This is a genomic window from Flavobacterium sp. Sd200 (genome assembly GCF_009826935.1).
In the GTDB taxonomy this organism is placed as follows: Bacteria; Bacteroidota; Bacteroidia; order Flavobacteriales; family Flavobacteriaceae; genus Flavobacterium.
On record NZ_WUMN01000007.1, the window covers coordinates 1 to 204,140 of the forward strand.

General features: G+C 40.1%; 185 protein-coding genes, 2 tRNA genes, 1 pseudogene and 2 riboswitches. Of the genes and pseudogenes, 110 read left to right on the forward strand and 78 right to left on the reverse strand.

The features are described from left to right. Both GR160_RS15915 and GR160_RS15920 read left to right on the forward strand, forming a co-directional pair. The coding region (locus tag GR160_RS15915) for a T9SS sorting signal type C domain-containing protein (protein ID WP_160750887.1) at nt 1–250 on the forward strand (250 nt) is incomplete at its 5' end. A 470-nt stretch (nt 251–720) separates the two neighbouring features. Continuing rightward, nucleotides 721–2,640 (forward strand): GEVED domain-containing protein, encoded by a 1,920-nt coding sequence (locus GR160_RS15920; RefSeq protein WP_160750888.1) that lies wholly within the window; start codon nt 721–723, stop codon nt 2,638–2,640. An 82-nt stretch (nt 2,641–2,722) separates the two neighbouring features. Here the strand turns inward: GR160_RS15920 and GR160_RS15925 are convergent, their stop codons facing one another. After that, nucleotides 2,723–3,466, reverse strand: a complete 744-nt coding sequence (locus GR160_RS15925; protein WP_160750889.1) for a 1-acyl-sn-glycerol-3-phosphate acyltransferase — start codon at nt 3,464–3,466, stop codon at nt 2,723–2,725. A gap of 76 nt (nt 3,467–3,542) precedes the next feature. Between GR160_RS15925 and trpS the strand changes: the two genes are divergently transcribed. Then, nucleotides 3,543–4,514 (forward strand): tryptophan--tRNA ligase, encoded by a 972-nt coding sequence (trpS, locus tag GR160_RS15930; protein WP_160750890.1) that lies wholly within the window; start codon nt 3,543–3,545, stop codon nt 4,512–4,514. A 63-nt stretch (nt 4,515–4,577) separates the two neighbouring features. On the opposite strand, the gene nadD is transcribed toward trpS, so the two are convergent. The 5 genes from nadD to GR160_RS15955 form a co-directional block, all read right to left on the reverse strand. Beyond that, nucleotides 4,578–5,159, reverse strand: coding sequence for a nicotinate (nicotinamide) nucleotide adenylyltransferase (gene nadD, locus GR160_RS15935; protein WP_160750891.1), 582 nt, complete (start codon nt 5,157–5,159; stop codon nt 4,578–4,580). A gap of 66 nt (nt 5,160–5,225) precedes the next feature. Continuing rightward, nucleotides 5,226–5,798 carry a guanylate kinase gene (gene gmk / locus GR160_RS15940; protein WP_160750892.1) on the reverse strand — a complete coding sequence of 191 codons (573 nt, stop codon included), beginning with the start codon at nt 5,796–5,798 and terminating at the stop codon, nt 5,226–5,228. Nucleotides 5,799–5,960: 162 nt separating this feature from the next. Beyond that, nucleotides 5,961–6,818 carry a YicC/YloC family endoribonuclease gene (locus GR160_RS15945; RefSeq protein WP_160750893.1) on the reverse strand — a complete coding sequence of 286 codons (858 nt, stop codon included), beginning with the start codon at nt 6,816–6,818 and terminating at the stop codon, nt 5,961–5,963. Between the two features lie 107 nt (nt 6,819–6,925). After that, nucleotides 6,926–7,273 carry an arsenate reductase family protein gene (locus GR160_RS15950; protein ID WP_160750894.1) on the reverse strand — a complete coding sequence of 116 codons (348 nt, stop codon included), beginning with the start codon at nt 7,271–7,273 and terminating at the stop codon, nt 6,926–6,928. Nucleotides 7,274–7,327: 54 nt separating this feature from the next. Beyond that, on the reverse strand, nt 7,328–7,735 hold the full coding sequence (locus tag GR160_RS15955) for a hypothetical protein (protein WP_160750895.1): 408 nt from the start codon (nt 7,733–7,735) through the stop codon (nt 7,328–7,330). A 174-nt stretch (nt 7,736–7,909) separates the two neighbouring features. On the opposite strand from GR160_RS15955, the gene GR160_RS15960 reads away from it, so the two are divergent. Together GR160_RS15960 and GR160_RS15965 are read left to right on the forward strand one after the other, a co-directional pair. Then, the gene (locus tag GR160_RS15960) at nt 7,910–8,101 is read left to right on the forward strand and encodes a hypothetical protein (RefSeq protein WP_160750896.1); all 192 of its coding nucleotides are present in this window, start codon (nt 7,910–7,912) and stop codon (nt 8,099–8,101) included. A 21-nt stretch (nt 8,102–8,122) separates the two neighbouring features. Continuing rightward, nucleotides 8,123–8,416: a copper resistance protein NlpE N-terminal domain-containing protein gene (locus GR160_RS15965; RefSeq protein WP_160751062.1), complete on the forward strand. Its 294-nt coding sequence runs from the start codon at nt 8,123–8,125 to the stop codon at nt 8,414–8,416. 19 nt (nt 8,417–8,435) lie between these two features. Here GR160_RS15965 and GR160_RS15970 read toward each other — a convergent pair whose 3' ends face one another. The 4 genes from GR160_RS15970 to GR160_RS15985 form a co-directional block, all read right to left on the reverse strand. Beyond that, entirely contained in the window at nt 8,436–8,846 is a 411-nt protein-coding gene (locus GR160_RS15970; RefSeq protein WP_160750897.1) for a c-type cytochrome, read from the reverse strand. A gap of 73 nt (nt 8,847–8,919) precedes the next feature. Next, complete coding sequence (gene hemB / locus GR160_RS15975) at nt 8,920–9,915, reverse strand: porphobilinogen synthase (protein WP_160750898.1); 996 nt, start codon at nt 9,913–9,915, stop codon at nt 8,920–8,922. Between the two features lie 107 nt (nt 9,916–10,022). After that, nucleotides 10,023–10,574 carry a transposase gene (locus GR160_RS15980; protein WP_160750899.1) on the reverse strand — a complete coding sequence of 184 codons (552 nt, stop codon included), beginning with the start codon at nt 10,572–10,574 and terminating at the stop codon, nt 10,023–10,025. Nucleotides 10,575–10,831: 257 nt separating this feature from the next. Continuing rightward, the gene (locus tag GR160_RS15985) at nt 10,832–11,704 is read right to left on the reverse strand and encodes an AraC family transcriptional regulator (RefSeq protein WP_160750900.1); all 873 of its coding nucleotides are present in this window, start codon (nt 11,702–11,704) and stop codon (nt 10,832–10,834) included. Nucleotides 11,705–11,943: 239 nt separating this feature from the next. Here GR160_RS15985 and hemA point away from each other — a divergent pair, with 239 nt between their 5' ends. The 17 genes from hemA to GR160_RS16070 all read left to right on the forward strand — a co-directional run bounded on the left by hemA (nt 11,944) and on the right by GR160_RS16070 (nt 28,041). Then, nucleotides 11,944–13,200 (forward strand): glutamyl-tRNA reductase, encoded by a 1,257-nt coding sequence (gene hemA / locus GR160_RS15990; RefSeq protein ID WP_160750901.1) that lies wholly within the window; start codon nt 11,944–11,946, stop codon nt 13,198–13,200. Continuing rightward, entirely contained in the window at nt 13,197–14,117 is a 921-nt protein-coding gene (gene hemC, locus GR160_RS15995) for a hydroxymethylbilane synthase (RefSeq protein ID WP_160750902.1), read from the forward strand. The genes hemA and hemC overlap by 4 nt, the downstream gene beginning before the upstream one ends. Then, the gene (locus tag GR160_RS16000; protein WP_160750903.1) at nt 14,117–14,809 is read left to right on the forward strand and encodes a uroporphyrinogen-III synthase; all 693 of its coding nucleotides are present in this window, start codon (nt 14,117–14,119) and stop codon (nt 14,807–14,809) included. Before hemC ends, GR160_RS16000 begins: the two co-directional genes overlap by 1 nt. Before the next feature lie 85 nt (nt 14,810–14,894). Next, entirely contained in the window at nt 14,895–15,920 is a 1,026-nt protein-coding gene (gene hemE, locus GR160_RS16005) for a uroporphyrinogen decarboxylase (protein WP_160750904.1), read from the forward strand. 114 nt (nt 15,921–16,034) lie between these two features. Beyond that, a complete protein-coding gene (locus GR160_RS16010; protein ID WP_160750905.1) occupies nt 16,035–16,265 on the forward strand; it encodes a hypothetical protein in 231 nt (76 codons plus the stop codon). After that, the gene (locus GR160_RS16015; protein WP_160750906.1) at nt 16,265–16,663 is read left to right on the forward strand and encodes a DUF1801 domain-containing protein; all 399 of its coding nucleotides are present in this window, start codon (nt 16,265–16,267) and stop codon (nt 16,661–16,663) included. Before GR160_RS16010 ends, GR160_RS16015 begins: the two co-directional genes overlap by 1 nt. A gap of 84 nt (nt 16,664–16,747) precedes the next feature. After that, nucleotides 16,748–17,296 (forward strand): GNAT family N-acetyltransferase, encoded by a 549-nt coding sequence (locus tag GR160_RS16020; protein WP_160750907.1) that lies wholly within the window; start codon nt 16,748–16,750, stop codon nt 17,294–17,296. Beyond that, entirely contained in the window at nt 17,286–18,188 is a 903-nt protein-coding gene (gene hemF, locus GR160_RS16025; RefSeq protein ID WP_160750908.1) for an oxygen-dependent coproporphyrinogen oxidase, read from the forward strand. Before GR160_RS16020 ends, hemF begins: the two co-directional genes overlap by 11 nt. Then, a complete protein-coding gene (locus GR160_RS16030; protein WP_160750909.1) occupies nt 18,179–19,126 on the forward strand; it encodes a DUF4421 family protein in 948 nt (315 codons plus the stop codon). The genes hemF and GR160_RS16030 overlap by 10 nt, the downstream gene beginning before the upstream one ends. Nucleotides 19,127–19,227: 101 nt before the next feature. Beyond that, a complete protein-coding gene (tnpA, locus tag GR160_RS16035) occupies nt 19,228–19,686 on the forward strand; it encodes an IS200/IS605 family transposase (protein WP_160750910.1) in 459 nt (152 codons plus the stop codon). Between the two features lie 398 nt (nt 19,687–20,084). Further along, entirely contained in the window at nt 20,085–21,122 is a 1,038-nt protein-coding gene (gene hemH / locus GR160_RS16040) for a ferrochelatase (protein WP_160750911.1), read from the forward strand. Then, entirely contained in the window at nt 21,123–22,463 is a 1,341-nt protein-coding gene (locus GR160_RS16045; protein WP_160750912.1) for an MATE family efflux transporter, read from the forward strand. After that, nucleotides 22,464–23,015, forward strand: coding sequence for a CopD family protein (locus GR160_RS16050; RefSeq protein ID WP_160750913.1), 552 nt, complete (start codon nt 22,464–22,466; stop codon nt 23,013–23,015). It begins immediately after the preceding gene. A gap of 180 nt (nt 23,016–23,195) precedes the next feature. Beyond that, entirely contained in the window at nt 23,196–24,101 is a 906-nt protein-coding gene (locus tag GR160_RS16055; protein WP_160750914.1) for a hypothetical protein, read from the forward strand. 2 nt (nt 24,102–24,103) lie between these two features. Further along, nucleotides 24,104–25,603 (forward strand): ATP-binding protein, encoded by a 1,500-nt coding sequence (locus tag GR160_RS16060; RefSeq protein ID WP_237421241.1) that lies wholly within the window; start codon nt 24,104–24,106, stop codon nt 25,601–25,603. An 11-nt stretch (nt 25,604–25,614) separates the two neighbouring features. Next, nucleotides 25,615–26,391 (forward strand): enoyl-CoA hydratase/isomerase family protein, encoded by a 777-nt coding sequence (locus tag GR160_RS16065; protein WP_160750915.1) that lies wholly within the window; start codon nt 25,615–25,617, stop codon nt 26,389–26,391. Nucleotides 26,392–26,496: 105 nt separating this feature from the next. Beyond that, nucleotides 26,497–28,041, forward strand: coding sequence for a hypothetical protein (locus tag GR160_RS16070; RefSeq protein ID WP_160750916.1), 1,545 nt, complete (start codon nt 26,497–26,499; stop codon nt 28,039–28,041). A 50-nt stretch (nt 28,042–28,091) separates the two neighbouring features. On the opposite strand, the gene GR160_RS16075 is transcribed toward GR160_RS16070, so the two are convergent. The 4 genes from GR160_RS16075 to rbfA all read right to left on the reverse strand — a co-directional run bounded on the left by GR160_RS16075 (nt 28,092) and on the right by rbfA (nt 31,950). Then, a complete protein-coding gene (locus tag GR160_RS16075; RefSeq protein WP_160750917.1) occupies nt 28,092–28,472 on the reverse strand; it encodes a carboxypeptidase-like regulatory domain-containing protein in 381 nt (126 codons plus the stop codon). Nucleotides 28,473–28,830: 358 nt separating this feature from the next. After that, on the reverse strand, nt 28,831–30,255 hold the full coding sequence (locus tag GR160_RS16080) for an MATE family efflux transporter (RefSeq protein ID WP_160750918.1): 1,425 nt from the start codon (nt 30,253–30,255) through the stop codon (nt 28,831–28,833). Nucleotides 30,256–30,339: 84 nt separating this feature from the next. Beyond that, entirely contained in the window at nt 30,340–31,548 is a 1,209-nt protein-coding gene (locus GR160_RS16085; RefSeq protein WP_160750919.1) for an FtsX-like permease family protein, read from the reverse strand. A 9-nt stretch (nt 31,549–31,557) separates the two neighbouring features. Further along, on the reverse strand, nt 31,558–31,950 hold the full coding sequence (gene rbfA / locus GR160_RS16090) for a 30S ribosome-binding factor RbfA (protein WP_160750920.1): 393 nt from the start codon (nt 31,948–31,950) through the stop codon (nt 31,558–31,560). Between the two features lie 128 nt (nt 31,951–32,078). On the opposite strand from rbfA, the gene GR160_RS16095 reads away from it, so the two are divergent. The 5 genes from GR160_RS16095 (at nt 32,079) to mce (ending at nt 36,702) form a co-directional block, all read left to right on the forward strand. Continuing rightward, nucleotides 32,079–32,474: a hypothetical protein gene (locus tag GR160_RS16095; protein ID WP_160750921.1), complete on the forward strand. Its 396-nt coding sequence runs from the start codon at nt 32,079–32,081 to the stop codon at nt 32,472–32,474. Between the two features lie 53 nt (nt 32,475–32,527). Continuing rightward, nucleotides 32,528–33,412 carry an SDR family oxidoreductase gene (locus tag GR160_RS16100; protein ID WP_202390804.1) on the forward strand — a complete coding sequence of 295 codons (885 nt, stop codon included), beginning with the start codon at nt 32,528–32,530 and terminating at the stop codon, nt 33,410–33,412. Between the two features lie 151 nt (nt 33,413–33,563). Next, nucleotides 33,564–33,763, forward strand: a riboswitch (cobalamin riboswitch). 152 nt (nt 33,764–33,915) lie between these two features. Next, nucleotides 33,916–35,199: a DUF5074 domain-containing protein gene (locus GR160_RS16105; RefSeq protein ID WP_160750922.1), complete on the forward strand. Its 1,284-nt coding sequence runs from the start codon at nt 33,916–33,918 to the stop codon at nt 35,197–35,199. A 4-nt stretch (nt 35,200–35,203) separates the two neighbouring features. Continuing rightward, nucleotides 35,204–36,184 (forward strand): T9SS type A sorting domain-containing protein, encoded by a 981-nt coding sequence (locus GR160_RS16110; protein WP_160750923.1) that lies wholly within the window; start codon nt 35,204–35,206, stop codon nt 36,182–36,184. Between the two features lie 113 nt (nt 36,185–36,297). Continuing rightward, a complete protein-coding gene (mce, locus tag GR160_RS16115; RefSeq protein WP_160750924.1) occupies nt 36,298–36,702 on the forward strand; it encodes a methylmalonyl-CoA epimerase in 405 nt (134 codons plus the stop codon). Nucleotides 36,703–36,802: 100 nt separating this feature from the next. On the opposite strand, the gene GR160_RS16120 is transcribed toward mce, so the two are convergent. The 8 genes from GR160_RS16120 to panC form a co-directional block, all read right to left on the reverse strand. Continuing rightward, complete coding sequence (locus tag GR160_RS16120) at nt 36,803–38,179, reverse strand: PQQ-dependent sugar dehydrogenase (RefSeq protein WP_160750925.1); 1,377 nt, start codon at nt 38,177–38,179, stop codon at nt 36,803–36,805. Between the two features lie 307 nt (nt 38,180–38,486). Continuing rightward, nucleotides 38,487–40,100, reverse strand: coding sequence for a DUF4139 domain-containing protein (locus tag GR160_RS16125; RefSeq protein WP_160750926.1), 1,614 nt, complete (start codon nt 40,098–40,100; stop codon nt 38,487–38,489). A gap of 70 nt (nt 40,101–40,170) precedes the next feature. Beyond that, nucleotides 40,171–42,165, reverse strand: coding sequence for a transglycosylase domain-containing protein (locus GR160_RS16130; protein ID WP_160750927.1), 1,995 nt, complete (start codon nt 42,163–42,165; stop codon nt 40,171–40,173). 8 nt (nt 42,166–42,173) lie between these two features. Continuing rightward, nucleotides 42,174–43,535: a DNA repair protein RadA gene (gene radA, locus GR160_RS16135; RefSeq protein ID WP_160750928.1), complete on the reverse strand. Its 1,362-nt coding sequence runs from the start codon at nt 43,533–43,535 to the stop codon at nt 42,174–42,176. Nucleotides 43,536–43,649: 114 nt separating this feature from the next. Next, on the reverse strand, nt 43,650–44,792 hold the full coding sequence (locus GR160_RS16140; protein WP_160750929.1) for an alpha/beta hydrolase: 1,143 nt from the start codon (nt 44,790–44,792) through the stop codon (nt 43,650–43,652). A gap of 46 nt (nt 44,793–44,838) precedes the next feature. Continuing rightward, nucleotides 44,839–45,801 carry a lysylphosphatidylglycerol synthase transmembrane domain-containing protein gene (locus GR160_RS16145; RefSeq protein ID WP_160750930.1) on the reverse strand — a complete coding sequence of 321 codons (963 nt, stop codon included), beginning with the start codon at nt 45,799–45,801 and terminating at the stop codon, nt 44,839–44,841. A 4-nt stretch (nt 45,802–45,805) separates the two neighbouring features. Continuing rightward, on the reverse strand, nt 45,806–46,156 hold the full coding sequence (gene panD, locus GR160_RS16150; RefSeq protein ID WP_160750931.1) for an aspartate 1-decarboxylase: 351 nt from the start codon (nt 46,154–46,156) through the stop codon (nt 45,806–45,808). Nucleotides 46,157–46,169: 13 nt separating this feature from the next. Then, nucleotides 46,170–47,015 carry a pantoate--beta-alanine ligase gene (gene panC / locus GR160_RS16155; RefSeq protein ID WP_160750932.1) on the reverse strand — a complete coding sequence of 282 codons (846 nt, stop codon included), beginning with the start codon at nt 47,013–47,015 and terminating at the stop codon, nt 46,170–46,172. A 105-nt stretch (nt 47,016–47,120) separates the two neighbouring features. On the opposite strand from panC, the gene GR160_RS16160 reads away from it, so the two are divergent. From GR160_RS16160 to GR160_RS16195, 8 genes are all read left to right on the forward strand, one after another. Beyond that, nucleotides 47,121–47,927, forward strand: coding sequence for a glycogen/starch synthase (locus GR160_RS16160; protein ID WP_160750933.1), 807 nt, complete (start codon nt 47,121–47,123; stop codon nt 47,925–47,927). Nucleotides 47,928–47,946: 19 nt separating this feature from the next. Beyond that, the gene (locus GR160_RS16165; RefSeq protein ID WP_160750934.1) at nt 47,947–49,617 is read left to right on the forward strand and encodes a DUF4270 domain-containing protein; all 1,671 of its coding nucleotides are present in this window, start codon (nt 47,947–47,949) and stop codon (nt 49,615–49,617) included. Between the two features lie 12 nt (nt 49,618–49,629). Then, the gene (gene glmS, locus GR160_RS16170) at nt 49,630–51,477 is read left to right on the forward strand and encodes a glutamine--fructose-6-phosphate transaminase (isomerizing) (RefSeq protein ID WP_160750935.1); all 1,848 of its coding nucleotides are present in this window, start codon (nt 49,630–49,632) and stop codon (nt 51,475–51,477) included. Between the two features lie 60 nt (nt 51,478–51,537). After that, nucleotides 51,538–51,870: a zinc-dependent peptidase gene (locus tag GR160_RS19600; protein WP_370519230.1), complete on the forward strand. Its 333-nt coding sequence runs from the start codon at nt 51,538–51,540 to the stop codon at nt 51,868–51,870. Between the two features lie 9 nt (nt 51,871–51,879). Further along, entirely contained in the window at nt 51,880–53,013 is a 1,134-nt protein-coding gene (locus tag GR160_RS16180) for a DUF6236 family protein (RefSeq protein WP_160750936.1), read from the forward strand. A 244-nt stretch (nt 53,014–53,257) separates the two neighbouring features. Next, nucleotides 53,258–54,769, forward strand: a complete 1,512-nt coding sequence (atpD, locus tag GR160_RS16185; protein WP_160750937.1) for a F0F1 ATP synthase subunit beta — start codon at nt 53,258–53,260, stop codon at nt 54,767–54,769. A 69-nt stretch (nt 54,770–54,838) separates the two neighbouring features. Then, nucleotides 54,839–55,123 (forward strand): F0F1 ATP synthase subunit epsilon, encoded by a 285-nt coding sequence (locus GR160_RS16190; protein ID WP_160750938.1) that lies wholly within the window; start codon nt 54,839–54,841, stop codon nt 55,121–55,123. A gap of 429 nt (nt 55,124–55,552) precedes the next feature. Beyond that, nucleotides 55,553–56,149, forward strand: coding sequence for a hypothetical protein (locus GR160_RS16195; protein WP_160750939.1), 597 nt, complete (start codon nt 55,553–55,555; stop codon nt 56,147–56,149). A gap of 8 nt (nt 56,150–56,157) precedes the next feature. Here GR160_RS16195 and GR160_RS16200 read toward each other — a convergent pair whose 3' ends face one another. Both GR160_RS16200 and GR160_RS16205 read right to left on the reverse strand, forming a co-directional pair. After that, complete coding sequence (locus GR160_RS16200) at nt 56,158–56,565, reverse strand: hypothetical protein (RefSeq protein WP_160750940.1); 408 nt, start codon at nt 56,563–56,565, stop codon at nt 56,158–56,160. Between the two features lie 344 nt (nt 56,566–56,909). Next, nucleotides 56,910–57,551, reverse strand: coding sequence for a hypothetical protein (locus GR160_RS16205; protein ID WP_160750941.1), 642 nt, complete (start codon nt 57,549–57,551; stop codon nt 56,910–56,912). 141 nt (nt 57,552–57,692) lie between these two features. Here GR160_RS16205 and GR160_RS16210 point away from each other — a divergent pair, with 141 nt between their 5' ends. After that, nucleotides 57,693–60,686 carry an AsmA family protein gene (locus GR160_RS16210; RefSeq protein WP_160750942.1) on the forward strand — a complete coding sequence of 998 codons (2,994 nt, stop codon included), beginning with the start codon at nt 57,693–57,695 and terminating at the stop codon, nt 60,684–60,686. 8 nt (nt 60,687–60,694) lie between these two features. On the opposite strand, the gene GR160_RS16215 is transcribed toward GR160_RS16210, so the two are convergent. From GR160_RS16215 to GR160_RS16250, 8 genes are all read right to left on the reverse strand, one after another. Beyond that, nucleotides 60,695–60,910, reverse strand: coding sequence for a helix-turn-helix transcriptional regulator (locus GR160_RS16215; RefSeq protein WP_160750943.1), 216 nt, complete (start codon nt 60,908–60,910; stop codon nt 60,695–60,697). A gap of 3 nt (nt 60,911–60,913) precedes the next feature. Then, nucleotides 60,914–61,420, reverse strand: coding sequence for a DUF2975 domain-containing protein (locus tag GR160_RS16220; protein WP_160750944.1), 507 nt, complete (start codon nt 61,418–61,420; stop codon nt 60,914–60,916). 132 nt (nt 61,421–61,552) lie between these two features. After that, nucleotides 61,553–62,719 carry an AI-2E family transporter gene (locus GR160_RS16225; protein ID WP_160750945.1) on the reverse strand — a complete coding sequence of 389 codons (1,167 nt, stop codon included), beginning with the start codon at nt 62,717–62,719 and terminating at the stop codon, nt 61,553–61,555. A gap of 468 nt (nt 62,720–63,187) precedes the next feature. Beyond that, entirely contained in the window at nt 63,188–67,393 is a 4,206-nt protein-coding gene (locus tag GR160_RS16230; protein ID WP_160750946.1) for a T9SS sorting signal type C domain-containing protein, read from the reverse strand. 719 nt (nt 67,394–68,112) lie between these two features. Then, nucleotides 68,113–69,951 (reverse strand): hypothetical protein, encoded by a 1,839-nt coding sequence (locus GR160_RS16235; protein WP_160750947.1) that lies wholly within the window; start codon nt 69,949–69,951, stop codon nt 68,113–68,115. A gap of 7 nt (nt 69,952–69,958) precedes the next feature. Continuing rightward, nucleotides 69,959–71,809 carry a transcriptional regulator gene (locus GR160_RS16240; protein WP_160750948.1) on the reverse strand — a complete coding sequence of 617 codons (1,851 nt, stop codon included), beginning with the start codon at nt 71,807–71,809 and terminating at the stop codon, nt 69,959–69,961. Between the two features lie 98 nt (nt 71,810–71,907). Then, entirely contained in the window at nt 71,908–72,381 is a 474-nt protein-coding gene (locus tag GR160_RS16245) for a regulatory protein RecX (protein WP_160750949.1), read from the reverse strand. Between the two features lie 154 nt (nt 72,382–72,535). After that, nucleotides 72,536–73,429 (reverse strand): cupin-like domain-containing protein, encoded by an 894-nt coding sequence (locus GR160_RS16250; RefSeq protein WP_202390805.1) that lies wholly within the window; start codon nt 73,427–73,429, stop codon nt 72,536–72,538. Nucleotides 73,430–73,731: 302 nt separating this feature from the next. On the opposite strand from GR160_RS16250, the gene GR160_RS19520 reads away from it, so the two are divergent. Continuing rightward, nucleotides 73,732–73,860 (forward strand): hypothetical protein, encoded by a 129-nt coding sequence (locus tag GR160_RS19520; RefSeq protein WP_255478546.1) that lies wholly within the window; start codon nt 73,732–73,734, stop codon nt 73,858–73,860. 75 nt (nt 73,861–73,935) lie between these two features. On the opposite strand, the gene GR160_RS16255 is transcribed toward GR160_RS19520, so the two are convergent. The 4 genes from GR160_RS16255 to GR160_RS16270 form a co-directional block, all read right to left on the reverse strand. Further along, a complete protein-coding gene (locus GR160_RS16255; RefSeq protein ID WP_160750950.1) occupies nt 73,936–75,801 on the reverse strand; it encodes an OmpA family protein in 1,866 nt (621 codons plus the stop codon). 3 nt (nt 75,802–75,804) lie between these two features. Continuing rightward, nucleotides 75,805–76,740, reverse strand: coding sequence for a type IX secretion system membrane protein PorP/SprF (locus tag GR160_RS16260; protein ID WP_160750951.1), 936 nt, complete (start codon nt 76,738–76,740; stop codon nt 75,805–75,807). A 120-nt stretch (nt 76,741–76,860) separates the two neighbouring features. Further along, a complete protein-coding gene (locus tag GR160_RS16265) occupies nt 76,861–78,519 on the reverse strand; it encodes a tetratricopeptide repeat protein (RefSeq protein ID WP_160750952.1) in 1,659 nt (552 codons plus the stop codon). A gap of 88 nt (nt 78,520–78,607) precedes the next feature. Beyond that, nucleotides 78,608–79,000, reverse strand: coding sequence for an AraC family transcriptional regulator (locus GR160_RS16270; RefSeq protein ID WP_160750953.1), 393 nt, complete (start codon nt 78,998–79,000; stop codon nt 78,608–78,610). 65 nt (nt 79,001–79,065) lie between these two features. Between GR160_RS16270 and GR160_RS16275 the strand changes: the two genes are divergently transcribed. Continuing rightward, nucleotides 79,066–79,692 (forward strand): 2'-5' RNA ligase family protein, encoded by a 627-nt coding sequence (locus GR160_RS16275; RefSeq protein WP_160750954.1) that lies wholly within the window; start codon nt 79,066–79,068, stop codon nt 79,690–79,692. A 97-nt stretch (nt 79,693–79,789) separates the two neighbouring features. On the opposite strand, the gene GR160_RS16280 is transcribed toward GR160_RS16275, so the two are convergent. Beyond that, on the reverse strand, nt 79,790–80,629 hold the full coding sequence (locus GR160_RS16280; protein ID WP_160750955.1) for an AraC family transcriptional regulator: 840 nt from the start codon (nt 80,627–80,629) through the stop codon (nt 79,790–79,792). Between the two features lie 99 nt (nt 80,630–80,728). Between GR160_RS16280 and GR160_RS16285 the strand changes: the two genes are divergently transcribed. After that, complete coding sequence (locus GR160_RS16285; RefSeq protein WP_160750956.1) at nt 80,729–81,916, forward strand: MFS transporter; 1,188 nt, start codon at nt 80,729–80,731, stop codon at nt 81,914–81,916. Nucleotides 81,917–82,302: 386 nt separating this feature from the next. Here GR160_RS16285 and GR160_RS16290 read toward each other — a convergent pair whose 3' ends face one another. Both GR160_RS16290 and GR160_RS16295 read right to left on the reverse strand, forming a co-directional pair. Continuing rightward, entirely contained in the window at nt 82,303–84,117 is a 1,815-nt protein-coding gene (locus GR160_RS16290; RefSeq protein WP_160750957.1) for a lysophospholipid acyltransferase family protein, read from the reverse strand. A 150-nt stretch (nt 84,118–84,267) separates the two neighbouring features. Beyond that, nucleotides 84,268–85,251 (reverse strand): aldo/keto reductase, encoded by a 984-nt coding sequence (locus GR160_RS16295; RefSeq protein ID WP_160750958.1) that lies wholly within the window; start codon nt 85,249–85,251, stop codon nt 84,268–84,270. 321 nt (nt 85,252–85,572) lie between these two features. Here GR160_RS16295 and GR160_RS16300 point away from each other — a divergent pair, with 321 nt between their 5' ends. The 4 genes from GR160_RS16300 to GR160_RS16315 all read left to right on the forward strand — a co-directional run bounded on the left by GR160_RS16300 (nt 85,573) and on the right by GR160_RS16315 (nt 89,223). After that, nucleotides 85,573–87,165: an ELWxxDGT repeat protein gene (locus GR160_RS16300; protein ID WP_160750959.1), complete on the forward strand. Its 1,593-nt coding sequence runs from the start codon at nt 85,573–85,575 to the stop codon at nt 87,163–87,165. Between the two features lie 117 nt (nt 87,166–87,282). Further along, complete coding sequence (locus GR160_RS16305) at nt 87,283–87,783, forward strand: flavodoxin family protein (RefSeq protein WP_160750960.1); 501 nt, start codon at nt 87,283–87,285, stop codon at nt 87,781–87,783. A gap of 239 nt (nt 87,784–88,022) precedes the next feature. Continuing rightward, nucleotides 88,023–89,072 (forward strand): glycosyltransferase family 9 protein, encoded by a 1,050-nt coding sequence (locus tag GR160_RS16310; RefSeq protein WP_160750961.1) that lies wholly within the window; start codon nt 88,023–88,025, stop codon nt 89,070–89,072. A gap of 79 nt (nt 89,073–89,151) precedes the next feature. Then, nucleotides 89,152–89,223: transfer RNA gene (locus GR160_RS16315), tRNA-Arg, on the forward strand. Between the two features lie 126 nt (nt 89,224–89,349). On the opposite strand, the gene GR160_RS16320 is transcribed toward GR160_RS16315, so the two are convergent. Beyond that, entirely contained in the window at nt 89,350–91,215 is a 1,866-nt protein-coding gene (locus GR160_RS16320) for a TonB-dependent siderophore receptor (protein ID WP_160750962.1), read from the reverse strand. A 19-nt stretch (nt 91,216–91,234) separates the two neighbouring features. Between GR160_RS16320 and GR160_RS16325 the strand changes: the two genes are divergently transcribed. After that, the gene (locus GR160_RS16325; RefSeq protein ID WP_237421242.1) at nt 91,235–92,764 is read left to right on the forward strand and encodes a PLP-dependent aminotransferase family protein; all 1,530 of its coding nucleotides are present in this window, start codon (nt 91,235–91,237) and stop codon (nt 92,762–92,764) included. Nucleotides 92,765–92,862: 98 nt separating this feature from the next. Continuing rightward, entirely contained in the window at nt 92,863–93,684 is an 822-nt protein-coding gene (locus GR160_RS16330; protein ID WP_160750963.1) for an alpha/beta hydrolase, read from the forward strand. 17 nt (nt 93,685–93,701) lie between these two features. Here GR160_RS16330 and GR160_RS16335 read toward each other — a convergent pair whose 3' ends face one another. Next, entirely contained in the window at nt 93,702–95,924 is a 2,223-nt protein-coding gene (locus GR160_RS16335; RefSeq protein ID WP_160750964.1) for a sensor histidine kinase, read from the reverse strand. A 500-nt stretch (nt 95,925–96,424) separates the two neighbouring features. After that, nucleotides 96,425–97,375: pseudogene (locus GR160_RS16340) on the reverse strand (2-hydroxyacid dehydrogenase); the annotation flags it as partial. Between the two features lie 166 nt (nt 97,376–97,541). Here GR160_RS16340 and GR160_RS16345 point away from each other — a divergent pair. Both GR160_RS16345 and hutF read left to right on the forward strand, forming a co-directional pair. After that, entirely contained in the window at nt 97,542–98,339 is a 798-nt protein-coding gene (locus tag GR160_RS16345; RefSeq protein ID WP_160750965.1) for an N-formylglutamate amidohydrolase, read from the forward strand. After that, a complete protein-coding gene (hutF, locus tag GR160_RS16350; RefSeq protein ID WP_160750966.1) occupies nt 98,339–99,721 on the forward strand; it encodes a formimidoylglutamate deiminase in 1,383 nt (460 codons plus the stop codon). The genes GR160_RS16345 and hutF overlap by 1 nt, the downstream gene beginning before the upstream one ends. A 34-nt stretch (nt 99,722–99,755) precedes the next feature. Here the strand turns inward: hutF and GR160_RS16355 are convergent, their stop codons facing one another. Next, nucleotides 99,756–100,058, reverse strand: coding sequence for a type II toxin-antitoxin system RelE/ParE family toxin (locus tag GR160_RS16355; RefSeq protein ID WP_160750967.1), 303 nt, complete (start codon nt 100,056–100,058; stop codon nt 99,756–99,758). After that, entirely contained in the window at nt 100,040–100,276 is a 237-nt protein-coding gene (locus GR160_RS16360; RefSeq protein WP_160750968.1) for a hypothetical protein, read from the reverse strand. The genes GR160_RS16355 and GR160_RS16360 overlap by 19 nt, the downstream gene beginning before the upstream one ends. Nucleotides 100,277–100,426: 150 nt before the next feature. On the opposite strand from GR160_RS16360, the gene GR160_RS16365 reads away from it, so the two are divergent. The 8 genes from GR160_RS16365 to GR160_RS16400 all read left to right on the forward strand — a co-directional run bounded on the left by GR160_RS16365 (nt 100,427) and on the right by GR160_RS16400 (nt 106,982). Further along, on the forward strand, nt 100,427–101,008 hold the full coding sequence (locus GR160_RS16365) for a tRNA-(ms[2]io[6]A)-hydroxylase (RefSeq protein ID WP_160750969.1): 582 nt from the start codon (nt 100,427–100,429) through the stop codon (nt 101,006–101,008). Nucleotides 101,009–101,532: 524 nt separating this feature from the next. Continuing rightward, nucleotides 101,533–102,036 carry a DUF6702 family protein gene (locus tag GR160_RS16370; protein WP_160750970.1) on the forward strand — a complete coding sequence of 168 codons (504 nt, stop codon included), beginning with the start codon at nt 101,533–101,535 and terminating at the stop codon, nt 102,034–102,036. 4 nt (nt 102,037–102,040) lie between these two features. Further along, the gene (locus GR160_RS16375; RefSeq protein ID WP_160750971.1) at nt 102,041–104,293 is read left to right on the forward strand and encodes a M1 family metallopeptidase; all 2,253 of its coding nucleotides are present in this window, start codon (nt 102,041–102,043) and stop codon (nt 104,291–104,293) included. 104 nt (nt 104,294–104,397) lie between these two features. Next, nucleotides 104,398–105,396 carry a T9SS type A sorting domain-containing protein gene (locus GR160_RS16380; RefSeq protein WP_160750972.1) on the forward strand — a complete coding sequence of 333 codons (999 nt, stop codon included), beginning with the start codon at nt 104,398–104,400 and terminating at the stop codon, nt 105,394–105,396. 100 nt (nt 105,397–105,496) lie between these two features. After that, the gene (locus GR160_RS16385) at nt 105,497–105,739 is read left to right on the forward strand and encodes a hypothetical protein (RefSeq protein ID WP_160750973.1); all 243 of its coding nucleotides are present in this window, start codon (nt 105,497–105,499) and stop codon (nt 105,737–105,739) included. Further along, nucleotides 105,714–106,013, forward strand: coding sequence for a type II toxin-antitoxin system RelE/ParE family toxin (locus GR160_RS16390; RefSeq protein ID WP_160750974.1), 300 nt, complete (start codon nt 105,714–105,716; stop codon nt 106,011–106,013). Before GR160_RS16385 ends, GR160_RS16390 begins: the two co-directional genes overlap by 26 nt. Before the next feature lie 104 nt (nt 106,014–106,117). After that, the gene (locus tag GR160_RS16395) at nt 106,118–106,411 is read left to right on the forward strand and encodes a twin-arginine translocase TatA/TatE family subunit (protein WP_160750975.1); all 294 of its coding nucleotides are present in this window, start codon (nt 106,118–106,120) and stop codon (nt 106,409–106,411) included. 1 nt (nt 106,412) lies between these two features. Then, entirely contained in the window at nt 106,413–106,982 is a 570-nt protein-coding gene (locus GR160_RS16400; protein ID WP_160750976.1) for a phosphatase PAP2 family protein, read from the forward strand. Between the two features lie 2 nt (nt 106,983–106,984). On the opposite strand, the gene GR160_RS16405 is transcribed toward GR160_RS16400, so the two are convergent. After that, nucleotides 106,985–107,626, reverse strand: a complete 642-nt coding sequence (locus tag GR160_RS16405) for an O-methyltransferase (protein ID WP_160750977.1) — start codon at nt 107,624–107,626, stop codon at nt 106,985–106,987. A gap of 122 nt (nt 107,627–107,748) precedes the next feature. On the opposite strand from GR160_RS16405, the gene GR160_RS16410 reads away from it, so the two are divergent. From GR160_RS16410 to GR160_RS16420, 3 genes are all read left to right on the forward strand, one after another. Further along, on the forward strand, nt 107,749–110,019 hold the full coding sequence (locus tag GR160_RS16410; protein ID WP_160750978.1) for a T9SS type A sorting domain-containing protein: 2,271 nt from the start codon (nt 107,749–107,751) through the stop codon (nt 110,017–110,019). 395 nt (nt 110,020–110,414) lie between these two features. Next, nucleotides 110,415–111,467: a 23S rRNA (adenine(2503)-C(2))-methyltransferase RlmN gene (rlmN, locus tag GR160_RS16415; protein ID WP_160750979.1), complete on the forward strand. Its 1,053-nt coding sequence runs from the start codon at nt 110,415–110,417 to the stop codon at nt 111,465–111,467. Between the two features lie 109 nt (nt 111,468–111,576). After that, entirely contained in the window at nt 111,577–112,554 is a 978-nt protein-coding gene (locus GR160_RS16420) for a polyprenyl synthetase family protein (RefSeq protein ID WP_160750980.1), read from the forward strand. A gap of 26 nt (nt 112,555–112,580) precedes the next feature. Here the strand turns inward: GR160_RS16420 and GR160_RS16425 are convergent, their stop codons facing one another. Beyond that, a complete protein-coding gene (locus tag GR160_RS16425; protein ID WP_160750981.1) occupies nt 112,581–113,558 on the reverse strand; it encodes a hypothetical protein in 978 nt (325 codons plus the stop codon). Between the two features lie 239 nt (nt 113,559–113,797). Between GR160_RS16425 and GR160_RS16430 the strand changes: the two genes are divergently transcribed. The 5 genes from GR160_RS16430 to dnaG all read left to right on the forward strand — a co-directional run bounded on the left by GR160_RS16430 (nt 113,798) and on the right by dnaG (nt 119,394). Continuing rightward, nucleotides 113,798–114,358, forward strand: a complete 561-nt coding sequence (locus tag GR160_RS16430; RefSeq protein ID WP_160750982.1) for an RNA polymerase sigma factor — start codon at nt 113,798–113,800, stop codon at nt 114,356–114,358. After that, the gene (locus GR160_RS16435) at nt 114,345–115,124 is read left to right on the forward strand and encodes a hypothetical protein (RefSeq protein ID WP_160750983.1); all 780 of its coding nucleotides are present in this window, start codon (nt 114,345–114,347) and stop codon (nt 115,122–115,124) included. The genes GR160_RS16430 and GR160_RS16435 overlap by 14 nt, the downstream gene beginning before the upstream one ends. Before the next feature lie 31 nt (nt 115,125–115,155). Next, nucleotides 115,156–116,193 (forward strand): hypothetical protein, encoded by a 1,038-nt coding sequence (locus GR160_RS16440; protein ID WP_160750984.1) that lies wholly within the window; start codon nt 115,156–115,158, stop codon nt 116,191–116,193. Nucleotides 116,194–116,361: 168 nt separating this feature from the next. Beyond that, nucleotides 116,362–117,291, forward strand: a complete 930-nt coding sequence (locus GR160_RS16445) for a cation diffusion facilitator family transporter (RefSeq protein ID WP_160750985.1) — start codon at nt 116,362–116,364, stop codon at nt 117,289–117,291. Nucleotides 117,292–117,378: 87 nt separating this feature from the next. After that, nucleotides 117,379–119,394 carry a DNA primase gene (gene dnaG / locus GR160_RS16450; protein WP_160750986.1) on the forward strand — a complete coding sequence of 672 codons (2,016 nt, stop codon included), beginning with the start codon at nt 117,379–117,381 and terminating at the stop codon, nt 119,392–119,394. Between the two features lie 86 nt (nt 119,395–119,480). Here dnaG and GR160_RS16455 read toward each other — a convergent pair whose 3' ends face one another. Continuing rightward, complete coding sequence (locus GR160_RS16455; protein WP_160750987.1) at nt 119,481–120,182, reverse strand: DUF4397 domain-containing protein; 702 nt, start codon at nt 120,180–120,182, stop codon at nt 119,481–119,483. Nucleotides 120,183–120,338: 156 nt separating this feature from the next. Between GR160_RS16455 and GR160_RS16460 the strand changes: the two genes are divergently transcribed. From GR160_RS16460 to GR160_RS16475, 4 genes are all read left to right on the forward strand, one after another. Then, nucleotides 120,339–121,025 carry an NUDIX domain-containing protein gene (locus GR160_RS16460; RefSeq protein WP_160750988.1) on the forward strand — a complete coding sequence of 229 codons (687 nt, stop codon included), beginning with the start codon at nt 120,339–120,341 and terminating at the stop codon, nt 121,023–121,025. A 76-nt stretch (nt 121,026–121,101) separates the two neighbouring features. Then, on the forward strand, nt 121,102–121,932 hold the full coding sequence (gene prs, locus GR160_RS16465; protein WP_160750989.1) for a ribose-phosphate diphosphokinase: 831 nt from the start codon (nt 121,102–121,104) through the stop codon (nt 121,930–121,932). Continuing rightward, a complete protein-coding gene (locus tag GR160_RS16470) occupies nt 121,929–122,474 on the forward strand; it encodes an NADAR family protein (RefSeq protein WP_160750990.1) in 546 nt (181 codons plus the stop codon). Before prs ends, GR160_RS16470 begins: the two co-directional genes overlap by 4 nt. A 64-nt stretch (nt 122,475–122,538) precedes the next feature. Next, nucleotides 122,539–123,987, forward strand: coding sequence for a nicotinate phosphoribosyltransferase (locus GR160_RS16475; RefSeq protein WP_160750991.1), 1,449 nt, complete (start codon nt 122,539–122,541; stop codon nt 123,985–123,987). A 106-nt stretch (nt 123,988–124,093) separates the two neighbouring features. Here GR160_RS16475 and GR160_RS16480 read toward each other — a convergent pair whose 3' ends face one another. Both GR160_RS16480 and GR160_RS16485 read right to left on the reverse strand, forming a co-directional pair. After that, nucleotides 124,094–124,570, reverse strand: coding sequence for a TspO/MBR family protein (locus tag GR160_RS16480; RefSeq protein ID WP_160750992.1), 477 nt, complete (start codon nt 124,568–124,570; stop codon nt 124,094–124,096). A 104-nt stretch (nt 124,571–124,674) separates the two neighbouring features. Beyond that, nucleotides 124,675–125,832: an ATP-binding protein gene (locus GR160_RS16485; protein WP_160750993.1), complete on the reverse strand. Its 1,158-nt coding sequence runs from the start codon at nt 125,830–125,832 to the stop codon at nt 124,675–124,677. Between the two features lie 306 nt (nt 125,833–126,138). Between GR160_RS16485 and GR160_RS16490 the strand changes: the two genes are divergently transcribed. The 3 genes from GR160_RS16490 (at nt 126,139) to GR160_RS16500 (ending at nt 128,477) form a co-directional block, all read left to right on the forward strand. Beyond that, nucleotides 126,139–126,549, forward strand: a complete 411-nt coding sequence (locus tag GR160_RS16490) for a BrxA/BrxB family bacilliredoxin (RefSeq protein ID WP_160750994.1) — start codon at nt 126,139–126,141, stop codon at nt 126,547–126,549. A gap of 185 nt (nt 126,550–126,734) precedes the next feature. Next, nucleotides 126,735–127,469, forward strand: coding sequence for a 1-acyl-sn-glycerol-3-phosphate acyltransferase (locus GR160_RS16495; RefSeq protein ID WP_160750995.1), 735 nt, complete (start codon nt 126,735–126,737; stop codon nt 127,467–127,469). 9 nt (nt 127,470–127,478) lie between these two features. Next, nucleotides 127,479–128,477, forward strand: a complete 999-nt coding sequence (locus tag GR160_RS16500; RefSeq protein ID WP_160750996.1) for an acyl-ACP desaturase — start codon at nt 127,479–127,481, stop codon at nt 128,475–128,477. A 57-nt stretch (nt 128,478–128,534) separates the two neighbouring features. Here GR160_RS16500 and GR160_RS16505 read toward each other — a convergent pair whose 3' ends face one another. Beyond that, a complete protein-coding gene (locus GR160_RS16505; RefSeq protein ID WP_160750997.1) occupies nt 128,535–129,860 on the reverse strand; it encodes a serine hydrolase in 1,326 nt (441 codons plus the stop codon). A gap of 177 nt (nt 129,861–130,037) precedes the next feature. Next, nucleotides 130,038–132,872: a DNA polymerase I gene (gene polA, locus GR160_RS16510; protein WP_160750998.1), complete on the reverse strand. Its 2,835-nt coding sequence runs from the start codon at nt 132,870–132,872 to the stop codon at nt 130,038–130,040. 169 nt (nt 132,873–133,041) lie between these two features. On the opposite strand from polA, the gene GR160_RS16515 reads away from it, so the two are divergent. From GR160_RS16515 to GR160_RS16525, 3 genes are all read left to right on the forward strand, one after another. Beyond that, nucleotides 133,042–134,124, forward strand: coding sequence for a diphosphomevalonate/mevalonate 3,5-bisphosphate decarboxylase family protein (locus GR160_RS16515; protein ID WP_160750999.1), 1,083 nt, complete (start codon nt 133,042–133,044; stop codon nt 134,122–134,124). An 81-nt stretch (nt 134,125–134,205) separates the two neighbouring features. Beyond that, complete coding sequence (locus GR160_RS16520) at nt 134,206–135,144, forward strand: mevalonate kinase (RefSeq protein ID WP_160751000.1); 939 nt, start codon at nt 134,206–134,208, stop codon at nt 135,142–135,144. A gap of 2 nt (nt 135,145–135,146) precedes the next feature. After that, a complete protein-coding gene (locus GR160_RS16525; RefSeq protein WP_160751001.1) occupies nt 135,147–135,737 on the forward strand; it encodes a hypothetical protein in 591 nt (196 codons plus the stop codon). A 40-nt stretch (nt 135,738–135,777) separates the two neighbouring features. On the opposite strand, the gene gldD is transcribed toward GR160_RS16525, so the two are convergent. From gldD to mutY, 4 genes are read right to left on the reverse strand one after another with little or no spacing between them, the layout of a single operon-like run. Then, the gene (gene gldD, locus GR160_RS16530; RefSeq protein ID WP_160751002.1) at nt 135,778–136,350 is read right to left on the reverse strand and encodes a gliding motility lipoprotein GldD; all 573 of its coding nucleotides are present in this window, start codon (nt 136,348–136,350) and stop codon (nt 135,778–135,780) included. Continuing rightward, nucleotides 136,347–137,630: a gliding motility-associated protein GldE gene (gldE, locus tag GR160_RS16535; protein ID WP_160751003.1), complete on the reverse strand. Its 1,284-nt coding sequence runs from the start codon at nt 137,628–137,630 to the stop codon at nt 136,347–136,349. Before gldE ends, gldD begins: the two co-directional genes overlap by 4 nt. 22 nt (nt 137,631–137,652) lie before the next feature. After that, complete coding sequence (locus tag GR160_RS16540) at nt 137,653–138,078, reverse strand: single-stranded DNA-binding protein (RefSeq protein WP_160751004.1); 426 nt, start codon at nt 138,076–138,078, stop codon at nt 137,653–137,655. Nucleotides 138,079–138,128: 50 nt separating this feature from the next. Further along, nucleotides 138,129–139,166, reverse strand: coding sequence for an A/G-specific adenine glycosylase (gene mutY / locus GR160_RS16545; protein ID WP_160751005.1), 1,038 nt, complete (start codon nt 139,164–139,166; stop codon nt 138,129–138,131). A 131-nt stretch (nt 139,167–139,297) separates the two neighbouring features. On the opposite strand from mutY, the gene GR160_RS16550 reads away from it, so the two are divergent. The 6 genes from GR160_RS16550 (at nt 139,298) to GR160_RS16575 (ending at nt 145,014) form a co-directional block, all read left to right on the forward strand. Next, nucleotides 139,298–139,588 (forward strand): HU family DNA-binding protein, encoded by a 291-nt coding sequence (locus GR160_RS16550; RefSeq protein WP_116789754.1) that lies wholly within the window; start codon nt 139,298–139,300, stop codon nt 139,586–139,588. A gap of 416 nt (nt 139,589–140,004) precedes the next feature. After that, complete coding sequence (locus tag GR160_RS16555) at nt 140,005–141,561, forward strand: ribonuclease E/G (protein WP_202390806.1); 1,557 nt, start codon at nt 140,005–140,007, stop codon at nt 141,559–141,561. A gap of 100 nt (nt 141,562–141,661) precedes the next feature. Continuing rightward, nucleotides 141,662–142,171 carry a hypothetical protein gene (locus tag GR160_RS16560; RefSeq protein WP_160751007.1) on the forward strand — a complete coding sequence of 170 codons (510 nt, stop codon included), beginning with the start codon at nt 141,662–141,664 and terminating at the stop codon, nt 142,169–142,171. A gap of 416 nt (nt 142,172–142,587) precedes the next feature. After that, the gene (locus GR160_RS16565) at nt 142,588–142,989 is read left to right on the forward strand and encodes a hypothetical protein (protein WP_160751008.1); all 402 of its coding nucleotides are present in this window, start codon (nt 142,588–142,590) and stop codon (nt 142,987–142,989) included. 244 nt (nt 142,990–143,233) lie between these two features. Beyond that, complete coding sequence (locus GR160_RS16570; protein WP_160751009.1) at nt 143,234–144,055, forward strand: SDR family NAD(P)-dependent oxidoreductase; 822 nt, start codon at nt 143,234–143,236, stop codon at nt 144,053–144,055. Nucleotides 144,056–144,117: 62 nt separating this feature from the next. Further along, entirely contained in the window at nt 144,118–145,014 is an 897-nt protein-coding gene (locus tag GR160_RS16575; protein ID WP_160751010.1) for an AraC family transcriptional regulator, read from the forward strand. Nucleotides 145,015–145,166: 152 nt separating this feature from the next. Here the strand turns inward: GR160_RS16575 and aat are convergent, their stop codons facing one another. Both aat and ahcY read right to left on the reverse strand, forming a co-directional pair. Next, nucleotides 145,167–145,805 carry a leucyl/phenylalanyl-tRNA--protein transferase gene (aat, locus tag GR160_RS16580; RefSeq protein WP_160751011.1) on the reverse strand — a complete coding sequence of 213 codons (639 nt, stop codon included), beginning with the start codon at nt 145,803–145,805 and terminating at the stop codon, nt 145,167–145,169. Nucleotides 145,806–145,991: 186 nt separating this feature from the next. Next, nucleotides 145,992–147,308, reverse strand: coding sequence for an adenosylhomocysteinase (ahcY, locus tag GR160_RS16585; protein WP_160751012.1), 1,317 nt, complete (start codon nt 147,306–147,308; stop codon nt 145,992–145,994). 81 nt (nt 147,309–147,389) lie between these two features. On the opposite strand from ahcY, the gene GR160_RS16590 reads away from it, so the two are divergent. The 5 genes from GR160_RS16590 to GR160_RS16610 all read left to right on the forward strand — a co-directional run bounded on the left by GR160_RS16590 (nt 147,390) and on the right by GR160_RS16610 (nt 153,568). Next, nucleotides 147,390–148,019 carry a 4'-phosphopantetheinyl transferase superfamily protein gene (locus GR160_RS16590; protein ID WP_160751013.1) on the forward strand — a complete coding sequence of 210 codons (630 nt, stop codon included), beginning with the start codon at nt 147,390–147,392 and terminating at the stop codon, nt 148,017–148,019. Nucleotides 148,020–148,042: 23 nt separating this feature from the next. Then, nucleotides 148,043–148,684 carry a nicotinamide riboside transporter PnuC gene (gene pnuC, locus GR160_RS16595; protein ID WP_160751014.1) on the forward strand — a complete coding sequence of 214 codons (642 nt, stop codon included), beginning with the start codon at nt 148,043–148,045 and terminating at the stop codon, nt 148,682–148,684. After that, complete coding sequence (locus tag GR160_RS16600) at nt 148,639–150,546, forward strand: DUF4301 family protein (RefSeq protein WP_160751015.1); 1,908 nt, start codon at nt 148,639–148,641, stop codon at nt 150,544–150,546. Before pnuC ends, GR160_RS16600 begins: the two co-directional genes overlap by 46 nt. An 8-nt stretch (nt 150,547–150,554) precedes the next feature. Then, the gene (gene arfB / locus GR160_RS16605) at nt 150,555–150,956 is read left to right on the forward strand and encodes an alternative ribosome rescue aminoacyl-tRNA hydrolase ArfB (RefSeq protein ID WP_160751016.1); all 402 of its coding nucleotides are present in this window, start codon (nt 150,555–150,557) and stop codon (nt 150,954–150,956) included. Nucleotides 150,957–151,202: 246 nt separating this feature from the next. Next, a riboswitch (TPP riboswitch) is annotated at nt 151,203–151,299 on the forward strand. Nucleotides 151,300–151,390: 91 nt separating this feature from the next. Next, complete coding sequence (locus GR160_RS16610) at nt 151,391–153,568, forward strand: TonB-dependent receptor (protein WP_160751017.1); 2,178 nt, start codon at nt 151,391–151,393, stop codon at nt 153,566–153,568. A gap of 62 nt (nt 153,569–153,630) precedes the next feature. Here GR160_RS16610 and GR160_RS16615 read toward each other — a convergent pair whose 3' ends face one another. The 3 genes from GR160_RS16615 to GR160_RS16625 form a co-directional block, all read right to left on the reverse strand. Beyond that, entirely contained in the window at nt 153,631–154,866 is a 1,236-nt protein-coding gene (locus GR160_RS16615) for an McrC family protein (RefSeq protein ID WP_160751018.1), read from the reverse strand. Next, the gene (locus tag GR160_RS16620; protein WP_160751019.1) at nt 154,856–156,964 is read right to left on the reverse strand and encodes an McrB family protein; all 2,109 of its coding nucleotides are present in this window, start codon (nt 156,962–156,964) and stop codon (nt 154,856–154,858) included. Before GR160_RS16620 ends, GR160_RS16615 begins: the two co-directional genes overlap by 11 nt. Before the next feature lie 87 nt (nt 156,965–157,051). Then, nucleotides 157,052–157,927: an AraC family transcriptional regulator gene (locus GR160_RS16625; protein WP_160751020.1), complete on the reverse strand. Its 876-nt coding sequence runs from the start codon at nt 157,925–157,927 to the stop codon at nt 157,052–157,054. Between the two features lie 184 nt (nt 157,928–158,111). Here GR160_RS16625 and GR160_RS16630 point away from each other — a divergent pair, with 184 nt between their 5' ends. Further along, nucleotides 158,112–158,702 carry a hypothetical protein gene (locus GR160_RS16630; protein WP_160751021.1) on the forward strand — a complete coding sequence of 197 codons (591 nt, stop codon included), beginning with the start codon at nt 158,112–158,114 and terminating at the stop codon, nt 158,700–158,702. A gap of 76 nt (nt 158,703–158,778) precedes the next feature. Here GR160_RS16630 and GR160_RS16635 read toward each other — a convergent pair whose 3' ends face one another. Then, nucleotides 158,779–159,525, reverse strand: coding sequence for a DeoR/GlpR family DNA-binding transcription regulator (locus GR160_RS16635; protein WP_160751022.1), 747 nt, complete (start codon nt 159,523–159,525; stop codon nt 158,779–158,781). A 109-nt stretch (nt 159,526–159,634) separates the two neighbouring features. Here GR160_RS16635 and GR160_RS16640 point away from each other — a divergent pair, with 109 nt between their 5' ends. From GR160_RS16640 to GR160_RS16655, 4 genes are all read left to right on the forward strand, one after another. Beyond that, the gene (locus GR160_RS16640; protein WP_160751023.1) at nt 159,635–160,237 is read left to right on the forward strand and encodes a 5'(3')-deoxyribonucleotidase; all 603 of its coding nucleotides are present in this window, start codon (nt 159,635–159,637) and stop codon (nt 160,235–160,237) included. A 111-nt stretch (nt 160,238–160,348) separates the two neighbouring features. Continuing rightward, entirely contained in the window at nt 160,349–161,086 is a 738-nt protein-coding gene (locus tag GR160_RS16645; protein ID WP_160751024.1) for a PH domain-containing protein, read from the forward strand. Nucleotides 161,087–161,139: 53 nt separating this feature from the next. Continuing rightward, nucleotides 161,140–161,571, forward strand: a complete 432-nt coding sequence (locus GR160_RS16650) for a 3-hydroxyacyl-ACP dehydratase FabZ family protein (RefSeq protein ID WP_160751025.1) — start codon at nt 161,140–161,142, stop codon at nt 161,569–161,571. Nucleotides 161,572–161,576: 5 nt separating this feature from the next. Then, on the forward strand, nt 161,577–162,329 hold the full coding sequence (locus GR160_RS16655; protein WP_160751026.1) for an enoyl-CoA hydratase/isomerase family protein: 753 nt from the start codon (nt 161,577–161,579) through the stop codon (nt 162,327–162,329). Between the two features lie 116 nt (nt 162,330–162,445). On the opposite strand, the gene GR160_RS16660 is transcribed toward GR160_RS16655, so the two are convergent. From GR160_RS16660 to GR160_RS16675, 4 genes are all read right to left on the reverse strand, one after another. Beyond that, nucleotides 162,446–163,546 carry a DUF4407 domain-containing protein gene (locus GR160_RS16660; RefSeq protein ID WP_160751027.1) on the reverse strand — a complete coding sequence of 367 codons (1,101 nt, stop codon included), beginning with the start codon at nt 163,544–163,546 and terminating at the stop codon, nt 162,446–162,448. A 318-nt stretch (nt 163,547–163,864) separates the two neighbouring features. Beyond that, a complete protein-coding gene (locus GR160_RS16665; protein ID WP_160751028.1) occupies nt 163,865–165,985 on the reverse strand; it encodes a M56 family metallopeptidase in 2,121 nt (706 codons plus the stop codon). After that, complete coding sequence (locus GR160_RS16670; protein ID WP_160751029.1) at nt 165,982–166,353, reverse strand: BlaI/MecI/CopY family transcriptional regulator; 372 nt, start codon at nt 166,351–166,353, stop codon at nt 165,982–165,984. The genes GR160_RS16665 and GR160_RS16670 overlap by 4 nt, the downstream gene beginning before the upstream one ends. A 186-nt stretch (nt 166,354–166,539) precedes the next feature. Next, nucleotides 166,540–167,928, reverse strand: coding sequence for a dipeptidase (locus tag GR160_RS16675; RefSeq protein ID WP_160751030.1), 1,389 nt, complete (start codon nt 167,926–167,928; stop codon nt 166,540–166,542). Nucleotides 167,929–168,072: 144 nt separating this feature from the next. On the opposite strand from GR160_RS16675, the gene GR160_RS16680 reads away from it, so the two are divergent. Further along, a tRNA-Leu gene (locus GR160_RS16680) sits at nt 168,073–168,154 on the forward strand. A gap of 599 nt (nt 168,155–168,753) precedes the next feature. On the opposite strand, the gene GR160_RS16685 is transcribed toward GR160_RS16680, so the two are convergent. The 7 genes from GR160_RS16685 to GR160_RS16715 all read right to left on the reverse strand — a co-directional run bounded on the left by GR160_RS16685 (nt 168,754) and on the right by GR160_RS16715 (nt 177,661). Then, nucleotides 168,754–169,857: a trypsin-like peptidase domain-containing protein gene (locus GR160_RS16685; RefSeq protein ID WP_160751031.1), complete on the reverse strand. Its 1,104-nt coding sequence runs from the start codon at nt 169,855–169,857 to the stop codon at nt 168,754–168,756. Further along, nucleotides 169,857–172,544: a hypothetical protein gene (locus GR160_RS16690; protein WP_160751032.1), complete on the reverse strand. Its 2,688-nt coding sequence runs from the start codon at nt 172,542–172,544 to the stop codon at nt 169,857–169,859. Before GR160_RS16690 ends, GR160_RS16685 begins: the two co-directional genes overlap by 1 nt. Nucleotides 172,545–172,548: 4 nt before the next feature. Then, on the reverse strand, nt 172,549–173,736 hold the full coding sequence (locus GR160_RS16695) for a hypothetical protein (protein ID WP_160751033.1): 1,188 nt from the start codon (nt 173,734–173,736) through the stop codon (nt 172,549–172,551). A gap of 12 nt (nt 173,737–173,748) precedes the next feature. Further along, the gene (locus GR160_RS16700; RefSeq protein WP_160751034.1) at nt 173,749–175,254 is read right to left on the reverse strand and encodes a phospholipase D-like domain-containing protein; all 1,506 of its coding nucleotides are present in this window, start codon (nt 175,252–175,254) and stop codon (nt 173,749–173,751) included. 11 nt (nt 175,255–175,265) lie between these two features. Next, the gene (locus GR160_RS16705; RefSeq protein ID WP_160751035.1) at nt 175,266–176,207 is read right to left on the reverse strand and encodes a serine protease; all 942 of its coding nucleotides are present in this window, start codon (nt 176,205–176,207) and stop codon (nt 175,266–175,268) included. Nucleotides 176,208–176,250: 43 nt separating this feature from the next. Next, complete coding sequence (locus tag GR160_RS16710; RefSeq protein ID WP_160751036.1) at nt 176,251–176,703, reverse strand: hypothetical protein; 453 nt, start codon at nt 176,701–176,703, stop codon at nt 176,251–176,253. Nucleotides 176,704–177,349: 646 nt separating this feature from the next. Continuing rightward, the gene (locus tag GR160_RS16715) at nt 177,350–177,661 is read right to left on the reverse strand and encodes a helix-turn-helix domain-containing protein (RefSeq protein ID WP_160751037.1); all 312 of its coding nucleotides are present in this window, start codon (nt 177,659–177,661) and stop codon (nt 177,350–177,352) included. Nucleotides 177,662–177,845: 184 nt separating this feature from the next. Between GR160_RS16715 and GR160_RS16720 the strand changes: the two genes are divergently transcribed. Next, nucleotides 177,846–178,763: a DsbA family protein gene (locus tag GR160_RS16720; RefSeq protein ID WP_160751038.1), complete on the forward strand. Its 918-nt coding sequence runs from the start codon at nt 177,846–177,848 to the stop codon at nt 178,761–178,763. Nucleotides 178,764–178,899: 136 nt separating this feature from the next. Here GR160_RS16720 and GR160_RS16725 read toward each other — a convergent pair whose 3' ends face one another. Together GR160_RS16725 and GR160_RS16730 are read right to left on the reverse strand one after the other, a co-directional pair. After that, nucleotides 178,900–180,399: a carboxypeptidase-like regulatory domain-containing protein gene (locus tag GR160_RS16725; protein WP_160751039.1), complete on the reverse strand. Its 1,500-nt coding sequence runs from the start codon at nt 180,397–180,399 to the stop codon at nt 178,900–178,902. Nucleotides 180,400–180,541: 142 nt separating this feature from the next. Continuing rightward, nucleotides 180,542–181,090 carry a dihydrofolate reductase family protein gene (locus GR160_RS16730; RefSeq protein WP_160751040.1) on the reverse strand — a complete coding sequence of 183 codons (549 nt, stop codon included), beginning with the start codon at nt 181,088–181,090 and terminating at the stop codon, nt 180,542–180,544. 376 nt (nt 181,091–181,466) lie between these two features. Here GR160_RS16730 and GR160_RS19335 point away from each other — a divergent pair, with 376 nt between their 5' ends. From GR160_RS19335 to GR160_RS16760, 6 genes are all read left to right on the forward strand, one after another. Continuing rightward, nucleotides 181,467–181,946 (forward strand): hypothetical protein, encoded by a 480-nt coding sequence (locus GR160_RS19335; protein ID WP_202390807.1) that lies wholly within the window; start codon nt 181,467–181,469, stop codon nt 181,944–181,946. 160 nt (nt 181,947–182,106) lie between these two features. Next, entirely contained in the window at nt 182,107–182,496 is a 390-nt protein-coding gene (locus tag GR160_RS16740) for a hypothetical protein (RefSeq protein WP_160751041.1), read from the forward strand. A 153-nt stretch (nt 182,497–182,649) separates the two neighbouring features. Next, the gene (locus GR160_RS16745) at nt 182,650–183,912 is read left to right on the forward strand and encodes a TolC family protein (protein WP_160751042.1); all 1,263 of its coding nucleotides are present in this window, start codon (nt 182,650–182,652) and stop codon (nt 183,910–183,912) included. Nucleotides 183,913–183,915: 3 nt separating this feature from the next. Further along, nucleotides 183,916–185,010, forward strand: a complete 1,095-nt coding sequence (locus tag GR160_RS16750; RefSeq protein WP_160751043.1) for an efflux RND transporter periplasmic adaptor subunit — start codon at nt 183,916–183,918, stop codon at nt 185,008–185,010. An 11-nt stretch (nt 185,011–185,021) separates the two neighbouring features. Beyond that, complete coding sequence (locus GR160_RS16755) at nt 185,022–188,123, forward strand: efflux RND transporter permease subunit (RefSeq protein ID WP_160751044.1); 3,102 nt, start codon at nt 185,022–185,024, stop codon at nt 188,121–188,123. 162 nt (nt 188,124–188,285) lie between these two features. Then, nucleotides 188,286–189,416 (forward strand): hypothetical protein, encoded by a 1,131-nt coding sequence (locus GR160_RS16760; RefSeq protein WP_160751045.1) that lies wholly within the window; start codon nt 188,286–188,288, stop codon nt 189,414–189,416. 70 nt (nt 189,417–189,486) lie between these two features. On the opposite strand, the gene GR160_RS16765 is transcribed toward GR160_RS16760, so the two are convergent. Beyond that, on the reverse strand, nt 189,487–189,645 hold the full coding sequence (locus GR160_RS16765) for a lmo0937 family membrane protein (RefSeq protein ID WP_160751046.1): 159 nt from the start codon (nt 189,643–189,645) through the stop codon (nt 189,487–189,489). A 183-nt stretch (nt 189,646–189,828) separates the two neighbouring features. Between GR160_RS16765 and GR160_RS16770 the strand changes: the two genes are divergently transcribed. The 9 genes from GR160_RS16770 (at nt 189,829) to GR160_RS16810 (ending at nt 198,842) form a co-directional block, all read left to right on the forward strand. Continuing rightward, the gene (locus GR160_RS16770) at nt 189,829–191,166 is read left to right on the forward strand and encodes an NAD(P)/FAD-dependent oxidoreductase (RefSeq protein ID WP_160751047.1); all 1,338 of its coding nucleotides are present in this window, start codon (nt 189,829–189,831) and stop codon (nt 191,164–191,166) included. A 485-nt stretch (nt 191,167–191,651) separates the two neighbouring features. Continuing rightward, nucleotides 191,652–192,482 (forward strand): MotA/TolQ/ExbB proton channel family protein, encoded by an 831-nt coding sequence (locus tag GR160_RS16775; RefSeq protein ID WP_160751048.1) that lies wholly within the window; start codon nt 191,652–191,654, stop codon nt 192,480–192,482. Nucleotides 192,483–192,578: 96 nt separating this feature from the next. Then, the gene (locus tag GR160_RS16780) at nt 192,579–193,238 is read left to right on the forward strand and encodes a biopolymer transporter ExbD (protein WP_160751049.1); all 660 of its coding nucleotides are present in this window, start codon (nt 192,579–192,581) and stop codon (nt 193,236–193,238) included. Nucleotides 193,239–193,260: 22 nt separating this feature from the next. Next, a complete protein-coding gene (locus tag GR160_RS16785) occupies nt 193,261–193,809 on the forward strand; it encodes a biopolymer transporter ExbD (protein WP_160751050.1) in 549 nt (182 codons plus the stop codon). A gap of 32 nt (nt 193,810–193,841) precedes the next feature. After that, a complete protein-coding gene (locus tag GR160_RS16790; RefSeq protein ID WP_160751051.1) occupies nt 193,842–194,672 on the forward strand; it encodes an energy transducer TonB in 831 nt (276 codons plus the stop codon). Between the two features lie 312 nt (nt 194,673–194,984). After that, on the forward strand, nt 194,985–195,920 hold the full coding sequence (locus GR160_RS16795; protein ID WP_160751052.1) for a PstS family phosphate ABC transporter substrate-binding protein: 936 nt from the start codon (nt 194,985–194,987) through the stop codon (nt 195,918–195,920). Nucleotides 195,921–195,964: 44 nt separating this feature from the next. Next, entirely contained in the window at nt 195,965–197,665 is a 1,701-nt protein-coding gene (locus GR160_RS16800) for a lipopolysaccharide assembly protein LapB (protein ID WP_160751053.1), read from the forward strand. Nucleotides 197,666–197,767: 102 nt separating this feature from the next. Continuing rightward, nucleotides 197,768–198,400: a 7-carboxy-7-deazaguanine synthase QueE gene (locus GR160_RS16805; RefSeq protein WP_160751054.1), complete on the forward strand. Its 633-nt coding sequence runs from the start codon at nt 197,768–197,770 to the stop codon at nt 198,398–198,400. Between the two features lie 19 nt (nt 198,401–198,419). After that, nucleotides 198,420–198,842, forward strand: a complete 423-nt coding sequence (locus tag GR160_RS16810) for a DUF2059 domain-containing protein (protein ID WP_160751055.1) — start codon at nt 198,420–198,422, stop codon at nt 198,840–198,842. Between the two features lie 68 nt (nt 198,843–198,910). Here the strand turns inward: GR160_RS16810 and GR160_RS16815 are convergent, their stop codons facing one another. Then, the gene (locus GR160_RS16815; protein WP_160751056.1) at nt 198,911–199,615 is read right to left on the reverse strand and encodes a bifunctional 2-polyprenyl-6-hydroxyphenol methylase/3-demethylubiquinol 3-O-methyltransferase UbiG; all 705 of its coding nucleotides are present in this window, start codon (nt 199,613–199,615) and stop codon (nt 198,911–198,913) included. A gap of 42 nt (nt 199,616–199,657) precedes the next feature. Here GR160_RS16815 and GR160_RS16820 point away from each other — a divergent pair, with 42 nt between their 5' ends. The 3 genes from GR160_RS16820 to GR160_RS16830 are packed head-to-tail and all read left to right on the forward strand — an operon-like array spanning nt 199,658 to nt 200,801. Further along, on the forward strand, nt 199,658–200,152 hold the full coding sequence (locus tag GR160_RS16820; RefSeq protein ID WP_160751057.1) for a YkgJ family cysteine cluster protein: 495 nt from the start codon (nt 199,658–199,660) through the stop codon (nt 200,150–200,152). A 36-nt stretch (nt 200,153–200,188) separates the two neighbouring features. Beyond that, nucleotides 200,189–200,551 carry a VOC family protein gene (locus tag GR160_RS16825; RefSeq protein ID WP_237421243.1) on the forward strand — a complete coding sequence of 121 codons (363 nt, stop codon included), beginning with the start codon at nt 200,189–200,191 and terminating at the stop codon, nt 200,549–200,551. Nucleotides 200,552–200,555: 4 nt separating this feature from the next. Continuing rightward, a complete protein-coding gene (locus tag GR160_RS16830) occupies nt 200,556–200,801 on the forward strand; it encodes a hypothetical protein (protein ID WP_160751058.1) in 246 nt (81 codons plus the stop codon). A gap of 96 nt (nt 200,802–200,897) precedes the next feature. Here GR160_RS16830 and GR160_RS16835 read toward each other — a convergent pair whose 3' ends face one another. Then, nucleotides 200,898–201,104: a hypothetical protein gene (locus tag GR160_RS16835; protein ID WP_160751059.1), complete on the reverse strand. Its 207-nt coding sequence runs from the start codon at nt 201,102–201,104 to the stop codon at nt 200,898–200,900. Between the two features lie 95 nt (nt 201,105–201,199). Continuing rightward, complete coding sequence (locus tag GR160_RS16840) at nt 201,200–202,438, reverse strand: exo-beta-N-acetylmuramidase NamZ domain-containing protein (RefSeq protein ID WP_160751060.1); 1,239 nt, start codon at nt 202,436–202,438, stop codon at nt 201,200–201,202. Between the two features lie 6 nt (nt 202,439–202,444). Between GR160_RS16840 and GR160_RS16845 the strand changes: the two genes are divergently transcribed. After that, complete coding sequence (locus GR160_RS16845; protein ID WP_160751061.1) at nt 202,445–203,680, forward strand: ABC transporter permease; 1,236 nt, start codon at nt 202,445–202,447, stop codon at nt 203,678–203,680. Nucleotides 203,681–204,140 lie beyond the last annotated feature (460 nt).

A 204,140-nucleotide genomic window follows, 5' to 3' on the forward strand; every position in this document is an offset into this window, starting at 1 on the left:
TGGCAACAACCCAGGCCTTGATGCACAAAGTGTGGTAGTGTTTAAACAGGGCACAGCCATAAATATCAAAACACCGGGAGCGGTAATGAGCAGTGTTGCCATCTATGACACCCGCGGCAGGCAGGTGTACCAAAGGAGTGGCATCAATGCCCCGGAAACCGTTATAAGCGGATTACAGGTAGAGCAGCAGGTGCTGATCCTTGAGATCGCTACCGAGAAGGGAAGCGTAAGCAAAAGGATCGTGTTCTAAGCAGATACAGACACTTGTTTTATAGATATAAGGTCCCCGGATGGTAAAACCATCCGGGGATCTTTTTTTGTGGGATGATGTGAAGAATGGCCTGCCGGAAAGCACCACCCACAACTCCTAGCCCCGGGAGCAGCGGCACCCTTTTTTGGAAAGGTAAAAGATACAGCGAATGACGGGGGCTAACATAATAAACAAACATTTAAATAGTTGCCAGGTATGAAACTTTACGGGGTTGTTAGTGAATAGATTAGAGATGTTAACTATAAATACTTAAAAAGATATAGAACAAAATAAAGACTCTATGTTGTTAATATTGAAGCAATTTCAAAAATGACTACTGAAAAAGGAAGTTAAATCAATATATGCTTTTAAAAAAGGTAAATGTCTTATTATTTAACAATTATGGTGCGATATGTTGATTAATTAACAAATTATGTTAAATTTAGCAACATTAAAATAAACTATGGAGGATGAAAAGAAATTACTTTACTATGTTGCACTCACACACAAAAACACAAAACGTTACTTTCTCTTGCGGCGAAAGTAAGGTAAAAGGGCAAAAACCGTATATTTTTATTACGGCATTATTTTTATTGTTCGCTGCCTTTCAGGGCATAGCACAAACCACTGTTACTATAGGTACAGGAAACCAGTCTAATAATGATGTTAGGGATTATGGACCCCCGTTTACGCGCTATTATAATTATTCGGCAGGTGAGATGCTGTATTTAAATACTGAGATCGGTCAAACAGGTATTATTAATAAGCTGGCTTTTCAGAAAAAAGCAGGAGATAATGTTAACCAGATTCGCAGTGTGGATATTTATCTTAAAACTACTGCTGCAACTACATTGGGCACAACCACTGCAACAGGCTATACGCTTGTATATAGTGGTTCGTTTACAAATGATGCCACTACAGGTTGGATGGAAGTTACGTTGAACACCCCGTTTATTTATTCTGACAATACCCAAAATTTATCGGTTTTGGTTGTAAAAGGATTTCAAAATTATATTACAAATGCAGGAGGGCGCCCAAGGTATAATGTATTTGATGCTACGGGAAGGGCTACACGATATTATGACGATTATGATGAATGGACTCCGGCATCTGAAATGGAAGCCACAGGAGACCTACCCAAAATACGTTTTGTAATGGGCGACTTACCCAGTTGCCTGCCTTTAACAGGACTTAATGCCTCTCCTACATCTTTAACGGCTGTAAATGTTAGCTGGACCGCAGGAACGGGATCTGTAGGTTATGAATATGCCGTAACCACAAACGCTACACCACCTGCAACAGGAACAGAGACTACTGCAACTACTGCAACGGGAATTGCCATGACTCCGGACACGACTAATTATTTGCACGTTCGTTCTAACTGTGGCGAAGCCGATGGTTACAGTACATGGACTACCTACAGTTTTTATGGAGGATATTGCCTTCCTACGAATACACTGGCTACTAATCGCTATATTACGGGAGTGAGTACAACAGGTGCCGAAGTGAATTTTTCTAATACAGGGACTGGTTTTAGCCAATATACTAACTATACCTCGACCTACAGCGTTACTACTTTTGCAGGAGGGTCTATAGGAATAACAGCTACGCATCCTAACGGCAGTTATGTATACAGAGTTTGGGTAGACTGGAACAACGATCTTGATTTTGACGATCCGGGTGAGACTGTAATTACATCTACATACACCACATCTCCGGTTGCTGTGGGTACTATTGTAGTGCCTTTAGGTACGCCCGATGGCACATATCGTATGAGGATACGCAATTCGTGGCAAAATTCTCCGCCTCCTGCCTGTGGCAATTATCAGTATGGCGAAGCCGAAGATTACAGCATAATAGTGTCTACACCTACATGCTTTACCCCTTATGCACTTGCCATTACACCGGAAGGGCCAACTACCACTACGCTAAGCTGGAGCCCTCCTGAAATTGGCACTTTCCCTCAAGGATATGAATATGTTCTTAGCACATCGCCAGATGTACCTACGGGTAGCGGTACTCCTACAGGACTATTTTATTTAACGGATGTTACCTACAATCCGGCAGTTTCTGTATATCTGTTTGTGCGCAGCCACTGTGGTGGAGATGATTACAGCGCATGGACCAGTACTGCGATTTTGAATACTAAAACACAGCAGTTGCCTAAAAATGCCATTACGGTTTATACGGAGGGCAATGCTATAAATATTAATAGCGATACTATAGATATGACCGCTGTAAATATATTTGATGCCCGAGGCAGGAAGCTGTACAGCAAAAGCATTAATGGTGCCAAAGTAACGATCTCTGATTTTGAGATGCAGCAACAACTGCTTATAATTCAGGTCGAAACTGCTAAGGGAACCGTAAGTAAGAAAGTAGTTTTTTAGTTTAAATATAATTAGAGTTAGCCAAGCCTCATATAGCTAATATATGAGGCTTTTTTTGATGCTATAAAGTGTCTGTAAATTGCTATTTCTGTTTGAAATCAACAAGCTGATTATAAATAACTGTGCGTACTTTTTCTTTAAGGGTTTTGCGGTTTTCGGGATTAAGGTACTCAGTTTCAATAAAGCGGTGCACTTTGGCGCGCATGCGCCCCGGGCTGCCACTAAAAAAGGTAAACGAAAAACGTTCTTTATTGTCGGCAAATGTCATTGGAACGATTGGTATCTTATGCTCTAAGGCAAGGCGAAATGCGCCGTCTTTAAACTCGTCGAGCAAAACAGTTTCGTCTTCGGGCACGCCGCCTTCAGGAAAAATGCAAATACTGAGTCCGCGGTTAAGCCTTTTTTGCGCCTGCCTGAAAACTTCGGCACGGCTTTTAGAGTTATTGCGGTCTACCAGTATGCAGCTGCGTTTATAAAAGAATCCAAAGATTGGGATTTTTGCCAGCTCTGCCTTGCCCACAAAAACAAAAGGGTTTTTAGAGATCACTAACATCAACATTATATCGGTCATGCTGGTATGGTTGGCCACAAGCATATAGCTTTTGCCCTTTTGCATGTTTTCTTCGCGCTCTATTTTGTAGTAAAAGCCCATGCCATAGAGTATGAACTTTGCCCAAAAACGCGCCATAATAAAAAAGACGGGATAAGTAGCATCAAAAGATACTGCTATTAGTAAAAATGGCGAAAGCACCAGTATGGGTATTGCCATAAGTATATAGAACCAAACGCGCCACAACGCCCACAAAAAAAAGTTTATCGCCTTCATAGTTCTTCAAATGTAATAATTCAATCTTTAACTTTACAGCAAAACCGCTACCTTTGCCTAAAATTATTAAGTAACAATGGCAAAAGTTTTAACAGGCATTCAAAGCACCGGCACTCCCCATTTGGGCAATTTATTAGGTGCTATTATTCCGGCCATAGAAATGGCTAACAAACCGGAAAATGAATCTTTTTTATTTATAGCCGACCTTCATTCTACTACCCAGATAAAGGATGGCAAAACCCTGCGCGAAAACACCTATAGCGTAGCAGCAACCTGGCTTGCCTGTGGCCTTGATATAAATAAAGTTACTTTTTACCGCCAGAGCGATGTGCCCCAAACAGCAGAGCTTTCATGGTATTTGAGCTGTTTTTTTCCGTTCCAGAGATTAACGCTGGCACATTCGTTTAAAGATAAGGCCGACAGGCTTGAAGATGTTAATGCCGGATTATTTACCTACCCGATGCTGATGGCTGCCGATATACTTTTGTATGATGCTGAATTTGTGCCTGTGGGTAAAGACCAGATGCAGCATATTGAGATTACACGTGATGTGGCTTCGCGTTTTAACCACCAAATGGGCGAAACATTTGTGTTGCCGGAAGGTATTACCAGCGAGGACACGAAAATTGTTCCGGGCACTGATGGAGAAAAGATGAGCAAATCGCGCAATAATTATATTAATATTTTTCAGGAAGATAAACCGCTGCGCAAGCAGGTAATGGCAATACAAACCGACAGTACCCCGTTGGAAGAGCCTAAAAACCCTGACACCTGCCACGTGTTTGCCCTATATAAATTATTGGCAACTGATGAACAGACGGAGCAAATGCGTGCCAACTACCTGGGAGGCAATTATGGCTACGGCCATGCCAAGCAGGCATTGTTTGAACTGATTTGCGATAAGTTTAAAACCGAAAGGGAAAAATACAGCTACTATATTAATAACCTTGCAGAGGTTGATGCCCTGTTAAAAGCCGGAGCCAATAAAGCTGCCGTAATTGCTAATGGAGTGTTGGCAAGGGTGAGGGAAAAGTTGGGCTACGAATAGATATTTAAGTTTTCAGTCGCGGTCTCAGTAAGCAGTAATTAAACTGTGAACAGCGACTGAAAACTATTTTTTATAGAACAGGTTGTGCTCTGTATATTGCCACACTTTTTCGGGCAATAAAGGTCGCACGTTTTTACCTTCTTTTATACTGTCGCGAATAAAGGTAGACGATATTTCTATGACCGGGGCATTTATAAGGTGTATGCTGGCATTGGCAGACACTTCTTCATTTATAACTTCTGTATTGATGCGGGGATACACATAAATATCGTGGTTTTGAAGTATTACCTCATAGTTTTTCCACTTGTGCAATGAGTTCAGGTTGTCTTCGCCCATTATAAGCGAGAATTTGTGGGTGGGGAATTTTTCCTGCAAATGTGCCAGCGTATTTATGGTATAATTTGGCTGCGGCAAACGAAACTCGACATCGCTTGGTTTCAGTTTAGGATAATCTTCGGTAGCAAGAAATACCATTTGCAGGCGCTGATGGTCGTCCAACAGTGTACTCTTTTTTTTTAGTGGATTGTGTGGTGTTACCACAAGCCATACTTGGTCGAGCCCACTGTATTCAGCCATATGATTGGCTATGATCAGGTGCCCTGTATGTATAGGGTTAAATGTACCGAAGTAGAGGCCTATTTTCATTATTGTTCATTCTAATTTGAATTAGAGAATCTCCACAGATAAAAAAAGACGTAGCATGCTACGTCTCTACCCGTTTACAAAATCGTTTACCAGTTTGTATGCTTCCTGTTTAGCAACATCAAGGTCGTAGTTTTTTATAATGGTATCAAACTGAGGTGCGGTTGCAAGCTCTACCGATGCCTTTGCAATGCGCATGTTTATTTTGTCTTCGCTTTCGGTACTGCGTTTTTTAAGACGTATCTTAAGTTCGTCTATGCTTGGCGGTTTTACAAAAACGGCCAGGGTTTCATCAGGAAATTTTCGTTTAATACGTAGTCCGCCTGCTACATCAATATCAAAAATTACGTTTTTGCCCATAGCCCAAATGCGTTCTACTTCGCTTTTTAGTGTGCCGTAGAAGTTATCACGATATACCTCTTCCCATTCTACAAAGTCTTCTGCTTTGATGTGTTTTTTAAATTCTTCAAGCGATATAAAGTGGTAATGTTCGCCATGAATTTCGCCTTCGCGTGCCTCGCGTGTTGCTGCAGATACTGAGAATGCCAGATTAAGTTCCGGATGTTCCAGCAAATAACGTACTATAGTGGTTTTGCCCGACCCCGATGGTGCCGAGAATACTAATAATTTTCCTTTCTTCATTTAGTTTGTGTTAAGCCTCACCCCCGGCCCCTCTCCAGAGGAGAGGGGAGCAGCTTCACTCATGCCGGGGAGTTATTATGTTGTTTATGGTTTGTAGTTGTTAGTTATTGGTTGATAGTTCAGTAAGCTGCAAAAACTAACAACCGACAACCAATAACCTCTTTAAAGCACGTTGAGTACCTGCTCTTTTATTTTTTCGAGTTCGTCTTTCATTTGCACCACCAGTTTTTGCATTCCGGCGTGGTTTGCCTTGCTGCCCATGGTGTTTATTTCGCGACCCATTTCCTGGGTTATGAAGCCCAGTTTACGTCCGTTAGCTTCGTTGCCGGCCACAGTTTCTATAAAATAGTTAAGATGGCTTTGCAGGCGCACCTGCTCTTCTGTAATATCCATTTTTTCAAGATAGAAAATAAGCTCCTGTTCAAAACGGTTTTCGTCTACATTAACCTTAAGCTCTTCTATACTTGCAAGCAAACGTGTTTTTACGGTTTGAATGCGTTCGCCGTCTAAGGCCACAACGTCATTCATAAGAGTAAGTATATTGGTTATCCTTACAAGGAATTCTTTTTCGAGAGATACTCCTTCAGATACCCTGAAGTTGTGAATGTTTTGCAATGCTTCGTCTATAACACCCTGTATCTGTGCCCAGTCGGCTTCGTCTATTTCCTCGCGTTCGGTTTTAAGGGCGTCGGGCATACGCACTGCCATTTTTAGCAGCTCAGTCTCATCGCCGTCTACCACTTCACGCATTTGGTTAATATATGCCTTTACAATAGGAACGTTAACTTTAGAAGACGTTTCTTCTCCGGTAGCTTCTACGAACAGGGAAAAATCTACTTTGCCGCGTTCCAGCTTTTGGGCTATTTTATTGCGTAGGCCAAGCTCCATTTCGCGAAATACAGAGGGCATTCTTACATTAAGGTCGAGCCCTTTACTATTAAGAGATTTTATTTCTACGGTAACTTTTTTTGTGGGCAGTTGCAGGGATGATTTCCCAAAACCCGTCATAGACTGTATCATTCAGTATGTTATATGTAAACAAAGATAGTAAAATTACTATCGTTTTCACTTCACGCATATCAAGGATTAACGAATAGCCGCATCCTCAAATCTTCAAATTAACCTGTTTAAAAGTTGTCAATAGCGGCCTGTACTGTTTTGGGATTGTTACCCACAAAAACCTTATCTCCCATAACAATAACGGGGCGGCTTAAAAAGGTATAGTGTTCCATTATCAGATTTTTATAATCTTCTTCCGTAAGCTGTTTGTCTTTAAGTCCACGTTCTTTATACAGTGTAGATTTTCTGCTGAACAATGCTTCATAGCTGCCTGCCAAATCTTTAAGCGCATCTACATCGGCTTCTGTTAAAGGATCTTTCTTAATGTTTTGCAGTTCAAATCCTTCGATAGTAGGTAACGATTTTATTATTTTACGACAGGTATCGCACGTGGACAGGTGGTATATTTTTTTCATGGATAAGTTGTGTTTAAAGCTTAAATTTTAAGATTGCTTATTCAGTCTGATAAATTACCCAATCATCACGCCGTCTTTAAAAAGAATAGGCACTTCAGTAACGTTATCTTCTGTAATCTCTCCAGCTTTAAATATATAGTTTTTGTCATAAAGGGTGTTGCCAATAAAAAAGCTTACCATAAACGAGTTGTCTAACACCAGCACACTGTCTTCTATCATTTCAATTTTAACCACGCTCACCGCCGGAATTTTTTGGAAACCATGGCGCAGCATGCTCGTTTTACGTTCTTCGCCATCTATAGAGCCTTTGGCAGTGCTGACCACAATAACGGTTTCAAGGTCAAAATCGCTGTCATTCACCAAATAGGCATACCACGTTTTTTGCATAAAATCGTCGTTCCATTCCTGTACTGCGGCTATATATACGTTCTCAACCTGTGGTATTACAATATCTTTTTTCATGTTTTTGCGGTGTTACTATGCCTTTTCTAAAAGGCTCACAAAGCTATAAAATTTTTAGCGGTTTGTGTATATGTACTGTCTGTAAGGCAATGGTTTAAGACAGCTTTGTGATTTTGTTATGAAATTGCCTACGCAATAATGCCTAACTTTAAAAGAATTTAAAATTATAAAGACATGAAAACCATACAGATATTCGCCTTTGCTGCACTGTTAAGCTTTGCCGTAGGCTGTAAAAAAGATACCCCAACCGAACCCACAGTAGAACAAACTGAGCAAGGCACATTGCCAGATGCAACTGCAATTGATACTGTTACACCTGCTGAAGCCGACAGTATTCCTGCAGATACAGTTATTGCACCAAAATGAGCGGGTAATTATTCCGGCAACCTGCCCTGTGGTGGAGCTTGCATTGGAATTAAAACTAAAATAACCCTGAGTGCAGATAAGACGTATTTGCTGTTTTCTCAGGCGAAGGGACGGGATGCCAAAGCTGCACAATACGCAGGGACATTTTATTTAGACGCTTCCAAAAATGTGATAACGCTTGACGCAGAAGGCGATCACCTGAAATTTGAAATAATAGATGACGGGGCGTATGGCATGCTTAAAAAACTGGACAAATTTGGAAATGAAGAAAAAGGAGGACCACATGCACGCTACCTTTTGCATAAAGTAAAATAGCTTCTTAACTTCATCACATTTATTTTGGCAGGAAGCTCATAAAGTATGCTTCAAGGCCTTTTAGTTCTTCTTCGCTAAAGTTTTTGGTGAGGTAAATATTCGCTTTCATTGTGTCATATTGCGACGGGTCTACAATAGGTTCGGATTCGCCTAAAAGAAAGTTAACCATATTGCCCTTTTTATCGGCATACATTTTTGCTATTTCCTGTATACTTGGACCCACAATTTTTTGATCGGGTTTGTGGCACGAAAAGCAGTTTCCCTTACCATCAAAAATCTCCTGACCCAGCTTTGCTTCCGCGCTAAGACTTGCAGATGGGTCACTGCCCTCGCTAACGGTTGTATTTTGATCTACAGCAGTATTTTTTGTTTCTTCTTTCTTGCAGGAAAAAAGGGTAATTATTGTAAGTAAAGTTAGTAGTTGTTTCATTTTTAATATTTCATGTATATTCCTGAGTGAAGCTGCTCCCTCTCCTTTGGAGAGGGGTTGGGGGGTGAGGCCTTTATTTGTTTAATAATATCGCAGCTTCTTTAGCAAAATAGGTCGATATAATATCGGCACCGGCACGTTTAATACAGTGCAGCTGCTCTATCATAATCCTGTCGTGATCCAGCCAGCCACGTTCGGCAGCTGCTTTAACCATGGCATATTCGCCACTAACCTGATACACCGCCACCGGAACATTCACTGCATTTTTAACCTCGCGCACTATGTCAAGGTACGCCATTCCGGGTTTAACCATAACAATATCGGCACCTTCCTCCACATCGTGCAGGGCTTCTTTAATGGCTTCTATACGGTTAGCATAGTCCATTTGGTAGGTTTTCTTGTCTTTCGGAATTTCTATGCCAGACTCTTTCGGAGCGCTATCCAGCGCATCGCGAAACGGCCCGTAAAATGATGAGGCATACTTGGCGCTGTAGCTCATAATACCCACATTTTGGTAACCTGCCGTATCCAACCCTTCGCGCAGGCGAATAACCCTGCCGTCCATCATGTCGCTTGGGGCAACAAAGTCGGCACCCGCCTCTGCGTGCGATATCGCCATTTTTACCAACGCCTCAACGGTTTCATCGTTAGCGATATCGCCATTTTTTATAATGCCGTCATGCCCATATATAGAATAAGGGTCGAGTGCCACATCGGGCATTACTATCATTCCGGGCACGGCATCTTTAATAGCGCGAATGGCCTGCTGCATGAGTCCGTTTTTGTTCCAAGCTTCGGTACCCGCATTGTCTTTCAGGCTGTCGTCTACTTTTACATAAATGTTTACAGCCTTAATGCCAAGGCTCCAGAGTTCTTTTACCTCTTTAACCGTAAGATCTATGGATCGGCGGAATAATCCCGGCATAGAGCCCAAGGGAACTTCTACGCCTTTGCCTTCGGCAATAAACATGGGGAACATAAAATCGTTTGGCGAAATAGTTGTTTCGCGCACCAGCGAACGTATGGATTCGTTGGTTCTCAGTCGTCTGTTTCTGTGTATTGGGAACATATTTTTGTTTTTCCAACCTACAAGGTTTTCAAAACCTTGTAGGTTTAATTATCATAATATTTTTTTATACAATAAGGTTTTGAAAATCTGGCAGGAGCTACGGTTGCTTATTCTAAAGTGAATTTCTGTTCTAAGATTTCTTTTTTAGTTTTATGTTCAAATATATAGTTGTCTAAATCACCAAAGAGTTCTATTACCTCTCCTCTTTTTAATTTGGTTTCTTTGTTGGAAAGGATTGAATTGTAAGATGAGTATTTAAAGGTTGCAAAATTTGCATCGAAATGATGGTAAGGATTTAAATGGATATAAACAATCAATTGCCTCAGGTAGTTCTCATCATCAATCCTGATTCTTTTAAAATGTTTCTCAAATAAACTTCCTGTTCTGTTGTTCGCTTTATTGAAGGCTTTTGCATATGCATTAAAAAGGTTTGATAAATCCTGCGTAACCTTTTCTCCATCGGAATCTATCCTTAGCAAAAAATGAAAATGGTTATTCATCAAACAATAAGCGAATAAAGATGAACTGTTTGTAAGATGTTTATTGACCAAATTTAAAAAGTACATTTTATTTTCATCAGTAATAAAAATATTCCCGCCATTTATACCTCTGTTATAAATGTGATACATGCAATCTTTAATTAATGGTTCTAATTTCATTTAAACTTTTCTCCAACCTGCAAGGTTTTGAAAACCTTGTAGGTTTATGTTTATAGTAACTTTATAATATTTATACCTACAAGGTTTTAGAAACCTTGCAGGAACCCACCGTTGCTCATCATGCAAGAGTATAGCTACTTCTCATTTTCCAACCTGCAAGGTTTCTAAAACCTTGTAGGTTTTAATTATTCGGGATATTCTTCTCTTTTACTACACCTACAAGGTTTTAGAAACCTTGCAGGAGAGGGGGTGAGGCTCTACACCTTCTCGTTAATACTCATTAAATATTTCTTAGGCGTAGTACCAAATTTCTTTTTAAAGGCCGCAATAAAGTGGCTGGCGGTGCTGTAGCCTATGCGCAGGCCTACTTCATTTACGTTATACGATCCGCTGTCTAAAAGCTTGCGGGCATAATCCATTTTATAGTCAAACAAAAAGCTGTACACGCTGTCGCCATATATCTGGCGGAAGCCCATTTTTAGTCTTTTAAGGTTAATACCTACTTCATCTGCCAGTTCCTGCAGTCCCGGTGGCTCGGCCATATTGGCAATAACATAGTCTTTTGCCTTACGTATTTTTATTACATTTTCTTCGTCTACCAGGAAAGGGCACTGCTCTGCATTAGGGTCTTCGGCACGGTTAAAATAAAGGCTTAGTAGTTCGTAAACCTTACCTTTAAAATATAGTTTTTTGACCGACGGGTGCAGGTTAAAGTAAAACAGCTGGCTGAGCACAATAGCCATAGACGGGTTTATCTTTTCGTCCTTATAATATTTTCGGTCTTTGTTTTCGGGGCTAAGAAAAGGAATGTGGTCTGCCTGTTCTGTAAAAAAGCCATGAAACTTTTTTATAGAGACCAGTACCGATAAAACCCAACTGTGCGGGGCTATTTCCAAATGCAATGGCAGCTCTTTTTGTGGGTTGTATAAAAAGAGTGAAAGCTCTTCGCGCAGGTCCAGCCCATAGCGGCCTTCGTTAAAAATAAACTTTGCCCTGCCCTTAACGCCAAAGTGAAACTGTATCAGGTCGGTCTCTACTTCCCTTGTATAATGGGCGGTTTCGTCGCTGTCGTTCTGAAAGCGCAGTACATAAAAACCGTCTTCAATAGTAACTTCATCAGGAGAACCCATAGCGGTATTTTTTAAACTATCTTTGCGAAGTGTAAAAGCTTTTTTATTTAGAATTGTTCTAAACTAAATTTTCGCAAGGTGTTGATATGGCTGCAAATTTACAGTATTTTGTTTAAAAATAACGCTTAAGGGGTCAAATATCCCTGAGCGATAAAAAAAGGACTCAGAGCGTTATTTTTTAAAAAGCGTTCGTTTTAATTTTGTGAAACTTTTAAGAGAAAAGTGTAGATACTCAATTTATGGATAACAATAATACGTCAAGGCATCTTTACTTTTATGCAGTTGGTTTGAGTTACAGGAAAGCCGATGCCGAGACAAGGGGGAAGTTTAACCTGGATGCGCAGGCGCGACAGCGTATATTGCTACAGGCGCAGCAGGAGGGTATAACCAGTTTAGTGGTTACCAGCACCTGCAACCGTACAGAACTGTATGGTTTTGCGCAGCACCCTTTCCAACTTATAAAATTACTTACCGATAACAGCCATGGTACGGTTGAAGAATTTCAGCGTGCTGCATTTGTATATAAAAACAGCGAGGCCATTAACCACGTTTTCCATGTGGGAACGGGGCTTGACAGCCAGATATTGGGCGACTTTGAAATTATTGGGCAGATAAAACAGGGCTTTAACGAATCGAAAGAACTGGGCTTGGTAAACGCCTTTACAGAGCGCTTGGTAAACAGCGTAATACAGGCCAGCAAGCGCATAAAGAACGAAACCGAACTGAGTTCGGGTGCGACGTCGGTCTCTTTTGCATCGGTTCAGTACATCATGAACAATGTCGATGATATTTCCAACAAAAACATACTGCTTTTTGGTACGGGCAAAATAGGCCGCAATACCTGCGAAAACCTTGTTAAACACACTAAGAACGACCACATAGTACTGATAAACCGTACACGCGAAAAGGCAGAGAAAATTGCCGGAAAATTTAACCTTGAGGTTAAGGATTATGACCTGCTTCCGCTTGAAGTGCCTAATGCCGATGTGCTTGTGGTGGCTACCGGTGCGCAGCAGCCTACTATTGATAAAGATATACTTTCGGTTACGAAACCGCTTTTAATACTCGATCTTTCGGTGCCTAAAAACGTGCACGATAATGTAAAGGAATTGCCTAACGTTACGGTGGTTCACTTAGACGACTTGGCCAAAATAACCGACAGCACACTGGAAAACCGCAAAAAGCACATTCCGGCAGCAGAGGCAATTATTGAAGAGGGTATGGAAGAATTTACAGACTGGACCAACGCCCGTAAATTTGCCCCAACCATTAACGCCCTTAAAGAAAAACTGCATAGTATTGCTGATGGCGAACTGAACTTTCAGCGAAAAAAAATAAGTAATTTCGATGAGGAGCAGGCCGAGATTATCAGTCAGCGTATTATTCATAAAATTACCACTCATTTTGCCAATCACCTAAAAGACCGCGATACTGTGGTAGATGACAGTATTGAGTGGATTGAAAAAGTTTTTAGGATTGAAACCCCGGTAAAATGAGCAAAACCATAAGAATAGGTACCCGCGACAGCGAACTCGCGCTGTGGCAGGCACACACGGTAGAACGTAAGCTTAATGCTATGGGCTACCATACAGAGATCGTAGCTGTAAAATCTACAGGCGACTTAATTTTAGATGTGCCGCTTTACGAACTGGGCATTACCGGAATATTTACCAAAACGCTCGACGTTGCTATGATTCGCGGCGAGGTAGATATTGCCGTACATTCTATGAAAGATGTGCCTACCGCCTTGCCTAAAGGCATTGTGCAGGCGGCTGTTTTAGAGCGCGCATCGGTACATGATATATTGGTGACCAAAGGCGACCATGATTTTGCTGCAAATGCCGCTACTATTGCCACGGGTAGCCTTCGCCGACAGGCACAATGGCTTAACCGCTACCCACACCACACCGTTACCGATTTGCGCGGTAATGTAAACACCCGCCTTAAAAAACTTGAAGAGAGTGACTGGCAGGGTGCTGTTTTTGCCAAAGCAGGGCTGGAACGCATAAACGTATTGCCAAATAACCACATTACCCTTAACTGGATGATACCTGCACCTGCACAGGGTGCTATGGTGGTGGTAACCATGGAGGACGATATTTTTTGTACAGAGGCTGTTGCCAAACTAAACCATGGCCCTACCGATGTGGCTACGTTTGTAGAACGTCAGTTTTTAAAACAATTAGAAGGTGGATGCACTGCCCCTATAGGCGCATTGGCTACAGTTATAGATGGCGAAATCAGGTTGGAGGGTGTGTTGCTTTCTATAGACGGCAAAGAAAAACTGCATATAGAAAAGGTGCTGCCTGCCGGAAGCGATTTTATGAATTTTGGTAACGACTGTGCCAATGAAATCCTGGCTAACGGCGGTGCCGAACTGATGGCACAAATAAAAGCCCAGCTTAAAAAATAATGATACGTGTACTCTCTACCAAAAAACTGTTGCCCAACCAAAAGCAATATTTGCTGAATGCAGGGTTGGCCGTTTTGGAAGCCGACTTTATAGGTATTGAGTATTTAGATTTTAGTATTGAGCACATAACTCCCAACCTTATTTTTACCAGCGGTAACGCCTTTAAGAGTTTTTTGCTAAGTGATGATGTCGGGAAGTTTAAAGACAGTGCCGTATTCTGTGTAGGCAGAAAAACCAAAGAACTTATCGAGAAGAGCGGCTACAGCGTTTTGGCGTATGCCGATAATGCTGGGGAGTTGGCAAACATCATTATCAATGATTATAGAGATGAAAGTTTTACATTTTTCTGCGGAAGCCAAAGACTAAATATATTGCCTGATGCCTTAAAGCAAGCCGATGTAGAATTTACCGAAGCTGAGGTGTACCAAACGGTTTTAACGCCACACAAAATAACCTCACACCTTGACGGAATATTGTTTTTCAGTCCGTCGGCTGTAGAGAGTTACCTTTCGGCGAATGCCATAACTACTGAAACCTGTTTTTGCATTGGGGCTACCACAGCTGCTGCACTAAAAGGTATTACAAATAATGTAGTGGTGGCAAACAAACCAAGTGTGGAGAATGTTATAGTGCAGGTGCGCAGCTATTTCGCAAAGATGCGCGAAGAAGGCGCAAAGGAACACAAAGAATAAAAAATAAAACAACTACTGATGAGCATCAAGGCTTTGCGAACCTTCGCGCCTTCTTTGTGAATCTTTGTGGTATAACTCAAAAAACATGAGCATAAAGAACGACCTATTTTTAAAAGCATTACGTAACGAAACCGTAGAACGTCCACCGGTATGGATGATGCGCCAGGCGGGGCGGTATTTGCCGGAATTTATTGCCCTGCGCGATAAGTACGACTTTTTTACCCGTTGCCAAACCCCGGAGCTTGCTGCCGAAATAACGGTACAGCCTATTCGCATTGTAAAACCGGATGCTGCCATATTGTTTAGCGATATACTGGTTGTGCCTCAAGCCATGGGCATTGAGGTGCTGATGAAAGAAAGCGTAGGTCCGTTTTTGCCAAATCCTATTCGCACCCCGCAGGATGTAGAACAGGTGCGGGTGCCTGATATTCACGAAACGTTGGGCTATGTTATGGATGCCATAAAACTAACCAAAGAAATGCTGAACGATGAGGTTCCGCTAATAGGTTTTGCAGGCAGCCCATGGACGATTTTTTGTTATGCGGTTGAAGGTAAGGGCTCTAAAAGTTTTGATACGGCTAAAGGTTTTTGCTTTACATACCCGGAGGCAGCTCACGTGCTGCTTCAAAAAATTACCGATACCACCATTGCCTACCTTAAAGAAAAAGTAAAGGCAGGCGTTAATGCCGTGCAGGTGTTTGACAGCTGGGGTGGCATGCTTAGCCCGGTAGACTATCAGGAATTTTCCTGGAAATACATTAACCAGATTGTTGAGGCATTAGCTCCCGATACGCATGTTATTGTATTTGGAAAAGGCTGCTGGTTTGCCCTTAACGAAATGGCACAAAGCAAGGCATCGGCACTGGGTGTAGATTGGACGTGTAGTGCGCGTAATGCCCGTTACTTAAGTGGTGGCAGGATAACACTGCAGGGTAATTTTGACCCAAGCCGTTTGCTGAGCCCTATTCCGGTTATTAAAAAAATGGTACACCAAATGATAGACGAGTTTGGTAAAGACAATTATATTGTAAATTTAGGCCACGGCATATTGCCAAATATTCCTGTAGACCACGCCAAAGCATTTGTAGAGGCAGTTAAGGAGTACAGGTAAGCCTCACCCCAGCCCTCTCCAAAGGAGAGGGTGCAGCTTCACTCAGGCGTATCAATTGGCCAGTTTGTAGCTGTCAATAACCATCAACCAACAACTAAAACCCAATTGTGTTTGATGACTACGATTAAAGAGCTTGAAAACTGGATGTTAGAGAATAATATGAAAAACACTTTTACTCCTGATGCACGATTTGTAACAGATGAAGGTGAAGGATTAGAAGTAATTTCAGGGCTTTATATATGGTACTATATCGAAAGGGGTGAAAGGCAAAACTTAGAGTATTTTAAATCTGAAAAAGACGCTGTGCGATTCCTATATAATTATTTGATTCAAAATAAATCCTGATGAAATATCCTATAGAAATACAAGCCTACAATAACGGCTTGAGTGTTGAAGACAAAGCCATAGCTGATTTGCTGGTAATTACCATAACCGAAAATCTGCCGGAGGCGGAAAGCAAAATATGGCATGCCCACCCGGTGTGGTTTTTAGACGGCAACCCCATTGTGGGCTACAGCAAACTGAAAAAACATGTAAGGCTGATGTTTTGGAGCGGGCAGTCGTTTGATGAAGAAGGCCTGAACATTAACGGCGAAAAGTTTAAGGATGCTTCTGTTGGCTACACTAACGTAAACGAAGTGAATATAACCGACCTTAAACGCTGGCTTCAAAAAGCGCAGGACATACAGTGGGATTATAAAAACATTGTAAAGCGCAAAGGCGTACTGATAAGGATAAAGTAATTGAGTCCTGCAAGGTTTTTAAAACTTTGTAGCTGTAATTATGAATCTTTTTGATAAAACAAAAAGTGATACATCTACCAAAAAATGAGTCAAATAAACTGGAAAACAGAAACCCTTGCTAACATTACTGCCGAAGAGTTTTATACTTTAATCGACAGGAACAGGGAGCATATTAAAAAAACATTCCCGCGAACGCTTGCTGGGTGTGCCGACCTTAAAAAAACTAAAAAATACATTGAGGAAAGTATAGATAACGAAACCTGGGAAGATAATTACTACTTCTACATTCGTAATACCGACAGCAATACGCTTATCGGCTACCTTATGATAAAGAACATTGATGAGCATGTTTCTAAATGCGAACTGGCTTATTTTATAGATAAAGATTTTGAAGGTAGAGGCATAATAAGCAAAGCTCTGGAAAATGTCCTTGCATTTTGTTTTGGGCAATTGCGTCGTAATAAAGTATACATTTCTACCTCGCTTACCAATATTGCCAGTCAGAAAATTGCCTTAAAACACGGCTTTTTACAGGAGGGTATTTTGCGCGATGAATTTAGGAATGGCGAAGGCAAACTGGAAGATATAATCTATTTTGGGTTGTTGAAATCGGAGTATAAAAATGAAAAATAAATTTTACGCATACATACAGCAATTACAGGACACTATAACCGCTAAGCTTGAAGAAGTAGACGGCAGTGCAAAATTCCGCCAGGATATATGGGAACGTCCCGAGGGCGGTGGCGGGCGTACGCGCGTTATAGAAAACGGTGCCGTGTTCGAAAAAGGCGGGGTAAATATTTCGGCAGTGCATGGGGCTTTGGCCCCTGCTATGCAAAAGTATTTTAATGTGGGCGATGTCGATTTTTTTGCCTGTGGCCTCAGCCTCGTGCTGCACCCTAAAAACCCAATGGTACCTACGGTGCATGCCAACTGGCGCTATTTTGAAATGTATGATAAACAGGGCAATGTGGTGGATAGCTGGTTTGGCGGCGGTCAGGATTTAACGCCCTATTATTTGTTTGATGAAGATGCAGTGCATTTCCACCAAACGTGTAAAACGGTTTGCGATGCCCATAATCCGGAATTTTTTGCTACATTTAAAAAGCAGTGCGACGGGTATTTTTGGAATGCACACCGCAATGAGGCGCGTGGTGTAGGCGGCCTGTTTTTTGACCATTGCAAGGCTACCGAAACCTTTAGCATGGAAGACTGGTACAATTTTGTAACCGCTGTGGGTAACAGTTTTCTGGAAGCTTATGTGCCAATAGTAGAGCGCCGGAAAGATTTAGCATATACTCCGGATAACCGTACGTGGCAGGAAATTCGCCGTGGACGATATGTGGAGTTTAACCTGGTGCATGATAAAGGTACGCTCTTTGGCCTAAAAACCAACGGGCGTATTGAGAGCATTTTAATGAGCCTGCCGCCGCATGTGCAGTGGGTGTACGACCATCATCCTGAAGCAGGAAGCGAAGAGGAACGATTGATAAATGTGTTGGCAAATCCGGTAGATTGGGTATAAAAAGGTACATAGTATCACTATTGTTTGTGGTGGGCGGTTGTGTTGCGCAAACCGACAGCCTTGGCAATGACTATATTCAAAAGTTTCCTGATAAAATATCGGTACAGGCTTTTTTGCTCAATACCTCAAATGAGTTTACCATTAATTACGAACAGGAAAACATACGCGTAGGGTTGGTGCCTAACCAAAAAACTACACTCAATATAGGAGTGCAGTACGATATTGTTTCGTTTAGCTTTGGTTATGCACCGAAGTTCTTTGCCAATAATAACGATAATGGCGATTCTAAAATGACTGCTTTTTCGGTTACGCTTTTTCCGGGCAGGTTTATGCAGCGTCTTGAATTTTACTATCAAAAAGGTATTTCGATGGAATCTGATAATGTACAGCTTATCTATTTCCCGGAGTTAAGTACCATGAAAATTGGCGGCAGCACCACTTATATTTTTAATGATAACTTTTCGTTTGGTGCGCTTTCCTTTCAAAATGAAAGGCAGCTCAAAAGTGTAGGCAGTTTTGTGCCATCCTTATCCTATTATTACACAGAACTGAATGGTAAAAGGGTTGAGGAACTTGGTGATAAGGGTTACTTTATAGATGTGGCGCTCTCGCCCGGCTATAATTACAATTGGGTTATAGCTAAGAAATTCCTTGTTGCAGGTGGCTTGTCTTTAGGCGCGGGTTTTTCTAAAACGGTGGATGAGGGTGAAAATTTCACTTCATTTTTAACACAGGCTTCATTGAGTATTTCGCTGGGGTATAATTCGGAAACCTTCTATGGTGGGGTATACAGCAAGGGTACGGCCTCTAACCATAAAGCCGATAGCAATGCCGCCATGGATGATGTTATAAGCTATGTAACTGCATTTTTTGGATACCGTTTTGATGCACCATCGTTTTTGCAAAAAGAAAAGGAGAGGATTAAGAGTAAATTGTAATAGAGTTTTTTACAAGCGATTAAGCTGCAGAGCAGCGAAATGTTTATAGAATAACGGCAGCAAGAGTATAAGAGCTCCGGAGGAGCGATATAAAATAAAAAATGGCAAACACCTATTATCAAATATATATTCATATAGTTTTTGCTGTAAAAGGCAGGGATAATCTTATCTCTACAAGATGGAAAGAAGAGTTGTATAAATATATTGCGGGGATTCTAAAAAATGAAGGTCAAAAACTAATCGCTATAAATGGCATGCCAAACCATGTGCATATTTTAGTTGGATTGCAACCCACGATAGCCCTTTCAAACTTGGTTAGGGATATCAAAGCAAATTCTTCAAGATTCATAAATGAAAAACAATGGATAGCCGGAAAATTTGAATGGCAGCAAGGATTTGGAGCTTTTTCGTGTAGTCATTCTCAGCTGACTAAAGTTATCAATTATATACAAAATCAGGAAGAGCATCATAAAGTAAAAACATTTAGAGAGGAGTATGTGGAATTTTTAGAAGCATACAATAATGATTTCAAAGGCGAATATATTTTTGAAGATGTTTAGATTTATATGCCGCCCCTACGGGGCTCAATGTCATGCCGTGAAAATTATTGGCTATAAACATGTCGCACCTCTGGTGCTCGTTATCATTGCCGATAATTATTGCTATAAACATACCGCTCCTCCGGAGCTGAATATCGTGCCGCGAGAATTACAGGCTATAAACATGATTTGGTATAGCGCATATTTAGCTATAACATATCACAACTCCGGTGCTCAAATTGGATACCTTTATAATGTTGTTACAGTAATCTGATTCAAGCTGCAGAGCAGCGACATATTTATAGAAGAATTGAAACCCGGTCTTTGGAGCTCCGGAGGAGCGAAATAAAAAAATAAAACACAGCGTTTGTTGCATGGTTTTTGAGAGCCATAGGCAGCGCTAAAAACAAACCATACTGATGAAAGGAGTACTTTTAGTAAACCTGGGTTCGCCCGACAGCCCAACGGCAAAAGATGTAAAGCCCTATCTTGACGAGTTCCTGATGGATAAATATGTAATAGATGTACCTTATTTGCTAAGGGCTTTATTAGTGCGTGGTATTATACTGCGCAAAAGGCCGGAAGAGTCTGCACATGCATACCAAAAAATATGGTGGCCTGAGGGCTCGCCGCTTATTGTTATTTCTAAGCAGGTGCATGAAAAGGTACAGCAACAGGTACAGGTTCCGGTGGCACTTGCCATGCGTTACGGTAAACCGTCTATAGAAACGGGATTGCAGGAACTGGCCGATAAAGGCGTTACCGACGTACTGCTTTTTCCGCTCTACCCCCAGTACGCAATGGCTTCTACCATGACTATCGAGGTATTGGCAGAGGAAATTCGCGCCAAAAAATTCCCGAACATGAAAATGACCAATGTTCCGGCATTTTACAACAACCCCGATTATATAGATGCACTTGCCAATTCTATTAAAAAAGGATTGGAAGGGTATGATTATGATAAGCTGGTGTTTTCTTACCACGGCATACCCGAGCGCCACGTGCGCAAAACCGACAAAACAAAATCGCACAAAAAATTTGTGACCGATGTTATGTGCTGCACGCCCGGTACTCCCGCGGCTGAGTTTTGCTACCGCACGCACTGCTATGAAACCACAAGGTTGGTAGTAGAGAAACTTGGGTTGCCGGAAGATAAATATTACCAAACCTTCCAGAGCCGCCTTGCGGGCGATAAATGGCTGGAACCGTACACCGATGTGGAGATAGACAAAATGCCTGCACAGGGCATTAAAAACATAGCGGTGGTTACGCCTGCCTTTGTGGCCGATTGCCTTGAAACCCTTGAAGAAATTGGCATGCGTGCTGATGAAGATTTTAAAGCCAACGGCGGGCAGAATTTTAAGGCAATACCTTGCCTTAACGATGATGTGCAGTGGATAGACACGCTGGGTAAATGGATAAACAACTGGGCAGCTATCGGTAAAGTATTAAGCTAAATGGAGGTAACATCCCGCGACCTGGCACAAAAAGACATTAAAAGTTTGCTCATAAAACAGAGCATACCCTCGTCTGTAGGTATATTGTTCATGAGCGTCAACATACTTATAGACACCATTTTTGTAGGCCGTTGGATAGGTTCGCTTGCCATAGCTGCGCTGTCGGTTGTTATGCCCATAACATTCTTTATATCGTCTATGGGCATGGCTATAGGCATAGGGGGCAGCTCGGTACTGTCGCGGGCTTTAGGCTCCGGTAACAGGGAGAAAGCCTACATAACCTTTGCCCACCAAATAGCAATGACCTTCATTGTATCGATTGTTTTTGTTGTTGCCGGATTGTTTTGGGGTGATGATATACTGTATATTTTTGGTGCTAATGGCGAAATTGCTGCCCCTGCTAAAGAATTCTTTGTCCCCATCCTGCTGTCGGTGCCCTTTCAGGCGTTTTGTATGATGGGCAATAATGTTATTCGTGCCGAAGACAAGTCGAAACATTCCATGAACTCCATGATCGTTTCGGCAATTGCCAATATACTTTTAGATATACTGTTTATTAAAATATTCGGTTGGGGCATTTGGGGTGCTGCATTAGCCACGGCTTCGTCGTTCTTTTTGTGCTTTGCATACATACTGTGGTTCTTTATTTATAAGAGCGAACTAAAACCGCAGTGGCATCATTTTAAATTCCATAAAAAAATATCGGGCGAAATATTATCGCTCAGTTTTGTAACCTTTGCCCGCCAGGGTGTTATCAGTATCCTTACGGTAATACTTAACCATACGCTTTTTGTGCAGGGTGGCGAGCATGCTGTAACGGTTTATGGTATCATCAGCCGTATGCTCATGTTTGCACTGTTCCCCGTACTGGGAATCACGCAGGGCTTTTTACCTATTGCAGGCTATAATTATGGAGCGCAGCATTATGGTCGCGTGCGCGAGAGTATCAATAAGGCTATTGTTTATGCCGGTGCGCTGGCCATCATTATCTTTATCATCATTCTTATTTTTGCAAAACCTATTGTTGCGGTATTTACTAAAGACGCGCAGGTAATACAGGATACCCCCGCTGCGCTGCGCTGGGTGTTTGCGGCATCGCCCATTATAGCGGTACAGCTTATAGGTGCAGCCTATTTTCAGGCGGCAGGTAAACCCACAAAGGCACTCATGCTTACACTAAGCAAACAGGGTTTTTTCCTGATACCGCTGGTTTTAATACTACCACAGTTTTTTGGTATCTTCGGGGTGTGGGTAGCGTTCCCTATTGCCGATGTGCTGAGCACCATAATTACGGGTGTGTTTTTAAAGAAAGAAATGGCTACGGAGCTTAAAGAACATTAAATGGAATACAACTACATAAAATCGTTACACCTCATTTTTGTAATAACCTGGTTTGCAGGATTGTTTTACATCGTTAGATTGTTTGTATATCATATAGAGGCCAACAGCAAGCCCTCGCCAGAGAAAGAAATACTCATAAAACAGTACAAGCTGATGAGCTACAGGCTGTGGTACATTATTACCTGGCCCAGTGCTGTGCTGGCAAGCATTTTTGCCTACTGGATGCTTTTTTTTACCCCAACGGGGCAGGCGTGGCTTATCCAGCCGTGGATGCACGTAAAGCTTAGCTTTGTGTTCCTGCTGTACCTGTACCATTTAAAATGCCATCAGATATTTAAGCAATTACAGCACGATGAGGTAAAATATACCACAGGTTTTATGCGTTTGTGGAATGAGGGTGCCACCCTTATTTTGTTTGCCGTGGTATTTTTAGTAATTTTAAAAAGTGCCATCAACTGGATTTATGGGGTAGTGGGCATCATGGCGTTTAGTATATTGTTGATGCTGGGCTATAAGTTTTATAAAAAGGTTAGGGAGAGGAATCAGTCGTAGGGCCTCACCCCCAGCCCCTCTCCAAGGGAGAGGGGAGCCAACGGACGGGTACAGTATCGCAATAATTTATGTTTAATTCGTTATCAAACATTTGAGTGTAGCTACTCCCTCCCCTTCGGGGAGGGTTGGGGAGGGGATAAAAACAGTAATCTTTTGAGAGGGCTGAGGCTCACAAAACATATGAAAATAAATTACACTATAATTTTATTACTGCTGTTCTCCAATATTTTTGGGCAAACCCGCGATAGCCTGTGGTTTGATATTTATACCATCCATTTTTTAGAGACTGCTACGACAATAAATCCTGTGCCTAATGAAAATGTATTGATACATAAAAAAGGAAAGGAAACAGTATATTCTCATATCATAAATTCTAAACAGGCAGGTTTTTTACATAATAGTGCTATAGAATATAAAATGGCCTCGGTGCTGGACAGCCTGAATAAACAGAAAATCCCTAATAAAGATATTGCCTTTTTCTCGTTTTATGATAATTCACGTTTTGCTCTTGCCGGAGCCTATTTCTATCTTATAGACAAGGGTACGTTTATTTCTATAGACAATAAAAAAATAGTAGGCATTGACAAACTCATCGATTTTGAATATGGGTCGGCAGCAAAATATACTGAAGTTTTAAACGACAGGAAGTATCTGCTGGCAAACTATAAAATGAGCGATAACGAAGCACGCGCATTTTTACAAAAAGATTATGAGCTTTATCAAAAACTCTATCCTAACCTGTATGATAAAGCTATAGCGCTGCTTATTGACGATATTGATGCCAAAGTTAGGCTGAACGAATCTGAAAAGGGTATGATTGTTGAGAAAGTAAATGGGCTTTTAAAAGCGAACAGAAAGTTTGTGTGTAACACCCAATATGCAGTGGCGGTTAATGGCATTGATGTTTCTGAGGCGTTGGGCAAAATTTTGGACAAAGAGCGCCTGATTGTCTATTTAAAACATAACTATTTAAACAAAACTTTAAAAACCAATATTCAGAGTAAGTTTTATAGGGAGTTTAAGAAAACCAAACGCTCTAAGAATGTTACTTTTGACGACTACCTGCGTACAATTGTGAGCAAATAATAATGAAAGAAAAACTCAATATAAAACGGTGGTCGCTGCGGGTAAGGATATTTTTATCTATGATATTCATCACCCTTATTGCATCGTTGCTTATTGCGGTGGTTTCTATTTACCAGTTTAAAAAAGAAGCCAAAGAATACCACCAGGACAGGCTGGAGCGTAAGGAAAATTCGGTTAAAGAGCACATTAACTACATTCTTGCCACAACCACTTATCCGTTGAGTACAGAAAATTTGCCGCTTATTTTCCGCGAGCGCATCCATGAGCTGGCAAATATTCACGGTACCGAGATCAACATTTACGATCTTAATGGGCAACTCCTAAAAACCTCTAAGGCAGCATTCTCTGTAGACACTGTAAGCCAGGTAATACCCAACAACATTCTGCGCGTTATCCGTGCAACTGCCGAGAAACGCTATGTAGACCTGAAATCAGAGAACGGCATAAAATACCGTTCGGCATACAGTTATATAAAAGACACACGGTTTAAGCCGCTGGGCATACTCAACCTGCCTTATATAGAAGACGATGGTTATTATGAGCGCGAAATAAACAATTTCCTGATGCGCTTTATGCAGGTATATTCGTTCATGCTTGCCGTTTCGGTTATCATCGCCTATTTCCTTTCCAGTTATATTACTAAGTCTATCAAAGAAGTTTCCGACCGTATTAAGGAAACCCGTCTTAATGAAATGAACGAAAAGATAGACCTGGGCGACTCGCCACAGGAAATAAGTCTGCTGGTGCATGCCTATAACGACATGGTGGAAGACCTCGACGAAAGCGCGGCACTGCTTGCCCAAAAAGAACGCGAAGAGGCTTGGCGCGAAATGGCCAAGCAGGTGGCTCACGAAATCAAAAATCCGCTTACACCCATGCGCTTAACGGTGCAAAGTTTTCAGCGAAAATTTGATCCCGACGACCCGAACATCCGCCAAAAGCTCAACGAATATTCCGATACGCTTATACAGCAAATTGATACTATGACGTCGGTGGCATCGGCATTCAGCAGTTTTGCATCTATGCCTGCCCAGCAAAATGAGACCCTTAATGTGGTTAAAATCGTACAGTTGGCATTGGAAATATTTAATGAGGGATACATTTCATTCCATTCGGAAGAGGCGCGTATTATTGTCAGAATGGACCGCACACAGCTTATACGCATCATTACCAATCTTGTTAAAAATGCTATTCAGGCCATAGACGAGTATGAGCCTAACCCACAGGTAGATGTGCGTATTTTCAGGGATGGTGACAAGGTTAAAATTACGGTTAAGGACAACGGTAAAGGCATTAGTGCCGAAAATAAAAGCCGTATTTTTGAACCTAAGTTTACCACAAAATCCAGCGGTATGGGTCTTGGACTTGGCATTATAAAAAACATTGTAGAAAACTATCACGGCACTATAACATTTACCAGCGAGCCGGGCTGGGGCACGGTGTTTTTAGTAACCCTTCCGGTTACTTTTTCTCCAACCGATAATGAAACAACAAACCACTAAATACAACAACTATGGCATTTGAAAATATTTTATCTGAAACTAACGAGGGTATTGGTATCATAACCATTAACCGCCCTGCCAAACTTAATGCGCTTAACCGTGCTACTATTTTAGAGCTGAGCGAGGCATTTACAGCTCTTGATAAAGACGAGCATACAAAAGTTATTATTGTTACCGGAACGGGCGAAAAGGCATTTGTGGCCGGAGCAGATATAGCAGAGTTTAGCGAATTCAGTGAGGAAGAAGGAGAACAGCTTGCAGCCATCGGTCAGCAACTATTGTTCGACCTTGTAGAGAACCTTGGCACTCCGGTTATTGCTGCGGTAAATGGTTTTGCACTGGGCGGAGGCTTAGAGTTGGCTATGGCAGCGCATTTCCGTGTAGCATCAGAGAATGCTAAAATGGGTCTTCCAGAGGTGTCGCTTGGCGTAATCCCGGGCTATGGCGGCACGCAACGCCTGCCTCAACTTGTGGGCAAAGGCAGGGCAATGGAAATGATAATGACAGCAGGTATGGTTACCGCACAGGAAGCGTTAACTTTTGGACTTGTTAATCACGTAGTGCCGCAACCGGAGCTTATTGATTTTTGTAAAGGCATTGCTGCCAGGATCATGAAGAATTCTCCTGTAGCAATAAGCAAGGCCATTAAAGCTATCAATGCAAGTTATACTAAAGATGGTTATGAAGTAGAAATAAAAAGTTTTGGTGAAGCTTTTGGAACCGAAGATTTTAAGGAAGGTACTACCGCATTTTTAGAGAAAAGAAAAGCGGCTTTTCCGGGAAAATAAAATAGATCATTATTTTTTGTAAAGGAGCTTTTAGCTCCTTTTTTTGTTAAAACTTCTAAGTCAATACTATAAATTTGCAGCATCAAAATAGTATATCAAAAGTTTATGAAACATGTTTTAATAGCATATATACTGCTTTTATTTACAGCAGCCAATGCGCAAAATACCCCTAAGATTACAAAGAGCAGTGTATTTAAAGATAAATATAATGAGTCCTATATTGTACATGTAAAAGAAGACGGCACTGGCGGCCTGTATATGCTGCGTATGTTTAAAAAAGGTGTTTTATCGGCCGGTTCCGGTTACTATTTGGAGCATTATGATAAAAATATGAATCTTATTAAAGATGCGGAATATGCACCGGAATATAATACACATGAAAAATATAAAACGCTGGTGGGAGTTTTTGCGGTTGGTAATAGTTTACATTTAATAGATGTTCAGTATAATATAAAAGAAAAAGCATATATCTGTAATGTACATTCGGCAGATATTAATACCATGCAGTTTACCCACAAAGAGCTTTTAAGGTTTAACAGGGAGGAGGCAGATAAACTGGGTACATTAAAACTTAGCGACCTGTTTTACAATTCGGCTTCAGTACTTGATGATAGTGCTACGGTGGCCTTTATAACAGATGATAATAACAGTGCTTTTGCTATAGCCTTTAATTTAAAGTCGGACAAAGCTAAAATATTAAAACTTTATTCTTTTGACAGCAGCCTTACTAAAAAAATAGAACACACTTATAAGAGAGAAGTAAAAAGCAAAGATTACAGGTTTAAGAATATAGATGTGGCAAACGGGGGGAGTTCTATCTATCTTTTAGGGGCTGCACATCGCGAAGAAGATAAGCGTAAAACATTTATATATGAAATAACACATATTGGTATTGATAACCACGAAACAACAGGTAATTTTACAAGCCCCAACCCTTTTAGCGAAACGTTAAAAATGTTTATGCTGAACGATAAACTGGTTTGTGCTGGATTCTATTCTGAGCCCGAAAGCAAATGGTATAATGGAGTTAGCTATTTTGAAATAGATCCAAAAACTTTAAGCATGAGCAATGCAGTACACACACCATTTTCTGAAAAAATGCTTGCAGATAAAAACAAAAAGCGTTGGTGGGAAGCAAAATTGTATAAGCCGCTGCTGTTTAAAAATATTATTGTTACCCCAAATAATGATATTATTATAAATGCCGAAGAATATTATAGCGCTAATGTAAATAATCAGGAAACCTATAATTATGACGATATTATAACTGCCCGTATAACCAGTACCGGTGAGGCATTATGGATTACTGACATCAGGAAAAGCCAATATACATTTACTCCTTCCGATGTTTCTTTTTTATCTTACACTCCGGTTTTTAAAAATGACATTGCCTATTATTTTATTAATACATCTGAAAATGTAAAAACAACGGATGAAGGAGCGGTAGAATTTAAGCAATCGGGTAAAAACAAATCAGACCTTACCGTAGTCACAATTGATGCAAAAGGTGATATGAAGTATGAAAAGCTATTAGATAATGAAAGTAATGCAGTACCATTTATGACTGCGAGAGGTGCCGTCACATCAGATGGTATTTATTTTTTAGGCCGAAAAGGAGGGGATAAACAATTGCTCAAAATAGGACTATAAATATCCGGTAAACCAGAAATAATTAGGCATGCGTATAAAGTGGTTGGATATTAATCGGCAGGTTGTAATGCAACATTTACAGTTTGTGTAATAACGTGGCATTCGTCTTCAGTTACGTTCACTGGCTGAGATGCATACGGCTGATATCCTGCGCCTGTAACGGTAATGGTGTAGGTACCTGTACGTTCATCGACACCACGAAATTCTCCCATTTCAGGCAGGTAGTCTAACTCCTCAATGTAGCTGCCGTCTGTAGCCGTTACGGTCAATCCCGGTCCAATTGCCGCCTGAGTGGCAGCATTTACAACCACAACTTTAAGCGCGGGTACTACTATATCGGTACAAGGCTGGGTGTTTATATTGTCGTCATCGTCATCGCATGCAAACACACCCAACACTAAAAAAGCTAAAAGTGGAAAGAAATTTTTCATAGCAATTCTTTTTATAGTTAGCAATTACAAGTTACGCCTGTTTTATCTTTATAAAATGCTAACCAACTGTTATAGTTAGGTTAATGCATTCAGCGCACAAAAAAACCGCTCCTGTACAAGGACGGTTTTGTGTTATTTCATATGAATATATTTCAGTGTAAAATTTTTCTCGCAAAGGCGCAGAGACGCAAAGCAGTTTCCTTGATTAGCAATTTTATTAAGCGATGTAAGTAGCTAAGCTAAGCGACTTACGTCGCTTATTAGTCTGTTTCATTTTAACTTTGCGTCTCTGCGCCTTTGCGAGAAAAACAATAGCTAACAATTTAAAACTTAATAAAGATTGGTATAAGGCTGGGGTTTATACTGCTACTTTTTTCCATCTGCCACGTTTAAACAGTATGGCACTGGCAATAGCCATGGCAGTCTCGGCAATGGGTATCGCCATAAATACACCTATTGGTCCAAGGTTAAATTGTTTGGCAAGTAAATAAGCAAGGGGTATTTGAAACAGCCAAAAACCAAACAAATTTACTATGGTTGGGGTTTTGGTATCTCCGGCTCCGTTAAAGGCATTTATAAGCACCATACCAATGCCATAAAATATATAGCCTGCACTTAGAATACGAATAGCTTTTACTGCAATGTCGTGTACATGGGCGTTGTTTGTAAAAAACCACATGAGTGGGTCGGCTGCCAAGAGGCATACCACCATTATAAAACCCATATAACTAATATTGAATTTAGCCGTAACCAACACACTGCGCTCAGCGCGTTGTTCCTGTTTTGCACCAAGATTTTGTCCAACCAGTGTTGCGGCAGCATTGCTCAGCCCCCAGGCGGGCAGCATAAAAAACATCATGATGCGCAGTGCGCTCTGGTATCCGGCAGAACCTTCATCGCCACCTGTGGTTGCTACCAGTTCGGCTAAAAATATCCAGCTGCAGGAGGCTATTACAAACTGCAATACGCCCGGTGCGGCTATTTTTACCAAGGCTTTTATCTGTTCCCAGTCGGGTATAAAATAAGAGGCGGCAACTTTTAGCATTCCTTTGCCGTTAAACAGGTTGTACATTTGATACATCACACCAATGCCGCGGCCAATAGTGGTTGCAATGGCTGCACCGGTTAACCCGAATGCAGGCACAGGACCCCAGCCATAAATGAGCAACGGGCACAGCAGGCAGTTGCAAATATTGGCTATCCAGAGGCTTTTCATGGCAATGGCAGCGTTGCCCGCCCCACGGAATATACCGTTAAATAAGAACAGCAGTATAATTACAAAGCTTCCGCCAAGGGTAATGCGGATAAAAGGAGTTCCATATTGTGCCGATTCTAAAGATGAGCCCATGAGTACCAAAATATCGGTGGCATAAATAAAGCCGAGAGCAGCTAAAACAATGTTAACGGCAAGTGCTACAATAATGGCCTGCATGCCTGCCTTTGCTGCAGCCACGGGGTCTTTTTCGCCCACGCGCCGTGCCACCATAGCTGTTGCCGCCATGCTCATGCCTATGGCAATAGAATATAAAACAGTAAGTACCGATTCTGTTAACCCCACAGTTTGTACGGCAAAGCTGCTGTTTTCCAAGTGCCCTACAAAGTACAGGTCTACCAGAGCAAAGACCGATTCCATCATCATTTCAAGCATCATTGGTATCGCCAAAAGCAGTACCGCACGGCGAATGCTGCCTGTGGTAAAATCCATTTCTTCTCCGCTTAGCGATTGTTTAAGCAGGCTGAAAAAGCGTGAAAAAGTGCCTTGTTTTTGTTGGTGTTGAGGCATAATTAGCTGTAATTACTATAAATAGAAATTAAAAAATGTGAGCCGTAAATATAATAGAAAATAAATGATATAAAGGTTAAGTTACTATTCTTCCAGCAGTTCACTGTTAACCCTTGTAGAGGCTATCCATGAAGCAAAAATGCCCAGTACAAATATGGTTGCCAGTACTATTATTACATTTTGAATGGTAAACGTGGTAGGGTAGGCCATAGTGGGGGTAATCATGAACAGGCTATACTGCTGCTGCAATATGATGAGTATGGTAGAAACCAATAACCCTAAAAATGTGCCTATTGCAGTAATGAACATTCCCTGATAAAAGAATATCCTGCGCAGTGTGCTTACTTCAGCACCAAGGCTGTGCAGTGTTTTAATGTTTTCGCGTTTGTCTAATATCAGCATTATCAAGGCTCCGGCAAGGCAAAACAGGGTTAGCACCACTACCAGCGAACTGAACAGGTAAGTAACCAAATTCTCGGCATTCAGCATCTTGTAGAGCGAGTCGTTAAGCTGTGCGCGGTTTTTAATATCTATGCTGTTATTAAATATTGCGTTTAGCTTTTGCCTTACTATGTCTTCGTTAGCACCGGGTTTCAGCTTAATTTCGAGTGCAGTATATTGGTTGGGTTTGTATTCCAGCAGGTTTTGCGCAAGGTCGAGGCTGCAAAACACATATTTATTATCTACATCGTCGCTAACAGAATATACACCTGTAACAATAAGCTGTTCTTTATTAAAGCCATCTTCAGGGCGGTCTATGGTGCCTGCCCCAGCTTTTGGTACATATACTTCGAGTGCACGCTGGGTATTAAAAAGACTCAGAGAAAGCCGCGTAAAAATGCCTGCCCCTACAATAGCCTGCCCGGTGTGCATTTGTAGCCATTGACCAACGATCAGCACCTCTTTTTTATTCATTCCGTTAACGGTAGTGTAGAGGGTGTCTACGCCCTTAAGATAGGCTACCTGTTCTTTTTCGTCAAAATAAAAAAGTACGCGTTCTTCGGCCACGCCGCTGTAGGCGGCAATATCGCCCATGGCCTTAAGATCTTTCTCCTGTTGTGGCGATACAACAAACGATTTACCTTTTAAGGGTGCAATCTTAATGTCGGGGTCGGTGGCGTTGGCAAACGAAAGGCTGAAATCGCGCAGGCCGCTGAATCCGGACATAAGAATGAACAAAGCAGCGGTGCTTACAAAAATGCCAAGGGCGGCAATGCGCGTAATAATGTTTACGGCAGTGCTCTTGCTCCTGCTAATGGTATAGCGGCGTGCTATGTATAAAGAAAAACTCACGTAAAGCGGTTACATTTTTTTGCGTCTGTCCAGCAGTTCGGGGTTTGTAATTGGGTTGTTTTCACCGCTAAGCTCGCGGTCTATAACTTCCATTCTGTCCAGCGTATCGTCTATATAAAACACAAGATTAGGCACTTTGCGCAGTTGCAGCCTTACACGTTGCGAAAGGTCGTGCTTAATGAGCGGGGCATTGCTTTTTACGGCATTAAGTATTTCGCCACCCCTGTCAGACGGAAACACGCTCAAATATACCTTAGCAATAGAAAGGTCAGTGGTTACCACAACTTTAGATACAGATAGTACAAGGTTGGTAATATTATTTTTACGTATTTCGCCCTGTAGTATATCTACAAGGTCTTTTTGCAGCAATGCGCCTATTTTTTTTTGCCTGTTTGTTTCCATGCTGCAAAAATACTTAAAAATTTAATGGTGTGGGATTTAAAGTTACGCATTAGCAGGCAGAAGGCAGCATGCCATAAAGTTATATATTTGTTAATGGTTCTTAGGGTTATATAAAAATACCGTTCACTATGGGGATAATAGTATTCTTCTTTCTTTTAATTGCTATTGCAGTAGTTGTTTCCGCAATGGCTCTGTTGTTTAACAGCATCCGGAAAAGTGAGCTTGGAATAAAGGGAATAATGGCGGGAGCCTTATTACCAGCAGCTATTTACATAATGATATTTATTGACTATAAATTTAGCTGCAGCGTTTATGCTTTAGGCAGCTACTTTGTATTTCCTTTTTATATGGTGTTATTGTCCTTTACAGTCGGTCTTATAGCAAGGGCAATTAAAAAGAATATCTTTAAATCCGTTTCTAATATTCTTTTGGTAAGTGTAATTTTTTCGGCTTTATTCATCACATTATTAAATAAATATACTTTTGGCATAGCAGATTATTTGCAAATTCCTAAATACTATTAATCCTGTTTGCTTTTTTAGTAGTATATTTAGTATGCAATTAACAAGCAAACATTATGAGTGACAAACCAAAAATACTGATTACCGGAGCCACCGGGCAGGTAGGCTCTACCGTACTGAATTTTTTAAGCGGATATAAAGATATAGAACTTGTTGCGGCTGCGCGTAACAATAAAAAAAGGCAGCCTTTTCAGGCAAAAGGCATACGATCTGTACTACTCGACTTTGACAACGAAAGCACTTACGAAGAAGCATTTAAAGATATAGACCGCCTTTTTCTTGTAACAGGATATACGGTTAATATGCTAAGGCAAAGCAAAGCCATTATAGACCACGCCAAACAGGCCGGTGTAAAACACATTGTGCACCTGGGTGCCTGCGGACGCGATAACACTACCGTAGACCACTGGGCATGGCATCAGCTGGTAGAGCGTTATATAGAGTGGAGCGGTTTCTCGTTTACGCACCTGCGCCCTGAAACGTTTATGCAAAACCTGCTGAGTTATGACGGTACATCTATAATAAAACACGGCATTATTCAGCACTATGTAAAAGATGCGCGTAAAAGCTGGGTAGATGTTAACGATGTGGCGGCTGTTGCTGCACAGGCTCTTTTAAAGCCCGAAATTCATAATGGTAAAACGTACCGTTTGGGCTATGATGCAAAATCGTATTATGACATTGCCGATATGCTAACAGAGGCCGTAGGGCAAAAGTTTAAGTATGTGCCGCATCCGCCGGAAGAATTCTTAAAAATTATGAAAGCCAAAAAGGCCGATATGGCTTATATGGATTGCGTGTACAGACATTACATTCGCTATGCCGAGGGTACCATTCCGGGAGCAGATGATGTATTTGATAACTTTAGGGAAATTACGGGCTATGAGCCTACCCGATGGTCCGATTTTATAGAGCGACACAAAGAACAGTTTAAGTATTAAGCCTGTTTTTTCTCATACTAATAGCCTCCTGCATACAATAAGCAGGAGGCTATTTGTTTTTACAAATGTTGCGATTTGTGTATTAATTGATGCTTAAATTAAGTTAAGAATCAAAAATAATCAGACAGACCCGTGTATCATTAAATTTTTTATATTTGCTGCTCATTAAGGTTGCTTAAGCATTTCTATGCCCAAAGCATTAAAAGGGAATTTGGATAAAAACCAAAGCTGTTCCCGCAACTGTAAGCTATTAAGCCTGTTGTTAATCTGCAAAGACCACTGTGCACACGCACGGGAAGGTAAACAACCAGGACGCAAGCCAGGAGACCTGCCTTAGTGATAACAATAATGGGTTCTTCGGGAAAAAGATCCGGATATATGACTTTGAACAAGCTATAAAATGCATTTTTTGCAATGTGCCAATACTATTGGTGCAGATGTTTTTTTATTGTATGTGGTCAGGGTTATTGGCAGTATATAATTAACACAAATATTTATACACAATGGCAAAACTTTACACTTTTTTTGCAGCGTTCCTGTTAGGCTCTTTCGCCTTTGCACAAAATTATACTGATGGCATTTTTGTGCTTAACGAGGGTGGTGCAGGCAGCTACAATGCATCGGTTTCGTTTATTCAAAACGGTACTGTTACCAATAGTCTTTTGGCTACAAACGATCTTGAAACCACATTGGGCAACGTGGGCCAAAGCATGGGCTTTTATGGAGATAACACCTATATAGTGCTTAATATGAGCAATAAAGTAGAGGTGGTAAACAAAGTTACTTTAGAGCATGTTGCAACCATAGATGCCGGGCTTAACAACCCAAGGTTTATTGCCTTTAGCAACGGCAAGGCGTTTGTTACCAACTGGGGCAATGGCCTTGACGATAACGACGATTATGTAGCTGTTATAGATACCGCTACAAATACTATTGAAACCAACATTGCTACGGCTGTAGGTGTAGAAAGGATAGAAGAAATAAACGGAAAACTCTATGTAGCCCATCAGGGAGGTTATGGCTATGGAAACTCCATTAGTGTTATAGATCCTGTTAGTCTTGCTGTAGAGCAAACCATTACAGTGGGCGATGTGCCAAACTCGATGGTAGTTAAAGACGGTTTTTTATATGTTTTATGCGGTGGTAAACCAATGTGGGCTCCGCAGGAGACTTTTGGAGAAATAGACAAAATAGACCTTAGCACTAACACTGTTGTAAGCCTTATAGAAACACCGCTGCAACACCCTCAGCACCTTAAAGGAGGTGAAGGCAATTATGTGTATTATGCTATAGATGAAGAGGTTTTTAAGGCCGATGTTACCGCAGAACAATTGCCTTCTGAGCCTATATTTTCGCTTGGAGCACAGGGCGTGTACGGAATATATGGTATGGATGTTATAGACAATGTGGTATATGTGGCCGATGCCGGCAATTATGTTTCCCCGGGCCAGGTGTATGTTTATGATGCCAATGGTGCGCCACTTGCAAACTATACTGTAGGTGTTATACCTAACAGCTTCTATAAATCGGCAGGCAGTACTGCGGGCGTTACTAACCCTGTTGCTGCTTTAAAAATCACGGTTGCGCCTAACCCGGCTACCGATTTATTTTATATAAACACTACTGATGCTGCTACCGTTAAAATTTACAACACTCAGGGCAGGCTGGTTAAAGATGAGGTTTATACCGCAGCAGGCATTAGTGTTGAAGGCATTACTGCAGGAGTATATTTTGTACAGGTTACTACAGCAAAAGGTACAGGAGTGCAACGCCTTGCCATAAAATAACAGCATGAAAGCAGGTTTACTTACAATTGTTTTTATTGCGTTTGCAACGACGGGTTTTGCCCAGTCTTACCCACCTGCGGCAGAGCAGCCGGGTTCGACTGCGGTGTTTAAAGACAGCCCTCAAATTACAGCATGGGCAACCGGCATTGAGGTACAGCGAGGGCTTATTAATATATCCAATCCTGATGCAATGGCAGCAGGCAGCAGTTATGCAACAGCAGGTTTGCCCGAAAATGCCATAGGATATGCCAATGGCAGCGTTGTAAGCTTGGGCGATGGAGGGCATGCCATTGCTACTTTTTTAAGACCAATAGTTAACGGCCCCGGCTTTGACTTTGCTGTTTTTGAAAACGGCAGTACCGCTTTTTTAGAATTGGCCTTTGTTGAGGTAAGTTCCGACGGGGTAAATTATTTCAGGTTTCCTAACCATAGCGAAACACAAAACCAAACTCAATTGGGCAGTTTTGCAACCCCGCAGGCGCAATATCTTAATAACCTTGCAGGCAAGTATGCAGCCCAGTATGGCACACCATTCGATCTTAGCGATCTGCCCGATAACGTTCTGTTAGATAAAGACAACATTACACACGTAAAAATTATTGATGTTGTAGGCTCTATAGATCCGCTATATGCTTCTTACGACAGTTTTGGCAATGCTGTAAACGAGTCGTTCCCTACGCCGTTTGCATCAGGAGGTTTCGATTTGCAGGCTGTGGCTGTAATCAACCAACAGGCCTTAGGCTTGCAGCAGTTTGGTAAAGCAAATGTTTGCTTATATCCAAATCCTGCAAAAGGGCAGGTGTATTTAAAAACGCAAGCTGACACAGACGTTTTGATATATGATGTGAGCGGACGCTTAGTATTATCTGCCAAAGGAGTTTATAATGGCCAGGCAGTAGATATTTCTGCATTGCCATCAGGTACATATAAAGTAGAGTTTTCTTCAAATACAGGCTCTTCTGCATTATCCTTAGTGGTAAACTAAAGGTTGGTGTAGTACTTATAATCTAAATCCGCTTGTGGTACTGCCGCAAGCGGATTTTTTTTACCGCCGTTCAAAAAAAGCCATAACTTTATAATACTCTAATTATAATGATAATGAAAAAAATAGAACACATAGGCATTGCTGTACAAAGCCTTGAAACTTCTAATATATTGTTTGAAAAACTGCTGGGCATGCCGCCTTATAAAACCGAAGAGGTGGCAAGCGAGGGAGTTAAAACTTCTTTTTTTAAAAGCGGCCCCAATAAAATAGAACTGCTTGAGGCCACCACGCCTGATAGCCCCATTGCTAAGTTTTTAGAAAAGAGAGGGGAGGGCATACATCACATTGCTTTTGATGTGGAAGATATTACTGCCGAAATTGAGCGTCTCAAAACAGAGGGTTTTATACTAATAAATGAAACCCCTAAAAAGGGTGCCGACAATAAGCTGGTTGCTTTCCTGCATCCTAAAGGCACCAATGGTGTTTTAATAGAACTTTGCCAGGAGATGTCCATTTAAAATTTAAGAATGCAGATTAACTATTTATAGAACCAATAATCCCCTGTAAGACAGCAATGCTTTACAGGGGATTATATTTATATACCGATTGGTATCGTGTTTAGTTTATAACCAGTTTTTGTTGTGTGCGGTTGCTGCCAACGGTTACTTCCATCATATAAATACCGGTTTGCAAAGCAGAGGTATCTATACGGTTAGCCTGTGTAGTTAGTTGCTCTTGCAAAAGCCTTTTCCCACCAAGGTCATAAATAGTAGCTGTTGCGTCTTCGCCTTTAAAAGTCACAAAAACCTCGTTGCTGGCAGGGTTGGGATGCACTTTTATTTCTTTTTTATCAAATTGTGCAGTTCCTGCCGTAGCATCGGTTACTTTATATATAATTCCGGTATCACCACCTGCTATATAAAGGTTACCGCTGTTATCTTCGCCAAAAGTGGTAAAGTTTACATTAAAGGTAGGTGTCCAGGTTATTTCGTCCGGTATGGTGCTGTTTACCCAGCCAATACTTCCGCTGCAATAATCGGCAAAAAAATATTTGTTCTGCATGTTGGCAAACTCAGTACCGCTGTAAACATATCCGCCTGTAATAGAGCAGCGGCTCCCGGAATGATTATATTGTACTACTGGAAAAGTCAAAGTGCCACTGCTGGGGCATCCATTATTATTATAAACAGAGTTACCTTCATAACATCTCCAGCCAAAGTTCCTGCCAGCCGTGGCAGTAGTTACTTTATTGATTTCCTCTATTGCATTTTGACCCACATCGGCAATCCACATATCTCCGTTTAGCCTGTCATACGAAAATTTCCATGCGTTGCGCAATCCATAAGCCCACACCTCCTGAGCACCCCCTGCAATGGCAAATGGATTGGTTGGAGGTATTAGATAAGTAACATCTGTCATGTTGCCTATATTAATATCTATGCGCAGCATTTTGCCTAAAAGCACGCCTGTGTTTTGAGCATTGTTGCTTTGGTCTCCGCCGCCGCCGCCATCGCCGGTAGAAATATAAAGGTATCCATCGGCACCAAAATGCATGCTGCCGCCATTATGATTGCTGTTTACAGGATGCGGAATGGTAAGTACAACCGATCTGCTTGTAGCATCAGCTACTTCCGGGTTCGTGGTGCTTCGCGTATAGCGGGCAATTTCTATATCTCCTGAGTTGTTTACATAATATACATAAAAATATCCGTTAGTGGCATATTCCGGATGAAAAGCCAGTCCCAGCAACCCCTGCTCGCCCCCCGTTCTGATAGGAGAAACCGTTACAAAAGGAGTAGTGTTTACAGTGCCGTCTTCCTGCAGTATGCGTATTTGGCCTCCCTGTTGCACAACATACAGTTTATTGCTGTTGCTGCCATCGCGGGCAATTTCAGATATGCTTGCAAAGCCTGTGGCCACCTGCTCCAGCTCTATGGTCTGCGCAAAAGTGGCAGAGGACAGCATAAAGACAGATAAAAGTAATTTTAATTTCATAGCAAATTGGTTTATAAGTTTTTACGTAAATTTAATAAGAAAACATTAACCTCTGTTTTAGTTAAGAATAAATTATGTTTTAAAAATCATGTATTGTATTATGATTTAGCTGAAGCAGTTTTCCACCATTGGTAAGTGAGGCTTTTGGTTATTTAAGATTTAAATGAATGAAAAAATATAATCCCCTGTTTAAGTACTGACTTGAACAGGGGATTAAAAATATACCGATTGGTATGGCTAATTTATGCTTGGTTTAAAGCAAATTTCTGCGATGAAAAGCTCTACTTGGGCTTATTTCTTTAAGGCGCTATAGATTGGCTATGACTTTATCTTTAGGATGCTTAATTTTATAACTTATGCGTACTTTCTTGGCTTCTCCGGGCTGTAGTTTCAGTTCCCAGGTAAGCACTCCGGTTTCGACATTGGCTTTTGCTTTGTCGCTTTGCAGCAGTTCAATTTCAATTTCCTTATCGGTGCTGATCGGATACTGATCTTTTAAAGTAAGTTGTACAGCCTCTTTCTTATTATTGCGAATAGTGGTTTCAAACGTAAACGTCTGCTCTTTATAGGCTGACAGGAATTTTGTGCCAGATTTTTCTACAATTTTTTCTCTTTTAATAGAAACTTTTCTATCACGGCCCATGCTTAGGTTTAGTGTGTCTGATGTTTGGTTGGGGTCTATGTAGGTTTTACCTATATACATCCCTTCAAAAATAATGTTGGCCTCGCCTTTAAGCAGGTTATATTTAGAATAGTCACTTAGCTCTGCCAGTAAAAATGCTTCTTTCTCTGCCTTTGGCACGGCATAATGCCTATAAGTGGCAGGGATTTTAATGTCTTTAAGGCTAACACTGTGTTTTTTGCCGTTACTCAATATATCATACGGAATATCAATATCAAACGATACCGATAATTGGTTTTCGGTAATGGTGGTATATGCTCCAACGTTTTTAGCTCTTGTTCCATAGCCTGTAACGACTACTTCTTGTAATTCAGCTTTGTCGGCATTATATGTATTCATGGCAAGGCTGTTTGCACCTCTTATCATTACATTATCGCCAAATCTTAAAAACCATGCACTTAGCAACGGTGCCTGGTTGTTTTGGTTAGGGGTTCCGCTGCTAAGGGTTAGCTTTACCTTTTTCCAGTCTATACCTGTTTGCTGTACTACCTGTGCTTTATACAACATGTTTATTGGTCCCGATGTATTTTCTGCTCTCAGGTCATAAAATGGTGTCCACGATGCATTGGGGGTAAGATAGCTAATGTCGAGCGGCACACTGCCAGCTTGCTCGTTCATGACCTGTAATACCAGTTTGCCCGAAGATGTTTTTTCGGCCTGCTGTGTGTTTATTTCAAGACGGCTGTTCAGTTTGGCCAGCAGCTCGTTCAGTTTTTGCTCTTTTTCGGTCAGTGTGTTGTAAGTTGTCATGCTCTCAGTATACTTTGCTTTGCTGTAGTCGGCAAGTTTAGTAAGTTCTGCTACATTAAGCCCGGTGTTGCTGCCCGAAACCACACTGTTCTTATCTAAGAGTTCGAGGGTTTTAAGCTCGCTGTTTTTAAGCACGCCTGTGCGCTGTATTTCTTTTTGAACCACTTTAATACTGTCGCGCACCTTTTTAATGGCAGGCGAGGTTTCGTCAGGTTCAAACTCCGAAATATAGTCGCGTGTAAATTGTACAGACAGTACTGTGACCGATGCCGGTGCGCCTATCTGTACTGTATTTTCGTTAAGGTAGTCGGCAACATTTTTAACCACAATTTCGCTGGTGCCTGCTGGTAGGGTTACACTTGCCTGCTGCGCAATTTCGGCAGCATTAAAATATACGGTAGCCGCCTTAACCTTTGCGGTAGTAAAAATAGGTTTTTGGGCGTATGCCATGCCGCTAAACAGCAAAAGCATAAAAAGTGCTCTTTTCATATAATCAGATTTTATCTTTTTATATAAAGAGCAGTTTTTTAAACCAAAGGTTGGGAGGGAATGGAAAATTTTAAAACGCCTGCTTGCTCAGGTTTAGGAAAATTTCGTCAATATCTAATGTATCGCTGGCAAAAAGGCTTTCTTTATTTAGCGGAAGCCTGCCGCGTGCACGGCCTATAATGTTTACATGACCCTTTTGGGCTATAGTATCATCCGGCATAATAAGCCCGCGCCTAAGCATAATATTTTTAATATAGTTGTCGTGCTTAAGGGCATAGCTTTTAAGTTCGCCTTCGTCATTAAAACGCCACATAAATGTTTTAGGGCTTGGTATAATACTTGCCAAAAACAGGCACTCATCAAGGGTTAGCAATGCGGGGCTTTTATCAAAATAATAGTGCGATGCCTCGCCAATGCCATACACATCAGGTCCCCATTCTATAATATTAAAATACACTTCGAGCATGCGTTCTTTGCCCACTATGCGGTTGTTCTCTAAAATATAAACCAACAGTATTTCTTCTAGCTTGCGCGAAAGGGTTTTCTCGCGGGTAAGAAAAGCATTCTTAACAAGCTGCATGCTTATGGTGCTGCCCCCGCGGGAGAATTTTTTAGTCTTGATGTTCTTGATTATCGACTGCCTGAAAGCCTCAGTTATAAAACCACGGTGGCTAAAAAACGAAGGGTCTTCGCTGGTTAGTACGGCCTTGCGTAAAAACGGAGATATATCTGCAATAGGGGTATAGTTAGGGTTACCCGATCCTACCAGCACAGGTCTTTGCACACGGCCATTGTCTACTGCCCTGTATACAAAACTACCGTTAAGCTTGGCAAGGTCGGCAGCGCCATATTTGTTTATTTTTAAACCCTCTTTGTCGAGGGTGCTGTTAAACACCAGTGTGTTAGGTTTGTTCTTGTTGAACAAAAAATCGAGGTTATAGCTAAAGCTGCCTTCGGCTTCCATGCCTTCAAAGTTGGTAAACAACCCTTTTGGCAATGATGTTATAAAATCCTGCGCAGGCATTTTTGGTATGCGCGTTTTTATCTGGTAAATAGTATCGTCCTCTACACTGTATTTTGCAAAGGGGTTAAATTTTATTTTGTTAAGCTGAACGGTGCTGGTGCTGTCGAGCTCAACAAAGCTGTCGCCAAATAAAAAGTGGTAATCAAAACGGGCATTGTCTATCACTACATCTTTTGTAGCAATGCGTCGGTGGTTAACCATAAAATTCTGTATCGAGGCATAGCCGTCTACATGCAGCTCGCCACCATCCATTTCAATATTCTCTACATTTAAATGAATATTGTCAAACCCTGATTTTAGCCCAAACCTTCGGGCAATATAAGGCACGGCAATGCGCGATGTATCGGCATTAAAAAACTTCAGGTCGGCTTTGCGGTTACGCGGGTCGGCAAAACCTTTAACCTTCCAGTTTTGCGATATCGTGTCTTCAACAACGTTTATGTTGCTTTCAAGCTGGTTGTCGGCAAGGCGAAGCTGAGTAAGGTTCATGCTTATTTGCTGGCCTTTGTCGTTTACTCGCAATGCAAGATTGTCAAGAGCCATATCTGTGGGCACCAGGTTAAGCACTTTTGTTAGCAGGCGGTAAGCCCGTTCGGCATAACTGTTGCGTGTGTTGTCTTCCTCCTCGTCTTTATTTTTTTTGCTGTGTAAAAAAGAACGAAAATTCCAGCCTAAAGAGTCATTAACCAACTGTACATAACCGTTTTTCATATTCAGTGTGCCAAGCTGTATATCGCCTGTAAGTAATCTCGAAAGATTAATGCTTGTGTTGATTTCCTGTACCTGCAAAAGTGTATCGGCACCTTTAGGCACAAGGGTAATACCTTTCATTTCTATACCAGATAGCCCTTTAAACTTAGCCTCTTTAACGCTAAAGGCTGTGTTATAATCAGAGCTCATTTTATCAGTAACTTTTGCAACGGCTTTTTGTAATGCCTTATCGCGAAAAGCAAAAAACGATATGCCCGCTACAAGCAGCAGTACCACGATTATAGAGATTACCCAAAGGGCAATTTTTTTGAAATTTATTTTTTTGCGCATGTGTAAGTTTAGCCAAACAGGTGGGCTGCCACATCTTCTATCTTTGCCACCAGTTTAATGTCTATTAACGTGTTTTTTAATGAAACCTTGTTATACTTAGAAACAAAAATAGTAGAAAATCCTAACTTTTCGGCCTCAAGTATGCGTTGTTCTACACGATTTACAGGCCTTATTTCTCCGGAAAGGCCAATTTCGCCTGCAAAACAGTAGTCTTTATTAATGGGTATATCTTCGTTAGACGATAGTATTGCCGCTACAACCGCAAGGTCTATGGCTGGATCATCTACCGTTATGCCTCCCGTTATATTTAGAAAGACGTCTTTAGCCCCAAGCCTGAAACCCGCCCTTTTTTCGAGCACGGCAAGCACCATATTAAGCCTCTTGGCATTATAGCCTGTGGTGCTGCGTTGTGGGGTTCCGTATACTGCTGAGCTTACCAGTGCCTGAATTTCTATCATTATTGGTCGCATGCCCTCCATGGTGGTGGCAATAGCAGTGCCGCTAAGTTCTTCTTCTTTGTGCGATATAAGTATTTCGCTGGGGTTGGCCACTTCGCGCAGGCCGCTACCTAACATTTCATAAATGCCCAGTTCGGCGGTTGAGCCAAAGCGGTTTTTTAGCGATCTCAGTATGCGGTACACATGGTTGCGGTCGCCCTCAAATTGCAGCACGGTGTCTACCATGTGCTCCAGTATTTTTGGCCCGGCAATGCTGCCATCTTTGGTAATGTGTCCTATAAGAATTACGGGCACATTACTTTCTTTGGCAAATTTTATAAGCTCGGCTGTAGTTTCGCGAATTTGGGATATACTTCCGGCAGACGATTCTATATAATCTGTATGCAGTGTTTGTATAGAGTCTATAATTACCACTTCGGGGTCTATAGCCTCTATTTGCCTGAATATGTTTTGGGTTTTGGTTTCGGTAAGTACATAACAGTTATCTGCTTTTGCTGTAATGCGCTCAGCCCGCATTTTTATTTGTTTCTGGCTTTCCTCACCGCTAACATACAAGGTTCTAAAAGGTAGTTTTAAAGATATTTGCAATAACAGTGTGCTCTTGCCAATGCCTGGCTCTCCACCTAAAAGAGTTAAAGATCCCGGCACAAGCCCACCTCCTAAAACACGGTTAAGCTCGCCGTCGCCTGTATCCATTCGAACCTCGTTGGCAGAATCGATCTCTGTAATGCGAAGCGGTTTGGGTATTTTTTTAGTTTCGGGAGCCGAAGAATTCCATGAAGGTTTGTCTTCTTTTTGCACAATTTCTTCTGCTATGGTGTTCCATTGTTTGCAGGAGTTACATTGCCCCTGCCACTTAGAGTATTGTGCGCCACAGTTTTGGCAGTAAAAAACGGTTTTTAGTTTAGCCATTCAAATAGTTGGTAATAGCCTCAAATGTAATCATTTTTTGCAAATGTATTTGTAACTGCCAACCTGTAGATATTGAAAGCTATATTAGGTATTTATCAATCAATAGTATGTACTCTATTGTTTAACGCTTTCGCCTTTGGTTATCATAAAATCTTTGGTGTATTCGCCAATAGGGTCCAGTGTATAACCGTTCATGTAAGCCCTGTTGGCTTTTTTATTGTCGCCAAGCATTTCATAATACAGGCCGTCATAATATTCGCCAATGGTTTTTTTAGGATAGTTTTTTTTGGCAAGAGAAGCAAGGTCTCTCAGTTCTTTATAGGCTGCATTTTTTAATATGGCAGCTTCAATAGCCTTAAAATCGCCAAGACGGATTACCATTTTTACGCCAAGGTCTTTTTCTATAACATCATATTTTTCCTTAAGATAGTCTACATAACCAGATGGCAATGTCTCTATCCTGTCTTTATATTCTGTTGGCGATATTGGCCTGTAAGAATCGAAAATACTATATAATGCACCCGGAATGCCGTAAGGCACTACAGAGTAGTGCGAACCCGACGCAAACTCTTCAAAAACATATTTCAGGTTGTTGTTTTTTGGCAATGCTTTAATAGTTTCATCCATTGCCTTTATTTTTTTTCTCAGCTTTGGTGCATCGCCTTCGGTGGTACACATATAAAAAAATACAGGTGTCTTTATTTTTCCTAAAACCTCCGGCAACAGGTTTTCCATGTTTGCCTGCAAATCTGGGCTAAAATTTATATATCCTTTAAACGGAGAGTTATCCCTGTACAAAAACAGGCTTGCCATATATGCGGTTGCATCGTGCCCTGCAATTACCTTAAATGGAGAAAGGCGATAAGTTTTGTCAAGGTAGGGCATAAGTTCGTCGTTAATAAACATGAAGAATTTACCCCCGTTACCTTCTGGCAGTCCGGTTGTTGCATTTATAAGACAATCCTGTTGGCGCTGGTCGGCATAGTTTTGGTCTACGCCCACAATTATAGCTTCCGGAAGCTCGTCCCAGTAACCTGTATAGTTAAAAATACCCTCAAAAGGCGCAGCCATATAATCGCCGTCTAAAACAAGTATAAGCGGGTATTTTTTATCTTTATCCTGCTTATAATACGGCGGCAGGGTTACCGTAAAAGTTCTTTTAGCATTTAAGTTTTGAGAAAAAATCTCCTCAGCTTTTTTTTGCGCAAACAAGGGTACTGCTGCTACGAGTAGTAACAGTAAGGTTTTGTATGTCATAGCTTTGTAATTTTAAGGGGATAAAATTCGTCAAGCAAGATAGTGATTATTTCTTACGAAATAGCAGCGGAAGCATTAAAAAAGAAAGGCCTCCCAAAATAATCACAAGTCCGGTTTGCGATGCCCACATTATCCACCCGAAAGCGGTACCTGCGGCATAAGTAATTCCGTAATTTTCTAAAAGTTTTGCCACTGCAAAAGGGAAAACCCCAAAGCCTCCGTTACTGAATGTTATGGCAATACTGCCTACTACAAATGCAAGCATTACGACATTAAAGCTGAGCCCGGCAGTTTCGGGCAGGGCAAATACTGTAATGTAAAACATCACCACATAGGTAACCCAAATGTAAACCGACAGTATTAGAAAAGGCCATTTGTTACGCATTTTAAATACGCTAAGTACGCCTTCTACAAGGCCTGATATCTTTATTTTAAGTTTTTGCAGCCACGCCATGCGCGAATACATATAAAACAGTACCGATGCAGTAAACAATATAAGGGCTATAACACCATAAAAAAGGAGCTTTTCATATGGGACATTTTCCGAAAGATAGTCTTTTAATGCACTAAACTGCAATGAAATGGTAAGTCCCAGGCAAAAAATAAGCAAAAAAAGATCGATAACCCTTTCGGATATTATGGTGCCAAAACCTTTGTCGAAAGGTACATCGGCATAGCGTTTTAAAACCAGCGCACGGCTTACTTCGCCACTGCGCGGTATGGTAATATTCATTAAATATGTTATGCACACTGCCGAAAATTTTACTGCAAAAGGGGCTGTGTACCCCATGTGTTCCAAAGTATATTTCCAGCGGTATGCCCTTGCTACATATCCCGTAAACCCTACAAAAAGTGCAACACCTACATATAGGTAGTCAGCGGTTTTAAAACTGCGCTGTATTTCGCTCAGTTCTTTTTCGCTAAACTGGTTGTAGGCATATATAATTAAAAAAACTCCCAACAAAAGTGGGAGTGCTATACTCAATATACGGGTTATTTTATTTTTCAAGGCTCTATGTTAGCGAATTATCTTTTTCGTTAGGAAAAACAATGGCAGGTTTAAATGTTTTAGCTTCTTCAAAATCAAGAATGCCATAAGATATAATGATAATTATATCTCCACGCTGCACTTTGCGTGCTGCAGGGCCGTTTAATGTAATATCGCCACTGTTCCTGTTCCCTTTTATTATATAAGTTTCTAAACGTTCACCGTTGTTTATGTTTACAATAGAAACTTTTTCTCCTTCAATCATATTGGCAGCTTCCATCAGCGCTTCATCTATAGTAATGCTGCCTATATAGTTTAAATCGGCTCCAGTCACCGTAACACGATGAATCTTGGATTTTACAACTTGAATTTGCATGCGGCAAAGGTAATCAATTTAATGAAATATTGTCTATTAACCTAACGTTGCCTAAAAAAACTGCAATAAACGCCCTGTATTTTGTGTTTTCTTTTATGCTGGCAGGCACAAGGCTTTCTTCCGGGGCTATTTCAAAATAATCGGTGGTAAACTCAGGGTGGGAGGCAAAGGCATCTTCCACAAATTGTTTTAGCTGCGGTATAGAGCTTGTCGAAAATTTACTTTTGGCTTCCTGTAATGTTTTATAAATAAATGCTGCCTCCTGTTTTTCGGTATCACTAAGGCGGGCATTGCGCGAGCTCATAGCAAGCCCGCTTGCTTCGCGGCTAATGGGGCAACCCACAATATTTATAGGGAGATTGTTTTTTTCTACAAGCTTTTTAACTATTTGCAGTTGCTGAAAATCTTTTTCGCCAAAATAGGCATTATTTGGCTTTACAATATCGAACAGCTTTTTTACTATAGTGCCCACACCGTCAAAATGGCCGGGGCGGTGTGCACCTTCCATCTGGTTTTCGAGTCCGTCAAAATTATAATGTTGCGATATGGTGTTGCCGTCATACATTTCATCTACCTCCGGGGCGAAAATTATAATGCTGTCGCTCAGGGTTTTTATCTTGCCGGCATCAGCCTCAAGGGTGCGCGGATATTTTTGCAGGTCTTCGGGGTTGTTAAACTGTGTTGGGTTTACAAAAATACTGATAACTGTAATGGTATTTTCGTTTAAAGAACGCTGCATGAGCGAAAGGTGCCCCTCGTGCAGTGCCCCCATTGTGGGTACAAAACCTATAGTGCTTTGGGCTGTTTTAAGGGCCTCAAGATGGTTTTGCAGGAGGGCTTTTTTATTGAATATGAGCATTTGCGCAGTATTAATATACGGGCAAATTTAATATATAGTTATAAACTGACCAAAAATGTTTAATTTTGCATGTTTTTACAACCAAATAAAATTTAAGTATTAAAGATGGAGGATAAGAGGATATTGTACGTATCATCTGAAGTTGTGCCCTATTTGGCTGAAAATGAAGTGTCTTTAATGTCTTATGACGTGCCTAAGATGATTAACGATCAGGGAGGGCAAATCAGGATATTTATGCCGCGCTATGGCAACATCAACGAAAGAAGGCACCAATTGCACGAGGTAATTCGCCTCTCGGGTATGAATCTTGTGGTAAACGACATGGATATGCCGCTTATTATTAAAGTGGCTTCTATACCTAAAGAGCGCATTCAGGTGTACTTTATTGACAACGACGAATATTTTAAACGCAAGGCAACTTTTAGCGACGAAGACGGGGTATTATATCCAGACAACGACGAAAGAGCTATCTTTTTTGCAAAAGGGGTGGTAGAAACCGTTAAAAAACTCAACTGGGTGCCCGATATTATACACGTGCATGGCTGGCTTGCCGGTATGCTGCCTGTGTATATGAAACATTACTACAAAGACGAAGCCCTTTTTGCCGATACCAAAATTGTAACTTCTGTTTACAGCCAGTCTTTTGACGGAACACTTGATAACGACATGCTTAAAAAAGTATTGTTTGATGAAGTGCCCGAAAAAGATGTGGAAATGCTTGCCGTGCCGGATTATAGTAATGTTATGAAAGCCTCTATTGCCCACAGCGATGCGGTTATTATAGCATCTGAAGGGCTTTCGCAAGACCTTGTTAGCTTTATTGAAGCTTCGGGCAAGCCGTTCCTGCCATATGTGCCTAAAGATAATTTTGCATCGGCATATACTAATTTCTATAGAAATCAGGTTTTATAGTAAACCTTAAAAAAATTGTATGAATTCAGTTTCACTCATAAAGAGCATTTGTCTTGTTTTAACTGCTGTTTTTATAGCCTCCTGCGATAACGATTTTAATGAGCTTGGCTCGAGTGTTGTAGACGGCGACCTGCACAACAATATAATAAAATACACTGCCGAAGTAAAGGTTTATGACAGGCCAACAGGTGTAGTGCAGACCAACAGTTTACCCATGAACACACTTGGGGTTTATAACAACCCTGTGTTTGGAAGGACAACGGCTCATTTTGTAAGCCAGGTGCAGTTGGCTACCAGCAGTATTAATCAGGCGCTGTATAACCCGGTAATAGATTCTGTTTGGATCTATGTGCCTTACCGCAGCACAATAACTACTGCTGCCACAACAGATGCAAACGGTGACGCTGTAGATGCTGTATATAGAGTAGACTCTGTTTACAGCGATGCGACATCTAAATTTAGGCTCGAAATAAAAAAGAACGGTTTTTATTTAAGGGATACCGATGCAGGTACAGGCGGTACTGAAACACAAAAATATTATTCTGACCATAAAGAATTAATAGAGCAGTATGCGGGGGCAAATGTTCTTAAAAACGATCATGAGGATTTTGCCTATACATCTAATGTAGTAAAAAGAAGGGCTACTTATACAGATGATGATGGTGAACCACAGGATGCTGCGGTTGTTGAGACCCTTGCACCGGGAATGTTCTTTTATTTAAAAAATGAAGCTTTTGCCGATCTTTTGGCTGTAGGCTCAGGAAGGCTGCTTAATAACTCGGTTTTTAAAGAATATTTCAGGGGGCTTTATTTTAAGTCAACACCTATTGATGATAGTCAGTCGGCATATGCTGCACCAAACTTTGCCAGCGGCGTCATAACTATTAAATATACCGACAGGCTTACGGCTACCGATACTACTTCTACCAAGAGGACATTAACGCTTAACCTTACCGGTAACAGCATTAATCTTTTTGAGAACGATTATTCGGGAGATTTCTTAGCAGCTATAAATGCATCTAATAATATAGAGGGAGACAACAGGATATATTTAAAAGGCGGTGCAGGGTCTACTGCGTTTTTAGATATAGATATGGCTACATTGGCTCCTTTAATGCATAATGATGCTACGGGCAACAGGGTGCTTATAAACGAGGCTAATCTTGTTTTTTATATAGACGAAAATACCAATAACGGTATGGGTAAAGTGGGAGCAAACGGCAAGAAGCCACTTGCTCCGCCAAGGATATACCTGTATGATGTTAACAATAAAAGACCTGTATATGATTATTATACTGACGGGACTACCATTAGCAGTTATCCAAAATATAATAAATATGTGCACGGCGGATTAATAGATACCATTACCAACGGTGGTGGCCGCTACAGGATAAGGATTACAGACCATATTAATAATCTTGTAAATAAAGACAGTACAAACATAAAACTGGGACTTACAGTTATAGAAGATATTGCTACGGTAACCCATGCCGCTGTAAAGGTGCCATGGACAGAGATATGGAATACAGGTGTTCCTCCTGTACCTACAGATCTTACAGTAAGCACAATTCCGGTGTCGTCTGTAATGCATCCTTTCGGAACAGTGTTGTATGGTAGTAATATTCCTGCAACCGATCCTAACTATGACAAGCGTGTAAGGCTTGAAATTTTTTACACAAAACCTGATTAATTAAGAGAGAGTATGTGCGGAATAGTAGGTTACATAGGCCACAGAGAGGCTTACCCTGTAATTATAAAGGGTCTTAAAAGGCTTGAATACAGGGGTTATGACAGTGCCGGTGTGGTGCTGTATGACGAAACAGGACTTAAATTAAGCAAAACCAAAGGAAAAGTAAGCGACCTTGAAGCCAAGGCCGTAAACGAAATAACAACTACCGGAACTATAGGCATGGGCCACACGCGCTGGGCTACACACGGTGTGCCTAACGACGTAAACTCGCATCCGCATTTCAGCAATTCGGGCAACCTTGTAATAGTGCATAACGGTATTATAGAAAATTACGATCCGCTTAAAAAAGAGCTTATAAAAAGGGGCTATACTTTTAAAAGTGATACCGATACTGAGGTGCTTGTTAACCTTATCGAAGAGATAAAAAAGCAGGAAAACATAAAACTGGGCAAGGCAGTACAAATTGCGCTTAACCAGGTAGTAGGTGCTTATGCCATTGTGGTTTTTGACAAACAAAACCCCGACGAAATAGTAGCTGCCCGTTTGGGTAGCCCGTTGGCAATTGGTGTGGGCGAGGGAGAGTTCTTTATTTCGAGCGATGCATCGCCGTTTATAGAATATACACCAAATGCCGTATATCTTGAAGACGAAGAAATGGCAATTATTGGCCTTAATAAAGATATTACAATACGCAAAATCAAAGACGACTCTCTTGTAGACCCTTACATTCAGGAACTGCAAATGAGTCTTGAGCAAATAGAAAAGGGTGGTTTTGACCACTTTATGCTAAAAGAAATCTACGAACAGCCAAACGCTATTAAGGATACGTTTAGGGGAAGGCTTCGTGTTGAAGAGGGTATTGTAAAAGTAAGTGGCGTAGAAGATAACCTGCAAAAGTTTTTGAATGCCAACCGTATTATTATTATTGCCTGTGGTACATCGTGGCATGCCGGGCTTGTAGCCGAGTACATTTTTGAAGAGTTTACCCGTATTCCGGTAGAGGTGGAGTATGCCTCTGAGTTTAGGTACCGAAACCCGGTTATCCGTCATGACGATGTGGTCATAGCCATATCTCAAAGTGGTGAAACAGCCGATACGCTTGCTGCGATTAAACTTGCCAAAGAACAGGGAGCATTTGTTTTTGGAGTATGTAACGTGGTGGGTTCGTCTATATCGCGTGAAACGCACAGTGGGGCTTATACGCATGCCGGGCCGGAAATTGGTGTGGCGTCTACAAAGGCATTTACTACCCAGATTACTCTCCTTACCTTAATGGCATTGCGTATAGCAAGAGCTAAAGGCACCATGGCAAGGAAAGATTATTTTACATACCTGCAGGAACTGGAACTTGTTCCGGATCTGGTTGCCGAAGCATTGAAATCTAACGACAATGTGCAGGCAATAGCAGCTATTTACAAAGATGCGCCAAACTGTCTTTACCTTGGCAGGGGGTATAACTATCCTGTGGCATTAGAGGGTGCGTTGAAGCTTAAAGAAATATCATACATACATGCAGAGGGCTATCCGGCTGCCGAAATGAAGCACGGGCCTATTGCATTGATAGACGAAAAAATGCCAGTGGTTATTATTGCGCCTAAGCAGGAGCATTATGACAAAATTGTGAGCAACATACAGGAAATAAAAGCCCGTAGCGGTAAAATTATAGCTGTGGTTACTAAAGGCGATACCCAGGTAAAAGCCCTTGCCGACCACATTATTGAAATTCCGGAAACGAGCGATGCATTATCTCCGTTATTGGCTACCATACCACTACAGCTATTGAGCTACCACATTGCGGTTATGCGCAACTGTAATGTAGACCAGCCTAGAAACCTGGCTAAGTCGGTTACGGTGGAGTAATCAGCGATATATAATTTATATAATGAAGCAGTTAAGAGTTTTTCTTAGCTGCTTTTTTGTTTGTTCAATACGATATCCTTAAAAAATGATTTTAACCGATGGTTTAACATAGAAATTATCTTTACCGATAAATCAGACATTAGGAAATATGGAGGTACCAGCCAAGCCGAGTTTTTTGCCGTTGTTGCTGAATATTGCTTTGAATGCCAACGCCTTGATTTGTTGGAGAGTAAACATCCGGAGCTTTTTAAAATGATGGAGATGTGTTTTAGGGTGGGAAGGTTTAGTATAGTTGTTGAAAGAAATTTTAGTGGTTTATATTTGTGTCAAAATTTTATTATATTTACTGAAATTCAAGTGCTTGAATATTTTTTATTAGTAGAATTTATTTAAATAAAAATTATGAGTTTCGGACACGCGCTTTATTACCCGCATATCAATTTAACAAATAAAAATTGGATAAAACACGCTCTTTTATTTTGGGACAATATATCAAGAATAGTTCCTCAATCTGTCGAACCATCTGATAGTGAAGATATAATCAAAATTAAATATGAATCAGGATTTATAAAAGATTACAAACCTGAGTCTTGGGACACCTCTCTAGCATTTCAAGATTTTGGAGTGTATCTTAGATCGGTTGTTGATTCCGATCTTTTTTTTAACGATAGATACTTTAGTAGACGATTCAATAGAGGTTATGATGAAGATTATCGAAATAGAAAACATTTTTTTTCTGAAATGGTTCAAGCTTCTGGGACATACATACATGTTCAAAAAATGGATCCTGCTCTTAAAGAATATCTGTTTGATGTCGGCATTGCTATTCCTGGTCAAAACAGATGGGAAGACTGGGTAAAAATAGATAATGAAATTGGTTTACTTTATATGACTTACTTTGCGAAAAGTATTTCTAAAAACAAATCATTACCTATTGTAACTGATGTCGAGCAATCTTTTTCTGCTTCGCTTTGTTTTGAAGCCTCGGTTAACTCGGATTATAATAAACAGTTTGAATACAAATTAGGTAATCTTCTAATCGAGACTATTGTGCCTAAAAGTATTAATGATGTTCCGCTTGATAAAATACTTGATATACGTAAAAAATATGAAGATGAAAGAACTTCGTTTTTTCATGAGATATCAAATGTGTCAGACTCTATAATTGAAATTAACAATGAAAGTGCTCTGAAAGACGCAATAAATTTCCACTCTAAATTAATCCTAAAGGAAACTAAAAATTTAGAAAAACTTTACAATGCTCATAAAATTGAAACAGTAAATAAGTTTTTAAGTATTTCACTTCCTACTACGTTAGCTTCTTCTTCAGAGTATGTTCCGGATTGGGCTAAGCCAATTGTTACGACAGGAGGGATTATATTCGGTTTAGTATCAGCGGCAAGCACTGTAAAAAAAGAGAAACTTGAACTTAAAGAAAATCCAAAATCATATCTCTTAAATCTAAAATCAGAACTTTCAGGAGGAGATATTTTTGATAAGATCAACGATACAATAAAGGGAGTGCGAAAACTATAATAGCATCAGGATATAGAAAATGATATCTATAAACATGAATACTTGAAAACCCATTACCCTACAATCCACAAAACACACCGCCCTCTATTCACATTCCCTAACCAAATTTGTTTTATTCCCTTTTTTTATTGAAAAAAACGCAATATGCCTATTGCATAATACACATTTAAAAAACTATCTTTGCACCCGAGAAAAAAGAGTTTTCTCGCAATCTATAAATAGCTGTTTAATAAATACATAAGCAATGTCTAAAGTAATAGGAAAAGTTGCACAGATTATCGGGCCGGTTGTAGACGTGGTGTTTGACACCCAAAACGGCGAGCTTCCGAAAATTTATGACTCATTAGAGATCATTAAAAACGACGGTACCAAACTGGTGCTTGAAGTACAATCGCACATAGGTGAAAACACCGTGCGTACTATATCTATGGACTCTACTGACGGGCTTAGCCGCGGTCAGGAGGCGGTTGGTACAGGCGCACCGATACAAATGCCGGTGGGCAGCGATATCTACGGACGTTTGTTTAATGTAGTAGGCGACGCTATAGACGGACTTGGCGACCTTCCTAAAGAAGGCGTAAACGGTTTACCAATTCACCGCCAGGCTCCTAAATTTGAAGACCTTTCTACTTCTACCGAAGTACTTTTTACAGGTATCAAAGTAATCGACCTTATTGAGCCTTATGCAAAAGGTGGTAAAATTGGTCTTTTTGGTGGTGCCGGTGTTGGTAAAACAGTACTTATCCAGGAGCTTATTAATAACATTGCAAAAGGCCACGGTGGTCTTTCGGTATTTGCCGGTGTGGGCGAGCGTACCCGTGAGGGTAACGACCTTCTTCGCGAGATGCTTGAGTCGGGCATTATTAAATATGGCGACGACTTTATGCACTCTATGGAAAACGGAGGATGGGACCTTACTAAGGTAGACAAAACCGGAATGCGCCAAAGTAAAGCTACGTTTGTGTTCGGACAGATGAACGAGCCACCCGGAGCACGTGCACGTGTTGCCCTTTCGGGTCTTACAATTGCAGAATATTTCCGTGACGGAGCTGGTGAAGCACAAGGAAAAGACGTTCTTTTCTTCGTAGACAACATCTTCCGTTTTACTCAGGCAGGTTCTGAGGTATCGGCACTACTTGGCCGTATGCCATCGGCGGTAGGTTACCAGCCTACACTTGCAACAGAGATGGGTGCTATGCAGGAGCGTATTACTTCTACAAAAAGAGGCTCAATTACATCTGTACAGGCTGTTTATGTACCTGCGGATGACTTGACTGACCCTGCACCTGCTACAACTTTTGCCCACCTTGATGCTACTACAGTATTGAGCCGTAAAATTGCTGAGCTTGGTATTTATCCTGCGGTAGATCCTCTTGACTCTACTTCAAGGATTCTTACTCCGCTAATTCTTGGCGACGAGCACTACAACTGTGCGCAAAGGGTTAAAGAAATACTTCAAAAATACAAACAGCTACAGGACATTATTGCTATCCTTGGTATGGAAGAGCTTAGCGAGGAAGATAAACTTGCTGTGAGCCGTGCGCGCCGTGTGCAGCGTTTCCTTTCTCAGCCGTTCCACGTGGCAGAGCAGTTTACAGGTATACCGGGTGTTCTTGTAGATATTAAAGATACTATAAAAGGCTTTAACATGATTATTGACGGTGAACTTGACCATCTTCCTGAAGCTGCCTTTAACCTTAAAGGTACTATTGAAGACGTGATCGAGGCCGGACAAAAAATGCTTGCCGAAGTATAAGAACAGTTTGTTGTTTATGGTTTGTAGTTAAACTACAGACCATAAACTCTAAACCATAAACCTAAAGATATGCTATCATTAGAAATAGTTTCGCCGGAAGGCCACCTGTTTAAAGGCAATGTAACATCGGTTACAGTGCCGGGTACAGATGGCGAGTTCCAGATGCTTAACCACCACGCCAATATAGTGTCTATACTGGCTGAAGGTACTGTAAAAATTGCAGTTCCTGATTTTAAAACGGCTGTGTTTAGCGAGCGTTTTACAAAATCAGACAAAGACCAAAAGTTTTTGCTGCCTATAAAATCGGGTACGCTTGAACTTAACGATAATAAGATAATCATCTTGGTTGATTAGTAATTCATCTATACTTTTAAAGTCCCAATATCTATTTTTAGGTGTTGGGACTTTTTTTTATGTGCATAGAAATTATTACACAAAGTTTCGCAAAGGACACACAAAAATTCACAAAGAAAAAATTAAGCTAATTGATTAGTCTCAAAAATAGTTCAGACTATGCACTTTAGTGCATTTAGCTTTCAGCTTCTAAAAATGTCTCTCACACTAATCTCACAAATTCTCACAAATTAATTTGTGTACATCTGTGTAATTCGTGTCGGTTAATCGGTTGAGTGCAGACTGAATAATAATATTTTATGTTTTAAATCTGTCGTGTGATGCTTTGCGAATCTCTTTGTGTCCTTTGTGTGTCTTGCGACATAACTACTTCATATAATAAACAATTATTTATAAACCCTTGCGTTACAATTGTATAACGATGCATTCATGGTAAATACTACAAACGATATTATTATTAGTGAAAAAGAGCGTCCTGTTTGGCAGCGCATAGTGGCAGTAGTGGCCTATGTGCTAATGTGTTTCTTTTTAGGGTTAATGGTGTATGGAGTGTATCACTATCCGGGAAGGCAGGGATTTAAAGCGTTTGTGAGCTGCTTTAATTTTGCTTTTTTTATGTTTGTTATTGGCATTAGGTTCTCGGTAGTAACTGCTGTATGCTTTGATCTTGTGGAGCGTTGCTACAAAAAACAGTTTCGTGTAGGTAGTATAAAAGTGGGGCGATGGAAACAACTGCCCGATATAGAATATGTATCGGTGTTCCGGCAGCCCATAATAGTTCCGGGCAAATACGATGCGCACATATATAACGTAAATATATGGTACGGGCAAAACAGGCATTTTACCATTTACAACAACGCAGAAAACAAGAAGGCTTACAATATGGCATTGTATATTGCCACACGCCTTAAAATAGAATTGCTGGATGTGACCGACCCGCAGAATAAAATATGGCTAACCCCATGGGTAGAGGTGGAAAGTTTTGGTTTGCCTCCTGTTAAGATGAATAAGAGAGGGCTAAGGTAATGTAAAGATCATTTATTGTTGTCAGGAATAACTTGGGATTTAAGGTTTTGATATTCTCTTGTAATAAGCGTGTAGCGTCCCTGTTCATTTAAGAGTACTTTAATATCAAGGATATAATCTCCCTGAGATATTATTGTTTTTGAAGAGTTGCCGCATCGCGGTAGGGAACTGAGGTTTGTAAGAGGGTAGTGCTTGTAAAACAAGGAAATACTAAAATAAGGTTGTCCGTTATCTGCGCTGATGCTTTCAAATGTAATCACTTTTACAGAACCTTTTTCAATAGTTCCAATCTCTCTGTTCCAAAGCTTTACATTATGTAAATCCTCACCTGTTTTATTTTGAAGGGATAATGTTACCTGTGCTGTTAGGGCTGTAGTAAAGAGAGTAACAAATAATAATGTAAAATTTTTAACCATGGTAAGATGTTTTAGCGATCAAGTAAACATAGCAAATACCTTACCATGATTCTATATAAGCAAAGAATCTGTATTTATGAAAAAACCGCAATAATATTCACAAGGCACAGGCCAAGGCAAATTAAGTTTATGCTCAAAACACTCCTGTCTTGGTGTTTTAAAGAATAACCTATGGAAATTAAATGATACATAATAAAGAACGGTGCTGTAAAGAGTGTCATATAAAACATTTCAAAACCATGCCATCCCGGTTTGCCTGTGTAAAAATAGAAACCACCCCATAGGTATAGGTAAAAAAAACAAATTGCGGTGCAAATAATGAGATGATAATACCAGTTTTTCATTTACTCCACCCCTAAATTTGCGGCATAATCCCAGCCCTCCATGTAGGCAATTTTCCATTTGCCGTTTTCTTTTACGGTGCGCATGTTGTAATGTTCGGCAGCCCAGTCATCGCCAAAACCTTCCCAATTCCAGTAAAATTTAGCTGTTGTATTATTAAGGCTTTCAAAGTGTAGTGTAATTTTGTTAAAGGCATCTTCGGCCGGCTCATCCTGGCAACCACACCATGGGTCGAAGTCGCCGCTAAAGGGGCTCAGGTCTCCCTCATACCATTCCATTTTCCCGCTGCCCAAAAGCTTGTTTTGCTCCTGTACAATTTTGTCCATGTTGGCGATGAACTCCTCTGCAAAAAAGCCCGAATCGCGCAGTTCTTTAAGATAAAGCTTATGACTACCCATATTGTAGCCAGTTACTAACGTATCTTTTACTACCGACTGAAATTCGTTTGTATGAGACCTGTTTCTGTTCCAGGCGTACATATCTTTAACTAATGTTTCAATGGCAGTCTTTTCGGTTTCGTCTACAGTTTTTTCAGTGGCAACAACAGGCAGGGCACCTTCATTGTTTTCGGTAGTCTTTTCAGTCTTTTGACAAGCAGCCAGGCCAATAAGCATTACTGTGGCAATAGTTTTTAAAATTCGCATTGTTGGTATTTTTTGCTGATGCTAAAAGTAAGATTTTTAGCTTAATTGAGGGCAGTTTACATTTTTTCGATTTTTTAATATAATAAAAACCTAACTACACCTGTTTTGCTTTATATTACAGCATTGAATTTTATAAGCCCAATGAAAGTTAAAAAGCTCATTAAAAGAATATTTATAACCCTGCTCTCTGTCATAGTCTTGCTGGCTATAGTGATAGCAATAGCGCTCAATTTTGTTTTTACACCCGAAAGGATAACCCCAACCGTTACGCAACTATTAAATGAAAACCTCAATGCAAAAGTAAGCTGTGAGAGTATGGAGCTCACGTTCTTTTCTTCTTTTCCGCACTTTGGGGTAAAGCTTAAAAAGGGAAATGTGGTTACCCCATCGTATCATGGCCGCAAGCCCGATACACTGGCACATTTTGACGTTTGCCGTGCTTCTTTCAACGCTTTAAAATTGTATAGAAAGCACGACCTTGTAATAAATAACCTTACCATAATTAACCCAGGTATCAAAGCCGTAGTGCATAAAGATGGTAACGCCAACTGGAACATAGTTAAGGAAACGCCCGCAGACACCGTTAGTGTGCAGGACAGCACAGCGTTTAAAATAAAGAGCATACTTATAAAAAAGTTTAATGTAGAAAATGCCCGTGTAGCCTATCATGATTTTGTAAGTAAAACACATGCTAAAGCCGATAGCCTTGAAATTCATTTAAAAGCGTCAGACACCAAAGACCGTATGGAGGTAGCTACACAAACATCGGCTAAGCATATTAAGTTCAGTATGGACGGCTATCGGTTTGTAAAAAACCTAAAGGCCGATTTTACTACAGATATTAAGTATGACAAGAAAAAACACCGCATAGATTTTGATAAAAGCACCATTAAGCTAAATGATATTGATTTTATTACCGAAGGCCATTTTAAGCGTGATACTGTTACTAACGAAATAGCTACCGATGTGGTACTCGAAATGAAAGTACCGTCTTTAAAAACGTTATGGGAAGCCATACCGGAGCACATTATTAAAAAAGATGATATAGATGTGCACGGCAACGTTGCAATCAAAGCTTTTGCTAAGGGTGTGTACAGTAAAAAGAGGCTGCCGGTTTTTGATGTTCTCTTTAAAATAGACCACGGAGTGCTTAAGTACAATAAATTTCCGGGAGAGATAAGGCACCTGGAAGCCGATTTGCATGCCTTAGTCAATTATGACAAGCCCGAACAGTCTAACCTTACTATTAAAGAGATCTATCTTGAAGGTACAGGGGTAGACCTAAAAGGGAATGCAACGGTTAAGAACCTGCTTAAAGACCCCGAGATTGACAGTAATATTAAAGGCGATCTTGATCTTACCACACTTAAAAAGAAATTCCCTATAGCGCAGAATATTACCGCCAAAGGATTAGCCCACATAGATATTAATGCCATATTTAAAAGCAACGATATTATAGACAGTAAGTTTAATAACATGAAGCTTAAAGGTAATTCGGTGTTTACAAACCTGCTGATTAGTGACCCTAAAGACACCCTCTATTTTGAGACTAAAAAAACCGAACTTGTTTTTGGCCGCAAGGCAGAAGATAATGATAACCGTAAATCGTTTGGCAGGATAGCGGCAACAAATCTAAAGCTGAACTATAAAAACCAGCACAATGTAGATCTTGCCGGGCTTGATGTAAAACTAAAGGCAAAAATGCAAAAAGACAGTATGCCGAAACTGGCTGCCGAAATACATCTTACCAATTTAAAATATAACGGCACTAATAAAATTAAAGCAGTTGTTCGCAAAGCCAATGCTACAGCAGAACTTAGCCCAAGGAGCACCAAAGCGCGTCCTGCCATTAATACCACTTTTACGGTAGACAGCGCAGGAGTATGGCAGGATAAAAAATTTGTAGGCATTAAAAATGGCAATTATAAACTTACTGTCCGCAAAAACAGGGAAGACATTTGGATGCCACGTGGCCATGTAGAGTTTAATAACCTGTATGCCTATTCGCCTGATTTTGCCTTGCCGTTGCGCATGGAACATTCTAAAATTGGCATTAACAACAGAGCCATTACACTTCAAAATGCGCATATCTATTTTGGCAATTCGGATGTTACACTAACGGGACAGATAAACAATATGCTGGCTAAGAAATCGCCCGATAAAAAAGTAGACGCTACGCTCACGCTCACGTCAAACTTTATCGACGCCAACGAGATAATGAAGGTGCTTAGCCCCGAAACCACGCCTAAAGAACAGCAGCCCGATTTTAAACAGGTTGCCGAAAACAAGGTGCACGATCCTAAAAAGGTAACCAACAAAAAAACGGTATTCAAAATACCCGAAAATATAAAGTTTGCCTTTAACAGCGATATTAAAAAGCTGCACTATGGCTCGCTCGACCTGCGCGATCTTAAAGGAGTACTTAAAATAGAGGACGGCCATTTAAAGCTCAACCACTTTGAGCTTACTACGCTGGCTGCAAGGCTAACAGCCAGCCTTAACTATGTTGCAGTAAGCGATCGAAGGGCAAAAGTTGATTTCGACCTTGACCTGCACGATATAGAAATGGCCAATATTGCCAAAGTAATGCCTGCAATGGACAGCCTTATGCCTATGACAAAATCGTTTGTGGGCAAAGCACATTTAAGAATGGAGGGCAATGCCATGCTCAACCGCAAAATGGATGTTGTTATACCGTCTGTTACCAGTATAGCTGCCTTACAGGCTACTGATATTATGGTGCTTGATAGCGAAACTTTTAAGGAACTTGCCAAAACCCTTATGTTTAAAGACAAGGAAAACAAAACCATACAGGCTCTTAATATGGAAATGATAATCGAAAAGAGCCACATGGAAATATTGCCTGCTCTTGTAGAAATAGACCGTTACAGGCTGGCAGTAGGAGGCATTCAGAATTTGGATCTTACTTACGATTATCATGTGTCGGTATTAAAATCGCCCATACCATTTAAAACCGGGGTTAACATAAAGGGCAACCTTGACGATTATAAAATAAGCCTGGGCAAAGCTAAATACAAATACTATTTTACCGATAAGGAACGCCTTAAAGAAAAGGCCGATGAAGACATTATCAATAAAAAGAAGAACATATTGGCTAAATTGGAGTTTGAGTAGTTTAAAGATTACAACTTATTATCATCTACAAACTCCATAATATCGCCGGGCTGACAGTCTAAGATCTCACAGATGGCCTCCAGTGTGCTAAAACGAATAGCTTTTGCCTTGCCCGTTTTAAGTATCGAGAGGTTTGCTGTGGTCATGCCAATGCGTTCGGCCAGCTCGTTACTGCGCATTTTGCGTTTGGCAAGCATTACATCAAGGTTTATAATTATGGGCATGGCTTAAAGGGTTAGGTCGTTTTCGTCTTTAATGTTTTTTGCCATTAAAAACACATCGCTTAAAACTAAAAAGAAAAGCCCAAGCCCCACTATAAAGAATGAAGAATCGAAACCAAGAGCAACGTTCAGCTCTAAATTATTTTCTACAAGAGTGTTGTATATAAAAGTAGTGGCAGCAGTAATGGTATAGCCTATAAGTATTGCTTTTCCGGTTTGGTCTAAATATTTAACTACATCTGCATGAAACATTTTCTTCTTTTCAAACAGTTCCAGTGTTTTTTTAAACAGGTGCAGCGCATAAATAAAAAAGGCAAAGCCTACCACAGCCGCAAGCATGCACAATATGGTTTCTATTCCAAGCGTATCGGCAGCATGGCCGTTTATTTTAAAAGGTATTTGCCCCGGCATTACTGCCAATACCAATATAAACGGAACAGTGAAGAACATAGTTACGATACAAATAACAAACAATATAACGGTAAGTGTTTTTAAAAGAGCAATGCGTTTCATGATGAATGATTTAAGGTTCGGACAAATATATAAATTATTGATAAACGATAATTAATAATCGTAAATAAATATTTTATTATTTTTTACTTCAATTCAATTTCCATGATTAACACTAAGAATGTCAACGGATTCTTAGTCAGGCTCTCCCTTTTCAAGAATGTCTTTAGCGGTTTCGTCGGCAGCTTTGCGCTGTTGTTTTTCTTTACGGGCCCGCTTGCCTTTCCGGTCGCGTTTTTTAAACCAGTTATCGTCTTCCTCACCAAAAAGATAGGCATAAGGCTGGGTGTCGGGGCTAAGCTCAAACAGCTTTTTCATTATGGCAATGGTAGGAATAATAAGTATCATGCCCAGTATGCCCCATATAGCACCGCCTATAAGTAGTCCTAAAAAAGTAACCAGTGCATTAAGGTTAACATTACCCCCGGTGATTTTTGGGGTTAAAAAAGCCCCTTCCAGCAGTTGTATAAATATAAATGATACAGCTACGGCTATAGGGTAGAACAGGCTGTCTTTGGTCATGAGGGCAAAAAAGAACGGCATGATGACCCCAAGCGATGGTCCAAGGTAAGGTACAATGTTTAGCATACCTGCCACTACACCAAAAAATATAGCGTGCTTTATGCCCAGGGCAAACAGGACAGCGGTGTTTACAATGGCAAGTATTCCCATTACCTTTCCTGCACCAACAATATAAGAATACACTATTTTTCTTATCGAAGTTAGTTTGTGAAGCAGGAAATTATCGTCCTGTTTACTGAAAACTTTGGTAACGAACACTGCCAGGTGATCGCGGTATATCAGCAGGAAAAAAATAAAAACCGGCAATAGTATAACATCGCTTACAGTATTGAGCATATTTATTACCAATGTTGTGGCCGATCCGTTTTCGGGCTTTACAATGTCTACAGCTTTTTTAACTTCAAATCCATTGGGCATGCCAAGGTCAAAACCAAATGATTCTTTGCAATATTTATTGATGTCTATTACAAACGCATTTATTTTAGACGAAAGGTCTCCGCCAATATCGCTCATAAAACCGCGCAACTGCACATATATAATAAACAGGATGCCTCCAATAACGGCAATAAACACTATAAGGCACAGAGCTGCACTTAATGAGCGTGGTACTTTATGCCTTTCGAGCCAATTGCAGGACGATGTTAGCAACATGGCTATATAGCCAGATATGAGTAACGGAACCAATATGGGTTTTGCTACTATCATAAAGAAAACGATTATAATGATAAGCAAGGCTATAAAAACCGTTTTTATATAGTTAGGCACTCTCAGTGTTTCCATATATCAGCAAAGTCATGTTAAATTATTATGCATACATTCAAAATTAATTAATTCTGATGGCCTTATATGGTAAGGTTTTATTAAAATTATAGATGATTATCTTCAACGAGCAAAAGTAAAACAAAAGGTAGGAGGGGGCATATATTAAAGCAAAAACCCCGGAGGTTACTAAGCTCCGGGGTGTGCATCCAACTAAAAAATTACTAAACATTATAGTGTTTACTACGCACTATAAATTTTTTTAAAACATGTATGTATTACTTTGTTTTGTCTTAACGAAAAAAGGATGCTTTTTAAAAAATGCCCCAGAGCAACCCGGGGCGTGCATCCAACTAAAAAATTACTAAAACATTATAACGTTTACTACGCGTTATAATTTTTTTTAAACCTGTTGCCCGGTTTTTATACAGTTTAAACTTTTAGGTTTATATCTCCGGCATTTTCATCCGGAGATATAACCTTAGTTTATTAGTTCATCATTATTTTTTTAGAAACCACCTGTTTGTTTTCAAGGGTAACTTTTACAATAAGTACTTGTGGAGCTACATTTATTTCGTTTGTAGAGAACTCTGTATTGTCTACATTGTTTTTACCGAATATTGTTTTTCCAAGCATATCATAAACTTCTACTGATTTGATTTGAGCAGGAGCGTTAACTGATATTTGTTTTCCGTTTTTGTAAACTACAGTAGCTTTAGTTTCTACTACAGGTTTGTCTGTTCCAAGTTGCTCGTCTGTAGCATAAGCTACTGCAAAACGACCGTTGTAAGTACCTGCTTCTGTTGTAAAGGTATAGTTACTTTCGTTCAGGTTGTGGAAATCACCTGTTAAGTTATCTATAAGGTAAACAGTTTGTCCTTCTTCAAATAGACCGTCTGCATGGTCTTTAGATATTGTAAATGTACCTGCAAGTGTAGATGTATAACCTAATTTTACCCTGTCTGCCTCAGCAAATGTGCCACGAGCCTGAATTGTTAGAGCTAAAGTATCAGTTTCTGTTTCTAATACTGAGTACAGGTTAAGGTTTCCGTTAACAAGTGCTGCACCGTCATATCCGTTATCATACCCAAGAGTAGAAGCATCGTTGTAGCCTATCAGCATTTGAGAGAACTCACCAGCTTCGTTAGAAGCGTTTAACCATAAACGGTGTGTAGTTACTGTTGCAGTATTTTCTGATGGAGCAGCTGTCCTGAAGAACGTGTTAGAGTTTGTTTGAATACGCATGCTGTTCTTAAATGTAGCCTGTAGGTTTGCAGCTTTAGCTTTTACTATAAAGCCCTGTGCTGTATTAAGCGAACCTCTTGGGTCTATTGCATAAGGGTCAGCTATAAGATCGTTACCGTCGTTATGGTTACCACCACCACCAAGTGCAGCATTTGCAGTATAGCCTGTTAAGTTTACAGTGCTGTATGAAGATACTGTAGAGTTGTTTGTTTTTCTCCAGATCCAGATTGTACCTTCAATTACATTAAGGTTAGCGTTGATGAAATCCTGAACGCTTATTGGAGATGGGTAAGGGTTACCTATTGCATTGTATCCGCTTCCTGCAAAACTTAAATCTGATTTTATCTCACCGTTATTAGGTGTTCCTGTAAACACACCGGCATAAGATATACGTGTTGTACCTGCGTTGTAGCCTGGTGTTGCGTCAGAGTTTGGCATACGGATAAGGTAAGCTTTGCCTCTTGCAAATTTTGAAGTTTCAGATACAATGTTGTATTGATCTTCTGCTGTGCTGTACTGATAGAAACGGCCTATTGTAGTTGCAGGAGAGAACGATAGTAATGTTTGGTATCCTGTAGTTCTTGAATCTACAACAGGAGCAGTCCACATAGTGTAGTCAAGTCTTTTTAGCCTTGAACTGTTTCTTTTAACTGTTGTTGTACCGCTGTTGGCATCGTTGCCAAGCTGTAACAGGTTAGAGCTGCTTTCAAAAGTTAATGCACCTGTCTCTGCTACGTTTACACTGTGTGTAACAATTGTGTTAGAGTTGCTCATGAAGTTTACACTTGCACCGTTAAGTACAAATATTGAACATGCATAGAAAGTACCACCTGTTTGAGTAAAGTTGCCACTAAATATTACATCTTTTTCTGCTGTAGGCTCACCATTGCTCCATGCAGTACCGTTCCATGTTGTAGCACTGTCACAGTATATACCTGTTGGGTTTCCTGCTGTTGGCATAGAAGTTACTGGGCCAAATTCATCTGCACCCATTTTAGGAGCAGTAGTGCTTCTTAGCTGGTTGTCTATATCTCTTGTAATGTTTACAGGAGTACCTACAAGAACATCGTTTACAGAGTTGTTAGCATTGATGTGAAGATCTGTTGCAGAAGCAAAACCAGGATTAACGTTTACTGAGTGAGCATCTTTGCCTGTAACACTTTTCCATGCCTGTAGTGTGTAAGTATAGTCGGCATTATCCTGATAAGAACCCGGTACACCGTTACCTGGCCAGTTTGCCTGTTCTAAGGTGTTAGCGTTAGTTATGTAACCAAGCCTGTCGTTGCTGTAATAGTCGTTATAATCAAGGTTAGTAAATATGCTGTTTACATTGCTTGCATAGTTTAGTACCATTATAGCACTTCTCCTTGTTGCAGTGTTTGTTTGGTTGTTAGAGAAAATGTTGTTTCTAACATCAAGGTTGCGTGCAGCTGTGTTTACATAAAGTGCGGCAGAGAAACCACCGTTTGGCTGGTTAGTGTTTAGCACTACAGTGTTGTGATATATTTTATAGCCACCACCGTTATCGGCAATTATACCATATCCGTTAAGATATCCGCCACCGTTACCTTGTGCTGCAACGTTAAGTATAAAGTTGTTTGCAACAAGGATGTTAGAGTTAAAATCTGTAGAGGCAAGAACGATACCACCAAATGCCTGGTTGTTTGTAACTGTTCTTGTAAGGTCTTTTAATGTATTTCTTAAGATAGAACCGTTTTTAGAAGCACCTGCAACATATATACCGGCAGATACAAGGTTACCGTCGTCTGTACTTCTGTAAAGGTTGTTTACAAGGTTGTCGCTGTATTCAAAACCGTTTACGTTTATAAAAGTAGCAGGAGATATAATAGTTTCTGCGTTTGTTGTAGCGCCAAGGTCGTTTCTGTTTACCACTACATTTGTAGTAAGAGATGAAGTACCGTTAATGTAAACACCTTGTTTAACGCTCATAAAGTCGTTGTTTGTAACAGTAAGGTCGCTGTTGTTTGCTGTTGCAGCAGCAACATTCATAGTATTGTTGTCGCCAGTGCCATTGTTACCAGAGTAAACACCCACACTAAATTTACCGCCTTGGTTTACAACGCTTTGTTTAATGTTACAGTTTTTAACAGTAATATGTGTAGCTCCGTTAGTACCGTTGCTGGCTACCCAAAACACACTGCGCTGAATGTAATCTATATAATCCTGATTGTCAAGAGTAAGGTTTTTTGTAGTTCCGTTTGCAGTATTGCTACCGTCAAAAGTAATGTAGTCAGCACCGTTTAGGTAAAATATTGCAGGTATGCCTGTGTAGTTGTTTACGTTAGTAGCAACAATTCTTGGGCTAACACCTGTAAAAGGTTTAAATGTTACAACATTTGTTGCGCTGCTGTTTGCTATAGGGTTTATAGTAAGCGGAAACGTTTCGTTTGTGTTGTAAGTAGCGTTTTTAAGTAAAAAGTTTACCGGGCCTGCAATTCCGTTAGTGTTAAGGTAGTTAACAGCCGAAGTAAGAGTAGTAAAATGACCGTTTGTGCCAACATAATAAGTTCCGTTAAGTGGCCCTGTTGGAGTCTGTGCAGCTACTGTTATGCTAACCGTTGCTGTAGAAGCAGGAGATGCACCGCCATTTGTAATAGTATAGCTAAAGCTGTCAGTACCTGTATAGGCAGTTGCAGGAGTGTAAGTAACAGTTCTGTCAGCATTTACAGTTGCAGTACCGTTTGATGGAGTTGTAATTGTTAAACCTGTTACAGATGATGCGTTGCCATCGTTGCTAAGCAGGTTAAGTACAGTGCTTGCATTAACATTTACAGTGTAAGAATCTTCAACAGCTGTCATTACAGGAGGAACGTAGGTTGAAATTACACCATAGAAACCAGGGGCTACACCGTTAGTGTTTGCTGAGTTGTTTACAGGAGAGTCAAATTTCATGTTCCACCTGTTGTTGTTTTGGTCTACCTGATAACCGTATATCCTTATGTAAAGTGTTTCGTTTTGAGCTACAGTGTAACCTGATGGAAACGGGGCATTTATATAAGTGTTTTGTGTGCTTGTGCCGTTTGTGCTGCTGTAAAGAAGAGTTCCGTTATTAACAAAAGAAGCATCTTTAGAGTAACGTATCTCATATCTGTTTACATAACCGTTTTGCTGAAATCTAAACGATCTTGCTGCGATCTGTTTTCCTTGGTTAGCAGTTACAGCTACCTGATAGTATTTAGTGTAGTCTACTGTTGTGCCTGTAGGCCAGCTAGATGCTTCAAAACCACCATAAGTAACGTTCATTGTAACGCCAGATGCTGTAAAGTTAGAGGCTGTACTGCCGGCATTTGCGTTATTGTAGTAGGTTGGGGTTGCTGTAGGGTTGCTCCAGTTTATACGGGTACCTTCCCAACGGGCAAGTAGCTCAGTCGAGCTTTGAGAAAAGCCAATAAAAGGCAATAGCATTAGTAATAATACTGCATTTTTCATTTTAGTAATTATTTAAATTTCAGATAGTTATGGGGGCATAACTTTTTTTGGTTGCGGGGGCAAATGTACCCACATTTTTCGTTACAAAACAAATTATTTTAAGAAAATTTTAAAATAATTTTAAGAATTCCAACTACAACGTTTTAGTTGAGTTTATTCCGTTGAAATTCATATTTTGACGATGAACTTCACGTTTTAGATCGAATTGAACACAAAAGCTGGGGGCCTTTGCTCTTGTGCCAACATAGCATTAGGTTGATTTGAGGGCCTAACGTGTTTGCTATAATTTTGAAGAAATTTGCATGTTTTCTTGTTTGTTTTTTAGTAATTGGTAATGCACTTCAGTACTATTAATTTATCTTTTGAATAGTGCTGTTCTTTATTTCTGATACAAATGTACAACGGGTACAAAGGCTTATTTTAACATTTTCGACAATGGCTCAATTAGTAACGTTAAACCGTTTATAAATGTCGATGAATGGTAAATAAATCAGATGAATGTACCTTTTCGTCTGTATCGGAAAGGCAAAGTAACGGCATCTTTAACGTTTTTTAACGTTTTTTCGATAGACAAAGCATAGACAAAACGAAAATAATTTACATGTTAAACTGCTTATTTACAGTTATTTAGTGTTATTTTGTTTTTTGATATAGACAAAGGCGTATAGACGGGAGTTAAAAAAATGATAAAATGGAGTGTTTTCGTCGCAAATGCATCATTACATTTCGTCGAGCATTTTTTCAAGTTCAACTTCGTCTTTAAGTTCCATCTTTTTCCTTACACGGTATTTTTTTGTAATCACACTTTCATGAGATATTTGAAGTAGCGATGCAATTTCTTTATAACTCAGTTTTAGTTTTAAGAGCGAACAAAATTCAAGGTCGTTTTTTGTAAGTCGCGGATACCTGTTCATAAGCGTGCCGGCAAATTCCGGATTAAGATCGTTAAAACGTGCTTCAAACTGTTTCCAGTAATCTTTTTGTTTGACCAGTTGCTGCAGTTCTTTCTTGATATCGTTTGCTGTTGTATAGCCTGTAGTATTGCATTTTTCTATCAACTCATTAAGATGGTCATAATAATTAGCCAGTTGAAGGGCAATAGAGGTGGCTTCGCGTTGCTTTTCTTCAATAGTATTTTTTTGAGAAGTAAGCAATTCATACTGGTGTATGCGTTGCTGCTCTATAAAAGCCTTATCGGTTTCTGCGTTTTTGAGCTTTTCTTTTTGCAGATGATTACGAAGCCTGTAGCTGCGCAAATACAGCAGTATTAATATTATAACTGCTACACTCGCTATAATGTACATATACAGAAGCCGTTCTTCTGTAGCAAGTTTATTCTTAAGCACGACATTGTTTTTAGCCAAAAGCATATTGCGCTCTCTTTGAAACTTGTTTTGATATCCGGCCTGCACCTGCTGCTCACTATAGCCGTTATTTATTTGCCTCACAGAGTCGCATATTCTTAAGGCTTCCTGTAAAGCCAAGCTTTGATCTTTATAAAGCCCTGCTTTTTCATACAATTCGGCTACAGATGTTTGATAAGCAAGTCGTTCTAATGCAACGCTTCTTTTATAAGATGTAGTGTTCTTATATTTTTTAGCAAGCCCTAACGCTTTTTTTAATTGCCCTGAACTAACCAGTACATCGAGATATCCACTGTAAATATTGGTGGTAAACCTTGATTTTTCCTGATCTAAAAGGCTATAGGCTTTCTCATAGTTTTGTAATGAAGCTTCGGTATGCCCACGTTCATACTCCAAATTTGCTATGCGATAATACAATACGCCCTCCAATTCGCGGTCTCCCAGTTTTGCAACATCTTTAACAGCGTTATTAAGCAGGGTGTATGCTTTGTCGTGCTGGCCTAGCTCTATTAAACACTCAGTATAATTAACAATAGCAATTGTATGGCGCTTGGTGCCCCTTTCGGCAGCGTTGTTTTGCAGGTAGGCTTCAAAAATATCTGTGGCAAACTTGTAGTTATTAGTTTGTATGTAAGCAGTTGCAAGAGATAGTTTTAAAAGCCAGAGGTAACAATTATCTTTTTGTTTTTCAAGGATGTCAATTCCATTTATAAGATATTCGGTTGCTTTTTCAAGCTTATCCATTCGCAAATAGGCCGATGACAGAGCATGATATATAAGTGCTTTGTTGGTTGCATTGCCATATTTGTTGTTTAAGGCAAGAGCCTTTTGGCCAATACTTTCAGAAATGCTGTAGTTGGTTAGTGCCTCGTGGGAAGCCGCCTCATTTATACAAGTATAAATTTGCAGCTGGGGGTATTTTTTAAGGTGTGCATGAGCCTTTTGATAAAATATTACTGCCGAATCGTGCTTGCCTGTAAGTCCTGCATAAATGCCCAGCGTATTGTATGCTTTTGCTTTTACAGTATCGTGGACTGTTTTTGCGCCAAGCAGTTTTAAGGCTTTTTTTTTATAGTTCCCGGCCTGCTCTGCTCCTGTATAGTTTACTTTTAGCCAAAGGTTATTGCAGTTTTTGCCTGTTTGTGCAGTTGTGGCCAAAGCTACAAAGAACAGCACTATAAGTGTAGGTTTCATTAACCGGCTATATGTCCATTAAAAGTTTTTCAAATTCATCATCATCATTGATTTCCATTTTCTTTTTGATGCGATATTTTTTGGTAATGGCACTTTCGTGAGATATTTGAAGCAGCGAAGCAATTTCTTTATTACTAAGGTTTAACTTTAGCAGCGAACAAAATTCAATATCGTTCTTTGTAAGCTTCGCATACCTGTTAGTAAGCGTAGTGCCAAACTCAGGGTGCAGGTTGTTAAAACGTGTTTCAAACTGTTTCCAGTAGTCCTGTTGTTTTACGAGCTGTTGCAGTTCTTTTTTTACATCGGCAATTTTTGTAATGCCGCCCTTGTCGCACTTCTCTACTATTTCGGCTACACTATCTTGATAATTAGCCATACGTAAAGCAGTGCTTGTAAGCTCACGCTGCTTTTCCTCGATAATTTCGCGCTGTGCATTGGTAAGCTCCTGTTCATGCAAATGGCGTTGTTCAAGCATGCTTTTTTCGGCCTCAACAGTTTTAAGCGCCTCTCTTTGCAGGCGGGTTCTTGACCAGTATCCTCTAAGGACTAATAGTATAACCAGCAAAACGGCGATAGCCGCTATGGTGTATAGTAGTAATTTAGCCCTGTCTGCCTCAAGATTTTTTTGCAGTACTTTGTTGTTAGCCTCTAATGAAATATTTTTTTCACGTTGTAGCTCGGTCTGAAATTTAGCCTGCATATCGCGCACTGCTTCTTCTCTTTTACTGGCAGATATAGAATCCATTATTGCAATGGTATGCTTATAAGCTTTTATAGCCTCTTTATCATTGTTAGTCGCTTCATAGGTTGCAGCAGTAGCATTTTTATATACTTCTTGGTCGTCAAGGTTTGCGCTTGCAAACAGTTTCAATTTATCAATACCTGCAATAACTTCTAATGCTTTTTTAGAATCGTTTTGAGCGTTAAGCAAATCAATATATTCTCCTGCAATACGTATCAGTCTCGAAGACCGTACTTCGGTAAGCATTTCAATAGCGCTTTTATATGCTTTAATAGCTTTGGCATTATTTTTTTGCTTAGATTTTAAATTGCCAATTTTAGAATAGCTAATGCCAATCATTTCTTTATCGCCAAATTTTTCAAGCCCGGTTATTGCTTCGTTTAACGATTTTTCGGCATCCTTATAGTTTTTTAATTGTATAAGTGCTTCGGCAATATTAATATGCGTAAGGTAGTAATTTTTAAGCCCGCCTATTTCTTTAAATCCCTTAAGGCTTTCACGGTAAAGGTCTATGGCAAACTTATAATTACCCATTGCCATATAAGTATTACCCAATTTTTGGTTAATGGCTGGAACTTGCTTTGTACCTTTTTTGTTTCCTTTTAGTATTGCGGCTGCTTTAAGTAAATAATTTACCGATTTTTTATAATCAAGCATGTAGCTATAATTACTGGCCAGTTCGCCGTAGGCAATAGCTATGCCCACATCGTTGTTTTCTTTAGTATTAATAGCAATACTTTCGTTAAGGGTATTGATGCTTAATTTATAGTCGCCCCTGTTTCTGTAACCAATGGCAAGGTTCATCAAGCTTCTGGTTTTATTGCGGGGGTATTTATCAAGATAGGTAAGCGATTTTTTTATATAATAAAGTGTAGAATCTGGTTTTCCTATCATACCATAATATATGCCATACAGATTATAGGTGTTGCCATAGATAGTATCATGAAGATTACCACTTTGTGCCAAGGTATTCTTTATAATTACAAGTGCGCTATCGGGATTGCCATATACAAGTCTGCGCGAGTCCTTCTCGGCCTTTACAAAATCGTAATCAGGCTTTTGGGCAAATAGGGGCAGGGCAAAAAGTAAAACAGCAAGGTATAATAAATATCTCATTGGCATCAATCTTACAGGCGATATTGTTGGCTGAAAAAAACAATGAGCCAAATTAACAATATTTTATGAATTATGAAATATTTAAAATATTAATATTTTTAATGTGCCAATAAATTGATTTTGTCAAATATTAGTGTGTTTTCAAAGCCTTTTCGCAATAAGAAATCTGTAAGTTTTTTCTTTTTATTTAAAATACTACTATCGTGTATGCTGTTCCACTGTTTTTCGGCAAGGGTATTAAAAACTTCAATATATTCGTCTTCATCAATTTCTTTCAAAGCCCTGTCTATATTGTATTTTGATATACCCCGCAGTTTAAGCTCGTTTACAATACGTCTTTTTCCGTAATGTTTTATCCTGAATTTTCCACGGGCAAAGCTACAGGCAAAACGTTCTTCGTTTAAAAAATTGTGCTCTATTAAATGTACTACAATAGCATCTATTGCCTGCGGAATCATATTAAGGCTTTTTAATTTTTGAACTACCTCTTCATGGCATCTGTCCTGATAAATGCAATAATGCTCCAGCTTGCGCCTGGCTTCTTCTACAGTATATGATTTATATTCTGTCAACGGGGTTAATTTGTGGATTCGTGGATTTGGTAATTCGGTTATTTATCTGAAACAAATATAACGAATCTATATTTTTAATTGTGCTATCCATTATAAAGCAATCAATCTTTCAAATTACCGAATTACCAAATCCACGTATCCACAAATAATCAAATTACCGAATGACCAGATCATCAAATTGCTCAATTTTCAAATTTTTGTGCGTACGAATCACTGCCTGTTCATTTTTATAATCGATCCATTTTTGTCCGCGGTATTTGCGCATAAAACTGTCAAAATATCGCATAATGGTTACATTGTAGGCGGCCTTTATCAGGTTTAACGGTTTGCGTGGAAAAGATCTCAGGCTCATAGAAAACCCAGGGGTAACATATTTCATGTAATGCCAGTAGCCTTCAGGCATATATAGCATTTCGCCATGCTCAAGATCGGCAACAAGTCCATGGGCGTGTTTTAGTGCCGGCCATTTTTCAAAGTCAGGATTGTCAAAATCAATATCCTCGCGCGAAATGAGTGCATGAGGCACTTTATATAAATAGGGTGTTTGATCCGGTGCAAAAAGAATGCATCTTTTTTTTCCGTGAAAATGAAAATGCAGTATGTTGCTAAGGTCTATATCATAGTGTATAAACACTTTGCTGTTCTCTCCTCCAAAAAACAGCATTGGCAGTTGTTTTACAAGCCTTAAACCTATGTCGGGCCATTTAAAATCGTTCTTTAAGGCAGGCACCTCTTTCATGAGGTTATATAAAAATATTCGGTAGTTGGTAGGCTTTTTTTCAAGAAGGTCTATATAGTCAGCCATTTTCATGGTGGCATGCGCCTGATTAAAACCGTCTTTATGAGACACCGGCCTGTCATCATACAACGGCACAGTTTTATCTCCGGCAAGGTCTTTTATATAATCGAGTTTCCACTTTGTGTAGGCAGGCCAGTCTTCAGTAAGCTGTTCTATTACAAGAGGTTTTTGCTTTTTTACATAATTGTTATAAAAATCCTCTTTTGTAATGGTTTTTACCCGCTCAATTTCGGTTAGGTGTAATGACATCAGTAGGTCTTTAGTACTACAAATTTACTAAAGGGTTAGCAAAATGTAAATTACACGTATCTTAAAGTTTCCTTAATAAATGCAGTTAAAAAAAACTATAATTCAAAAAAACACTGGTTACGTTGGCAGATGTATAGGTATGTACACATATTCTTGTCGGAAATATCGCTCCGCTCACCGTAAGATAACTGCTGTTAAACGAAGATGTTGCCGTTGGGCTAAATGTTATGCTACTTTTGGTATAGAGATAAGGAAAACTCATTACAAAAGAATTGAAAGTAACTGCTTTAAACAACACAAATATGAAAATAGTTAAAGTAAAAACCCTGCACATATTTAATAACGATTGCCAGGTACTAAGAACCATAAAAGTGTTTACCATTTTCGGATTTACGCTTTTCACCAAAACCATTGGTCAGGATATTATATAACTCCCCCGTTGTATTAATCAAAACAAAGAGCCCGCTATATAACGGGCTCTTTGTGCATTTTATAAAAAGGTTGTTTTATTTCTTTACAATAATAAATTCTACCCTGCGGTTTTGTGCATGCTGTTCATCTGTGCAGTTGTCCCCACATTTTATAAGAGGCTCACTTTCGCCATAGCCCTTGCCACTAATGCGTTCTTTGGCTATGCCTTTGCTTACTACATATTGTACGGTGGCACGGGCACGGTCGTCAGATAATTTTAGGTTATATTCATCAGATCCGCGGCTGTCACTATGCGTTTTAACAGAGATTACCATAGTTGGATACAGTGTCATGGTTTGCACCAGCTTATCCAATTCAAAGGCTGCTTCCTGTGTAATGTTACTTTTGTCAAAATCAAAATAGATGTTCTTTAAAACAATCTTACCATCTACAATAATGTTTGCAAGTGGTTTTAAAGGAGCCGATATAGGCACAACGCCTCCTTTTGTTTTAGGAAGGGCAAACGATGCGTTTTCATAGCCTGTTGCTGTTGCCTGCAATACAAAAGCCTTATCACAGTCTACGCTGTAGATCAGTTCTCCGGCTGTATTTGTAGTTTTGGTTTCTATAACATTGTTCTTGTCGTCCAGTATGGCAACTTTAGCATTTGCTAACGGCTTGCCTGTGCTAACATCGGTTACGGTTACAATAGCCTCTACACCACAAAGCGGAATGGCGGCATATAAATTATCCTTTCCGGCCTTGTTACTTGCAAAAAAACCAATGTTTTTTGTATTATTAAACGAAAATGCAAAATCATCTTTTGGTGAGTTTACAGGTAATCCCACATTTATAACCTCACCATCATGTGCAAGGTCTATATAAAAAATGTCAAGTGCCCCAAAGCCTTTATGCCCTTCCGATGAAAAATACAGCTTGTTGTCGTCTGTAATAAACGGAAAGCTTTCGCGGCCTTCAGTATTTACTTTAGGGCCAAGGTTTACAGGCTCGCCATAGCTGTTGTTGCCTTTTATCTCTACTTTCCATATATCCGAACTGTTGCCCATAGAGCCCTTGCGGTTTGAGGCAAAGTATAATGTTTTACCATCTTTACTTACAGATGGCCCGCTCGTAGACCATTTGTTGCTGTTAAACGGCAGTGCGGTTACATTGCCCCACTTGCCATCTTTTTTTGTGGCTTTATATAGGTATATGAGACTGTTTTTTTGTCCGCCGCTCTTTTCAGAGTCGCCCTCCCTAAAACTTTCGCTGGCAAAATACATGGTGTTGCCATCGGCAGTTATGGCAAGTGGCCCGTCATGATGCTTGCTGTTAACATCGGTCAGGGGTTTGGGTTCGCTAATGCTGCCATCATTATTATAAGTAGCATAATAGATGTCCATAAACGGCTGCTCGTCACGGCCATAGGTTTTGCGTGATGTATTGCGCGCACTGGCAAAATAAAAACTGTTGTCGTTTAAAACAAAAGCCCCAAAATCGCTGTATTTTTTATCGTTTATGTCCAGTATCTTTTCATCGAATAGTTTGCTCTGGCTGCGAAGCTTTGGCAAATAATCAGGATCCTTTTTAAAAGCCAGGGCACGCTGGTCTTTTGGCGCAAGCGATGCAAACTTTGCCATTTGCTTATTGGCTTCTTCAAACTGGCCTTCTGCCTTCAGCATTTGCGCATATTTATAATATACCTCCGCATCCTGCTTTGTCTTTACTGCTTCTGCATACCAAATTATGGCTTCCTTACTGTTATAAACATTGTAATAGCTTTCTGCCAACTGACGGTACACATAAGGATCTTTACCTTTTTTTGTAAGTTTAAGATATTCTTTCGCGGCGTCTACATATTCAAAACGGGCAAACAGTTTATCGGCAGTTTCGGTAGCGGGGCTTTGTGCCCAAACCTGTGTGGCAGCAAAAAAGCCGAGAGCTATGTATAAGTTTTTCATGGCTTAGAAATAACGTGGTGAACGGGATACTTTTTTCGGGAAGTTCAAATCGAACAGCAGCATGAACTCGTGCGATGCCGGGGTGGTAACGTCAAGGTCGCTCACAATGTGGTCATACGCATAGCCTATCCTTATGCTTGGCGTAATGGCATAGTTTACCATAGCTCCAAAGCTGTCGTCTATCCTGTAGGTAGCACCTATCTCGAATTTGTCGAAGAACAATGCATTAAGCGATCCGTCGATGCTTGGGTCTACTCCAAAAGCCGATTTTACCATGGCCGATGGCTTTAGCTTAAAGTTGTCGGTTATCTCGAACACATAGCCTCCTGTCAGGAAGTAATGCGATTCTTCCGAACCGAATTTACCACTACCGCTTACGCCCCTGTAGTCAAGGTGCTTGCTCTTTAGCATGTTTGGCACTGAAAAGGCCACATAATATTTGTTGGTGTAGTAAAAGATACCCGTACCTACGTTAAAATAGGTGCGGCTGATGTTTTCTGAAAAGGCAGGGTCGTTGGCATCAGGAACGTTGCCGTTGCCTATATCGTCATAAAGCCCTACTTTATGGAAGGTTGCACCGGCTTTTAAGCCCAGTGCTATGCGGTGTTCGCCGCCAAGCTTTATGGTATAGGAGAAGTCGGCATATACGTTGGTCTCGTTTACTGGGCCTACCTCATCGGTAATGGCAGAAAGACCCAAACCTACGTTCTTGCCCACAGGGCTGTGGCCTGAAAAGGTCCCGGTGCTCGGGGCACCGTCTACGTCTACCCATTGTTTACGGTATAATAACCCGAATGATAAGTGTTCTTTTGATCCCGCATAGGCCGGGTTAATAACATTCATGTTGTACATGTACTGCGTGTAATGCGGGTCCTGCTGCGCAAAAGAATCGGCTAAACCGGAGAGAGCCAGTAAAGCGGCAAAGTATATTTTTTTCATGTAGTGAATTTTTGTTAAAGCACTGTTTATAGTGCAATAACATGGGCGGGCTAAAGGTAATTATTTTTCTGAATTAACTTTTGCTTAAGAAAAAACTTTAACCTTAGCAGGATATATCTTTTATAAAAAAGACAGGTAGTCGTACAGGGACATATTTGCAGGAAGCTCCATTTTAGCTGCCAGTCTTTCTTTGCGTTTGCGGCAGGCTTCAGGAGTAATGTTAAGCATCGAGGCAATTTCTTTAGTGCTAAGGTTCATGTATATATAGGTAATAAACCTTATGTCGTTGCCCGTTAGCATGGGCTGTGCCGTTTTAAGGCGGTTAAGAAAGCCTTGGTTTACCTCTTCAAAATGGGTTAAAAAGCTGTCCCACTCGTCGTTCGTTTTAAGGTGGCTTTTTAAGGTTTTTATATGCCCTGCCAATTCAGGATTCTTTGAAAGTTCTGTAGTTCCGGAAACCGAAGAAAGTATGTCTTCGATAAGTTCATTCCTGCCTGACAGGTACAATGCCTTGGCCGATAGTTTTCGGTTGCGGGCTTCTATCTCATTTTTAAGGCGTTCCTGTTCTAAGAGGGCAGTGGTTTCTTTTTCTTTTATTTGTTGTTCCAGTAACAGGTTTTCATTCTTTTCTTTTTCCAGCTGTAGTGCCATTTCTTTTTCGTTATGCTCAGCCTCAAGTTGTTTTTGCCTGTTCTTAACCGAAATATTGCGCAACACCAATACTATAATGGTAACAACAGCAATTATAACGGCAAGGATATAGTAAAACAGTTTGCGCTCGCTGTTAAGCTTTGCCGAGTTTATAGCGATTTGGTTCTTATAATCCTGGATCTCAAATTTTACACGGTTAGTTTGGTACACCTCGCCGTTCTTAATTTTGTTGAGCTCCTTGTCGCCCCATATAACCGAGTCTTTATATTGTAAGGCTTTGTCGTATTCCCTGCTTTTGGTGTAGGTTTCGCTAAGCAGGCTGTACACCGTTCTTTTTACATCGGCATTTGGTTTGGTATCCAGTATTTTCTGCGCTTCGGCAACAGCTTTGGCAAAATTGTCTTCTTTTATGTAGCTGCGTGTGATTATGAGCGAAAGCGAAAGCCCGGTGTCGTTAAAGTTTGGGTCTTTTAGTTTAGAAAACAAAGCTGTGGCTTTTTCGCGTGCCAACTGAGCATGTCCTGCAAGCAAATCATTCTCAGCCAAACCCATTTCTGCCAAAAGCAACATTTCTTCGTTGTCTTTAAGATAAGGAAGCGACTCTTTAAAATAATCACGTGCTTCTTTAAGGCTGCGCATTTCGTTGGCCACGTTGCCAAGATTCATGGCATAAAGCCCTGTTTTAAACAGGTCTTTATTTTCTTTGGCAATAGAATAGGCTTTTTTAAAATATTCAGTGGCCTTTTCATGGTCTTCCTCTTTGCTGTATAAAATGGCAATGTTGTTAAGCACCACCATTTCATATTTTGGTTCAAGGTGTTTTACAGCAATGGTGTAGCTTTCGAGGTAGTGGTTAAGTGCCTCGCCATAATCGAGCAGTGCATAATAGTTGGCACCTATATTATTGGTAGCCAAAAAAAGCTGCTTATACCAGTGGTTTTTTTGGGCTATTGTGCGTGCTTCCGTTAGCAGTTCGAGCGATTTTACATGGTCTTTTTTCCACATGGCATCTATGCCGCTTTGCACCAGGCTGTCGCAATGCGCCCTGGGATCGGCTGCATTTGTTACACCCGAAAAAAGCAGGAACAACAGCAGTATAAAAATACTATGAGGTCTTATTTTGAACATGTAGTGCTATAGTTGCATGCCAAAGATAAGCATAAATTAATTACACAACCCTGGTGTGTTGATAGGGGTGGAGAGTAACATTTGTTAATTATACAGCGCTTTTGCGGTATTGTAAAGGGGTAATGCCAGTCATGCTTTTAAAAAACTTGGTGAAGTTTGTGGGCTCATCATAAGCAAAACGTTGTCCTATTTCAGCTACAGGAAGGTTGGTTTCTTTAAGTAGTTTTTGTGCCTCTTCAAGAATTCGTTCTTCCATATAATCGCAAACCGATGTGTTTATGGCAAGCCTTAACGTGGTGGTAAGATGGCGTGGGTGTATAAAAAGCCTTGAGGCAAAATCGCTGGCATGAAAACGCTTTGGTGCAGTCCCACTCATCAGGTCGGCCAAATGCTGTTCTGCCAGATGCACAAAATTGGCTGCAATTTCGTCTTTACGGGCAAGCACCTTAGTGGGGATCTGGTTTTTTGTTTCGGTTTTCATGTTTGAAGCTAAGATAAATACTAAATTACAAAAGAAACTGTATTTTTGCGCAACAAGATTTGTAAATGCCTAAAAAGAACCCCGATCAGATTAGTTTGTTTCCCGAAACGCTGTATGAATACCACATACTGCTTTCGCCAAGCGATGCTATAAAGGAAGATGTGGATGGCCTAAAACAACAGCTTCATGAATTGATAGGGATAGCCGAAAGAGACCGAAAATCTATAGCACACATTACACTGCTAAAAATGGAGGCTTTTGAAAGCACCGATGTAAAGGCTCTTATTAAAAAAGCGGTTTCGGGTTTTACTAAATTTACCATAAAACTTAATGGGCATGATGCATTTGAGCATGGTACAGAGCGCACTTTTATCATCAAGATCGAAAACCCGTATCCTATAGACGATCTGGTTTCGGCTATAAAGCAGCCCAACCGAAAGCGTGTACCAAAGGTGGTAAACAGGCAAACCAGTATTATTGATAAGCCCTCTGATCATAAACCTAAAAAACTGGGCATGATTCCGCATATAACCATTGCACGCAATGTATTGGCGGCCGATTTAGAAAAGATTGAAGACTTTACTCCGTTTGACTACATTAACGAATGGGTTTGCGATCGTATTACCATTCGCCGACGCCTTGCCGGAACCGATAAACTTTTTACTCCTGCAGGAGAGGTGAAGCTGGGGTAACCGGATTGTTGAATATAGGATTATTAGATTTTGGATTGAACTACACTTGTGCTGAATTGACTCTAAGTGTGTATACATTAATCTTAAATCTCCAATCTTAATTCTGAAATCCCTTATACCCACTTGGCTTTATGTTCTTTCTCTTTTTAAAGTAGTTAGACAGGTGGCTTTCGTCGGTAAAGCCAAATTCGTGTGCAATTTGCTTAAAAGGCATGCGTCTGCCTGCAATGCGTTTTTCTATAAGTTGGGTGCGCAGGTTGTTAATGTACTCCCGATAAGTAACCTCAAAGTTGCGCTTAAACCAGGCACTAAAATAGCTCTGAGCAATATTAAAATGTGTTGCAATGGCCTTTACCTGTACCTTTTTTGGATCGTAAATATGTTCATGAATGTAAGCAATTACCTGTTTATTGTCCGGAGCATAGCCTTTGGCAGGTAATTCCATTTTTTTCATAGCCTCACGTATTAGCCCGAATATAGACAGTATCTGGTAAAAGACTATGGGCGAAACCGACACGTCTTTGCGGCTGTTGTAGGCAGTAATGTTGCGAACGGTGTTGTGCAGTATGGTGCTGCAGGGCTCATCAAGCGTAAGTACCGTTTCCTTTAGCAGCTTTTCCCGCATAAACTGTTCCGGGGTGTTATAAAGCATGTCGTCGGTAGCGAGGTTCTTTTTAGAGCTGAAGTAACTGTCGGTAAACTTTATAAATACAAACCGGGTGCTTTTATGAATGTCAAAATAATGCTCATCGTCCGGCGAAATGGCAAACAGGTTTCCTGTGGTGTACGGAATGAGGTTTTGGTTAAGATGGTGTATGCCCTCGCCGTGTACTATATATATGAGTTCATAATACGTGTGGCCATGCACGGGCAAATGAAATTTCTCTTCCTCAAATTCATCTATAACGAGTGAGTTGTACTGGTTAAGTTTCTTCATGAAGCAAAGTTACAATTAAGTGTCATAAATATACAACTTTAAGCAGTTGCAGTATCGTAAATTTGCAGTTTTCTAATCCCCTTTAGACAGAATTTTTTTATGAAACTAAGTTTACTTCCGCTTGCACTTGGCGGACTTACCATTGGTATTACCGAATTTGTAATTATGGGCCTGCTGCCCGATATTGCTTCCGACCTAAATATATCTATTCCTACCGCAGGACACCTTATTGCCGCTTATGCCATTGGCGTAGTGGTGGGTGCACCCACACTGGTAATTGCCGGCAGGAACATGCCGCCTAAAAAAATGCTTTTGGCTATGGCTGCCATGCTTACTATTTTTAATGCCCTCTCTATAGTTGCACCGGGCTACAACCTGTTGTTGGTTAGCCGATTTTTGTCCGGCCTGCCTCATGGTGCTTTTTTTGGAGTTGGTGCTGTTGTGGCCAGCCGCCTCGCCGATAAGGGTAAAGAGGCACAAAGCGTTGCTATGATGTTTAGCGGACTTACGGTTGCCAACGTGGTGGGTGTGCCGTTGGGTACTTTTGTGGGTCACAATTTTAGCTGGCGATACACTTTTGTAATTATTGCACTTATTGGTTTAATAACCTTTGTATCGCTCATTATGTATTTGCCCAAAATGGAGGCTGGCAAAAAGGTAGATGTAAAATCGCAACTGGTATTTTTTAGTAAAGTAGAGGCGTGGCTGGTTATTTTTATTACTGCTATTGGTTGCGGTGGCCTTTTTTGCTGGATAAGCTACATTGCCAAACTCCTTACGGATATATCGCATTTTGATGAAGAGAGTGTGCCTTATATATTAATGGTGGCCGGAGTAGGCATGGTAGTGGGCAACCTTTTGGGTGCACGCCTTGCCGACAGGTTTTCTGCCTCGCACAGTGTGCTTGCCATACTTATAGCCATTGGTGTTATACTTACGGGTGTGTACTTTTTTTCGGGCAACCAGTATGCGTCGTTGGTGTTGGTATTTTTAACGGGTCTTACCTCTTTTGCACTTATTGCACCTGTGCAAACCATGATGATACAAACCGCCAAAGGTGCCGAAATGATAGCATCGGCAGCGATACAGGCAAGCTTTAATATTGGCAATGCATTGGGTGCGTTTTTAGGAGGTCTGCCATTGGTGTATGGCTATAATTATGCCTCTCCAAATTTAGTAGGTGTTGCCATGGCTTTGTTGGGAGCAGTTATTACAGTTGTGTTTATTAAAACCGCCAAAGGCAATTTGGTGCCGCTTACTGCAGAGGAGAAGGCTATGATGCACTAATAAGTAGATGCATTGTAATTGTATAATACCAATTATACTTTAGCCTGTTATTGTTGGTACTTAATTTCTCGCAAAGGCGCAGAGGCGCAAAGTTGTACGTCAATTTTAGGTTCTTAAGCGGCTGTTAAGCCGCTAAGCTTACCGACTTACAGTCGTTAAAAGTACTATCAATCAGGATACCGCTTTGCGCCTCTGCGCCTTTGCTAGAAAATTTAATCAGACTATTTTATATCAATAAATGGTATAATTTTCTCATCAAGGCGCAGGTCAGCAAATTTCTGCACCTTGATGAGAAAAAAGAGGGCATAGATAATTAACGACATTTATAAAACAAAATCGGCAGGGCTAATAACCCTGCCGATTTTGTTTTATAAATTTTTATTGCATTACAACACTTCGCCCTTATCGGCTACTTTGCGTTCCAGTTCTGCCTGGAATTCTTCCATTACAGGACGCACAGTGCTGTCTGGTAAATCAGCAATGCGAATGTACATTAAACCATCTACCGAATTGTTGAATAAAGGGTCTACGTTAAACGCAATCACTCTGGCGTTCTGTTTTATATACTTTTTAATAAGCACCGGCAAACGAAGATCTCCCGGTTCTATTTCTTCAATTATTTTGTCAAACTTATTGAGGTCAGCTTCTGCTTCGTTAAAAACAAAATCTTTATCGCCGTCTTTAAGCTTAACCTTATATTCTTTTTTAGGGTGAACATATTGCGCAATGTACGGATCGTAGTAATGCGATTTCATGAACTCTATCATTAGCGACTTTGAGAAATCAGAAAACTGGTTACTGATGCTTACACCGCCAATAAGAAATTTATGTTCCGGGTAGCGCAGCGTAGTGTGTACAATGCCTTTCCATAGCAGGAATAAAGGCATGGGTTTTTGCTGATAATCTTTAATAATAAAAGCACGTCCCATTTCTATACTCTTGCTCATCATGTCATACAGTTCGGGTTCAAACCTAAAAAGGTCGTGCAGGTAAAAACCGCCTATGCCATGTTTTTTGTATATCTCTGCTCCAAGCCCCATGCGGTAGGCGCCTGCTACCTGTTGGGCATCGTCATCCCACAAAAACATGTGGTGATAGTATTTGTCATACTGGTCAAGGTCTAACGATTCGTTAGTGCCTTCGCCTACCTCCCTGAAGGTTATTTCGCGCAGACGGCCAATTTCGTGCAATATATTAGGTATTTTATCTGCCGATGTAAAGAAAACCTCATAGTTTTTGCTTTGCAGCATGCGTGCATCGCCATGGCGAAGTTGTGCTACTTCGGCTACGATCTTGTCCTGTAATGCAGGGTCGGCAATTTGCTTAGGCTCTTTGTTCAGTTTAAGGTTTAGGTTAGAAGTGTCTATAAGCTTGGTCTCTTTTTCAAAAGCGTTGGCAAGCATATAGGTTTTCTTCCTTAAAAACTCAGAAAAGGCATCGGTAGTTTCATATTCTGCCTGCTCGGCTACCGGAATTGGTTTGCCTATTCTTACTTTTATAACACGGTTTTTTTGTGTAAGCAGTTCCGATGGCAGTTTGGCTGTGCGCAGTGTATCGCTTATTTGAGACAGCCAGTAAAACAGCCTGCTGTTCTTGGCATGAAAATATATAGGTACCACAGGCACCTGAGCTTTTTTAATCAGTTTTATAGCACCTTCTTCCCACGGTTTGTCTACCATGAGCTTGCCGTCTTTATAAGTAGAAACTTCTCCTGCCGGAAAAATGCCCAGCGGTTTGTTTTCCCTAATGTGCAGCAAAGCATCTTTAATTCCTGTAATGCTGCTTTTAGCGTCTTTATGGTTTTCAAATGGGTTTACAGGCATTACATAAGGCTTAAGTGGCTCTATGCGGTGCAGTAAAAAATTGGCGATTATTTTAAAATCCGGTTCCCGCTCTACCATAAGCTTTAAAAGCAAAATACCGTCTATACCTCCCAGTGGGTGGTTAGAAATGGTTATGTAAGCACCGTTTTTTGGAAGCCTCTTTAAGTCCTCTTCCGGAATTTCAAATTTTATCTGGAACTCGTCAAGTATGGCATTCAGGAACTCCAAATCACTTAAGTGTTTGTTCCTGTCGTATATTTTATTCATGGTAGATATCTTCAGGACTTTCATTAAAAGCCATCCCGAAAATGTTCCCAGGAACCCATATTTGTCTGTCTTTATTGCTTTTGCAACCTCTTTAGGGGTAACTAAACTCATTCTGCATTGTGTGTTTCGCGCGGAAAACAAAGATAACAATTATCCTTAAACGTTAAACCCTGTAATGGTTTTTAATTGATGTGTTAAAACAATTGACAGTAATGTAAGAAAAAAGTGTGCTGATTTATAATTTTTTAAAAGGGGGCGTTGTTAATAAACGCCCCTTATTTTTGGTTTTATTTGAGAGCTATATAATTGGCTGAGCTGTGCATGTACTTCCTGCGGCAAAGGCTGTAATGACGATGCCGCAACGTTGCCTTCTATCTGGCTTACTTTGGTGGCTCCGGGTATTACGGTTGTAATGGCCGGATGGTCTAATATCCAACGTATAGATTGTGTGGCTAAGTTGCCTTCGGGCAGTATTCCCTTAATTTCTTCAGCAAGGGCAACACCTTCTTTAAATTCAATGCCAGAGAAGGTTTCGCCTACATTAAAAGCATCACCGTTTGCGTTATAGTTTCTATGGTCGCCCGGCGCAAAAACAGTTTGTGCATTAAATTTGCCGCTCAACAATCCGCTGGCTAATGGCACACGCGCAATAAGTGCCACATCCTGTTGTTGTGCCCTGTCAAAAAAATCAGTTGCTAGATGCTGCCTGAAAAGGTTAAATATAATTTGAAGCGAAGCCACATCTTTATGTTCAAGGCAAATCAGGGCTTCTTCTGTAGTTTCTACACTTACGCCAAAATGTTTGATCAAACCTTCGCTTTGCAGTTTTCTCAAATGGTCGAATACCTCTCCTTTTCTCAGTTCATCTGTAGGTATGCAATGCAACTGCTCTAAAAACAATTGGTCTGTTCCTAAATGTGTAAGCGAATCTTCTACATGACGCTTAATGGCATCATAAGTAAAATTTTGCGGCCAGCCGTTAGGAGCATCGTGCCTGCGACCAAGTTTTGTGGCTACAAATATTGGTTTGTTTACTGTTTTTAAAAACTCGCCTATAAATTTTTCGCTCACGCCCATGCCATACACATCGGCAGTATCAATAAAATTTCCTCCGGCATCTATGTATGCCTGTAATATGGTAAATGCCTGTTCCTGGTCTACCACACCCCAGTCGGCACTGCCCAGTTGCCATGTGCCTAATCCTACCTCGGCTATTTGTTGTCCTTTAAAATTCCTGTAATTCATGTTCTGTATTGGTTGTTTTGTTAAGTGTTTTTACAACTATGGGCAAATATCTAAAAATTTTACCATTGATAATACGATTGATATGGAAGCATAGGTTAAGTATGTTTTTAACACTTATTATCAGTTATTTAAGTGATGTATATTTGATTTTAGTTTTTGATGTCACGTTTTGTCCGGTGTTAAAAGAGTGTGTTTTAACCTAAACTTTAAGTTAAAGACATTATGTTTACTGCTATAACATGTATTTTCATTCAACAAAACGTATCTAATCGGTTTTGTTATTGCACTTAAACTATCATTAATTTTATAAATAACAACTGCATGAAAAAGATCATTACTTCTGTTTTTCTACTAAGCCTGAGCTACACCTATGCTCAAACCTATGACAGGGTTACCCTGTTAAAGGACATTAACCCCATGGGACCCTCTACCACAAATCAACCCACTGTAGCGAACGGCAGGTTTTATTTTAGGGCTGATGACGGAGCTCATGGCGACGAACTTTGGGCATCTGACGGTACTGAAGATGGAACTGTATTAGTTAAAGACATCAATCCTAATGGAGGATCTGAAATTACAAATCTTACCGCTTTAGGAAACAGCCTTGTTTTTTCGGCCTATGATGGCACAACAGGTATAGAACTGTGGATAACTGATGGTACCGAAGAAGGTACTGTATTGCTAAAAGATATTTTAGAGGGCGAAGAGAACTCTGTTCCGCTTAACTTTTTTGGTTTTGACAATAAGGTGCTTTTTGAGGCTAACGACGGAGTTAATGGCAGCGAACTTTGGGTTACGGACGGTACAGAGGCCGGAACTATTTTAATTGATATTAACCCTAATGGAGATTCTTATCCGTATGGCTTTACAGAATACAATGGCAGGGTATATTTCCAGGCAACCGATGGTGTAAATGGTACAGAACTATGGGCAACAGACGGTACTGTGGCTGGAACGGTTTTGGTTAAAGACGTATATGCTACAGGAGACAGTTCGCCAAGAAGTTTTAAAGTATATAACAACCTTCTATATTTTAGGGCTGATGACGACCGTGCCGATGAAATTTGGGTAACCGATGGTACTACAGAAGGAACAGTTTTCTTTGTGGAAATAAACACGGCTGAGGCTGATGGAAGTAGCGTAAACGAGTTTACAGAGGTCGATGGAAAACTATTCTTTAGAGCCAGGAATGCCGATGCCGGATCTGAACTATGGGTAACCGACGGTACTGTGGAAGGTACTGTTATGGTAAAAGATATCAATCCGGGAGCAGGAGATTCTTTTCCGGGAGGTTTAACGGCCTATAATGGTAAAGTGTATTTTCAGGCGGCTGATGGTAATAATGATATAGAGTTATGGTCTTCTGACGGAACTGAAGAGGGAACGCAGGTGGTTAAAAACATACGAGAAACAAACTCATCTACTCCAAGCGACCTTTTTGTTTATAACGATGCTCTTTACTTTGTTGCTAACGATGGCACCAACGGAAGGGAATTTTGGGTTACTGATGGTACTGAAGAAGGTACGGTAAAACCGTTGCAACAGGCTTATGGCCCGGATCCGCTGTATTACATTCCTAACTATACGGTTTTTAACGGCGAGCTGTTTTTTAAAGCTACATTTAATGGTGTAGACCAGGAAATATTTAAACTTACTTCAAGCACTGCGGGTTTAAACAAGTCGCAAAAGCAGGCTGCGGTTGTTTATCCTAATCCATCTACAGGTTTGGTAAATGTTAAGCTTACTGATGCCATGGCGCAGGATGTAACTGTATTTACACTTACGGGTAAAAAGGTAATGCAGGTTAAAAACCAACAGGCTGTTAATATATCAACACTTAGCAAAGGGGTTTATTTTATGAAAATCACTGATGATAAGAACAATGTATTCTATAATAAGGTAGTTAAAGAATAACATATCTTTGCTTTAGTATTTAACGCCAACCAAAACTCAATAGGTTTTGGTTGGCGTTTTTTTATATATTAACAGTAGAATTCATAAACAAATTAAAGAAAAGCAATACTATATATATTGAAAACAAATACAGTAATAATTTTAGGAAGTGCCCGCAATGATGGTAATACAAGAAGGCTTGTTGATGAACTGGCTTTAAAAACAGGCTGGGATATTATAAACCTTAACGATTACACTATTAGTCAATACGATTATGCAAACATTAATACAGATGATGACTATATGCCGCTAATAACCAAAATTATAGCTGCTTATGATGTATTTGTTTTTGCAACTCCTGTATACTGGTATGCCATGAGCGGTGTTATGAAAACTTTTTTTGACAGGTTTACCGATCTTATTACTATTAATAAGGAGCTGGGCAGGCAGCTAAGGCTAAAAAAGATGGCGGTTATTAGCAGTTCTGTAGGAGACAATCTGGGAGATAACTTTTGGTTGCCATTTACTGCAACGGCTAATTATTTAGGGATGTATTATATTGGCAATGTTCATACAATTGCAAACTTTGATAATGACGAATTGATAGGAAGGTTTGTAGGTAGTATTAATAACAGTTAATATTAAAATTGTTTAAATTTTATATTCGCTAATGTTTCTGTGTTAATTTTAGATTAAAAAAATACGTTATCTTTAATTTTTAACTTTTTTTGCTGTGTAATTGTAATGTAGCGGTATATATTTGCCCCTAATATACACCACCCTGTTATCAGGATATTTTCATATCATTATTTTATTTCCAGCAATTAGACCGATAAAATTTATAAACTTAAGACACGCCATAAAATAAAACAGGCTGTATGAAAAAAACTTTTAAGGTTACTGTAAATAATATTCGTCGCAAGGTAATGCGTTCTCTAACCAAGAATATAGGTAAGTCTACAGGTTATGATAACCTTAAACCCATAGGAGATTTACAGGTTAAACGCATTTTAATAATACGCCCCAACAACCGTTTGGGTAATTTGCTCCTCATTACTCCGTTGCTACAGGAAATTGAGACTACTTTTCCTAATTGCCGTACCGATTTTTTTGTGCGCGGCTTTCTTGCCCCTATATTATATAAAAACTACAGCAGCCCTGACAGATACATAAGCCTGCCTAAAAAACCGTTTAAGGAACTTATTAAATATGTGGCAAGCTGGGCATCTATCAAAAAAAATAAATACGATTTGGTTATAAATGCTGTAAACAGTTCGTCTTCGGGGCGTATATCTGTGCAGTTTGCGAGTGCAAAATACAAGTTCTATGGAGACCCCGTTACAAATATCAGCCATCTTGAAGGGCATGAGCATATAGCCAAGTATCCGGTATATAATTTTAGGGAATTTATAGCTAAAATAGGTGTACAGCCCAATACTCAACCAGTTCCTCTCTTAGATCTTAAGCTTAATAAGGAAGAACTTGCCTCAGGCAAAAAGCTGCTGGATGATCTTAAGGGCAATAACAAGCCTACGATTTGCATATTTACATTTGCTACAGGTTTTAAATGTCATCCGCCAACGTGGTGGGAACCTTTTTATGAGAGGTTGCAACAAACTTTTCCTGAGCATAATATTGTAGAGGTATTGCCTGCCGAAAATGTATCGCAAATAAATTTTAAAGCACCCTCTTTTTACAGCAAAGATGTTAGAGAAATAGGTGCATTTATAGCGCACACAAAAGTGTTTATTGGTGCCGATAGTGGCATTATGCACCTTGCCAGTGCTGCAAAAGTTCCGGTTGTAGGGCTTTTTGTAAATAACAATATAGAAACCTATAAGCCTTACGGCAATGGTAGCATTGCAGTAGATACTAAAACTACTACAACAGATGAGTGTGTTGATTTGGTTAAAGCCATTATTGGCTAATATTTATACCTCTTCTAAAAAAATGTGACAACATTTTTTATATTGATTTTAATGGCTATATTTGCACCCTGAAAATAATGGTCTCGTAGTTCAACGGATAGAATGGGAGTTTCCTAAACTTTTGATACAGGTTCGATTCCTGTCGAGACTACAAACCCGCTTCATATAAAATGGAGCGGGTTTTTTGTTTGTATTAATTTACAGTATGAGATATTAAGTGTAAGAGGGTGACAGATATATTCTGTCACCCTCTTATACATTAATAATGTTTAGAAACTTAAAAGCTCACAAACTTTACACCGGCACTAAACCATCTTGACGGCAGCGGAATGGAACCCGCTTCGAAATAGGCAGTATTAAAAATATTTTGTGCGTCTAAAAATACCGTAAACTTTTTAAGTTGCTGATTGATCCTGAAATCGTTTACCCAATAGGTTGCGCCTGTTGCTCTTTCATTAAAGCGGGTAGCAAACAGTATCGAGAATTTTTTATACTGTAGGTCAATAGTATTTGTTACCTGATGTTTTAATGACGAGATAAGGTATTTGGAATAAATATCTGACGGGGTATTTTTAAATTCTGAATCTAAAAAAGTATAGCCCAAAATAAAGTTTAGTTTGGCATTAGCCGATACATTTGTGCTGTATGTGCCACGCATATTTATTCCGTTAGTAACCAAGTCTCCAAAGTTTTGGCTTTGCCATGGCTCGCTGCTAACGGTTCGTGTCCAGTCTATAAAATTGCTTATCGTTCGGTAAAAATAATTGGCGTTAAACGTAAAATTCTTTTTTAAATATTTAAAGCCCAATTCGCTCTGAAAAGCATTCTCAGAGTCGAGCGTTGGGTTGCCAATATTGCCCGGGCGCTGGTCTAAATACAGGTCGGTAAACGACGGTATACGCTGGCTTGTGCCAACATTTCCTATAATTTTAAAGGCATCGGTTACTTCATATCCCACATCCAGCCCCGGGTAAACCTGCCAGTCATAATCAGAATTGTAATTAATGTAAGTACCAATATTTACATTCAGTTTCTCAAAAAAACGGGTACGATATTCGGCATACATACCAAAATTGTTGCGGTTGTGCTCGCCAATACTTGTAGAGTTAATGTCTTCATTCCTGGCTTCGGCTCCAAAGCCAAGTTCGCCACTGTTCATTTTATAGGTAGTGTTAACTTCTGCGGCAACAGAGTTCGTGTAATGCAAACTCCTGCCCGAGCTTAAATTGCCATTGCCAAAATAGCGGTAATCGTCAAAATTATAACGGTAACTAACGCGTGGTGCTAAAAACCATTTGTCTGATAGTTGATGTTTAGACTGTACTGAGGCAAAGGTGGTTTGCACAACCTCGGCAGAATTCCTGTCGCCAGGAGAGGCATAAAAGCCATTGGCTCCAAATCCGTTTTTAATGTAGCCAAAAGACCCCAAAATTTCGTTGCTGCTGTTTAGCTGCACATTGCCCTGGTAAAACAATTTATTATTTTCAAAGCCTGTATTGTATCGGTAACCGTTGCTTTTATCGTGCGATGCAAAGACCGAATGCTGGTGTTTTTCTTTACTTATAACTCCACCAAGCTGAATGCCCCTGCCATAAAAAGTGTCACCACTGCCTTCAGAATCTTTTTCGAAATTAGATCCTGCATAGGTGTTTACCAAAAAACCTGAGTCGGTTGGTTTCTTGGTAATAATATTGATGGCTCCTGTAAGGCTGTTAATGCCATATATTCTTGCCGCAGGGCCTCTTATTATTTCTATCCGTTCAATAATTTCTGCCGGTATGGGCAGGTTCAGCATATTGTGTGCTGTTTGCGAATCTATAATTTTAGCCCCGTTTATAAGCACAATGGTTTGCTCAAAACTACCACCGTCTATGCTTATATCTGCCTGGCTGCCAAAAGGCCCTCTCTGTCTTAGATCTACTCCATTGGCATATTGCAGTATCTCGTTTAAAGACCTTGCCGGCAGTTTTTCGATAACGGATTTATCTATAGCATACACATTCCTGTTTTGTTTGGAAATGGGTGTGCTAAAACGGTTTTCGTTAATAATAAGTTCGTCAATAACGGTAACACTGTCTTTTTCGGTTTGTGCATACAGGCCTGTACCAAACAATAACAGTGCAGCAAAATAAATTTTTTTCATTGTCTGAAATTTTTGCCAAATGTACTACCTTGCCGTACCACTAAACTATACCAGTTTTATAATAATGAGTAGTCCGGTTAAAATTCCTTTTAAAAGTTTTATTATCCTTAAGCCGGAGGAGCCAACAGCCCTGTACCTGCAAATTGTATTCGAGTTTATTAAAGCCATACAGTTAGGCCTGTTGCCCGAAGGTACAAAGCTGCCCGGAACCCGTATTTTATGCGAACTCTTATTGGTTAACCGAAATACACTGATAAAAGCATTTGAAGACCTGCAGGCACAGGGGTGGATAGAAATACTGCCCAATAAAGGCACTTTTATACTTTCTCAGGTACACAAGGGAACAAGGGCAGAAACCATAAATACAAAGGTTGAAAAAGCAAGCACAGGTTTTACGTTTAAGCGATCGGTTATACTTGAAGATACCGAAGAGGCAAGCACAATGCCCTACACTTTTAACGATGGCCTGCCCGATGTAAGGTTTTTACAAACAACTGCCATTGCAAGGCTGTATGTGTCTAAACTAAAGAAACATGCCCACGTGGCATCAGTGCAACATAATGCGACATTTTCTCATGAAAATTTTAAACTGCATTTTTCCAATTATTTAAACCTTACAAGGGGCTTAAGGATATCGGCTTCCAATCTTATTACTGCCAACAGCCATGAAATTAGTTTGTATTTAGTGGCTAAATTATTACTTAATCAGGGAGATAAAGTGGTAATTGCCGCACCGGGTTATTACAGGTCTAATATGACATTGTTAGATGCCGGGGCGCAGATTATTACAGTTCCGGCAGACAGCAACGGGATCAATACGGCTAAACTTAAAAAGGTGTGCGCAGAAAATAACATAAAGGCACTCTATCTTACTTCGGGCTATCATTACCCTACCACAGCTGCACTTAGTGCCAAAAGAAGAATGGAAATACTTGCGCTTGCCAACCGCTATGGTTTTGTAATTATAGAGGATGATTATGATTTCGATTTCCATTATGATAATAACCCGATATTGCCCCTGGCGGCTTTTGATACTAACAGTAGAGTAGTATATGTAGGCTCATTCGCCCGGTCGCTTCCTCCCGGGTTTGGCTATGGTTTTGTGGCAGCTCCTGCCGATTTTATTGCAGAATTGCGAAAGCACCTAAGCATAATGGAACACGGAACCGATGTTGTTAAAGAACAGGTAATTGCCGAATGGATTAAGGAAGGGGAGGTGCACAGGCTTTCTAAAAAAAATATAAAACTGTACAGGGAACGCAGGGATTATTTTATAAAACTGTTGGCAGATAAACTAAAAGGCAGAATAAAATTTAAGGTTCCGGTACGTGGACTTGCCGTTTGGGTAGAGTGGCAGGACAGTTTTAATTTGATTAGCCTACAGAAAGAATGTGCTTCTCGTGGGTTATTCCTGCCAAAATATATTTTATATCAAAGTAAGGATCTTATTGCAACACGATTAGGGTTTGGGCATCTTGATAGTAATGAAATGGAACAAGCCGTTACAATCTTAAGTGAATCCATAAACACTTTGATAAACAAGAAGTAGGCGCATGCCATCAATTGCAGCAAAATAAAACTTTTTTAACGTGTTGTAGTTTTTTCAAATGTTTTACCTTGCTTCGCTGTTTTAAATTATTTATTGCAATGAAATTTTTCCGACTGTTATTATTTATATATTTGTTTACTACTGTATATGCACAATCTCAAACTACAGATGTTAAACCGTTGAATATTGGTGAGGTGCGCACATTGAAATCGGCAGTGCTTAACGAAGAGCGAACGCTTAATATCTATCTGCCGCAAAATTACAGTAAAGAAAAAGCCTATCCGGTTATCTACCTTTTAGACGGAACCATTACCGAAGATTTTTTACATATAGTTGGCTTGGTGCAATTTTTCACCATGCAGCTTAGCATGCCCGAAACCATAGTGGTGGGCATTGCCAATATAGACCGCAAACGTGATTTTACTTTTCATACCGATTTAAAAGACCTGAAGGAAAGTTATCCTACAACAGGGCATTCGGACGTTTTTATAAAGTTTATAGAAACAGAATTGCTGCCTTTTATACAAAACAATTATAAAACCACAGAGACAAAATATATAATAGGGCAGTCTTTAGGCGGCTTACTGGCAACAGAGATATTGCTTAAAAAACCTGATCTGTTCTCTCATTATTTAATTGTAAGCCCAAGCCTGTGGTGGGACAACGAGAGCCTGCTGAAAGATGCCAAAAAGATAGTAGCCGGACAGCCTGATACTAATAGGTATGTTTACATATCTGTTGGCAAACAGGAACACAAAGTAATGCAAAAAGACGCCAAGGAACTGTATGATGTTTTAAACAGCCTGACGAGGAAAAACTTAAAATTAGATTATTTGCCCATGCCTTTAGATAACCATGCTACCATTTTGCACCGCAGTATTTATGAAGCTTTTTTAAAACTGTTTCCTTATAAAGAGTAATTAATGTTTTAAAAGATTTAAGCCGTCACATCGGCATCAAATACTATTTGTATAATTGTACCGCCGTTACTGTAAATTTTAAATTCGCCGTTAATGTCGCCGCTAAGGCCACTTAGCAAATCCATGCCAAGAGAGTTGCAATTGTGCACATCAAAATCGGGGGGCAGGCCGCGCCCGTTGTCTGCTATTAATAGCTCATAAAGCCCATTGTCCTGCCTGCACAACGATATTCTTATGTTTCCTTTTTCACCTGCATTAAAGGCATACTTAAACGAATTTGTAATAGCTTCATTAAGTATAAGCCCTATGGGCATGGTCAGGGCAATATTTAGTTCTATATCATCTACGTTTATATCAAACTTTATCAGGCTTCTGTCATAGGTGTCTTTTAAATACGATACAAGGTCGCTTATATATCGGTACAGTTTTATAGCACTTACATCATCTGATTTATAAAGCTGTTGGTGTATAAGCGCAATAGAGTGCACACGTCGCTGACTGTCGGTTATGGCCGTGCGTGCAGCTTCGTCTGTCAGGTAGGCACTTTGGGTGTTTAGCAGGCTCATTACTACCTGCAGGTTATTTTTCACGCGGTGGTGAATTTCTTTCAACAGCCATTCTTTTTCGTCTACCAGCTTGTTGAGCTTTTCATTTTTATCTGTAATCTCTATTTTTTGTTTTTGAAGCAGGTTGGTTAGTTTTAGTTTGTTGCGGTAGGCATAAAAAATGGCAATGGCAGCCAAAATGGCAATAAGCCCTCCGGTAAGGGCAATATTTTTTTGTATGCCCGCTTTTTCTATATTTTGTTTTTGAAGTTCTTTTTCTTTATTCAAAAGCAGTATGTCTTTATCTTTCTTTTCGGTTTCATACGAAATTTGAAGTTGGCTTATCTCCTTGTTCTTTTCGATGTTAAAAATAGAGTCGTCTACGGTCTTTATTTTTTTAAGATAGGTAATAGCCTGTGCTAAGTTGCCCTGTGCTGAATCTATTTTATAAGCCAGTTGGTATATTCTTTTTCTTGACGTAAAACTGCGTTTTTCAATATCGATCAGGTTGGTGTTGAGGTATTTTCGGGCGGTGCCATAATCGCCTTTCTCTACATAAAAATTGCACAAAGAAGCATAGGCATTATACAGGCTTTGCGGTGGCATAGAAGTACCTTTTGCATTAATAAGGTTCACAATTTCTCGGCTGTATGCCTCTGCCCGGTCAAATTGGTGCAGCCTTGCATAGATGGTTAAAAAACAGTCTTTAACCGTCAGAATGTCTACTGGGTTCGTGGGTTTGTGCAGCCCGTAAATGCGCTTTAAAAACTTTTCTGCCTCCTTGTATTTTGCAAGGTTTATAAGACTGTAAACAATGTTGTTTGTGGCTGTGTAAACCATCTCGGTATTACCGGCTTTTAAGGCATAGTCGAGTGATATTTTAAGGTATTTATCAGAAAGTGCATTATCTTTTAAGTGGTGGTAGTTGGCTGCAAGCTGGTTGTAAATGTAGCTTAGCAGCTCGTCTATGTTTTGCATGTCTTCGGCAGCCTTAACAGCCTGCAGTAAGTACTGCACCGATTTTTTGTAATCACCCCTCGATGCATACAGGCTTCCTGCCACACGGTAGGCATTTACCATATCTTTATGACCTATGCTTTTATAAAGTGCCAGCGACTCATTAATAAAAGCCATGGGCTTGTCTTTGTCGCCCATATAGTTGTAATCTTCGGCTGCAATGGTAAGTATATCGGCAAGTTGCAGTTTGCTGCTCTTTTTGCGATAAGCAGCAATAGCTTTATCCAGATAAAGCATTTTTTTGGTAAGCTCTTCGTAATAATTGCATTGTGCATACAGCTCTTGGTAAGCCTCGCCTGCAATATCCTGATAGTTGTGGGCAAGTGCCACCTGTAAAGCCTTGTTGGCATAGCTGTTGCTTTTAGCCTTGTCTTTTTGTGCTCCATAAATGCGGGCATACAGGGCAAGGCTTCGGCAGCTCCCGTAAGTATATTTTAGCTGTTTGCTTTCCTGTTCGGCCTGTTGTGTAAAAATGTAGGCGCTGTCCAGGTCGGTCTTGATATCGGCTGCTTTATAGATATAATAATTGCCAAGGTCTAATAAAGTGGTTACCCTTTCGGTTCCGGGGCTTTGTTTGCTCAAACGCTCCAAAAGCACTTTATGGCTTTGCGCCTGCACGGCAAGCAGCGCAGCCAGAAAATATAATGCTATAGTATATAAGTGTTTGGTAGCGGCCATTGTAAAAATACTTAATCAGGCTAATATACCATAAAATTCTTTATGAAAATTTTAAGACACAACCACCTGAATAATATTACAAATGGAGCCTACAAAAAAGCCCTGTCGTTGGGTTGCCACAGTTCTATTTTATTACCCTCCGGGTCGATGATCCAGCCAAATTTGCCGTAATCGTAGGTCTCAGGCTCTCCAATAATAGTAACACCTTCGTTTTTAAGCTTAAGCAAAAGGCCGTCGAGGTTGTGCACCCTAAAGTTTTGCATAAACTCTTTTTGCGATGGGTTAAAATAAGAAGTATCTTCTTTAAACGGAGACCATTGTGTAGAGGCAGCATTTCCATTGTTATCTTTCCACCAAAAAGTGCAGCCATAATCATCAGTAGCAAGACCAAGGTATTGTTTGTACCAGTTGCGCAGTGCCACGGGGTCTTTGGCTTTAAAAAATATTCCGCCTATGCCTATAACGCCTGCTTGCTGTTCTGTATGGGTGGCGTTGCCAAAATAAAGAGCTTTAATTTTATCTGTAATAACCTCTGCCAGTCTTATATGGCTCTCAAACGTCCAGCCTGCAATATGTGGAGACAGCAATACATTATCTGCTCCCAGTAAATATTCAAAAGCGGGTGGCAAATTTTCATCGGTAAACAAATGTTCAAAAGATGATTTTTCATATTCCAGCACATCGAGTGCTGCGCCCAATACCTTTTTGTTTTGCAGGGCATCGGCCAGCGCGCTGGTAACAACAGCTTTACCGCGTGCAGTATTTATCAGCCAAAAGGGTTTTGCAAAAGCGTCTATAAAATCAGCATTTACCATAGTGTCGGTTTCCGGGGTGCTGGGGGTGTGCAGGCTCAGTACATCAGCTTTTGCCTGTAACTCCTCCAGCGAAACCTGCTTAGCATTGGCATCGCCTACAAAAGGTTTAATGTCATAGCACAACACTTCTACATCAAACCCGCGCAGCTTTTTGGCAAACGATTTACCCATGTTGCCATATCCAATAAGCCCAACGGTTTTTCCATCCAGTTCATGCCCACGGTTGCCTTCCCGAATCCACTCGCCATTGCGAATTTGCCTGTCGGCACGGTTCAGGTTGTTAAACAAAGACAGCAGCATGCCCAAGGCCTGTTCGCCCACAGCATTGCGGTTGCCCTCTGGTGCGGCAATAAGGGCAATGCCTTTGCTTTCGGCATATTCGGTATCAATACTTTCCAGCCCGGCACCAACACGCGCAATAAACTTTAGGTTGTTGGCAGCGTCTATAAACTGTTTGTCTATTTTAAAGCGGCTGCGAATTACAACACCGCTGTAGTTGTGTATTTTGGCTTCCACCTCTTCTTTGGTCGATTTATAGTCGGCCTCGTTGCTAAAGCCTGCTTCTTCCAAAGTATTCCACAATATAGGGTGGTTGCTGTCTATGTGAAGTATTTTAACCGTGTCTTGCAAATGCATAGCGTTGTTGTGTTGTTTGTGCAAAGTTACATAAAGCAATAGTTTTTAAGCATATTTAATAAAGTGCAGCTAACTTTTTAAGCTGTGTCTTCGTTGGGCAATACAGTAAAACATAAACTCTAAAATATGTATCTTTGTTAGTACGCAAAAAAATATACCGATCGTTATGGAATTATTCCACATTACACAACCTACTGCAACAAAAGTTCCCATTATATTGAGTGTGCCGCACGCAGGTACTTATTTTCCTGAGGAAATTGCTACCCGCCTGCATTCTGACAAAGTACAAAACCCGGATGATACCGATTGGTATATTGATAAACTATATGATTTTGCCCCTTCGTTAGGCATAACCGTTATTAAGGCAAACTATAGCCGATGGGTAATTGACCTGAACCGCGACCCCGAAAGCAAGCCGCTGTATACCGATGGTCGTGTAATTACCGGACTGGTGCCGCTAACCAACTTTAACGGTGAGCCGTTGTACCAATCAGGTGAGCCGGATGAGCATGAAATTGCCGAGCGTGTTCATAAATACTACATAGAATATCATGAGCAGATAGAAAAGTTACTGGAACAAACCAAAACTGAGTTTGGAAAGGCACTGCTGTTCGATGCACACTCTATTCGCAAAGTGGTGCCCGGTATTCAGGAGGAGGCATTCCCTGATTTGATATTGGGCGATAACGATGGCAAATCGGCTTCGGAAGAAATAATCAACACTGCATGGGAAGCATTACAAAACGACAGGTTTAAGGCCGAACACAACCATCCGTTTAAGGGCGGACAGATTACCCGCAGTTTTGGCAAACCCGAAAGCAACATACACGCGTTACAGCTTGAAATGGCGAAGACCAATTATATGGATGCCTCCGAAACGAAGTATGACGAACAGAATGCCGCACAGATCAGGCAGATACTTAAAACTGTTTTTGAACAACTTATAAAAACCCTACAGGCATAATGGCTGCCACTACCTATACTTTTAAAGCCCTGCTTACCGAAGAGGGTTGGATACAAAATGCTGTTGTAAAGCTCGATTTTTTGGGTAATATTCTTTCAATCAACGAAAGCGAAAATCATGAGGGCGAATATGTAAATGGGTACGCATTGCCGGGTTTCCAGAATGCCCACTCGCATGCTTTTCAGTATGCTATGGCGGGTTTGGCAGAGCTACACACGGACACAGATTTGGCCGACGATTTTTGGAGCTGGCGCAATGCCATGTATGGCCTGGCTTTAACGCTCTCTCCTGAGCAAATGGAAGCTGTTGCAACAATGTTGTACACCGAAATGGCACGCCATGGCTATACTGCTGTGGCAGAATTTCATTACCTGCACCACGATAAAGACGGAAAGCCTTACGCTAATCTTGCCGAAATGGGAGAGCGACTAATGGCTGCCGCTAAAACGGCAGGCATCCGTATAACGCTTGTGCCTATGTTCTATCAGCAGGGAGGTTTTGGGCAGGAACCTGTAGAACGCCAAAAGCGATTTATATCTGCAACTATAGAAGATTATTATAAACTGCTCGATAGCACTGTTGAAACTGCCAAAGCTTATGATAATGCCACGGTGGGTATAGGCATACACTCATTACGTGCGGTAAAGCCGCAGGATGTTGTTGCCGTTTGCAATGCGCTCGATGGCAGCAGGCCGTTCCACATTCATGTATCAGAACAGTTAAAAGAAATAGAAGACTGCCTTGCTTATCATGGAAAACGCCCGGTGCAATGGCTGCTGGATAACTGTAGCGTTAATGAAAACTATCATTTGGTACATGCTACCCATTTAGATGAAAGCGAAGTAAAAGGCATTGCCAAAAGCGGTGCTAACGTAGTGCTGTGCCCAAGTACAGAGGGTAATCTTGGCGATGGGCTTTTTAGCTTTGAAGACTATAAGAACCATAAAGGGAACTGGAGTATTGGCACTGATAGCCATGTGGGGCTCAACCCACTCGAAGAGTTACGTATTTTAGATTACGGGCAACGTTTAATTTCGCATAAGCGTACCACATTTGTGCAGCCACAAAAGGGAAACAGTGGTTTTAATGCCCTTAAAATGGCATGGCAGGCAGGGCGTAAAGCCATGGGCGCGCCTCATGAACAGTTCTTTGCTGCAGGCCAGCCGTTTGATGCTGTGGTACTAAAGGCAACATCGCCACTGGTAGCAACTGCGTCGTTGCAAAACCTTTGCAATACCTTTGTGTACACGGCCGATGTTAGCGACATTGCCGGAACCATAGTGGGCGGTAAATGGATTAGCCGTGCCGGATTAGGTAATAAAAGGGATGAGGTTGTTGAAAATTTTGTAAGGGTTATGAGGGAATTAGGAACGAGAGTTTAGCTCTTCTATTTCGACCGAAGCGCAGCAATTTAGACTAAAAAATAATCTTATTCTTTTCAGGATCCTGTCTATTGTCCCAAAATGATACGATCTCTATCCTGTTGTTGTTTATCTCATAAAACAGCAGATAGTATTGTATTGGAATTACACGGGTAATTTTATTTTGGGTGAGCCTGCCTATTAGTTCATTCTGGCTTAAAATATTCAGAAGTTCTTCTACTTCCGTAAGTAAGTTTTGACTGTAATTGGCATTTCCATTCCGAAATAAATAAAATTCAAGCACATTGGCAAACTCGGCTTTAGCCAATTCAGACCATACTATTTCTTTGATAGCCATTCCTTCATTTCGGATAGTACAGATTCGTTAGTGTGAAAACGTCCATTCCTGATTTGCTCTCTGCCTTCCTCAATCGAGTCTTTCTGTTGGTTGCTTAACGAAAATAAAGACTGCTCAGAAGCATCAAATAGGGTTTGAAGCGTCCTTAAAAAATCCAGATTATCAGAATTTTTAATTCTCGAAATAAGGTCATCTTTAATTTGTGCAGAAATGTCCATAATGTAATATCTGTATTATATCAAAAATAATCATTTTTTGGACACATGTTCAATAGCATGCGTTAAAATGTTTTCTGTGTTCTTTTCTTAATCCGGGACTGGATTGCAACGTTTTTGGGTTTTACCTAAATTAGCACAAAATTTCATGCCATGCTTGGACTAAAACTGCTGACCGACCCACGTTGGGCCAATATTGCCGAAAGTAACCTCGAAGAAATTCTTACTGACCATGCCTGGTGTGAGCAAAAGGCAGCGGCCAATGCTCTTTACCTTATTACAAACAATAGCGAACATATAGAGCTGGTACAAAAAATGGCCGAAATTGCTATTGAAGAGATGGAGCATTTCAATATGGTGGTAGAGATCATTAAGCAGCGCGGGTACAGTTTAGGTCGCGAAAAGAAAGACGATTATGTGAGCCAGCTGGTTAAGTTTGCCAAAAAGAACTGTAGCCGTAACGAATCGTTTATAGACAGGTTGCTCTTTGCTGCCATGATTGAGGCCCGCAGTTGCGAACGTTTCAGGGTACTGTATCAAAACATAAGCGATAAAGAACTGGCTAAGTTTTACTACGACCTTATGGTTAGCGAAGCCACACACTACACTACTTTTTTAAACTTTGCGCGCAAGTATGCCACCGATGTGGATGTAGAGAAACGCTGGGCAGAATGGCTGGAATATGAGGGGGAACTGATACAGAGTTATGGTAAAACGGGCGCTGTGCATGGGTAGAGACGCAATGCATTGCGTCTTACTTCTGAACAGATAATTTTTTACATGCCGTCATTGCGAGGAGGAACGACGAAGCAATCTGATTCAGAAAAGATTGCTTCACTCTGTTGCACTACGCTATCCACGACATATTATATGAGTTGAATCTGACAGGGTTAATTTTACCACAAGGCGCACAAGGTTTTTCACTATGAACACACAGTTGTGAATAATGTACACAGCGGACAACAAGTTGCCTTACAAAGTTCACAAGGCTTTATGCATATTTCTGGCAGGCTTAGCCTTGTGAACCTAAAAGCGAAGCGTAATTCCCCGTGATCTTTGTGAAAAACCTTGTGCGCCTTGCGGTAAAAATAGCGTAACCAATATTCCATTTTGAATTAACAGCTCAATGTCATTTCACCTTCAGAGTCCCGGGATTTAAAAACTCGCAATGACGACACGTGAAAACAAGCGTGTTGTAAAATCATCCATTAATACTGTTAGTATTATATAAAACCAATTTTGTTTTCTATTTTTGGGAAATGAAAACCCTAACCCGCAACATATTCCTCTTTATTGCGTTGCTTGCCCTCACTTCGGCAGGGGTACACAAATTCTACGTGGCGGTTTTCCAAATAGAGTATGCTCCGGCAAAAAAACAGTTGCAAATAACATCGCGCGTTTTTATAGACGACCTTGATGCTGCGCTCTCTAAAAAATACGGCAAAAAATTATACCTGTGCACCACTAAAGAAATACCCGAAACTACAGAATACCTGAAAAAATACTTTGCCGAAAAAATGCACTTAAAGGTAAACGGTAAAGCTTTTGCATTAACCTACAAAATGCGCGAAACGGAAGACGACGTACTACTGTGCTATTTTACCGTTTCGGCACCCGAAAGCATAAAATCGTTACAGGTAGATAACACATTTTTGTTTGAAGCCCACAGCGAACAGCAAAATATAATTCACACCCAGGTAAACGGCACTAAAAAAAGCCTGCTGCTTACAGTAGATACCCCTACGGGAACTTTAGATTTTTAAGCGTATGAAAAAGTTACTCTGCACACTATCGGTCATAGCAATTGCATTTCAGGGCATAGCACAAACAACGCCCACAACCCCTGCTGCAAAACGCGAACCCGGCCATAAAGATAACAACCCTTTTAGCCAGATGTACGATTTGTTGGCTACGCCAAATATGTTCCGCACGGCATCGGGGGCACCCGGACCTGCTTACTACCAACAACAGGCCGACTATAAAATTGATGTTGAGATAGACGATAAGAATACCAAACTTTATGGTACAGAAACCATTACTTACCACAACAACGCGCCCGAAAGCCTTGATTACCTATGGGTACAGTTAGACCAAAACCAGCATGCTGCCGATTCTAAATCGAAATTGGTAGAGAGCCAGAAAATGGATGCTGCCTACAAGGCAGAAGGTTTTGCACGCCGCTACATGGAGCAGGAGTTTGATGGTGGTTTTAAACTGGAATATGTAAAAGATGCTTCTGGCAAGGCTATGAACTACACTGTTAACCAAACCATGATGCGTATTGATTTGCCTAAGCCGCTAAAGCATGGAGAAAAAATAGTGTTCTCAATAAAGTGGTGGTATAATATTAACAATTACCAGGTTATAGGTGGCAGGTCTGGCTATGAACATTTTGATAAAGACAATAACAACCTGTATGTAATAGCACAGTTTTATCCGCGCATGGCAGTATATAACGATGTGGAGGGGTGGCAGAACATGCAGTTTTGGGGCGCGGGAGAGTTCGCGCTGCCATTTGGCAATTTTGAGGTGAACATTACCGTACCTGCTGACCACATTATGGAAGCCACCGGCGACCTGCTTAACCGCAAAGAAGTGTTTACGGCTGAACAGCTAAAACGCTATGAGCAGGCTACTAAAACTTTTGATAAACCTGTAGTGGTGGTAACTCAGCAGGAGGCTGAAGCTGCTGAAAAAGCATTTTCGGACAAAAAGAAAACGTGGAAGTTTAAGGCAACAAACGTTAGGGACTTTGGTTTCTCGACATCGCGTAAGTTTATTTATGATGCCATGGCGGTGCAGCTTGCTACAAAAACGGCTATGGCTATTTCGCTGTATCCTAAAGAGAGCAATCCGCTGTGGGGTGATAACTCAACCAAAATTGTGGCGCATACGCTAAAAACCTATTCAAAATATACGTTCGATTATCCATATCCTAAAGCGGTATCAGTCTCTGCAGCAGATCAGGGCATGGAATATCCTATGATATGCTGGAACTATGGTCGCCCTGACGAGAATGGTTTTGTAAGCGATCAAATTAAGTATGGCATGACCAGTGTAATTATTCATGAGGTGGGGCATATATTCTTCCCGATGATAGTAAACTCTGACGAAAGGCAATGGACCTGGATGGATGAGGGACTTAATACCTTTTTAGAATATTTAACCGAACAGGAATATGAGCCTAACTATCCGTCGCGCCGTGGGCCTGCCGCCAAGATAGTGCCTTACATGAGCGGCGACCAGAAGTTTTTAGAGCCGATAATGACCAACTCAGAATCTATACATCAGTTTGGGGCGAATGCTTATGGCAAGCCGGCAACGGGTTTGAATATTTTACGGGAAATTATTATGGGGCATGAGCTTTTTGACCATGCGTTTAAAACATACTCCAACCGCTGGATGTTTAAACACCCAACGCCCGATGATTTTTTTCGAACTATGGAGGATGCCAGTGCGGTAGACCTGGACTGGTTTTGGCGTGGATGGTTTTTCAGCACCGATTATGTAGATATTGGTATAGCGGATGTGAAGCAATATTATGTTACCGAAACGCAGCCAAAAGATGCAAAAGATGTTTATATTCGCAGGGGGCGTTTTGGCGAAGAGAAAGGTCCGTTCGTATATATGGTTAGCGAAGGTCCAGATTTTAATACGGCCCTTAAAAAACCTTTGGCAGTAAATAACGTCAAGTTGCTTAACGATTATGTAAATGAGAAATTTACAGCAGAAGAACGTGCTAAACTTAAACAGCCAAAGTATTTTTATGAGGTAACTTTTGATAAACCGGGCGATATGCTGATGCCAATTATTGCCGAACTTACCTTTGAAGACGGCACTACCCAAACCTATACCTTTCCGGTACAGATATGGAGAAAAAATAACCAAACAGCCAGCCGTGTGTTTGCAACAGAAAAGCCGGTTAGAAAAATAACGGTAGATCCTAAGCTGCAAACTGCTGATATAGATGTTAGTAACAATACATGGCCTAAAGAGACTGTAAAAAGCAAGTTTGACTAAGATTTTAAGAAATAATCATATAAATTTTAGCTAATTTTAATGATAAGGGTAAGGTTTTTTAGGGCTTAATTGCTATTTTTGAGGAAATTAATTAAAAATAGCTTATGAAAACAAAATTACTTTTTTCTTTTTTAGTTGCCTCAGCCGCTGTTGTGGCTCAGGAAATACCGGGGTTTTATACTCCGCTGGCTCCCGCAACGCATTATGATGTTGTAATGTCTACTACAGATATTAACCAAACCCCTGCTGGGCCTGACCTAACATGGGATTTCAATTCGTTGGTTTCTATCGGTACATCGGTTACGGAAACACTGCCGGATATCTCTGCCGAATTTCCTAATACTACTGCTGTAGTACGCACTACAAGCACTTTAGAAGGACAGGACACAGTTAACGATATTTATTTGGCACTTCCTTCAACAGGGGCATCTATTACAGGTGTAACATTTTTTGATGTGGTTTTAAGCTACAGCACCAATAATGGTTTTATAGGCCAGTTTCCTTTAAGCTATGGCTATAATAACGAAGATCCTGTTGCAGGAACTTTTACAGGTATGGGAGCCACCGGAACATTTACAGGAACTGCTACAGTAGCGGTAGATGCCTACGGTACTTTTTCGGCAAATATTGGCGGCATTCCTGCTAATACACCTGTTACACGTTTAAAAATAACACAAAGCCTTACTTTTACTGCAAGCCCTATACCAATATCTTTAGGAACTGCCAGCCAAACCATTTACCTTTATTACAGCAGCCAGTCGACTACTGATCCTGTTTTCAGGAGTACGACCACTACGCTTAACCTGCCGCTTGCAGGCATAGATGAAACCACATCTACCTACGAAATTTATTCGGCAACTATGGGTACGGATAAGTTTTCTGCTGCCAAAGTATCAATTGCACCAAACCCTGTGGCTGATGTGCTTCATTTTTCGGGCGATGCTGCAGTTAAAGGTGTAACCATAACCGATTTTTCAGGCAGGACGGTATTACGATCTGCATCGGCAAGCGATATTCAGGTAAGCCATCTGAGTGTGGGTATATATAATGTTGCTGTACAGACAGAGTATGGAGTAAGTGTACAGAAGATGATCAAGAGGTAGAAATAGCATTCAACATTACGTAAACGCGGCAATATTTTTTAAATAAAAAGGATATTGCCGCGTTTAGTATTTTAATATCTTTATATCAAATTATCAGGCTATGGATATTGAAGTGTCAAAATTAGAATTAATAGAAATGCTCATACACACATCTAAAGAGAGTGTTTTAAGCAGGGTGCGTGCCATTCTTGAAGAAGAACAGCAACAATTCACAGGTGATGAGTCTTTTTATGCAATGCTTGATGAGCGGAGAGAAAGGCACGAAAAGGGAGAAAGCAAATCTTTTACATGGGAAGAAATAAAAAAAGATCTATTAGGTGAAAAAAAAGGGCTACACTCTTGAAATCAAAGAAGAAGCTCGTTTAGACATCTTCGAATCATATTACTATTATTCAGAACTCAATAAAGATCTTGGAATAAGATTCTTAAAATATATAGAGTCAACTATTACAGATATTACTGTTAATCCAGAGCACTATCAAATTAAAAGATCTCCGTATAGAGAAGCAATTGTTTCTAAATTCCCTTTTGTTGTGGTATATCAGTTTACAGGGAATGCAATAATAGTTTTTTCAGTATTCAATACATGGCGCAATCCATCGAAGAAGCCGCTTTAGCAGTCGTCCTAAAGTTAAATAACCCGGAATTTAGCCAAATCAACATCCATAACCTCTATCAAAACGTAATTATAATTACATTTGTATTTTAAAAGTTTACAGCTATGTTTGGAATAGGAGGCGGAGAGTTTTTTCTGATTATACTTGTGGTACTGATGCTTTTTGGATCGGATAAAATACCTGAAATAGCCCGCGGCCTTGCAAAAGGCATGCAACAGCTAAAGAACGCTACTAACGAAATTAAAAGCGAAATACATAACAGTGCCGACTTAGACGGACTGAAAAAAACCTTTACAGAAATTGGCAATGAGGGTCCTCAAAATGATATCCGCGCCGAGATAGATAAAGTAAAGGAAGATATAGAAGATATGTCCGGACCCATAAAACGCATAAGATAGCATGCTCGAAAAACTGCAGCAATTAGATACTGATATTTTTGTTTACTTCAACAGCCTTGGCTCCCAAACATTCGACCCGTTTTGGGAAATGATTACAAGGTTTTATTACTGGATACCTGTTTTTGCCGTTGTGGTTTATTATGCCTTTAAAAAGTTAGGCAAAAAACATGCTTTTTTAGTATTGGGCATGGTTGCCCTTGTAATTTTATTTACAGACCAAACTACTAATCTTATCAAATTTCTTGTAAAGCGCCCCCGCCCGTGCAATAACCCCGAAATTGCCGATGTAATAAGGGCAGTGCAAAGACGTATTTCATTCAGTTTTGTATCGGGGCATGCTTCAAACTCTATGGCGGTTACTTTTTTGGCTTACAACATACTTAAGCCATATGTAAAGTATATAGGTTTGTTTTTTTTATGGCCTTTTATATTTGGCTACAGCCGTATTTATCTTGGGCTGCACTATCCTGGCGATATCCTTTGCGGATATTTATATGGCCTTTTAACCGGATGGGTTATATTTTTGCTTTACAAATACCTGCGTGACCGATATAACTTTCTGCAACAATAAATTTATAGTACTCTGCTGACTGTAAGCCCGTCTCTAATGGGTAACAATACAGTTTCTACGCGTGGGTCTTCCTTAAGCAGTTTGTTGTATTCAAGCAAAATTTTGGTGCTGCGGTCGTTTGGTTTTACGGGCTCTAAGATCTTACCACTCCATAAAACATTATCGCTTAATATAATTCCGCCTTTATTCATTAGCGGCACAATTATATTAAAGTAGTTAATATAGTTTTCCTTATCGGCGTCAATAAAAACAAGGTCAAATTTTTTGTTCAGTGCAGGTATAATGTCAATGGCATTTCCAAGGTGCTGGGTTATTTGCCCACTCCATTGCGAAAGGTGAAAATACTTCTTCTGAAAATCATACAGTTCCTCATTATTGTCGATGGTGTCAAGAGTTCCGCCTGCCTGTAAACCTTCGGCAAGACAAAGGGTGGCATAGCCTGTAAAAGTGCCAATTTCGAGTATGTGATTTGGATTAACAAGCTTGGCTATCATGCTAAGCACCCTGCCCTGAAAATGTCCGCTAAGCATGCGCGGCTGCAATATTTTTTGGTGGGTTTCACGATTTAGTGCAGCAAGCAGCGCAGGTTCGTTCTCACTGTGGTTAGCGGCATAATCTTCAAGCTCTTCCGATATAAAATGCATAAACTATATTTTAGGCAAAGGTAAACAAACCTTTTTTATAGGTAAAAAGCTTAATATTAAAATAACCAATGTGTTATAGTGTAATTAAAAAAATTACTTTTACAAAACCTAAACTTTATACAATGAAATTGAAAATTACGCTACTGCTGCTTGCCTGTTTTTATTCGGGTTTTGCACAGGTAACCAATCAGGGTAAACCTCTGAGCTGGAAGATTGAAAATCTTGAAACAGTAAAGCCTATTACAATGCCTGCTTTTGATCTTGCAGCACTACAGGCTGAAGACAAAGCCAACGAAAACCGCAAAGACATACCGTGGCGTTTTGGCTACGAGTTTTTTGTAGACCATAATCTTACCAATAGCGGCAAATGGCACACGTTGCCAAGCGGAGACAGGATATGGAGAATACGCTATAAATCAGAAGGGGCTAAAACTCTAAACTTTTTATTCAGCGATTATTACATGCCAGCCGGTGCAAAAGTATATTTATACAACAATGCCCATACTGACCTGCTTGGAGCTTATGATGCCCGCCAAAACAACGAGCAAAGGGTTTTGGGTACCTGGCTTGTAAAAGGCCAGGATATATGGATAGAGTATTTTGAACCTGCTGCTGTGGCAGGACAGGGTAAACTTGAAATATTTAAAGTTGTACATGGCTACCGCACCCAGGACGAAGGGCTTACAAAAGCACCGGACGACGACCTGAATGGCAGTGGTGATTGTAACGTAGACGTGGATTGTTTTATAGATGATATAGAGCAGTTTAAGGAAATTAATAAAAAAGCGGTTGGGCTAATTATTACCAACAATTCAAGCTTTTGCAGCGGAGGCCTAGTAAACAATACAGCCAACGACGGAACACCTTATTTTTTAACCGCAAACCATTGCTACAGCGATCCTGCCCAATGGGCATTTAGGTTTAACTGGATAAGTCCTAACCCGGTTTGTGCAGGTACACAGGACAGTACTACTAATGCACCTGATTATTATCAAACGCTTAGTGGTGCTACATTGCGCGCAAGGCGTACCGAAAGTGATTTCTGCCTAGTGGAAATAACTGCCGACATTCCTTCGGAGTGGGATTTGATATTTGCAGGATGGGACAGGAGCAGCACCGCACCTGAGTCGGTTTTTGGGATACACCACCCGGCCGGAGATATCATGAAGGCCTGCCGTGATTATGGTCCACTTACAACCGAAGAAAATATGTGGCGTATAGAAGACTGGGATATAGGGGTTACTGAAGGAGGTTCGTCAGGCTCTCCGATATATGATAATTTTGGCTATCTGCGTGGGCAACTATATGGAGGTAATTCGGCCTGTACAGGCACTACAGATAACGGACAATATGATGTTTATGGGCGTTTTGATGTATCATGGAGTGCAGGTACAACGGCGGCTACAAGGCTTAGCGACTGGCTTGATCCATTGAACACCGGTGCTATGACACTTGAATATTACCCTCCTGTAGAGGTTTATGCACTCGATGCTAGGGCGGTTATAAGCACATTGGGGCAGGATGTTTGCGGCCATACTGTAGCACCGGTTTTACGTTTGAATAACAGGGGTACAAACACACTTACAACAGCAACGCTGAGCTATGTGCTTAACAACGCTGAGCCTGTTGTAATTGACTGGGCGGGTAATCTTGCTACTAATGAATATGAAGACATACAGCTTGATGTGCTGGAAGGCATAACGGGACAAAACAACTTTACCTTTACAGTAACCAACCCAAACAACGGTACGGATGATTTTGAGAACAATAATACAGCAACAAAGGATTTCGAAGTAGAGGAGGTTCCGGTTTATACTGTAGGCAATGTGGTGTTCGATTTTGTTTCGGATGATTATCCTTACGAAACATCATGGCAAATAACTGATGAGGCAGGCACAGTATTGTATGATCAGGATATTTACTGGTCTTTTAACCCGGTAACCGATAACCAAACCTTTGAGCTTACAGCAGGATGCTATATCTTTACTATGAACGATGATGCAGGAGACGGTATTTGCTGCGAATATGGTGAAGGAAATTTTAGCCTTATAACCGAGGCCGGAGATGTGATTTTTGAAGGTGGCGAATTTGGGTCATCTGTAACGGTAAAGTTTAAGCTTGAAGAAACCGCAGCGGTAAAAAACAGTGCTTTTAAAAATGCTGTAAAAATATACCCTAACCCATCTGCAGGTATATATAACATAACAGTAGCTGGGGCATATCAAAATCTGGACTATCAGATGTACAATGTTATGGGGCAAAAAATAAACAGTGGAAAAATGACCAATGGCAGCACCATAAACATAAGCAATGCCGCTAATGGAGTATATATGCTTAAGGTGACAGAACAATCAACAGGAAAAGAAGCTACATTTAAATTAGTTAAGGAATAATAAGGTTTTTATAATTCCCCAAGGCCCTGCAGTATTTTACTGTGGGGCTTTTTTTGTTTTTTATGACTATCACAAACACAAATAACTGAATTAATGAATAGCCAAATCAATATATTACTAAAAGCATAATTGGTTATTATACTTATTTTCACGCTAAGTCGCAGAGGTGCAAAGCGAGAAACTTATTAAGGCAATCCAAGCGACTGTAAGTCGCAAAACTTTGCGCCTTACAGTCGCTCAAAAGCAGTAGTAATCAGTATGCAGCTTTGCGCCTCTGCGACTTTGCGTGAAAAAGCACTCAGGCTAAATTATATTGATATTGGTATAACTATCACAAACACAAATAGCCAAATCAACATATTATCAAATTAGCAAATAGTTACTACCTTTGCAGCATGCAAACGGAGAAGAAAGATATAAGGGCGCTAACAAAAGAGCAGCTTCGCGATTTTTTTGTGGCACATGGCGATAAAGCGTTTAGAGGCAATCAGGTATATGAATGGCTGTGGAACAAACGCGTGCATACTTTTGATGATATGACAAGTATTGGCAAAACCACCCGCCAAATGCTACAGGACAATTTTGTAATAAACCACATTCATGTAGACCAAATGCAGCAAAGCAGTGACGGCACCGTAAAGAATGCCGTGCGTTTGCATGATGGCCTTGTGGTAGAAAGTGTGCTTATTCCTACCGAAACTCGTACTACTGCCTGCGTGAGCAGCCAGGTGGGTTGCAGTCTTGACTGTAATTTTTGCGCTACGGCAAGGCTAAAACGGATGCGTAACCTTAATCCGGATGAAATTTACGACCAGGTGGCAGCCATAGACAGCGAGAGCCGTTTATACCATAACCGTCCGCTTAGCAATATTGTGTTTATGGGCATGGGCGAACCGCTCATGAACTATAATAATGTAATCAAGGCTATAGAAAAGATAACATCGCCGGAAGGGTTGGGCATGAGCCCTAAAAGGATTACCGTATCTACGTCGGGTTTGCCCAAAATGATAAAAAAACTGGCCGATGATGAGGTTAAGTTTAAACTGGCAGTATCATTGCATTCGGCGATAGATGAGGTAAGGTCTAAAATTATGCCGTTCAGTACCAACTTTCCGCTTGCCGATCTTAAAGAGTCTTTACAATATTGGTATGCCAAGACCAAAAGCCGCATAACCTATGAATATGTGGTTTGGAAAGGAATTAATGACCGTAAAGAAGATATAGATGCCCTGGTGCGCTTTTGCAAATACGCGCCATGCAAAGTAAACCTTATAGAATATAACCCAATAGACGATGGCGAGTTTCAACAGGCCGATGAAGCCACAATAAACGCCTACATTAAAGCTCTTGAGCGTGCCGATATTGTGGTTAAAGTGCGTCGCAGCCGTGGTAAAGATATAGATGCGGCCTGTGGGCAGCTGGCTAATAAGAACGAGGCAGTTAGTTAATTTAATTAAGAATTGCACTGCAAGGTATCCAACTTTTAACTTTACAGCCTTCAACTTTATTACATTCGGTGCTTTATAACTCTAAAGTGTTTTGCTATCTTTGATGCGCATGAAGATAGTTGAGCAAATAAAACAGCCCATAGCTGATGAAATGGAACTTTTTGAAAAAAAGTTTCGCGACTCGATGTCCAGCAAAGTGGCTCTGCTTAACCGTATAACGCATTATATTGTAAACCGCAAGGGCAAACAAATGCGACCTATGTTCGTTTTTCTTACTGCAAAAATGGTAAGCAACGGCACAGTAAACGAACGTACCTACCGTGGCGCAGCCGTAATAGAACTTATACATACTGCTACCCTTGTGCACGACGATGTGGTAGATGACAGCAACCGCCGCCGCGGATTTTTCTCCGTAAATGCATTGTGGAAAAACAAAATAGCCGTACTGGTGGGTGACTTCCTACTCTCTAAAGGCTTACTACTTTCTATAGATAATGGTGATTTTGACCTGCTTCGCATAATATCTGTGGCCGTGCGCGAAATGAGCGAGGGCGAGCTCCTTCAAATAGAAAAAGCCCGCAGGCTTGATATTACCGAAGATGTGTATTATGAAATTATCCGTCAAAAAACGGCTACGCTTATTGCCGCCTGCTGTTCGCTTGGCGCGTGTTCTGTAAATCCCGAGGGGGATGATACAGAAAAGATGCGCAAGTTTGGCGAGCTTATAGGCATGGCTTTCCAAATAAAAGACGACCTTTTTGATTATACTGAAGATGCCATTGGCAAGCCCACAGGTATAGATATTAAAGAACAAAAAATGACATTGCCTTTAATATATACCCTTAACAACTGTTCTAAAGACGAAAAAAAATGGGTGATCAATTCGGTTAAGAACCACAATAAAGATAAAAAGCGCGTAAAACAGGTAATAGACTTTGTGAAGCAAAAAGGGGGCCTTACTTATGCCGAACAACGCATGGGCAGCTTTAGGCAGGAGGCCTTGCAAATACTGGAAACCTATCCGGCATCTGCTTACAAAGAAGCGCTACAACTTATGGTTAATTATGTAATTGAGAGAAAGATATAATTAGTAGGTTTCAGCGTAAAAAGTTATTACTTTGAACTCTTCTCTATGGCATCTGCAAGTTCGCCCAAGTCTTTAGGTTTTATCTCGTAAGTCATGGTCGTATAATTTTTATAAATCACATCTCCGGTTCTGCCATTAGTTACTGTTATCATCTTTTGACTGTTAACCCTTGTATAAAATAAGTAATAAAAATCCTCATTACCACCTTCTAAAATCTTTTTGTTTAAAGCTTCATCACTTATCCACTCATATCTATAAGGATATTTTTTTAAAAGCTTGTCAGGATTACCGCTTTTATTACGTAAACTACCAATAAGTGATGCTGTATTTAGATAATCAGATATGTACAGCGTTTTAGTTGCTAGTTCTTTCAGCTTATTTTTGTTGTAATCACTATCATAAGCCCAAGAAGTGCCATTATTTAAAAGAAGGTTATTTATGTATTGCAAATAATTTTTAAAATACCCTAATTTATAATTAAAAAAATCTTCACGTAGGTTGCCAATTTTTTTATTTTTATAAATTCTCCACATAGTTTCGCCACTGCTCCCCATATAGACTGATGCAACTTCGTTATGTTTGTAAGACAATTCCCCTTCATTTTCTTTTATACCGTCAGGATAAAAATAATTAAAATATACGTAAGTGCTGCCCGACGTACTTCCAACTCCGGTACTGGATGGTTTCATAGTCATAATCATAGTCATTTTGGCTATTGCATTACCCTCTGTATAGTACAATTGTTCATTTTTTTTAAGCTCTTCATTAGTTATTACTTTATATGGGTTTACCGTCCATACCTCCTTAAGAACAGATTCAAGTTCTTCTATAGTAAAGCCTTCATTTACAAAAAAACTGGTCTTACTCTTTATAATATCTATCTGTCCCTCTCTAAAATCTTCCTGACGCCCCGTTCTACTGCGCCCTACAGATATTTGTGCCATTGATAAGTTAGAGATGGAACTTGCTGCTGATAGCAATAAAAGAAGAAGTGTTCTTTTCATATTTAAATAGTGGTGTTAGTTATTTTGCCCAAAAATAATATTTTTCACCTATAATTAACTTTTACTTAATAGGTTTAAAAAATATTTAAGGTTTAATGTTCTTGTGCATAGGTTGTTAAGGGAAAATAAAAAAAATATTTTATCTTTCATGCAACCTTTTTACAACCCTTGTCGTCTATGATAATAGAGGTCGGGTTAATAATAAACAAACGGCCATCAACAAACCAACAATACAAGTTTTGAAAGTAATTAACTTACATCAGGATGAGAAAGACCTTATAAAGCTCGCTGCCGAGAACAACCGGCATGCGCAGCAAAAGATCTACTCTAAGCATGCTCCAAAAATGCTGGGCATTTGCAGGCAGTATATAAAAGACCTGCACCTGGCCGAAGATGTAATGATAACCGCTTTTATGAAAGTATTTACAAACCTTAAAAATTTTGAACACAAAGGCAGTTTTGAAGGATGGATAAGGCGGATAATGGTAAACGAATGCATATCGTACATCAGAGTCCAGAAAAAAGTGGGATATATAGAAGATGAATTTTTTGTAGAGGATACGTTTAATAATATAGAAAGCCATTTTAGTGTTGAAGATATTCAGAACCTGATAGACAGCCTGCCCGACGGATATAAAATGGTTTTTAACCTGTATGTTGTAGAGGGCTATAAGCATCAGGAAATAGCAAAAATGCTGGGGATTAATGAAGGAACAAGCAAATCGCAACTGAGCCACGCCCGCAAAATGCTTCAGGAGCAAATTAACAAACAAAAGAATTACGTAAATGGAACCGAATAAATTTGAACAGGATATTAAAATAAAGATGGAGCAGCGCACCATTGAGCCAAGCGGCATGGCTTGGGACAGGTTGGATGCAATGTTGTCGGTTACAGAAGAGAAAAAGAAAAAACCTAACCGCACCTGGATGTATATGGCAGCCTGCTTTTTAGCCCTGCTGTTGGTTGGTGTACTGTTCCTGGATCAGCAAAAAGAAACCACTACTAACACAAACAACAGCGTGGTTACCACTACAACACAACCACAAGTTATAGATCAGGAAGAAACCACCCCGGCAGTAGTTGTTCCTCAGACAATTAAACAGCAAGAAGCCGTTGCCGTTACTGCTGATACTCCTGAAAGAGTAGCTAATAAAAAGACTAACAATACAATAGCTCAAAAAACGATTGTTAAACAGCAAAAAAATGCTCCGGCAAATACAGCAGTTGCTGCTGTAAATCATACTGTGCCGGCAAATCAGGAAATAATAGTTAATACCACTGAGTCCGAAACAACAGTTCCAAAAGTGACACCTTCAAAAATAAGGGTAGACGCCAACAGCCTGTTAGCATCGGTAGATGCGAGATCGTCTGATAAACCTGCATCGGGCAACCCTGTAGTAATTAACCCAAAGGTGCAGCAGCCATCGGTTAAGGTAAATGCCAATTCGCTGCTTTCATCGGTAGAGGGAGAGCTCGACGAAAGTTTCAGGAGCAAAGTATTAAATACAGTATCTAAAAGTTACAATAAAGTAAAAACATCGGTGGCTACCCGAAACCACCAGTAAACAATCATCAATCATAATAAAATTTACGAACATGAAAACTATTGCTTTTTATGTAGTGGCACTGCTATGCCTGTGCGCTACCAACGCTTTTGCCCAGCAAACCTTTAGCCAGCGCGCTAATGCTATAGGCGACAAAATAGAACTTATTACAAAACAGCAAAAAGACTCGCTTAAAACAGAGGTAGAGGCTGTAAATGTACAGTTAGAAAAAAATGAGATTACAGCTGCCCAAGCCGAGGCTAAAAAACAGGAGCTTGCCCAAAAACGCGCTGCTAATATTGAACGCCTTGTGGCTGCAGAAGAACAAAAACTGTCTGACCTGGTTAAAGATAAGGTTGATGGTAAAATAGAAGAAACCAAAATTAAAAGGCTTAGTCTTACTTATGATGACGATTTTCATAAGGTAAAAGATTCTATTAGAAAACGTATCAGCTATAAAAGAACAACATCGCAATTGGTGTTTGCCATGGGAGTAAACAGGCTTATGAATGATGGTAAGGCCGATGACCGTTATAAATGGAGGAGCGATTTTTATGAATGGGGGCTTAGCTGGAACACAAGATTACTAAAAAGCAATAACCTGCTGCATGCAAAATATGGCCTTTCGTTGCAATACAACAACCTGCGTCCTGAGAACGATAAAATATTTGTTAGAGACGGTAACAAAACCATACTTGCCGATGCCGGACGCCATATAGATGTTGCCCGCCTGCGCTATGTAAACCTTGTGGTGCCTGCACACTTAGAGTTCGACTTTACCAAAAAGAGAACTGATGAAGATAAAGTTACATTCCCTACGCACAAAAGCATCCGTGTTGGCCTTGGCGGTTATGCAGGTGTTAACCTAAAGGAGAAGCAGATACTTAAATTTAAAAATGATGAGGGTAACGATGTTAAGCAAAAAACTAAAGGCGGCTATAATGTAAACGACTTTGTATATGGTGTGAGTGCCTATGTGGGCTATCGTGAATTTAGCCTGTATGCAAAGTATGATTTGCAGTCTGTTTTTGCAAATAACGAAATAGATCAGAATAATTTATCTCTTGGCATACGTTTTGATTTCAATTAATAGTTAAAGGTTAGTTTTGTACTTTTTTAGAAGGTGCTGTCCAAAGTGAGCGGATAGCACCTTCTTTTGTTTTTATTAAATGTTGACCGTTTTTTAATATTCGCTTATCAGCCATGAGGCTTTTAGTTTTGTAATTTTGCAGGCTAACTACACACATAACAACACACAATGCCTCACGACCACTCACATAGCCACTCGCATGGCCATGACCACTCGCACAATATTTCGTCAAAAAATATAAAGGCAGCTTTTTTTCTTAACCTGGGGTTTACCATTTTAGAAATTATAGGCGGCTTTTATGTAAACAGTGTTTCTATATTGTCGGATGCATTGCACGATATGGGCGATAGCCTTTCGCTGGGTATATCGTGGTATTTGCATAACAAATCAAAAACCGGTGCCGACAGTAAGTTTACCTTTGGTTACAGTAGGTTCTCTTTGCTTGGGGCGCTCATAAACAGTGTGATATTGATAGTGGGCTCCTGCTTTGTAATTTATGAAGCCGTAAACCGTTTTATTCATCCTGAAGAAGCCGATGCGCAGGGCATGCTGTATTTTGCTATTTTGGGTATTGCCGTAAACGGCTATGCGGCCTTTAGGCTTAGCGGCGGCACATCGTTAAATGAGCGAGTGGTGAGTTGGCACCTTATAGAAGATGTTTTGGGTTGGGCTGCTGTACTCATAGCATCGATAGTAATGATGTTTACGCATGCCCCGTGGCTGGATCCTGCATTATCATTAGGTATTACGCTTTTTATTCTTTACAATGTAATTGGGAGGCTTAGAGAAACGCTTGTAATACTTTTACAGGGGTCTCCGGCAGATATTGATGCCAATGAGATAAAGCAAAAAATATTGCAGATAGAGCATGTTGCAGGCATGCACCATATAAATATCTGGTCTCTGGAAGGCGAACATCATGTTTACACAGCCCATATAACCACAAAAGGAGTAGATACTTTTGCCGAAATTATGCAGGTAAAGCGCGATGTGAAAGCAGTGCTTAAGCAATATCCGTTTAAATATTATACTGTGGAGGTGGAGCTTGAAGATGAAGCCTGCGAATTGTGGGATAGATCCAACCATCATGAGCATTAGTAAATGTCAGCTATTTTAAGGCCGGACAGAATTAACATCAAATCTTTGTAACTTTGTAAATCTTAATTTTGCAACTACCACTAAGATTTGATCTCTAAAAATACCATAGATACTGTTTTTGAAACCGCCCGTGTAGAGGAGGTAATCGGTGATTTTGTTGTACTCAAGAAATCGGGTACCAACTACAAAGGGCTAAGTCCGTTCAGTAACGAAAAATCGCCATCATTCATGGTGTCTCCGGTAAAGCAGATATGGAAAGATTTTAGTAGTGGCAAAGGAGGAAATTCGGTGGCTTTCCTTATGGAGCATGAACATTTTTCGTATCCGGAAGCCATAAGGTATCTTGCTAAAAAATATAATATTGAGATAGAGGAAACAGAGCAAACCGATGCCATGAAAGAACAGGCCAACGAAAAAGAAAGCATGTATCTGGTTAGCGAATTTGCGCAAAAGTACTTTCAGGACACGATGTTCAATACCGATGAGGGGCGGTCTGTGGGTTATTCTTATTTTAAAGAACGTGGCTTTACAGCCGAAACCATTAAAAAGTTTGGGTTGGGCTACTCGCCCGAAGAATGGGATGCCTTTACTAAAGAAGCCTTGGGCAAAGGATATAAGCTGGAATATTTAGATAAAACAGGACTAACTATTGCCCGCGAAGACGGTAGGCATATAGACCGTTTTAGGGGTAGGGTTATGTTTCCTATACAAAGTCTTGCAGGCCGGGTACTGGGCTATGGCGGACGTATTTTGACCAACGATAAAAAAGCGGCTAAATACCTCAATTCTCCCGAAAGCGATATTTACCACAAAAGCAAAGTGCTGTATGGCATTAACCACGCCAAGCAGGCTATAGCCAAGCAGGATAACTGTTATTTGGTTGAGGGTTATACCGATGTTATACAAATGCATCAGGCCGGTATAGAGAATGTGGTTTCGAGCTCGGGTACGGCATTGACCCCAGACCAGATTCGCCTTATCAACCGCCTTACTAAAAATATTACGGTGCTATTTGATGGCGATGCTGCCGGATTAAGAGCATCTATCCGTGGTATCGACCTAATATTGGAAGAAGGCATGAACGTAAAAGTATGCTCTTTTCCTGATGGCGATGACCCCGACAGTTTTGCACGCAAAACCCCACACGACCAGTTAGTGGAGTATCTTAGCACCAACGCTAAAGATTTTATACAGTTTAAGGCTTCGCTCCTTATGGAAGATGCTCAGAACGACCCTGTTAAAAAAGCAGGCTTAATAAGGGATATGGTGGGCAGTATTGCCAAAATACCGGATCGCATTCAGCGTGAGGTCTATATACAGGAGTGTGCCCGTATTATGGATATAAGCGAGCAGGTGCTTACCAGCACACTTGCACAGCTTGTTAGCAAAGAAATTGCCGATGCCGGAAAAAAAATAAAGGAGCAACAGCAACAACAGCCCATGAGCGTTGTGCCCGAAGATGAGCCTATATTTGATGACGAAGGCAATATTATAGAAATAGTACAGCCCAATCGGTTTAATATTATGGATGCGCTGGAGCGTCGCATTCTCGAAATACTCTTGCTGTATGGAAGTACAGAGCAGGACTTTGAAGATGTGTACATTAAGTTTGACGAGTTTGGTAAAGAATATGAACATACCGAACAAAAAAGCTATAAGGTATATGAGCGTATCTATTTAAACCTCCAGGAAGATGAGATACAGTTTACCAACCCGCTTTTCAGGGATCTTTACAAAGCCATTGTAGACCATTATCTGGCAAACGAAAGTTTTACTGCCGATGTATTTTTGAATAGCCTGCCGCCGGAACTGCAGGGAGTTGCAGCCGATATTTTTATGCAGGATGAGCGCTATCAGCTACATGAATGGGAAGAGAAACAGCAAATACCTGTGAAAAGCAAGCTAATGGCAGTTACAGCTTATACTAATGAGCATATTGCTGATTTGCGCTGGTTGCTTTTGGGCAGGCTTATACAGGACCTAAAAATGCAGGTAAGCCCCGATGCTGACAATATGGAAATACTGATGAATGTAAAAGACTACAATACGCTCATCAATTATCTTTCGCGCAAACTCAGCCGCATTCGCAGCAGTTATTATTAAAACATCCGGTGATATAAATCAAGAACGGCTGAGCATTTTGCCCAGCCGTTCTTTCCTAAAAACCTGATATAAACATCCAAACAACCTTAATAATTTTGAAGCAGTTTTGTGCTAAAGGTTTCATTGCTGCCTGTTGGTGGAGTTACAAAACCTTTGGTATAAATAGTATAAATTCTGCCGGGACTAAACTCTACATTAGTATCTGTAAAAAGTGTGGCACCCGTTTGGGCGTTGGTATAGCGTATTTCGCGTGAGCCACGTGGTACCGATATAAATGGTGTAGCGTCTTTAAATGCTACATCGGTAGCCAGTGATTGGGTTATTCCGGTAGCATCTATTTTTATGGCAGGAGCATCGGGCGAAAGGTTTATAAACCTAACCAGCGCATGGTTAGCTTCCGGATATTCGAGCGAATCGGTATAAGACACCAGTTCAATATCATCAAAAGTGTTTACTGCAAAAGCACTAAAATAGTCGCCGTCCCTTAGCGTTACATGCACTGTGTCTAAAACCGTACCGCTTTGGTCTTTAAGGCTCAACACCCTTTGGCCGAGCCTAAAATGATAATACCCCCTTGCTTCAGCATAATTAAGGGCCGTTTCATTAACCTGGTTCTCATCGGCAAAAAAATACAGGTTGCCGCTGCTTGGGCTGGCATTTGCTATAAGTCCGCGGGCCACATTTTGCTGTGGTATATCATAATTGTTGTCATCGTCAAGGCTGCAGGAAGCTAAAGAAGCAGTTATTGCTACGCCCATCATTAGTTTTGTAATAAAGTTGAGTTTCATAACGTATTTAATTTTACATATAGATGCTCAACAAAGGGTAGGGGTTGCGTGAGGGCATAATATTTAACAGTTTTGACATAGTTGCACCAGACATTTTAAATTGTGAATGATAACTAACTCAAACGGCTTATATTTGTGTATAATTTACGCTTACAAATGGAGCAAAAAATAAAACTGGCCGTAGATGCTGTAGTTTTTGGTTACCAAAACAGTAATCTTTATGTACTGCTTATTCAGCAAAAATTTGATGGGCAACAGCCTTATTGGGCATTGCCGGGCGGGCTTGTGCAAAGCAATGAGCCTCTTATTGAAGCTGTAAAGCGCGAACTGAAAGAAGAAACCAATGTCAGTGTAAATTACCTGGAACAGCTTTACACCTTTGGCGATGATGTTAATCGCGATTCCAGAAACAGGGTTGTATCTGTAGCTTATTTTGCACTGATAGACGCTTCTAAAACCATAATTAAGGCTGATACCGATGCTGAAAACGTACAGTGGTTTACAATCAGCGCCGTGCCACAACTGGCGTTTGATCATAACCTCATCCTTACCGCAGCCATTACCCGTTTAAAGGCAAAACTTACTTACCAGCCTATAGGTTTTGATTTGCTGCCTGCTGAGTTCCTGTTTTCCGACCTCGAAAACCTGTACTGCACCATTCTTGAAAAAGAAATAGACCGCCGCAACTTCCGTAAAAAGATATTGAGCTTTGGCATTATTGAAGAAACGGACAAGCTTGCTGATAAAAAAAGTGGCCGTCCTGCTAAGCTTTTCCGCTTTAATAAGCAAAAATATGACGCCATGGTTAAAGAGGGTTTTTACTTTGAAATTAGATTTGCGTAAAAAACACACAAAATAATTTTGCAGTCAATTTTAGGTTTTCTATATTTGTGTAAGTTTTACGCAAATATAGAAATTTATGTTAGTACTTAATCTTGACCCCAGCTTTAAACCCGTAGACGGACAGGCCATAAATTTTAAAGCCCTTACATTTTATGGCGGCGAACCACATATAAAGATCGAACCCGGTTTTGATGTTAACCAGACTGTAACCATTACCCAAAGGATTAACAGCTTTAATGCACTTGGATTTATTTGCATTGCTGCTGATGCCTTAAGGCGCATGGGTGTTGCAAAAATAAACCTCTTTATACCGTATTTTCCCGGGGCGCGACAGGACAGGGTTATGGTGCCGGGTGAACCGCTGACTGTAAAGGTAAATGCCGATATTATTAACGCAATACAATTTAATAAAGTAACGGTTTTCGACCCGCACTCTGAGGTTACGCCTGCCCTGCTTAATAACTGCGAAGTAATAACCAACCATACTTTTATTGAAGAGGTTATGCAAAGCATTGGCAGTAACGTAAGACTAATCTCTCCAGATGGTGGGGCGCTTAAAAAAATATACAAAGTGTCAGAATATTTAGGGGGTGTGAACGTAACCGAATGCAGCAAAAGCAGGGATGTAAAGACCGGAAAACTATCTGGATTTAAGGTATATGAAGATGACCTTAACGGTGAAGACTGCCTGATTGTTGACGATATTTGCGACGGAGGCGGCACTTTTATTGGCCTTGCAGAAGCCCTTAAAGCTAAAAACGCAGGAAATTTATACCTTGCCGTTAGCCATGGTATTTTTAGTAAAGGCTTTGGGGTTTTAGGCGATTATTTTACCAAAATTTACACCACAAATTCTTTTACAGATATGGAAAATAAAAAAGTTGAACAGATAGCAATACAGTTATGAAATATAGTAAAGAAATATTAACAGCGGATAAAACACCTAAAAAGTTCCTGATGTTTTGGGGTAACCAGCCCTCTAAAGACGGAAGCATAACAAAATCATGCCTTAGCCAATGGTGGGAGGCTGCTTTTACAGCAGATGGTGTTGAATATAAATCGGCAGAGCATTATATGATGGCTAAAAAAGCGGAGCTTTTTAACGATACAGAAATTATGGAGAAGATCATTTCGTGCAAATCGCCTGCCGAAGCAAAGAAATTAGGGAGGGAGGTTAAAAATTATGATGAGGAACAATGGCTTAAATGTAGGTTTGAGATTGTAGTAAAAGGCAACTATTATAAATTTAGCCAAAACCAAAGCCTTAAAGATTTCCTGCTGAATACCGGAAATAGGGTTATTGTGGAAGCCAGTCCTGTAGATGCTATATGGGGCATTGGCCTTGCTGCAGACAACCCTGATTGTTATAACCCTGAAAAATGGCGCGGGGATAACCTTTTAGGCTTTGCTCTCATGGAAGTAAGAGATTTACTTGAAGATAGGAGATGATAGATAATAGACTAAAGACATCAATCCAACAACAAACAACCAATAACCATAAACAATAAACACCATGAACCCACTACTTTTAACCGACGGATATAAATTAGATCACCGCAGGCAATACCCAAATGGCACAACCTTAGTGTACAGCAACTGGACTCCCAGAAAATCACGTATTGAGGGCGTAGAGGGTGTAATATTCTTTGGCCTGCAATACTTTATTAAAAAATACATACTCCACGATTTTGAAGAATACTTTTTTAAACGCCCTAAAGACGAGGTTGTACAACAATATGCCCGTAGGGTAAACAATTATCTGGGCGAAAACCAGGTAGGCATGGCACACATAGAGGCGCTGCATGATTTGGGCTATATTCCTATGGTGTTTAAAGCCCTGCCCGAGGGTGCAACGGTGCCCATGCGTGTGCCTATGTTTACCATGTACAACACTTTGCCGGAGTTCTTTTGGCTAACCAATTATTTTGAAACGCTGCTTTCTACCGTGGTATGGCTTCCGTGCAATTCGGCTACCATTGCGCGTCAGTACCGCAGGATACTGGATAAATATGCTGCTGAAACATCATCGGTACCGGAGTTTGTTAACTGGCAGGGGCACGACTTTTCTATGCGCGGTATGGGTGGTACTGATGCAGGAATTACTTCTGCCGCAGGGCATTTGTTAAGCTTTACCGGTACCGATACTATACCTGCAATAGATTTCCTTGAGCAGTATTATAATGCCAACAGCGATACAGAACTGGTGGCGGGCTCTGTTGCCGCTACAGAACACTCTGTAATGTGCATGGGCACTACAGAGGGCGAGTTTGATACTTTTAAAAGACTCATTACTGATATTTACCCTAAAGGTATAGTTTCTATAGTATCTGACACCTGGGATTTGTGGAGGGTGCTTACCGATTACCTTCCCCGTTTAAAAGATACAATTGCCAATCGAGAAGGCAAAGTGGTTGTACGCCCCGACAGCGGCGACCCTGCCGACATTCTTTGCGGTAACCCTAACGGTAAAACCTTTGAAGAGCGCAAGGGTGTGGTAGAGCTGCTATGGGATGTTTTTGGCGGAACAACGAATGCCAAAGGCTATAAAGAGCTAATACCACAAATAGGCGCTATATATGGCGACAGCATAACCATTGCCAGAGCTACTGATATTTGCGAAAGGCTCAAACAAAAAGGTTTTGCAAGCACTAACGTAGTTTTAGGGCTGGGTTCTTTTACCTACCAGTACAATACCCGAGACACCTTTGGCTTTGCCATGAAAGCTACTTATGGCGAAGTTAACGGTGAAGGCCGCGAAATTTTTAAAGACCCTATTACTGATGATGGAACCAAAAAATCGGCTAAGGGTTTAATGAAAATAGTGCTTGAAGACGACGTGTATAAACTGATTGACGGTGTAAATTGGGCAGAAGAACAAACTGGGGAGCTTAAAGAGGTTTTCAGGGATGGGAAACTACTTATTAACCAATCGCTGGCTGACATAAGGGATAGGGTAAGATAAGTTTGTTGTATTAAGTATTGAGAATTGAGTTGTTAGATTTTAGACTATATCCTTGATTATACTGGATTATTCTTAATTCTCAATACTTGATACTTAATACTCCTAACTACCTGTTCATCCACCAAATAGCGCCGTTAAGTGCAGTAGCATAGGTAACCCATGCAAGATAGGGGATAAAAAGATAGCCTGCGTATCGGCTTACTCTTTTAAACGGCAAATAAGTTTCATAGATCATGAGCCATAGCAAAACAATCTCTATAAGGGCAAGAAGCGGATTCTTTAACCCAAAGAAAAGATATGACCATAGTGCGTTCAGCACAAGCTGAATGGCAAAAAATGTTAGCCCTTTTCGCACGGTTTCGGTTTCAACTTCTATGCGGCTCCATACCAGTCCGGCGGCAATTCCCATAAATATATAAAGGGTTGTCCACGCTACAGGAAAAGCCCAGTTAGGTGGCGTAAAGAACGGTTTTTCTAATAACGGATACCATGTTTCTACACTGCTTTGTGTAACCTGTCCGCCAAGGTAGCCAATACCTAAGCAGGTTACTACCATGACCATTATTTTATAGAGTGGAGACATTTTAGATGTTTTGCTTAAACAAAGTTAGAATTATTACATCGGTTTTAATGTAAAAAGCAGTAAAGTTTCATTATGTATGAGTTTTGAGAGCGTTTGAAATAAAATTAAACCGTGGTTTTATCATACTTCATTTTGCGTAATACACGCATGGCTTCTTTAAATGATAGATATATGCTGCCATCAGGGTATGCCTTAAGCAATGGTTTGGCCTCAATAAGTTTTGCCCGGGCTTCGTCAAAACCGTTCAGGTAACACACCATGAGCGTGTGCGGAAGGTTTTGCATATCGCGATGCTCTCGTTCGTTTAGTGCTATGCCTTTGGTTAGCTTATCCAGAAGTGTCAGGTTAGAGTTATAAATATGAAACATCATTTTGCGGTTAAACTGCGGTGGTTCGAATAGCAATGCCGACTCAATATTATAATACCCATTATCCTGAAAGCTAATGCGCACCTGCTCTAATGGGTAATAGCTGGTTTTGTCGTTAAGCCCAAGGGCAACATATTCGGTTATTAAAAAACTGTCATCGGTATATTCTATGCTCACCTCGTCCAGTGCCGAATAAAACAGTTTTACCTGCTCATTTATCAGCTCAATATCTACGCGGCTAAAATAGGTGCGGCCTTTTACCACTTTTTTATGCCCAGCCCAGCACACTACAAAAAGCTCCTTAAAAACTTTATATTTGGCCGTCATGTCTTTATGGCGGTTGTTTATAAAATCCATAACTCCTTCAAGCGTGTGTTCTATGCTGTTGTGTGAACTGTTTTCTATAGCAGTAACTGTTTCTGTGTTTTGTGTGCTGTTGGGGTTTATATTGGCAGCATCGGCGGGTATTGAGCTGCTGCCTAAACGCACAAATGCAGTGCCGGCAACTATAGTATGGGCGTTTTTTTTAAAGTAGGATGTCTTGGCATTGGGGCTAATGGTAACCAACCCTACCACCCGGTCTTTAGGCAAGTGAGGGAAAGGCACATTTTCATACTGTATGTGAGGTGGGTTTACAAGAAAGGCATTCACAAGGTTTTGTATGCGGCTGTCGTCATAAAAGTCTGTGCCTGTAATTTCGTTATCATGGTCTTCGGCACCTACAACTATATAAGAGTTATTGTTGGGATTTGAGTTAGAAAGTGCACAAATGTGTTTTACAAACTTTGCCTTACCCTCTTTAGTATGCAGGTTTAACTGGCGCTTTTTATCATAAAAGCTACTCTCGTCGTTGTGGGCGAGTAGGTTTTTTATGAGTAAGCGCTTGTTGATCACGGCAATTTCAGTTTTTAGATTTCAGAATTAAGATGGAACTTCAACCATGCTGTAGCTAACCTGCAAGGTTTTTTCAACCTTGTAGGTTTTAATTATAAGAAACACATGATTGTGAATATGCCCTCTCCTTACAAATCTATTAAATAATAACCCTAATACAAAGACACACTGTCAATTTAATACTGTAATAACAAACAATTTGTGCTGCTGAGCAGTTAAAATAAAAATGTAACAATAAACATTACGGTTAGTATTGTTGCTTATTTTTTATGTAACTTTGTAGCAACAATTTTAAATAATAAAATTATGTATCCTGAAGAACTTGTAAAGCCAATGCGCGCCGAACTATCGGAAGCCGGTTTTAAAGAACTATATACTGCCAGTGATGTAAAAAATGCCCTTTCTCAAAAAGGTACTACACTTGTAGTAGTAAACTCTGTTTGTGGTTGTGCAGCGCGCAATGCAAGGCCGGGCGCAAAAATGAGCCTTGCCAATGCTAAAACGCCTGAAAACCTTATTACTGTTTTTGCCGGTGTAGATAAAGAAGCTGTAGATGAGGCACGCAGCCTTATGTTTCCGTTCCCGCCATCATCGCCAAGTATGGCTTTATTTAAAGATGGCGAATTAGTACACATGCTGGAGCGCCACCACATTGAAGGCCGTCCTGCAGAAATGATTGCTGAAAACCTTAAAGACGCTTACGACGAGTATTGCTAATCTTTAAATAGATTATATTTTAAACCACGCATTTGCGTGGTTTTTTTATTCTTTGCTATAGCATAATTAAATACACATTAATCAATTATGGATTTGCTAAACTGAAGCTAAATTATGCCTGCATATTAAAACTTTTTATTATTACGTAAAAACACACTACTTTTGTGCGGATTTTTTGTAAGCAAATGGAAAAGGCACTTTCTTATTTCATATCTCTGATATTTTATATAGTATTCTCTATATGCCTGTTGGTGTTTCACCCTGTGCAATGGGTGTGCTTTAACGTTTTTGGCTATCAGGCACATAAAAAGAGCGTAGATATGCTAAACGGTTGCCTTGTAAGATGCCTGCACATATTAGGGACATCTATTAAATTTGAAGGAGTAGAGAAAGTTCCTGCCGGAGTTCCGCTTATCATTGTGGCTAACCACCAAAGTATGTTCGACATTCCGCCCATTATATGGTTTATGCGCAAATTTCACCCAAAGTTTATAAGTAAAAAAGAGTTGGGTAAAGGCATACCAAGCGTTTCATACAATTTAAGGCACGGAGGCAGCGTTCTAATAGATAGGAAAGATGCCAAGCAGGCACTACCTGCAATTAAAGGCATGGGCGAATACATACAGAAACACAGCCGCAGTGCCGTAATTTTTCCTGAAGGTACACGAAGCAAAACAGGTGTGCCTAAGAGGTTTAGTGAAAACGGTCTTAAAATACTGTGCAAATATGCGCCCGATGCGTATATTGTGCCTTTAAGCATAAACAACTCATGGAAAATTGTACGTTTTGGTTCATATCCGTTAGGGTTGGGTAGCCGGTTAACTTTTACAATTCAGGAACCTTTTGCTATTAAGAATATCCCTTTTGAAGAAGTGATGAGGAGAACAGAGAATGCAGTAATACAGGGAATAAAAAATTAAAGAAATATCATGTCTACACACAACGTCCGCCTGGAGGTAATGCTTTTTTTAGAGAAGAACATCGACACTTTTGTTGAGAGTTACCTTATTCCGGTGGAAAAAATTTGGCAGCCTACGGATTTGCTGCCTGATTCGCAAAACGAAACTTTTTATGAAGACCTTAAAGAGCTTCGTGAAATTGCAAAGGATCTGCCTTATGATTTTTGGGTTACCCTTGTTGGAGACACCATTACAGAAGAGGCATTGCCTACCTATGAATCGTGGCTAATGGATGTTGAGGGCGTTAAACAAACTGAGAACATTGGCAACGGCTGGAGCAAATGGATAAGAAACTGGACGGGTGAAGAAAACCGCCACGGCGATGTGCTAAACAAATATCTGTATTTGTCCGGGCGTGTAAATATGCGCGAGATAGAAATCACGACCCAATACCTTATTAATGATGGTTTTGATATCGGCACCGGGCGCGACCCATATAAAAACTTCGTATATACAAGTTTTCAGGAGTTGGCTACCTATATATCGCACAACCGTGTAGCACAGATAGCTAAGAAATATGGAGACAATAAGCTTTCTAAAATGTGTAAGCTTATTGCAGGCGACGAAATGCGCCACCACATGGCATACAGCGAATTCGTTGACCAAATATTTAAAGTAGACCCAAGCGAAATGATGCTGGCATTCCAGTACATGATGAAGCAAAAAATAGTTATGCCTGCACACTTTTTAAGAGAGTCAGGACAACAGGCTATAAGCAGTGCTTTTGAGCAATTCTCTGATTCGGCTCAGCGCGCAGGAGTATATACTGCAAGTGATTATGTAGATATTTTGCGCAAGCTTATAGAAAAATGGAAGATAGATAAAGTAAATGGTCTTACTGCTGAAGCAGAAAAAGCCCGTGACTACCTGATGAAACTGCCGGACAGAATGGCAAGAATATCTGAAAGGCTTGTTATACCGCAGGAACCACATATTTTTAAATGGGTAAATCCTGCTGTGGTTAAATAATATAAAAGAGGCTCAGGCCTCTTTTTTTATGCGGTTACCCGGTTTAAAAAAACTAAACTACTGCTTTTTTGTAAAGTTGGTACTTGTGCCGTTTTGTTTAAGGATAAACCCGGTTGATGTAAACTCCATTACTACACCCGATCCTTCATGTTTAAACTCCGTTTGGCTAATAGGGGTAATGTAAAACGTACCCTGTTCATCAGCATGAACCCTTAGCCTGCCTTCGTGCAGCATAACCTCTATTACAAATGGCAGTGTAGGATTAGTGTAATTGCCTTCATACTTTTTAAGTGTGTTTTCGTCTACCGATACTTTGTTTACAAAATCAGGAAAACGGTATGGCAGCTTGTAATAGCAGCTCAGTATTCCCAGTACGAGCTCATTAAAATCGCAGTTGGCACCATTCAGTACCAACGAAAAGCCTATCTGCTCTTTTGGATAATAACCCAGTACGCTTGTAAATCCCTCTATATTACCATTGTGGCCGGCGAACTTTCGTTCGGCAAACATAAAGTTCATAACGCCCTTGCCATAGCCCATGTCTATTTTGTTCATTTCGGCCACGCTTTCAGCATTAACAAGCTTGCCGTCAAACAACGCCTGTGCAAATTTTGTAAGGTCGGCAGTGGTGCTAAACAGCCCTCCTGCAGCTCCAACACCTGCTTCGTTCCATTCTTCCTGTTTTATCCATTTGCCGTTATCAAATGTATATGAATATGCCTCGTTGCGTTTTGGGTTGGTCTTGCCATAATAGTAGGTGTTTTTAAGTATGGCTTTTTTTGCAATGCGCTGTGCAATGTTTTCTTTAAAGGTTTTTTTTGTAACGTCCTGAATGATGTAACCCAGCAGCAGGTAGTTGGTGTTGCTGTATTCTACTTTGGCATTTGGAGCAAAGGCAGGTTCGTAAGCAATAATCCTGTCCAGCATGCTTTTGCGTGCCTGAAATTTAGTAACCCATTGCGCAAAAGCCGGGTCAGCATTAATATCAAAAATACCGCTGGTGTGGTTTAGCAGATTGGCAATGGTAATTTTATCGGCATTTTTTATTTTGGGATAAAAATCGGACAGCTTGGTTTTAAGCGTCAGTTTTTTTTCTTCTATAAGCTGAAAAACAAGTGTGGCCGTAAACATTTGGGTAATGCCGCCTATTTTGTATTTAGTGTCTTTAGTGGCCGCCTGTTGAGTTTGAACATCAGCAAAGCCGTAAGATTTGTCATAAACCAGCACACCTCTTTCGCGAATGCTGAGCGATCCCATAAACTTGTTATGTTCGTAATAATAATTCATCAGGCTGTCAATTTTCTGTAGCCTGTTGCCCTGTGCCATTGCTGGCAGGGTAAACACAAGGAGTAGTAAAATTGATAACGCTTTTTTCATATTCATATCAGCAATATATTATTGTTCATAAAAGCTGAAGCGCATCACTATTTTAGCATACGATCATCTGCTTAGAATATCTACAAGGTCCTAAAGACCTTGCAGGAGCTTAACTGTTTGCCTAACCTGCAAGGTTTACAAAAACCTTGTAGGTTTTAAAATATAGCCTTTTAGCTTTATCTCTTAATGCGCCTCCAGCCAGTTCGTACCTTCGCCCAGGTCTACTTCAAGAGGCACTTCCAGTGTAAAGGCACTTTCCATTTCCTCTTTTATCATGGGCTTAATGCGGTCCAGTTCTGTATTATGAACGTCAAAAACAAGCTCATCGTGTACCTGGAGCAACATTTTGCTTTTCCAGCCCTCATTTACAAGCCTTTTTTGTATGTTTATCATCGCAATTTTTATAATATCGGCAGCACTTCCCTGTATAGGGGCATTAACGGCATTGCGCTCTGCTCCGCCGCGCACCACTTGGTTTTGCGAGTTAATATCTTTTAAATAGCGCCTGCGCCCAGATATGGTTTGTACATAGCCCTGCTCTCTTGCCAGTTCTACCTGCTCCTGTATGTATTGCTTTAGGCGCGGGTAGGTTTTATAATAGGCATCTATCAGGTCTTTAGACTCACTGCGGCTAAGCGACGTTTGGTTGCTTAACCCAAAAGCAGACACTCCATATACTATACCAAAGTTTACTGTTTTGGCGTGGCTTCTTTGCTCGCGGGTTACATCCTGCAATGCCACGTTAAATACCTTTGCAGCCGTACTTGCGTGAATGTCTTCCCCGTTTTGGAATGAGCGTATCATCTCCGGGTCGCCGCTAAGGGCAGCAATAATGCGAAGTTCTATTTGTGAGTAATCCGCGCTTACAAGGGTATAGTTTTCATCGCGCGCTATAAATGCTTTTCTTATCTGCCTGCCCCTTTGCGTGCGTATAGGGATATTTTGCAGGTTAGGGTTGTTGCTGCTAAGGCGGCCTGTAGCGGCAACGGTTTGCATATAATCTGTATGCACACGACCTGACACAGCTTTTACCTGTAACGGCAATGCATCTACATAAGTATTTTGCAGTTTTACAACCTGTCTCCACTCTAAAATGTCCTGAACTATCTGGTGTTCGTTAGCTAAATAAGACAATACTTCTTCGCCTGTGGCATACTGCCCGGTTTTTGTCTTTTTAACCTTTGCACCGCCAATTTTTAGTTTGTCGAACAGTATCTCGCCCAACTGTTTTGGTGAGCCAAGATTAAAGCTTTGCCCTGCGGTTTCATAAATGCGCTGTTCTAAAGCCTTGGCATCGGCTGCTAATTCGGCCGAAAGTTCTTTTAAATAGGCAATGTCAAGGTTAATACCTTCGCGCTCCATAGAGGCCAACACAGGCATCAACGGAATTTCTATATCGTCAAACAGCTTTTGCGTTCCGGTACGTTCCAGTTCGGGTGCAAAAAGCTCTTTAAGCTGTAGCGTAATATCGGCATCTTCAACGGCATATTCTTTGATCAGCTCCAGTTCAACATCGCGCATGCTTTTTTGCCCTTTGCCTTTTTTTCCTATCAGTGTTTCAATGGGCATAGGGCTGTATTTCAGGTAGGTTTCGGCAAGTATGTCCATGCCGTGGCGCATATCGGGGTTAATAAGATAGTGGGCAATCATGGTATCAAAGAATTTGCCTTTTACGGTAACGCCATAATTAGCCAATATTTCAAGGTCGTATTTTAAATTTTGACCAACCTTCTCAATATTTTCATCCTCAAAAAACGGAATAAACTTATTTACTATCTCCTGTGCCTCATCTTTGCTGGCAGGTAGCGGAACATAAAAGCCCTTGCCTTTTTCCCATGAAAAAGACATGCCTACTAGCTCTGCCGTAAGCGCATCTACACCTGTGGTCTCGGTATCAAAACATACGCTGGTTTGTTTTAACAGGTCGCGTATTAAAAAATTAATGGCAAAAGGTGTTTCCGCCAATTGGTAGTGATGATCTGTATTTTGCAGCGTAGCATAAAAGCCAGGGGTTTCAACACTTGTTTCGGCATCTTCGCCGCCCACATTAAACAAATCAAACTGCTGCGTGTTCTTGGCAACGGCTTTGGTTGGTGCAGGTGCCTGTGTGGCAATTTCGTTATAACTTTCACCATCGGCAAATAGTTTATGAAACTGCTCTGCCATGCGACGAAACTCCAACTCATTAAACAACTCTTCTACCTTTGGTGTATCTGGGGCTGTAAGTTCATAATCATCCTCATCAAAAGTAACGCTGCAGTCGGTTATAATGGTGGCCAGCTTTTTAGACATAATGCCCTTTTCTTTGTTGGCCTCAATATTTTCGCGTAATTTACCTTTAAGCTCGTGCGTGTTTGCCAGCAGGTTTTCCATACTGCCATAATCTTTAAGCAGTTTCTTGGCGGTCTTTTCGCCCACGCCCGGCAATCCCGGAATATTGTCTACTGCGTCGCCCATCATGCCCAGATAGTCTATAACCTGCTCAGGGCGTTCTATTTCAAAACGCTCCAAAACTTCGGGTACGCCCCAGATTTCTATACCGTTACCCATACGGGCAGGACGGTACATAAATATATTTTCAGATACAAGCTGTGCAAAATCTTTATCGGGCGTTACCATAAATACCTGATAGTTTTGTTTTTCGGCCTGTTTGGCAATTGTTCCAATTAGATCGTCTGCCTCACAGCCTGCCAATTCTATAATAGGAATGTGCATGGCTTTTAAAAGCTGCTGTATGTAGGGCACTGCAATAACAATGGCCTCGGGTGTGGCACTGCGGTTGCCTTTATATTCGGCAAACATTTCGGTGCGCACAGTACTGCCTTCTTTATCAAAAGCTACGGCAAGATGGTCAGGCTTTTCGCGCTTGATAACATCGAGCAGAGAGTTCATGAACCCCATAATTGCCGATGTGTCAAGCCCTTTAGAGTTTATTCTCGGGTTTTTTATAAAGGCATAATAACCCCTGAATATTAGGGCATAGGCATCGAGCAGGAAAAGGCGTTTTTGTGCAGACATTTTGTTTTTTGTTTGGATGTAAAAATAAACAAACCACAGGAGATGAGGAAGCGGTTGCGCGTTTTAATGGAAGATAATAGGGTGGTGAAAAAATTTCAGCAGGCCATTATTTAATGCCAATTGGTAAAATTCGGGGTTGAAACTGTATCTTTGCGCTAAAATTTTAAGCATGGCAACGGTACAGCAATTTATACCATCGGCATATACACAAACAGCACAAAACGGCAGCTTTACATGGAGTGCCCCCAGCAATATAGCCCTTGTAAAATACTGGGGTAAAAAAGAAAATCAAATTCCTGCCAACCCATCGGTTAGCTTTACGCTTAACAATTGTAAGACCATTACCACCCTTGGTTTCGAAAAGAAAACCGATACAACGGCTTTTACTTTCGACTTTTCATTTGAGGGCCAACCTAAAGACAGCTTTCGCCCCAAGATCGAGAAGTTTTTTGAAAGGATCGAAGCATATCTTCCGTTTTTAAAAGAATACCATTTTACCATAAATACACAAAATACCTTTCCGCACAGTTCGGGCATTGCATCATCGGCATCAGGTATGGCGGCACTGGCTGTTAACCTGATGAGCCTGGAGCGCCTGCTGAACCCTGAAATGACCGATGCTTATTTTTATGAAAAGGCGTCATTTCTGGCACGTTTAGGGTCAGGGAGTGCCTGTCGCAGTATAAAAGGCAGTACCGTGGTTTGGGGAGAACATGCAGGGATTGAGGGCAGCAGCGATTTGTTTGGTGTAGAATTTCCTGCCGAAGTTCACGATGTATTCAAGACCTATCAGGATACTATTTTGCTGGTAGACAAAGGAGAAAAACAGGTGAGCAGTACCCTTGGACACGACCTTATGCACGAACACCCTTATGCCGAAAGACGTTTTGCACAGGCACACGAAAACCTGTCGGGCATTAAAAAGGCACTTGTTGAGGGTAATGTTGATGATTTTATTAAAATTACCGAAAGCGAGGCACTCACATTGCATGCCATGATGATGACCAGCCAACCTTATTTTATACTAATGAAACCCAATACCCTGAGTATCATAAACGCTATATGGAACTTTAGGCAGCAAACGGGTGTGCCTGTGTGTTTTACGCTCGATGCCGGAGCCAATGTGCATGTGCTGTATCCTGAAAACGTTAGCGTTAAAGTTTTGCAATTTATTACTACAGAATTGATTGGCTATTGCCAAAATAACCAGTACATTTGCGACAAAATTGGTGCAGGGGCGCAGGTTTTGTAATAAACATTTGTTAAGTAAAACCAAAGTAGCCTTTTTTACGTACCTTTATATACAAAATAGATCTTCATACATCCCCTACAAATGAAAGGACCGTTATTTTATTCTAAAATATTGCTCTTTGGAGAACATGGCATTAACAAGGGCTCCAAGGGTTTGTCTATTCCGTATAATTTTTACAACGGTGGGCTTAAGGTAGACGATACTGAAAGCGAAGCTGCAAAAAAATCGAACAACAGCCTTAGAGGGTTTGTAGGCCATCTTGAAAAGCTTCAGGCCGAAGAGCCGGAACTGGTAAGGTTCGATCTTGCAACGCTAAAACTTAACGTAGAGGCAGGGATGTATTTTGACAGTAGTATTCCGCAGGGATATGGCATTGGCAGCAGTGGTGCTTTGGTAGCTGCTATTTATGACCAATATGCCGAAAACAAGATTACCATACTTGAGAACCTTACCCAGGAAAAACTGCTTACTCTTAAAAAGATTTTCAGTAAAATGGAGTCGTATTTTCACGGCACCAGTTCAGGCTTAGACCCGCTTAACAGCTACCTGAGTATTCCTATTCTTATAAATTCTCACGACAGCATAGAGGCTACAGGCATACCTATGCAAAACCTTGAAGGCAAGGGTGCCATATTTTTACTTGACAGCGGTATTGTAAAAGAGACCGCGCCTATGGTGCAAATATTTATGGAGAGCCTTAAGGATAAAGGTTTCCGTGCTATGATAAAAAACCAGTTCTTAAAGTACACCGATGCTTCTATAGAAAGTTTTTTACAAGGCGATGCGAGGGCGCTTTTTTCTAACACCAAAAAGCTGAGCAAAGTGGTGTTTAATAATTTTAAACCCATGATACCTGCCCAGTTTCATGAACTGTGGCAAAAAGGTTTAGAAACTAACGATTATTACCTTAAACTTTGCGGATCTGGCGGTGGTGGCTATATTCTTGGATTTGCTCCGGATATTGAGAAAGCAAAACAGGCCCTGACAGGCCATAAGGTTGAGGTGGTTTACCAATTTTAATTATGTTGTGGCTCGATAATTCATCAACAGTAAGTTCGGCAATTGTAATACTGTTGCGCACTTTTTTTGTAGGTTTTGGCTTTTTGGCTCCTGCCATGCTTTTTGTAAAGCCTAAAAAAATGCCTCAGCTTAAAAAACTGTTTGTTGCTGCGGGTATACAAATTGTAAGGATAGCCGGAATATTGTATGCGCTTTTCTGGATATTAGATGCCTACACTGCAACAACTGCAAAACCTGCCGGAGATTATCTAATAAGTAGTGGGCCTAAACTCTATTTGGGCGAACACTTCTATATTTACTGGCTTACACCTCTAATATTCTTTATTGCCACACAATTGCTTTGGATTCCTAAAATAAAGCAAAATAAAATTGCAGTTAGTGTTATAGCGTTACTCGTGCTTTTAAACTCGTTTAATGTTTTTCCTATATTGCTGTCTCAATACAAAATAAACATGCCGTGGGTTTGGGGCTGGCCTGCTCCTGATAGCTGGATGTTTGCCGTTGCATTACTGCTGCACCTGTTTATGTTTACTACGATTGTTTTTACCGTATTAGTGGCAAGCGGAAAATTAAAGGAGGAAGGTAATAAGTAATATTCTGCTATAGATTATAAGATATAAACATCTTCACGCATTACTTTTTCCACTTCACGGTTTCCATAAGGGTTCTCATGTCTTCTTTAATGTAGGCTGCCGCAGGCATTACGCTGTCATAATTAGGTTTGGCATAAAAATACATTGAAGCGGTTAAAAAATGGCGCGTACTGTCGGTTACATAAAACTGGGCATTGGTGGCGGCGTCGCCCCCAACCTGAGAGAACATGCCATACACTTTGTCTGTACTATTTATAAAAGGCTGCGAGTTGATGTCATCGGCTTTAATAACATGTTCATACGTTAGCTTTTCGGCATCGCGAAGCAGTTTCTCTAAATTGTTGTTTACCGGTTTGTAGGTAAGGTAAACAGTAGCTTTCATTTTAGGATATTCAATAGTAAAATTACACTGGCCTTTGTCTTTAACCCGTGCAATGTCATTATAGGCAAAAGTATAGGGGCAACTGTTATTAAAGGGCTTGTACTCGCCTAATGTATAGTCGAGCCTTAAATAAGCTTTAGGTTTGGGTACTGTTTCGTCTTTACAGCCAATGCTAACCAAGCTTAAAGCAGTAACCATTACAACTCCCGTTAATTTATTTATGATCTTCATGCCAGCGTAACCTTAATTTGTTTTATCCTTCTCTTATCAACAGATTCGACGGTAAAGATATTGCCATTAAAGTTAATTTTTTGTCCTTTTTCAGGAAAATTGCCGTTTAGCTCCAGCACAAATCCTGCAAGAGTTTCGGTATCTCCTTTTGCTTCTTCAAAAATTTCGTCGTCAACATCGGTAATGCGGTAAAAATCTTTCAACCCTATCTTTCCGTCAAACAGGTAATTGTTATTGTCTATTTTAGAAAAAATAATATTCCTGTCGTCAAACTCATCGCTTATATCACCCACTATTTCCTCAAGAATATCTTCTAAAGATATTACGCCTTCGGTCTCGCCATATTCATTTACCACTATGGCAAGGTGGTTTTTCATAGACTGAAACTCTTTTAATAAATTATCGAGCTTTTTATTTTCGGGTACAAAAAAAGGTTCGCGCAAAATATTTTGCCATTGAAATTCATCGTTGTCAATATGGGGTATAAGGTCTTTTAAAAACAGTACACCCTCTATGGTGTCTATACTGTCGCGATATACAGGTATGCGCGAAAAACCATTGGACACGATTTTTGGAAGTACAACACTAAAGGCTTCGGTAATGTTCAGGGCAAAAACATCCATGCGGGGTGTCATTACCTGCCGGGCTTCTGTATTGCCAAAAGTTACTATGCCCTCAAGTATTTTTTGCTCTTCAGTGTTAGCATCGCCATAATCGGTAAGTTCCAATGCCTGAGAGAGCCTGTCTACAGACAGTTCTGATTTTTGAACCCCGAATTTTTTATTGAGCCAAAGTGTTACCTCGCGCATCGGTATGCTAATGGGTGATAAAGCTTTGTTTAGTATATACAGGGGGTAAGCCACTGCTCCCGCAAAACGGCTGTTGTTGCGTGCAGCATATACTTTTGGTATAACTTCGCCAAATAGCAGTATGAGCAGTGTAATTACGGCTACCTCTATGCTAAACCTAAGCCAGGGAGTATGTATGGCCGAGAAAGCATCCATTTTAAAAAAATAGATGATGATAGAAATATTGATGAATGTGTTTGTGAGTACAATGGTTGCTAAAAGCTTTTTTGGCTTTTGAAGCAATTGAGAAATAACATTGCCTTTTTTTGGAGTAGTGGTATTTATTTTTTCAAGATCCTGTGGTGAGAGCGAAAACACCGCTACCTCTGTGCCTGATATAAAAGCCGAAAATAAAAGCAGGAGCATAATGCCTGCAAAGCCTGCAATAAGGTTGTAATCTATACTTATATAACTCGTGGGGCCGGGGTCCAAAACAGTGGGTATTAGTTAAACATTAAAAAGGCAGGTCGTCGTTTGCAGGAATCTGAGGCATGTCATAAACCTTGGCAGGTTCGGGTTGTTTGTGGGCAGGATCTATTTCTTTCTTTACGCTAAGAAAGGTAAACTCTGTTACCTGTATCTCGGTGGTATATTTGGTTTGACCGTCTTCCCCTTGCCATTGCCTCGATTTTATACGGCCTTCTATATATATCTTGTCTCCTTTACTAAGGTATTTTTCGCAAATTTCGGCAGCTTTGTTGCGCACCACAAGGTTGTGCCACTCTGTGCTTGTAATTTTTTCGTTGGTTGCTTTGTTGATGTAAACCTCGTTGGTAGCCAGAGGAAACCGCCCTATACAGTTGCCTCCTTCAAAGTAATGTATCTTTACATCATCGCCCAAATGCCCTATAAGCATTACTTTATTTAAGGTACCGTTCATGGCATGTTTTTTTAAAGTGTTCTATCAAATTTAATAAAATAAATCTGTTATTACCAATAGCTTTCCATAAAATTATGAATTACTATAGGGTAGGGGTAGGTTTTTACATGCTCAGTATCAACGCCTCCAGGAAGGGTAAGGCTGGTTGTTATTTGCCAGAAGCGTATGTGCAGTTTTTGGTGCGACAGCTTGTGTATAATAATATCACGGTGCAGCAACTCTATATTTTCAGGAGTAAAACCCAAGGTTTTAAAGTTGCTTATGCGTTCGATAGTTTCGGTTTCAGTTGTCAGGGTTTCGGTTTCAAGTAGCGGGAATTCATAGAGCCCGTGCCAAATGCCCTTTTCGCTGCGGCGGTTTACAATAGTGTTGCCTGCACCATCTTTAATAATAAGGTAGTTAAAGTAGCGGTTGGTCACTTTAGTTTTCTTTAGTTTTACAGGTAGCTGGTTTACACGCCCTGTTGTAAAAGCCACACACTCTTTATTAAATATACAAATGCCGCAATCGGGGCTTTTAGGTGTGCATTGCAGCGCTCCAAACTCCATTATGGCCTGGTTGAATGTTGAGGCGCTGTCTTTTGGCAGTAATGATGCTGCCAGTTCTGTAAACTGTTTTTTTGCACTGTTTTGAGAAATATCGGTGTCGATGCCAAAATAGCGCGACAGTACACGATATACATTGCCGTCTACCACGGGTACCGCCTCTCCATAGCTAATGGATGCAATGGCCGCGGCCGTATAATCTCCCACCCCTTTTAATTTTAACAGGCCTGCATAGCTGCCCGGAAAGTTTCCGTTCATTTCGAAAGCTACCTGTTTAGCTGTTGCATGCAGGTTGCGTGCGCGGCTATAGTAACCCAGCCCCTGCCAAAGTTTGAGTACGTGCTCCTCGGGAGCATTGGCCATATCCTGAACAGTGGGAAAGGCTTCTATAAAACGTAAAAAATAGGGCAATCCCTGTGCTACACGCGTTTGCTGCAGCATAATTTCAGATAGCCATACAGGGTAAGGTTGAGGTGTTTTTCGCCATGGTAAATCGCGTTTATTTTGCAAATACCAAGCTATTAAAGACTTAGAAAAATTCATTGTTATGCGGTAGTTTGCAAAAGTAAAAGTTTATGTTATTAAATTTTAATACATTAACCTTGAATTATTGTTTTTTTAATTCATATATTTGCACACTCAAAAAAATACACAATCATTAATTTAGTAAGAAAATGACGAAAGCAGACATCGTAGCGAAAATTTCGGAGAAACTGGGTCTTGAAAAAGGAGATGTACAAGCAACAGTTGAGTCTTTCATGGAAGAAGTGAAGACATCATTAGAAACCGGAGATAACGTATACCTAAGAGGTTTCGGAAGTTTTATCATCAAAACGCGTGCTGAGAAAACAGGAAGAAATATTTCTAAAAACACCACGATCAAAATACCTGCTCATAATATTCCGGCATTTAAGCCTGCAAAAATATTTGTAGACGGAGTTAAAACAAACACCGAAGTAAAATAAATTTAGTATTAACCACCAATTCCTTATCTAATTATGCCAAGTGGTAAAAAAAGAAAAAGACATAAGGTAGCAACGCACAAACGTAAAAAACGTGCAAGAGCTAACCGTCACAAAAAGAAAAAGTAGTGTAAACTACTTTTTTCTTTTTTAAGTTAAAAGTTCATTGAAATGGAAATGAATTCAGATTAAAGATTTCAGATTTTAGATTGCCCTGTGCTCCCTGAAAACTGATAACTGAGACCGGAAACTTATTTCCCCGGGTACACAAAATACCTGTAAATTATTATTTAATCCATCTGCAATTGGGTGGTGGTTTAGTTGATGGTTGTTGGTTGCCGGTTGTTGAGAAGCTCTCAATTACCAAAAGGAACTAACAACCATCAACCAATAACTAGCAACCTTAAAAGCGGATAAAAATGTACAGTGTGAACAAAGAATTGATTATCAGGTCTGGTTCTGACGCCGTAGATTTTGCCTTATTAAAAGATGGAAAACTAATAGAATTACACAAAGAAAAGGAAGACAAAAGCAAGTTTAGCGTGGGCGATATTTTTATTGCCAAAATTCGCAAACCTGTGGCCGGCCTTAACGCTGCGTTTGTAAACGTAGGTTTCGAAAAAGATGCATTTTTGCATTATCACGACCTTGGGCCTAACCTCCCTTCTTTGCTGAAATTCTTAAAACTTGTAAGCGCAGGTAAATTAAAAGATTATTCCCTTAAATCTTTTCCGTTTGAAAAAGAGATCGATAAAGATGGTGCCATAGCAGATGTGCTTAGCGCCAACCAGTCGGTACTCGTTCAGGTGGTAAAAGAACCCATCAGTACCAAAGGGCCGCGCATAAGCTCTGAGCTTTCGCTGGCAGGCCGTTATGTGGTGCTGGTACCTTTTTCTGACAGGATATCTATTTCGCAAAAAATAGAGAGCAAAGAAGAAAAAGACCGCCTTAAAAGGCTCGTGCAGTCTATAAGGCCAAAAGGCTTTGGTGTTATTGTGCGAACAGTAGCCGAAGGGAAAAAAGTTGCAGAACTGGATCGCGACCTGCAAAACCTGCTCGATAAATGGACAGGTATGTGCAAGCGCATTCCAAGTGCCCATCATCCAAGCAAAGTATTGGGCGAGGTTAACAAAGCCTCATCTATACTTCGCGACGTATTTAATGACACCTTTACAGGTGTTTATGTAGATGATGAGGACCTGTTTTATCAAACCAAGGAGTATCTGCAGGAGATAGCTCCCCATAAAGCCAATATCGTTAAGCATTACCAAAGTAAGGAACTGCCTTTATTTGAAAAATACAATATAGAAAGGCAAATAAAAACCTCTTTTGGCAAAACGGTATCTATGAGCAAAGGCGCCTACCTTATTATAGAGCATACAGAAGCGCTGCACGTTATAGACGTAAACAGCGGAAACCGTTCTAACAAGGCCCTGAGCCAGGAAGATACTGCCCTGGAAGTAAACCTTATTGCTGCTGCCGAAATTGCAAGGCAGCTAAGGTTGAGAGATATGGGAGGTATTATTGTTGTCGATTTTATAGATATGTCTAACCCCGACAACCGTAAGAAACTTTTTGACTTCCTGAGGGAAGAGATGAGCGACGATAAAGCTAAACACAAGATCCTGCCACCGAGTAAATTTGGCCTTGTGCAAATTACACGGCAAAGGGTGCGACCGGAGGTAAATATTAAAACTAAGGAGGAAGACCCGAACAATGTAAATTCGGAGATCGAAGCCCCAATATTAGTAATAGACCGCATATCGGCCGACCTTGAAAGAATTTTGAGGAACCATAAAAAAGTAGCGCTAAACGCCCACCCGTTTGTGGCAGCCTACTTAACTAAGGGTTTCCCGTCCATTCGCACTAAATGGTATTTAGAGCACAAAAAATGGATAAAAGTTATACCACGTGACGCTTACACGTATTTAGAATACCACTTTTTTGATAGCAAAGGAAACGCTATCGCAGAATAGCAAAACCGCCTTTACTGATGTAAGGGCGGTTTTTTTGTTTGGATGAGGTTTTCTGTGTTTTATGTTAAAATTTATTAGGTATGTTTGTGGAAAATACTAAATGCATAATATTGAACAATTTTTATCGGAGTTTCATGAAAAAGACGCTAAATTAGTTTTTGATTTTTTTATTGTTTTTTCGAGATTTGAGTATTCTCTAAAAAGGTCTGGATTTGTTATTAGTCCACGTGGACATGCCGAACCTGATTGGGGAAAATTTATAAAGTCGGTTGAAAATCAATTTAATTATTGCTTAAGTCAAAAAACCGATTTGTTAGAGGCAGCTAAATATATAGAGAATGCTCCTCCAAAACAGCAAATAGTGGCAGGTAATGAACTTGAATGGAAAGACACCAGTTTTAATAGTCGTTTTTCATTCGCTAAGAACCTCTCTTTCTTTATAAGAATTATTAGAAATAATCTTTTTCACGGAGGGAAATTTCCTGGAAGATTCGAAAAAGATGTTGCACGAGACCACCAATTATTAACTAATGCGTTGATAATTTTAAATTGTTGGATAGAACTTAATCCTGATGTGTGTACTAATTTTATGTCTAAAATTCATGAATAGTATGGTTTAATAGCTACAAGGTTTACAAAACATTAGTGTTCGGAACACGAATAAGGTCAGTTCAGCTCCGTTAGGAGCGACATGTCTATAGAAAAATGTATGTGATTTCTGTTAGCTTCGTAGAAGCGGCATTTGAAAAATTAATATGCCACCCCTCCGGGGCTTTGTAACCTCTTGTATTTATAGACTATAAACATATCGTCCCTTTGGAACTTAGCTTACAGTACAAAATTATCTTCCTAATACCTGTGTTTATAAAACCTTACAGGTTTAAAATAGCCGTACATATAAATTTAGATATATTCGGTAAAAAGTTTTTAACCCCATGCACAACCTTTAGCCTGGCTTTAATATATCTTTAATACTCTGCTGTTTAGCTTTTTATTAAATTTAGGTATAACAAAAAAGAAAAAGCCATGAAAAAGATACTTACACTTTTGCTTTGCACGGTTATGTTGTGTGCATGTTCTGACGACGACGATAATGCAAACGGCAACAGCAACCTTAACGGTAGCTGGAATATGGATACCTATACCGCCTTTATGGATGTTTTGCCCGTGCTCGAAGAGGGCGATATTACATGGACGTTTACCAATAACGGCGCAACACTTACAGTAAACAACACTGTTCAGGATGAATATCCTTACATGCTGGCGTCGGGTACTTATAGCGTAATTGCACAAAGCAACTATGTTTCTATAAATGTAGCCGAGGGCGAGTTCCAAAAATATGATTATACTGTAAACAACGGTATTTTGGTGCTTACCGATACCAACGAAAGCGGCGACGGCCCTGTTATACAGTTTAGTATGAATTAGTACTGGTGTTCCATTTCGACGATAGGAGAAATCTCTTGTAATAATAATTAGAGATTTCTCCACTTCGCCACGTTCGAAATGGAATATCTTTCAACCAATACCTAAAACCCTTTACCCAATACCTTTTACCTATTTCCCAATACCCCAACCGTAATTCTGTATCATCTTTCCGCTCATCTGTATAAGAAGCATGGCGCATTGAGGGCATAACTTTGCCTTATCAATAACAATAAAAATAACAGTCATGTCTAAAACAATTTTTATAACAGGAGCCTCAAGAGGATTTGGTAAACTATGGGCAGAAGCCTTTTTAAAACGCGGAGACAGGGTAGTGGCCACCGCCCGAAATACAGATGCACTTAACGATCTTGTGGCTCAATATGGTGATGCTATACTGCCTGTAAAACTCGATGTGAACAATCGCGCCGACAGTCTTGCAGCCGTTGCAAAAGCTAAAGAACACTTTGGTACTATAGACGCTATAATCAACAATGCCGGTTACGGACATTTTGGAACAATCGAAGAAACCACTGAAACCGAAGCCCGCAACCAAATTGAAACCAACGTTTTTGGTTTGCTATGGATAACCCAGGCCATTCTTCCGGTATTCAGGGCTCAGGGACATGGGCATATCATACAGGTAAGCAGTATTTTGGGCATTGTTACATTGCCGTTGCTTGGGGTTTATAACGCTTCTAAATGGGCGGTTGAGGGCATTAGCGAAACACTTGCCCAGGAAGTAAAACAGTTTGGAATCAACGTATCGTTGGTGGAGCCTAACGGATATTCTACCGACTGGGGTGGTTCAAGTGCTGTGCAAAGCGAACCAATAGAGGTGTATGACAACCTGCGCCAGTCTTTTGCCGAAACTGCACAGCAGGATGGTTTTTATGGCGATCCGGAAGCTACATCTGAAGCTATACTTAAACTGGTAGATGCACAACAGCCTCCATTACGCCTGTTTTTAGGTAAACACACGCTGCCATGGGCTAAACAGGTTTATGAAAGCCGTATTGCCGAATGGAACGAATGGGATGAAGTAGCTGTTGCTGCACACGGAAATTAATATGTCATTATTTTGTAAATTAGCAGTGCCCAATTCCGGGCACTGCTTTACCTTTTTATGTTATGAAACATTATACCAGTATTAGCGAACTGAACCGCGATGCGGGTTTTCCTGCACCCGAAAATCCTTTTTTGGGACTTGTGGAATGCGAAAAGCTTAATCCTTGTGATATAACCGAAGGGGCTTTTACGAGCGATTTTTATGCTATTATGTTTAAAAAGATGAAAGCCGGTGTTATTAATTACGGGCGCACACGCTATGACCATGAAAATGGGTCGTTGTCTTTTATAAAACCCAGACAGATCGTAGAGATTAAAGATGTAGAGCTTGAAGAGCGGGGCTTTATTATCTATGTGCATGAAGATTACCTTAACGGACACATACTGCACAATGATATTAAAAAGTATGGGTTCTTTGATTATGAGGCGAATGAGGCACTGCATCTTTCGCCCCGTGAGGAGGAAATTATATGGGAACTTTTTACAAAGATTACAACCGAATATAATAATACCCAGGACGAGTACACCCGCGATATTATACTTACGCACATAGATTCGATACTTAAATATTCGCAACGCTTTTATAAGCGGCAGTTTATTAACCGTACAGAGCTTTCGGGCAAAACAGTATCTAAATTTAATGAATTGCTAACGTCTTATTTTGATAGCGGAAAGTTAAAGCTTAACGGGCTGCCCAATGTAAAACAAATGGCAGAAGAGCTAAATACCTCACCGCGCTATCTGAGCGATTTGCTAAGACAGGAAACCGGGAAGACCGCGTTAGAGCTTATACATATTTTTCTTATCGCCGAAGCTAAGAACATGCTGCAAAGTACTGCAAACACTGTAGCTGAAACAGCCTATGTGTTAGGGTTTGAAAATCCGCCCTATTTTTCGCGGCTGTTTAAAAAGGAAACCGGGCTAACACCTGTAGCGTATCGAAACCAGTTTTTAAATTAAGGTTTGTTACTGTGGGAATACTTTAAATATTGTAAGCATAAATATGTAGTAGAGGCTCAAAGTTTACAGATTGCTTTTTTTACGCATCGTCACTGCAAGTTACGAAGCAATCTTTTTTTGTAAATGTTGTCTTTTGTGTTGCCGCAATAATTTTATGCACCCCGAAGTACTTCCAAAAAATCTTCTCTTAAAATTTCTGAGGCACCAAGGCTTTCAAGGTGGTCGTTGTGCACCTGGCAGTCCAAAAGCCTGTAGTTTTCCTGTTCCAGTTTTTTTGCAAGGGCAATAAATGCCACTTTACTGGCATTGGGCATTAAAGAAAACATGCTTTCGCCGCAAAAAATATGACCAAGGTCTACGCCATATAATCCGCCTGCAAGCTGTCCGTCATACCATACTTCTACTGATTTTGCATAGCCAAGTTCGTTCAGTTTACAATAGGCATTAACCATTTCGGGAGTAATCCATGTGCCGGGCTGTCCGTCGCGCTTAACGGTGCGGCAGTTGCTTATCACATCTCTAAAGGCAGTATTAAAAGTAACCGTAAACATGTTTCGGTTCAGTATGTTTCTCATGCTTTTAGAAACCTTGAGGTCGCAAAAAAACAGTACCATGCGCTCCGGAGGGCTCCACCATAATATGGGTTCATCATCTTCAAACCAAGGAAAAATACCATTACTGTAGGCAAGCATCAGTCTTTCGGGACTAAGGTCTCCGCCAATGGCAATAATGCCTTCGGGCGAGGCATAACTAACCGGAGGGAAAAACAGCTCACGCGATAAATAGTACATAGTAAATGGTATAAAGCATTATAAAGTTAGGCAATATTAAAAAAGCAGAACGATAATTAGTAGTGCAAAATTATAAGCGTTTTCTTTAAAAAGCAAAACCCCCACGAAAGTCGTAGGGGTTGCTATAATTACGAATTAAACTTAGAATCGAGTTCAATCTAAAATCTTAACTCTAAAATCTAAGAATTAATAACGGTAGTATTCCGGTTTAAACGGACCTTCTACAGCCACACCAATGTAAGCAGCCTGGCCTTCGCTAAGCGTTTCAAGTTCTACACCCAGTTTGGCAAGGTGTAACGATGCTACTTTTTCGTCAAGGTGTTTAGGTAGCATGTACACTTCGTTTTTATAGTTTGCACTGTTAGCCCAAAGCTCTAATTGTGCAAGTGTTTGGTTTGTAAACGAGTTACTCATTACAAAGCTTGGGTGGCCTGTTGCACAGCCAAGGTTTACTAGACGGCCTTCGGCAAGTATAAGTATGTCTTTACCGGCAATAGTATATTTGTCTACCTGAGGCTTGATCTCAACTTTACTTGCTCCGTGGTTGGCATTAAGCCATGCCATATCAATTTCGTTATCAAAGTGGCCAATGTTACAAACAACTGTTTTATCTTTCATTTGCTCAAAATGGCGGCCTACCACGATGTCTTTATTACCGGTAGTAGTTATAATAATATCGGCGTTTGCAATAACGGTATCCAGTTTTTTAACTTCATAACCGTCCATAGCAGCCTGTAGTGCACAAATAGGGTCTATTTCAGTAACCGTAACAATAGATCCTGCCCCACGGAACGAAGCGGCTGTACCTTTACCTACGTCGCCATAACCGCACACAACTACACGTTTACCTGCAAGCATAAGATCAGTAGCGCGGCGCACTGCATCTACAGCACTTTCTTTACAGCCGTATTTGTTGTCAAATTTAGATTTTGTAACGCTGTCGTTAACGTTTATTGCAGGAACAAGCAATGTTCCGTTTTTCATTCTTTCATAAAGGCGGTGTACACCTGTAGTAGTTTCTTCGCTTAAGCCTTTAATTTCGGCAACAAGCTCCGGAAAACGGTCAAATACCATGTTTGTAAGATCGCCACCATCGTCAAGGATCATGTTAAGTGGTTTACGGTCTTCGCCAAAAAACAGGGTTTGCTCTATACACCAGTCAAACTCTTCTTCGTTAAGGCCTTTCCATGCATAAACCTGTATTCCGGCAGCGGCAATTGCAGCAGCAGCATGGTCTTGTGTAGAAAAAATATTACAAGAACTCCAGGTAACTTCTGCACCAAGAGCCACAAGGGTTTCTATAAGTACGGCAGTTTGAATTGTCATGTGCAGGCATCCTGCAATACGCGCACCCTTAAGGGGTTGCTGTGCGCCAAACTCACTGCGAAGTGCCATAAGCCCCGGCATTTCGGCCTCTGCAAGCTGTATTTCTTTTCGTCCCCATTCCGCAAGCGAAATATCCTTTACCTTATAAGCCACAAAAGGCGTTGTTGTAGTACTCATGAATATTGTATATTTGTATTAGCAAAAATTTTTGCAAATTTAGTAAATTGGTTTTATTTGTACCCTTTATAAACCTAATAAATGCCTTTATATAAATCTTTTACTATTAATGACGGTACCCGGCTGTTGGTTTGGAAGAATACTGAGAGCCTGGAAGATTTATATGCAGCTGTAAAGCTTAAAGATGCCTGTGTGCTTAGAATGAGCGGAATGAAGTCTGAATTGCACAGAAAAGCCTTTTTGGGAGTACGAATGCTTTTGCAGGAGATAGGGTATTCTGACTTTGACCTGTTTTATGATGCCGAAGGCAAGCCGCACCTAACGGATGGCATGAATATATCGATTACACACTCTTATTCTTTTTCGGCTATAATAGTAAGCCGTCAAAATGTAGGGATCGATATGGAGCTGAGGCGCGAAAAAGTAATTACCATTGCCGAGAAGTTTTTAGAGACGGAGTTTGCCTATTTAGACCCTACACATCTTACCGAATATGTGCGCAAGCTTATAGTTTTGTGGGGGGTAAAAGAGGCGGTTTATAAAATGATATCGCGCAGTGGGCTTAGTTTTAAGCAAAACATTGAGGTGCCTCTGTTTTTAATGGAAGATGCAGGTGGGGTGGCAAAGGTTGATTTTGAGGAGATAAAGGAACAATATCCTTTTTTCTTTGAAGAGATTGAAGATTTTACCCTGGTATACTGCCTTGGGTAACTAATTTGTTTATAAATTTACAAATGCACGAAGTTGCTGAATTCCTATTTGGCCAGTACAGGGGCTATAGTGTTTTACAGATAACGCTCGAAACCATTGCCGTATTTTTAGGTATTGCGAGCGTAATTTTATCAAAAAAAAACAGTATCTTATTGTATCCTACGGGATTGATTAGTACTATTATATATATTTATCTACTATATGACTGGGAGCTTTATGGCGACCTCGTTATTAACCTATATTACTTTTATGTAAGTATTTACGGATGGCTTTTGTGGAGTGGTAAATATGGAAATAGCAATGATTATCTAAAAATAACGATAAATTCACGAAGAGATTATCTAAAATGCGCTTTAATTTTCATTTTTTCTCTTATATTTGTTTCCGGAATTTATCTTTTTCTTGACAGGTTCGATAAATGGTGGGCGTATGCCGATATATTTATGACCGGGCTGCTATTTGTGGGGACATGGCTGCTTGCTAAAAGAAAACTCGAAAACTGGCTTTTTTTGATTGCCGGAGATGTTATCGCTATTCCGCTTTTTTACCTTAAAGGCTATACGCTTACAAGTATTTTAAATGTATTTTTAACACTAATTGCCATATATGGCTATGTAGCATGGAAGAAAATTTTACAAGACAAAAAGTCGATACCATTACAATAACAATTTATGCAGAGAAAGACAGTAAACCCACTGCAGCTTTGCTTAATAAAGAGCCCTTTGCTGAAGAGAAAAATAACAGACAACTTTTTTTTAAAGCAAAAGATATAGATACTGTAAACACCCCAAAAACATCTGACCTTGCCATAGTTATTGCTCCCGAAGAAAAGAAGAAAGCCAATGAGCTTGCCGACATGCTAAGGATGCAAAGCAACCCAAGGCTAAGGGTTACTGAAGGTTATAACGACGTTTTTGCAAAAGTGTCGTGTATTGTAAACCAATTGGAAAAAGCTCTAACGCTTGGATTATCTGTAACCGATTTTGTACAGGTGTACAACAGGAATATACATATTGATAAAATTGAGAGTCAGATTGACATATTCAGAAACGGTATTGCAAAGATATTGTTAGAACGTCCGGCTATTATTAACGATGGGGTTGTTTCTTTGGCTAAAGAAGAGGCTTTGGAATATGCCCAGTTTTTTGAAGGCAAAAAAGAAAAATATAAGCTTAAAAAGTTCGTTCCGGCATCGGGTGCTGCAACGCGCATGTTTAAGTTCCTGCACGATTTTATCTCTAATTACGATCCTGCCAAAGAAACTATAAACGGTTACATAAACCGCACTAAAGACAACTCGCTGCAGGTGTTTTTGCTTGGCCTTGAAAGGTTTCCTTTTTACAACGAAATTGCCGCAGAGGCCGAAAAACACATTGTTTATCCTGAAGGTGATGGCGAAAACGTAAGGGAAGATGCCCGCAATTACAGTTTTATAAAAACCATGATGAGCGAGCAGTTCTTTGATTATGCCAATAAGCCAAAAGGTATTATACCTTTCCATTGTTATGATGGTTTTGGTGCCACACCTATATATGAGCACCTTCGCGAAAGCGTTGCCTATGCGGCCTCGTGCGGGCAAACGCATGTGCATTTTACCATTTCAGAAAATCACCTTAACGGATTCCTTGATTCTATAAACGAAGTAAGGGCAAGGGTAGAAGAAGAAAGCGGAATTAAAATAAGCTTTAACTTTACCTATCAGCACAAGGAAACCGATACCCTTGCGGTAGATATGGACAACAAGCCATTTAGGGATGAAAAAGGCAAACTGCTTTTCAGGCCGGGTGGACATGGTGCCCTTATAGAAAACCTTAACCGTTTGGATGCCGATATTGTGTTTGTTAAAAACATAGACAACGTTAGGCATACTAAAATGGAGACTATTGCTACCTACAAAAAGGCACTTGCCGGTATGTTGGTAGAATTGCAGGAAAGGATTTTCCATTATCTTGAACGCATAGAAACTAACGAAATAAGCGAGGCAGAGCTTGACGAAATTATAGATTTTGCAGCCATTAAGCTATCGATGGATATTTCTCCCGATTTTGATAAGTTTACTTTAGAAAACAAGTTCTTATACGTTAAAGAGCTTTTGGACAGGCCTATCCGTGTGTGTGGTATGGTTAAAAACGAAGGAGAGCCGGGCGGTGGGCCATTTTGGATTAAAGGTAAAAGAGGCAGGGTGACATTGCAAATTGTAGAAAGCTCTCAAATAGATCTTGATAACAAAATACAAAGCCATATTTTCTCGCAGTCTACCCACTTCAATCCGGTTGATTTAGTATGTGGTCTTAAAGATTATAAAGGCAGCAAGTTTGACCTTACTGAATATGTAGATCCTAATACCGGTTTTATAGTATATAAGAACAGGATGGGCAAAGATGTAAAATCATATGAGTTGCCGGGCTTATGGAACGGTGCAATGGCCGGATGGATAACTGTTTTTGTAGAGGTTCCGCTTAAAACATTTAATCCGGTTAAAACCGTTAACGACCTGCTTAAGCCTGCACATCAGGAACCGGTTTAATAAATACAGTGAACAAAGAAAAAATAGTAAGCGAGCTTACTTTTAAAGCCGTGCGCAGTAGTGGTGCCGGCGGACAGAATGTAAATAAGGTAAGCAGTAAAGTAGTACTTGGATTTAATGTTAATGCTTCATTAGCTTTGAGTGAAGCCGAAAAGATTCTCGCGCTTACACGATTAGCCAGCCGTCTTACTGATGATGGTACGCTTATATTGCAATGTGATGAAGATCGTAGCCAGCTTAGAAATAAAGATATTGTTATAAAAAGATTCTTTATGGTAATGGAGGCAGCCTTAAAAACAGATAAGCCACGCATTGCTACAAAAGTGCCTAAAGCGGTTATCAAAAGACGCATTGAGGGCAAAAGGCGTTTGTCTGACAAGAAACAGAACAGACGAAAGCCGGATGTTTAGATTTCAGATGATAGATTTGAGATATTAGACTGAAGATAATAGATAATAGACCCTGCCAAACGGCAGGGTTTGTTGTTTAATATATCTTTTTTCTAAATTAGTTTACAGCGTGAATATCGCAAAGTTGTGCCTCCTTTGCACAACTTTGCGGTAAAATTCATGAGCTACCTAATAACCAAATCCACAAATCATCAAATTAACGCATCCGCAAATTAACAAATAATCAAAATAATTATTTACATTTGCCGCGTCTCAAAGGGGTGCCCTAAATAATCGGGCTGAGATCATACCCAAAGAACCTGGGCGGGTAATGCTGCCAAGGGAAATTAAGGCAAGTAATACAGAGTGCACGCTGTAGATATTGCTTTTACTAACTATTTTAAATTAACAAATAAGGATAATTGCCCCTTTTATTCGTAAACATTATTTTACGGATGAAACTTTTATTCCATTCTTACAAAGACACTAAGGCGCTTAGACGCTTAGGTGCTAAAACACTTCTCACTTCATTTATTGGCTTTACAGCCTATGCGCAGCAACCTCCGGCTAAGGACAGTATTAATACACTTGATGAGGTTCTTGTGCAGGCCGTTCGTGTAAACAGCAATACTCCGGTAACATTTAGTAATGTTAGCAAAGAAGAGCTTGCTCCCCGCAATTTGGGTCAGGACATCCCTATTTTGCTTAACTATTTACCGTCTGTAGTAACCACTTCAGATGCAGGTAACGGTATAGGATATACAGGCATTCGTGTGCGTGGTGCCGATGCCAGTCGCGTAAACGTTACGCTAAACGGTGTGCCATTAAACGACTCTGAATCGCAGGGAACGTTTTGGGTTAACATGCCCGATTTTGCATCTTCGGTAGAAAACATACAGCTACAACGCGGTGTAGGTACCTCCACAAACGGGGCGGGAGCTTTTGGAGCCAGCCTTAACCTGCTTACAGATGCCTATAAAAAAGAGTCGAGCGGAGAAATATCTAACTCTTTCGGCAGTTTTGGTTCGCATAAGCATACGCTAAAATTCAGTACCGGGCTTATGAACAATAATGTTGAACTATCCGGACGCGTTTCAAATGTTGGTTCAGACGGATATGTAGACAGAGCATCGTCCCGTCTTAAATCTTATTTTTTACAGGGAGCCTATGTAGGGAAAACTACGCTTATTAAAGCCCTTGCCTTTGGCGGAAGCGAAAAAACCTATCAGGCATGGAACGGTCTTGATGCCGAAACACTTGCCTCTAATAGGAGGTTTAATTACTCCGGCCAGTATTTTGACGATGCGGGCAACGAGCATTTTTACAAGAACGAAACCGATAACTATCAGCAGGATCATTTTCAGTTACACTGGAACGAAAGGGTTACCGATAGCTGGAGTACAAATATGGCATTGCACTATACCAAAGGGCGTGGTTATTATGAAAACTACCGCGACGACAAAACGCTTAGTGATTATGGCATAACACCGTTAATTATAGATGGGGCTTTGAGGGAAGAGGGTGACCTTGTTACCCGCAAATGGCTTGACAACGATTTTTATGGTGCTACATTCTCGGCAAACTATAAGTCGGCTAAACTGAACGCTACCTTTGGAGGTGCCTGGAACAAGTATGAAGGTGCACACTTTGGAGAGGTTATATGGTCTCAGTTTTCAAACAGTGTTCGCCCTAACGACCGTTATTATGATAACGATGCCACTAAAACCGATTTCAATGTTTTTGGAAAGGCTACTTATCAGCTAACAAACTCGCTTAGTGCTTTTGGAGATTTACAATACCGTCGTGTGCATTATGATGCTACCAATGTTGTAGAGAGCAGCTCTTGGGCTATTCCGGTAGATGATACCTTTAACTTTTTTAACCCAAAGGCAGGTTTAACGTATACGGTTAACGGTAACAATAATATTTACCTTTCGTATGCCCGTGCCAATAAAGAGCCACGCCGCAATGATTATGAGAACGGTGCTTTTAAATCGGAAAGCCTGAACGATTTTGAGTTGGGTTGGAGATACAAACACGGGCGCAGTACCATAAACGTAAACGGCTACTACATGAGGTATAAAGACCAGCTTGTGGCTACAGGAAACCTTGACGATGTAGGATCGCCTATATATACCAATGTAAAAGACAGCTATCGCATGGGGCTTGAAGCCGATGCTACACTTTATATAACAAACCGTTTAGTATGGAGGCCAAATGTGGCACTGAGCGACAATAAAAACATCGACTTTAATAACCAAACTACTGATGGTCCTGTAAACCTGGGCGATACTAAAATTGCGTTTTCTCCAAGTGTAATTGCAGGCAGCCAGATAATTGTTATTCCTGCAAAAGATTTTCAGGTGGCGTTTTTGTCTAAATATGTTGGAGAGCAATATATGGACAATACCGAAACGGGGGACAGCAAGCTAAAAGGCTATTTTGTAAACGACCTTAATATTACCTATGAGCTTAAGAATATTCCGGTATTTAAATCGGTAGTATTTAGCGGGCTTGTAAACAATATTTTCGACGAGCAATATATCTCTAACGGCTATATGTATGGCCCATATCCGTACTACTTTGCACAGGCAGGTATAAACTTCCTTGCAGGGGCAACGCTTAAATTTTAATTGTTTTAGTTTACTATTTTATTCTGTGAGATCCTGCCGTTGTGTATTTTCGGCAGGATTTTTTATATAAACCAGTTTAAGATCTCTGTGCCGATATTTTCGTTCAGCACATTACTGTCTGGCTTAAAAATAGAAATTTTACCAATCCCGCATTGATGATGTGATTCTTTATTTTCTTTAATGTTTTCAAAGCTTTTGAAATCAGGTTTCCGGGTTGTGTAATGCGGATAAAGCAATATTGCGCAATTAGATTTCCAATAGTCATTATACACATACATTTGCCTTAAATCATGTGTAGACGGCACACTGTAATGAATGTTCTTCCATTTTGTATCTATAATAAAGACTTCAGTTTCATTTTTTGTAATTACAATGTCAGGCCTAATAGTAATGCCATTCCAAAAATGAAGCGACTGTTGCCCACTAACCGTAAAACCATTTGTTGCAGCCTCTTGCAGCCGTATTAAAATATATTCTTCCCAAAGCGTATTCATATCAAAAAGCAACGCCAGCATTTTTTCATTTCCTTTAGATATGTTTGGTGCATAGTTCAGGATAATAAGCCTTGCAATGGCAAGTGCAGTATCATAAGGTTTTGTTTTGCGCGATACGGGAATTTTTGTAAACGTATCTGCAGTTGCCTTAATATCTTTTACTTCCGGAAAATCCAGTTGAACAGATTTGCATTTGCCATACAGGTAACCTCCTTTAGTGCATTGCGCTATAATATTGAGTGCCTTGGCTATTATTTGATGGATAAGATGATCTTTATCATACACCTGATGCGAAGTATAGAAACGCTCTTTGTGCACGAGGTTTTTGGCAATGTGCCCTGCAAACTCAAGCTTGCCTTTAAGAGCCTTTACATTTCCGGTTTGTTTGTAATACTGTTTTATTAATCCCTGGTGTAGCAGAACCTCTACCTCATTTAAAAACCACTCAAAATAAATGTCGAGCAGGTGTATGTTTTGCTTTGTAACATTAGCTTCACCTACTTTTTGAACTTTGAGTTTTTTCGTAACCCTAAGCATTTCTATTAATGCCTTTTGCCATACAGCTTTCTCATCGCTTATTTGATTGACTGCAATATCAATTTTAGGCAATATTTCTATAGTAAGCCCGTCTGCCTGTATTACACCCACATATTGCTTAAACTTGATACCGTTGTGGCGCACATCAAAATAGCAATCGTTGTGTAATGCATTCAGTTTAGACAATGCCACAAAATGATGTTGTTTGAAGTTGCCACCTATGGGCAAAAACTGATGCTCAAAAACCTGAATGGTGTTATCCTTCATTTTGCAGGGTTACAGGTTTGTTAAGTAATGAGGCTATAGCTTTTTCAATGTCATTAATTTCATTAATAAACTCAAACTTTTTGATTACATCCGGTTTTTCTAAAGTCACTTTTGTAAAAGATGCAAAATGAATGTCTTTAGTATCTTTTACAGTAACAAACCCCTCGCCCAAAATCAGTGCTATCTTTTCGTAATTATGATAAAAGTATTCCTGCAATAACGGAATGATACAGTTTTTAAAAGCGGCCGTTAAAGCTTTGGTGTCATTACTTTTAATGTTAATGAAGTAGGAGTGACCAATGGTGTGGTCTCTGTCTAACAATATTTCTACACGGTTGTTAATAGCCTCTAAAACTTCTCTAAGGTTAAAGCCGTTAAATTCTATGTTTTTTAAAAGATGAGGTTGCGGCATTAATTCTTTAAACGAAAACCTTCTGCGCAAAGCCGTGTCGAGAGCCTCAACACTACGGTCGGCAGTATTCATAGTGCCAATAATATAAAGGTTTGGCGGCACCCCGAATTTTTCTTTGCTGTAGGGGAGGACTACTTCCAACGCTTCTTTATTACCAAGTCGCTTATCTTCTTCTAATAGTGTGATAAGCTCACCAAATATTTGTGAGACATTACCACGATTTATTTCGTCTATGATTAATATGTGATTTTTTATTTCGTCATTTTGTATGGAATCATACTTTATAAGACCATAGTTTGAATATAAATGCATAAGTATACCTTTTACATAAGAAGGATTGTACATCCCTTCGCCAGGTGTATTTTGATACATTTTTAATATATTCTCTATTGATGCAGGATATAGCGGATTTTTATTTTTTGAATCTTTTGGATTTATTTTAAATGTTTTTCCGCCTTTATAATATACATCAAATTCTATATTCCCTGTATTTATAGTTACTTTCTCATTGTCAATAAGATGCTGTTTAAATTTTGAAAGTACTTCCTCAAAATTAGAACTGCTTTTAATTCCTGCCTTTTCGCATAATTCTTTAAAGACTCCAGATACAACGTCATATGTTACATCTCCATTATTAGTCTCAGGCTTTATGCCCTCAATAAAATCTTCATAACTCATACTTTGATGAAAGGTAGAGAATACTATTTGCCCGTTAGAGACTAAATTTTCATACTCTTCGTTTACGATTTTTCTTTTTTCGTAAGTACTTATTTCATCATCAAATATTAAATCGGGATTGGCAATTTGTACAGCCAATTCTTTGGTGTTGTAGGTTTTACCCGTACCCGGTGGGCCATATAGAATTTTGTTCAGTGGATGTTTTGAAAGTATAATTTTGAAAGTCTCCTCTTCATATTCCCATTCTAAAGGTTGTTGTTGAAGTCTTTCCGATGATATATTTACTTTATAATATTTGTTAAATAGTACTTTGTTCGCTTCATTTATATCGGCTACTTCATACAACGTACTATATCCGCTGGGTAACCATGCTCTTTTGTCTTGCGATAATTTAATGGTATTGTTTACAATCGGTTCGGCAATTATTTTAATGCTCCTGGCCTGATAACCTTCCTCATCAATATCTTTTTTTATATCATCAGGAAGTTCTATTATTTCACTTGTAATTTTGCAAAGTGGTCCCAATTTATCCTTACCGTAAGTGATGTAAACATAATCGCCTATTTTTAGATTATTAGTAAAGTAAATACCCTGCCCTTTTTTTGTTGCTGAATGCATTGAGATAAGGTTTAACTTTTCTAATCGTTCTACAATATTGAATTTCGTAAAGCGAGTTGATTTAAAGTAGTCACCCATAGAAAATTTGAAGATGGGGCGGTCGCCAATGTCAATATTTAGATACTTAGATTTGACAGGGAAACCAATTTTCTCTAAAAATTTATTAGTAGGAATCCCTCCGGAAAGAGAAGGGATACTCTCTTGGGGAAAATCTTTAGCAAATATTTCGGTTGCTTCTCTAAAGACAACTTTAGGAGGATATAATTTACCATTATATGAAACATCGTAAATCGAACTATTGTAATATCTATCCCATCCGTTTATATCTAAAGATTCTATTGCCTTTTCAATAGATTTTTTCCAAGCTAAGTTATATTCTTCTTCTGTCATTGTTTTGTAAATTATAGTATCGTAAACCTACCAAATTTTAACAGAAAAAAATAAGGAAATCCTCACTTGTAAAAAATATAATATTCCTTAATCAGCAACCACATTCCTCAATTCATGCCTGTACTGTGAGGCACTGCGGCCTGTAATTTCTTTAAACGATTTATTAAAGTGGCTAAAATTGTTAAACCCGCTTTCGTAGCACACGTCGGCAATGCTCATAGAGTTTTCAGCCAGTAGTTTACAGGCGTGTACCACACGGTATTCATTTACAAAATGCACAAAGGTTTTTTTTGTCATTTTTTTAAAATAACGGCAAAAAGAAGGTACGGTCATACTTGTTTTTTCGGCCATATCCTCCAGCGCAATAGGAAATTTATAATTGTCTTTTACATAGTTAAACACCATGTTAATGCGGTCGTTGTCCTGTACTTGGGTTTCCAGTGCAAAGCCCTCTGCGTTAAGCACTTTATAATCGTCGGCCTGTTCAAGGTCATAAAGTACTGTTATAAGGCTAAGCAAGCGTTCAAAGGGTAGCATTTCTTTCATGGCTTCAACCCTGTCGCCTATATTCTTTCGGGTTTCGGCACCAAAGGCAATACCGCGTTTGGCTCTTTCAAACAATCCCAACAAATTTCGGGTTTCAGGCAGTACCATAAAACCATCGCCCAAAAAATCGGGTTTCATTTGAACAACGGTTTCCTGTTTGTTACCGGTGGTAATATCGGTAAAGCCACAATGGGGCAGGTTACTGCCTATAAGTATCAGGTCGCCGTCGTTGTAATAGGAGATATGACTGCCAATTTGCCGTTTGCCCGACCCGCCGTTTACATACACCAGTTCTATTTCGGGGTGATGATGCCAGTGGTGCGAACTTATGTTGGCATTTTGCTTATAGCTGCTATAGGTAAACGAGCTCCCAAAAGAGGGTTCTATAAGTTCGAAAGTGGGTCTTAAAGCTTTCATTTTACGAAAATTTTTTCGTTACAAATGTACTCAAAAAGCTGTGATATTTTCCGAAATTAACTAAAAAACGTTTTCGTAAAGTTAATATAGCATATATATATGAAAATATAGATGTAATAATTTTTAAGGTATGTGTGTAATTTAGCAGTGTAGAAATAAAGAAACCAATTAAAGACTATAGATTATGAAGAATGCAATGAAATTCGGTTTAGCATTAGTAGCTTTTTTAACAGCTTTTACAATGCACGCTAACGACACTAACTTTTCTGTAAGTGTAAAATCTGGCAAAGTAATCAACTTTGTTATCAACGAAACTAAAAACGTTCACGTATCAATATACAGCACAGAGAATGTTGCGATATTTGACGAAGTACTTAAAAGTAAAGATGGCAAAATAACAAGAACTTATGATCTTGCTGCCCTGCCAAGCGGAACTTACTACCTTGAAACAGAAACTCCTGCTAAAGTATCTCGCCACGAAATTGTTATTAACGGTGCTACCGCTACCGTAACCGGCAAAACCTTAGCAGACATCTATAAACCGGTTTTAATTAAAAAAGACGGTTTAGTATCTGTAAGCATCCTTAACAACGAAAAAACACCGGTAGAAATAAAAGTGTATGATGAAAACAGCAATGAGCTTTACAGCGAAATCATCAAAGGTGAGCAAACGCTAAGCAAAACGTTTGACATCAGGAACACTACCGCGCAAAACTTCACGCTTGTAACGTCATACAACAACAAAACTTTTGTTGAGACTATTGCAGCGCGATAAATAAAAGAGGTTTGGTTATAGCAGAAATGCCCCACTTAACGGTGGGGCATTTCTCTTTTTGTGTGAGGTGATTTATTTAAATCACCTGCAATCCCAAATCTTTATAGGGCTGTAGCTTTTCGTTATCGCTGTCGGCTTCTGTTATCAATACATCTACTTTAGTAATGGGGCATATAAAGAATGCCTCGGCAGTATCAATTTTTTCGAGGGTAGAAAGTGCAATAATTTGCTGGGCATTCTCTACCATATTGCGCTTTACAAGGCTGTCTTCATAACTGCGGGCCGTAAGTCCAATGGTGTGAATACTGCTTACTCCGAAAAAATAAATATTAGCCCTTACATTTCTTATAGTATCTATAGCCTGTTGCCCAATAGTAGTAAAAGCTGTTTTATACAGCCGCCCTCCGGCAAAAACCACTTCGGCGGTAGGGTGGTCTTCCAGCGCATCGGCTACCGGAAAGCTGTTGGTTACTACCTGAATTTTAAGGTCTTTAGGTATCATTTTTGCCACAGCCAGTACAGATGTACCACCATCCATAAAAATAGTTTGCCCGTTTTTTAAAAAAGGTATGGCTTTTTGAGCCATGCGCAGTTTATGGCTCACATCATATTTTTCGCGATCCCGGTAGTGCTGGGGTATGGTAGAGTTTGCAATTGCACCACCCCTAACGGCTTTTAAAAGCCCCTGTACATCAAGTTCTTTAATATCGCGCCTTACAGTATCTTCAGATACGTTAAGCAAACGGCTCATTTCGGTAAGCTGAACTTTGTTGCCCTTTGTAAGTTGCTCTAATATAAATTGTAAACGTTCTTCTTTTACCATTACGTAAAAATTTACGGCAAAGATACATAAATTTAATATTGCAAAAAGCAGCATATATTTGCAATATATTGCAAATGTTTTATAACTTTGTCGCAAAATTAAGCAAATTATGGAAACCGGACGCAAGACAATAGCAATAGACATGGACGGTGTTATTGCTGATGTAGAGAAACACTACATCGATTGGTATGAAAGAGATTACGGTGTGGTATTAGACAGAAAGTCTATGGAAGGCTTTATGGAGCATGATGCTACCCCTGTAAAAGGTGCCATTGGCAAATTTTTGGTTACCCCGGGCTTTTTTCGAACAGTTCCCGTAATGGAAGGAGCTGTTGAGGCGGTTAAAGACCTTATGAAAGATTATGATGTTTATATTGTATCGGCAGCTATGGAATTCCCATTGTCTTTATACGAAAAACATCAGTGGCTGGCAGAACATTTTCCGTTTATAAGCTGGAAAAACATTATTTTTTGCGGAGACAAAAGCGTTATTGATACCGACTTTTTAATTGACGACCATTGCAAAAATCTTGATTTTTGTAAAGGAAAACCGTTAATGTTTACAGCTTTTCATAACGTTAACCACACGCACCATCAAAGGGTGAACAACTGGAAAGAGGTTCCTGCACTTGTGCGCGATCTGACGCAGCTGCGCAAAAAAGTGCACAATGTGGCCATACCTGCCGTGCCGGAAAACAGAGCGCGTTGGTAAACCTGTGAGTATACCTTATGACTTACAACTTATATAAAATAAGTTAAGTTATTTGCCTGTTATTTTGTGGTTATAAGTATTTACTTAAATTTGGTAAAAATAACCATCAAAATGAAAGAGCAGTTTAAAAAGTTCTTAAACGAAGAGCAGGATCCTAAGGCTATAGAGAAAATTTCTGCAAAGCTTAGCGACCTGTTGATGAAAAATGAAGAGGTGGGCTACATTGGTGTACAAAAAAAGCCTGCCCTTACTGTTTTTCCTGATAGTATAGTGCTTACCAACAAGCGCATCATTATATGCAAGCCTAAAAATTTGGGGTTATCTATGGATTTTACTGATTATCCATGGAGCCTCATTAGTGCTGCTTTTGTAAAAGAGAATATCTTAGGATCTGAGTTTTCTTTTACTACCAATACAGATCTTACCATCTCTATAGATTACATCCCTAAAATACAGGCCCGCAAAATTTATACTTTTGCCAAAGAGCAATTAGAGCTTTTAAAAGAAGCCATTGCAGCACCTGTTTTTACAGCAAGTCCTGAGCCTGCTCCAGTGCAATATACAGAAGAACCTGTTGACGAGATTGAAGAGGTAGAAACAGAAGAAGTTACTGATTTTGCAGAAATTATAAACCACAGTCTTCATGTACCTGAGCCTGAGCCACAACCGGAACCTGTTACTGCAACTCCTGTTGCCGAAGAAAAACAGGAAACTAAAACCGGACTTGCAGCCCTAAGCAAAGAAGAGCTTTTTGAGAAGCTGCAAAACTATAAAAAGCTTTTAGATAACGGACTGATACTACAGGGCGAATATGATGCCTACAAGAAGGAAATACTGGCTTATTTATAGTGTTATTTTATTTGAAATGTTTGTTTAATAGTAACTTTTAATGCTTAAATGCCATGAGTAAAGATATTGAAGAACTTATACCGCACCGTGCTCCTTTTTTATTTGTAGATGAAATAACATCCTTTACAACAGATGAAATAACGGCGGTGTACACGTTTCATAAAACAGAAGTAATGCTAAAAGGCAATTTTCCCGGGTTTAACTTTGTACCGGGAACTATTCTTATAGAATCTATGGCGCAGGCAGGCGGTGCCGGTGTTCGCCTTTTGGGTGTAACCGATGGTATTTTTGCACTGGTGCAAATAGAATCGGCTCAGTTTTTTAAAGGGCTTAGTTTTGGTGAAACTATTACATATGTTATTAAAAATATACGTCTAAGCGAAAAAATAATTAAACAATCCGGTAAGGGTTATGCTGCTGACGGAGTTGTTTTTGAAGCTTCGTGGATGTCTATAAAAATAGATGAAAAACAAATGGCCCGATAGTAAGTATGGAAGCATTTGTAACATCAGCTATTAATAATGGCGTGGGCACCATAACTTTTTTTCATCCGCAGGGCAACTCCATGCCATCAGCCCAGTTAGCTAAACTTACGGAACAAATACAAAGCCTGGGTAATGATGATGCCGTAAACGTTATTGTTTTAAAGAGCGAAGGCGACCGTACTTTTTGCGCCGGGGCATCATTTGAAGAACTTACATCTATAAAAGACTTTGAAGCCGGCAAAGCGTTCTTTTCCGGTTTTGCCAACGTTATAAATGCCATGCGCAAAAGCCCTAAGCTAATCATAGCACGTGTTCAGGGTAGGGCAGTGGGCGGGGGTGTAGGTATTGCCGCTGCGGCTGACTATACTTTTGCTACAACCGCCGCGCAGATAAAACTAAGCGAACTGACCATAGGCATAGGTCCGTTTGTTATTAGTCCTGCCGTAGAACGCAAAATTGGTACATCGGCATTTATGGAACTTTCTGTAAATGCTTCCGAGCTTTATACTGCTCAATGGGCACAGCAAAAAGGCCTGTATGCACAGGTGTTTGACAGTATTGCCGATATGGATACAGCTATTGAAACACTTGCTCATAAATTATCGTTATACAATCCTGAGGCTATGCGATTGCTTAAACAAATTGCCTGGGAAAACACACAACATTGGGATACACTCTTAGCTGAAAGGGCAGCCATGAGTGGCAAGCTTGTATTGTCTGACTTTACGGTTAATGCCCTTGAGGCATTCAGGAAATAGTTGATGGTTGTTAGTTGATGGGATCTTCACCCATGCTGTAATAACAGTAACTGGTAAATCTATAAATTTATAACAGGCATAGGTCTTCGAACAACCAACAACCATTAACCAAAAAACTACATAACATTCTTCTGCTTTTCGCTAAAATGGTCTGCCTGTAGTTCTAAAAGTTCAATAGCTTTCTTTTTCTTGTAATTGTATAGCTCCTTATCCTGCCTGATCTCTGCATATACATCGTCATAAATGCCTGCATCGGTAGTGCGCATCAGTTCACGCTGATGATTGTTTTGGGCAAGATTTACTTTAACGGCTGCCTCGCTGTCTTCTATCTTAAAGTCATATTCTCCTTTTGGTGAAAGCAATTTGGCAATAATAGGGGAAGTTTCGATAGCCAAAAACAGCAGCATAATAAACAGTGATGGCAAAAACGGCAATTTATTAAGCGCATTGATGCGAGCCATAAGTCCATCGAAACCGTCAATAACGGGTTGGGTGTCGCTTACTTTTTTATCAAGGTCAGTTTGCAGGGTTTTGGCCTGTTTTTCGTTTTCGGCAATCTTGGCGTTGTTAGTTTTGCGTAATTCTTCCAGTTCTTTAAGTGCAGCATCGTGCTTTATGCGCTTTTCTGCATATACCGGGCCCTTGCCCATTTTCAGGGTGCCTTTGGTTCCTTCAGCTTCAGTAATATAAGTGGCATACAGGTCGTTTACCTCTTTTTCCTTTTTAGATATCTGAGATTTCAAGCTGTCAGTTTGCGCCTTATTCTTATCTATATCGCCCTTATAAAAGTCTGCTACCTGCTTTTTATTGGCAATAGCCATATTGTTCTTTTCCTTAAGTAATACCGCATTTATTTCTTTTTCAAAGATCTTTATCTCTAAAGGTTTAGAAATTACTATAGCAATAATCACAGCAAGTACTATGCGGGGTGTGGCTTGTAGCAGTTCCTGCCCAAAGCGGTCGCGCTTGCGAATGGTTGAGACAATAAACCTATCCAGGTTAAAGATTAGTAACCCCCATACAAACCCGAAAAATGCCGCTGTGTACACATTGTCGAAAACAGTATAAAGCGCATAAGAAGAAGCTATCCAGGCAAGCAGGGCGGTAAAAAAAACAGTGGCGCCAATACCGGCATATTTGTTTTGTTCTCCATTAGAACAGCTGTAGATAATGGTTTTATCTGCCCCGGAACAGGTAATAAAAAATTGTTTCAGCATAATAATTCGTTTTTGATGTGATGATGTTTAACATGTTTTGCAACAGTCAGATGATTTTAATGATGGTGCTTTTTGTTATGCCTTGATTAGGGGCAGCACCCTGCAAATGTAACGCAAATTTTAATGCAATGTTGTTAAACCACTGTACTACATGTTTTTTAGCGACGAATTATTTTGGTTCTCCTTATTTGTTGACGACTCAATTAGAAAAAAATGTTGTAATTATTTCTTCAATGCGCTTATGTTTGAGGCGTGGCAAAATACAGTAAACAAAAAAATCCGCCACGTTGGGCGGAAATTTAACAACTAACTCAGCAGTTATTTTTGGTCTTCTACAAGTATGGGCATTACGTAGCTGCAACGCACTGCCTTATTTTCCACTGTGGCAGGGCTCCACTTTTTACTTTTTTTAAGCACTTTTGCAACGGCATCTTTTAAATCTACACCGTCAGGTTGGCGCAATATCTCAACGGTGCTAATAGTGCCGTCTTTCTCTACAATAAAAGAGGCATATACCTTTGCACTCTTCTCTTTAAAATCAGAAGGGGTTTTTAGTTTGTCTTTTACATAAGAGTAAAAAGCGGTAGCACCTCCCGGATATTCTGGTTCTTTTTCTACTTCACCCGCGCTATAGATTTTATTTTCCTGATATACTTTAGGCTCTTTAAACAAAGCTTTTTTTGCCTCCATTTGCTGCTTTCTTTTTTCTAAGGCTTCGTGGCGCTCTTCTAAACGAGCGCTTTTATTTTTATGGATAGAGTCTTTTCGTGTATCAAGTCCCTTTTTTTTAGCTAAAAGCTCCTGACGTTTTTGATCCATCGCAGCACGTTTTTTCTCTATTTCTGCTCGGCGTTGTTCAAGTTCGGGGTTATCTTTTACAGTGTCTCTTTGTGCACTAAGCGCATTTCTTTTAGCAATCATTTTTTCCCTTTCAGCCATAGCTCTATCTCTTTCGGCCATTGCTACGACTCTTCTGGTTTCTGCCATTTTTTGCTCTTTGGTTTTTTTGACAGTATCTGCAGTCACATGAGTTACTTTACTTTCGGGAGTTGGATTGGGCGACTGTGCAGCGGCCGGATCTGAATAGATTCCTATAGAAACAACATAGGTTGAATGTTTATATTTTTTATGAGCGTCTTTTACATTCGTATCATAATAATTGTTGGTATAAAGCATGTATTGCGATAGTGCCTGTTTTCCTGTAACAGCATCTGTAAATGCCGGAGAAGAGGTATAAACAGCAAAATCTTCCGGTTTATAGCTGTTAAGCTTACTGTTATCTACGTGTTCATTATCTATAGCAACACTGTATGTTTTTTTATCTTTGAGCGATTCAAATAATTTGTCCGATAATGCTCTTTTCTCTGCAGGCTTAGGCACCGGTGCAAGATATTTGTCTTTTTCAGCTTCTGTTAACTGCTCATAAGGCTTATTTATTATTTTGTCTTTTCCATCGTGAATAACAACATGAACACCTGCATAATAGCTGTCTCTCACCGGGTCTTTTTCTCCGTGTTTTATTGCGTTTTGTTCGGGTAAGGCAATTGCTTCTATCGGATTAACAATAACGGTTTGTGCTACAACTTCTATGCAAAGGGCATAAAGAAGCCCTGCTATTAAAGGCAATGCGGCAAGCTTAAGCACGGTGGCTTTGGCTTTAGGTGTGGCTTTTGTCATCATTTTAAAACGTTTTTTGGTTACACTAAAATTCAGGCTGCTTGCCAATATATAATTTGTGGCAGGTACAGCTTTTTGCAGTAGCAGTTTTTGATAAAAAGTTATATTATGGCTGTGGTTAATCACGCTTTCATCAGCCAGAAACTCGTGGTTGAGCTGTATTGCTTTTTTATAGATATACAGCAGCGGATTAAACCAGAAAATGGTTTTAAGCACTTCTATAAACAATATGTCTATAGTGTGTTTTTGCCTAACGTGTGTAAGTTCGTGTGTGTATAATTCGTTTTCAATACTGTTGCGCTCAAACTCTTCTTTGTTGACGAAAATGTAATTTAAAAAAGTGTGCGGAATCACGCAGTCGTCCACCAGTATCAATGAGGCATTTTCGTGAACAACTGAGCTGTTTTGCCTGATCTGCTTGTTAAAATGCCTGATGTTGTTGAAAAACCTTATACACAAAATCAGGGTTATCATGCCATAAACAGAACAGAGTACAGGCATAGTGTAATCTATAGGTTCTTCGTTTTTTGCTGTCGCTGCAATCAGGTTAATGTTTTCCTGTAACGGCACGGGTGGTGCAACATTTGTAACAACCTCTTTGTATATCGTAAAGCTTAAAAAAGGAATCACTAACGATATTATTAGCGAAGCGAGTAGGTAGAAGCGGTTAAAATGGTGCATTTTTTCGCGCTCCAGAAACAGTTTGTACACAGCTAAAAAAGCCAGCATACTTATTGATGATTTGATAATAAAATCGGTCATTGTTTCTTTTTTTGAATTTCCGAGTCGATAATTTTCCTGAGTTCTTCAAGTTCTGCAGCGGTCATATCGGTCTCTTTAGTAAAGAAAGAGGCAAATTGAGAAGCTGAGTTATTAAAGAAACTTTTAATCATTCCGTTTACCTGTTTGGCAAAGTAATCGGATTTAGGTACCATTGGATAGTATTCCCTAACCTTTCCATATTCGGTATAGCCCACAAAGCCTTTATCAGCCATGCGTTTTAGCATTGTTGCCACTGTGGTGGCTGCGGGTTTAGGTTCGGGAAAAGCTTCCAGTAAATCTTTCATAAATGCTTTTTCTGCTTTCCACAAAAACTGCATTAATTGTTCTTCGGTTTTAGTTAACTGCATATTCTACAAACTTAGATTTAATTCTACAATTATAGATTTGTTTCTACAAATGTAGAATAAAAAATTACACCACAAAATTTATTAACAAAAAAATCCGCCATTTAGTGTGGCGGATTCTTCTTGATTGACTATAATGGTTCTTGGTTGATAGTTTATGGTTCTTGGAAGCTTCACTCAACCAACAACTTATTTAGCTAATTCAGTAAAATGCTTATAAAACAACGGTATGGTTTCGATTCCTTTAATATAGTTAAAGATGCCAAAGTGCTCATTAGGACTATGGATGGCATCGCTATCAAGGCCAAAACCCATCATGATGGTTTTGCTTTTAAGCTCTTTTTCAAACAATGCAACAATTGGAATACTGCCTCCGGAACGTACCGGAATTGGCCTGATGCCAAAGCTTTCTTCATAAGCCTTTGCTGCCGCCTGATAGCCAAGGCTGTCTATAGGTGTAACATAAGCCTGCCCGCCATGGTGTGGGGTAACTTTCACTTTTACACCTTTAGGGGCAATGTTTGTAAAATGCTTAGTGAACAGTTCGGTTATTTCGTTCCAATCCTGTGCAGGTACTAAACGCATGCTTATTTTAGCATAAGCTTTACTGGCAATAACTGTTTTAGCGCCTTCGCCTGTATAACCTCCCCAAATACCGTTCACATCGAGCGTTGGGCGAATCGAGTTGCGCTCGTTAGTGGTATATCCTGTTTCTCCATATACATCCTCTATGTCAAGTGCTTTTTTATAAGCATCAATAGAAAAAGGTGCTTTAGCCATTTCATCACGCTCTTCGCGGCTAAGCTCTTCTACTTTATCATAAAATCCGGGAATGGTAATATGGTTGTTTTCATCGTGCAGTTGGGCTATCATTTTAGCCAGTATATTTATAGGGTTTGCCACGGCACCGCCGTAAAGCCCGCTGTGCAGGTCGCGGTTTGGCCCCGTAACTTCTACCTCTACATAGCTAAGTCCGCGCAAACCTGTAGTAATAGACGGCTGGGTGTTAGATATCATCCCCGTGTCCGAAATTAAAATAACATCACACTTTAGTTTTTCTTGGTTGCGTTCTACAAACCACGCAAGGCTTGGTGATCCTACTTCTTCCTCACCCTCTATCATAAACTTAACGTTGCAGGGCAGGTTGTTGTTTTGCACCATATATTCAAGTGCTTTTACATGCATGTACATCTGGCCTTTATCGTCGCAGGCACCACGGGCAAAGATTGCTCCTTCAGGGTGAAGTTCGGTTTTTTTAATAACAGGCTCAAATGGTGGAGAAGTCCATAGATCTATTGGATCGGCAGGTTGTACGTCATAATGGCCATACACGAGTACTGTTGGCAGGTTTTTATCGATAGTTTTTTCGGCATATACAATAGGGTAGCCTGGGGTTTCGCAAATTTCAACAAGATCGGCTCCTGCTTTTTCAAGGCTTGCCTTAACGGCATCTGCAGTGTTAAATATATCCTGAGAGTAGGCACTGTCGGCACTAACCGACGGTATTTTAAGTAATTCTATAAGTTCGTTTATAAATCGGTCCTTGTGCTGCCCGACATAGCTTTTTATGTTATCCATTATAAATTAGTGATATACGATTGAACTTCAAAAATACGAAAAAATAAAATGTAAAATATTTTACATTTTGCTTTGAATATTGCAAAACTGTTGTACATTTGCACCCGTAATAATGAAACACATATCAGTTGCATTATCTACCCTGCGGGTGTGGTGAAATTGGTAGACACGCCAGACTTAGGATCTGGTGCCTCACGGTGTGAAGGTTCGAGTCCTTTCACCCGCACTTAAGGAGATACTATTAAACAGTATCTCCTTTTTTTTGACAATAAAAATTTATGGCACAAACAGTTACTGTTTAGTCATTTTAGTTCGATTTTTTTTCCTGTTTAAAATCCTTACAGTCGTAAGAACTATTTAAAGACCTTTGTTTATGGTGGTCTTATGTCATTTTCCCAAAGTTCGATTTCTCTATAGGGTTTCGGCGTTTTTTGCCCCTTCAGGTTTATTGTGATTTGTTGATATCAGATAAAGAAAGTCTAGTATAACCGCCGCTTTACCATCATCCACTTGGATACCACTTTTGGCTAACATAGCTATTGCCCTGTTAACTGAAATCTTTTTGTGGATAAATTAATTACATTGACCCCTCTGCACCAATTTTAATTACGCTACTAATTAATTGTATACCAATATAAATAGTGTCAATTCTAAATCGGCAATAGAGGTCAATCAAGTTCGGTTTATCCAGTTAACAGAAAAAACACTAAAAACTAAATATCGAAAGCATCATTTTGTCTGCATTTTGGAAAATATATGAAACAGTTTAGCTTGAAAATTATGTTGTATATTCTTGCTTCATTTGATCTGGTAATTTGCGTCAATTTATAGTCCTGCCGATTGTGCTATCGCCGAAAAATTTGTTTTTAAATGTCTTATGATTAGTTGAAAATGAGTGCCGGAGTTGACGTAAGCAGTCGGCTTTCCCTGAAATTGAACATTTGTCACATAAATGGATGACTTATGTAATGCAACCACCCGCCATTTGTCGTCAAGGACAGGTGAGCCTGACGATCCTCCTTCGGTATCCGTGAAATAACGAAGGTCGGTATCAGTCGAAGCGCTGACAAGGTTATTGCGAATACCGTATCGTTTGCTTCGCCCTCCCGGGTGCTGAATGATGTTAACCGGAACGGCAGTGCCATCGTAATTTACCATCTGAGGAGCTATTTGAAGCGGCTTGCGGCCGGAAGATGCTATACGCAATACTGCATAATCGAGTTCTTCGTTCCAAGCCTCAAGCCTTAATGCGCTGATTACATTATTTGCTGGGATTTCTTCATAATCGTAGTCTAAAATTACCTGAGTTTCACTTCCCTGAAGTCTAAGGTCGTCATCAGTAGCTTTTACCTCATTATCCTTGCGGGCATTCACTACATGGTGGTTCGTGATGATTAAATCATCTGCAAGGAGCCAGCCCGTACCCAAGAAAAACATATCATTCCCATTAGGCAACTTGCGGGCCTGCCCGTTGAGATAGCTCTTAACTTTTAATTTGAATACAGAGCTCGCTGATTGAAATCCAGCTTCGATAAATCCAAAACCTACGGTATCGTCGGTATGGATGATCTGTTCTTTTGTTTCATGGAGATCGCTCAGTAGCAACTTTGGCGCGCCGACAGCTCTTCCGTTGACAAGATCAAGGATAGCTCGAACTTTTTGCTCTTGCTCTCCCGAACCAAACAAAAAAGGAAGGGCATTTTGAAGATAGGTTTGAAGCGGAACACTACCGTCCGAAAGTCGCTCGATATTGTTTAACCTACCGATATCAGTTGTCAATTGCGCATACGGTGCAGCCATCAACGGTACAATACTTTTAAACCGGTAGTCTATGAACTGCCACAATATGGCGCGGTTTGAAGCGACATCCATGCCTGCATTCAACGCGTTAACCAGCGCTCTTTCTTCCTGATCAGTTAATAAAGCCATTACACATATGATTCAAAGGTTAGATTATCACCTTCATTCTCCCAATCATTCCTGTATTCGTTTAAACCACGCAAATTTTCCGTGGTAAGCAAATTTATCATCTCATCTCTGGTAAAGTCGGATCGATGGTTTGGAAAATCAGAAGCTATAGCGGGATACTCGTCGCGTAAAAGGAAAAAAGCCAGCTGCAATACGAAAAACACATCTCGGGAGATGTCAGCCTTTGCCCCATCACAAAGCGTCTTTAACCTGCTCATAAACTTATTGATGGAAATCACTTTTATGGAATAGAATTGCTCGATGAGGATGCGATGACTTAAAATTTGAATTTCTGGTATCGGATTAACTGCCTTTTGCACTGATTCCGCGGCCATGCCTAAGTAATCAGCAGCCAAAACCGGATTATCACTGAGCAATGCGAGTTGCGCCTGAAGCCAGAGTAATTCAGCTAACCGCCCTCTATTGGCCGATCCTGATACAGTGTTAATACCTTGTTCCAGAACAGCTGCAGCGTGAGAAGTGTCATTATTTAGCATGTAGGCTTTAGCCTCGAGTGCAAAAACAGGACTGTCAGTTGACCGATCTGTTCTCTCCTGAAGCAGAAATAATGCACCCTTTACATCAAGTTCAGTTAACGCTCTTTTCACTTTTCGTGTTACATTTCTTTCCCAGTCATTTAGATCGGCACTTCTAAAAATATCTCTTGACACTTCAAGGTTAAGACGGGATGATAGCCAAACTTTTATCCTGTCGCTGTATTCATCAAGATTTTCAAAAATGGATTGCTCAATACCCGGCACCCATCTATTATCCAAAAGGTAAAAATCATCCTTGTCTAAAATCAGGCGATGGTATATTTCCTCTGCCCGGTTAGCAGTCCCCTCTTTTCTTTCATAAAACCAAACAGCTTCTTCATTGATTCTTTTAACTTCAGCAAATTTATCCTGCTTGAGCAAACGAATCATAGCCCGCCGAATTTCCGGCCGGTACTCCAGCACACCAGACTCACTTGTTCTTACCAACGAATGTTCCCTTCTGAGTTCTTCAAAAAGGTTAACAGCTTCTTCAAGGTTATCGATTTGCAATCCGCAAACCGGCGCTAATACAGCCAATATGATTTCAGGACTCGTTTTCCTAAGAACCATGCCGGGGTGTGCCAATTTCCGAACGTCATCGTCGTGGATATGGTTCAATAGCCGCTGGTATAACTGCCCCTGGATAAGCTCTTCATCAAGTTGAAAAAACAGCCACTTCGTGGTGTTTAAATTTTCAATGCCCTTTTTTCCGATGGCATTAGATTCAGCGGCAGCAAGATTAGCAGCAAGTCGTAATGACAGCGGATTGCCTCCGATTTGTTTGGCAATTATATGTGCAATGGAATTATCTTGTACGCCAAGACGTTTGAGCAGCGAAACGCTGTCCTCTTCACTGAGCTGTTCAAGGCTTAACTCGTTCGTCAGCATCGTTGAGATGCGAGAATCAATTATTGGCGAACGTCCGGCAATTATCACCCGGAAATTAGGAAATTCAGAATACACAATATCGAGCATGCGCCAAAACCCCTGCAAGCTTTCCCTGTCACGAAACTGAACTTCTTCGAACGTATCGAAAACGACAATGACTGGGAGCATACTGCCGTTCTTTAGTGAAATGTCGGACAGCAATTTGCCAAATTCCCTATACAATTGATAGTCGTTATCGTGATATCTGTCAATGCGTTCAGAACGGGTGTTGGCGCTTACCGACCGGATGTTCAAATCATCTTTCCCTTTCCGAAAATCTCGGACGAAAGAATTAAAATAATCAATTCTTGATTCATGCTGCGGCAATTGCAATCTAAGTTGAGCTGCGATTTCAACAAGGATGGTAAAGGGGCTTTCAATTCGTAATGTCGATTGGTCGAATGGAAGGTAAGCAAAAGGTGGTCTTTTATCTTTCTTTTGTTGTGCACACTCCCATAAAATGCGTCCAACTAACGCCGATTTGCCTATACCTCCCGGGCCGTTGATTGCCATGATCAGCTTTTTTTCCTTAAATAACCAGTTGTAAACTTTCTGGCTCATTTCCGAGATACCCGAACGTGCATTGAGTTCAATATGGTTTCTCAACTCGGCCATTTCGTTGACACGCCCCGTGAAGTTGGAAATAAGCAAATGTTCGAAGTTGGAAAGAATACCCTTTTCGGTTAGCAAAATATTGACGTCGACTTCTGATGGTAATTGCTTATTATTGCCAGCGAACCATGATATAATCTGAGAAAGATTTGTCAGTTCTTTAAAACCCATACCATCAATCGGGCTGGTAACTCCTGACACTAAAAATTCTTCCCACATTTTTTGCAAATCTGTTTGAGGACGATTGGGATTTGCTTTGAGGGCGACCTGCATTTCGCTTTTGGAAGCAAACTCTTCAATTTTTTTCTGCCTGATATCCGACTTCAAAGTAAAAAGCCCCTCAGATAGCCCACCTGCAAGGCTTGTAATGTAATCAAACAATAGCACTCGCGGCGTTTGGTGAGAAAAAGACGCGTCCAGTGGAAATAAAAGCTCCGGCACGAAACAATGAAGCACTGAAGCGGCCTTGAGATAAGAGTCAAGCTGCATTTTGGAAAAGGAGTCTTCCAACGCTGGAGACTCGTTTAGTTTAAGCTGATACTTCTCCAGTATTTCTGATGTGATATCTTTCATAAACTTAATTGTTAAACGACTCGTTTAATTTCTCCAGCCTGTTTTTTAATTCTGCTTGCCGTTCGCTTCCGTTAGGCAATCCTATTAACATCGCCAATAACATACGTTCAAAATCAACCTCCTCTTTTTGAGCCAATGTTATATTCAACTCATTAACCGCCAAAAGTAAACAGCGGAGCCGCTGGTTGAGTTCAAACATTTTTTCCGGGCCATTTGGCAGAGCTGAGATAATCTCAGAGCGTATTTTATCAATGTTGACGGGACGCACAGACCTCGCTGATATTTCAGTTATCGTGTATTCGATATCAGCTACCGTACAGTGATTTACGATTTCAGTCGATATCTTTCCAGGATCAACGGTCAACTGACCGGCATCGAAACCGATAAGGATAAGCCGGCATTTTTGCGCAAATGCGCCTGTGGTTATCCTGTCCGACAATTCAATCAGGAAACTTTTGGTATCGGGACGCAGCTGTTTCCCTTGAAAATTATCAAGTACAAACCAATGTTGACCGGGGATTTGTACTGCTTCGTTTAATACCCAAACAGCCAATTGCCTGACATACAGCTTCATATTCGTTTCAGCTGGAGGCATAGATGTTACCGCTTTGCCCAGGGAGTAAACCATATCCTTTGCCAGTTCCTGGGGGCCGGTTTGCAAGCCAAGCTCTGGGTCGAACACAATCCGATAGGTAATAATTGAAGCTTTTACATTTGAAAAATGGTCTATGTAATTGGTCGAATATGATTTACCCAATTTTGACCCACCTGTCACAATTAAGATGGGCTGTACATTGGCCGCAGGAGTCGCTAAGGATAGCAAAGCCCTGCGCAGGTTTAGGCGGTTGACAAAAAGCGTACTGTTGTTGATCACAGTTAACTGGAGCGGATCAATTGCGGCCGGAGGTTGCGATTTTGATCTTTCCCATATTTCAATGATTTTACCATCGATAACTCTCAGTTGGAAATTATCGATTAGTCGTTCCATCCAAGTTGGCTGATTTGTCCAGCCATTGATAATACATAGACGCACCGCGTCTTTTGCCAGTTCCCGTGGCGTGTCACCCGTCAAGTCTTCCGCAAACGAAGTACCTATGAATGCCGTCACTAGTGACAGGCGCGGTCGGTCAGTTTGAGCGACTTGGTTAGTGAGCGCCTCAATAACGTATTCTTTATCGTCTTCTGAAAACATATATATATTAAATTAATCACCATACCATTCTCCCCACGAAACCTTGACCATACCTGGTGGCACTGGCGCATTTTCTTGGGCAATGACCGGAGTAACGGTATTTTTTTTACTTATTTCTTTAGTCAAGTTGTTCCAGTCGAACATAAATACTTCGTTATAATAGGCTGCTATTTCTTCTGAGAAAAACACCAGGCTGGTGTCTCTGTTATACTGAGTACCGTCAGATGACCAATTATTACTGCCCACTACAGCTATTTTCCCGTCAATAAGAATCCCTTTATTATGAAGCTTACTGCTCTGCTGGTGAAACATGGCTCGTTTCCAGTTACGTGTTCCAATCAATAGCTCGGAGTGCGCCGCATCCTGGTTTGTGCCCACAATAATTTTAACGTCCAGTCCCTCCGCCATTTTCTTGGAAAGCGCTTCGATAATTTTGTCAAAAGTGGCGGTTGATGGCTGCCTGATATAAGAAAATTGCAAATAAATTTTTTCTTCTGCCGCTTCGATAAGTTTCAGTATTTCTACCGCGTAGTTGTCCGGACTCATTAATGGTTTTACTTTTGTAGGTTTGCCGGTAAATCTTGTTGGTTCAAAAGGATGCGGTTGTAGTATAACCGCTTCCTGCAATAAGTCTTCAGGAACCAGCAGATCGGGCATCAACGGGTCAAACTCTGGGGTTTGAACTGATTTCGCCTGCTCCATGTCATACAGGATAAATTTTTCGTACATCTCTGCCAATGGCTTATCGTTGATAACGACATGCCATTCCCGGTTACCCAGCTTATATAGCGTTTGTTCATTGCCCGGAGCGATTTCCGGTTGGCTGTTAGGGCTCCAGTTTCCGCTTGAGAGCCAAAAGGACTCCGAATCCCTGACGGCAACTTTAGTATGATAAGAGTTATTAAATATCCGGTTAGGCCCGGAAACAGATGCTTTGACAAATTCGAGTTTATTGCCAAAGCTTTTTGTTAGCATTGCCTCCGCATTGAGGTCATTTTTGTCAACCTGCAGAATCATCCTGAGTGATACGTCGCCTTTGTCACCAATTCCATTGACGGTATCTTTGATATGATTCGCATAGAATTCATACATCGCAACGGTCAAGGTTTTTTTAGCGCCTTCTAAAAATGGTTTTAATATTGACCAGCCGGCATCCGGCCCAACGTGACAATTAATGTCTGATACGTTCATTTCGACGAGTGCAACTCTTGCTGGGTCAGGTGCCTTATAATGTATAGCCGGAGCAGCTTCCGGTAATAAACCTTCCCAGGCTGATAAGGGAAGCACACCGAAAGTTAATTCTAAAGGCGATGCAGGTAAGGTTTCAACCGGCCATCCATCCAAGCTGTTAGGGTAGTTTTCGGCGGCGCTATCCCCTTCTAATACCAAGATGATTACCGGAAGGGTTTCATTTACCGTACTGAAGCCTGGGCGCACGCCAAACACTCCTGGTAATGCGTAAAGTTCTTCGTGACTCTTAATTACTTCGATAACCTGGGCAAAATGGTTGGTCTCCATGATTTATGAAATTAATTGTTTAGTTTCCAGTTTTCAAGATTAGCAAATACCTGCGACGAAATCCTTGTTCCTGAGTTCGCCGTATTGCCTCCGTAGGTATGTATTGCCACTGCCTTCCTTTCATTTTCATGTAGTATGTACACTGGCGCTCCGCTTTGTCCCCCTGACGTATCAGCTGCATAATAAACCTTGTCTGGGTTGACACTACCGATTTTTCGAAAATCATACCACATTGTCCCCGCAGGTTTATCACTGGGATAACCCTCAATATTGGCGACGGAACGTAGAAGTTCCTCATCTGAATAAACGCCATACCACATAAATCCTAGGTCAGCTTCAAAGCTGGCTGGCAAGACAATAGCTCCATAATCATAATTTTCCAGTCCTTTTTCGCCCCAACCCTTTACAGACCAAAATTTGGTAGCTGTCATACCACCAAAAGGAAGGGTCTTGCCGTTTCGTCCGGGCATTACCTGAATTTTTTTTACCCATCCATCCCTATCAGGTATGCCGCTGTTTTTGATATATACGCAATGCCCTGCAGTAACCAAGGTAGTTGGACTAATGAACCAGCCTGTACCGATATATAAGGTATTGTCCGCAGCGGTGATCAGCAAAGATGCTATTACCCGGAAAGGAAATTTTTCGGTTTGAGTGACTTGCACGCGTTCGTCTGTACCGATTATGGTTTCTCTTATCGGGCTTTGACCGAAAGAGGCAACTCCGATATCGGGCAGTCCTTCCAAATCGGGAACTTGAAAGTTTGATTCGCCTTCAATGAGATTCTCTAACACAATTTTTGGAAATGATTCAAATTGCATATTGTCTTCGATTGGCCAAACTTCTCCGAGGCCGTGCGATCCTGGTGACTCTATCGGAATAATTGTCGCTTCGGTTGCCGGTTGATTTGAAATAGCAGTATGTAATCCATCAGGAATAATCGAATCACTCATAATCAATTATATAAAATTTAGGCGCATTACAACTAATAGAAACTTATTTATCTAAAGGGACTAAGGCACTAATGAAACTGAAAATAATCAGAATAATAGATGCCGCAGCCGAATCATAAATACCGGTAGCGATTGTTTCGGAAAGCGTCTCGCCAGTGGTGACATAGGCCCAAACCACGAACGCGATTGTCGACAAAATCAAATGATTCCGTTTGGGCTTATTTTCGTCGGAAACCGAATTAAGGTAAAGTGGTGTGAGAACTAACCCGACAACGAATACGATCCAAGAAAACATCGATTGCAGCAAAGAACTTTTAATGGCATGCACAAGTCCGAACATCGTTAAATAACCTGCAATGACCTCGCTGGGAATTAACCGGGATACTTTATTGAGGTAGTCGGTAAAATTATTATTAGCCGGAGGATTAACTAGTGCATTTTCGGGTGTTGGCATGTTACTTAAAACCGCCTTTTGTTCGTAGTAAAGTCTCCCCATTGTGATAAAGTTTAAGGGTTTTTTATTGCAGAAAAAAAACGAATATTTCGTGTTATAAATATAACAAATTGATTATGAGTAAAAAAAATATTTTTAGTTTTAATAAATTAAAATCTCGTAAAGAATATAAGGGTGTCGTAATTATTTTGCGTAGCACTTTGGGAAGCTATATTTGATTAGTAACTAGGTTGTAAATTCTAAAAAAAAAATCCTCATGTCAATACCTATTAATGGGGATTTTTAATGTTTTAAAAATGGTTCCAATTAAAAGATACGTATCAGGCAAAATTGAAAATGCGTTAGCTAGAGCTGATTGGGAACGCGAGAGATGTTTTTGAGAAAGGGTATGAGGATAATAGAGCTATTTGAACTCTGGGATGAGACAAATTGAGCAATTGGCTAACATTGTCGTAATTTGTCTTCTTTAAGATTTATATGTTCTAACTATCTTTATCATTTCCTTTAATCAATTAACTCAAGGTTATCTCACTTGAAATGGCGTATAAATAATAAGTCTATGCAACCGAAATATCACTCATTAGCTTTAAATCTTCCAGCAAGTGGTTCGAGTTTTGTACTATAAGGCGCACAAACAAAAGCCTCTGTTGTCTCAGGGGCTTTTTTATTGGTGCTTACCCCTGTTTCTTTAATCAGCTAACTGTTCCAGCTGTTTAAAAATCGGTACCAAACTTTGGCCTTTATCTGTAAGATTGTATTCTATGTGCAATGGTTTTTGGCTAACAACCTTTTTTTCTAACAGCCCATATTCTTCCAATTCTCTTAAAGCTACGGAAACTGATTGTTTGTTGGCTCCTTCAATATGGCGCACAAGATTGTTAAAGCGTACAGGACCTTCGAGGGCAAACCTAAAAACCTGTGGCTTAAATTTACCCGAAAGCATTTTTAATAATCCCTCAGCAGGACAGCCCGGATTTTCGGGTTCTTTATTAGTGGTCATATTTTTTTGACTGATTGACTGGTGTTTTATTTGTGGCAATCTTTGCTTTCAAAATTACAAATTCATTTTCTAAGCACAATGCAGCATTGTTTAGCAAATAGATTATAACCAAATGACCAAACTGATATATTTATTTTTAATCCTGATTGGTGAAATGTGCTGCCAGTCTCAAACAAATCCTAAAATGAGCGACGTTAAAAATAATCCGCTTTTATGCGACCCTGAAACCGGGGCATGCGAAATGCCGGGAATGGCTACAAATGCCACTGGTACCGAAATTTTAAAAGGTGTTAAACCTGTAAATATTGTTTATTATACCGATCCTATCTGCTCGTCGTGTTGGGGCATTGAGCCTCAGTTGCGCAAGCTTAAACTTGAATACGGTCAATATTTTGAGATAGATTACCGTATGGGAGGACTGCTGCCCGACTGGAGTTACAACAGCGGAGGAATAAGCAAGCCATCAGATGTGGCACACCACTGGGATGAAGCCAGCCTATATTACCAAATGCCTATAGATGGAGATGTGTGGCTGGAAGATCCCTTGCATTCATCATATCCGTCATGTATAGCAGTAAAGGCGGCTCAGATTCAGGATAAACAAAAGGCTGTAATTTTTATGCGCATTTTAAGGGAGGGTCTTTTTATCGACAAAAAGAATATTGCCAAATGGGAGAACATAGTACCGGCAGCCGAAAAAGCCGGATTGGATGTAGCAAAACTTAAAGAAGATTATGATGGCACAGCCCAAAGGCTTTTTAAAGAAGACCTTTTGTTAGGAAGAAAACTTGGCGTGCGGGGATTTCCTACACTGTTCTTTTCTGATGGGAATGGCAATCAGTTAACCGTAAATGGGTCTAAACCTTACCAGCATTTTGAAAATGCGTTAAAGGCTATTTATCCTGATGTTAAGAAAAATACATTTGAGGCCACAGATCCGTTGGCATTGTTTAAGCATTATCCAACCTTAACGGTGCGTGAGTATGCCGAGATTCTCGATAAAAGCCAAAATGAGGCAAAGCAAATTCTAGAAGAACTTTATGCATCGGGTGTAATAGGAAAGAAAACGATAAAATCAGGCAGTTTGTTCTTAAAAAAATAGTTTGTTTTAAGGGCAGAGTATTCCATTTCGGCGAAAAGACAGAAGTTCATAGTTCAGGATTTTTGAAATTTCTCCACTACGCTTCGCTATGGCCAAAATGGAATACCGCCTTATCTTTTATCTGTATAGAGTTTTACTACTCATAAACCCTAAACTGTTTCATTTCCTGTACGGGGTCTACTGTAGTATATTCTTTCCAAATAGAAGGGCTGTAGCTTTCTAACTGCAAATAATTGGCTTCTTTGTTGGTAATTACGTTAAAAGCAGCCTCAGATACTGCCGCCCTTGAAATGTTGAAATATTCTTTTTTTTCTATAATGTTGGTTTCAAGCTTAAGGTCGAAAGCGGCAACATCTTTATCTGATTTGGCAATTTCAATGAATTTTAAAGGTCTGTTGAGGTAAACATATTGTCCTGTTTCCTGCGAGGCATAATGCAGGTAATAGCCACCACCCTGTAAATTTTCTTTAAACACCATACTCCCTCTCGCCATATTTTCAGACTGTTTTATACCCAGCAAAAATTTCAGGTTTACTCCGCTTAGCGTTTTCCCTTCAGCCAGTTCATATTCAGCTTTGACAATGGCATAATCATTGTCACTTATGTATAGTGTGCCTGTATATTTGGCTTTGCTCTTTCTTGGCTTAAATTTTAGCACATATACATATTGATCGCCATGAGGTACCGCTCCTTGATAAAAGTAATCGTAAATGCCTGTGTTGGTAACAAAATCATGAGTGCCGGATGTAAAATTATTTTCGTGGATAAACACGGCAACGTCATGAGATGTGGCCTTTTGTATATTCTCCTTAGTTTTAATCTTTTTAGCGTCCTGTGGTTTCAATACAGTGTCGCGGGTTCCAAACCATCCGCTTTTTATCCTGTAATATTTTGTAGAGTCCAAATGTTTGTAAACAATCCCGGTTACCATTTCCTGCATCTCCTTTAACGATACTGCGCGGTTTTTATCTTTAAGTTGTATGGCTTTTGCTACTTCAAACTTAGACAGCATTTGTGGCTTGTCGTTTACTTTTTTTGTAGAAGTATAGTAGTTAATGAGCATTTCTTTAAACTCTTGTGGAGGATGCGATATTAGTTTAGATGTAAACCCCTGTAATTGTTTGTTGGTATCGTCAAGCTCTTTCTTTTTATAGCCTGTAGATTTTGTTATCTCTACATTAACCTTTTGCGGCCTGAAAGTTTGCGACTCCCTGTAAAAAATAGTGTTCTTTACAGGCTCGGCAACCAGCTTGTAGTTGCGGGCAAGGTTCTTTTTCACATAAGCCATTATGCTGTCGGCATTGGGTGTAGTGTTGCTAATATGTAGTGTTTCGAGTTCAAAAACTGCCGGGTTCATCTTTATAGTCCATTGGTTCTTTTTCAGTTCGGCCATGTCCATGCGTACGCCGCTGTAACCAAGAAACGTAATGCTTAATGTCTGATTGTCATCAACTAGCTGAGGAGGTATTGTAAAGCTGCCCTCTGCATTACTGATAATATTTTGTCCATTCAATTCAATATTTGCATACGGCAATGATTCGCCGCTTTGTGCATCAATTACTTTAGCAGTAATGTTTTGTGCGTTTACAACAATTGCAAAGAGCATAAAGCAGGCGATGCCTAAAAAACGTTTCATAAGGTAGTGTTTGATTGTTAGCAAAGGTATTTATTTGAAAGAAATTTCCTTTCAAAAAACAAAAGACGATTGTAACGTTATTTTGCTACATGTTTTTTTGCAATTAGAGCGACCCCTTATAATTTACATTTCTTCTTATATTTTATGCAGATGTATAGCTCAACACCACAACACCACATTCAAAGCCTGTAGTTTGTAGTAGTTTCAACTGTAGCATACTGTTCAGTTCTTTAAAAATAGGCAAACCGCTGCCAATAGCTGTTGGGTTTATAAATAAGTGATATTCGTCTATCAGTCCTTCTTTAATTAAAGCCGATACAAAACCCGCACCGCCATAGGCAATAATATCTCTGCCCGGTTGCTGTTTTAGTTGCAGTATTTCTTCTTTAAGGTCGCCATTGGCAAGCTCAGTGTTTTGCCAGTCGTGCTTTTCAAGTGTTTTACTAAAAACTACTTTGTGGGTGTCGTTCATAAATTCCGCGCCTTCCTGCTCGGGATTCGCCGCCCAGTAGGGGATAAAGCCTTCGGCAAGCTTTCTGCCCAATACAATACAATCAGTATCCTTTATCAGTCCTGTAACATAGTCTTTCAGTTTATCGTCCCAGTTCCATACCATCCAGTCCATTTCTCCGTTCGGTCCGGCAATAAATCCGTCAATACTAACCTGTACCTGTAGTTTAAGTTTTCTCATGCTGCTTGTTTTATGGTAAAGATAGCCTGTATCTGTTACAAAAATGAAACGTTATTACGCCTAAATGCAGGGGCAATCAGGACAATCTTATACTGACGGCAAGGGTTTGCAATGCTAAAATTGATAGAGGGTTTTAATGGGAGAATAATCTCTATTAGCTTTTTCAAATGGAATTTAAATTTAATGTATTGATTTTTAATGTTTTATTTGCAATGTTAAGTTTTTCGTGTCAGGTAAAACTTAACATTGGCGAACTTGTTTATTGAATATTTTTGTTAATAATTAATTTACAATTATATAACAATGTAAAGTTCATTGTGGCATAGTTGATTTTGAGATTGTAAAAGAAGAAGTGTTCAAATAAATTTAACGTACAATGAAACAAACAGCTAACGAAACTCCGGAGACTGAAGAGAAAAATGTTGCCGCAGTAAATGAAACGCCCGAAACACCTGTTGCGGCAGAAGAAACAGCCGAGTCAAAACCAAAACCAGCGCGCACACGCAAACCTGCAGCGCCTAAATCTGCGGAAGTGCCTACAGAAGAACCTGTAGCCGAACCAGCTACTGGTGTTATTGAAATAGCAGAGGCAGTGATTGAAGAAACAACCGAAGTGGTTGAAGAAGAAGTGCAAGCTTCTGCTGAGGTTAAAGGAAAGAAGGCAAAAAACAAGCTGACTAAAAAAGCGAAGAAGAAGGCAAAAAAAGAAAAGAAGAAAAAAGAGAAATCTAAGAAAGCAAAAGCCAAGAAAAAAGCTAAAAAACAAAAAGCAAAAGATAAGGCTAAAGCTAAGAAGAAAGAAAAAGCCAAAAAGAAAGCGAAGGCTAAGAAAAAGGCTAAAAATAAAAAGAAGTAATTTTTTTAAAACCGGTATGATTTTTCATATCGGTTTTTTTGTTTTATAAAATTAAACACTCATTGTTAAAAAAATTAACAAAAATTACCGCTTCAAAAGTTTTTTGGCAGGGTTTATGTTGTGTCAAAGTCTAAAAAGTGATACTTTTGGCCAAACAGGTATGAAGTTTATAAGATGTCATATAGCTAATAAGGTTTTGTGCATGCTCATGGCATTGCACATACTCAATTTTAGTATAGACAACCCCCATACCCTTTTTGAGCATAATAAAGTAGACGCTGACTTTGACGAGGTAGACAGTATAGTAGAGCTCGTGCTTGAGGATGTGTTGCAAATTGAAGACGCTATCCCTGAAAATCACCGAAAAACCCCAATTACTTATAAGTTTAACGTAAAAAAAATGGTTTGGCTTTTTGAGGAATATAAAGCATTACAGTTTAAAAAAACAATAGCTGTAAACTTTAAACCTGCTGTTACCAATACCTTTTATTCGCACCAAATTTACAACTCTCCGCTGTTAAGTTTGTTCTCTCCTCCACCAGAGGTTTAAATACTATTTACCCGTACCAATTTAAGTGTATTGTCTTTTTGTTCTTAAAAGGCTTTATGCTGCATTTTCCATGTATTTAAATGGTTTGGTACTGTTGTGTTTTGCCGTTATGGGCAAAGCTATTCTTATAAATAGTATTTAATAAACAACATCATGATATTTAAAAAAATCACTGTACTCATGGCTGCTGGCCTATGGGGTGCAGTTGCTGTAGCACAGGCACCACAGCCGGTTACACTCACCATAAAGCAAGCCGAGGAGCTGTTTTTTAAAAACAACTTTATGCTGCTTGCCCAGCAGTATAATATAGATAAATCCGCCGCACAGATCATTCAGGCAAAAGTATATCCTAACCCCGAGGTGACTGCCGATATGATAGCCTATGAAGGTCAGAACTACAGAACATTTCCTACGGGCAGCGGCGGAAACTTTGCCGCAGGTTTTGAACAGCTTATTTTGTTAGGCGGTAAAAGGCGTGCACAGATAAACCTTGCCAAGACCGATAAAAAGCTGGCAGAGGCTGAGCTAACCGATATTACACGTAACCTGCAAATGCAAATATGGGAGGCGTTTTACACACTGCACAACCAACAAAAGGTTATAGAAAAATATAACAAACTGCTAGATAAGCTCGATTATCTTATTAGTGGTTACCAGGTGCAGGTAGATAAAAATAATATAGCGTTAAAAGACCTTGTGCGCCTAAAATCGGTTTATGTAAAAATAAACAACGACAAATCAGAAGAGACTGCTGTGCTCATAGAGCAGCAACAAAAACTTAACATCCTGTTAGGAATTACTGCATCTACACAAACGATTTATACCACAGAAGATGCCAACCTTTATGCAGACAACAGTGTGCTTTATGAAGATGTTTTGAGCAAGTCTAAAACAAACCGCCCCGATCTTAACGTAGCAAATCTGGAAATTGAGTCGGCCAAAATAAACGTGTCTTTACAAAAAAGGCTGGCTATACCTGATATTACCCTGCGTGCCGGATACAACCAACAGGGCGATGCATTTTTGCATCAGGCCAACGTGGGCATAGGCATACCGTTGCCCATTTTTGACAGGAACAGAGGTAATATACAAACTGCAAAGATTCAGGTAGAACAGGGGCAGAAGAATGCCGAATACAAACAGCTTCAGATTGAAAATGAAGTGCTTGCCGCTTACCAAAATTATACCCGCAGCGTTGAAGAATACAAACGCATCACTAAGCTTATTAACGAAGATTTTGATGCTGTTTTTGAGGGGATGAACAACAACTTCAGGAAAGGAAATGTATCGATGATAGAATTTGCCGACTTTTTTGAATCCTACAACGAGGCACAAACCGAAGTAGAAAGGGTTAAGGAACAACTTGCCCTTGCCGCCGCGCAAATTAATTATGTAACAGGAACCAAAAACTTTTAAAACATGAAAAATTCACAATATCTATATATAAGCGCCCTTACAGTATTAGCACTGGCAGGTTGCGAAAAGAAGACCGAAAATAAAGAGGCCGATGCCCCACAGCAGTTTGCCATGAGCGAAACCATGTATAAAGAGAGCACTTATGCTACCGCCACTACAGAGTTTGCCCAAAACGAAATCCGTTTATTTGGCAAGGTAGCTGCTGATAACAATAATCTCGCACAGGTGTTTCCGGCCGTTGGTGGAAATGTAATAAGCATTAAGGCAGAGTTGGGCGATTATGTGCAACAGGGGCAGCTTTTGGCAAGCATTCGCAGTAGCGAGGTGGCCGGTTTCCAGAGCCAGACGAGTGATGCCGATGCAAACCTTTCTATAGCAGAGCGCAACCTGCAAAGCGTTCAGGATATGTATGAAGGCAAGCTTGCATCTGAAAAAGAACTGGTTATGGCACAAAAAGAACTGGAAAAAGCCAAAGCCGAAAAGAGCAGGATGGGAGAGGTTAACAACATCTATCGCCTAAAAAGCGGATCGGTTTACAATATGTATGCACCTATAAGCGGTTATGTAGTGGCTAAAGATATTAGCCCTAACGAGTTGCTTTCAACAAACCGTGAGGAAGGAGTTTTTTCTATAGCCAAGCTCGATGACGTGTGGATACTTGCCAATGTAAACGAAAGCGACCTTAATAAGGTAAAGCAGGGGCAGGAGGTAAGCATACAAACTATTGCCTATCCGGATAAAAAAATAGCCGGAAAAATAGACCGTATATTTAATGTAATAGACCCTAACACGAGGGCTGCCAAAGCGGTTATAAAAGTGCACAATAAAGATGTGGCCCTGAAACCCGAAATGAATGCTACCGTAACGGTGCTGTATGCTGATACCGATAAGTATGTTGCCGTGCCCAGCGAGGCTGTGGTGTTTGACAAGAATAAAAACTTTGTTATGGTTTTTAAGGATAAGAACAATATCGAAACCCGTGAGGTTACCGTGTACCGCGCGCTCGATAAAACAACCTATTTATCGGCAGGACTGAAAGAAGGTGAGAAGATCATTGTAAAGAACAATTTACTGATCTATGATGCCATAAACGACTAAAGCAAACAGCAATGAATAAGTTAATAAAAAACATTATAGGCTTTTCGCTGCGCAATAAGCTGTTTACCTTTTTTTGGGTGGCACTTGTGGTTGTTGCAGGCGTTATAAGCTACAAGAACATTCCGGTAGAGGCTTTTCCGGATGTAACCAATACACAGATTATTATTGTAACCGAATGGAACGGCCGCAGTGCCGAAGAGGTGGAGCGTTTTGTAACATCGCCCATAGAGATAGCTATGAACGCGGTACAGAAAAAAACCAATGTGCGCAGTATTACCATGTTTGGGCTATCAGTTATCAAAATTATTTTTGATGATGACGTGGATGATACCTTCGCTCGGTTTCAGGTAAACAACCAGTTGCGCAACGTGCAGCTTCCGGATGATGTAGAGGCCGATGTGCAGCCACCTTACGGTCCAACCGGAGAAATTTTCCGCTACACCCTGCAAAGTGATACCCGCGATACCCGCGACCTTTTAACCATGCAAAACTGGGTTATAGACCGTCAGCTTAGGGCGGTTCCGGGTATTGCAGATGTTGTGGCCTTTGGTGGCCGTGAAAAGACTTACGAAATAGCCATAGACCCTATTGCACTGCAGAAATATGAGCTTACCTCGCCCGAGGTTTTCGCGGCAGTAAGCCAGGCCAACGTAAACGTAGGGGGTGATGTTATTGAGAAAAACGGGCAGGCTTATGTAGTTAAAGGTATAGGCCTGTTGGACAACAGGCAGGATATAGAGAACACCATTGTGGCTGAGCGTGATGGTAACCCTGTTCTTGTAAAGAATATTGCCAAGGTAAACATATCTAACGTGCCGCGTGTGGGGCAGGTGGGGCTTGACGATAATGACGACATGGTTGAAGGTATTGTGGTAATGCGCAAGAACGAAAACCCAAGTGAAGTGCTGGGCAGGCTAAAGGAAAAGATCGAAGACATCCGCGAAAATGTGCTGCCAAAAGATGTTAAGATGGTAACGTTTTATGACCGCGACAGGCTAATGGATTTTTGTACCAAAACGGTTACCCATAACCTTATGGAGGGTATTTTGCTGGTAACGGTAATTGTATTTCTTTTTATGGCCGACTGGCGTACTACGCTTATCGTGTCTATTATTATTCCGCTGGCGTTGCTGTTTGCCTTCCTGTGTCTTAAGCTTAAGGGTATGAGTGCCAACCTGCTTTCGCTTGGTGCGGTAGACTTTGGTATTATTATAGACGGTGCGGTGGTAATGGTAGAAGGGCTCTTTGTGGCACTCGACCATCTCCAGCATAAAATAGGCGAGGAACGATTTAACAAACTTTCTAAACTGGGGCTTATCCGTAAAGAAGGAACTAAATTGGGTATTGCTATCTTCTTTAGTAAACTCATCATTATATCAGGACTATTGCCAATTTTCTCTTTCGAGAAGGTAGAAGGTAAAATGTTCTCTCCATTAGCCTGGACACTGGGCTTTGCCTTGCTTGGTGCGCTTATATTTACCCTAACGCTCGTTCCGGTGCTGTGCTCTATCCTTTTAAATAAAAACGTAAAAGAAAAGCACAACCCTATTGTAGAGTTTTTCAATAAAATTGTTAGCAAAGGGCTAAGAGTAACCTTTGGTAACAAAAGAGCGTCAATAATAGTATCGGTAGTTATATTGGGCTTAACGCTGTTCTCGGCACGTTTTATGGGCACCGAGTTCCTACCGCCGCTTAACGAGGGTGCACTGTGGGTAACGGCAGAGCTGCCAATAAGCAACTCGCTTACAGAGAGTGTTAAGATGGCGAAGATTATCCGTAAAGAACTGCAGTCTTTTGATGAGGTAAACAACGTGCTGTCTCAAACCGGGCGCAGTAACGACGGTACCGACCCTAACGGTTTTGGGTTCCTGCAATTTCAGGTAGACCTTAAGCCTCATGAAGAGTGGAAAAGCAAGCTTACCGTTGACGGCCTTGTAGAGGAAATGAATAAAAAACTTAGCAAATATCAGGGTATTACCTATAACTATTCGCAACCGGTAATAGATAACGTAGCTGAAGCAGTAGCAGGCTTTAAGGCCAGCAATGCCGTAAAAATTTATGGCGAAGACCTTGCCGTTCTTGATAAAATTGCCAACGAGGTTATGGAAAAAATTATGCCTATAGACGGTATAAAAGATGTAGGTGTACTGCGCAATTTAGGTCAGCCAGGCATAAGCGTTAAGTTTGACGAAGAAAAAATGGCGCTGTATGGTGTTAATAAAAATGATGCCCAGAGCATACTGGAAATGGCTATAGGCGGTAAAACCGCCACCCAAAAATATGAGGGCGAAAAAAGGTTTGACATCAGGCTGCGCTATGAGCAGGACTACCGTAAAGACGAACAGGATATTATGGACCTTATGGTGCCTACGCTTCGCGGAAGCAAAGTTCCGTTAAAGGAAATTGCAACGGTTACTACCGAGACGGGGCCTGCATTTGTGTACCGCGATAATGCCAAGCGTTTTATTGGTGTAAAATTCTCGGTGCGCGACCGCGACCTTGGCGGTGCCATTGCCGAAGCCCAAGCTAAAGTAAAAACCCTTAAGTTGCCCGAAGGTTACACAGTTGGCTGGACAGGCGAGTATGAAAACCAGATACGCGCCAGTGCCAAACTTGCACAGGTAGTGCCCATATCGTTAGTGCTCATATTTGTGTTGCTGTTCATTATGTTCAGCAATATAAAAGATGCCTTGCTGGTGCTCATCAACGTGCCGTTTGCTATTATAGGGGGCATACTTGCATTGCAGCTAACGGGCATCAATTTTGGTATTTCGGCAGGGGTAGGGTTTATTGCGCTATTGGGAATCTGTATTCAAAATGGGGTAATACTCGTCTCAGAGTTCCATGCCAACCTTAAAGCCAAGCTCTCTCTTACTGATGCTATTGTAAACGGAGTAAAATCAAGAACACGACCAGTGGTAATGACGGCTTTAATGGCAGCTATCGGTCTTATGCCGGCAGCACTTTCTACCGGTATTGGGTCAGAATCTCAAAAGCCGCTTGCCATAGCCATTATTGGCGGTCTGGTTACGGCAACCATATTCACACTTTTGGTATTCCCCAATTTCTTTTACTGGGCAATGCGTAAAAAACATCAAAATTTAATGGAATAGTTTCTGATTATTTTGTTGTTCCGGCCGTCCGGGGAGTGTGGTTCTCCTTGGGCGGCCTTTTTTTATGTATAACGGCTCTATACTCTTGTATGAGTAGATTTAAACTGTTAAACCGATCTTTCATTTGGGGTTTTATCTATATTTGAAAAAATTTACCAAAGCATGAAACCTATTGCATATGCACTATTAATGGTTTTCTTTTCCTGCTCTGTTAGCAAAAACAATCAAAATTCGAGCAGTGCTGAAAAGGTCTTAACTGCTTCAGATACGATGGCTATAAGTGAAAAAAAGAGGCCACCCTACAATCCGGTAGATATAGATACTGTTAAAATTTTAAGAGAGGTGTATGTAACGACTTTTAAAGGTGCAGAAGTATTTGATGAAAAAGGTAAAAGTGAGTGGTGGGGGTTGCCTTTTGGAATCCATTTGGCAGTTATTAAAGAATTTGGAGATGAGTTGAGAGTAATAAGTATTTCAAGAGGGGAGCAAAATGCTAAAACCTTTTATCGTATAAATAAAAAAGATACAGATTTGGAAACAGAAATACCTTTGCCCGATCATTATTTAAATGAGCCGTTTTCGAATTTGTCCGAAAAGTATAAAGTAATTACGGAACCATCTTATTGGATACGTCAGGATTATTACACTAATGAGTCACTTGATAGAGGTTTTGATCCTGCTGAAATTAAGGATATCCAAATAAGTAGTGTAACAAGAGAGGCCTTTTTTTTAGCACAACCCAAAGGTAAAAAGTTGTTTTTTACAAACGATGCGGTAAAAAAGGTAAATGGTACAATTACTATAGCCGGGAAACAGTTTAAAGATTCGACTAACGATCCTTACCAAAACATTTATACCTATATAGGAGAATATCCGTTTCTTAACGCTTATGTTTTGGAATATATGTGCAGCGAATGCGAAGAGTATTCCTATGAAGTAGTGAGTAAGAAGGATGGTAGCGTTATGGGTTCTTACAGTAGTTTTCCTTACTATTCTCCTGATAAGAATACCATTATTTCTGTCGGTCAACTTTTTAGCGATTCCCCTATAGTAGTTAGTGTATATAAAGCTTCTCAAAAAGATGAGGTTTATGCCTATAAAGAATTTGGTTCCTGGATTCCGGTAGGAAATGCATTTTGGGGAACCGACGGCAATTTTTATACCGAGGCAATACCTTATATTACTGCTGTATCTTATTATAATAACAAAGAAAAGAGAGACAGGGAGCAATATAATTATAGATACCTTCAAATAAAAATTAAAGGACCTACAACTGAATATAATGAAGATTAAACCAAAAAATCCCCATTTGGGGATTTTTTATTTTGTAGTGTTTGGTATATTAAGGTGTAATGCTCTATATCTATGGCCTGCTGCCGGTAGCCAGCCTGTACAGTACGCCTATAATTGCCAAAACCAATAAAATGTGGATTAAAGATCCTACAGCTTCACCAAAGCCAAAGTATCCAACTGCCCATCCAATAAGGAGGATAACAACAATTAACCAGATTAAATCTCTCATGATAGTGTATATTAAAAGTTAGTAGGATAAAATTAGTCCATTACTTTTAGGCGGCAGTTGGCGTTAAGAATCCTTTAATAGCCAAAGTTTTCTTAATTAGGTAGTTGTAAATAAATCATGAAAAAAAAGCACCCTCAAAATTAAATCGCTATTTTTGTAAGGCTTTATAGAATTTTTACATTCATGCAAACTCCTTTAAAAATTGCAGTAGTGGGTTCAGGTCTTGTGGGTTCCCTTCTTGCAATATACCTAAAAAGAGCGGGACATACCGTTCATGTTTACGACCGCAGTACCGATATCAGGAAAACAGAATTTTCAGGACGTTCCATAAACCTTGCCCTGTCTAACCGTGGCTGGCGTGCCCTTGACGACCTTGGGCTAGGCGACGAAATAAGGCAGATCGCTATTCCTATGGATAAACGCGCTATACATATAGGTGATACTCTAAATTACCAATATTATGGCAAAGAGGGCGAGAGTATATACTCACTTTCGCGTGGACTGCTTAACCGAAGAATGGTAGACCTGGCTGAAGCCGAAGGCGTAGAGTTCTTTTTTGAAACACGCATTTGGGATGTAAACATGGCTGAGGCAACCCTGCAAACAGGCGAGACCGAACGTGGAGCGTGGACCGACCTGCCGTATGATAAAGTATTTGGAGCTGATGGTGCTTTTTCGAGGGTGCGCCACCGCATGCAGCGACAGAACAGGTTTAATTACTCTCAGGAATTTTTAAGTCTGGGCTATAAAGAGCTTAATATTCCGGCGAATGCCGACGGAACACACAAGCTCGATAAAAACTCTTTCCATATATGGCCTAAGCAGGATTTTATGCTTATAGCCATGCCTAATACCGACGGTAGCTTTACCTGCACCCTGTTTATGCCTTTTGAGGGAGAGAATTCTTTCGATAACCTTAAAGATAAAGCTACACTAGAGCAGTTTTTTGCGCTGCATTTTCCTTCTACCATAGATGTAATTCCAAATCTTGTTGAAGATTTCTTTAAAAACCCTACCAGTACATTAGTAACGGTTAAATGTTTTCCATGGACGTTTGAAGATAAAGTGGCACTTATTGGCGATGCCTGCCATGCTATAGTGCCTTTTTATGGTCACGGCATGAATGCCGGATTTGAAGATATTACCATACTCAACCAAAAAATGCAGCAGTATGGTGATGACTGGGTTACTATATTTAAGGAATATGAAAAAAGCCGTAAACCAAACGCCGATGCCATTGCCGAGCTTTCATACCGCAATTATATGGAGATGAGCTCTAAAACGGCCGATGCAAATTTTCATCTCCAAAAAAAGATAGAAAAGCATTTTAGCGAAAAACATCCTGACAAGTGGCTTCCGCTTTATAGTAGGGTAACGTTTAGTTTCCGTCCTTATAGTGAAGCCTTGGCTTTGGGCGACAGGCAAAAAGCAATTATGGATGAGGTTATGAAACTGGACAATATAGAAAATATTTGGGACACCCCACAGGTAGAGCAACGCATAATAGAACTTTTAGCCTAAGAGTTGTTGTAATAGTATTTAAGACTATTACGTAGATGGAATAAGTGCTTAGGTTAGTTATTTTTTAGCTACTAAAACGTTTTTCAAACTTAAAAAGTAGTATTTATATTACAATTTTAACGTTTTCGTGAGGTGTTCGCTTTAAAATGAAGCTCAAATAAACGCCGTTTAAATAAAATGTTTGCGTAAAGCAATAAATAAGCGTGATTTGTGTTATTTATAAGCAATCAATATTAATTTATTAAAATCATTAAAGATTGGCGGGTTTATGTTGCTAAAAATTGCTTTTGCATAAACAATAATCCGCAAAGAAGTGCTAAGGATTGGCTATTTTGACGATAAATTATTGTTAAGAATTGAGAAAAAAAATCATTTTATTTTTTTTTCCCACCTAATAATATAAATTTGCCAATCTATACAGCACAACGTATATCAATAAAAAACTATTATTATTAAAAAATCAGAAAACTAAATTTTTAAAAAAAATGGCAAACGCATCTGTTCAAAAGGTTGAAAAAAAAGAAGCATCTAAGGGGTCTAATGTATTTGCAGGCCTTGCAATCGTTATATGTCTTTTAGTGGGATTCTTAGTGTGGAAGTTTATAATGGGTAATCCTTCAAACTTTGAGGGCGGAACTACAGACGGCCATCCACATGGGTTTTTAGGTACAGTATATAAAGGAGGTCCTATCGTTGCTGTACTACTTGGGTTACTACTTACTTCGCTTGTGTTCTCTATCGAGAGGTTCTTTGTAATTGGTAAAGCTGCAGGTAAAGGTAACATCCAGACGTTTGTTGCTAAAGTACAGGCTCAAATCAAAAACGGTAACATTAGCGAGGCTATGGCTGAGTGCGACAAACAACAGGGTACTGTTGCTAATGTTGTAAAAGCTGGTCTTTTAAAATATGAAGAAGTTAAACACGAAGGTTTTGACAGCGAAAGAGCTGAGGCTGCTATCCAGCAGGAAATAGAGGAGTCTACTTCTCTTGAAATGCCAATGCTTGAGAAAAACCTTGTGGTTCTTTCTACTCTTGTATCTATCGGTACACTTGTTGGTCTACTTGGAACAGTATCTGGTATGATCAAAGCGTTCTCTGCAATGGGTGCAGGTTCTACTCCGGATTCAGCTCAGCTTGCGGTAGGTATCTCTGAGGCACTTATCAACACTGCAACTGGTATCGGTACTTCTACAATCGCGATCATTGCTTACAACCTTTTCACTACTAAGATCGATAAACTTACTTACTCTATCGACGAGGCTGGTTTCACAATTACCCAAACTTACAGAAGGTTTAGGGCTCGTGCTAACAACTAATTAATAGGTAAAGGTTTTAAAATAATAAGGCTTAAAAAGTGTATCTTTATATATAGGTACACTTTTGCTAAAGCCTTGGCTAAATAAAAAATATAAATGGCTAAACATAAAGTATCCAGAAAAAGTACAAGGATAGATATGACCGCGATGTGCGACGTGGCGTTCCTGCTGCTTTCGTTCTTCGTTATGACGGCTACTGCAAAGCAACCCGAGCCAAAACCGGTAGATACTCCTGCTTCTACAGTTATAGATAAACTTCCTGAAGAAGGTGTTGCTACTATTACTATAGGAGATAAAGAGGCGTTCTTTACCATTCCAAGGGCTTCAAGAAGAGGTACGCTTGAGCGCGTTAGCCAGGAAAAAGGAGTTTCTTTTACTGAGGCAGAAATGAAAACGTTCGAAAGTATGGACGGTTTTGGAGTGCCTTTAAACCAGCTTAAAGGTTTGCTTAGGAAAACTCCTGCTGTTAGAAACACTCCGGGCGTACAAAAAGGTATTCCTTATGACTCTATAAATAATGAGCTTGCTGTTTGGATTAAACAAGCAAGGGAAGCGCATAAAGCTATCTATGATGCACAACTCCAGGAAGGTAAAATTACTACTGAGGAGTTTGGTAAAAAAGCCGACCTTGGTATTGCTATTAAAGGTGATGCTAAAGAAGACTTTATGACGGTAAAAAGGGTTATTGATATTTTGCAGGAGCAAAAGAAAAATAGGTTCTTTTTAGTAACAGGACTACGTAACAAAGATTTTTAATATTATAAAAAGATAATATAAAATGGCAGAATTAAATACCGGCGGCGGCGGCGACGGCAAGAAAGTAAGAAGTAAAAAAAGCAACCCCGGGGTAGACCTTACCGCGATGGTGGATTTGGCTTTCCTTCTTATTACTTTCTTTATGCTTACCACTACGCTGTCTAAACCACAGTCTATGCCTTTGGCAATGCCGGAAAAAGACCCGAAAGATCAGCCTACTGATATCACTCCTGTTGAAGAAGATAGGATGATGACTATTCTTATTGGTAAAGACAGCAGGATTTTATGGTATATGGGTATGCTAAAAACTCCAAGAATTCAGCCTACTGAGGCTGCTTTTGGTAAAGATGGCATCAGAAAAGAAATACTTAAAAATACTGCTTATGCTAAACAGTTTGCTAAGAAAGAAGGAGATGGCTTAATAGTAAACATTAAGGCAAGTGATGCAGCGAGCTACAAAAACCTTGTGGATATTCTTGACGAAATGGCTATCAACAAAGTGCAGCTTTATGCAATAGGCGATATTACACCGGAAGAGATTACCCTTTTAAAAGACAAGGGCTTATATTAAGCTTTGGCGTTAAACCTTTAAAAATGTAAATTATGTCAAAACTGAATATATTTAACCAACAATGGATAGACCTTGTATTCGAGGGGCGCAATAAAAGCTATGGCGCTTATCAGTTAAGGTTAGAAAATCCAAAAACAACTACTGTTGCCCTTATTTTGGGTTGTGTATTTTTTGCAGGTGCTATTGGCACTCCTGTAATCTTGAGCAACATGAAATCAGATGAGGTAGCAGAAGATCAGACAGAGCAGATTATTGAAGTTGTAGATATACCAACACCGCCACCAGTAGAAGAGGTACTCCCTCCGCCGCCGCCGCCGGTAGAAGCATATCAGGCTCCAAAATCGATAGTAGAAGAGGTAAAGTTCAAACCTCTTGAAGCTAAGAAAAAAGAAGAAGTTCCTGAAGATCCACCGAAAGTGGAGCAGTTTAAAGAAGCTGACCCAAGTTCGCGTAACGCAGAGGCCAGCCCAACAGGAGATATCAATATTGATAAACCATCAGGTGACCTTGATAAAGGTGTTGAAGCTCCTGCAAACGATAATGCTGTATACAACTCAGCAGGTCTACAGGTTCAGCCTGAGTTTCCGGGCGGTATGGCTGCTTTCTACTCTTATGTAAACAAAAACTTCAGGATACCTGAACTTGATCAGGATATGACTGCAAGAATATATGTTTCGTTCGTTGTAGAAAAAGACGGTAGTCTTACAGCTATTAAAGTACTTAGGGATCCGGGTTACGGATTAGGTAAAGAAGCTGAGCGTGTGCTTAAATCGCTTAAGACCAAATGGTCTCCGGGTATCCAGAACGGTAAACCGGTTAGGGCTTCTTACAATCTTCCAATTACGATTAACATAAAATCATAATTAAAATATTAGCGATGGTTACTGGAAGAAAGTCCCGCTACGAAACACAGAAATCGCCCCTAAAGCGATTTCTGTTCGTTTTAGGCATAGTGTTTTTTTTATTATACCTGGTGTTGGGCTATATGCTTATCTTTACTGATAAAATCCCGCTTAACATAAACCACACGGGTAGGCTCTGGTTGGGTATAATTGTAATAATTTACGGCATACTGCGTTGTATAAGGCTGATACAGCAAAATAAGGAATAATTAAAGTATGGGTTTGTTATAAATACTGCTTGTCATTACCGATAATAATCAAGCTCGAATAAACATGAAAAATATTTATATAGCAGGTGCAGCATTACTATTTTCAGGTAGTTTGTTTTTTTCCTGTAAAAATGAAGCACAGACAAAAAAGGAGCAGCAGGTAGCTGACGAAACAATGCTTGCCGGGCAGATGACCCTGTATGTAGATAATACCATACAGCCCATTACCGAAGATGTTACGGCTGTTTTCAGCAGTATTTATCCAAAAGCCAATATTAAGCTCGTTGCACGTGGCGAGAGCGACATTGTAAACGGCATGCAGCACGACTCTGTTAGTGTGGCGGTGTTGAGCCGAATGCTAACAGATGCCGAGCAGGAATTGTTCACAAAAAAAAATATTAAACCAAGAATAAACCAATTTGCAACCGATGCGATTGCGTTTATAACCAATAAAACTGCTGTAGATACTACTCTTAACCTCGAAGAGGTTTATAAGGTTATGCAGGGAAAACCTTCTGCGCGAGTAAAACAATTGGTGTTTGAAGGGGCAAGTTCGAGCCCGCTTCAAATGTTAATGAAATCGGCAGAAGTTGCAAAAATCCCTTCAAATAGCGTATATTCGCTAAACAGCACCCGCGAAGTTATAGACTTTGTGCAGAAAAACCCTGGTGCTATTGGGGTTATAGGCGTAAACTGGCTGGTTCAGCCTGCACCTGATATGGAGGCCTCCATAAAAAATATCAGTGTGCTTGCCGTTGATAATGTTAAAATTTCGAAAGGCGAAAAAAAATATTTTAAGCCTTCCCAAAGCAACATTGCCGATGGTTCTTACCCACTTACACGCAAATTATATGTGTTAAATTACCAGGGTAAGCTTGGCTTGGGCATGGGTTTTGCAAATTATATAACTGCACCCGACGGTCAAAGAATTGTTTTAAAATCAGGCCTTGTACCCACAGAGATCCCACCAAGGGAAATAGAGGTGCGTGGCGAACTATAGTATAACACAACAAAATAAAAAGAAGAAACTAAAAGATTATCAAGATGAAAGATTTAAAGTTCCTCGGTTTATCTTTTTTGCTTTTTGGTGCAGCGGCGAACGCTCAGGATGCCAACGAAGCTAAAAAGGCAATTGATGCCGAACAATTTCAAAAAGCAAAAACAATTTTAAAGTCGCTTATAGCTTCTACACCGGATGACGGTAAAAATTACTTTTTGCTTGGAGATGTTTATTTAACTCAAACAGTTCAGGATAGTGCTGCACTTTACTTTAATAAAGGTCTTGCTGCTAAAGACAACCCTGAGTATAACAATATTGGTCTTGGTCATATCGATCTTAATGCTAACAATGCCGCAGCTGCCCAGGCCAAATTTGCCGCTGTAGAGAAAGATCTTAGGAAAAAGGATGTTGAGCAGTTGGTTTACATTGGACGTGCTTACATTTATGCCGATAACCCTGACTACAAAAAAGCTGTTGCTGTGCTTAACAAAGCTGTAGAAAAAGACAGCAAAAATGCTTTGGCTTATATGTACCTTGGCGAAGCTTATTACCGCGACAGAGACCAAAACAATGCTTACAAAAACTACCGCACTGCTACTACTTTAGACCCTTCTCTTTTAAGGGCTAAATTACAGCTTGGTGTAATTACAAAAAATACAAGGGCTGCTTTCCCGGAGGCTGTTAAGGCGTTTAACGATATCATTGCAGTTAATGCTAACTACGGTCCGGTTTACAGAGAGCTTGCCGAGACTTACTACCTGTGGGGTAACACAGAAACTTCTAAAAAAACGGAATACAACGCGAAAGCTCTTGGTTTCTATGAAAAATACATGAGCCTTACCGATTATTCTCTTGACTCAAGGATGAGGCATGCTGACTTCCTGCTTTTAACAGGCGACTACAAAGCGCTTGAAGCAGAAGCTCAGAAAATGCAGCAAATGGATAAAGTTAATCCACGTATACTTCGCTATGCCGGTTATGCCGCCTATGAGAATGGTAACTATGATGCGAGTGTAAAAGCTATTAGCGAATTCATTAACAAAGTAGAGCCAAAGCGTGTAATTGCGCGTGATTACCTTTACCGTGGTCTTGCTAATCTTGCCACTGTTGTTGGTAAAGATGCAGAAGGGAACAGTACAATTACTGACCAGGCTAAATTTGATGCTGCCATTGCAGATATTAAAAAAGCGGCTGAGACAGATGCTAAAATTACCAACGAATTTAACGATATAGGTAAAAAACTATTCTCTCAAAAACTATACAGCCCTGCGGCTGCAGTATTTGAGGTTGCTGCAGCAAGCCCAGAAAATAAAAATGCATTTTATGATAACTTCTATCTTGCATATTCTATTTACTACGGTCACGTAAACAAATCGGATGCTGATAAAAAGGCGAATACAGAGCAGCTTCTTAAAGCAGATGCGGCACTTGATAAAGTGATCGAACTTTCGGCTACATCTCAGGATGCTTACCTGTTTAAAGCAAGGATTAACAGGAACCTGTCTACTGACGATGCCTATGCTAAAATGGCAAAAGCTTATGATGGTTACATCAAGATAGTAAATGAGGCGGGTGCTGCTGAGACTTCTAAGCCGGCAGTAATTAAAAATCTTGTTGAGGCTTATGATAACGCAGGTGCTTATTATGCCGTTACTGATAAAGCGAAGGCTAAAGACTACTTCTCTAAAGCTGTAGCTCTTGATCCTAACGATACTTATGCTAAAGGAGAGCTTAAAAAATTGTAATACATTATAAGTTATACACTAAAGACCGGCTAATGTCGGTCTTTATGTTTTTATACACTGCTGTAAATTAATTACGTATCTTTGCAGCCTATTTGAAATGAAATGCTGAAGAAGGAAATACAAATAGAGGTAGAAAAAGGTGAAATGCTGCCCCTAATGGAAGAATTCTATACCATTCAGGGTGAAGGATACCACACCGGAACTGCCGCTTATTTTATACGTGTGGGAGGCTGCGATGTAGGCTGCCATTGGTGCGATGTTAAAGAAAGCTGGAATGCTGATTTGCACCCGCCAACGAATACTGATGATATTGTTGCAAAAGCTGCAAAAGAAGCCAAGACCATTGTAGTTACAGGCGGGGAGCCGCTTACCTGGGATATGGGGCCGCTTACTGCCAAACTGAAAAATGCAGGTTTAAGGGTGCATATAGAAACTTCGGGTGCCTATCCGCTTAGCGGGCAATGGGACTGGATTTGCCTTTCGCCAAAAAAGACTAAATTGCCAACTGAGGAAATTTATGAGCATGCACATGAGCTTAAAATGATCATTCATAATAAGCATGATTTTATTTTTGCAGAAGAACAGGCAGCTAAAGTTAATGACAATGCCATATTGTTCCTGCAGCCAGAATGGAGTAAAAAAGAGGATGTAACTCCAATGATTGTTGATTATGTAATGCAAAATCCTAAATGGAGGGTGTCCCTGCAAACGCATAAATATCTAAATATACCGTAACAACTAACACAATAATAAAATGAAAAGATTACTTTTAGCCGTAGCCTTTATGTTTGCAACACAGTTTGCAATGTCTCAAACTGCTGCAAAACCTGCCGATCCGGCCCTGAAAAAAGAAGTTATAAGACTATTAGATCTTAGCGGTGCTAATGCACAGTATGAAGTGGCTATAGACCAGATCGTAAAAAGCGTAGCTGCCGATAAACAGGCAGCATTTAAAAAGGAGATCATGGAATCTTTAAAAGGCCTTAACGATAAAATTGCCGATATTTATCTACAGGAATTTACAGCTGAGGATATTAAAGCTATGATTAAATATTATGAAAGCCCTATTGGTAAAAAGCAGGCTTCTAAAGCAGGGGTCCTTGCAGAAAAAGGCCAGGCTGCCGGTATGGAGTGGGGTCAAAGCCTACAGGGTGTAATGATGAAATATATGGAGTAGGCATCAGAATTTTAGATGACAGACTTATGATAATAGACAAAATCCCGCAATTGCGGGATTTTGTGTTTTTATATACTAAGTTTTGCCAGATAATCATAATGTTCACCTTCTAAAACAAGTTCGCATTGAAGGCCGTTGGCATTGGCAGCATTTTGCAATGTATTATAGTCTAAATACAACCAGTCAAAAGGTTCTTCGGTTTCGTTTTTATATTTTACATTAAAAATTACTTCGCCATAATAGTCAATGCCGCTGGGTATCCACTTGCCGCCATCGTCGTCTTCGTCAAACATATATATAATATCCGATGAGTCCAGTAATATCTGTCCGCCTTCATTGAGCAAAGATTTTAATTTGGTAAGGAACCCTGATATGTTTTTAAGTTTTCCGCTAAGCCCTACACCGTTCATCAATAAAATAATGGTGTCGTAGCTGCCTTCATGTTCCATAAAATTGCCTGCAATGGCATTTTTTACCCCGCGAAGTTTACATGCCTCAATAGCATTTGCAGAAATGTCTATTGCTGTAACTTCGAAATCACGGTTGTTTTGCAGGTACAGGCTATGGCTTCCGGCACCGCATCCCACATCAAGCACTTTACCCTTTGCCAACTGCAAAGCCTTTTTTTCTATGGCAGGCATTTCCTTATAATCCCTAAAGAGGTAGGCCACACTCATAACATCCTCTTCAGATATTGATGTTTCGGTAATCAGGTCTTCTGGCGAATTTCCGGTTTGATAATCAAGTATGGCTTTGCCTATAAGGTCTTTCATTTTTTTATACTTTTGCAGTCGGATTGATAAATGTAATGCGGAATGGAAAATTTTTTAAAGCAACTTCCTAAGCTTGCCAAAGATAAGCATAACGAGAACAAAAAGTTTTTTGATAAGCTTAAAAAGAAGGCTCCGAAAAATTTAGACTACGTTATGCAGGAGCTGCACGACCGCGAGTTTAAAAAAACCGACTGCCTTAGTTGTGCCAATTGCTGCAAGACAACTGGGCCATTGTTTACGCTTGCCGATATAGAGCGCATTGCCAAACACTTTAGGCAAAAGCCTCAGCAATTTATAGATAAATATCTGCGCATAGACGAAGATAACGACTATGTATTGCAAAGTGTTCCCTGTACATTTCTGGATGGCGAAAATTACTGCCTTATTTATGATGTACGCCCGAAGGCATGCCGTGAGTTTCCGCATACCGATAGGAAAAAATTTCAGCAAATAAGTAACCTTACCCTTAAAAATGTTGCTATTTGCCCTGCGGCTTATAATATAGTGGAGGAAATGAAAAAGAGGGTGCAGGTGTAAGCAGATTTTTTTTAGTTTTACATAAAACAAAGCAATATGCCAAAATTCAACTCCCTCACCCCTATGTTTTGGACAACAGAAGTTGCACAAACAGTTGTTTTTTATACTGAAGTGTTAGGATTTGAGTGCGGAGTGCAGGAAGAGGGCTGGGCAGTGTTGCTTAAGGATGAAATTGAAATTATGCTGGCGTATCCAAATGGTCATGCCGAGTTTGGCAGCCCAATGTTTACAGGCTCGTTCTATATAAATACAAGTGATGTAGATATGCTTTGGGAAAAACTGAAAGATAATTGCAACATTTGCTACCCCATTGAAGATTTTGAATATGGTATGCGTGAGTTTGCCATTTATGACAATAACAATTATATACTACAGTTTGGTCAACCTTTAAACCAATAATTATATGAAACTTATTCGCTTAGTCCTGATGTTTGCGGTAGTGTCTTTTGCCATATCTGGTATTATGTTTTATCTTGGCGATGGTGTAATACAGGCTACTTGGGGTGCTAAGTTTGGCGAAATTGGGGTTATGGCCATTTTTATTTTTATATTCCTAATCATAATTTACAGTATTGCAAAGGCTGTGGCAAAAGGTGCAGCGGCTGCAAGAAGAAAAAGCTTTCCTCAAAATAATCAGGATAAACTATAAGGCTTTGCACTAATCAATCAGAGCTGTTTTAATTGATTAATGCAAGCAAATTGCCTGATTTATGTAAATTATTAGTTTAATTAGTGGCTAAAAAATTTATGCAGCAATTTCTTCATGTTGCTTTAATTCACCCACAAAGCTTTCTATGCTGTGTATTTTATCTTCAATATATTCCAGCAGCCCTTCAATTTTATCCCTTACATATTCAAAAAAGGCAATAATGTCTTCTACATAGCCTTTTGCTTTTTCAACAAAGCGAAGAATGTATTCTATAACGTCGTTTAATTTTTCAGTAATATTCATAGCCAAAGGATTTTTAGTGTTTATGATACCTGAAAATTACAAAACCCATTTAACACACTAAAATACTTTGTATAAAAATTAAGAATACAAAAGGGTTATTCTCCATATATAAGATACGGTTTTCGCATAGTCCTGAATTTTTCCAGTCCGGGTTCCCAGCTCTTACGAATTTCCCATTGCGTTTTTCCGGCCTCTATTTGTTGCTGTAAATTTTTTGTGCCTGCCAGTTTGGTAAAGAACGGAATAAAAAATTTTGATTTGTCCTGTGTAGTATTATATGCTTTAATGAGCCATTTCAGTTCTATACGGGTAACTCTTGGAGCATTTGTTAGATCCTGCCCGTAGCAAACCACACCTTTATATTGCGGATCTTTAGCTCCTTCGTTAGGTTGTGGGGTAAAATTAAATCCGGTGTCGGGCAGGTAGGGCGAACCATATAACTGAAATTGCTTGTTAGTGCCTCGTCCCATACTAACGTTAGTACCTTCAAAAAAACAAAGACTGGCATATAGGTTTATGGCCTGGTCATTGGGCAGGTTAGGCGAGGGTTTTACAGGCAGGCTGTATGGCATGTCTCTTTTATAATTACTGCACGGTATTACTGTTAGCTTGCATTGCACACCATCTTTAAGCCATTTTTCGCCGTTTATCATTTGTCCATATTCGCCAATGGTCATGCCGTGCAGGGTAGGTATGGGGTGCATGCCTATAAAACTGGTGTGTTCTTTTTCTAAAACAGGACCATCTACCATGCTGCCATTTGGGTTTGGTCTGTCTAAAATTATAAGCGGAATGTTGTTTTCGGCACAGGCTTCCATTATATAATGTAAAGACGATATATAAGTGTAAAAACGTGCTCCCACATCCTGTAGATCAAAAACAAGTACATCGATGCCGTCAAGCTGTTCCGGCTTAGGCTTTTTGTTGTTGCCATAAAGAGATATAATAGGCAGTCCGGTTTTGGTGTCTTTACCGTCTTTTATAAGTTCGCCTGCATCGGCAGTGCCACGAAAGCCATGCTCCGGAGCAAAAATTTTGGTAAGACTAACATTTTTTGCAATCAAAAAATCAACAATATTCTCTAATTTTCCGTTTGCAGCAACAGTCCCGGTCTGGTTTGTAACTATTCCAACTTTTTTGCCTTTTAAAAGGGGCAGGTATTTCTCATAATTGTCAGATCCGGTTTTTATCTCGGTGTTTACATTAATAGTAGTTGTTGCCGGGTTACGGTCTATTATCTTTTCTCTATTATCTGTAGGCTCAGCTTTTTTTCCGCATGCGGCAATCAGTATTAATGAGAATAAAACTGTATTTTTGAAAACCGAATATACCATATAACGTTGAATTTAGAATATTTTATAGCCAAAAGGCTCGTTAGCGCCAAGAACCATAAAAGTAGTATATCTGCGCCAATTATAAAAATTGCCATAGTGGCCATTGCCATAGGCATAATTATGATGGTTGTGGCTATTGCCACGGGTGTGGGGCTGCAGGATAAGATACGCGAAAAAATATCGGCGTTTAACGGAGATATTATTATTACTAATTTCGACGATAATCAATCGGAGGTTAGCGTAGAGCCTATTTCTCTAAAGCAGGATTTTTATCCAAAGTTTAAAAGCGTCCAGGGCATAAGCCATATTCAGGCAATTGCAAGTAAGGCCGGTATAATCCGAACGGCACAGGCTTTTGAAGGAATTATATTTAAAGGTGTGGGCAAAGACTATAAGTGGGATGCGCTGCAGGAATATATTATAGAGGGGCGCATACCGAATTTGAAAGCGTCGCTTAATACCGAAGTAATATTGTCGCAGCATTTGGTAAACAAACTCAATCTTAAAGTAGGCGATAAGTTTAATACCTTTTTTATGAAACAGGGCGGCAATGGCATGCCCAATTTGCGCAGATTCGAATTGGTAGGGATTTATACATCGGGATTTCAGGAATTTGATGCGGCTTATATGATTGGAGATATTCGCCATGTGCAGCGCATGAACAAATGGAACCAGGATCAGGTAGGGTCTTTCGAGGTGTTTCTTGCTGATTTTAATCAAATGCAGCAAAAGGGAGAAGAGGTGTATAAGGCAATACCGAGCACCCTTAACAGTATAACCATACAGGAAAAATATGTTAACATATTTGAGTGGCTTAAGCTTTTTGATGTAAATATTTTAGTAATAATAGTTATTATGATAGTTGTAGCTACTATAAATATGGTAGTAGCACTGCTGGTACTAATACTTGAGCGCACCCAAATGGTAGGTATGCTCAAAGCATTAGGGGCAACCAACTGGAGTATCCGTAAAATATTTTTATACAATGCGGCTTATCTTATTATAAAAGGACTGTTTTGGGGTAATCTAATAAGTATAACACTGCTTTTAATACAAAAATATTTTGGTGTTGTAACCCTTCGCCCCGAAAATTACTATGTAAGTGTTGCGCCTGTAACCATAGATGTACCTGCTATACTCATAATTAATGCCGGAACCGTAATAGTATGTTTGGCATTATTGCTTATACCGTCCTACCTTATTACCAAAATATCTCCGGTAAAAGCACTGCGTTATGAATAATTCTAAATAGGATATTCTATTTGCCTTTTTAAAAAGATATATACCTATACTTGCATCTCACCCTTTAATATATTAGAAGAGGATTTATCTCCTGTATTACCAAATCCATAATCATGCCTTTAAAAAAGATTGCTGTGGTGTATATCTTTTAAAAAATCTCAGTTGGTCTTATTAATTCGGCAATATCCTAAAAAAACTTTCAGGAAAAGTGTTGTTGTAAAGTATGGGTAGACAGTGAGTTAATAAAAACTTAAAAAAAAGATTAAAAAAAGGTTATATAAAAGCTTGCGAAAGTAAAAAAGAGTGGTACTTTTGCACCCGCAATCAAGCACAAGTTCACTGACAGACTGACACAAGCAATAAGAAGAGAAAACCTTTATATACTAAGAGTTTTGCTGTAAAGGCGGAGCTAGATTAATAGAGGAAAGCATCGAAAAAAAAGTTTAAAAAAAGTTTGCAT

Coding starts and splice junctions, on each gene's coding strand:
- GR160_RS16665 (WP_160751028.1), bottom strand. CDS start 165,985: ATGACCGATTTTATTATCAAATCATCAATAAGTATGCTGGCTTTTTTA.
- GR160_RS16700 (WP_160751034.1), bottom strand. CDS start 175,254: ATGGAGACCAACCATTTTGCCCAGGTTATCGAAGTAATTAAGAGTCAC.
- GR160_RS16620 (WP_160751019.1), bottom strand. CDS start 156,964: ATGACAGAAGAAGAATATAACTTAGCTTGGAAAAAATCTATTGAAAAG.
- GR160_RS16105 (WP_160750922.1), top strand. CDS start 33,916: ATGGCAAAACTTTACACTTTTTTTGCAGCGTTCCTGTTAGGCTCTTTC.
- GR160_RS16200 (WP_160750940.1), bottom strand. CDS start 56,565: ATGGTTAAAAATTTTACATTATTATTTGTTACTCTCTTTACTACAGCC.
- GR160_RS16000 (WP_160750903.1), top strand. CDS start 14,117: ATGATACGTGTACTCTCTACCAAAAAACTGTTGCCCAACCAAAAGCAA.
- GR160_RS16745 (WP_160751042.1), top strand. CDS start 182,650: ATGATATTTAAAAAAATCACTGTACTCATGGCTGCTGGCCTATGGGGT.
- panD (WP_160750931.1), bottom strand. CDS start 46,156: ATGCAAATTCAAGTTGTAAAATCCAAGATTCATCGTGTTACGGTGACT.
- GR160_RS16570 (WP_160751009.1), top strand. CDS start 143,234: ATGTCTAAAACAATTTTTATAACAGGAGCCTCAAGAGGATTTGGTAAA.
- GR160_RS16795 (WP_160751052.1), top strand. CDS start 194,985: ATGAAAAATATTTATATAGCAGGTGCAGCATTACTATTTTCAGGTAGT.
- GR160_RS16215 (WP_160750943.1), bottom strand. CDS start 60,910: ATGCCCATAATTATAAACCTTGATGTAATGCTTGCCAAACGCAAAATG.
- GR160_RS15945 (WP_160750893.1), bottom strand. CDS start 6,818: ATGATACAGTCTATGACGGGTTTTGGGAAATCATCCCTGCAACTGCCC.
- GR160_RS16095 (WP_160750921.1), top strand. CDS start 32,079: ATGGGGATAATAGTATTCTTCTTTCTTTTAATTGCTATTGCAGTAGTT.
- GR160_RS16720 (WP_160751038.1), top strand. CDS start 177,846: ATGAGCGACGTTAAAAATAATCCGCTTTTATGCGACCCTGAAACCGGG.
- hemF (WP_160750908.1), top strand. CDS start 17,286: ATGAAAAATAAATTTTACGCATACATACAGCAATTACAGGACACTATA.
- GR160_RS16285 (WP_160750956.1), top strand. CDS start 80,729: ATGAAACTAAGTTTACTTCCGCTTGCACTTGGCGGACTTACCATTGGT.
- gmk (WP_160750892.1), bottom strand. CDS start 5,798: ATGAAGAAAGGAAAATTATTAGTATTCTCGGCACCATCGGGGTCGGGC.
- radA (WP_160750928.1), bottom strand. CDS start 43,535: ATGGCTAAACTAAAAACCGTTTTTTACTGCCAAAACTGTGGCGCACAA.
- GR160_RS16770 (WP_160751047.1), top strand. CDS start 189,829: ATGCAAACTCCTTTAAAAATTGCAGTAGTGGGTTCAGGTCTTGTGGGT.
- GR160_RS16385 (WP_160750973.1), top strand. CDS start 105,497: ATGGATATTGAAGTGTCAAAATTAGAATTAATAGAAATGCTCATACAC.
- rbfA (WP_160750920.1), bottom strand. CDS start 31,950: ATGGAAACAAACAGGCAAAAAAAAATAGGCGCATTGCTGCAAAAAGAC.
- GR160_RS16750 (WP_160751043.1), top strand. CDS start 183,916: ATGAAAAATTCACAATATCTATATATAAGCGCCCTTACAGTATTAGCA.
- GR160_RS16230 (WP_160750946.1), bottom strand. CDS start 67,393: ATGAAAAATGCAGTATTATTACTAATGCTATTGCCTTTTATTGGCTTT.
- GR160_RS16515 (WP_160750999.1), top strand. CDS start 133,042: ATGGCAACGGTACAGCAATTTATACCATCGGCATATACACAAACAGCA.
- GR160_RS16600 (WP_160751015.1), top strand. CDS start 148,639: ATGGAAGAAAATTTTACAAGACAAAAAGTCGATACCATTACAATAACA.
- GR160_RS19335 (WP_202390807.1), top strand. CDS start 181,467: ATGAAACAAACAGCTAACGAAACTCCGGAGACTGAAGAGAAAAATGTT.
- GR160_RS16800 (WP_160751053.1), top strand. CDS start 195,965: ATGAAAGATTTAAAGTTCCTCGGTTTATCTTTTTTGCTTTTTGGTGCA.
- GR160_RS16330 (WP_160750963.1), top strand. CDS start 92,863: ATGAAATTTTTCCGACTGTTATTATTTATATATTTGTTTACTACTGTA.
- GR160_RS16140 (WP_160750929.1), bottom strand. CDS start 44,792: ATGACATACAAAACCTTACTGTTACTACTCGTAGCAGCAGTACCCTTG.
- panC (WP_160750932.1), bottom strand. CDS start 47,015: ATGCTCATATTCAATAAAAAAGCCCTCCTGCAAAACCATCTTGAGGCC.
- GR160_RS16455 (WP_160750987.1), bottom strand. CDS start 120,182: ATGAAACTCAACTTTATTACAAAACTAATGATGGGCGTAGCAATAACT.
- GR160_RS16730 (WP_160751040.1), bottom strand. CDS start 181,090: ATGAGAAAACTTAAACTACAGGTACAGGTTAGTATTGACGGATTTATT.
- GR160_RS16630 (WP_160751021.1), top strand. CDS start 158,112: ATGAAGAATGCAATGAAATTCGGTTTAGCATTAGTAGCTTTTTTAACA.
- GR160_RS16725 (WP_160751039.1), bottom strand. CDS start 180,399: ATGAAACGTTTTTTAGGCATCGCCTGCTTTATGCTCTTTGCAATTGTT.
- GR160_RS16195 (WP_160750939.1), top strand. CDS start 55,553: ATGGTAAATACTACAAACGATATTATTATTAGTGAAAAAGAGCGTCCT.
- GR160_RS16065 (WP_160750915.1), top strand. CDS start 25,615: ATGGCATTTGAAAATATTTTATCTGAAACTAACGAGGGTATTGGTATC.
- GR160_RS16320 (WP_160750962.1), bottom strand. CDS start 91,215: ATGAAAAAAATTTATTTTGCTGCACTGTTATTGTTTGGTACAGGCCTG.
- GR160_RS16375 (WP_160750971.1), top strand. CDS start 102,041: ATGAAAAAGTTACTCTGCACACTATCGGTCATAGCAATTGCATTTCAG.
- GR160_RS16380 (WP_160750972.1), top strand. CDS start 104,398: ATGAAAACAAAATTACTTTTTTCTTTTTTAGTTGCCTCAGCCGCTGTT.
- GR160_RS16110 (WP_160750923.1), top strand. CDS start 35,204: ATGAAAGCAGGTTTACTTACAATTGTTTTTATTGCGTTTGCAACGACG.
- hutF (WP_160750966.1), top strand. CDS start 98,339: ATGGCTGCCACTACCTATACTTTTAAAGCCCTGCTTACCGAAGAGGGT.
- GR160_RS16695 (WP_160751033.1), bottom strand. CDS start 173,736: ATGTTTTCAGAAGACGATAAAGAATACGTTATTGAGGCGCTCACTAAC.
- GR160_RS16520 (WP_160751000.1), top strand. CDS start 134,206: ATGAAAGGACCGTTATTTTATTCTAAAATATTGCTCTTTGGAGAACAT.
- GR160_RS16260 (WP_160750951.1), bottom strand. CDS start 76,740: ATGAAAAAAATATACTTTGCCGCTTTACTGGCTCTCTCCGGTTTAGCC.
- gldD (WP_160751002.1), bottom strand. CDS start 136,350: ATGAAGATCATAAATAAATTAACGGGAGTTGTAATGGTTACTGCTTTA.
- GR160_RS16705 (WP_160751035.1), bottom strand. CDS start 176,207: ATGAGTGATTCGATTATTCCTGATGGATTACATACTGCTATTTCAAAT.
- GR160_RS16325 (WP_237421242.1), top strand. CDS start 91,235: ATGTACTACCTTGCCGTACCACTAAACTATACCAGTTTTATAATAATG.
- GR160_RS16470 (WP_160750990.1), top strand. CDS start 121,929: ATGAAATATAGTAAAGAAATATTAACAGCGGATAAAACACCTAAAAAG.
- GR160_RS16075 (WP_160750917.1), bottom strand. CDS start 28,472: ATGAAAAATTTCTTTCCACTTTTAGCTTTTTTAGTGTTGGGTGTGTTT.
- glmS (WP_160750935.1), top strand. CDS start 49,630: ATGTGCGGAATAGTAGGTTACATAGGCCACAGAGAGGCTTACCCTGTA.
- GR160_RS16355 (WP_160750967.1), bottom strand. CDS start 100,058: ATGGCTATCAAAGAAATAGTATGGTCTGAATTGGCTAAAGCCGAGTTT.
- GR160_RS16020 (WP_160750907.1), top strand. CDS start 16,748: ATGAGTCAAATAAACTGGAAAACAGAAACCCTTGCTAACATTACTGCC.
- GR160_RS16190 (WP_160750938.1), top strand. CDS start 54,839: ATGCTATCATTAGAAATAGTTTCGCCGGAAGGCCACCTGTTTAAAGGC.
- GR160_RS16290 (WP_160750957.1), bottom strand. CDS start 84,117: ATGAGTTTAGTTACCCCTAAAGAGGTTGCAAAAGCAATAAAGACAGAC.
- GR160_RS16500 (WP_160750996.1), top strand. CDS start 127,479: ATGTCTACACACAACGTCCGCCTGGAGGTAATGCTTTTTTTAGAGAAG.
- GR160_RS16765 (WP_160751046.1), bottom strand. CDS start 189,645: ATGAGAGATTTAATCTGGTTAATTGTTGTTATCCTCCTTATTGGATGG.
- GR160_RS16505 (WP_160750997.1), bottom strand. CDS start 129,860: ATGAATATGAAAAAAGCGTTATCAATTTTACTACTCCTTGTGTTTACC.
- GR160_RS16045 (WP_160750912.1), top strand. CDS start 21,123: ATGGAGGTAACATCCCGCGACCTGGCACAAAAAGACATTAAAAGTTTG.
- GR160_RS16400 (WP_160750976.1), top strand. CDS start 106,413: ATGCTCGAAAAACTGCAGCAATTAGATACTGATATTTTTGTTTACTTC.
- GR160_RS16760 (WP_160751045.1), top strand. CDS start 188,286: ATGAAACCTATTGCATATGCACTATTAATGGTTTTCTTTTCCTGCTCT.
- GR160_RS16590 (WP_160751013.1), top strand. CDS start 147,390: ATGCCTTTATATAAATCTTTTACTATTAATGACGGTACCCGGCTGTTG.
- GR160_RS16055 (WP_160750914.1), top strand. CDS start 23,196: ATGAAAATAAATTACACTATAATTTTATTACTGCTGTTCTCCAATATT.
- GR160_RS16825 (WP_237421243.1), top strand. CDS start 200,189: ATGCCAAAATTCAACTCCCTCACCCCTATGTTTTGGACAACAGAAGTT.
- GR160_RS16635 (WP_160751022.1), bottom strand. CDS start 159,525: ATGGTAAAAGAAGAACGTTTACAATTTATATTAGAGCAACTTACAAAG.
- GR160_RS16050 (WP_160750913.1), top strand. CDS start 22,464: ATGGAATACAACTACATAAAATCGTTACACCTCATTTTTGTAATAACC.
- GR160_RS16255 (WP_160750950.1), bottom strand. CDS start 75,801: ATGAAAAACTTATACATAGCTCTCGGCTTTTTTGCTGCCACACAGGTT.
- hemB (WP_160750898.1), bottom strand. CDS start 9,915: ATGTTCCCAATACACAGAAACAGACGACTGAGAACCAACGAATCCATA.
- nadD (WP_160750891.1), bottom strand. CDS start 5,159: ATGAAAATAGGCCTCTACTTCGGTACATTTAACCCTATACATACAGGG.
- GR160_RS16775 (WP_160751048.1), top strand. CDS start 191,652: ATGGCAAACGCATCTGTTCAAAAGGTTGAAAAAAAAGAAGCATCTAAG.
- rlmN (WP_160750979.1), top strand. CDS start 110,415: ATGCAAACGGAGAAGAAAGATATAAGGGCGCTAACAAAAGAGCAGCTT.
- GR160_RS16405 (WP_160750977.1), bottom strand. CDS start 107,626: ATGCATTTTATATCGGAAGAGCTTGAAGATTATGCCGCTAACCACAGT.
- trpS (WP_160750890.1), top strand. CDS start 3,543: ATGGCAAAAGTTTTAACAGGCATTCAAAGCACCGGCACTCCCCATTTG.
- GR160_RS16840 (WP_160751060.1), bottom strand. CDS start 202,438: ATGGTATATTCGGTTTTCAAAAATACAGTTTTATTCTCATTAATACTG.
- GR160_RS16435 (WP_160750983.1), top strand. CDS start 114,345: ATGGAACCGAATAAATTTGAACAGGATATTAAAATAAAGATGGAGCAG.
- GR160_RS16555 (WP_202390806.1), top strand. CDS start 140,005: ATGTACAGTGTGAACAAAGAATTGATTATCAGGTCTGGTTCTGACGCC.
- GR160_RS16640 (WP_160751023.1), top strand. CDS start 159,635: ATGGAAACCGGACGCAAGACAATAGCAATAGACATGGACGGTGTTATT.
- GR160_RS16780 (WP_160751049.1), top strand. CDS start 192,579: ATGGCTAAACATAAAGTATCCAGAAAAAGTACAAGGATAGATATGACC.
- GR160_RS16820 (WP_160751057.1), top strand. CDS start 199,658: ATGGAAAATTTTTTAAAGCAACTTCCTAAGCTTGCCAAAGATAAGCAT.
- GR160_RS16280 (WP_160750955.1), bottom strand. CDS start 80,629: ATGAAGAAACTTAACCAGTACAACTCACTCGTTATAGATGAATTTGAG.
- GR160_RS15920 (WP_160750888.1), top strand. CDS start 721: ATGAAAAGAAATTACTTTACTATGTTGCACTCACACACAAAAACACAA.
- GR160_RS16550 (WP_116789754.1), top strand. CDS start 139,298: ATGACGAAAGCAGACATCGTAGCGAAAATTTCGGAGAAACTGGGTCTT.
- GR160_RS15985 (WP_160750900.1), bottom strand. CDS start 11,704: ATGGGTTCTCCTGATGAAGTTACTATTGAAGACGGTTTTTATGTACTG.
- mce (WP_160750924.1), top strand. CDS start 36,298: ATGAAAAAAATAGAACACATAGGCATTGCTGTACAAAGCCTTGAAACT.
- GR160_RS16225 (WP_160750945.1), bottom strand. CDS start 62,719: ATGGAAACACTGAGAGTGCCTAACTATATAAAAACGGTTTTTATAGCC.
- GR160_RS16650 (WP_160751025.1), top strand. CDS start 161,140: ATGAGTAAAGATATTGAAGAACTTATACCGCACCGTGCTCCTTTTTTA.
- GR160_RS16220 (WP_160750944.1), bottom strand. CDS start 61,420: ATGAAACGCATTGCTCTTTTAAAAACACTTACCGTTATATTGTTTGTT.
- GR160_RS16480 (WP_160750992.1), bottom strand. CDS start 124,570: ATGTCTCCACTCTATAAAATAATGGTCATGGTAGTAACCTGCTTAGGT.
- GR160_RS16410 (WP_160750978.1), top strand. CDS start 107,749: ATGAAATTGAAAATTACGCTACTGCTGCTTGCCTGTTTTTATTCGGGT.
- GR160_RS15960 (WP_160750896.1), top strand. CDS start 7,910: ATGAAAACCATACAGATATTCGCCTTTGCTGCACTGTTAAGCTTTGCC.
- GR160_RS16300 (WP_160750959.1), top strand. CDS start 85,573: ATGAAAAAGATCATTACTTCTGTTTTTCTACTAAGCCTGAGCTACACC.
- ahcY (WP_160751012.1), bottom strand. CDS start 147,308: ATGAGTACTACAACAACGCCTTTTGTGGCTTATAAGGTAAAGGATATT.
- GR160_RS16445 (WP_160750985.1), top strand. CDS start 116,362: ATGCCTCACGACCACTCACATAGCCACTCGCATGGCCATGACCACTCG.
- GR160_RS16180 (WP_160750936.1), top strand. CDS start 51,880: ATGAGTTTCGGACACGCGCTTTATTACCCGCATATCAATTTAACAAAT.
- GR160_RS19520 (WP_255478546.1), top strand. CDS start 73,732: ATGAAAATAGTTAAAGTAAAAACCCTGCACATATTTAATAACGATTGC.
- GR160_RS15980 (WP_160750899.1), bottom strand. CDS start 10,574: ATGAAATTAGAACCATTAATTAAAGATTGCATGTATCACATTTATAAC.
- GR160_RS16165 (WP_160750934.1), top strand. CDS start 47,947: ATGAATTCAGTTTCACTCATAAAGAGCATTTGTCTTGTTTTAACTGCT.
- GR160_RS16160 (WP_160750933.1), top strand. CDS start 47,121: ATGGAGGATAAGAGGATATTGTACGTATCATCTGAAGTTGTGCCCTAT.
- GR160_RS16100 (WP_202390804.1), top strand. CDS start 32,528: ATGAGTGACAAACCAAAAATACTGATTACCGGAGCCACCGGGCAGGTA.
- atpD (WP_160750937.1), top strand. CDS start 53,258: ATGTCTAAAGTAATAGGAAAAGTTGCACAGATTATCGGGCCGGTTGTA.
- GR160_RS16365 (WP_160750969.1), top strand. CDS start 100,427: ATGCTTGGACTAAAACTGCTGACCGACCCACGTTGGGCCAATATTGCC.
- mutY (WP_160751005.1), bottom strand. CDS start 139,166: ATGAATTTTTCTAAGTCTTTAATAGCTTGGTATTTGCAAAATAAACGC.
- GR160_RS16425 (WP_160750981.1), bottom strand. CDS start 113,558: ATGAAAAGAACACTTCTTCTTTTATTGCTATCAGCAGCAAGTTCCATC.
- GR160_RS16275 (WP_160750954.1), top strand. CDS start 79,066: ATGCCTAAAAAGAACCCCGATCAGATTAGTTTGTTTCCCGAAACGCTG.
- GR160_RS16540 (WP_160751004.1), bottom strand. CDS start 138,078: ATGAACGGTACCTTAAATAAAGTAATGCTTATAGGGCATTTGGGCGAT.
- GR160_RS16710 (WP_160751036.1), bottom strand. CDS start 176,703: ATGGGGAGACTTTACTACGAACAAAAGGCGGTTTTAAGTAACATGCCA.
- GR160_RS16440 (WP_160750984.1), top strand. CDS start 115,156: ATGAAAACTATTGCTTTTTATGTAGTGGCACTGCTATGCCTGTGCGCT.
- GR160_RS16120 (WP_160750925.1), bottom strand. CDS start 38,179: ATGAAATTAAAATTACTTTTATCTGTCTTTATGCTGTCCTCTGCCACT.
- GR160_RS16785 (WP_160751050.1), top strand. CDS start 193,261: ATGGCAGAATTAAATACCGGCGGCGGCGGCGACGGCAAGAAAGTAAGA.
- GR160_RS16805 (WP_160751054.1), top strand. CDS start 197,768: ATGCTGAAGAAGGAAATACAAATAGAGGTAGAAAAAGGTGAAATGCTG.
- GR160_RS16235 (WP_160750947.1), bottom strand. CDS start 69,951: ATGAAACCTACACTTATAGTGCTGTTCTTTGTAGCTTTGGCCACAACT.
- GR160_RS16625 (WP_160751020.1), bottom strand. CDS start 157,927: ATGAAAGCTTTAAGACCCACTTTCGAACTTATAGAACCCTCTTTTGGG.
- GR160_RS16250 (WP_202390805.1), bottom strand. CDS start 73,429: ATGTCATTACACCTAACCGAAATTGAGCGGGTAAAAACCATTACAAAA.
- GR160_RS16755 (WP_160751044.1), top strand. CDS start 185,022: ATGAATAAGTTAATAAAAAACATTATAGGCTTTTCGCTGCGCAATAAG.
- GR160_RS16490 (WP_160750994.1), top strand. CDS start 126,139: ATGTATCCTGAAGAACTTGTAAAGCCAATGCGCGCCGAACTATCGGAA.
- GR160_RS16420 (WP_160750980.1), top strand. CDS start 111,577: ATGAAGATAGTTGAGCAAATAAAACAGCCCATAGCTGATGAAATGGAA.
- GR160_RS15955 (WP_160750895.1), bottom strand. CDS start 7,735: ATGAAAAAAGATATTGTAATACCACAGGTTGAGAACGTATATATAGCC.
- GR160_RS16395 (WP_160750975.1), top strand. CDS start 106,118: ATGTTTGGAATAGGAGGCGGAGAGTTTTTTCTGATTATACTTGTGGTA.
- GR160_RS16690 (WP_160751032.1), bottom strand. CDS start 172,544: ATGAAAGATATCACATCAGAAATACTGGAGAAGTATCAGCTTAAACTA.
- GR160_RS16460 (WP_160750988.1), top strand. CDS start 120,339: ATGGAGCAAAAAATAAAACTGGCCGTAGATGCTGTAGTTTTTGGTTAC.
- GR160_RS16010 (WP_160750905.1), top strand. CDS start 16,035: ATGACTACGATTAAAGAGCTTGAAAACTGGATGTTAGAGAATAATATG.
- GR160_RS16310 (WP_160750961.1), top strand. CDS start 88,023: ATGAAAAAAACTTTTAAGGTTACTGTAAATAATATTCGTCGCAAGGTA.
- GR160_RS16835 (WP_160751059.1), bottom strand. CDS start 201,104: ATGAATATTACTGAAAAATTAAACGACGTTATAGAATACATTCTTCGC.
- GR160_RS16610 (WP_160751017.1), top strand. CDS start 151,391: ATGAAACTTTTATTCCATTCTTACAAAGACACTAAGGCGCTTAGACGC.
- pnuC (WP_160751014.1), top strand. CDS start 148,043: ATGCACGAAGTTGCTGAATTCCTATTTGGCCAGTACAGGGGCTATAGT.
- GR160_RS16265 (WP_160750952.1), bottom strand. CDS start 78,519: ATGTTCAAAATAAGACCTCATAGTATTTTTATACTGCTGTTGTTCCTG.
- GR160_RS16565 (WP_160751008.1), top strand. CDS start 142,588: ATGAAAAAGATACTTACACTTTTGCTTTGCACGGTTATGTTGTGTGCA.
- hemA (WP_160750901.1), top strand. CDS start 11,944: ATGGATAACAATAATACGTCAAGGCATCTTTACTTTTATGCAGTTGGT.
- GR160_RS16830 (WP_160751058.1), top strand. CDS start 200,556: ATGAAACTTATTCGCTTAGTCCTGATGTTTGCGGTAGTGTCTTTTGCC.
- GR160_RS15970 (WP_160750897.1), bottom strand. CDS start 8,846: ATGAAACAACTACTAACTTTACTTACAATAATTACCCTTTTTTCCTGC.
- GR160_RS16715 (WP_160751037.1), bottom strand. CDS start 177,661: ATGACCACTAATAAAGAACCCGAAAATCCGGGCTGTCCTGCTGAGGGA.
- GR160_RS16015 (WP_160750906.1), top strand. CDS start 16,265: ATGAAATATCCTATAGAAATACAAGCCTACAATAACGGCTTGAGTGTT.
- GR160_RS16210 (WP_160750942.1), top strand. CDS start 57,693: ATGAAAGTTAAAAAGCTCATTAAAAGAATATTTATAACCCTGCTCTCT.
- hemC (WP_160750902.1), top strand. CDS start 13,197: ATGAGCAAAACCATAAGAATAGGTACCCGCGACAGCGAACTCGCGCTG.
- GR160_RS16740 (WP_160751041.1), top strand. CDS start 182,107: ATGAAGTTTATAAGATGTCATATAGCTAATAAGGTTTTGTGCATGCTC.
- GR160_RS16790 (WP_160751051.1), top strand. CDS start 193,842: ATGTCAAAACTGAATATATTTAACCAACAATGGATAGACCTTGTATTC.
- hemH (WP_160750911.1), top strand. CDS start 20,085: ATGAAAGGAGTACTTTTAGTAAACCTGGGTTCGCCCGACAGCCCAACG.
- GR160_RS16560 (WP_160751007.1), top strand. CDS start 141,662: ATGCATAATATTGAACAATTTTTATCGGAGTTTCATGAAAAAGACGCT.
- GR160_RS16125 (WP_160750926.1), bottom strand. CDS start 40,100: ATGAAAAGAGCACTTTTTATGCTTTTGCTGTTTAGCGGCATGGCATAC.
- GR160_RS16475 (WP_160750991.1), top strand. CDS start 122,539: ATGAACCCACTACTTTTAACCGACGGATATAAATTAGATCACCGCAGG.
- GR160_RS16070 (WP_160750916.1), top strand. CDS start 26,497: ATGAAACATGTTTTAATAGCATATATACTGCTTTTATTTACAGCAGCC.
- GR160_RS16660 (WP_160751027.1), bottom strand. CDS start 163,546: ATGCTGAAACAATTTTTTATTACCTGTTCCGGGGCAGATAAAACCATT.
- polA (WP_160750998.1), bottom strand. CDS start 132,872: ATGTCTGCACAAAAACGCCTTTTCCTGCTCGATGCCTATGCCCTAATA.
- GR160_RS16270 (WP_160750953.1), bottom strand. CDS start 79,000: ATGAAAACCGAAACAAAAAACCAGATCCCCACTAAGGTGCTTGCCCGT.
- GR160_RS16080 (WP_160750918.1), bottom strand. CDS start 30,255: ATGCCTCAACACCAACAAAAACAAGGCACTTTTTCACGCTTTTTCAGC.
- GR160_RS16360 (WP_160750968.1), bottom strand. CDS start 100,276: ATGGACATTTCTGCACAAATTAAAGATGACCTTATTTCGAGAATTAAA.
- GR160_RS16240 (WP_160750948.1), bottom strand. CDS start 71,809: ATGAGATATTTATTATACCTTGCTGTTTTACTTTTTGCCCTGCCCCTA.
- GR160_RS16655 (WP_160751026.1), top strand. CDS start 161,577: ATGGAAGCATTTGTAACATCAGCTATTAATAATGGCGTGGGCACCATA.
- GR160_RS16525 (WP_160751001.1), top strand. CDS start 135,147: ATGTTGTGGCTCGATAATTCATCAACAGTAAGTTCGGCAATTGTAATA.
- tnpA (WP_160750910.1), top strand. CDS start 19,228: ATGGCAAACACCTATTATCAAATATATATTCATATAGTTTTTGCTGTA.
- GR160_RS16295 (WP_160750958.1), bottom strand. CDS start 85,251: ATGAATTACAGGAATTTTAAAGGACAACAAATAGCCGAGGTAGGATTA.
- GR160_RS15950 (WP_160750894.1), bottom strand. CDS start 7,273: ATGAAAAAAATATACCACCTGTCCACGTGCGATACCTGTCGTAAAATA.
- hemE (WP_160750904.1), top strand. CDS start 14,895: ATGAGCATAAAGAACGACCTATTTTTAAAAGCATTACGTAACGAAACC.
- GR160_RS16675 (WP_160751030.1), bottom strand. CDS start 167,928: ATGGATAACATAAAAAGCTATGTCGGGCAGCACAAGGACCGATTTATA.
- GR160_RS16670 (WP_160751029.1), bottom strand. CDS start 166,353: ATGCAGTTAACTAAAACCGAAGAACAATTAATGCAGTTTTTGTGGAAA.
- GR160_RS16130 (WP_160750927.1), bottom strand. CDS start 42,165: ATGCGCAAAAAAATAAATTTCAAAAAAATTGCCCTTTGGGTAATCTCT.
- GR160_RS16370 (WP_160750970.1), top strand. CDS start 101,533: ATGAAAACCCTAACCCGCAACATATTCCTCTTTATTGCGTTGCTTGCC.
- aat (WP_160751011.1), bottom strand. CDS start 145,805: ATGTACTATTTATCGCGTGAGCTGTTTTTCCCTCCGGTTAGTTATGCC.
- GR160_RS15925 (WP_160750889.1), bottom strand. CDS start 3,466: ATGAAGGCGATAAACTTTTTTTTGTGGGCGTTGTGGCGCGTTTGGTTC.
- GR160_RS16615 (WP_160751018.1), bottom strand. CDS start 154,866: ATGAAGGATAACACCATTCAGGTTTTTGAGCATCAGTTTTTGCCCATA.
- GR160_RS16060 (WP_237421241.1), top strand. CDS start 24,104: ATGAAAGAAAAACTCAATATAAAACGGTGGTCGCTGCGGGTAAGGATA.
- GR160_RS16575 (WP_160751010.1), top strand. CDS start 144,118: ATGAAACATTATACCAGTATTAGCGAACTGAACCGCGATGCGGGTTTT.
- GR160_RS16335 (WP_160750964.1), bottom strand. CDS start 95,924: ATGGCCGCTACCAAACACTTATATACTATAGCATTATATTTTCTGGCT.
- GR160_RS16345 (WP_160750965.1), top strand. CDS start 97,542: ATGGAATTATTCCACATTACACAACCTACTGCAACAAAAGTTCCCATT.
- GR160_RS16205 (WP_160750941.1), bottom strand. CDS start 57,551: ATGCGAATTTTAAAAACTATTGCCACAGTAATGCTTATTGGCCTGGCT.
- GR160_RS16645 (WP_160751024.1), top strand. CDS start 160,349: ATGAAAGAGCAGTTTAAAAAGTTCTTAAACGAAGAGCAGGATCCTAAG.
- GR160_RS16495 (WP_160750995.1), top strand. CDS start 126,735: ATGGAAAAGGCACTTTCTTATTTCATATCTCTGATATTTTATATAGTA.
- prs (WP_160750989.1), top strand. CDS start 121,102: ATGTTAGTACTTAATCTTGACCCCAGCTTTAAACCCGTAGACGGACAG.
- GR160_RS16815 (WP_160751056.1), bottom strand. CDS start 199,615: ATGAAAGACCTTATAGGCAAAGCCATACTTGATTATCAAACCGGAAAT.
- GR160_RS16810 (WP_160751055.1), top strand. CDS start 198,420: ATGAAAAGATTACTTTTAGCCGTAGCCTTTATGTTTGCAACACAGTTT.
- GR160_RS16685 (WP_160751031.1), bottom strand. CDS start 169,857: ATGGCTTTATTAACTGATCAGGAAGAAAGAGCGCTGGTTAACGCGTTG.